This window comes from Streptomyces sp. RLA012, assembly GCF_056270325.1.
In genome coordinates this window covers 7,376,719-7,607,404 of the sequence record NZ_JBWDPA010000002.1, presented here as the reverse complement: position 1 = coordinate 7,607,404, position 230,686 = coordinate 7,376,719, and the positions used below count along the sequence as shown (strand labels likewise).

The window sequence follows — 230,686 nt, the reverse complement described above, 5'->3', positions numbered from 1 at the left end:
GCGTCGGCGGGGACGGCGCCGATCCATTCGAAGCGCGGGCGTTCGCCGGCGAGCCGCTGGGCGATCCGGGCCAGGGTGCCCTCGTAGTCGCCCGTCTCGGCGGGGTGGTGGTAGGTCTCCCGCTCCCGCAGCGCGCGCAGGGCTTTCAGGGCGAGCGCCTGCGCCGATCGTGCGGACCTGAGCCGTTCTTCGTGCTCCTGGATCCGCCGCCGGTAGGCCCGCGCGGAGAAGTCGCCCTGCCGGTCGAGGATGGCCTTGACCGATTGTTCCAACTCCTGCTGCGCGGCTCCGTCGTCGGTGCGGCTGACACACAGCTCGCGGACGCTGGCGGGGAGCTTGTCCTTCAGGACCCGCAGGGCGCGAGCCGTGTGGCTGGTGATCAGCACCCGGTTGCCGTGCGCGAGGAGGTCGGTGACCAGGTTCGCGATCGTGTGCGTCTTGCCGGTGCCGGGCGGCCCTTGCACGACCACGAGGTCACGGTCGCGCAGCCGCTCGGCGATGGTGCGCTGTTCGTCGTTGGAGGGCAGCGCGAAGTACAACTCCGGTGATTCCCCGAGTGCTTCGCCGCTGGCGGGTTCGCCCAGCGGTCGGTCGCCGCCCGCGCCGGCGATGGCCCGCAGCAAGGTGGTGGGCTCGGCTCCCCGCTCGATGCTCACGGCGACGCCACGCAGCGCTTCGAGCATGCTGCGCCGGGTGCGCTCCCTGAGCAGCAGCAGCGGTGCGAAGCTGACGACGGGGACGGCGGGGTCTCCCACCGTACGGTGCCGGGTCGCCGAGGGTTCGTAGCGGCCCGCCTGGTGGGCCGCGATGGTCCAGGTCGTCAGGGCCCGGTGGAGTCGGTCGGCGAGCGCCGGGTCCGTGGTGTCGCCGGCGGCCTCCAGTTCCTGACGTACGAGGGCGCGGGTGTCGGCGCGCGCCTTCTGTCCGGCGTCGAGCATGGACTCCTCCAGCACCGGGCTGCCGTGCTCCGGGTCGGGGCCGACGGTGATGGCGCCGCTGTCGGGGTCGATGGCGATGACGGCGCGGCAGGTGACGAGGTGGTGGCGGACCGGCTCGTCCTGCGCCGACCAGCTCAAGTAGCCGAAGCCGACGACCAGTTCGAAGCTCTCGCCGAGCTCGGAGGTGTCCACGCACAGCCGATAGAGCCGGTCATAGGCACGCACCACGGGTTTCATGGACCGGTCGCGGTTCGCCCAGGTCTCCCAGGCGCGAGCCCAGGCCCGGTGCTGCTCGTGCACCCTGTCGCGCTGGGGTGAGCCGGCGAGCTGGACGGTGACCCGGGTGGCCTGCGCGCTGCCGTCGGCCGACACCTCTTCGGCGGGGATGTCCGCCTGGGACCGGAGCGCGGGTGCGGTGTCCCGTTCGGAGTCGCGGATCTCCCGCTCGTTCAGCCAGTGGGCGAGCGGCAGGGGCGGCGCGGGCGGGTCGTGGCGCTCGGGCCGGTCGGCACGCAGCCACAAAGGGGCATCGCCAGGTACGACTTCGGTCAGGAAACATCCGAACTGCGCGGGCAGATCGGCGAACCAGACCTGGTGCCTGGCATCGTCGTACGTCCGTACGGGTCTTGTACGGCTCTCGCCCACTTCCGCGAGATAGCGGAAGACATGACGGACGACGTCGTCGGGCGTCGCGGCAGAAACGGGCAAGGCCACCTCGCTGAGCTGTCGGAGCCGAAATATGAGGAGAAATATGAAGAGAGTGTGCGCATCCTATGTGACGCATCTGACACTCACGGCTCTTCCGCCCAACTCCGCACCCCGTCCCCGACCCACCACACAAGTGGCCCCGGAAAGGCCGACTGCCTTCCGGGGCCACTGGGTGAATCGCCGCGCCCGACGCGTACCCGCGTGCGCTACGCCTCTCGCGCGCTACGCCTCCCGCGCGCCGGCGTACATCTCCTCGATGAGCTCCTTGTACTCCCGCTCCACAACCGGCCGCTTCAGCTTCAGACTCGGGGTGATCTCCCCGTGCTCCACGTCGAGGTCGCGCGGCAGCAGGCGGAACTTCTTGATCGTCTGCCACCGCTGGAGGCCCTCGTTGAGTTCCTTGACGTAGCCCTCGATCAGCTCGACGGTGGCGGGGGCGGCGACGACCTCGGCGTACGACCTGCCCTCCAGCCCGTTCTCCTTCGCCCACTCCAGGATCGACGGCTCGTCGAGGGCGATGAGGGCGGTGCAGAAGTTCCGGTCGGCGCCGTGCACGAGGATGTTGGAGACGTACGGGCAGACGGCCTTGAACTGGCCCTCGACCTCGGCGGGCGCGATGTACTTGCCGCCGGAGGTCTTGATGAGGTCCTTCTTGCGGTCGGTGATGCGGAGGTAGCCGTCGGGGGACAGCTCGCCGATGTCACCGGTGTGGAACCAGCCGTCCGGTTCCAGGACCTCGGCGGTCTTGTCGGGCAGCCCGTGGTAGCCCTCCATGATGCCGGGGCCGCGCAGCAGGATCTCGCCGTCGTCCGCGATGCGCACCTCCGTGCCGGGCAGCGGCTTGCCGACCGTGCCGGTGCGGTACGCCTCGCCCGGGTTCACGAAGGAGGCGGCGGAGGACTCCGTGAGGCCGTACCCCTCCAGGATGTGGATGCCGGCGCCCGCGAAGAAGTAGCCGATCTCGGGCGCGAGGGCCGCGCTGCCGGAGACACAGGCGCGCAGCTTGCCGCCGAAGGCCTCGCGGATCTTGGCGAAGACGAGCGCGTCGGCGACCTTGTGCTTGGCGGAGAGCGCGAAGGGCGCGGAGGCCGTACCGGTGCGGCGGAAGTTGTCCTGGCTGGCCTTCGCGTACTCGCGGGAGACCTCGGCGGCCCACTGGAAGATCTTGTACTTGGCGCCGCCGCCGGCCCGTGCCTTGGCCGCGACCCCGTTGTAGACCTTCTCGAAGATGCGCGGGACGGCCGCCATGTACGTCGGCTGCACGACCGGCAGATTCTCGATGATCTTGTCGACACGGCCGTCCACGGCGGTGACGTGCCCGATCTCGATATGGCCGGACGTGAGCACCTTGCCGAAGACGTGCGCGAGCGGCAGCCACAGGTACTGCACGTCGTCGGGGCCGAGCAGCCCGGTCGCCGCGATGGCCTTCGCCATGTACGCCCAGTTGTCGTGCGGGAGACGGACGCCCTTGGGGCGGCCCGTGGTGCCGGAGGTGTAGATGAGGGTCGCGAGCTGGTCGGCGGTGATCGCGGCGACGCGCTCCTTGACCAGCTCGGGGTGCTTCTCCAGGTGCGCGGCGCCACGCGTCTCCAGCTCGGCGAGGGTGAGCACATCGTCACCGGTCTCGACCCCGGCCGGGTCGATGACGACCACATGGGTCAGCTCGGGCAGTTCGGCGCGCTTCTCCTGTGCCTTGGCGAGCTGGGCCGCGTCCTCCGCGATCAGGATCTTGCTGCCCGAGTCGGAGAGGATGAACGCGGACTCCTCGGCGTTCGTCTGCGGGTAGATCGTCGTCGTGGCCGCGCCCGCGCACATGATGCCGAGGTCGGCGAGGATCCACTCGACCCGGGTGGAGGCGGCGAGTGCGACACGCTGCTCCGGCCGTACGCCCAGTTCGATCAGTCCGGCCGCGATGGCGAAGACCCGCTCGGCGGCCTGCGCCCAGCTCAGCGACTTCCAGTCGTCCGGGCCCTCGCCCGAGGCAGGGGGCACCGGGTAGCGGTAGGCCTCGGCGTCCGGCGTGGCCGCCACGCGCTCCAGGAAGAGGGCCGCCACGGACGGCGGACGGTTCTCGATCAGGGTCTGTGTGTCGCTCACGACATCCTCCGGGGCCCGCGACAGTGCGTGCGTCTGGCTCGACCGACTGCTGACTGTTGCTGTGCGGCTGGCTGTTTCGGCTGTTGTTTAACTCGCGAGTAACCATCGAGCAGGGATCAGAGTAAAGCGCGACCGGCCCCTACGTAAGAGGCCACGGTCTGCGATCTTGCGAATCCCCCGGATTCTCCACCTGCGGACCGGGTACTCTGCGCGTCGCGAGAGCCAAGCACGCGCTAATCCTTGACATTTGATGTCAACCGGGCTGGTTCCAACCCGGCTCGTGTTGATCGCGTGAGACTGGATCGTTCGCTGAGCGGCCGAGCAGCGTGAGCCAGGAATCCCCTGCTTCGGCTGGGGAGGGTTCAATTTCTACAGAGAGCGACCGCTCGCACACTGAGGGCCCGCCGCGCACTCGCGCGACGGGCCCCTGTTGCGCCCGGCTTTCCGGGGCAACCGCCGTTACTTCTTGCCCTTGGCCGAGCCACCGCTGTCGTCGCTGGACAGCACGGCGATGAAGGCCTCTTGCGGAACCTCCACAGAGCCCACCATCTTCATCCGCTTCTTGCCCTCCTTCTGCTTCTCCAGCAGCTTCCGCTTACGGGAGATGTCACCGCCGTAGCACTTGGCGAGGACGTCCTTGCGGATGGCGCGGATGGTCTCGCGGGCGATCACCCGGGAGCCGATGGCCGCCTGGATGGGCACCTCGAAGGCCTGCCGCGGGATCAGCTCGCGCAGCTTGGCGACGAGCCGCACACCGTACGCGTACGCCGCGTCCTTGTGCGTGATCGCCGAGAAGGCGTCCACCTTGTCGCCGTGCAGCAGGATGTCCACCTTGACCAGGCTGGACGCCAGCTCACCGGTGGGCTCGTAGTCGAGCGAGGCGTAACCCCGGGTCTTGGACTTCAACTGATCGAAGAAGTCGAAAACGATCTCGGCGAGCGGCAGCGTGTAGCGGATCTCGACCCGGTCCTCGGACAGGTAGTCCATGCCGAGCAGGGTGCCGCGCCGGGTCTGGCACAGCTCCATGATCGAGCCGATGAACTCGGAGGGGGCGAGGATCGTGGCGCGTACGACGGGCTCGTACACCTCAGTGATCTTCCCCTCCGGGAACTCGCTCGGGTTGGTGACCACGTGCTCCGTCCCGTCCTCCATGAGGACGCGGTAGACCACGTTGGGCGCGGTGGCGATGAGGTCGAGCCCGAACTCGCGCTCCAACCGCTCCCGGATCACGTCCAGGTGCAGCAGCCCGAGGAAACCGACCCGGAAGCCGAAGCCCAGTGCCGCGGAGGTCTCCGGCTCGTAGACGAGCGCGGCGTCGTTGAGCTGCAGCTTGTCGAGCGCGTCGCGCAGCTCGGGGTAGTCGGACCCGTCCAGCGGATACAGCCCGGAGAAGACCATGGGCTTGGGGTCCTTGTACCCGCCGAGCGCCTCGGTCGCCCCCTTGTTCAGGGTGGTGATGGTGTCACCGACCTTGGACTGCCGGACGTCCTTCACACCGGTGATGAGGTAGCCCACCTCACCGACACCCAGGCCGTCGGCCGGCGTCATCTCGGGGGACGAGACGCCGATCTCCAGCAGCTCATGGGTCGCCCCGGTGGACATCATCCGGATCCGCTCACGCTTGTTGAGCTGCCCGTCGATGACACGCACATACGTCACGACACCGCGGTAGGAGTCGTACACGGAGTCGAAGATCATGGCGCGGGCGGGCGCGTCCTGGACGCCCACCGGCGCCGGGATCTCGGCCACGACCTTGTCCAGCAACGACTCGACGCCGACACCGGTCTTGGCCGAGACCTTCAGTACGTCCTCGGGGTCGCAGCCGATGAGATTGGCGAGCTCCTCCGAGAACTTCTCCGGCTGCGCGGCCGGCAGGTCGATCTTGTTGAGTACGGGGATGATCTTGAGGTCGTTCTCCATCGCCAGGTAGAGGTTGGCGAGGGTCTGCGCCTCGATGCCCTGGGCGGCGTCGACGAGGAGAACGGTCCCCTCGCACGCGGCCAGCGACCGGGACACCTCGTACGTGAAGTCCACGTGCCCGGGGGTGTCGATCATGTTGAGGATGTGGGTGTTGCCCGGATCCTCGGTCGGGGCCCAGGGCAGCCGGACCGCCTGGGACTTGATCGTGATGCCACGCTCGCGCTCGATGTCCATACGGTCGAGGTACTGAGCGCGCATCTGCCGCTGCTCGACCACCCCGGTCAGCTGGAGCATGCGGTCGGCGAGCGTGGACTTGCCGTGGTCGATGTGCGCGATGATGCAGAAATTGCGGATCAGAGCCGGGGCGGTACGGCTCGGCTCGGGCACATTGTTAGGGGTCGCGGGCACGCAGGGTCCTGTCTCTTGAGGCGCCTGTCGCCTCGGGTCGGATCGATACGTAGGCTCCATGGTCCCACGGGTGGGGAGCTGCGACCGGTTTGGGCCGGTCGCGCGGTGACTGGTAGCCTGGGTGGCTGTGTCTCATGCCCTCTCAGCAAGAGGCACGCGGAAAGTTCAGGAAAGAGAAATCATCGGCGTGCGAGACGTGCTGTCTCGCGCGCCTGAACCTGTAGAGGCTCATTCGTGGCGAACATCAAGTCCCAGATCAAGCGGATCAAGACCAACGAGAAGGCTCGGCTGCGCAACAAGTCGGTCAAGTCCTCCCTGAAGACCGCGATCCGCAAGGCCCGCGAGGCCGCTGCCGCCGGTGACGTCGAGAAGGCCACCGAGTACACGCGCGAGGCTTCGCGCAAGCTCGACAAGGCCGTCTCCAAGGGCGTCATCCACAAGAACCAGGCCGCCAACAAGAAGTCGGCGCTTGCTTCCAAGGTCGCTTCCCTCAAGGGCTGAGTCGGCTGGGCCCCACTGGGCCCAACCCCTGACTTGACCGCCGGAAGGGACCAAGCGGGCCCTCTCATCCGCTCCTGACCGGCACCCCCGGATCCACGCGCGGCCTGCGTTCGCCACGCGGGCGTGGATCCACCATCGTGAACCGAAGGCCTCGTTCCCCTCCTTCCCCAGGAGGACGAACGGGGCCTTCGGCGTGGGCGAAGCCCCGCCCGAGGGGCGCGGGGAACTGCGCGACCAGCCCCCACCGGCCCGCGGCCGAAGAACGCACCCCGGGGGCCTGGGGGCGGGCGGAGCCCCCAGGTCGGGGATGGGACGGGTAGGGGCGGCGGGGGCGAGAGAACCCGGGCTCAGCCCACCCAGACTCAGCCCAGCCAGACCCAGCCCAGCCGGGCGCTAGCCCCGACGAGACCGAGCCGCCCGAGCGATCGCCACGACCGCCTTCTCCAGCGCGTACTCAGGATCATCTCCCCCACCCTTGACCCCCGCATCGGCTTCGGCGACCGCCCGCAGCGCGACCGCGACCCCGTCCGGCGTCCACCCCCGCATCTGCTGCCGCACCCGATCGATCTTCCACGGCGGCATCCCCAACTCACGGGCAAGATCGGCCGGCCGCCCCCCACGCGCGGAGGACAGCTTCCCGATCGCCCGCACCCCCTGGGCCAACGCACTGGTGATCAAGACCGGCGCGACCCCGGTCGACAGAGACCACCGCAGCGCCTCCAACGCCTCCGCGGCCCGCCCCTCCACGGCCCGGTCGGCCACGGTGAAGCTCGACGCCTCGGCCCGCCCGGTGTAGTACCGCCCGACCACGGCCTCGTCGATCGTCCCCTCGACATCCGCGGTCAGCTGGGACACCGCGGAAGCGAGCTCCCGCAGATCACTCCCGATGGAGTCGACGAGCGCCTGACAGGCCTCCGGCGTGGCAGACCTCCCCAGCGCACGGAACTCACCGCGCACGAACGCCAGCCGGTCCGCCGCCTTCGTCATCTTGGGGCACGCCACCTCCCGCGCCCCCGCCTTGCGCGCGGCATCGAGCAACGCCTTGCCCTTGGCCGCACCCGCGTGCAGCAGCACGAGGGTGATCTCCTCGGCCGGCGCCCCCAGATACGCCTTCACGTCCTTGATGGTGTCGGCCGACAGATCCTGCGCGTTGCGTACGACCACGACCTTGCGCTCGGCGAAGAGCGAGGGACTCGTCAGCTCGGCCAGCGTGCCGGGCTGCAACTGGTCCGGGGCGAGATCCCGTACATCCGTGTCGGCGTCGGCGGCCCTGGCGGCGGCCACCACCTCCTGCACGGCACGGTCGAGCAGGAGATCCTCCTGGCCCACGGCGAGTGTGACGGGGGCGAGAGGGTCGTCTTGTGCGGTCTTCTTGGCCATCACGGAAAGCATCCCACGCGCCACTGACAACGCGGGCCGCGCGGCCCGCCCCGGTCGGCGAACCGCCCTGCTGTCCCCGGTCCCCCAGCGGAACGCTACGGCTCCTCGCGCCAGCCGTCCCACTCCCCCGCGAACTCGTCCAGCTCCTTCGGGTCGAGCCGCTCCCCGGGGTCCGCCAGGACCACCAGCCACTGCGCGTCCTCGGCGTCGTCCTCACCGGCCAGCGCGTCGCGTACGAGCTGCGGCTCCTCGTCGAGTCCGAACCGGTCACCGATCACCTCGGCCGCCTCTTCCGCGGCATCGCGGTCGGGCAGCACCAGCACATGTCTCACTTCACTCACGAGGACATTTTCCGCTACGCCCGCCCGACCCGACGCCGGGGTCGACACCAGACCGAAACCCGAACCGAAGCCCGAACCGAAGCCCGGACCAGAAACCGAACCGAAGACCGAACCGAGACCGGCCCCGAAGCCCGAAGGCCGCATCCCGAAGGCCGCAGACCGCAGACCGCAGACCGCAGACCGCAGACCAGATCCTCGACCGAGTCAGCCCTTCTGCACGATCTGCACGTCCAGCTCGATCCTGATGCTCGGCCCCACCACCGCGATACCGCGCGCGAGCATCGTCTGCCAGCTCACCGTGAAGTCGTCCCGGTGCAGCTCGGTCGTGGCCCGGCAGGCCGCCCGCACCTCGCCCTCCATGCCATGGCCGAGCCCGAGGTACTGCGTGTCGAGCGTCACCGTACGCGTCACCCCGTGCAGCGACAGCGCCCCCGTCACCGACCAACGGTTGCCGCCCCGGTGCGCGAACCGCTCGCTGTAGAACTCCAGCGTCGGGAAACGCGCCACGTCCAGGAAGTCCGCCGACCGCAGATGGTCGTCGCGCATCCTGACGTTGGTGTCGATGGACGCCGCGTCGATCACCACGTGCAACGCCGACCGCTCCACGCTCTCGGCGATCCGTATCGCCCCCGCGAACGTGTTGAACCGTCCGTGGATCCTGGCCAGTCCGATGTGGCGCGCGGTGAAGCCGATCGACGAGTGCATCGGCTCGATCTCCCAGTCGCCCGGCTGCGGCAGGGCCGGCGGCTGGGCGACCTGCAGCGTCACATCGCCGAGCGAGGCCAGCGTGTTCTCCCCGACGACGGCGTTCGCACGGTAGGGCGTGTACCCCTCCGCCGACACCGCGAGCCGGTACTCGCCCGCCGGCACCGTCGCCACGAAGGACCCGAACGGATCGGTGCCCCCGCCCACCACCTTGCGCCCCATGGCATCGCTGACCGCGAGCTCCGCGTGCGGCACCGGCTCGTTGACCGGATCCAGCACCCGACAGCTCAGCACCCCGGCACTGGGCGGCACCTGCATCGCGGCGAGGGGACCCGTCCGCTGTACCCGGTCCGTTCGGTTTCCCCACCAGCGGCCGACCATCCGCGACACCCCCGCGCGACTTGAAAACACCTGTTGCCGAGGATGCATTCGACCACTAGTGCGGCTTTCGAGGCAACACGCGACCACATCGCGGGAATCCAGCACATGTGCTGGGACTACGCACGAGTAACCCCATTTGACCGCTCCGACCGAACCCGTTCCAGCCGAACCATTGCGACCAGGCGCCGAGATCAGCCCTTCCGCACCTCCGGCACCCGGTCCAACTCGATCCCGAAACGCTCCCGATAGAGGGCCAACACCTCCTCGTCCGTGTCCAGTTGCGACACCTCCTTCGTCCCGTCCGCCGCCGTCACCGTCAGGCTGCGACCGCTGAGCGTGATCCGTCCCCCGTCCTCCGTGACCAGCGAACAGACCGGCGACTGCACGAAGTGCGAGACCGGCGAGGTGCTGTGCCACCAGGCCCCGGTCACGAAGTCCCCGAGCACCCGAGGCCGCACCTCAAGGCGGTACTGCGGCCCACCGTCCCGGATGACGTCCAGGTCCTCGGCCTCCCGACGCCCGCCGACACCCCGCACCCCCGCCGCGTCCGGCCCCGCCTCGACAACCCGGAACATGCCGCCCGGGTCGGTCTGTTCGGCCCGCTCCCCGAAGGCCAGCGGATAGTGGCTGTGCGCCCCGAACCCGACATCCGCCAGCCAGTCGCCCCCATCCACCGTCCGCACCCGCAGCGCGAGATGGTCGAACGGGATCCCGAGCTGCCCCTCCTCCCCGTACGTCCGCGCCGCGAGAACCGTCACGTCGAAGCCCAGCGCCCCCAACAGCGCCCCGAACAAACCGTTCAGTTCGTAGCAGAAGCCACCCCTGTGCGCGCCCACCACCTTGTCCAGCAGCCGCTTCTCCTCCAGCACGATCTCCTCACCCAGATGGATCGACAGGTTCTCGAACGGCACCGACTTCAGATGGCGCAGGTGCAACTCGCGCAGCACACCGGAGGTGGGCCACGCGGGGTGCTGAGCGCCGATCCGGCGGAGGTAGGCATCGGCCTGTGCGGAATTCATGACCTCAGTCTCTCGCCACCCTCAGCCCTCCGCCCGCATCGACGACGGCCAGCGCCCCGTCTTTGTCCGTCCGCAGCACCACGGCACCCCCGGCGCGCAGCGCTGCTACCGTGCTGAGCGCGGGGTGCCCGTACGGGTTGTCCCGGCCGCAGGAGATGAGCGCCAGCCTCGGGGCCACCCTTCGTATGAGTTCCGGATCCTGGTAGGCCGAGCCATGGTGGGCGACCTTGAGCACATCCACCGCCGTCAGCTCCGAGGCCGCGGGCGATCTCAACAGCGCCTGCTGAGCCGGTGGTTCGAGATCCCCGAGCAACAGCAGTCGCAGCCCCGCCGACCGCACGAGCAGGGCGACACTGGCGTCGTTCGGCCCGTCCGGCGGCGGCGCGGGGCTCGGCGGCGGCCACAACACCTGCCAGTCGAGACGTCCCGTGCGCCGCCGCTCCCCCGCCACGGCCCTCGTCACCGGAATGTGCCGTGCTGCCGCCTCCCTCCGTACGAACTCGGCCTGCTCCGGCGGCTCCTCGAAATCCGTCGTCTCGATCGCCCCCACCGAACGCCCGCGCAGCACCCCGGGCAGCCCCGCCACATGGTCGGCGTGGAAGTGCGTGAGCACGACGAGCGGAATCCGGGTGATGCCGAGCGTGCTCAGACAGCGGTCGACCAGCATCGGGTCGGGCCCCGCGTCCACCACCACCGCGGTGCCGTCACCCGCCGCGAGCACCGTCGCGTCGCCCTGCCCCACGTCGCACATCGCGAACCGCCAGCCGGGCGGCGGCCATCCCGTGATCACCTTGGTGAGCGGCACCGGCCGCACCACGACCAGCAGGAACACCACGACGCAGGCACCGCTCAGCCAAGGGTGTCTCAGGAGCCGTCGACCGACGAGCACGACAACCGCCGTGACGAGGGCGAGCAGCAGCGCCCCTGTCCAGCTTCCCGGCCAGTCCACTCCTGCGCCGGGCAGAGCCGCGCCGCCGCGAGCGATGTCCGCGATCCACCCGGCGGGCCAACTCGCGCACCACGCCGGCACCTTGGCGACGGGCAGCGCCACCTGGGCTGCCGCCAGCGTCGCGAAACCCAGCACCGTGGCCGGCGCGACGGCGAGCTCCGCGAGCAGATTGCACGGCACCGCCACCAGGCTGACCCGGGCCGACAGCACGGCGACGACCGGTGCGCACAGCGCCTGTGCGGCGCCCGCGGCGGCCAGCGCCTCGGCCAGGCGCGGCGGCACCCGGCGCCTCCGCAGCGCCGCGCTCCATCGCGGGGCGAGCGTGAGCAGGGCACCGGTCGCCAGCACGGAGAGCAGGAAGCCGTAGCTCCGGGCCAGCCAGGGGTCGTACAGCACCAGCAGCAGTACGGCCGTGGCCAGCGCGGGGATCAGCGATCTGCGGCGTCCGGTCGCGAGGGCGAGCAGCGCGATCGATCCGCAGGCCGCGGCCCGCAGCACGCTCGGGTCCGGTCGGCACACGATCACAAAGCCGAGCGTGACCGCCCCGCCGAGCAGTGCCGTCGCCCGCAGCGGAATGCCGAGCCGCGGTGCGAGGCCACGCCGCTCGGCTCGCTGGGCGAGACCCGGCGGTCCGACGAACAGGGCCAGCAAGATCGTGAAGTTGCCTCCGCTGACAGCGAGCAAATGCGTGAGATCCGTGGCCTTGAAGGCGTCGTCGAGCTCCGGCGTGATCCGTGCGGTGTCCCCCACGACCAGCCCGGGCAGCAGCGCCCGCGCGTCCGCCTCCAGCCCGTCGGTCGCCTGCCGCAGGCCCTCTCTCAACCGGCCGGCGAACCGCTGTGGCCCGGACGGCTCCCCCACCACCTCCGGCGGCCCGCTCCCGCGCACGCGCAGCACGGCCGCGATCCGGTCCCCGTCCGACAGCGCGGGTGCCAGCCGCGCGGCCACCCGCAACCGTGTGGACGGCAGCAGCGACAGCCACGGCGAACGCCGGTCGGACGGCCCGGGCGAGCCCCTCGGCGACCGCGCGTCGACGATCATCAGCACCGGCGTGCGCGTTGCCACGGCTGTCCCGTCTCCGGCCGCCCGCGTCACGCGCCGGACTTCGGCGTCGATCAGCACGGCCGTCGAAACCGCGTGGTCTCCCTTGATCCGGGGCCGACTGAGCCGTGGATCGGAGGTGACCTCCACCTCGGCGGTCACGTGGGCGTACTGCCGCGCCAAGGCGGGGATCGGGCCACGGCGCACGTCCGCTCCGTGCAGCCCCGCGGAGGCGGCGGCCGCCGCGACACAGAGCAGCACGGCGGCGACGGAGATCCGCGGCCACGCTTGCGCCCGCCGTCCACCGTGTCCCGTCGCGGTGGGCGTCCTTCCGCGCCGCGCCGTCAACAACGCGACGGCCACGACCACGCAGCCCACCACCACACCCGTGACCCACCCGGGCGGAGCGCCGAGTGTCACCGCCGCCGTCACCCAGACCGCGAGAGCCGGCGGCACGAGCCGTAGATCGGTCGGCCCTTCCTCCCGGGGATGCGCGATGCCCAGCCGCCGCCCCGAGGCGGCATGCACGGCTCGACGGCCCCGGACGCTCCGGGTGCTCTGCGCGCCCTGCGCGCCCTGCGCGCCCTGCGCGCCCTGCGCGCCCTGCGCGCCCTGGGGGCCGTGGGAGCCGTGGATGTTCCGGGTGCCCCCCGAGCTCCCTGTGTTCCCCGAGCTCCCTGTGTTCCCCGTGCCCCCGGTGTTCCCCGTGCCCCCGGTGCTCCCGGTGCCCCTGGTGCCCCTGGTGCCCCCGGCCGCACCCGTCGGCGCGGTCGTTGCCGACGGCGCAGTGAAACCGCTCATGGCCGTACGAGATTCTTCAGATCGGCGAACCGTCGGTCGCCGATTCCATTGACCTCACGCAGCTCGTCGACCGAGCGAAAGCCCCCGTGCTGGGCCCGGTAGTCGACGATGTGCTGGGCGAGGACGGGTCCGACGCCCGGCAGGGTGTCGAGCTGGTCCACGGTGGCCGTACTGAGGGAGACCGGAGCCGCGGGTACCGCCCCTGAAGCGGATCCACCGGTGCCGGTGCCAGTGCCGGTGGTGCCCGAGCCGCCGCCGGTGACCGCTCCCGCCAACGGGGCGGGAGCGCCGACCACGACCTGTTCGCCGTCCACAAGGAGGCGGGCGCGGTTGAGCCCCTCCGTGCTCGCACCCGGTCGCACCCCGCCCGCGGCCCGCAGCGCGTCCTCGACCCGGGAGCCGGCCGGCAGTCGTTGGAGCCCAGGACTGCGCACCTTCCCGCTGACGTCCACCACGATCGCGGTCCCGACCGAGCCGACCGAGCCCGGCGGCGCTCCGGCCGAGGCTCCCGACTCAGCCGACTGCCGCTCCTCTACTCCGCCCTGTTCGCCCTGTTCGCCCCGTCTGTCCTGTCCCTCCTGTCCGTCCTGCCCGCCGTACGGCGCCACCGCCCGCACCACCTCGGGAGCCCGCACCGACTGCGTCCTGCCGACCCAGAAGTGCTGTACGGCGAAGACGGCGGCGACAACGAGCAGCACGGTAAGTGCGGCCACGCTCCTGCGCTCCAGGCCGCACCTCGCCTGCAGCCACAGGGGCATCCGCTCCCGCACGGCGAGCCCGACCCGCTCCCGCCACGCCCCGGCCGTACCACTCTCAGGAGCGCCGGTCTCGGCCGGGCCGCCCGCAACGGGGGGCGGGACCAGGGCCTCGCGCCCCAAGGCCTCGGTCGGGCCCCGGGCGTCACGGTCCGAAGCCCCGTCGAGCGCAGACCTGCCGCTCCCCGGCACATCGGCAGCGCCGACCCCCGCCGCGGTTCTCCCCCTTGGACCTCCCACATCCCGATCCACTCCCGGCGGCCCACTCACCGACTCCCCCCGCTCCCCGGCCCCTTCGGAGAAGAGCGCCTCCACACGCAAACGGAGCGCCTCGGCCGAAGCGTCATGCCGTCGGGATCGGGGGCCGGACCGAGGGCCGGAACGAGGGCCTGAGCCGGAACCGGCGCCAGGACCGTCGCCCGCACGGCCTTGCGGGTGATGGCGGCGATGGCGGTGATGGCGGATACGGCCGTCGGAGACAGGGCCGCGACCCGGACCGCTGGTCGGTGTGGCGGTGCGTGAGCGTGATCGAAGTGCCATGCGTCGAGGATCCGGCAGCTCACCACTCTCGCGATGATCTTGCTCAATTCCCGGGGAAAACCACCCGGTTGTGGATAACTCCGTCACCCACAGGAGCCACAGAAGCCACACGAGCTACAGAGGCCACAGCCTCCCGTCCCCACCTCACCCCACCCCAGCCCACCTCACCTCACCCACTCAGGTCACCCCCACCTCACCGAGGCGAGACAACCGCCCCCAACAGCCCAGGGCCCGTATGCGCTCCGATCACCGCGCCGACCTCGCTCACATGCAGATCGACCAGGCCCGGCACCCGTGCCCGCAGGCGGGCCCGGCACCCGTGCCCGCAGGCGGTCCGCGAGGGCCGACGCCCGCTCGGGGGCGGCGAGGTGGTGGACGGCGATGTCGACCTGGGCGCTGCCCGCGCGTTCGGCCACGATCTCCTCAAGCCGGGCGATGGCCTTGGACGCGGTGCGTACCTTCTCCAGGAGTTCGATGCGCCCGCCGTCGAGCTGCAGCAGCGGCTTCACCGCGAGCGCGGAGCCCAGCAGTGCCTGCGCGGCCCCGATCCGGCCCCCGCGGCGCAGATAGTCGAGGGTGTCGACGTAGAAGTACGTGGAGGTGCCGGCGGCCCGCTTCTCCGCGGCTGTGACCGCCTCGTCGATGGTGCCCCCCGCCTCCGCGGACTCGGCCGCGGCCAGCGCGCAGAACCCGAGGGCCATCGCCACCATCCCGGTGTCCACCACACGCACGGGCACGGGAGCCTCGCGGGCCGCGAGGACGGCGGCGTCGTACGTCCCGGAGAACTCGGCGGACAGATGCAGGGAGACGATGTCGGTGGCGCCCGACTCGGCGACCTTGCGATAGGTCGCGGCGAAGACCGCGGGGCTGGGCCGGGACGTGGTGACGGAGCGCCGCTTCTGGAGCGCCTGGGCGAGGGAGCGGGCCGAGATCTCGGTGCCCTCTTCGAACGCCTGGTCGCCGAGAACCACGGTGAGGGGCACCGCTGTGATGCCGTGGCGCTCCATCGTCCGGGGCGGCAGGTAGGCCGTTGAATCGGTGACGATCGCGACATGGCGGGACATGAGCTGGAGGTTACCTGTCGGTGGATGCGGACGGCAGCCCGGGCCCTCTCACCTGCGGTCTAGGTCAGGTCAAGTCGTGCTCTCGGGACGGGGTTTCTTCTGCCAGGGGTAGGTGGGCCGTCGCCCCGGCGGGGTGATGGCGGACGGCGTCGGCCCGTCGGGCGCGGCGGACCGCGGGGACTCCGGCCACGTCTGCCCGCTGGAGGCGGCCATGTCCGGAGGCGGCGTCTCGGGCCAGGAGGCCGAGGGCTTCGGCTCGGTCGTCCAGTGCCGCAGCGCGCCCGCCTCCACGTCGATCTGCGCGCTCAACGAGTCCAGGTCGTCGTCGGCGAACCGGTGGGCGCGGTCACGCGCGGCCCAGCGCAACGAGTCCGCGGACTGGGTGATCCGCCCGGTGCGCTCTCGCAGTTCGGGCAGCCGCGCGGCGAGCGTGCCCTTGTTCGGTTCTGTCTCCAGGCGCTTGAGCTCGTCGTCCAGCTCGTGCCCGTGTCCGCTGAGCCGCTGGAAGAGCGCCAGTGATTCCCTCAGGGACTCGTCCTCGGCCACGCCCGCGTGCAGCGCGTCCTGTGTGGCCCGCATCGATGTGCGCAGCGTCAGCCGCAGCTGGGCGATCTCGCCCGCCGGGCCCGGCTGGGCGAAGGTCCTGGCGCGCAGCGTGGTGTCCTCGACCGTGCGGCGGGCCTGCGAGATCGTGCGGTCCACACTGCGCTTGGCCGCGCCGATCACCTTCACCGTGGCGTACGCGCCCAGCACCACGAACAACAGGAAGAGCAGGGCGATTACTGTGATCACGGCTTCCACCACGCTCCTCCTCCGGACGGTCGCGGCGGCTGCCGCGTCGCTCTTCAAAGGTAAACGCAACGGGCAGGTCCCGAGTTCCGCAAGAACCCCGAACCTGCCCGTAGGGGACTACCCCGAGTCGGGCCGGCACACCGGCGCCGACCCGGGAGCAGCGGCTACGCCGTGACGATGTTCACCAGCTTGGGCGCCCGCACGATCACCTTGCGGATCCCGGCGCCGTCCAGCGCCGCGACGACCTTCTCGTCGGCCAGCGCGACCTTCTCCAGCTCCGCCTCGGAGATCGACGGGGAGACCTCCAGACGCGCCTTGACCTTGCCCTTGATCTGCACGACGCAGGTCACGGCCTCGTCCACGACGTACGCCGGGTCGGCCACCGGGAAGTCCTGGTGGACGACCGAGTCGGTGTGGCCCAGCTTGCGCCACAGCTCCTCGGCGATGTGCGGGGCCAGCGGCGCGACCAGCAGCACCAGGGCCTCGGCGACCGTGCGCGGCACGGGGCCGCCGACCTTGGTCAGGTGGTTGTTCAGCTCGGTGACCTTGGCGATGGCGGTGTTGAAGCGCAGACCCGCCAGGTCCTGGCGCACGCCGTCGATCGCCTTGTGCAGGGCCCGCAGGGTGTCCGCGTCGATGTCGGCGTCCCCGCTGTCGACGACCGTGACCTCGCCCGTGGTCTCGTCGACGACGTTGCGCCACAGCCTCTGCAGCAGCCGGTACTGGCCCACCACCGCACGGGTGTCCCAGGGCCGCGACACGTCCAGGGGGCCCATCGCCATCTCGTACAGGCGCAGCGTGTCCGCCCCGTACTCGGCGCAGATCTCGTCCGGAGTGACGGCGTTCTTCAGGGACTTGCCCATCTTGCCCAGCAGCCGGGAGACCTTCTCGCCCTGGTAGTAGTACGCGCCGTCGCGCTCCTCCACCTCGGCGGCGGGCACGGCGATGCCACGGCTGTCGCGGTACACGAAGGCCTGGATCATGCCTTGGTTGAACAGCTTGTGGAACGGCTCGGCCGAGGAGACGTGGCCCAGGTCGTACAGCACCTTCGACCAGAAGCGCGCGTACAGCAGGTGCAGCACGGCGTGCTCGGCGCCGCCGACGTACAGGTCGACGCCACCGTGCGGCTGGCCCTCGCGCGGGCCCATCCAGTACTGCTCGATGGCCGGGTCGACCAGCTTCTGGTCGTTGTGCGGGTCCAGGTAGCGCAGTTCGTACCAGCAGGAACCGGCCCAGTTGGGCATGGTGTTGGTCTCGCGGCGGTACTTCCGCGGACCGTGGCCGTCGCCCAGGTCCAGCGTGACGTTCACCCAGTCCTCGTCGCGGGACAGCGGGGTCTCCGGGGACGTGTTCGCGTCGTCCGGGTCGAAGGTGCGCGGCGAGTAGTCGTCGACCTCGGGCAGTTCCAGGGGCAGCATCGACTCGGGCAGCGCGTGTGCGACGCCGTCCTCGTCGTAGACGATCGGGAAGGGCTCGCCCCAGTAACGCTGGCGGCTGAACAGCCAGTCGCGCAGCCGGAAGTTGACGGTGCCCTCACCGATGCCCTTGCGTGCCAGCCACTCGGTGATGCGTTCCTTGGCCTCGGCCACGCCCAGGCCGTCCAGCGAGATGTCGTCGTTGGCGGAGTTGATGATCCTCGCGTCGTACGACCCGAAGGCGTTCTCCCAGGTCGACGTGTCGGTGCCGCGGCCGTCGGTCGGCTCGACGATGCAGTGGATCGGCAGCTCGAAGGCGCGCGCGAACTCGAAGTCGCGCTGGTCGCCCGCCGGGACGGCCATGATCGCGCCGGTGCCGTAGCCCATCAGGACGTAGTCGGCGATGAAGACCGGGACCTGCTCGCCGTTGGCCGGGTTGGTCGCGTAGGCGCCGGTGAAGACACCGGTCTTGTCCTTGGCCTCGGCCTGCCGTTCGACGTCGGACTTCGAGGCGGCCTGGGCGCGGTAGGCGGCGACGGCCTCGGCGGGCGTGGCGTGACCGCCGGTCCACACCTCGTGATGGCCTTCGGGCCAGGCTTCGGGGACGAACTTGTCGACCAGCGGGTGCTCGGGCGCCAGCACCATGTAGGTGGCGCCGAACAGGGTGTCCGGGCGCGTGGTGAAGATCGTGACGGCTTCGCCGTCGATCGGGAAGTCGACGCGGGCGCCCTCGGAGCGGCCGATCCAGTTGCGCTGCTGCAGCTTGATCGCCTCGGGCCAGTCCAGCGCCTCCAGGTCGTCCAGCAGCCGGTCGGCGTACGCCGTGATGCGCATGTTCCACTGGCGCAGCTTGGCCTTGAAGACGGGGAAGTTCCCGCGCTCGGAGCGGCCGTCGGCGGTGACCTCCTCGTTGGCCAGCACCGTGCCCAGCCCGGGGCACCAGTTGACGGGCGCGTCGGAGGCGTACGCCAGCCGGTACTCGCTCAGGACGTCGGCGCGCTCGGCGGCGGTCAGCTCGTTCCACGCGCGCGTGGAGCCGTCGGCGGCCGGTGCGGCGCGCTCGCCGCTCTCGAACTGGGCGATCAGCGCGGAGATCGGGCGGGCCTTGTCCGCCTCGTCGTCGTACCAGGAGTTGAAGATCTGCAGGAAGATCCACTGGGTCCACTTGTAGTAGCCCGGGTCGATCGTCGCGAAGGACCGGCGCTTGTCGTGGCCCAGGCCCAGCGCGCGCAGCTGGACCTTCATGTTCTCGATGTTCGCTTCGGTGGACACGCGCGGGTGGGTGCCCGTCTGCACGGCGTACTGCTCGGCGGGCAGGCCGAAGGCGTCGAAGCCCAGGGTGTGCAGGACGTTGTGGCCCGTCATGCGCTGGAACCGGGCGAATACATCGGTGGCGATGTAGCCCAGGGGGTGGCCGACGTGCAGTCCCGCACCGGAGGGGTACGGGAACATGTCCATGATGAACTTCTTGGGCCTGGCGACCAGGGCCGGGTCGCCCGCCAGGTCACCTCCCCCACTCTCGGCTTCGCTCGACCGGGGGGACCCCCATGGGTTCGGCGCCTCGTACGTGCCCTCGGCGTCCCAGAAGTCCTGCCAGCGTGCCTCGATCTCCGCGGCCATCGCGGCCGTGTAGCGGTGCGGCGCTGCCACCTCGGAGGCGGCAGCGGGGTTCGTCTCGCTCATGATCCTCAAAGCTCCATCGATCGTCTCTGCCAGCGGCTCAGAAATAAAAAATCCCCTCGCACAGGAGGGGACGCCGCGCCGATTCCGACCACGAGTCGTCAGCGGTCGGGACTGATCAGCGCGGCTCACTAAGCAGCAGGCGTACGGCACGCATGGCGTCAGGGTACCGCAGCCCCCGTACACACCGCGACGAGCTTTCCGGCGCGCCCCGACACGCCGTGCCGCTCGTCACAATCACGCCGAAAAAACTGAACAATATTCAAATATTACTTCGCGTAACGGACACTACAGGACAACACGAGGGCCTGACGGCCCTTTGGTAACAACGCAATAACTCAAACCTCGTACCCATCGGTATGACTCGACTTAGAGTTCGGCTTCGGGACCGCTTCCCCGAACCGTTGGGAGTAACCCCCCTATGGACCCTCGTAGCAATGGCAGCACGCTTCCCCGCCCGGGCCGCTCGGCCTACGGGCTGGCGACGGCCGCCATCCTGCTTCTCATACCCATCGTCGTGCTGGCAGGAGGCAATGGAGTCCGCGACTTCCTCAACTTCGGCGCCGGCGTGCTGTCGCTGGTCGCCCTCTCCTGCTCCGTGATCTGGGGGCTGGTGGCGACCGACCGACTGTTCCTGAACACGCGCCAGCGGCTGGTCGCGCAGGCCGTGCACCGCACGACCGCCGTCTCCTCGGTCGCCTTCCTGCTGTTGCACATCACGGTCAAGCTGGCCCTCGACCACACCGTCCTGATCGCCGCGCTGATCCCCTTCAGCCTCGGCGTCAAGGGAACGGCCGGGCTGATCGGCCTGGGCTCCCTGGCCGCCCTGCTCATGATCTTCACGGCCATCACCGGCGCCCTGCGCAGCGCCTTCGCGTCCCCCGCACCGGTCGCCGCCCGCTGGCGCGCCATGCACATGCTGGCCTACCCGGCCTGGTGCTCCGCGCTGGTCCACGGCCTCTACGCGGGTCGTCAGGCGAAGCCGATCTTCACGATCCTGTACAGCCTCTGCCTGGTCGCGGTCATGGGCGCGCTCGCCCTGCGCTCCGCCCCCGCGCCCTTCAAGCGCAAGGTCGCCGACCGGGTCCTGGCGATCCTCGGCGAGGGCAACGGCATGAGTGCCCGCCGGTCGCGCGAGGAGCAACTGACGGCATCCCGTGCCGCCCTGGCGGACAACCCGATGCCGGGCTTCGCCCCGCGCCCCGGCCAGCAGGCCGCGGGAGACCCGTTCGTCCCCCCGCAGCGCACGCCGTCCCCCGGGCAGTCGCTGTACCAGACCCCCGTCGATCCCGCCGCCGCGGGCTCGGCGAACGGTTTCGCGGCGGCCTACCGGGCCGTGTCGGGCACACCTGGCGGGAACCCCGCGGGCGCCGCCCCGACCGAGCGTATCCAGATGCCCATGGACATGCAGCCCACGCAGACGTTCCCCCCCGTCGACGGCAGCGGCAGCACGTCGGGCAGTTGGCCGATCCCGTCACCGCCGCCGGTCGGCGAGGCACCCCGCTCCGCGTACGACCCGCTCGCCGACACGGGATACAACATCCCCGTCTACGACAATTCGGCGACCGGCGGATACGGCACGAGTGACGTGTACAACAACGGTGAGACGAACCCCGCCTTCGGTACGTACAACACCAACGACACGTACGACAGCGGTCCCACGCCTGACGTACTGCCGGGCGCCTTCGACGCTCCTGGCTCCGGTGAACCATGGAACGCCCCTTCCGGAGGCTTTAAGTGAACGAGGCCCTGCCCGACGTCCCGGAGGTCCGCGTCGTCGGGCTTCCGCAGCTCACGTCGGGTTTTGACCTGGTTGAACGACTCGATCTGCCCATGCACCTCAAGGTGCACGGGCCGCTCGAACCCATGGGCGGTGAACAACTCGCGGGCCTCGCCGAGGCAATCGGCCTGAAGGGCCGCGGCGGCGCGGGCTTCCCCTTCGCCAAGAAACTGCGTTCGGTCGCCGAGTCGGCCATCAGCAAGGGCATCCGACCCGTCGTGGTCGTCAACGGAAGCGAGGACGAACCCGCCTGCCGCAAGGACACGGTGCTCATCAACCGTGCCCCGCACCTGATCCTGGACGGCGCCCTGCTGGCCGCCGAGGCCATGGGCGCGCGCACCCTGGTCATCGGGGTGACACGTGAGTCCACCCAAAGATCCATGGAGGCCGCGCTGGCCGAGCGCGGCCTGAGCGACCGACGCGGATCACCGCTGCGCGCGCGTGTGCAGCGCAATCCGGTACGCATGGTGACCGGAGCGGCCGCTTCGCTCATCCGATCCATCGACGGCGGCCCGGCCATCCCGCCGGGCCGCAAGATCAGCGCGTCGCAGACCGGCGTCGGCGGCGCGCCCACGCTGCTGTCGAACGCCGAGACGTACGCGCAGCTGGCCATCGCCGCCCGCATCGGCCCCGACCGCTACCGCAACACCGGTCTGTACGACGAGCCCGGCACCGTCATGCTCACCGTCTCCGGCGCGGTCGCCCGCCCCATGGTGATCGAGGTCCCCACCGGCGTGCCGCTGCGCTACGTGCTCCAGCTGGCCGGCGCCCCGCCGATGCCGCAGGGCGTGCTGACCGGCGGCTACCACGGCAAGTGGCTGGACGCGGCGACGGTCAACGAGGCGATCGTCTCGCGCAACTCGCTGGACGCGGTCGGGGGTGCGCTGGGCGCCGGCGCGATCCTCCCCATCACCCAGGAGACGTGCCCGCTGGGCGAGTCGCTCCGGGTGGCGCAGTGGCTGGCCGAGGAGAGCGCGGGACAGTGCGGTCCCTGCTACCTCGGCCTGCCCGCCGCGGCGCGCGGCCTGGAGGACATCCTCAACGGCGGCGGCCCGGCCGCCCTGGAGGCCGTGAAGCAGGTCGCCAAGGCCGTGAAGCGGCGTGGCGCGTGCTCGCACCCGGACGGCTCGGCGATGTTCATCGAGTCGACCATCAAGGCGTTCACGGACGACCTGGCCGCGCACGTCCTCGGAAACGGCTGCGGAAGGCCCGTGGAGGGCGTTCTGCCGCTCTTCGAGGGCGGCCAGCTGCCGACGGGCATCCCGGGCGGCCAGGCGCAGCCGGAGGAGGGCCCCAGCCGTCAGAAGATCTACGTCGACTGGACCCTGTGCCGCGGACACGGCCTGTGCGCGGACATCCTTCCCGAAGTCTTCGAACTGGGCGCCGACGGCTTCCCCACCGTCGCGCAGGCGCAGGTGCCCCGGTACGCGGAGGCGAAGGCGCTGCGGGCCGTACGCCGCTGCCCGGCACTCGCGCTGCGTATCGAGGAGCAGACCAAGCCCTCCGCCCCGGCCCGCAACCTGCCGGTCCTCTCCCAGCGCCGTGGCCGTCGGGCGCTCGGCAGCGGCCGCTGAACACGACGAAGGCGGGTCACCCCGATCGGGTGACCCGCCTTCAATATCTGTGGAGCTAAGGAGAATTGAACTCCTGACCTCCTGCATGCCATGCAGGCGCTCTACCAACTGAGCTATAGCCCCTCGCGGCCATGCGGCGAAGCCGCATATGGACCGTGTCGCCCGGTTTCCCCGGCGACTTCGCCAACATTAGCGGTCCTCCCCGCGCACCACCAAATCGATTCCGAGCTGTGCAGACAATACGGACATGAAGGATAGTGTCGGCCTTCGTGACCGTGATCGCGCTCCCCCGTGCCCGCCACCGTGCACCCGTCGCTCTGGGGGCGTGCCTACTGTCCTTCGTGGCCTTCTGGTGCGCGCAGCGGGCCGCGCATGTGTCGATGATCGACCTGATGGTGTACCGGGCGGAGGGCGAGACCGTACGGTCGGGCGGCGACCTGTACGCGCTGCGCACGACCGAGGCCCATCTGCCGACCACCTACCCTCCGTTCGCGGCGTTGCTGTTCACACCGCTGACGCTGCTGGACACGGCGACCATGCGGACGCTGGCGACGGCCGGAAACCTGGCCCTCCTCGTGGTGTTCGTGGCCCTCTCGCTGCGACTCGTCGAGCACGCGCGCGTGGGGAGCGTCTGGTCGGCGTCCGCGGTCGCCGTGTGGTGCGAGCCGGTGTGGACGACGCTGCGCTACGGCCAGGTCAATCTGCTGCTCGGGGTGCTGGTGCTGTGGGACCTGACACGGCGGCCCGGGCATCGCTGGGCCGGGGTGGGCATCGGGCTCGCGGCGGCGGTCAAGCTGACGCCGGCGCTCTTCGCGCTGTTCCTGCTGATCACGGGTGTCGCGGCACATGTGCGGTGGGGCAGGGGCGGGCCCTGGCTGCGACACGCGCGCGGGGCGGCCGTCGCGTTCGCCGGGGCAACGCTGCTGGCGGCCGCCGCCCTGCCGCGCGACTCATGGCACTTCTGGAGCCGCATGGTCTTCGAGACGGGCCGGGTCGGGCTGGTGGAGGACACCGCGAACCAGTCGCTGCGCGGGGTGCTGGCCCGACTGCTGCACACCACGCACCCTGGCCTCTGGTGGATCGCCACGGCGGCCGTGGCGGGGATCCTGGGCCTCACCGTCGCCGTGGTCTCGGAACTGCGCGGGCGGCGCGCCTGGGCGGTGTCCGCCTGCGCGGTGACGGCGCTGCTGGTGAGTCCCGTGTCGTGGTCGCACCACTGGGTGTGGTGTGTGCCGATGGTGCTCGTCCTCGGAACCCACGGCCGGGCGGCCGCCCTCGCCACGACGCCCGCCTTCTGCGCGTACACGCTGTGGTGGGTACCCCACGGACCGGGCAGGCTCGAACTGCAGCAGACCGGCACCGAGTTGACGTTGTCGGCCTGCTACGTAGGAGCCGGATTCGCCTTCCTGGCCCTTGCCGGGGTCAGGCTGTCGCGAACGAATAGAACCGTTTGAGTGTGCAGTGCTCGTCGAGGAGCCGGCCGTAGATCGGCTCCCCCTCCAGCTCGCGGTACGTCTCGATCGGGTCGCCTTTTATGATCAGCGCCCGTGCGCACTCCTCGCACCAGTACTGGTAGTCGTGGTTGACCGGCTCCATGTCGCGGACGATCGGCGTACCACTGCCGCACCAATCGCACTTCCGCCTGTGTGCACCCATCGATCAGCTCCAGCTGTGGCCGCAGGCCGTGCACACGTAGGAGATCCCGCCGTTGTCGCCGAGAACCTGGGCGACGTGGGCGGATCCGCAGGAAGGGCAGTCGAGGAGAGTGGCTCTTCTGCATGGCTGTGCCACTTCGAGAAGACCGTCGACCTCCTCGAGGATGCTCGCAGGCATCGCTTCTCCCTCCCGTCGGGCCGCGCCCCCTTCCGGCCGTTTGATTCTGCCACGGCCGGAGCAATACGGTCAGCGACGCCTTCGTACCAGTCCGGACACAGCACCCGACGTGGCCGTCGCGGCCAGCGCATACGTGCACACGAGGAGCGCGTCCGCAGATGTATACGCCCCCGGGGCCCAAGTGACTCAAGCCGGTTCAAGAAGAGTGCGCCGAAGGCCATGAGAGCGGTCGGCCGACCGAGCCGGGCGGCCGTCGCGAGCGGCACGAGACCCATCAACTCCCCCGTTCCCCGGGCGAATCGGCGGGATCAGCTGTGTCCACCGTCACATGCGATGACCGTAGATGACCATACGAGTCACCGATGTCCAGCGGGACATGAAAAATCCCGCCCCCTGAAGGGAACGGGATCCTCATCACTGATCTTTGCTGAGCTTCGACAACTCCAGAGAGTTGAACTGTGGAGCTAAGGAGAATTGAACTCCTGACCTCCTGCATGCCATGCAGGCGCTCTACCAACTGAGCTATAGCCCCTTGTGTTCTTCCCGCCGGGCGGGGCGAACAAGAAGAACTTTAGCCTGCGACCAGCCAGAAAGTGAAATCCGGTCCTGCCGGGTCCCCGGGACCGGACAGGGGCCGCCCAGTCGTCGTCTCAGTCGTCGTCTCGGTCGTCGTCTCAGTCGTCGTCGCCGAGCACCGGCTCCGGCAGTGTGCCGGCGTTGTGCTCCAGCAGCCGCCAGCCCCGGGCGCCCTCTCCGAGGACGGACCAGCAGCAGTTGGAGAGGCCGCCGAGGCTCTCCCAGTGCCGGGACTCCAGACCGAGCAGGCGCCCGATGGTGGTGCGGATCGTGCCGCCGTGGCTGACCACCACGAGGGTGCCGTCCTCGGGGAGCTTGTCGGCGTGCCGCAGCACCACGGGGGCGGCGCGGTCGGCGACCTCGGACTCCAGTTCGCCACCGCCGCGGCGCACCGGCTCACCACGCTTCCAGGCGGCGTACTCGTCGCCGTACCGGGCGATGATCTCCTCGTGCGTCAGTCCCTGCCAGACGCCCGCGTAGGTCTCGCGCAGGCCCTCGTCGTGGATGACGTCGATTTCGGTGAGCAGGGACAGCTCTGCGGCCGTGTTCGCGGCGCGCTGGAGGTCCGAGGCGACGATCGCGTCGGGCTTCAGCGAGGCGAGCAGCCGGGCGGCGCGGCGGGCCTGGCCGAAGCCCGTCTCGGTGAGCTCGACGTCCGTGGTGCCCTGGAAGCGGCGATCCACGTTCCAGGAGGTCTGGCCGTGCCGCCACAGGATGATGCGGCGGCCGCGGCCCGGCTTCTCCCCGGCCTCGACGCCCGCGACGGTCGGCTGTCGCCCCGCCTGGGCGTCACCCGTGGCGGATGCCCTGGCCGCCTCGGCGCCCGCCGCGGTCACCGCAGCTCCCCGAATTCGACGGAGTCCTCCTCGGCCTGCAGCTTGGCGTGCTCGGCGGCCTTGCCACGGGTGGCCTTGGCGTCGGCGGGCAGGTCCAGCTCCGGGCAGTCCTTCCACAGCCGCTCCAGGGCGTAGAAGACACGCTCCTCGCTGTGCTGCACGTGCACCACGATGTCGACGTAGTCGAGCAGCACCCAGCGGGCCTCGCGGTCGCCCTCGCGGCGCACCGGCTTGACGCCGAGCTCCTTGTTCAGCCGCTCCTCGATCTCGTCGACGATCGACTTGACCTGACGGTCGTTGGGGGCGGACGCCAGCAGGAAGGCGTCGGTGATCGAGAGAACGTCGCTGACGTCGTAGGCGATGATGTCGTGCGCGAGCTTGTCGGCGGCCGCCTGCGCGGCGGTGGTGATGAGCTCGATGGAGCGGTCCGTGGCGGTCACTACGCGGCTTTCGGTCGGCGGTCAGTAATGACTCAAGGGTCTCACGGACCGCCGACGGCACCCCACGCGTTTCTGCGGCCACGCCCCGGGAGTCGCGGAGCGTGGCGCCGATCACCCCGGTGATCACCCCGTGGAGGCGGTCACCTTGTAGTCCTGGCCGAGGACCACGGAGACGTCCGCGGTGGACGTGCCCGTGACCTTCTTCACGCTGCTGGTGGGCAGGCCCAGGGTCTTCGCGACCTCGACGGCGTCGTTCTTCCTGGCGGCGTCGGTGTACGTGACCTGGGACACGCTCTGCGCGGTGGCCGCCGTGCCGGAGTCCAGGAAGGTGTAGCCGCCGTTGACCAGGACGACGCGGACCTTCTCCGTGCTGTCCTTGTTTCCGGTGGCGTTCTTGACGCCGACACGGACGGCGGCGCCGGCGTCCGGGCTCTTGGCGGTGCCACCGAGGACGTCCTTGACCACGCTGTTGGCGGTGCTCTCGCTCAGGGTGCCGTTCTGCTGCACGGGCAGCAGCGCCGTCTTGTAGTCGCCGCCCTTGGCGAGGTCCGCCAGCTTGGCGAGGAAGGCGCCGAGGTCCTGGTCGGTCAGGGAGGGGTCGAGGATCTGCGCCAGGGTCTGCACGGTGGTGGTCGCGGCCTGCTTGTCCGAGGACAGCTTGCGCAGCACGCCCTGCATGACCTGTCCGAACCGCTCCAGTTGCGCGTTCTGGGCTTCGCCGGAGGCCCGGTAGGTGGCGTAGGCGACGGCCATCTTGCCGCTGAGGGTCTGGTCCTCGCCCTTCTTCACGAGGGGCGGATCGCTCTTCTTCTCGGAATCGGGGTCCGGCACATCGGCGTTGGTGGTGATGTCGATGTTGCCGACGAGTTCGACGAGGTTGTTGAGGTAGGGGGTGTCGAGACGCCAGGTGCCCTGGATGCTGGTCCCGAGCACCGTGTCGATCGCGTCCCGGGTGCCGGAGGAGCCGTCGCCGTCGACGGACTTGGCGAGCGTGGTCGTCGACCCGTCGTCGTCCGTCAGGGCAAGGGAGTTGGGCAGCAGGACGGTGGTGCCCTGCTTGGTGGTGGTGTTGTCGACGAGCAGCGCCGTGGAGGTGCCGCCGCCCTTCGTGTTGTGCAGGTGGATGACGATCACATCGCGGTTCTGGGCGCCCGTGGCCGTCGTCGCGGCGGACTTGCCGCCCGAGGAGGTGCCGGGCAGCTTGCCCGCGTACCAGAGGTAGCCGACACCGCCGACCGCGACCAGGGCGAGCACCACGACCAGGGCGACGATCCTGCTCCGGGCGCGGCGCTTGGCCTCCTCGCGGCGCTCGGTGCGGTTCTCGGTGAAGTTCAGCCAGTCGATGACGTCTTCGGACTCGGCTTCCTGCTCCTCGATAAAGGCGAACTGCTCGGTGTGGTAGTCCCGGTCGGCCGGGCCCTCGCTCTCCTCCGCGGGGCGCGCCTGCTGCGGGATGTAGGCGGTCTGCTCGGCGACCCGCGACTGCTGCCCGGTGCTCGCGCTCCCGGCTCCGGCCGCGCTCGGGGACTGGCCGGCCTGCCGCCGCCGTCCGGTCTGCCCATGCGTCGGCTGGGCCGGCGGTGCCGTCTGCGCCGCCGTCTGCCCGTAGGGGTCGTACGACGTCGCCGTCGCGGCGGCTCCGGGTGCGCCGGTGCCGTACGGGTCATAGGGGTCGTACGCGGGAACGGCCGTCTGCTGACCGGTGTCGTACGACGACACGGGCTGCTGCTGACCGGTGTCATAGGCAGGCGCACCGGGTCCGCCGGACGCGTAGGGGTCGTAGCCGTAGCCCTGAGGCTGCTGTGGCTGCGCGTACGGGTCGTAGGACTGCTGGGACTGCTGGGACTGCTGGGACTGCTGGGACTGCTGCGGCTGTTGGGGTGCCACCTGCCGGTACACGGGCTGCCCGAACTCGTCGTAGCCGACGAGCTCGTACTGGTCGCCGCCCGCATATCCGTCGTATCGGTCGTTCACCGGTGCCCCTCTCGGCTTACTCGCCTCACTCGCCGCGGTACAGCTCACGCTTATCGATGTAGCGCACTACACCGTCCGGCACCAGATACCAGACGGGATCGCCCTTGGCGACTCTCGCACGGCAGTCTGTGGAGGAGATGGCCAGCGCGGGAACCTCGACCAGCGAGACGCCGCCCTCCGGCAACCCCGGGTCGGTCAGTGTGTGGCCGGGCCGGGTGACGCCGACGAAGTGCGCGAGGGAGAACAGTTCCTCCGCGTACCGCCAGGTGAGGATCTGGCCGAGCGCGTCGGCGCCGGTGATGAAGAAGAGGTCGGCGTCGGGGTTGAGGGCGCGCAGATCGCGCAGGGTGTCCGTGGTGTAGGTCGGGCCGCCGCGGTCGATGTCGATGCGGCTCACCGAGAACTGCGGGTTCTCGGCGGTGGCGATGACCGTCATCAGATAGCGGTCCTCGGCCAGGGAGACCTTGCTGTCGCTCTTCTGCCACGGCTGCCCGGTCGGCACGAACACCACCTCGTCGAGGTGGAACCGCGCGGCGACCTCACTGGCCGCCACGAGATGCCCGTGGTGGATCGGGTCGAACGTGCCGCCCATGACGCCCAGGCGGCGCTTGCCCGGATTCGAGGGGCCGTTCCCGGAGCCGGTCATCAGCCGGCCGACCCCGCCTCTCACCGGGCCGCTGAGCGCGTCACCCGCGACGCCGCCGACGGCACCGCTCTCCGTGTCACTCGCCGGACCGGTAGGCATGTCCTGCTCTCCCATGCGTGCAGACCCTACCGGCCCGGTCGACGGGCTCCACCCGACAGGGTCCCGGGGGACGGCCGCGGGCGGCCGAAAGGGCTCAGCGGTCGCGGTTGAAGCGGGTGACGATCCACAGCATCAGAAGCAGGACGAAGAGAGCGCCGCCCCCGGTCAGGAACGGGCTGAGGCTCTCGTGGTTGCCCCCCTGCTCGCCCTCGGCAGCAACGGTGACCAACTGTGCGGCAGTGCTGTGCAAGCTCATCTCGGCAGGACCTATCCGGTGTGGGCGGGATAAAGACGTCGGCCCATCGTATGCGGGGGCCGTGTCCGCGATCACGCCGACTCCGCCGTTGGGGACGCCGGTTGCTCCGGCCTCCCCGGCCGCCGGGCGCCTCAGTCGTCGCGCTTGTAGCCCCGCAGCAGGAACCAGGCCGTGAGAACCACTCCGACGATCATCACGATCAGCACGACACGGAGCAGATCGCCCGGGCCCTGCTTGTCTGCCGCGCTGGCGGCCTCGGTGAGCCAGGCGGCTGCGGGGATGTGCTCCATGGCGTACGACTCCTTCTCTGTACTGCCCGTCAACGGTATCTCCGCCTAGGCTGGGCGGTGCCTTGGGGGCACATAGGGCACTCAGACGCACATGGGGGAAGACATGTCCGACGACAGCCACCAGCAGAACGGGCACGACAACAGCCCCGACAGCAGTCCCGAGAACGGGCACGAGAGCGTGCCGAGCAGGCAGCGCAGGCGCTTCGAGGGGATCTCCTCGCGCGCGTACGAACACCCGGCGGACCGCTCGGCCCTGGTGACCCTGCGCAAGCTCAGCGGCTTCGACACGGTCTTCAAGGCCCTGAGCGGTCTGCTGCCCGAGCGCAGCCTGCGGCTGCTGTTCCTGTCCGACTCGGTGCGCGTCTCGGACGCCCAGTTCGCGCACCTCAACGCCATGCTGCGGGACGCCTGTCACATCCTGGACCTGGAGAAGGTCCCGCCGATGTACGTCACCCAGGACCCGCAGCCGAACGCGATGTGCATCGGTCTGGACGAGCCGATCATCGTCGTGACGACCGGGCTCGTCGAGCTGCTGGACGAGGAGGAGATGCGGGCCGTCGTGGGGCACGAGGTCGGCCACGCGCTGTCCGGCCACGCCGTCTACCGCACCATCCTGCTCTTCCTGACCAACCTGGCGCTCCGGGTGGCCTGGATCCCGCTGGGCAACCTCGCGATCATGGCGATCGTGACCGCGCTGCGCGAGTGGTTCCGCAAGTCGGAGCTGTCCGCCGACCGGGCGGGGCTCCTTGTCGGGCAGGATCTGAGGGCCTCGATGCGCGGCCTGATGAAGCTCGCGGGAGGCAACCACCTGCACGAGATGAACGTGGACGCGTTCCTCGCACAGGCCGATGAGTACGAGGCCGGGGGCGACCTGCGCGACTCCGTGCTCAAGGTCCTCAACACCCTCCCCCGCACGCACCCCTTCACCACCGTGCGCGCCGCCGAGCTGAAGAAGTGGGCCGAGTCCCGCGACTACCAGCGGATCATGGACGGTCACTACCCGCGGCGCAGCGAGGACAAGGACACCTCGGTCTCGGACTCCTTCCGGCAGTCGGCGTCGAGCTACGCGACCGATGTGAAGAACTCCAAGGACCCGCTGATGAAGCTGGTCAGCGACCTCGCGGGCGGTGCGGGTGATCTCGGCGGCCGGGTGCGGCGAGGTTTCGGCGGCTTCGCCGGCGGTGCACCCAAGGACCAGACCTCGCCCAAGGACCAGCCGCCCCGCGACAGCGCCCCCGGCGACGAGGACTGACGGTCACACCTTCGGCTGTGGTCACACCTTCGGCTGTGCGCTCGTCGCCAGCGAGCCGCACAGCGCTGTCGCGCTGTCCGTCGCGTACGGGTCGGTGCCGGCCGGGCCGCCCGCCTTCGCGGTCTGTCCGACGAGCAGCGGGCGCAGATGGCTCACCGAGTCCTCGGCGCAGGCGAGCGGCCCGGCCTGGACGTAGGAGACGACCAGTTCGGTCTGGTGCATGCGCAGGTCGTCGCGGTCGAAGCGGAAGTGCAGCTCGCGCCGGACGGTGAACAGGGAGACCTTCGCCCCGGTGTCCGAGCCCGTCGGCCGCAGGGCGTACACGACGGTGTGGTCGGCGACGACTTCAAGGGTGCTGGAGTCGGCCTCGGTGGCCTGCAGGGTGCCCTGCACCCGGATCCTGGGGTCGGCGAGCCGGGCCCGGGAGGGGTCGAGGCGGACCAGCCAGCCGGTCGGCGCGTGCCGCCCGTCGGCGGCCGGGTGGTCGAAGCTCTGGTCGAACTGGTCGAGCTGCCCCGGGTCGAGCAGGATCCGTACCGGCCGGTTGGTCGCGCCGGTGAGCACCTCCGGGTCGAGCGCGGACTTCACGACGTAGTCCTTGGCGGTGGTCAGGGCGGCGACCACCTGGCTGTCGGAGAAGTGCGCGGTGCGCCGGTAGGTGGGCAGTGTGATGCCGTCGGCTCCGATGCGGAACTGGGCGGCGGGGCTGTGCGTGTACAGATCCTCGGCGTTCGTGGCCCCGGGCACCGCGGTCTGGGGCGCGAGCGGTATGACGGTCATCCGCAGCGGTTCGGGGGGCTGGGCGAGCGGGGTCTGGTACGGGTGGCGGACGCCCATGTAGATCGCGGTGCCGAAGGCGACGGCGATCAGCAGGACCAGGATCAGTGCCTGCCGGGACAGACCGCGCTGGAGGGTGGGACGGCGGCGTACGGCCGGGGCGTGGTCGGCCATGCGCTCCTGCGCGGAAGACTCCTGAAGACGCGCAGCCCGGACGAACGACTCGTCGAAGACGACGGATCGGTACTCGTCCTCTCCACCGGTGGGAGCGCCCTCGGGTGTCCCCTCTGGTGGGTCTCCAGGCCCGCCCATACCTTCAGAGTAGGTCTCCGGGGGCCCTGATAAACGCCCTGGTACACGACAAGTTCTGACAGGTTCTCACCAGGATCGCCAGGGGTCGTCACGGATCACCGGGGATCACCAAGGATCACCGGGGATCGTCAGGATGTTCGAAAGGTTGTCGGCGTCGCCGGGGTCACGGTGTCCGGGGGACCGCCGACACGGCCGGCTGGGAGTAGTCGGCCGAAGCGGAGGGTGCGGTGCCGGTGACCTTCTCCTGGCCTTGTTCGAGGCCCGTCGAGGCGGGTGGCGGGACCTGGTCCTGACGGCCCGGGGAGGACCCCCGGTAGACCGCCGTGAAGGCAAGGGCGACCATGCCGATGCCCATCACCAGAGCGAGCACCCAGGCGACCGGACGGTGCCAGCGGGCCTGTGTTCCGTAGGCCCTGCCGTATCGGCCGTATCTGCCATAGCGGCGGTACGAGCCCGGCGCTCCGTAGCGGCCCTCCAGGACCTCGGTGTCGTCGAGGTCGTCCAGATCCGCGTCATGGCCGAAATCGCCATGGCCGTCGGGCCCGAAACCGTCCTCGTAGCGCTCGTCGTCGCCGCGGGCACCCCGGGAATGCGTCCGGCGCGCCTCGGCCTCGGAGGCCTCGGCGCGGGCCTGCGCGGCTGCTAGGAGGCGTTCGACGGCGGTCGGCTCATGGATCACCGCTGCCCGTACGAAGTCCTCGTCGAAGACCACGGAGGCGAACTCTTCGTCCGCACCCCCGCGGTCGCGGTTGTCGTCGGGCTCCCAGCCGTCAGGGAACGGCGTGCCCCCCACGTCCTCCGGCACGGATCCAGAGTAGACCTGGGGGGTCATTTTGGGCAGACGGTATGGAAATTCATCCGCCAGACGAGACGCGGCTCACGCGGAGCACGGGCTCAGCGCCGGATGTGTCCGTCACCCGTGACGATGTACTTGGTGCTCGTCAGCTCCGGCAGCCCCATCGGACCCCGCGCGTGCAGCTTCTGCGTGGAGATGCCGATCTCGGCGCCGAAGCCGAACTGGCCGCCGTCGGTGAAGCGGGTCGAGGCGTTCACGGCGACCGTGGTGGAGTCCACCAGTTGGGTGAAGCGGCGGGCGGCCTGCTGCGAGGTGGTGACGATGGCCTCGGTGTGGCCGGAGGTCCACAGCCGGATGTGTTCGACGGCCCGGTCGAGCGAGTCGACGACGGCGGCGGCGATGTCGTACGAGAGGTACTCGGTCTCCCAGTCCTCCGGCGTGGCCTCGACGACGGTGGCCTTGGAGTCCTTGGCGTAGGCGAGGACGCGCTCGTCGGCGTGCACGGTGACCCCGGCGTCTGCGAGGGCGTCCAGGGCCCGCGGCAGGAACTCGGGGGCGATGTCCTGGTGCACGAGGAGCGTCTCGGCGGAGTTGCAGACGCTGGGGCGCTGGGCCTTGGAGTTGATCAGGATGTCGATCGCCATGTCGAGGTCGGCGTTGGCGTCGACGTACACATGGCAGTTGCCGGTGCCGGTCTCGATGACGGGGACGGTGGACTCCTGGACGACCGTACGGATCAGCGAGGCGCCGCCGCGCGGGATGAGGACGTCGACCAGGCCCCGGGCGCGCATCAGCTCGCGCACCGACTCGCGGCCCTCGCCGGGCACGAGCTGGACGGCGTCGGCGGGCAGTCCGGCGCCGCCCACGGCGTCGCGCAGGACGCGGACGAGGGCGGTGTTCGACTCGAAGGCCGAGGACGAGCCGCGCAGCAGCACCGCGTTGCCGGACTTCAGGCAGAGGGCGGCGGCGTCGACCGTGACGTTCGGGCGGGCCTCGTAGATGATCCCGACGACGCCGAGCGGGACGCGGACCTGGCGCAGGTCGATGCCGTTCGGAAGGGTGGAGCCGCGGACGACCTCGCCGACCGGGTCGGGCAGCGAGACCACGTCCCGCACGTCCGAGGCGATGGCGCGTACGCGTTCGGGGGTCAGCGTGAGCCGGTCGATGACGGTCTCGCTGGTCCCGGCCTCACGGGCACGCGCGATGTCCTTGGCGTTGGCCGCGACGATCTCGCTCGTACGGACCTCCAGCGCGTCCGCGATCGCGAGCAGCGCGTCGTCCTTCTCGGCCCGCGGCATGGGCGCGAGGTCGGCGGCGGCGGCCTTCGCACGGTAGGCGGCCTGGGTGACCGGGGACATGGCGTCGTACGGCGAGAGCGTGGTCATATCGGAAGGGTAGTGCGCCGGACGAGCCCGTCCAGCCCGTGTCCCACACCCCGAGACACCCTCAAAAGGGGTGGACTCCTACGGGAGTGGCCGGAAGCGGTCCATATCCCTCCGCGATCCGCTGGTGGTACGTCCCGCGGTCGATGACCTCCAGGCCGACGATCTCCCAGGGCGGGAGCTTGGCGGTCTGGCGGTGCTCGCCCCACAGCCGCAGGGCGACGGCCGCCGCGTCGTGCAGATCGCGGGCCTCTTCCCAGTAGCGGATCTCGGCGTGGTCGTTGGCATACCGGCTGGTCAGCAGGAAGGGGTGGTCGTGGGCCAGTTGTTCGAGGGCGCGCCGGACCTCCTTCAGGGGGGCCTCGCCGCCCGAGACGCTCAGCGTGACGTGCCACAGCCGGGGCTGGTCGGCGGGCTTCCCGCCCTCGTACGTCTCTCCGGCCGCGACGCTCGTCAACGCCCGTTCCTCGCCCGCCGGACGGGAGGTGGCACCCGCCGGACGGGAAGCCGCGCCTCCCGCGCGCGAAGCGGCCCCGCCCGCACGGGAGGCGGCACCGCCGCGGGACGCCGCCGCCCCAGGGCGCACTTGTCTCACGACGGCCTCCTTTACGCACATGGTCGTACTGAATCCCGGTGTCTCCCTGCAACAAAGTTGAGCAGGTGGGGAGCCTCCGTGTGGCGCTTTTACACAACGTCCCCCAGCGGGGGCCTCGGAATCGGCCGTTTACGGGTGTACTGGACAGCTGTTTCGGAGGTGGTGCGGAACAGCCGTCTTACGGATGCAGGAGCACCAGGTCATCCCTGTGTACGACCTCGCGTTCGTACGCCGGTCCCAGCTCGCGCGCCAGCTCTCGGGTGGAGCGCCCGATGAGCTGGGGAATCTCCTTGGCGTCGAAGTTCACCAGGCCTCGGGCGACCGCCCGGCCGGTGCTGTCGCGCAGTTCGACCGGGTCGCCCGCGGTGAAGTCGCCCTCGACGGCCGCGATGCCCGCCGGCAGCAGCGAGGTGCGCCGGTCGACGACCGCGCGCACGGCCCCGTCGTCCAGAACGAGCGCGCCCTGCGGGGTCGAGGCGTGCTGCAGCCACAGCAGCCGGTCGGCGGAGCGCTTGCCGGTGGGGTGGAAGTACGTGCCGGTGTCCCCGCCCGCGAGCGCGTCGGCGGCGTGCACGGCGGAGGTGAGCACGACGGGAATGCCCGCGGCGGCCGCGATCCGGGCCGCCTCGACCTTGGTGACCATGCCGCCGGTGCCGATGCCGGCCTTGCCCGCGCTGCCGATGTCGACGTGCGCGAGATCGTCCGGACCGTGCACTTCCGCTATCCGGGAGGTACCGGGCTTGCTGGGGTCGCCGTCGTACACACCGTCCACGTCGGAGAGCAGGACCAGCAGATCGGCCCGTACGAGGTGGGCGACGAGGGCGGCGAGCCGGTCGTTGTCGCCGAAGCGGATCTCGTCCGTGGCGACCGTGTCGTTCTCGTTGACGACCGGCAGGGCGCCCATCGCGAGGAGCTTGTCGAGGGTGCGGGCGGCGTTGCGGTGGTGGGCGCGCCGACGGGTGTCGTCGGAGGTGAGGAGCACCTGGCCGACCCGGATGCCGTGACGGGCGCAGGAGGCGGTGTAGCGGGCGACCAGAAGGCCCTGGCCGACGCTCGCGGCGGCCTGCTGGCGGGCCAGGTCCTTGGGGCGGCGGCGCAGGCCCAGCGGGGCGAGGCCGGCCGCGATGGCACCGGAGGAGACGAGGACGATCTCCTTCTCGCCGCCGCTGCGGCGCTTGGCGAGGACGTCGACGAGCGCGTCGACGCGGTCGGCGTCGAGGCCGCCCGCGGCCGTGGTCAGCGACGAGGAACCCACCTTGACGACGATCCTGTGGGCTCCCGCCACAGCCTGCCTTGCCTCTGCCGCCTGCCCTGCCACCTGCGGTGCGCCCCCTCGCGTCGGTCCGGCCGTCCCGCCCGGCAATCTACGCGAAGGGGAGCGGTTGATGCCCGTTCGTCCAGCAGTCGGGACACCGCCGCGCAGTGCTCGCTCACGTGATGCGCAGGCAAAAACGGTTGTGCGAGTTCGTCATGGAACTTAAAGATGAAGCAAATACAAGTTGAAGGACGTCATCGCCACCAACGCGGGCAACCTGATCTTCAGCGACGCGGCGCACAAGATCCTCGAAACGCCCCGCGCCGAGGTCGTGTCGAACGGCATCCGCACCGACGTCGCCGCCGCGGGCCGGATCAACGAGGAGTACGACGCCTTCGTCATTCCGCCGGCCAAGGCGTTCCGGCCCTCGTTCGGCTGAAGCCGATGGAGCCGGCCGTCCGGGAGTTCGTCGCCGCGGTGCTCGACCGCAGCGCGTCCATCGGGGTGCGCGGCGAGTTCACCCAGCGGTATCTGAAGGACATGGGCTTCCGCGAGGGGCGCCCGCTGCGGAAGGCCCTGCGGTCCGGGCGCCAGTAGGCCACTGGGCCGGCATCGGGCCCCGGCAGGCGTACGAGTGCCCGTTCCGCATGCCCCTCGGGCCACGGAACGGGCGTTGGCGTTCCCGTCAGCCCGCGCGGCGCGGACCCAGCACCTTGCGCGCCACCTTGCGGACGGTGCGCATGCCGGGGAAGTGGGCGGCGGGGGCGAACTTGAAGCTCTCGATGGTGACCGTCTCGCGCGAGGTCGGGATGAACCAGCTGTCCGGGAGCGGCGCGTCCTTGTCGCGGAAGTGCGGGTAGCCGAGATAGGCCTTGCGGCTGCGGGGGTCCACGTGGAGCGTGGGCGCCTTCTTCTTCTTGATGAAGTCCAGGACGTCGACCAGGAGGTCGCTCCGGCCCTGCCCGGCCAGGTTCACCCGGAGCCGCTCGTTGACCTTGAGGCGGTCCGCGACCCCCTCGGTCCAGTACGCGTCGATCAGCGGCTTGGCCAGCGCGAGCTTGTTCTGTCTGACCTCCTCGCCGTCTCTGAGGAAGACGGGCCCGAACTGCGGGAGCAGGGTGACCAGGAAGGGCCGGACCATCAGGCCGTCGCGGCGCTTGCCCGCGGGCAGGTGCTCGGCGATCAGCTCCATCAGGGCGCGGGCGGAGTCGAAGCGCAGGGTGTAGCTGCCGCTCTTGGTCACGTGCTTGCCGTCGTCGCGGCCGACCAGGTAGTAGCACTCGTAGTCGGCGACGACGGAGACGCCGTCGGCGCGGAGGTAGGCCTCCATGGTGAAGAGGGCGTCCTCGCCGGTCTTCAGCGACTCGTCGAAGTGCATGTCGTGCCGGGTGAGCAGCTCGCGCCGGAACAGCTTCTGCGCGCTGAGCGTGAACTTGATCTGCGAGGAGAAGACGTCCGTACGGGGCAGGGTCTTGCCCCACATCGACTTGGGGGCGTTGCGGTTGACGCCGATGACCTTGCCGAGTACGACGTCCGTGCCCTGCGCGTCGGCCATGGTGACCATGCGTTCCAGGGCCTCGGGGCCGAAGTAGTCGTCGGCGTCCAGGAAGAAGACATAGCGTCCGCGGGCCTTGCCGAGGCCGACGTTGCGCGGACCGCTGGGGCCGCCCGAGTTGGCCTGCCGGATCACCGTGACAGACATGGCCGCACGCTCCGCGAACTCTTCGAGGTACTCACCGGTGCCGTCCTTCGACCCGTCGTCGACGGCGATCACCTCGATACGCGCGGCGTCGAGCGTCTGTGCCTCCACCGACTCCAGGCACTTGACCAGGTAGGGCATGGCCTCGTACGCCCCGATGATCACGCTCACATCAGGCTGCGTCACGGTCACGTTCTCCATTGTCATCCGAACATTTCCCTCTGTATCACCCAAGGGCTACCTGAAAGACGATTGAATGTGCGAGTAGGTTGCCCGACCACACCTCAAGTGTGACGCGCTTCATAGGCATATCAGGAACGGGAACGGGCACAGGGCCTGGCCCCGAGATGCTCCTCGGGGCCAGGCCCTGTCACTACGGGGGCGGGCGGAGTGGCTCAGCCCTTCACGACTGAGCTCTTCACGACTCAGCCCTTCACGGCCGTACCGCCCGCCGTCTCGTCCGCCGTGGCCGTCCGCTGGCCGGGAAGCGCGTTCGCCGGCTCCACGGCGGCGGCCGAAGCGCCCGTCTCCTGGCCGTGGTTGCGTGCCCGGGACTTCTTCGCGAGGTCGCGCACCGCCGCGTTGAACTGGTCGATCGACGTCGGGTCGTCGGGGCCGAGCAGATACTCCTTGAGCTCCCGGCGGTCGGCGGCCATCGTGTCGGAGGACGGGTCGGCGACCGCCGCGAGCAGTTCGCCCAGCTCACTCGCCGAGTTGGACAGGATCACCGCGGCGCGCACCGCGGTGTTCTGCCGCAGGAACTCCTCCACGCCCAGCTCCGCGGAGTCGGTGACCGCGTACGGCTTGCCGCTCGCGATGAAGTCGGAGACCACGCTGGAGATGTCCGAGACCATCGCGTCGGAGACGTTGAAGCAGTCGTACAGGCGCGGCTCGGCGCCCGTGACCACGCGGTGCTCCCAGCTGCCGAAGGACTGCCAGTGGGCGTCGTTCCACTCGGCGCGCAGACGGGCGACCTCGGCGTGCGCGGCCGTGTCGACCAGACCGTCGCGGGTGGCCTCGGCCTCGTCGCCGCTCTCGGTGACGCCGGTCAGCTTCTCGATACGGGCCTCGATGCGGGCCAGCTCGGCCCTGGCCGCACTCTGGGCCGCCGCGTCGACCGTGAACCGCGGGTCGGCGGCGCGCTCGGCGGCCGCCTTCTCGACCAGCGCGACGATCTTCTCGTGCGCGGCCTTGGCCCGGGTGCTGCGGGTGCCGGTGAAGGGGTGCGGCTTATAGAGGACGCGGACGGGCGGGTCGGCCTCGACCAGGCGACGAACGATGTTCGCGCCCGCCAACAGGATCGAGGTGTTGCCCGGGTTGTCGTCCCAGCCCTCCCAGGTGGGCGCGTACAGAATCGTCGGGCAGCGTCCGTCGGCGGCTCCGTCGCGGGGACCGTCCGCTGCGCCCTGCCAGGTCTGGATCGGGGCGAGCTGCGGGCGGCCGACCTCGACGATGTCCTCGTCACGGACGCCGACGTCGGCGATGGCGTAGCGGTCGCGGCCCGCGCGGCCGGCGGTCCACACCTCGTCGTACGCCTTGCTGAAGGGGTTGACGCTGGCGAGCTTGTCGCTGTCGCCGTGGCCGATGAAGACGTGCTTCATGGTCGGGACGCGCAGCATGTGGATGTTCTTGCCGACGTTCGCCGCGTACAGCGTGACGCGCACCGTGGACAGGTCCATGTTCATCAGGTGCACCCCTCCGGGCACGCAGATGACCGGCACGGTGGTGGGCGCCATGCGCTCCAGGATGGCGCGCTCGCGCAGCAGGATCAGCGGCCGGGTGTCCAGCTGCTCCATCGTCTCCAGCCACATGTTGAGCTGGTACGCCGAGTCCTTGGAGCCCGAGAAGTACAGCGCCGTCCCCGGGCGGTACTCGCGCAGCCAGCCGTCGACCGCCGCGAGCACCTTGTCCGCGTTCGGCGGGGTCTTCCTGCCGCGGACGTAGGGGACGAGCGCGACGACGTAGACGAACGCCAGCGCCAGGGTCACCGCGATGCCCACGAAGCCGTACACGTCGGTGTCGGTGGCCGCGGTGACGAGGATGCCGACGACCGCGATCAGGTCGAGGTGGAGCATCTTCTCGGCGGCCCGGTCCAGCAGCGCGCGCGGCGGGGCGTCCGGGATGCGGATGCGCGAGGCCAGGTCGACGTTGCGGGTGGCGACCGGCATCTTGCGGCGCAGGCGGATCAGCGTGACCAGCGCGCTGTGCGGGGCCTGGAAGCCGTAGAAGGCGAGGAAGCACGCGATCGACGCGTAGAAGACCATGCTGTCGGACAGGTCGAGGCGCGCCAGGAGCAGGACCAGCAGCAGCTGTCGCACCAGGAATCTGATGGACAGACCGGCACGCACCTTGCTGAGGCGGTTGATCAGATAGCTGCCGCGGCGGTGCAGATAGTGGTCCGCCAGGTACGTCACGGCGGCCGCGGCGGCGAAGGCGCCGACGCTCGGCAGGAGCGCGGCCAGCATCAGGCAGGGGAAGCCCAGCATCATGAGGGCCGCCGCGGCCAGCTCGGCGGCACTGCCCACCCGGGCAACGCGTATAGCGGTGGATATCACGAAGAAACCTGCTCTTGAGGGGTGAGTGCCGGTTTTGGTACTAATGATTACCGAAAAGACCCTTAAGGACTCAGGCCTCTGTGAATGCGCGGCAAACTCGCGCCAACAGAGGCCTGAATTCCAGAAAACTAATTGAAGTTAATTATGCCACGCCGTCCTGACGGTCCAGCACGCCGGCCAGCGCCGCCTCGAAGCCGGAACCCCGGTCGGCACCGGCCGTCGGGTCCTGCTGGCGCACGTCGATGACATGACCGGTGAGTTCGGAGACGAGGACGTCGAGCGAGGTGTGCGCGACCGCCTCGGAGGAGAGCAGCGTGCCCGCGGGCTCCTGGCCGAAGGCCTTGGTGCGCATCGGGGTCGCGGTGCGCTCCGGGTTGATGCAGTTGACGCGGATGCCGTCGCCGGCCCACTCGTCGGACAGCGCCTGGGTGAGGTTCACCATGGCGGCCTTGGTGGAGGAGTAGAGGCTGTACTCGGCGCGGCCGCGGGTGTAGCTGCTGGAGGTGTAGAGCAGCAGCTGGCCCTTGGTCTCGGCGAGGTACTTGTACGCGGAGCGGGCGATCTGCACCGGGGCCAGGTAGTTGACCTTCAGCGCTTCCTCGATCGTCGCGTTGTCCGTCTCCGCGAGCTTGCCTATGCGCAGCACGCCCGCGGTGTTGATGACGTAGTCGATGCGCCCGGTCTCGGCGTACGCCGTGGACAGCGCGTCGTCGACCTCCTCCGGGTTCTCGACGTGCGTGCCGGTGGTCGAGCGGCCGAGCGCGTACGCCTTCGCGCCATAGCCCTCGGCGAGTTCGGCGATGTCCTTGCCGATGCCGTACGAACCGCCGAAGACCACCACGGTCCTGCCGGTGAGCAGCTCGCGGTAGGCGGCCTCGTCGGCCTGCTCGGGCGCGGCGGTGGAGGCGAGCTGGAAGAGCTTGTCGGCGATGAAGACGTCGACGGGCTGGGTGACCTTCATGTTGTACTCGTCGCCCGCGACGACGTGGATCGGCACGTCCGGCAGGTACTTCAGTACGACCGAACAGTCGTCGGTGGCCTGGAAGTTGGGGTCACCGGCCGCGACCTCGTAGGCCCGGCGGATCGTGGACAGCTTGAACGCCTGGGGCGTCTGGCCGCGGCGCAGCCGGGAGCGGTCCGGGATCTCGGTGATGAACTCGCCGTCCTCGCCGTGGGTGCGGGTCACGATGATCGTGTCCGCGGACGGGATGGCGACGTCGACGGCCTGGTAGCGGTCGAGCGCCGCCACGCAGTCGTCGATCACGCGCTCGGACAGCAGCGGGCGTACGGCGTCGTGGAAGAGGACGTTGGCGTCCTCGCCCTCGGCCAGGCCCTCGCCGAGCGCGGCGATCGCGCGCTCGGTGGTCTCGTTCCGCGTCGAGCCGCCCTCGATCACCTTGGTGACCTTCTTCAGCCCCGCCTTCGCGACGATCTTCTCGACGTCCGGCACATAGCCCGGAGCCATCAGCACGATGATGTCGTCGATCGAGTCGGCCGCTTCGAAGGTGGTCAGCGTGTGTTCGATGACCGCCTTGCCGGCGATCTTCAGCAGCTGCTTCGGAATCGACAGACCCACGCGCTGACCGGTGCCGCCGGCCAGGATCACTGCGGTGGTACGGGGCTTGGCATTGTGCTCAGACACAGGTGACCTACCTTGGGGCGACAGGGAACCTTGGAATGTTCCCACTTACCGTTACCGCCATGCAAGGTGAGCGACCTCTGCTGCATATGTGCGCGCAACCATTTATTCACCTTGCAGGCAGGCGACCCCTGGAATCAGGACCGTATTGTCCGGATTTGCTGTGAGTAACTCCACACGGTTTTTGTACGTTTTCTTCGCGCGGCCCGCGGCGGCTATGTCCGCTTCAGACGCCTGAGCACCCGATGGCCGAGGACCCGGACGAGTTCCTTGGACGAGGTCTGGTGAACCGAACGCACCGGGGCGGACGTTCCCACGGGAGTCGCGGCCACCACGGCGAGCGCCCCGTACAACGCGTGGGCCGCCACCTCCGGGTCGATCCGCAGCGGCTCCGTCCCCTCCGCACTCTCGCCCCCGCTCCCGCTCCCGCTCCCGCTCCCGGTGTCGGTGACGGGCACGGCGGACAGCAGCGCCGGGTCGCCGAGCACCCGTACGCCCATGGTGCCGATCCGCTCGGCCATCTCCGCGCCGATACCGGCGGCCGCCTCCAGCGCCCACCGGGGCGTGGTGATCCGCGCGTCGTCGGGGGCGGGGCGGCAGGTGTTCTTCATATGCATGACGGCGCCGTTGCGCACCAACTTGGAATAGACCTCGTCGGGCAGCCCATTACCGCGGAACTCCATATTGAGTTTGCGCAGCATTTCGGTCTCGGCGAGGGTGAGCGAGCGATTGGCCGTGTCCGGCACCGGCGCCAGAAAACCCTCGGGCAGACCGAGAAGGGATTCGAAGGTGCGCATCAGACCGCCGCGGTCGCGGTCGTCGACCACGACGACGGTGACGTTCTCGGCACCGACGACCCGCACCCAGCGCTCGACGAGCCGGTCGTGGCGGTGGCGGCGCCAGAAGCTCGGATTGGGCTTCTCGTACGGGGCCTTGCGCAGCATGTGATCGAGCCAGCTCTCGTAGCCCATGCGCAGACCGTTCTGCACGTACTGCTGCCACTGCGAGGGCATGATCTTCGCCAGCGGGCGCAGGGTGACCAGGACGTGCACCTGGTCCCGGCCGAGGTCGTCGACGAGCCGCGCGATCGTCTCGTCGTCGGGCGCGTCGGCGAAGAACTCGCTGCTGACCACCGAGGTGCGCTTCCCGGTGGCGTGCACCGCGTCGACGAGCCGCTTCCAGTGGCCCTCGGTGGGCTTGGTGTTGCCCATCATCCCGGGCCGGGCGCAGACCGCGAGGGCCGCTTCCATGGGGTGCCTGCTGTGGGCCGGGAAGTCGACACCGTGCCCGGCCATCGCGTCCTTCGCGGCGAACAGGGCGCCCTGGATCGCGGTGGTCCCGGTCTTGTGCGGGCCGATGTGCAGCAGCCGGGTGCCGACGGGCAGCGGCGCGGGGGCACTCGGCCGGGCGGCTGCCGCCTCAGAGGCTGCCGAGTCGTGAGTCGTACAGTCGGTCTCCATGGTCAAGGGAGGCTAAATCTCTCACCTGAGTCTTACCTGAGAATGCCCTGGGACTCCCGTGAGTCGCCCGGGACCCCTGTGAGTCCCCTGCGGCACCGGTGCATCCCAGGGCATCGCGGATCAGACCAGGTGCACTCCCGGCTTCCCCGCCTCGACGCGCAGCCGGGCCAGTGTGCTGGAGGCGGCGTCCGGCTGCAGGACGGTCCGCGGGGCGCGCACCGTGGCCTCGATACCGTCACTGCGGACGTCGAAGAGGTGGTAGCCGCGGTGGGCGTCGATGAACTTCCAGTGCGGGTTGTCCGGCATCCGCGGGTCCCACTCCTTGTGGAAGGCCACCTGGTCCTGGTCGCCGCCGCTGGAGATGGAGGTCCCGACGAACTCGGCGCCGACGACGTCGGACTCCGGGTCGGCGAAGTCCTTCTTGAGGTCGCTGATCATGGTGAGGTGACGGTCACCGGTCAGTACGACCGGGTTGTGCACGCGCGCGAACTCGCGCATGAGCGCGTTGCGTTCGGCCTGGTAGCCGTCCCAGGCGTCGTAGAACCAGAGCTTGCCGGGGCCGACCTGCAGATCCGTCTCGGCCATCATGATCTGCGAGGCGATCAGGTTCCAGCGCGTCGGCGAGCGGCGCAGGCTGCCGAGGAGCCAGGTCTTCTGCTCGGCGCCGAGCATGGTCATCGAGGGGTCCTCGGCGCCCGCCTGGGTCGTCGCCTGGTCACTGCGGAACTGCCGGGTGTCCAGCACGTTCAGCCGGACCAGCCGGCCGAAGTCGAACCGCCGGTACATCCGGATGTGCGGCCCATTGGGGACCGAAGTCGCCCGGACCGGCATGTGCTCGTAGTACGCCTGGTAGGCGGCGGTCAGCCGGGTCACGAAGGCGTCGTGCGACTGCTTGGTCGGGTCCTGCGGAACCTCGCCGGCGAAGTCGTTGTCGACCTCGTGGTCGTCGAAGGTGACCACCCAGGGCGCGGCGGCGTGCATCGCCTTGAGGTGCGGGTCGGAGCGGTACTGCGCGTAGCGGTTGCGGTACTGGACCAGGGTGTACGGCTCCCCGCTGCCCTCGTGCCGGCGGACGGCCGTCGCCGACGGCGTGGACTCGTAGATGTAGTCACCGACGAAGAGGACGACGTCGGGGTCCTGGTCGCGCATGTCGGCGTACGGGGTGAAGTAGCCGTTCTGCCAGTTCTGGCAGGAGGCGAGGGCGATACGCAGGGAGCGGGCGGGACCGTGCGGGTGCGGCGCGGTGCGGGTGCGGCCGGTCGGCGAGAGCTGGCCCTCGGCGCGGAAGCGGTACCAGTACGGGCGGTCGGGGCGCAGGCCGCGCGCGTCCACGTGGACGCTGTGCCCGTACGCGGGCAGCGCCCGTGCGACGCCGCGTCGCACCGGCTTCTTGAAACGACTGTCCTCGGCGATCTCCCACTCCACCGACACCGCGCGGTTGGGCATGCCGCCGCCGTTGAGCGGGTCGGGGGCGAGCCGTGTCCACAGCACCACGGCGTTGGGGAGCGGATCGCCGGAGGCCACGCCGAGCTTGAACACCCCGCCGGGCAGCGGGGTTTCGGCGGCGCGGGCGGTGCCCGGCAGCCACAGCTGGCTGGTCGCCGCGGTGCCCAGCACTGCGGCACCGGCGGTGAGAAAGTGGCGTCGATCGCGTGAGACTGCTCCGGTCATCGGCGAACTCCCTTGCGTCGGTGGCCCCTTGGACAACGAGAGGCTCACACAGCGCAGTGGCCCGCCTACTGAACGGATCCCATCAAGGGCATGACAAGTGAGCGAGCAAAGAACGACGCGGTGCCCTACGCGTCGCGACGCCCCCGACAAACCCCATTTCCCTCGCCCCCGCCGCCCCTACCCACCCCATCCCTGAGGGCTCCGCCCCCAGCCTCCCCCCGCTCGCCCTGAACGGCCTCGTCCTCAATCACCGGACAGGCCGAAGAGTTCCGGGCGGGGGGTCGGTGGAACGCGGGCCCCGACCTTGTCCTCAAACACCGGACAGGCTGAAGAGTTCCGGGCGGGGGTCGGCGGAACGCGGGCCCCGACCTTGTCCTCAAACACCGGACAGGCTGAAGGATTCGGGCCGGGGGGCGGTGGGGTGGGGGCCTCGGGCTCACTCTCGACTACCGGACGAGCCAAGGCTTCCAGGGGCGCGGGGAACTGCGCGACGAGCCCCCACCGACCCGCACCCAAACGAATCCGGTCGAACCGGGAATCCGGGGCGCAGCCCCGACCCAGGGGCGCGGGGAACTGCGCGCCCAGCCCCCACCCACCCGCAGCCAAACAACCCCGGACACCCAGGAAATCCGGGGCGCAGCCCCGACCCAGGGGCGCGGGGAACTGCGCGCCCAACCCCCACCCACCCGCAGCCGAAAGCCCGTTGACGGAGTCTGGGGCGGCAGGCCCCGGCCCCCGGCCCCTGGCCCCGGCCCAGGTTCAGGACGGGACGGGTAGGGCCGGTGTCAGCGCCAACGTCGCCGTCGACGTCGGCCTAGAACGGCTCGAAGTCGTCGTACTCCTTCTCCACATCGTCCCGCTCCGCCTGCTTGTCCCGCCTCCGCTGCGCAGCCGGCCGCGGCGCGTCGAACCGATGGTCCTCACCACGACGACCAAGCATCTCGGCCCCCGCCATGACCGTCGGCTCCCAGTCGAACACCACCGCGTTCTCCTCCGGACCGATGGCGACGCCATCCCCCGTACGGGCACCCGCCTTCATCAGCGAATCCTCGACGCCGAGGCGGTTGAGCCGGTCGGCGAGGTAGCCGACGGCCTCGTCGTTGTTGAAGTCGGTCTGGCGAACCCAGCGCTCCGGCTTCTCGCCCCGCACGCGGAAGAGCCCGTCCTCCTCCTGCACCACGGTGAAGCCGGCGTCGTCGACCGCCTTCGGGCGGATGACGATCCGGGTCGCCTCCTCCTTCGGCCTGGCGGCACGCGCCTGCCCGACCATCTCGGCGAGCGCGAAGGACAGTTCCCTGAGACCCGTGTGCGCCACCGCCGACGCCTCGAAGACGCGATACCCGCGCGCCTCCAGGTCGGGGCGGACCATCTCGGCGAGATCCTTGCCGTCCGGTACGTCGATCTTGTTGAGCACGACGATGCGCGGCCGGTTGCCGAGGCCGCCGTACTGCTTCAGCTCTTCCTCGATGATGTCGAGGTCGGTGACCGGGTCGCGCTCGGACTCCAGGGTCGCCGTGTCCAGGACGTGGACCAGCACGCTGCAGCGCTCGACATGGCGGAGGAATTCGAGGCCGAGCCCCTTGCCCTGGCTGGCGCCGGGGATGAGACCGGGCACGTCGGCGATCGTGTAGACCGTCTCGCCCGCCGTCACCACACCGAGGTTGGGGACGAGGGTCGTGAAGGGGTAGTCCGCGATCTTCGGCTTGGCGGCGGAGAGCACCGAGATCAGCGAGGACTTGCCGGCGCTCGGGTAGCCGACGAGGGCCACGTCCGCGACCGTCTTCAGCTCCAGGACGATGTCCTGCAGGCCCCCGGGCACGCCGAGCAGCGCGAAGCCGGGCGCCTTGCGGCGGGCCGAGGCCAGCGCCGCGTTGCCGAGGCCACCGCGACCGCCCTCCGCGGCGACATACGACGTGCCGTGGCCGACGAGGTCCGCGAGCACGTTGCCCGCCGCGTCGAGCACGACCGTGCCGTCCGGCACCGGCAGGACCAGGTCCTGGCCGTCCTTGCCGGAACGGTTGCCGCCCTCGCCGGGCTTGCCGTTGGTGGCGCTGCGGTGCGGCTTGTGGTGGTAGTCGAGCAGCGTGGTGACGGACTGGTCGACGACCAGCATCACGTCACCGCCACGGCCGCCATTGCCACCGTCCGGGCCGCCGAGCGGCTTGAACTTCTCCCGGTGTACGGAGGCACAGCCGTGACCTCCGCTACCCGCGGCGACATGCAGCTCGACGCGGTCCACGAAGGTGGTCATGGGATGTGCCTCCAGTTACGTACGGAAATCTCAGCGCGGTGCTGTTGCCTGTTCGGAACACATGTCTGTTCGGAACACGCCTCTATTCAAAACACGCGAAAGGCGGACCCGCTTCCCGTACGGGAAGTGAGGTCCGCCTCGCGAAAGAACCGGTCAGGCGACCGGAACGATGTTCACGACCTTGCGGCCACGGTGGGTACCGAACTCCACCGCACCGGCGTCAAGGGCGAACAGCGTGTCGTCCTTGCCACGGCCGACGCCGTTGCCCGGGTGGAAGTGGGTGCCGCGCTGGCGGACCAGGATCTCACCGGCGTTGACGACCTGACCGCCGAAGCGCTTCACGCCGAGCCGCTGAGCATTGGAGTCGCGACCGTTCCGAGTGGACGATGCGCCCTTCTTGTGTGCCATCTCTCCTCAGTCCCTTACTTCGCAGCCGCGGGGATCTCAGTGACCTTGATCGCCGTGTACTGCTGGCGGTGGCCCTGACGACGGCGGTAACCGGTCTTGTTCTTGTAGCGAAGGATGTCGATCTTGACGCCCTTGTGGTGGTCCACGATCTCGGCCTGGACCTTGATGCCGGCAAGGACCCACGGGTCGCTGGTCACGGCGTCGCCGTCGACAACGAGCAGGGTCGAGAGCTCGACCGTGTCGCCAACCTTGGCAGTGGAAATCTTGTCAACCTCAACGATGTCGCCGACAGCAACCTTGTGCTGGCGACCACCGCTGCGCACGATGGCGTACACGCGGATCTCTCTCTCGCTCGGAACGGAACCCCGCAGTCCAGCCACGCGCTGCGCACACGGCCTCTCCCGAAGCGCATGACCTGTCATGACCTGTGAGGCATGCACGTCACCGGGAGGAAAAGGTTTACGGGATGCGGCGTTTCAAAGGACACGCCGACGGTCAAGGTTACGGGGCCACGACCTAAAGGGTCAAACCAGGTCGGGCCCCGCGGATGTGCCACCCGTCACGCCGATGCCCCGGGCCCCGCGCACGCGCGGCACCCAAGGCATCGGACATCGGGCCAGGGGCCCGGGGACTCAGCCCTCGTCGGTCGAAGCCGTCACGGAGGAGAGCGTCTGCTCAGCCGCCGCGGTCTTCTTCGCCGTCGTCTTGGCGGCCGTCTTCTTCGCGGTCACCTTCTTGGCCGTGGCCTTCTTGGCGACCGTCTTCTTGGCCGCGGTCTTCTTGGTGGCGGCGGCCTTCTTCGCCGTCGCCTTCTTGGCCGTCTTGCGGGCGGCGGCCGTCTTCTTGGCCGGAGCCGCGGCCTCAGCATCGGCCTCGGTCTCGGCGACCTCGGTCTCGGCCGCCGACTCCGTCGCTTCGGTCACCCCGGTCACCTCGACCGGTTCGGCGACCGGCTCCGCGGCGACCGCGGGGACGACCGTCACGGCCGCCTCCTCGGACGCGGTGGGCGCGGTGGCCTTGCGGACGGCGCGGCGCCGCGGGCGGGCCGGGGCGGCGCTCTCGGCCGGCGCCTCGGCGACCACCTCGGACTCGACGGTCTCCGCGGCCTTCGAAACGGCCTCCGAAACGGTCTCCGGCTCGGCGACGGGCGCCGCGACCGGCTCCGTGACCGTCACCGCGGCCTCTTCCGCGGTCTTCGGGGAACCCGCCGGGGCCGACACCTTGCGGGTCGCACGACGGCGCGTACGGCCCTTGGGAGCGGCCTCGTCCTCCTGTACGGGAGCCAGGGCGGCCCGCGGCGCCTCGGCCACCGGGGCTTCGGTCACCAGGGTCTCGGTCACCGGGGCCTCCGTCACGGGCGCCTCGACGACCGGGTCCTCGGCCGCGACCAGCTCGGACTCGGCGGCCTCGCGCGACTTGAGAGCCCGCTCGGCCCGCTCCTCGCGCCTGCTCCGGGGAGCCCGCTCCTCGGAGCTCGGCGCACCCGCAGGAGCCGACACGCGCCGGGTCGCCCGGCGCCGCGAACGGCCGCCACGGGAAGCCGCGGCCTCCGCCTCGGCGGCGCTGCTGTACAGCTCCTCGTCCGGCTGGAACTCCTGCTCGACCAGAGCGACGGGCGCGGCGACCTCGGCGGCCACCTCGGCCTCGCTCTCGAACGTCTCCGGCTCCTCCTCGAGCTCGTGCGTCTGCTCCAGCTCGTGGTCGTGCTCGTGGACCTGCTCGGCACCACCCCGGCCGCGCTTCTTGCGCTTGCCGCCGCCTCCGACGGAGGTCGGCTGCTCCATGTGCACGATCACGCCGCGGCCGTTGCAGTGGACGCAGGTCTCGGAGAAGGACTCCAGCAGACCCTGTCCGACACGCTTGCGCGTCATCTGCACCAGACCCAGCGAGGTCACCTCGGCGACCTGGTGCTTCGTACGGTCGCGTCCCAGGCACTCCAGGAGGCGCCGCAGCACCAGGTCCCGGTTGGACTCCAGGACCATGTCGATGAAGTCGATGACGACGATGCCGCCCAGGTCGCGCAGCCGCAGCTGGCGCACGATCTCCTCGGCCGCCTCCAGGTTGTTCCTGGTCACGGTCTCTTCGAGGTTGCCGCCCTGACCGGTGAACTTGCCGGTGTTGACGTCGACCACGACCATGGCCTCGGTCTTGTCGATCACCAGCGAACCGCCGCTGGGCAGCCAGACCTTGCGGTCCAGCGCCTTCATCAGCTGCTCGTCGATGCGGTACGTCGCGAAGACGTCGACCTCGGAGGTCCACTTCGACAGCCGGTCGGCCAGGTCGGGTGCGACATGGGCCACGTACCCGTGGATGGTCTCCCACGCCTCGTCGCCGCTGACGATGACCTTGGTGAAGTCCTCGTTGAAGATGTCGCGGACGACACGGACGGTCATGTCCGGCTCGCCGTACAGCAGGGACGGCGCGTTCGAGCTGCCGCCGCTCTTCGCCTTCTTCTGGATGTCCTCCCACTGCGCCTGCAGTCGCTCGACGTCGCGGCTCAGCTCGTCCTCGCTCGCGCCCTCGGCGGCGGTGCGCACGATGACGCCCGCGTCCTCGGGGACGATCTTCTTGAGGATGGTCTTCAGACGGGCGCGCTCGGTGTCGGGCAGCTTGCGGCTGATGCCGGTCATCGAGCCCTCGGGCACATAGACCAGATAGCGGCCGGGCAGGGACACCTGGCTGGTCAGGCGGGCGCCCTTGTGGCCGATCGGGTCCTTGGTGACCTGCACGAGCACGGACTGGCCGGACTTCAGGGCGCTCTCGATGCGGCGCGGCCCGTTGGCCATGCCCAGCGCCTCGAAGTTCACCTCACCGGCGTACAGCACCGCGTTGCGGCCCTTGCCGATGTCGATGAAGGCGGCCTCCATCGACGGCAGCACGTTCTGGACCTTGCCCAGGTAGACGTTGCCGACGTACGAGGTCGACTGCTCCTTGTTGACGTAGTGCTCGACGAGCACGTTGTCCTCAAGCACGCCGATCTGGGTGCGCTCGCCGCTCTGGCGGACGACCATCACGCGCTCGACGGCCTCACGACGGGCCAGGAACTCGGCCTCGGTGATGATCGGAACGCGCCGGCGCCCCTGCTCGCGCCCCTCGCGGCGGCGCTGCTTCTTGGCCTCCAGGCGGGTCGAGCCCTTGATGGACTGGACCTCGTCGCTGGGGTGCTCGTCCTTCTTGCCGCGGGGCTCGCGGACCTTGACGACGGTGCGCTCGGGGTCGTTGTCGCCGGGCTCGGCGTCGGGGCCGGAGTCCCCGGCGCGACGGCGACGGCGACGGCGGCGACGGCTGCTGCTGGAGCCGGAACCACCCGGCTCGTCGCGCTCGTCCGCCTCCTCGGCGTCCTCGGCGTCCTCCCCGAGCTGCTCGGCGGTGTCCTCGGCGTCCTCCGCGGCCTGTTCGGCGGCGTACTCCTCGTCACCCGCCTCGCCGTCCGACTCGGCGGACTCGCCACGGCGACGGCGACGGCCACCACGGCGGCGACGGCGACGCGAGCCGGCGGACTCCTCCTCGGACTCGTCACCCTCGACGGCGTCCTCGATCTCCTCGGCGGACTCCGGCTCCTCCACCTCGTCGGCGGCCTCCGCGGGCACGGCCACGGGCTCCGGCTCGTCCTCGACGGCCCGCCGGCGACGGCGACGGCGCCCGCCGGTCGCCTCCTCGGGCGCCTCGACAGCCACAGGGGCCTCGACGACCTCGGGAGTCGCCGCGGTCTCCTCCGCCTCCTCCGCCGCTTCGGCGGCAGCCGCGGCGGCGGCCCGCTCCGGCGTCTGGAACATCGGCTCGGTGAACACGGGCGCCTGGAACACGGCGACGGCAGGACGCGCGGGCCGGTGCGCGGACTCGGCCTCCTTCGGCGCGGGGGCGGAGAAGCCGACGGCGGCCTTCCGGGTGGCGCGGCGGCGGGTACGGCGCGGGGCCTCTTCCTCGGCCTGCGCGACCTCGGTGGTCTCGGCCTCGGCAGCGGCGGCGGTCTCGCCGCCCCTGGTCTCGTCGGGCCTGGTGTCGCTGGTCACGGGCGCCTCCACACGCTCGTCGGCGGCGTCGCCCTCGGGCGCACCGGCGGGTGCGGAGACGCGCCGGGTGGCGCGACGACGGGTGGTACGGCGGGGCGCGGCGTCCTCGACGACGGGCACCGGCTCCTCGGCGGCCTCGATGACCTCAGCGGCCTCAGTGGGCTCGACGATCTCGGTGGGTTCGACGATCTCGGCCGTCTTGGGCGCACCGGTCGGCGCGGAGGCGCGACGGGTCGCACGGCGGCGCGGGCGAGCCGCGGGCGCGGCCTCCTCGACAGCGGGGATCGCTTCGGCGACAGGAGTCGCTTCGGCGGCTGGGGTCTGTTCGGCCAGGGGCTCGGCCGCGGCCGCGGGGACCACGGTCTCCGCCACCTCGGCCGCCTCGGCCGTCACCGGCGTACCGGCGGGCGCGGACGCCCGGCGGGTGGCGCGACGACGGGTGGTACGACGCGGCGCGGCGTCCTCGGCGACAGGGGTGTCGGCCGGGGCCTCCTCGGCGACGGTGGTCTGAGCCGCCGTCGCCTCCGCCACGTCATCCACAGCCTGTGCGGCCAGTGCGGCCTGCGTGACCTCTGCTGTGACCTCTGCGGCCTGTTCGGTCTCTTCGGCTTGTTCGGCCTGTTCGGTCTCGACGACCTCTGCGGCGGCCACGGCCTCGGCGGATGCCACTGGTGGTATGGCCGGAGCCGTGGTCTCTGCCACGGTCTCGGACTCGGCCGCGCCGGTGGGCGGGCCGGCCGGGCGCGACGCCGCACGGCGGCGGCGCCGCGGCGGCAGGGTGTCGCTCGGAGTGTTGTTGTTGTCGGAACCCTCAGTGGGTTCGGTCGGCTCGAGCATGCGGGTGGATCTCCCGTCAGGCTCCCGGGCGCCGCGCCTGGTCCGGCGGTGCCGGTGACGTCCGCGGCTCGCGCGATGCGCGGTGCCGCCGTCCGGGGCGCGGGCGCCGCACGGGAGCTCTCTGTGTCCTGTCTCGCCGGTTCCGTACGCCATGTGTGCGTACGGCCTGGCGAAAGTCTTCTGGTCGGTGCGCTGCCCGACCCAGGTGGCTCCCGGATCCGAGGGCGGCGCTACGACGTCCGTCCTTACGCGGGACCTTCCTTACGCCGACGCCTTCGCGGCGGCAGTTTCGGCGGCCCCTGCGCGATCGGCTGGGGCGGCCATGACTGCCTCGCGGTCGGGCGCGAGCGGGTCGGTCACCGTGCCGGTCTCTTCATCGAACAGCCCCTGCGCCAGCCTGGTCACCGCTGCGGCGACCGGCGGCGCCAGGTCGGCCACGGCGCGAAGACCGGACAGGACGTCGTCGGGTCGTACGGCAGGCGTCACGTGCCGAACAACCAGCCGCAGTATCGCACAAGGCTGGTCGGTCGGCCTATCGGCCTGCGGACTGTGCGCCTCCAGGCTCGCCACTGCGCTGCGGGCGTCGAAGGTGCGCATCCCGTTCTTGGTCCTGCGCTGGACCTCCACCGTGTCGGCCGACTTGAAGGCGTCGACCGCGCGCTCCGCGTCCTCGGGGACCACGCCGTCGAGGCGCATCTCCCACACGGACGCGGTGAGGCGGTCGGCGAGCCCGGACGTCCGGGCCTCGACCGCCTCGGTGATGTCGAGCCCCTCGGGCAGCGACTCGTCGAGGAGCTCACGCAGCTGCTGCGGATCACGCGTCTCGGTGAGCGCGATCTCCAGGTACTCCGCCTCACTGCCTGTGCCGGTGGGTGCGGCATTGGCGTACGACACCTTCGGATGCGGCGTGAACCCCGCCGAGTAGGCCATCGGCACCTGGGCACGGCGCAGCGCACGCTCGAAGGCGCGCTGGAAGTCACGGTGGCTGGTGAACCGGAGGCGGCCGCGCTTGGTGTAGCGCAGTCGAATGCGCTGTACCGCGGGTGCGGGCGGCGGGCCTTCGGGCTGTCGCTTGCCCAGTGTCACTTCTCCTTGTGTGCGGCGGTCGGTGGCGTAACCCCCGCGTGTGCGGGGACAACTCCGACTGACGCCTTCCCGGCGTCGTCCAGTCCGGATCACCCCCGCGTCGGCGGGGAAACTTCGCAGCCGGACCTCTGCTCCAGAGTACGCGTCTCGCGGCCCTCCGGTTCCCGGCGAGGCTTCGCCGAAAGCACCCGCTCGTGCTCCCGGGGCGTGCCGAAGAGCAGGCGGCGGAAGTCGGCGCGGGCCTGCCGCGCGGACTCTCGGGCGGTGGCCAGAGTCTGCCGTGTCACGCGGCCCACGGTGCGCGCGGCCTCGGCGGCGGGCCGCAGCACCGTGTCCCGGACGACATGCCCGACCGGCGTCAGCACGCTCCGGTACACCCAGCGCACGGGCTCCACGAAGAGCCACCGGAAGAGCCGTCCGAGGAACCGTCCGACGGCGAGCGAGAGGTGCCCGGCCACCCGCCAGGCGTGCCCGATCGCCTCCCCGACCTCCCGCCCGACGACGGCGAGGACACGGCCGACCGGCACCAGCACCCAGCGCCACAGGGCGAGCGCGGGCAGCACGAGCAGGACGCGCAGCGTCCAGTAGAGCCCGACACCGAGCCCGCTGAAGATCATCCGTATGAGCCACCCGAGTCCGCGCGCCGCCCAGGCGATCGCCCGTCCGACAGGGGCGAGGATCCACTCGTACAGCCACGACGCCGGTACGACGATCAGATACCGCACCAGCCAGGCCACGACCCCGTACACCCCGATCCCGACCGCGGCGAGCCCGATCCCGAGGCCCCGGAGCAGCCGGGCGAGGACGTGCCCCAGGGGAGTCAGGATCCGCGTGTACACCCAGACCAGCCCGGCGCCGAGGCCCCGCGCCAGCCAGGCGATCGCGTGCCCGAGGGGTGTGAGCACCGTCTCGTACACCCATACCGCGGGCACGACGAGCAGCACGTACCCGAGCCGGCCCATCGCCTTCCCGACCGGCACCACGACGTAGCGCCACAGCGTCACCAACGGCCAGACGAACACCGCCCACGCCACCCACAGCAGCGCCCGCCCCAACGGGCGCAGCACGGTGTCCCGCAGAGACCTTCCGGCGACCACCAGCGCGTCCCACACCATGCGCACCGGCACGACGAGCACGAGGACGACGATCCGCACGGGCAGGCGGATCGCGACCGTGAGGCAGCCCTCGGCCTGTCCCGCGGGTCGTTCAGCAGGCGGCTTTTCCAGATCCATACCGACGTAGACGCGCCAGCGTCCCGTCTGGATGCGCATGCGGATCCGCATGTGGATGTGCTTCTGGTCCTCGAACTCGGCCTCGGTGAGGACTCCTCAGGTCCTCGGCCGACGCGACGGGCGGGAGCGGGGCAGGGGCCTCCTGAGGCTCCTGCCGGGCCCAGCACCCCTGCTGACGGCACGGCGGTTTCCTTTCTCGCACTCACATCTCGCCCTTGCCTCTCGCACTCACATCTCGCACTTGCAAGAAACAGAGGATGTGAAATAGCGGCCCGCTAAATGAACACCCCCGGATCGGCGAACACCCCCGGATCGGCGTGCAATTGTCGGCTCGCCCGAACCTTCCCTTGCAACACCGCACGGATTCCCCCGCACATCGGCCTCGGCGTCGCCCGAGTAAATACCCACGTTCTGTCGGGTTCTGCCAGGTTCTGCCGGTCGGCGATTCTCGTGGCAAGCTGAAATGTGCGCCACCGGCCGGTCACAGGTCAGTGGTGAGGCCTACGTGGGAGGAGCTCGAAATGACCACGACCGGAATGCACCACCGGCACGGAACCGGAAGCGGCGGAAGCGTGTGGGCGTCCAGCTGGACCGCCTTCGCCGGGGTCATGATGATCTTCGGTGGGGCCATGGCGATATTCGAGGGAATCGCCGCCATCGCCAGGGACGACGTCTTCGTCACCACCCGCAACTACACCTACAACTTCAATCTGACGAGTTGGGGCTGGATCCACCTCGCCCTCGGCGTCCTGGTCATACTCGCGGGCATCGCCCTGTTCAGCGGCGCGATGTGGGCCCGCGTGGTCGGCATCACCCTGGCGGGCCTGTCGATGATCGCCAACTTCATGTGGCTGCCGTACTACCCCGTCTGGGCCACCGTGCTGATCGCCGTGGACGCCTTCGTCATCTGGGCCCTGTGCATCGGCACCGGTCGGGAGTCCCAGTCCCGCGCCGAATAGACCGGGCCGAATAGAGCGGGCCGAATAGACCGGGCCGAATAGACCGGGCCGAACGGACCGGCACGAGCGTCCGGACGGGTCCTGGGCGAGCGCGCCGTCCCGGGCGACCCGGCGCGTCGGCATTGGGCCGTTCGACCCGGGCCGACACCCCGACCGGCTGACAGAAGACGTGCCACCGAGACGTCCCGGCCGACCAGTGTTTTCGTTGTGGGGCGGATTTCCTCCGAAATCGGATTCCTCCGAAGGTCCGCGTCGCCACCCACAGGGAGAAGCAAGTGGAAACCAGCGGCAGTGACGGTCGTCAGCCCCTTGCCCGCCCACTTCTCAAGGGGCAGAAGGTACTGGTGACGGGCGCGAATTCCGGCATCGGAAAGGCCACGGCGATCGGTCTGGGGCGGGTGGGCGCCGATGTGGTGGTGAATTACGTCGCCGGGCGGGACGCCGCGGAAGAAGTGGTGCGCGAGATCGAGGCTTTCGGCGTCCGCGCCTACGCGCACGAGGCGGATGTCTCGCAGGAGGACCAGGTCGTCGACATGGTCTCCCACATGGTCAAGGAGTTCGGGACCATCGATGTCATGGTGGCGAACGCCGGACTCCAACGCGATGCCCCCATCACCGACATGACCATGGAACAGTGGCACAAGGTGCTGGACGTCAATCTGACCGGACAATTCCTGTGCGCCCGGGAGGCGTCCAAGGAATTCATGCGGCGGGGCGTCGTCCCGGAGGTCTCCCGTTCCGCCGGGAAGATCATCTGCATGAGTTCGGTCCACCAGATCATCCCGTGGGCGGGCCATGTGAACTACGCGGCGTCCAAGGGCGGGGTGCAGATGCTCATGGCGACCCTCGCGCAGGAGCTCGCGCCCTACCGGATCCGGGTCAACGCCGTTGCTCCGGGGGCGATTCGTACCCCCATCAACCGCAGCGCCTGGGACACCCCCGAGGCCGAGTCCGAACTTCTCCGGCTCATCCCCTACCGCCGCGTGGGCGACCCGGACGACATCGCGAACGTGGTGGCCGCGCTGGCGTCCGACCTCTTCGACTACGTAGTGGGGACCACGATCTACGTGGACGGCGGCATGACGCTGTTCCCCGGTTTCGCCACGGGCGGCTGAAGCCCGCTCGCCCAGCCGTCCGGTACGAGCCACCGAGGCCCATGTGAACAGCGCGATCGACCATTTCCTGGCGGACGGCCCACCGCAGCTGCTGCCGGCCCGGGAGCTGATGGCCTTCACCCTGGCCTCCCACATCCTGCTCGTGCCCTTCGGCGTGGCCCTGCCCGCCATCACCCTCCTGATGCACTACCGCGGACTGCGCAAGGGCGATGCCGTCGCCCTGCTGCTCGCGCGGCGCTGGTCGGCGGTCATGGCCGTCCAGTTCGCCATCGGGATCGTGACGGGCACCGTGCTCTCCTTCGAATTCGGTCTGCTGTGGCCGGGGATGATGGGCCGGTGGGGCGATGTCTTCGGCCTCGGCTTCAGCATCGAGGCATGGGCGTTCTTCCTCGAAGCGATCCTCATCGCCATCTACCTGTACGGCTGGCGCCGGCTCAAGCCGTGGACGCACTTCTGGCTCGGCCTGCCGCTGCCACTGGCCGCCCTGATGGGGGCGTTCGGCATCGTGGCCGCGAACGCCTGGATGAACACCCCGCGCGGCTTCGCCCTCGACGCGTCCGGCAGGCCCGTGAACGTCTAGGTGCGGCGGGCCGTCTTCACCCCGATGTTCGGCCCCGAGTACTGGCACTTCGTGGTCGGCGTGGTCCTGACCGCCGGATACGTCGTCGCCGGGGTGTACGCGGTCGGCCTGTTGCGGGGCCGCCGGGACCGCTACCACCGGCTCGGTTTCACCGTGCCGTTCTCCGTCGCCGCGATCCTCACCCCCGTGCAGTTCGTGCTCGGGGACTCCATCGCCCGCTCCGTCTTCCACGAGCAGCCCGTGAAGTTCGCGGCCACCGAGCTCGTGTGGAAGACCGACACCCACGTACCGGAGTACGTGTTCGGGCGGCTGCACGCCGACGGGTCGGTCTCCGCCGGGATCAAGATCCCCCAACTGGACTCGTTCCTCGCCGGATTCAGTCCGGCCACCAAGGTGACCGGACTGACATCGGTCCCCGCGAGCGACCGCCCGACGGTGATGCAGGCCACGATCGCCCACTGGGCGTTCGACATCATGGTGACCGTCGGAAGCCTGCTCATCCTGCTCGCGCTCTGGTACGGCTGGTGCCGGCTGCGCCGCCACGACCTGCCCGGTTCGCGCTGGTTCTACCGGTGCGCCGCCGTCGCCGGAGCCGCCTGTCTGCTGACCGTGGAGTGCGGCTGGATCACGACCGAAGTGGGCCGGCAGCCGTGGATCGTCTACCAGAACATGCGGGTCTCGGAGGCGGTGACGGACACCCGTGCCGCGTCCCTGTGGACGATGTTCGGCATCGTCGTGGTGGTCTACGTCCTCGTCCTCGGTGCCTTCCTGACCGTCGTCCTGAAGATGAGCCGCCGGTGGCGGCTCGCCGACGAGGACGCGCTCGCCGGAGGCGTCGCCGAGGACCTGGAGGGCGACACCCCCTACGGGCCCCGCCCGTTGTCCACGACCGCGGGCAGTGACCGGGGTGGGGACCGGGGCAGTGACCGGCATGGGAACCGGGGTGGGGACGGATGATCGCGGACGTCGTCGCCTGGGTGCTGCTGGCCGCGGTGGCCGCCTACGCGTGCGCGGGCGGCACGGACTACGGCGCCGGATTCTGGGACCTCGTCGCGGGCGGCGCCGCACGCGGCAAACGCCCCCGGTGGCTCATCGACCACGCCATGGAACCGGTGTGGGAGACCAACAACGTCTGGCTCGTCTTCGTCCTGGTCATCATGTGGACGGGCTTCCCGGTCCTGTTCCAGACGGTCTTCTCCGCCATGTGGCTCCCCCTGGCACTCGCGGCCGTGGGACTCGTCCTGCGCGGCGCCGGCTTCGCGCTGCGCAAACCGGCACGGCGGCTCGCCCGGCGCAGGGTCTACGGCGCCGTCTTCGCCGTCTCCTCGCTCCTGACCCCCTTCTTCCTCGGAGCGGCGGTCGGGGGGCTCGCCACGGGCCGGGTCGCTCCCGGCACGAAGGCGTCCGCCGACGCGTGGTCCAACGGGACGTCCGTACTCGCCGGACTGCTCACCGTCGCCGCGACCGCGTTCCTCGGGGCGGTGTTCCTGACCGCCGACGCCCGCCGCTTCGACGCCCCCGACCTCGTCGGCTACTTCCGGCTGCGGGCCTGGTGCAGCCTCGGCGCCCTCGCCGTGCTCGCGGCCGTCGGGCTCGCCGTCACCCACGACGACGCGCCCTACGTCCACGACGGGCTGACCAGCGGAATCGGTCTCGTCCTCGTACTCGTCGCCGTCGTCAGCGCGCTGGCCACCGCCGGACTGCTGTACCGCGGCGCGACGGGATGGGCGAGGGTCACCGTGGTCGGCAGCGTGGCCCTCGTCGTGGTGGCATGGGGACTGGCCCAGCGGCCCTATCTCATCCCCACCTCACTGACCGTGTCCCAGGCGGCCGGGGCCTCGACCACACTGCGCTGGCTGATGCTGGTCACGGTCGTCGCGGTGGTGCTCATCGGGCCGCCTCTCGTCCTGCTCTACCGGCTGGACACCCGCGGGGCCCTGCAGCCCCTCACCGAGGCGGACTTGGCCTTGCGGCCGACGGCTGCCGGACGGGATCCCGAGAACCCTTGACCGGGGCCGGGGCCGGTGCCGGAACCGGGGCCAGGGCGGGAACCGGGGCCGGTGCCGGGAAGCGGCCGCCGATCGTGTTGGTCCTGGGGGTGTCGGGCTCCGGGAAGACCACCGTCGGCAAGGCGGTCGCCGAGCGGCTCGGTCTGCCGTTCGTCGAGGGCGACGACTTCCACCCCGCCGCGAACGTCGCCGAGATGACCGCGGGCCACGCCCTGGACGACGCCGACCGCGCGCCCTGGCTGCGTGCCCTCGCCGACCTCGTACGGCACTCCGCCGAGGCCGGCGAGGGGCTGGTCGTCGCCTGTTCGGCCCTCAAGCGCGCCTACCGCGACCAGCTCCGCGCGGCCGCGGGCCCCGGGCTCTGGTGCCTGTACCTCGCTCTCGACCGGGACACCGCCCGGGACCGGGTGGCCCGGCGCACCGGTCACTTCATGCCCGCCCGGCTGGTCGACTCCCAGTTCGAAACGCTGGAACCGCTGGAACCGGACGAGCCGGGCATGACCGTGGACGCCACGATCGACCTTCCGGTCCGTCTCGCCCGGATCCAGGACGCCGTCACGCACTTCGGCGAGCGCCCGGCCCACTGACGGATCAGATCCTCAGGAGTACGGCGATGCCGCCGGCCCGTGGCGTCGGGCGGCATTCACCCGCCGGACCGGTACAGGTCGCGGGATCGGATCCCCGCGGATCTCCTGTACCCATGACGAGCAGCGCTCCCCCACCGGAACAACCGGAACCGGGCAGAAGCCCCGAAGGGCCGTCCGGCGACCAGGGGCTCTCGGCACGGGAACGCGGCGAGCTGGACGACCTGCGGCACCGGGTGAGCGCCCTGGAGACCGGCGGCCCTTCGCGGACCGCACGGCACCACTGGCTCCGGTCGACGGGTTCGGTCCTGCTGATCCTCCTCGCCTCACTGCTGTCGCTGCCGGCCGTCGTCGCGGTCTGGGCGAACAGCATCGTGCGGGACACGGACCGCTACGTCGCCACCGTGGGGCCGCTGGCGGACAATCCCGCTGTGCAGAAGGCGGTCACCAACCGGGTCACCACCGCGGTCCTGACACAGATCGACGTGGACGGCCTGGTCAAGGACCTGGAGAACGCGGCCGCGGAGAAGGGTGCCCCGCCGAGGGCGGCCAAACTGCTCGGCGACCTGAGCGGCCCGATCACCGGCGGTCTGAAGAGCCTGGTCGGCGACACCGTGCAGCGGGTGGTCTCCAGCAAGGCCTTCGACACCCTCTGGGTGAACGCCAACCGCGGGGCCCACACCGCGCTGGCCAAGGCCCTCACGGGAAACGCCACCGGTGCGGTGTCCGCCAAGAACGGTCAGGTCACCATCGACGTGGCACCGGTCGTGGCCAAGGTCAAGGACCGACTGGTCGCCGACGGCTTCAAGCCGGCCGCGCGGATCCCCACCGTCCACACCGACTTCGTGGTGTTCGCGTCCAAGGACATCGGCAAGATCAAGACCTATCTGCGGGTGCTGGACATCATCGGCGGCTGGCTCCCCGTCGTCGCCGTGCTGATCGCCGCCGCGGGCGTGTATCTCGCCGCCCATCGCCGCCGGGCCCTGATCTGGGCCGCGCTCGGGGTGTTCGCCGCCATGCTGCTGCTCGGCATCACCCTCGCCGTCGCACGCGCGGTCTACCTCGACCATCTGCCCGTCGGGACCTCCACGGACGCCGCCGCCGTGGTGTTCGACTCACTCGTCAGATTCCTGCGCGCCGGCGTACGGGCGGTCGGTGCGCTCGCTCTCGTGACGGCCGCCGGCGCGTTCCTCATCGGCCCGTCACGGGTCGCCGTCGGCATCCGTACGGGCTGTCGCAGGGGCATCGGCGCCCTGCGCGACGTCGCCGTGTCGGCGGGGCTGCCGCTGGGGGCGGTCGGACGGTTCGTGCACCGTTTCAAGCGGTGGATCGGCGCCGCGATCCTGGCGGTCGCCGCGATCGTCCTGTTCAGCTGGAGCTACCCGACCACGGTCGTCGTGGTGTGGACCGTGGTGATCGTGCTGGTCGCCTTCGCCCTCCGCGAGTTCCTGGACACCGGCGCCCCTGCGACACCGTCCGCTCCCGCGCCGTCGACCTGACGGCCGTACGCCGCCGACCTGACCGTCGTACGCCGCCAACTGACCGTCGTACGCCCCCCGGCCGGCACCGCCACCACCGCCGAGAAGAAGCTGGGGGTGTTGATCGGATTCGAGACGGGCGGCCTGAGGCCCAGCTCGAAGGCCGCCGGCCGCAGTCCGAAGCCCCGGACGAGGAGAGCGAGGAGCTGCACTCGATGGCGTCGCCGTCGGGGTTGCGTACGCTGCCCGTCTGCGGGACCAGGTTCAGGACGCACGGCTCGGCGGTCAGCAGGGCCGTGGTGCGTTCGGTGAGGTCCGGTGGGCACACCGCGCGGACATGAATCATGTCCATCCGGACCTCCGCGCAGGGGGGTGCGGTGCGCCGGCCTCTGGCGTGAACAAGGCACTCGTCGACCGAGTCGCCGTCCGCCGACGCGCGCATCCATTAACACGGCAGTCCCCGGCCCCGGCAACTCGGCGTGCCGGAAGCCGATGCCTGACGGAGGCTGGAGGTATGCGGATGCCCGACGAACTGAGCGAGGCCGAGTTCCGGTCGCTCTACCGACAGTTGCGCGGCAGGGCCCCCGGCGGCGCCACCCACCGGGGCGCCCTGGACACGATCACCGAGGAACAGGTGCTGGCGGCCGTCCGCGAGGTGCGGTCGGGACGTACGGTGTCACTCGCCTCCCCCGTGGAAACCCGTGTCGGCCCCGACGACGCCGATCCGGCCGTGCACCGGCTCACCGCTCCCGCCGGCGGCGAACCGAGTCCGGACCTGGATTTCACCCGGGACCGTTTCGCCATGAACATCCACAGCGATGTGGACAGTCATATCGACGCCCTGTGCCATGTCATCTACGAGGGCACGATGCACGGCGACACCCCGGCGGCGGACGTACTGTCGCCGGACGGAGCGCGCGCCCTGTCCATCGAGTTGGCCCGTGACGGCATCGTCGGACGCGGTGTCCTCCTCGACATACCCCGGGTGCACGGCGTCTCCTGGCTCGAACCCGGATCGAACGTGACCGCCGAGGACCTGACCGCGGCCGAGGCCCGGCAGGGGATACGGGTCGGCCGGGGCGACATCCTTCTCGTACGGGTCGGACATCGCAGGCGCCGCGAGGAGTTGGGCCCCTGGAACACGGCCGACTCCCGTGCCGGACTCCATCCGACCGCCATGGAGTTCCTCGCCGAGCGGGGGGTGGCGGTACTCGGCAGCGACGGCAACAGCGACACGGCGCCCAGCGCGGCGCGCGGGGTCGCGTTCCCGGTGCATGTGCTCGCCGTCCACGCGATGGGAATGCATCTGCTCGACTATCTGCGGTTCGAGGATCTCGCGCCGATCTGCGCGCGGGAAGGCCGCTGGTCCTTCCTCTGCGTGATCGCCCCGCTCCGGCTGCCCGAGGCCACCGGCTCCCCCGTCAACCCCCTCGCGATCCTGTGACGGCCGGACCGGAGCCGGGCCTGCCCGACCCCGGCCACATCAGCGGTGCCGTACGGAACACCGGAGCACCGGAACACCGCGGACGGCCCCTCCCCCGTGCGGCGCAACGGCGCTCGCGCCGCGGGCCCGGCCGCCGCCCCGGACGGCACCCTGGTGGCGCGGTCACGTCTCGCGGGCGTGGAACCCAGGCCCGACCCCGGGAGCGGCATGCGCGCAGGCAGAGAACCCGGCTCGCCCACGGGCGGCGGGGCGAGCCGCCGGAACGCGCGGGCGGGCCGTCGAAGCGTACGGACGAGCCGTCGGAAGCTGCGGGCGAGCCGTCGGCGCGCGCGGGCGGCCGAGCTGCGGGACCGGCTGCTGCGGCTGCGCGCCACCGCCGAGCGGCGGTTCCCGGTGATCATCCGCCTCACCTCGCACCTGGTCGCGGTGAACCTGCTGGACTCCGCGACACGGCTGGCGGCCCAGGTCTTCCTGACCGCCGTCCCCCTGCTCTTCGTGGTCTCCGCCTTCGCGCCGCAGACGGTGCGGAACGAGATCGTCACCTCCCTGCACGACGTCTTCGGCCTCAACGGCGCCGCCGACGAGCAGCTGAAGAAGGTCTTCCAGGCCGATTCCGGGAGCCTGCGGCAGAGCACCGGGGTGGTCGGCGCCCTGATGGTGCTGCTCTCCGCGACGGCGTGCAGCCGTGCGATGCAGCGGCTCTGCCAGCGTGCCTGGCGGCTGCCGAGCACGAGCGCGCGGATCGCCGCCTGGAGATGGCTCGTGTGGATCGCGGTCCTGCTGATCGTGGTCGCCCTGCAGGGACCGTTGCGGAACGGATTCGGCGTGGGGCTGTGGCTCGGCCTGCCGCTGCTCCTGGTCACCCAGGTGAGCGTCTGGTGGTGGACCCAGCACCTGCTGCTGGCCGCGCGCGTGCCCTGGCTGCCGCTGCTGCCCGGCGCGCTCCTCACCGGGGTGTCCATGAGCACGCTGACGGTGATCGCCAAGCTGTACGTACCCGCCGCGCTCAACCGCAGCCTGGACCGGTACGGGTCGTTGGGCGCGGTCTTCACCGTGCTGTCGTGGCTGATCGGACTCTGCGTCGTCATCGCCGCCGGTATCACCGCCGGTGCCGTCATCGCGCGGGAACCCGCCGTGGCCCGGCGCCTCGGCTCACCCGAATAGCCCAACTCGCCGGAAGTATCACCCAGGGATACCTTGGTGGTCGGGGCAGCAGTCCGCGGTGATCGGGCCAGATGTCCGCAGTATGTGAGGGCCTGTCCCATTCACCATTCGGGGCATGCCCCATTCACTTCACCCGGCGGAACCGGATCACGCTCCGAGGACGGTGGCCGGCATGACCGAGGCGCAGCACTACGACGTCATCATCATCGGCACCGGTGCGGGCGGTGGCACGATCGCCCACCGGCTGGCGCCCACGGGGAAGCGGATCCTCCTCCTCGAACGTGGCGGTTATCTGCCCCGCGAACGCGACAACTGGAATTCCACCTCGGTTTTCGTCAAAGGGAAATACCGCGCGCCGGAGTTCTGGTTCGACAAACACGGAAACCAGTTCCCGCCCGAGGTCAATTACTACGTGGGCGGCAATACCAAGTTCTACGGCGCGGCGCTCTTCCGTATGCGCCCCGAGGACTTCGGCGAACTCCGCCACCACGACGGCGTCTCGCCCGCCTGGCCGCTGAGCTACGGGGAACTGGAGCCGTACTACACCCGGGCCGAGCACCTCTACCTCGTCCACGGCCGGCACGGCGAGGACCCGACCGAGGGTCCCACCAGCGCCCAGTACGCCCACCCGCCGGTGCAGCACGAGCCGCGTATCCAACAGCTCAGCCACGACCTGGAGAAGCAGGGGCTGCACCCCTTCCACCTGCCGATCGGGGTGAACCTCACCCAGGACGACCGGGGCCGGGCCACCCACGCCAGCGCCTGCATCCGCTGCGACCGCGTCGACGGCTTCCCCTGCCTGGTCGGCGCGAAGTCCGACGCGCAGGTCATCTGTGTCGACCCCGCCCTCGAACACCCCAACGTCGAGATGGTCCTGCACGCCGCCGTGCGACGCCTCGAAACGGACCCCACCGGCCGGAGCGTCACCTCGGTCGTCGCGACGGTCGGGGACGAAAACAGGGACGAAAACAGGGACGAAAGCGGGAACGAAAGCGGGAACGGTGACGGGGGCGCGGGCGGAATCGGGGGCGGTTCGACCGTGGAGTTCAGCGCCGACATCGTGGTCGTCGCCTGCGGCGCCGTCAACTCCGCCGTCCTGCTGCTGCGTTCGGCGAACGACCGGCATCCGCGGGGCCTGGCCAACAGCTCGGACGTGGTGGGCCGGCACTACATGCGGCACAACAACCTGGCCCTGATGGCCGTGTCCAAGGAGCCGAACGACACCAAGTTCCAGAAGACCCTGGCGCTGCACGACTGGTACCTGGGGTCCGACGACTGGGACTACCCCCTCGGCGGCATCCAGATGCTCGGCAAGTCCGACTCCGAGCAGATCCACGGCGAAGCACCCCGCTGGGCCGGGGCCGTCGCCCCCGACATGCCCTTCGAGGTGCTCGCCCACCACGCGGTCGACTTCTGGCTGTGCGGAGAGGACCTGCCGGGCGCCGACAACCGCGTCACCCTGGACCGGGACGGCGCCATCCACCTCGCGCTCGACGAGCAGAACAACATCGCCGGGCTGCACCGACTGCGGCACGAACTGCAGGACATGCTGAGCCACTTGGGCATGCACGAACACCATCTGCTGTCGCACAGCATCTATCTGCACAAGGGCATGCCCATCGGCGCCACCGCGCATCAGGCGGGCACGGTCCGCTTCGGCCGCGACCCCGCCTCCTCCGCCCTCGACGTCGACTGCAAGGCCCACGACCTCGACAACCTGTACGTCGTCGACACGAGCTTCTTCCCGAGCATCGGAGCGGTCAACCCCTCGCTGACCGCCATCGCCAACGCCCTGCGCGTCGGCGACCGTATCGCGGAGCGACTGCGATGACCTCAGGTCGTCCGACCGGCGGCGGCCCGGTGGACGCCGTCGAGACGCAGTCGGGCCGGACCGCCGGCACGGCATCGACGGGCATCCGCGGGCATCGACGGGCATCGACGGGCGCCGACGGGACTTCCACGTACGGCAGTCGCGGGACGAAAAGGACGTCGCCGAGCGCTGTGCCGACCAGAACGAGAAGGACCACCAGGCACCGGTCGACACCGTCCGTTCGGGGCGCGTGACGGCTGCGGCAGCCTGACAAGGAGACCAGCATGGACCGCTATCCGCCCATCGCCGACCATGGGCTCGTCGGAGACCTGCAGACCGCGGCCCTGGTCTCCTCGCAGGGGGTGATCGACTGGTTCGCCGCACCGCGCTTCGACTCGCCGAGTATCTTCGCCGCCCTGCTCGACCACGACGGCGGCGGCCATTTCCTGCTCGCGCCCGAGCACCCCGAAGGCACCTGGAGGCAGCTCTACTACCCGGACACCGCCGTCGTGGTGACCCGCTTCATGTCACCCGACGGAGTCGGCGAGATCGTCGACCACATGCCGGTCCAGCCGGGCCCGACGGCGACCGACCGGCACAGCCTGGTGCGCGTCGTCCGCGCGGTGCGCGGCACCGTACGCTTCACCCTCGAATGCCGGCCGCGGTTCGACTACGCACGGGCCGCCCACGAACTCGACCTGACGCACGGCACGCCCACGCAGGAGACGGCGACGTTCCGGGCCCCCGGGACGACCGCCTACCTCCAGGGGACCATCCCGCTCGAACGGGACGGTCACGACGTCCGGGGCGCCATCACCCTCAACGCCGGGGAGACCGCGGCCGCGGTGTTCACCGTGTGCGCGCCGGACGGGAAGGCACCATCGCCCCCCACCGCCGAGGGGATCGCCGAAGAGCTCTGGGAGAACGTCGACTTCTGGCAGAAGTGGGTACGCACCTCGCGCTACCGCGGCCGCTGGACGGAGATGGTGCACCGCTCCGCGATCACCCTCAAACTGCTCACGTACGCCCCCACGGGCGCCCCGGTCGCCGCCGCCACCATGGGACTGCCCGAGCAGGTCGGCGGTGAGCGCAACTGGGACTACCGGTACACCTGGGTGCGGGACGGCTCCCTGTCGGTACGGGCCCTGCTCGACCTCGGCTTCGTGGAGGAGGCGACCCGCTTCACGCGCTGGCTCGGCGACCGCCTCGGCGACCGCGAGGGGCCGGGCGACGAACCCCTCCAGATCATGTACCGGGTCGACGGCGACCCCCATCTCACGGAGGAGATCCTGGACCACTTCGAGGGCTACCGCGGCTCGCATCCCGTCCGGGCCGGCAACGCCGCCTCCGACCAGCTGCAGCTCGACATCTACGGCGAGGCCCTCTACGCCCTGGCCGAGGGCCGCGAGGTCGGCGAACAGACGGGCTACCACGGCTGGAAGGGTCTCGCCGCCACCCTCGACTGGCTCGCCGACTCCTGGGACCGGCCCGACGAGGGCATCTGGGAGACCCGCGGCGGACGCAAGGACTTCACCTACAGCCGGGTGATGTGCTGGGCCGCCTTCGACCGCGGTCTGAAACTGGCGGCCGAGTTCAGCAGGCCGGCCGACACCGCGCGCTGGACCCGGGCCCGGGACACCATCCTCGAACAGGTCATGGAGCGCGGCTGGAACGACAAGGAGCAGGCCCTCGTCCAGTACTACGACGGTGACGTCCTGGACGCCTCCCTGCTGCTCGTCCCCCGGGTCGGGTTCCTGGCCCCCCGCAGCCCCGGCTGGCTCAACACCCTCGACGCCATGGACCGCGTCCTCGTCTCCGACAGCCTCGTCTACCGCTACGACCCCCACGCCTCCCCCGACGGACTGCGCGGCTCCGAAGGAACCTTCAGCCTCTGCACCTTCCTGTACGTCGACGCCCTCGCCCGCGCCGGGCGTCTCCCCCAGGCCCGCTACACCTTCGAGAAGATGCAGACGTACGCCAACCACGTCGGCCTGTTCGCCGAGGAGATCGGCCCCAGCGGGGAACAACTCGGCAACTTCCCGCAGGCCTTCACCCATCTCTCCCTCATCATGGCCGCGACGACACTGGACGAGGCACTCGACGCCCTCCGCCGCTGAACGGCGGGATCCCCGGCCCCTGCGGCAGCAACTCGGTGGTCCCGAAGGACACCACAGCGGCGAGGAAGATCACCGGCACCGCTCCCGTGTGGCCCACCATGAGCACGACCAGCACCACACATCTGACGGGCAGCCGCAGCGCGGCGGGGACGCGGCCGCCATGCCCGCCGCCATCCCCGGCACGATGCCGAGCCCCGGCAGCGGCGCGAGCAGGACACCCAGTGCTACCGGCCGGCCGTCGGCGGCAGGTCCTGCTCGGTCCAGATCGTCTTGCCGGTGGGTGTGTAGCGCGTGCCCCAGTGGTGGGTCATCTGGGCGATGATGAACAGACCCCGGCCTCCCTCGTCGTCGTTCGCGGCGTGCCGCAGATTGGGCGTGGTGTGGCCGGTGTCGGAGACTTCGCAGATCAGGGTCCGGTCGCGGATCAGGCGCACCTGGATCGGGCCGCCGACGTAGCGGATGGCGTTGGTGACCAGTTCGCTGACGATGAGCTCGCTGGCGAACGCCAGGTCGTCCAGCCCCCAGTCGCCGAGCTGCTTGCTGACGGCGGTGCGGATGGTGGCCACCCCCGCCGGGTCCGGGGGCAGTTCCCACTGGGTGAACTGGTTCCGGTCGAGCAGGCGCGTACGGGCCAGCAGCAGCGTCGCGTCCTCGTCCACCGGCCCGGGCAGCAGGGTGGTCACCGCCCGGTCGCACAGCTCCTTCAGGGACCTGGAGCCGTCGGCGAGGACCTGGCACAGCTGCGCGAGCCCGGCCTCACGGCCGTCGGCCGTCTGGAGGAGACCGCCCGTGAAGAGGGCGACGAGACTGCCCGGCGGGAGCTGCAGATCCATGCTCTGGTAGGGCACGCCACCGATCCCCAGCGGCGGTCCTGGAGGCAGCTCCGGACAGTCGACGACACCCGTGTGCGGTTCGACGGCCACCAGCACCGACTCCCCGGCCCGCGCCAGACTGCACTTCCCCGAGACGGGGTCGTACACCGCGTACAGACAGGTCACGCCCAGGGCCGCGTCGGGCTGCGGTCTCAGCTGGCCCGGACCGCTCTCGTACACGGTCTGCTCGACCAGGTCGTCCAGGCGGGACAGGAGCTCGTCCGGGCTCAGGTCCAGCCGGGCCAGGACGCGCACCCCCGTGCGCAGGCGTCCCATGGTGGCCGCGGCGCGCAGGCCGTGACCGAGCACGTCCCCGACGACCAGGCCGACCCGGGTGCCCGACAGGGGGATGACGTCGTACCAGTCGCCGCCCACCCCGGACCCGCTGTCGGCGGGCAGATAGCGGCTGGCCGAGTCGACGGCGGCATGCGGCGGCAGGGAACGCGGAAGCAGGCTCCGCTGGAGTTTGAGGGCCACCGCGTGGCCACGGGTGACCATCGGCATCAGCAGGAGACCGAGCAGCAGCGCGCCCAGGCCCAGGACGGTGACCCCGCCCATCCTGCCGATCAGCGGCAGGTCGACGCTGGTCGTGCCGTAGCTGGGGTCCGCGTAGACGACGAAGGTGGCGTAGAGGAACAGCAAGAGCATGATCAGCCCGCCGAGCCCCGGCAACAGTCCCTTGAAGACCAGATCCTTGGCGCTGCGGGTGAGGATCTTGCGGTGGTACCAGACACAGGCGAAGCCCGTCAGTCCGTACTGGAACGCGATCGCGAGACCGACCGAGTCGATCGAGTCGGCCAGGACGTTCCGGCTGAACGCCGTCAGCAGGACCAGCAGGACGATCGACACCGCACCCGTGCCGACGGTTCCCCAGGTCGGGGTGAGAAACCTGCGGTGGACCCGGGCGAACCGGGAGGGGACGGCCTTGTGGACCGCCATGGAGAAGACGGTCCTGGCCAGGGGCAGGATGGTGGTCTCGGCGGAGGCCAACGCCGAGGTCAGCACCATCAGGATCAGCAGTCGCGACAGGAACAGCCCGGTGTCGTCGCTCCCGAACACGGCCGCGCCCAGTCCGGAGAACACATCGTTCGAGTTGTGCGTGTTGCCGAGCCCGATGCCCGAGGCGCCGACTCCCGCGAACGCCTGCGCCGAAGTGGACACCAGCCCGTACATGATCACGAGCAGCAGGGTGGACATGACCGCGGCGCGCCCGGGGACGCACCTGCTGTCGACGGTTTCCTCGTTGACGGAGAACGCGGTGTCCCAGCCCCAGTAGATGAAGACCCCCGCGAGAATGCCCGAGGTCAGGGCGCTTACCGAGGGCACCTCGAAGGGGTTGAACCAGGAGGCGGAAACGTGGATCGCCGTCGGCGGAGGGTCGGTGTAGACCCTGACCAGTGCGGCGACGGCGAACAGGATCAGCATCAGCACTTCCAGGCACAGCAGCCAGCGCTGGACGGCCGCCGAGAACTCGATGCCGACGTAGCAGACCGCGGTCAGCACGACGATCCAGGCGATGCCCGCCGCGGTGGTCCACAGCCGGTTCTCCGCCAGTCCGTCCAGGCCCACCAACTGGAAGCCGTAGGTGGCGGCGATCTCGGCCAGGCTCGCCATGACGATGATGTTGGCGACGATGAGGCCCCAGCCGCCCATCCAGCCGGTGCCCGGTCCGAAGGCCCGGGTGGCCCAGGTGAAGGTGGTCCCGCAGTCGGCGTTGCTCGCGTTGAGCTCCCGGAAGGCGTACGCGACCAGCAGCATCGGGATGAACGCCAGCATGGTGACGATCGGGGCCTGCAGTCCGACCCCGGTCACGATGATGCCCAGCGTGGCGGCCAGGCTGTACGCCGGGCCGGTCGAGGCCAGGCCCATGGCCACCGAGGAGAACATGCCCAGGGCGTCGTTCTTGAGCCCTTTCCGGCCGGGCCCCGTACCGGGAGCGGGACGGCCGGCGGACTCGGCGCCGCCAAAGTGCCTCACACTTGATTCCAACGCCGTGCCGCGCCACTCCGCAACAGCGCAGAGGCAACAGCAAGGCCACCGGTGACACAACCGGGCAGCCCGGCCCGCACGCCGACCGCCCCTGTGGCCGCCACGATGCACGCCGACGACCCGGCCGTTCCCGGCCCCGGGATGGATACAGCCAAGACCAATGGCGAGCGATCAACACCAGACGTCATGAGCTTCCGCCTCTGAGCAAGGCCCGTGGCTGCCTCGGCTGTCGACGACCCGATGCCCCGACCGCTGCCAACGCAGTGACCGGCCCCTCCTCGCTCACGTCAGTGCGCGTGCCCGCTGGGGCTGGGTGCAGCGTTCTTGACCACCAGAGGCAGAAGCTTCTTACCGGTTGGTCCGATTTGAATACTCGTGTCCATCTGCGGGCACACGCCACAATCGAAGCACGGAGTCCAGCGGCAGTCCTCGACCTCTGTTTCGTCGAGGGCGTCCTGCCAGTCCTCCCAGAGCCAGTCCTTGTCGAGGCCGGAGTCGAGGTGGTCCCAGGGGAGGACCTCCTCGTAGGTGCGCTCGCGTGTCGTGTACCAGTCGACGTCGACGCCGAACTCCGGCAGCGTCTTCTCGGCGCAGGCCATCCAGCGGTCGTACGAGAAGTGCTCGCGCCAGCCGTCGAAGCGGCCGCCGTCCTCGTAGACCGCGCGGATGACGGCGCCGATGCGGCGGTCGCCGCGGGAGAGCAGGCCCTCGACGATGCCGGGCTTGCCGTCGTGGTAGCGGAAGCCGATCGAGCGGCCGTACTTCTTGTCGCCGCGGATCTTGTCGCGAAGCTTCGTGAGGCGGGCGTCCGTCTCCTCGGCGGAGAGCTGGGGCGCCCACTGGAACGGGGTGTGGGGCTTGGGGACGAAGCCGCCGATGGACACCGTGCAGCGGATGTCGTTCTGGCCGGAGACCTTGCGGCCCTCGGCGATCACCTTCATCGCCATGTCGGCGATCTGCAGGACGTCCTCGTCCGTCTCCGTCGGCAGGCCGCACATGAAGTACAGCTTCACCTGGCGCCAGCCGTTGCCGTACGCGGTGGAGACCGTGCGGATCAGGTCCTCCTCCGAGACCATCTTGTTGATGACCTTGCGCAGGCGCTCGGAGCCGCCCTCGGGAGCGAAGGTCAGGCCCGAGCGGCGGCCGTTGCGCGTCAGTTCGTTCGCCAGGTCGACGTTGAAGGCGTCGACGCGGGTGGAGGGGAGGGAGAGGCCGACCTTGTCCTCCTCGTACCGGTCCGCGAGGCCCTTGGCGATGTCACCGATTTCGCTGTGGTCCGCGGAGGAGAGGGACAGGAGGCCCACCTCCTCGAAGCCCGTCGCCTTCAGGCCCTTCTCGACCATCTCGCCGATGCCCGTGATCGAGCGCTCGCGCACCGGACGCGTGATCATGCCCGCCTGGCAGAAGCGACAGCCGCGCGTACAGCCGCGGAAGATCTCCACCGACATGCGCTCGTGGACCGTCTCCGCGAGCGGGACCAGGGGCTGCTTCGGGTACGGCCACTCGTCGAGGTCCATGACCGTGTGCTTGGACACGCGCCACGGGACGCCCGACCTGTTCGGGACCACACGGGCGATACGGCCGTCGGCGAGGTACTCGACGTCGTAGAACGCCGGGATGTAGACGTTGCCCGTCTTCGCCAGGCGGAAGAGAACCTCTTCGCGGCCTCCCGGGCGGCCCTCCGCCTTCCAGGCGCGGATGATCTCCGTCATGTCGAGTACGGCCTGCTCGCCGTCGCCGATGATCGCCGCGTCGATGAAGGCGGCGATCGGCTCGGGGTTGAAGGCCGCGTGGCCGCCGGCCAGGACGATCGGGTCGTCGAGCGTACGGTCCTTGGACTCCAGCGGGATCCCGGCCAGGTCCAGGGCCGTCAGCATGTTCGTGTAGCCCAGCTCCGTGGAGAAGGACAGACCGAAGACGTCGAAGGCCTTCACCGGGCGATGGCTGTCCACCGTGAACTGGGGAACCCGGTGCTCACGCATCAGCTCCTCCAGGTCCGGCCAGACGCTGTACGTACGCTCGGCGAGGACACCCTCACGCTCGTTCAGTACCTCGTAGAGGATCATGACGCCCTGGTTGGGCAGTCCGACCTCGTACGCGTCGGGGTACATCAGCGCCCAGCGGACATCGCAGGCGTCCCAGGGCTTGACCGTGGAGTTGAGCTCTCCGCCGACGTACTGGATCGGCTTCTGCACATGCGGGAGCAGAGCTTCAAGCTGCGGGAACACCGATACAGCGGCTTCGGCAGGCATCTCGCGAACCTTCGTGAGCTGGGATGTACTGACAGGGGTGATGCAGAGGTGATGCAGGGGTGATGCAGGGGTGACCATCCAGCCTAACGCGGTCGGGACCGGCCCCCGTACGCTCAGACCCCGCCCATGCTCTCGATCGGCTCCCATTCCCCGGGAAGCGCCGCCTCGGCCGCCGCCGCCCGCTGCTCCTCCCGCCCGTACAGCACGCCGTAGGTGAACGAGCTCTCCCCGGCCCCGTGCGCCTGGCCCGCGAGTTCCCGCAGGGCCTCGCGGGTCATCACGCTGTCCTGGTGGTCGCCGAGCAGGCTCTGCAGGGACTTCATCGACTTGACCAGCGCGGCGGCGGGGTCGCCGAGGGCGGGGATGGCGGTCTCGGCCGCGTAGCGCGTGCGCTTGGCCTTCTTGCGGGCGTCGTGCATCGCGAGGTCGCGGTCGTGGCCGGACGGCTCGCCGAGGGCCTGGCCGATCAGGTCGGAAACCTTTGCGAAGTCCTTCCGTACGGCCTTGGCGATCGCCTTCTCGGGGGCCCGCGTGGCCGCCTCCAGCAGGGGTGGGTCGGCCAGCAGCCGGTCCAGTGACGCCAGCAGGTCGAGGTAGCGCTTGCCGTCCAGTACGGCGATCAGACGGCGCCGGGAGCCGGAGCCGCGGGCGTGCGCCCAGGTGCGCAGGCGGGTCCGGACGGGGCCCGTGAGCAGGGTGCGCGGGAGGTCGTCGAGCGCCGCCGTCAGCCGTTCGGTGAGGACTTCCTGGTCGCGGTCGACGCCCAGCTCGGCGGCCAGCCACTTCAGCTCGTCACCGATCGGATCGGTGACGGTGCGGTCCAGGACCTTGTTGTACGAGCGGAACGTGCTGCGCATGCGGCGGGTGGCGACCCGCAGGGAATGCACGGAGTCGTACAGGTCGCGGCGGACGGCCGGGTCGAGTTCGATGATCGCGTCGCGCTGGGTACGGACGTAGGCGAGGACGTGGTCGCCCGCGGTGAGCAGGATCGGCTCCGCCGCCTTCTCGCGCTTCGAGCCGGCCCCTGCCCCTGCCCCGCCCTGAGGGCCGGTCTCGTCCAGTGCCCTCGCCAGCTTCGACGCCGAGGACGACCGGTTCAGGCCCGCCTTGCGGAGCTTCTTCTCCACCTTGTCGAGGAAGGCCGGGTCGCCGTCGTCGGCGAGTTCCACCTCGATCTCGGTCCACTCGGCGGTGCCCGTGCCGCCGCCGAGGCGCTCCGCGCGGACGTGGTCGACGCTGACCTCGGCGAGCAGGGTGCCGGAGGGGTCGACGAGGTGGCGGACCTCGCGGGCCGACCTGAGCCGTACGACGGGGACGAGTTCGGCTTCGCGGATGCGGGAGCGGAGGAGGGCGGTCAGGGACCGGGGGACGGTGTCGGAGAGGGGGGCGCGGATCTCGTCGCGGACGCCTTCGGAGACGGGGAGTTTGAGGTGCCAGCCCGCGTCGTCGCCGCCGGTGCGGCGGCGGAGGGTGAGGGAGGCGGCGGAGAGCCGCTGGTCGACCGTGTCGTAATAGGTGGCGTCGAGGTCGGCGACGCCCTTGTCGATGACCGTCGAGACTCCGGAGACGCCGGTCAGGTCCGGGAGTGGCGCGTCGCCGCCGGCCGGGGGACCCTCGTACTTCCGCTCGATTTCGCGCTTGGTGTCCGCCATGACCTGAATCTAGTGGCAGTGGGGCCGGGATGGCAGTGCCCGAGCCCTCGGGACTGTCGGGACCGGCCAGTTTTCGCCCCCGCCGCCCCTACCCGTCCCATCCCGAACCTGGGAGCTACCGCCCCCAGACCCCCGAGGCGGGTGAGTGAGCCGATTGGGGGCGGCTGGGCTGAACGGAGGTGAATACGACCACGAGGCTGGATGCGGTGCACCGCAGTGGGTGAGGTGCACGGGAATGAGCGAGGCACACGCGAGCGAATGGGCAGCGCCCCTCACCCAAGACCACCGGACACACCCACTCCCCCAGAGGCACGAGGAACCGCGCACCCAGCCCCCACCAACCCGCAGCCGAACAACCCGGAACACCACCCCACCCCCAGGGGCGCGAGGAACCGCGCGCTCAACCCCCACCAACCCACAGCCGAACAACCCGGAACACCACCCCACCCCCACGGGCACGAGGAACCGCGCGCTCAACCCCCCACCGACCCGCAGCCGAACAACCCGGGGCCGGCGCCCAACCCCCACTCACCCACCGGCAGCCAAGAACCCCCCGGCCGCCCCCACCCCCTCGCCGCGCAACCGCCGGAGGCCTACGCCGACATGGGGCGCTGCACTCTGATCGACTGCAACAACCCCACCGCCACCCACACCGCGAACATCGACGAGCCGCCGTAGGAGACGAAGGGCAGGGGAAGGCCCGCGACCGGCATGATGCCCAGGGTCATGCCGATGTTCTCGAAGGCCTGGAAGGCGAACCAGGCGATGATGCCGGCGGCGACGATGGTGCCGTAGAGCTCGGTGGTCTCGCGGGCGATACGGCAGGCCCGCCAGAGGACCACGCCCAGGAGGAGCAGTATCAGGCCGGCGCCCACGAAGCCCAGTTCCTCACCCGCGACCGTGAAGACGAAGTCCGTCTGCTGTTCGGGGACGAATTGGCCCGTGGTCTGCGAGCCGTGGCCGAGGCCCGTGCCGAAGAGGCCGCCGGAACCGATGGCGATGCGGGCCTGGTTGGTGTTGTAGCCGACGCCGGCCGGGTCGAGGTTGGGGTTGGCGAAGGCCGCGAAGCGGTTGATCTGGTACTCGTCGAGGATCTTGAGCTGCCAGATGGCGACCGCCCCCAGCGCCCCCGCGCCCAGCAGGCCGAACACCCAGCGGTTCGACGCGCCGGAGGCGAGCAGCACGCCGAGCACGATGATGACCGCGACCATGATCGTGCCCAGGTCGGGCATGAGCAGCACGATCATCATCGGGACGGCCGCGAGGCCCAGCGCCTGCAGCACCGTGCGGTGGTCGGGGTACTGCTTGTCGCCCGCGTCCACCCTGGTGGCCAGCAGCATCGCCATGCCCAGGATGATCGTGATCTTGGTGAACTCGGCGGGCTGGAGCGACAGTCCGCCCGCGACGAGCCAGTTGCGCTGGCCGTTGATCGTCGCGCCGAGCGGGGTCAGCACCAGCAGGATCATGAAGACCGAGAGGCCGTACAGGATCGGGACGGCCGTACGCAGGGTGCGGTGGCCGAGCCAGACCGTGCCGATCATCAGACCGATGCCGATGCCGGTGTTCATGAGGTGGCGGATGAGGAAGTAGTACGGATCGCCCTGGTTGATCTCGGTGCGGTTGCGGGTCGCCGAGTAGACGAGGGCCGAGCCGATCAGGGAGAGGGCGATGGCCGAGAGCAGTATCGGCCAGTCGAGGCGGCGGGCCAGCGAGTCACGGGCGAAGAGCCGCGACAGGCCGCCGCGCTCGGGGCCGTACCCGGAGACGGAGAAGTTGTTCGCTCCGGTCATGTCAGGATCCTCGTCCCCCGCCGCTTCTTCGGGCGGTCCGTACGCCTTCGGGTGTTGCGGTTACTGGCCGTCGAGGACGGCGTGGTGCCCGCGGGCAGCTCCTGGTCGGTGGCCCCGGGCGAGGGCGACTCGCTGGCCTGCAGGTCCTTGACCGGGTCCTTGGAGATCTCCGGGGTGTCGATCGAACCGTCCGTCTGGATCTTCGGCAGGCCCTTCTCGGGAGTGGGGAGGAGAGCCTTCGAGTTGTCGATGGAGCCGTCGGCCTGGACGCCGTAGAGCGCGTTGTAGATGTTGCGCACGGCCTCACCGGAGGCACCGGAACCCGTACCGGCCTGGGCGATCGTCATGACGACCGTGTAGTCCTTGGTGTACGTGGCGAACCACGAGGTGGTCTGCTTGCCGTAGACCTCGGCGGTACCGGTCTTGGCGTGCAGCGCGATCTTGTCCTGCGGCCAGCCGCCGAACTTCCAGGCGGCGGTACCGCGGGTGACGACGCCCTCCAGGGCCGAGTCCATGCCCTTGATCGTGGCCCTGCTGATCGGCAGCTTGCCGTTGACCTTGGGCCTGATCTCCTGGACGGTCTTGCCGTCGGCGCTGATGATCGCCTTGCCGATGGTCGGCGCGTGGATGGTGCCGCCGTTGGCGATCGCCCCGTAGATCATGGCCTCCTGGATCGGGGTGACGAGGGTGTCGCCCTGACCGATGGAGTAGTTGATCTCGTCACCCTCGCGCATCTTGTTGCCCTCTAGGCAGTTCTCGTACGCGATCTTCTGGACGTAGTCGCCGTCCTTCTTGCCGGTCTTGCACCAGACGGCCTTGTTGGCCTTCCAGTAGCTTTCCTTCCACTGGCGGTCCGGGACGCGGCCGGTGACCTCGTTGGGCAGGTCGATGCCCGTCTCCTTGCCGAGGCCGAACTGGTGGGCGGTCTTGAAGAAGTAGTCCTTGGGCTGGCCCTTCTTCGGGTTGATGCCGCCGTCCTTCTTCCACTCCCGGTCCGCGAGGCCGTAGAAGACGGTGTCGCAGGAGACCTCCAGTGCGCGGCCGAGCGAGATGGGGCCGAAGCTCTCCCCCTCGAAGTTCTTGAAGACCTGGCCGCCGACCGAGTAGGAGCTGGTGCACGGGTAGCCACCGTCCCACTCGTAACCGGCCTGGACCGCGGCGGCCGTGGAGACCACCTTGAAGGTCGAACCGGGCGCGGACTGACCCTGTATGGCCCTGTTGAGCAGCGGGTAGTCGGAGTTCTTGCCGGTGAGCGCGGCGTAGTCCTTGGCGGAGATGCCGCCGACCCAGGCGTTCGGGTCGTACGTCGGGGCGGACGCCATGGAGACGATCCGGCCGGTCTTGGCCTCCATCACGACGACGGCGCCCGAGTCGGCCTTGTAGTTCTCGCCGGTGATCTTGTCGAACTGCTTACGGGCGGTCTTCATCGCCACGTCCAGCTCGTACTCGGCGACCCGCTGGACACGGGAGTCGATGCTGGTGACGAGGTTGGAGCCGGACTGGGCCGCGTCGCTCTCGGCCTTGCCGATGACACGGCCGAGGTTGTCGACCTCGTAGCGGGTGACACCGGCCTTGCCGCGCAACTCCTTGTCGTACTGGCGCTCCAGGCCGGAGCGGCCGACCTGGTCGGAGCGCAGATACGGCGAGCTGCTGTCCTTGGCCTGGGTGATCTCGGAGTCCGTGACGGGCGAGAGATAGCCGAGGACCTGCGCGGTGTTGGCCTTGCCGGGGCCGGCGTAGCGGCGTACGGCCTCGGGCTCGGCGGTGATGCCGGGGAAGTCCTCGGAGCGCTCGCGGATCTGCAGGGCCTGCTTGGCGGTGGCCTCGTCGGTGATGGGGATGGGCTGGTACGGGGAGCCGTTCCAGCACGGCTGCGGCGTCTTCGCGTCGCACAGCCGGACCTTCTGGATGACGTCCCCGGGCTTCATGTCCAGCACACCGGCCAGCTTGGTCAGGACCGCCTTGCCGTCGTCCTTCATCTTCAGCAGGTCGGTGCGCGAGGCGGAGACCACGAGCCGGGTCTCGTTGTCGGCGATCGGCACACCGCGCGCGTCCAGGATCGAGCCGCGCACGGCGGGCTGGACGACCTGCTGGACGTGGTTGCCGGAGGCTTCCTTGGCGTACTCCTGGCCGTTGCGGATCTGGAGGTACCAGAGGCGGCCGCCGAGGGTGCCGAGGAGGGAGAGGACAAGGATCTGGATGACGACGAGTCGGATCTGGACCCGTGGGGTCCTGCCGGTCTCGGGAATGTTGGTCACTGGTGCTGCCTCCCCCTCTCAGTGTGTGTACAAGGCATACGAGTACACGGTGAACCTGAGGGCCCTGACCCCAGGGTCGGTCAACTGTTGTGGGCTCACAGGCGCTTGACTCCCTTGATGCGCCCCGCGCGGGCGACGCGCGCCCGGGCGGCCTTGACCCTGAGGCCGCGCTGGCTGCCGATGCGCAGGCCGGTGCCGGAGGACAGCCAGCCCGAGGCGACATCGGCCGACTTCCCGGACGGTCCGTTCTCGCCGAGCGGGTTGCCCTCGGAGCGCCGGGCCAGCGCCATCAGCGCCGGGACCACGAACGGTGCGAGCAGCAGGTCGTACAGGGCGGCCGTGAACAGCAGGCTGCCGAGGCCGACATGGCGGGCGGCGGTGTCACCGACGAGGGCGCCGACACCGGCGTACAGCAGGGTGGAGCCGATGGCGGCGGCGACGACCACGGTCATCGGGCCGGTGGCGGACTTGAGCTGGCCGTTCTCGGGCTTCACCAGCCCCGCGAGGTAGCCGATGACGCACAGCACGAGGGCGTAGCGCCCGGCGGCGTGGTCGGCGGGCGGGGCGAGGTCGGCGAGCAGCCCCGCGCCGAAGCCGATGAGGGCGCCGCCCACGTGGCCGTAGACCATGGCGAGGGCCAGCACGGTGAGGAGCACCAAGTCCGGTACGGCGCCCGGGAGGTGGAGCCGGGCGAGGACGCTCACTTGGATCACCAGGGCGACGACCACCAGGGTGACGGAGAGCAGCATCCGGTTGAAACGCATGGGATTCAGCTCCTACGGCTACTGGCCGGTGGCGGGCGCGGACGCCGAGGGGGTGACCGTCACGGTCACGGTCGGCGTGGGCGTCGGTTTGGGTTTGGCCGGCAGCACCGTGTCGCGTGGGTCCTTGCGGGGGGCCTCGACCACGACGCCGACGATGTCGAGCTTCGAGAACGAGACATACGGAGTGACGTAGATGGTGCGGGTCAGGTCGCCGCCGGACGGGTCGACGCGGGAGACCACGCCGACCGGGACGCCGGGCACGAAGGGCTTGTCGGCCTGCGAGCCGAAGGTGACCAGCCGGTCCCCCTTCTTGATCTTCGCCTTGCCGTTGAGCATCTCCACCCGCAGCGGGCGGTCGCCCTGACCGGAGGCGAAGCCGAGTTCGTCGGTCGACTCCATGCGCGTACCGACGGTGAAGTCGGGGTCGTTGGCGAGCAGTACGGTCGCGGTGTTCGGGCCGACGGTGGTGACCCGGCCGACGAGCCCGTCGCCGTTCAGGACGGTCATGTCGCGCTGGATACCGTCGTTGGCGCCGACGTCGATCGTCACCGTCCAGGAGAAGCCCTGGGCCGCTCCTATGGCGATGACCTCGGCGCCCTTGATGCCGTACTGCCCGTCCCCGGCCACCTTCAGCATCTTGTCGAGCTGGGTGAGCCGGCTGCGGTTGCGGTCTTTACTGCCGAGCTTGGCCTTCAGCGCCGTGTTGTCGTGCTCGAGTTGGGCGATGCGATCGTGCCGGTCGCCGGAGTCGCGGACCGCGGCGATCGCGTTGCCGACGGGGTCGACCGCGGAGGAGACCCCGTTCTCGATCGGGCCGAAGACCGTCGCGGCGGCCTGGCGGGCACCCTGGACCGGTGAGTCCTGTCCTCCGCGGATGTCCACCGTGATCAAGGCGAACGCGATGGCGATCAGCAGCACCAGGAGCAGCCGGCTCTCTCGTGTGTCCCTCACGTGCGGCGGCCGTGCCTTCCTCGTCGGAATGGTTCGGAATGGTTCGGATCGGGTCCGAACAGGTCAACAGGAACGCACCCCGAGCGAGTGATGACGCCCAAGGGTGTTATGGGGGAGCTTATGCCTCGATATCAACGATCCGCCGTACGAGAAGGGTTCATCTCGTACGGCGGAATCGAAGAGTTACCTCATCTGCGCGGCTGGGCGTCCAGAACCTGCTGGAGCGCCTCGAATTCCTCGACGCACTTACCGGAGCCGAGCGCCACGCTGTCCAGCGGGTCCTCGGCGATATGGATCGGCATGCCGGTCTCGCGGCGCAGTCGCTCGTCGAGTCCGCGCAGCAGCGCCCCGCCACCGGTCAGCACGATTCCGCGGTCCATCACATCGCCCGAAAGCTCCGGCGGGCACTTGTCGAGCGTCGTCTTCACGGCGTCGACAATCGCGTTGACGGGTTCCTCGATCGCCTTGCGGACTTCGGCCGCGGAGATGACGACGGTCTTGGGCAGCCCGGAGACGAGGTCCCGGCCGCGGATTTCGGTGTGTTCGTCGTTGTCGAGGTCGTACGCCGAACCGATCGTGATCTTGATCTGCTCGGCGGTCCGCTCACCGAGGAGGAGGCTGTACTCCTTCTTGATGTGCTGGATGATCGCGTTGTCCAGCTCGTCGCCCGCGACCCGGATGGACTGGGCGGTGACGATCCCGCCGAGCGAGATGACCGCGACCTCCGTGGTGCCACCGCCGATGTCCACCACCATGTTGCCCGTGGCCTCGTGGACCGGCAGGCCCGAGCCGATGGCCGCGGCCATGGGCTCCTCGATGATGTGCACCTGGCGGGCGCCGGCCTGGGACGACGCCTCGATGACGGCACGGCGCTCGACGCCCGTGATGCCCGAGGGCACACAGACGACGACACGGGGGCGGGCGAGGTAGCGCCGCTTGTGGATTTTGAGAATGAAGTAGCGGAGCATGCGCTCGGTGATCTCGAAGTCGGCGATGACACCGTCCTTCAGCGGACGCACGGCAACGATGTTGCCCGGGGTCCGCCCGATCATCTTCTTCGCCTCCGAGCCGACCGCGAGGATGCCACCGGTGTTGGTGTTGATCGCGACGACGGAAGGTTCGTTGAGTACGATCCCGCGACCCCTGACGTACACCAGCGTGTTGGCGGTCCCGAGGTCGACAGCCATGTCACGGCCGATGAACGACATTGAGTTCCCCATCAGGATTCGTCTGGCCTTCCCAAGTGGAGCTTTGACGGCTTTTTAGGAACGGCGAGGTGGGTGCAGTGACGTGATCGCTTCCATCGTAGACGCGCCCGCGCGGACACTGCGCGAGGGTCTTCGCCATTGTCAGCATGCGTGGCGGCGCCCCGCTTCTGGAGACGGGCCAACGGGGGCACGCGTTCCCCCGATCGGCACCCGTATGCCGCGGGACGACCGGAAATTTCCACGGCCGTCCCCGATCAGACATCAAAGTGCGGCGCCAGTCGATTACAAGCCTTTGTGAGACGTTACAAGCCGTTACAAGAACATCTTGGAATCGTGATGTCGGTACGGCTCGGACGCTACCCGGGAGACGGCTGGGAACGCGACTCGGGAGGTGCGTCGGGGTGCGCGTCGGGGTGCGCGTCGGGGTGCGCGTCGGGATCCGCCCCGGGATGCGTCAGACGCGGCCGGGGAAGAAGATCTTCAGCTCGCGCTCGGCGGACTCCTCGGAGTCGGAGGCGTGGATCAGGTTCTCCCGGACGATCACGCCGTAGTCGCCGCGGATGGAACCGGGGGCGGCGGCGATGGGGTCGGTGGGGCCGGCGAGCGCGCGCACGCCCTCGATGACGCGGTCCCCCTCGACGACGAGCGCGACGACCGGGCCGGAGGCCATGAACTCCACCAGCGGCTCGTAGAACGGCTTGCCCTTGTGCTCGCCGTAGTGCTGCTCCAGGGTGTCCTGGTCCAGTGTGCGCAGCTCCAGCGCGGTGATCTGCCAGCCGGCCTTGCGCTCGATACGGCTGATGATCTCGCCGGTCAGGCCGCGCCGGACGGCGTCGGGCTTGAGGAGGACGAGGGTGCGCTGGCTCACGGTGGTGGCTCCTTCGGGTCACAAGTGTGCGGGTGATCGAGGCTACAGGGCGTGTCCGGGTGGGTGTTACGCAGAGTCAGGCGTGCGGGGACGTTCAGGGTTCTTCGGGGTTCTTCGGGGTTCTTCGGGGTTCTTCGGGGTTCTTCGACCACGGGTGAGCGGGAGCTCGCCGCGCAGTTCCCCGCGCCCCCAAGACCGGGGCCGCGCCCCGGATTCCCCCGGTGGGGGCGAAAAACCCCTACGCCGGGTTCCCGCCCGCCTCCGCCTGCGCAGCAAACCTCGCCTTGGCCTCGTCGATCTTCCGCCCATAGTGCACCGAGGCCCACCACAGCGCCGCGAAGATCGCCCCCAGGAAGAACATCGACCCCACGACGAACCCACTGGCGATCAGCGCGATCTGCAGCGCCCAGCCCAGCTGGACACCCCCGGGCCGGGTGATCATCCCGCAGAGCAGCACCGTCACCGCCATGAAGATCCCGCTGACCGTCCACACCGTGGCCGTGGACAGATCGGGGTTCTTCATCGCGACGAGCCCGGCGAAGCCGATGACGAAGAACTCGCCGATCAGAGTCGAAGCACAGAGCGTACGCACAGCGGTCAGCCCCTCCCCAGAAGCAGCCGGGCCTCGCCGACGGTGATGACGGAGCCGGTCACGAGCACGGCGCCGCCCGCGTACTCGCCCTCCTCCTCGGCCAGCGTGACCGCGGCCTCGATCGCGTCGTCGAGCCGCGGCTCGACCTGTACCCGGTCCTCGCCGAAGATCTCGACGGCGATCCCGGCGAGCTCGTCGGCGTCCATCGCGCGATGGCTGGAGTTCTGGGTGATCACGACCTCGGCGAAGATCGGCTCGAAGGCCTCCAGCAGCTCCCGTACGTTCTTGTCTCCGCTCGCGCCGACGACCCCGATCAGCCGGCTGAAGTCGAAGGCCTCGCCGACGGCCTCGGCGGTGGCGCGGGCGCCCGCCGGGTTGTGCGCGGCGTCCAGGACGACGGTCGGCGAGCGGCGTACGACCTCCATGCGGCCCGGCGAGGTCACCGAGGCGAAGGCCTTGCGGACGGTGTCGTTGTCGAGCCGCTGGGTGTGCCCGGCGCCGACGCCGAAGAACGCCTCGACGGCGGCGAGCGCCACGGCGGCGTTGTGCGCCTGGTAGGCGCCGTGCAGCGGCAGGAAGACCTCTTCGTACTCCCCGCCGAGCCCGCGCAGCGTGAGCAACTGCCCGCCGACGGCGACCTGCCGGGCGACGACGCCGAACTCCAGCCCCTCCCGGGCCACGGTCGCGTCGACCTCGACGGCCTTCTTCAGTAGTACCTGGGCCGCGTCCACCGGCTGCTGGGCCAGGATGACGGTCGCGTCCGGCTTGATGATGCCGGCCTTCTCGGTGGCGATCTCGCCGGGCGTCCCGCCGAGCCGGTCGGTGTGGTCGAGATCGATGGGGGTGACGACGGCGACGTCCCCGTCGATCACGTTGGTGGCGTCCCAGCTGCCACCCATGCCGACCTCCACGACGGCCACGTCGACGGGGGCGTCCGCGAAGGCCGCGTACGCCATGCCGGTGAGCACCTCGAAGAACGACAGCCGGTACTCCTGCTGTCCGTCGACCATCTCCACATACGGCTTGATGTCGTGGTACGTCTCGATGAACCGCTCGGCGGAGACCGGGGCGCCGTCGAGGCTGATCCGCTCGGTGACCGACTGGACGTGGGGGCTGGTGTAGCGCCCCGTGCGCAGGTCGAAGGCGCCGAGGAGGGCCTCGACCATGCGGGCGGTGGAGGTCTTGCCGTTCGTGCCCGTGATGTGGATCGAGGGGTACGCGCGCTGGGGCTCGCCCAGGACGTCCATCAGCGCGGCGATACGGCTGACGGAGGGCTCCAGCTTGGTCTCGCCCCAGCGGGTGGCGAGCTCGGCCTCCACCTCGCGCAGCGCGTTGTCGACCTCGGGGTCGGCCGGGCGCGTGGGGATGTCGGGCTGCTGACCGGCGACGCCCTGGGTGCGCAGGGTACGACTGCTGGCCTCGATCACCGCGAGGTCGGGGTCGCGGTCGGTCTCGGCCTCGACGATCTCGTCGAAACGGCCGAGCGGGTCGCGGGGTTCCGGCTCGTCTGTCGCACCGCTGTCATGCGGGGGGAGGTCACTCACCGTGCCAGTCTACGGAGCCGCGGGGACAGCGGGGTTTCCGCCCCCGGACCCCCAAAGGATCGCGTGGTTCCCCGCGCCCCTTCTCAGAGGTGCGGGGAACTGCGCGAGACCCGGGTGGGCGTTGCCCGCAGCCGAAGTACGACCGATGGCTACGCCTCCGGCAGGCGGTCCAGTTGGGTCCGGATGCGGGCGATGTCCTCGTCGGCCTTGGCGAGCCGCGTACGGATCTTCTCGACGACCTGGTCCGGCGCCTTCGCGAGGAACGCCTCGTTGCCGAGCTTGCCGTTCGCCTGGGCCTTCTCCTTCTCGGCCGCGGCGAGGTCCTTGGCGAGCCGCTTGCGCTCCGCCGCGACATCGATCGTGCCGGAGAGGTCCAGCGCCACCGTGGCACCCGCGACCGGCAGCGTCGCCGTGGCCGCGAAGGCCTCGCCCTCCGGCTGCAGCCGCAGCAGCTGCCGGATGGCCGCCTCGTGCGGAGCGAGCGCCGTGCCGTCGAGCGTCAGCCGGGCGGGAACGCGCTGGCCGGGCTGCAGTCCCTGGTCGGCGCGGAAGCGGCGGACCTCCGTGATGACCTGCTGAAGCGTCTCGATCTCACGCTCGGCGGCGGCGTCGCGGAAGCCGCTGTCGGTCGGCCAGTCGGCGATCACGACCGACTCGCCACCGGTCAGCGTCGTCCAGAGCGTCTCCGTCACGAACGGGACGACCGGGTGGAGCAGACGGAGCGTCACGTCCAGGACCTCGCCCAGGACCCGGCCCGAGACCTTCGCCGACTCGCCGCCCGCCATGAACGTCGTCTTGGACAGCTCGACGTACCAGTCGAAGACCTCGTCCCACGCGAAGTGGTAGAGGGCGTCGGACAGCTTGGCGAACTGGAAGTCGTCGTAGAACGCGTCGACTTCGGCCACGGTCTCGTTGAGACGCGAGAGGATCCAGCGGTCCGTCGCCGTCATGTCGGACGGGTCCGGGAGCGGGCCCTGGACCGTCGCGCCGTTCATCAGCGCGAAGCGGGTGGCGTTCCAGATCTTGTTGGCGAAGTTCCGGGAGGCCTGGACCCAGTCCTCGCCGATCGGCACGTCCGTACCGGGGTTGGCGCCGCGGGCGAGGGTGAAGCGGACGGCGTCGGAGCCGTACTTGTCCATCCAGTCGAGCGGGTCGACGACGTTGCCGAAGGACTTCGACATCTTCTTGCCGCGCTCGTCGCGGACCAGACCGGTGAGGGCGATGGTCTTGAAGGGGACCTCGCCGTCCATCGCGTACAGGCCGAACATCATCATCCGGGCGACCCAGAAGAAGATGATGTCGTGGCCGGTGAGGAGGACGTCGGTGGAGTAGAACTTCTCCAGGTCCGGGGTCCGCTCGGGCCAGCCCAGCGTCGAGAACGGCCACAGGCCGGACGAGAACCAGGTGTCCAGGACGTCGGCGTCCTGCTTCCAGCCCTCGGCCTCGGTGCCCGGCGGCTCCTCGTCGGGGCCGACACAGACGACCTCGCCCTCGGGGCCGTACCAGACGGGGATGCGGTGGCCCCACCACAACTGCCGCGAGATGCACCAGTCGTGCATGTTGTCGACCCAGTCGAAGTAGCGCTTCGACATCTCCGCGGGGTGGATCGCGACCCGGCCGTCACGGACGGCGTCACCGGCCGCCTTGGCGAGCGGGGCGACCTTGACCCACCACTGCATGGACAGCCGCGGTTCGACGGTCGTCCTGCAGCGCGAGCAGTGGCCCACGGAGTGGACGTACGGGCGCTTCTCGGCGACGATCCGGCCCTGCGAGCGCAGCGCGCCGACGATGGCGGAGCGGGCCTCGAAGCGGTCCAGGCCCTGGAAGGGACCGTGGACCGTGATGACCGCCCGCTCGTCCATGACCGTGATCGACTCCAGGCCGTGGCGCTGGCCGATCGCGAAGTCGTTCGGGTCGTGGGCGGGGGTGACCTTGACGGCGCCGGTGCCGAACTCGGGGTCGACATGGGTGTCCGCGACGACGGGGATGGTGCGGTCGGTCAGCGGCAGCTTGATGCGCCTGCCGACCAGGTGCTTGTAGCGCTCGTCGTCGGGGTGGACCGCGACGGCCGTGTCGCCGAGCATCGTCTCCGCACGGGTGGTGGCGACCACCAGGGTCTCGTCGCCCTCGCCGTACTTGATCGAGACCAGCTCGCCGTCGTCCTCCTGGTACTCGACCTCGATGTCGGAGATCGCCGTCAGACAGCGGGGGCACCAGTTGATGATGCGCTCGGCGCGGTAGATCAGCTCGTCGTCGTACAGCTTCTTGAAGATGGTCTGGACGGCCTCGGACAGCCCCTCGTCCATGGTGAACCGCTCGCGCGACCAGTCCACGCCGTCGCCGAGCCGGCGCATCTGGCCGAGGATCTTGCCGCCGTACTCCTCCTTCCACTGCCAGACGCGCTCGACGAACTCCTCGCGCCCCAGGTCCTGGCGGGACTTGCCCTCCTCGGCGAGCTGCTGCTCGACCTTGTTCTGGGTGGCGATACCGGCGTGGTCCATGCCCGGCAGCCACAGCGACTCGTAGCCCTGCATGCGCTTGCGGCGCGTCAGGGCGTCCATGAGCGTGTGCTGGAAGGCGTGGCCCAGGTGCAGCGACCCGGTGACGTTCGGCGGCGGGATGACGATGGTGTACGCGGGCTTGTCGCTCTTCGCGTCGGCCGCGAAGTAACCCCGTTCTACCCAGCGCTCGTACAGCTTCCCCTCTACCCCGGCCGGCGCGTACTGGGTCGGCAGTTCGGAAGTGGGCGCTGTTTGCGGCTGCTGAGAGTTCTCGGTCACGGGGTCAGTTTAGGGGCGTCACGGCTTTGTCCCTAAACAGGATTCTTTCGTAACGGTCCGTCCCCCGATGCCTTGGCGCCCCAGGGGTTACGCCAGGATGTCAGGAACACATAAGCATCTGGAGGGGAACCCAGAGATGAGCTACAACCAGCCGGGCCCGTACGGCGGGCCGCCCCAGCAGCCCGGACCGTACGGTCAACCGGGGCAGCCCGGACCGTACGGTCAGCCGCCGCAGGCCCCCCAGCCCGGTTACGGCTACCCGCAGCAGGCTCCGCAGTCCCCTCCGCAGCCCGGCTACGGCTACCCCCAGCAGCCTCCCCAGGGTGCCCCGCCCCAGCAGCCGCCTTACGGTCAGCAGCCCGCCTACGGCCAGCAGCCGCCGTACGGCCAGCAGCCTCCCTACGGCCAGCCGCCCTACGGCGTTCCGCAGCCGCCCGCGCCCGGCGGCGGCAAGAAGAAGACGGCGCTCGTCATCGGCGCGGTGGCGGTCGTCGCCGCGATCGCCGTGGGGGCGTACTTCGTCATCGGCGGCGGCAGCGGTGGCAGCGGTTCGGTCGCCGACGACGGCCCGCACAAGCTGATCGCTCCGACGACGGTGCTCGACGGGACGTACAAGAAGTCCGACAGCGCGAGTGCCGACTCCATGACGGACGACGACATCAAGGACTTCGAGAAGTGGGGCGTCAAGAACCCCAAGGACGTCAGCAGCGGTTATGAGCAGGGCACCGGTCTCACCGCCAAGGACCTCACCTTCAGCGGCGTGTACGGCACGATCGACGACCCCGAGGCCGTCGTGGACGCCATGTTCGCCAAGCTGAAGTCGGAGGCCGCGAAGGACGACGGCTCCGGGGACAGCACGGGCAAGCTGGTCGGCAGCCCCGAGACGGTCACGCCCGCGGGGCTCGACGGCGCCATCATGAAGTGCCAGGTCGCCGAGATCACCAACAAGGAGAGCACGGCCGGCACGGCCAAGACCGTCAACATGCCGTTCTGCATCTGGGGCGACCACAGCACCGTGGTCGACGTCCTCTCGTTCGACCTCGGGTCCTTCGCCACCGGCAAGGGCGGTACGGCCGCCGACACCGCCGAACTCGCCGCCAAGCTCCGCAAGGACATCCGCGTCAAGGTGTGAGCGCGCGCGTCGACGGCGAGCACAGCAACGGCGAAGGGGCCCCAGTCGGTTGACCGGGGCCCCTTCGCCGTACAGGACTCGCCCTATCAGGACTCGCCCCGCAGGACTGCTTTACGCCGTCTTCTGCTCCCCCGGGCCGCGCCCGCGGGCGTCCCGCGGGATCAGGGTCGGGTTCACGTTCCTCAGGACCACGTCGGCCGTGATGACCACGCGGGCCACGTCCTTGCGGGACGGGACCTCGTACATCACCGCCTGGAGGACCTCCTCCATGATGGCGCGCAGGCCGCGCGCGCCGGTCTGGCGGAGGATCGCCTGGTCCGCGATGGCTTCGAGGGCCTCGCGCTCGAAGTCCAGCTCCACGCCGTCGAGTTCGAAGAGGCGCTGGTACTGCTTCACGAGCGCGTTGCGCGGCTCCACGAGGATCTGGAGGAGCGCCGGCCGGTCGAGGTTGTGGACCGAGGTGATGACGGGCAGCCGGCCGATGAACTCGGGGATCATGCCGAACTTCACCAGGTCCTCGGGCATGACGGCCTCGAACTGGTCCTTGGATTCGAGTTCGCGCTTCGAGCGGATCGTGGCACCGAAGCCGATGCCCTTGGCGCCGGCCCTCGACTCGATGAGCTTCTCCAGGCCCGCGAAGGCGCCGCCCACGATGAACAGGACGTTCGTCGTGTCGATCTGGATGAACTCCTGGTGCGGGTGCTTGCGACCGCCCTGCGGCGGGACGGAGGCCGTCGTGCCTTCGAGGATCTTCAGCAGGGCCTGCTGGACGCCCTCACCGGACACGTCCCGCGTGATCGACGGGTTTTCGCTCTTACGAGCCACCTTGTCGATCTCGTCGATGTAGATGATGCCCGTCTCGGCCTTCTTGACGTCGTAGTCCGCTGCCTGGATGAGCTTCAGCAGGATGTTCTCGACGTCCTCGCCCACATAGCCCGCCTCCGTCAGCGCCGTCGCGTCGGCGATGGCGAACGGGACGTTGAGCATGCGGGCGAGTGTCTGGGCGAGCAGAGTCTTGCCGGAGCCCGTGGGGCCCAGCAGGAGGATGTTGGACTTCGCCAACTCGATGGCGTCGTCCCGGTTCTGACCGCCGCCGTTCTCACCCGCCTGGACCCGCTTGTAGTGGTTGTACACCGCGACCGAGAGGGCCTTCTTGGCCGACTCCTGGCCGACCACGTACCCCTCCAGGAACTCGTAGATCTCGCGGGGTTTCGGGAGTTCCTCCCAGCGGACCTCGCTCGTTTCCGCGAGTTCTTCTTCGATGATCTCGTTGCAGAGATCGATGCACTCGTCGCAGATGTACACACCGGGGCCTGCGATGAGCTTCTTGACCTGCTTCTGGCTCTTGCCACAGAACGAGCACTTGAGCAGATCGCCGCCGTCACCGATGCGTGCCACGGTGTGCTTCCCCTTCGCCTGGGAGACGCCTAGGTCCAGCGGCTCCTGGTGCTGCCTTATGTCCGACGGTACCTTGCCGAGCCCCCCGTTCGGGCCCCCCTTGGCGTGGTTCACTTTGTCGTGCACCACGCCAATGGGCGACAGACGAGCGGCAGACGATACAGCGATACGTCAGACGATCGCGGAACTGTTCATCTTGCGGGTGGAGATGATCTGGTCGATCAGGCCGTACGCGAGCGCGTCCTCAGCGGTGAGGATCTTGTCGCGCTCGATGTCCTCGCGGATCTTCTCGATCGGCGTGGTCGAGTGCTTGGCCAGCATGTCTTCCAGCTGCGCGCGCATCCGGAGGATCTCGTTCGCCGCGATTTCGAGGTCCGAGACCTGGCCGCGGCCGGTCTCGCTGTACGGCTGGTGGATCAGCACGCGGGCGTTCGGAAGCGCCATGCGCTTGCCCGGCGTGCCGGCGGCCAGCAGGATCGCGGCGGCCGAGGCGGCCTGACCCATGCAGACCGTCTGAATGTCCGGCTTCACGAACTGCATCGTGTCGTAGATGGCCGTGAGAGCCGTGAACGAACCACCGGGGCTGTTGATGTAGACCGAGATGTCACGGTCGGGATCCATCGACTCCAGGCACAGCAGCTGCGCCATGACGTCGTTGGCGGAGGCGTCGTCGATCTGCACGCCGAGGAAGATCACGCGCTCCTCGAACAGTTTCGCGTACGGGTCGTACTCACGCACGCCCTGCGAGGTGCGCTCGACGAAGCGCGGGATGACGTAGCGGGACTCCGCACGAGGACCGGTGTACTCGGCCTGCGTGCGGGCGTAGATGCCGCTGCCGGGGAAGTCGTTCACTGTGTCTCCTGAAGAGCCTGAAAGAGCCTGAGGCGGTCGGCTGGGGGCGCTGGCGGGCGCCTGAGCCGCCAGGGGGGCGCGGGGTGCGCCCGGGGGCGCTGGAGAGGCCCTGCGCCGCCCTGGGGGCACTGAGGGGCTTACGCCGCCCCGGTGCCGCCGCCGCCCGGCATACCGGCAGCGGTGGGCATGATGTCGTCGATGAGGCCGTACTCCTTGGCCTCGACCGGGTCGAACCAGCGGTCGCGGTCCGAGTCACGAGTGATCTGCTCGACGGTCTGACCGGTGTGGAAGGAGGTCAGCTCCGCCATCCGCTTCTTGGTGTGCAGCAGCCGCTCGGCGTGGATCTTGATGTCCGACGCGGAGCCGGCGAGACCGGCCGAGGGCTGGTGGATCAGGATCTCGGCGTTCGGCAGGGCGAAGCGCTTGCCGGGGGTACCCGCGCTGAGCAGGAACTGGCCCATGGAAGCCGCCATGCCCATGGCGATCGTCACCACGTCGTTCTTGATGTACTGCATGGTGTCGTAGATCGCCATGCCGGCCGTGATCGATCCGCCGGGGCTGTTGATGTAGAGGTAGATGTCCTTGTCCGGATCGGAGGCAAGGAGCAGCAGCTGCGCCGTGATCTTGTTGGCGATGTCGTCGTCGACCGCCTGGCCGAGGAAGATGATCCGCTCGCCGAGCAGCCGGTTGTAGACCTGGTCGCCGAGGCCACCACCGATAGGGTCGCCGGCAGCTGTGGGCATCAGATTCGTCACGTATCCACCTGCTCGTCTTACGACGGCGCCGGGCCGTCTCACGTCTTCTGCTGGGGGCGTGGGACCCCGGTGCGACAACCGCCCGGGGCGGCTTCGGGGACTCCCCTGCCCTCGTATTCATGGACCCTAACGCGCGGGTCCCTCCGGGGAATCCCGCAGAAGGAACTGTTCGCTGTGAGCGCATGCGCTCCGCTGGGTCGGACAGGGGGTTTGGCGGGGCTGCGCCCCTTCAGGGGCGCGGGGAACTGCGCGAGCGACCCACCACGAGCCGCACCCGCCGATGGACCGTCCGTGGCAGACGCGGCTGCGGCCCTGTGGGGGCTGAGCGCCCAGTTCCCCGCACCCCTGAAGGCCGACGGCCCCCGGGGACACTTGTGTCCCCGGGGGCCGTCGTACAGCTGCTGAAACGCCGCCGGCTTACGCCTCGGGCTTCTCCTCGGAAGCCTCGGCGGAGCCCTCGTCACCGTCGGTGACCTCGGCGACGACCTCGGTGGCCGACTCGGTCTCGTCCTCCTCGTCGTCCAGGTCGATGACCTCGCCGTTCGTGTCCTTGACCGTGGCGGCCTCGACGACGACCGCGAGGGCCTTGCCGCGGGCGACCTCGCCGACCAGCATCGGGACCTGGCCGCCCTCGACGACCGCCTGGGCGAACTGGTCGGGGGACATGCCGGAGGAGGCCGCGCGCCGCATGAGGTGCTCGGTGAGCTCCTCCTGGTTGACGTTCAGCTTCTCCTTGTTGACGAGCTCGTCAAGGACGAACTGGGTCTTGATGCCCTTGACCGCCGCGTCCTTGGTCTCGGTGTCGAACTCCTCCTCGGTCTTGCCCTGGATCTCCAGGTACTTCGCGAGGTCGAGGCCCATCTGGCCGAGCTGGTGGTGCTCCAGGTTGTGCTTACGGGTGTTGATCTCGTCCTCGAGCAGCTTCTCGGGGACGGGCACCTCGACCAGTTCGAGCAGCTTCTCCAGGACACGCTCCTGGGCCTGCGTGGCCTGGTCGTACTGCTTCATGTTCTCGAGGCGCTTGCGGCTGTCCGCCTTGAGCTCGTCGAGGGTGTCGAACTCGGAGGCGAGCTGAGCGAAGTCGTCGTCCAGCTCGGGCAGTTCGCGCGCGGCGACCTGGGTGACCTTGACGGCGACCTCGGCCTCCTTGCCGGACGCGGAGCCGCCCTTGAGCTCGGAGGCGAAGGTGGCCTCGCCACCGGCCTCCAGGCCCTTCACGGCCTCGTCGATGCCGTCCAGCAGCTCACCGGAGCCGATGGTGTAGGAGACGTCGGAGGCGATGCCGTCCTCCAGCACCTCTCCGTCGACCTTGGCCTCCAGGTCGATCGTCACGACGTCGCCGTCCTGGGCGGCGCGCTCGACCGGCGAGGTGGACGCGAAGCGCTCACGGAGCTCCTCGACGGCCTTCTCGACGTCCTCGTCGCTGACCTCGACGGCGTCGACCTCGACCTCGATGCCGGAGTAGTCCGGGATCTCGATGGTCGGGCGGACGTCGACCTCAGCGGTGAAGTTCAGCGTCTCGCCGTCCTTCAGCTCGGTGATGTCGACCTCGGGCTGGCCGAGGACGTTCAGCTCAGCCTCGTTGACCGCTTCGGTGTAGAACTTCGGGAGCGCGTCGTTGACGGCCTCTTCGAGCACGGCACCGCGACCGAACCGCTGGTCGATGACGCGCGCCGGGATCTTGCCCTTCCGGAAGCCCTTCACCGTGACCTGCTGGTTGATCTTCTTGTACGCCGCGTCGAGGCTGTCCTTGAGCTCCTCGAAGGGCACCTCAACAGTGAGCCGAACCCGAGTCGGGTTCAGGTTCTCCACGGCGCTCTTCACGGTTCGGTCTCCTTGTGGCTGACTTCTTGGGGGTACTGCTGCGGGGTTCTGCTGTTTGCCGCTGCCGAGTCGGGCAGAGCCTCAGCGGATTCGCGGCCCTTGAGAGACGTAACAGTGCAGACACACGGGCGCGCAACCTGCATAGTAACCGCAGGCGGTACACGCCCCAAAAGGCGATCTTGCGATCCCGGCCATCGGACGGCCGTCCATCAGTCCAGGGCCGGTCGCCGACTGATCGGCAACCGGTCGCCGATCAGTCGGCGACCGCTCTTCGATCGTTCTTCAACGCCCTTCAACCGCCCTTCGAGCGCTTGCGGACCAGTCGTCGATCGGCTGTCGACCGGTCCGTCGGCCGTCAGGCGCCGGACTGTGCTGGTGGTCGGGGTGGCGGGATTTGAACCCACGGCCTTCCGCTCCCAAAGCGGACGCGCTACCAAGCTGCGCCACACCCCGTCGGTGCGACACGTAGGGTACATGCCCGCAGGCAGTGCGGCCGCCGCATTTCACGAGCGTCCGCGGGGCGGCGCAACGGGGCGTGCGGGGAGGGCCCGCAACCCGCTACGATGCCTTCTGTGCCGGGGTCACTGACCTGCGGCACCATCTGTGCGGGCGTAGCTCAATGGTAGAGCCCTAGTCTTCCAAACTAGCTACGCGGGTTCGATTCCCGTCGCCCGCTCCATACGGTTCAGGGCCGGGCCGGGGATCATTCCTCCGGCCCGGCCCTGACTGTTTTGACCGTGTTTCCGGGGCTCCCTCTTCGCGGGGCCCGGCGTGGAGAGCGTGCTCGACCACGGGCGCGGCCGTCGGGGGCCGCGTCCACGGCGGGGGCGGCGGTGAAGACGCCGGCCCGTCCGCTGGGGATCAGAAGCTGATCTGGTTGATGGTCTCCGCTATCGAGTCGAGGAACCGCTGGATGGAAGGCGCCATCCCGGTCGACGCGAGGAAGAACCCGAAGAGCACCGCGACGACGGCGGGCCCTGCCTTGATCGATCCTCCTCGGATCAGCACCACGAGGATGATCGCCAACATCAGTACCACTGACAGCGAGATGGCCACAACTGATCACACCCTACGGTCGGTCCGCTCTCCCGGCCCGGGGGCGCAACCCCACACACCCCCGCCAGAACCATCGTGCCACCAACCCGGCCCCTGTATGCCGCGGGTGACGCATCGTCGGCCGCGGGCCCCGAGAACCGACACGCCCGCACTCTCCGGAGGCAGGCCAACTCCGTGGCCCCGCACTGCAATTCGACTGAACACCCGTACGGGAAATTCAGAGAGACCGTTGCCGTGTCCACACAACCTGTTCGCAGGTAATTCGAATTGTTGCCACAGGTGCATCAAAGGTATTACCGAAGACGCGGCCCGAGGTAGCCCCAGGACACCACCAAAGACCCTGAAGACTGGACTTTTCTCCAGAGTCGCCCGCGAGTGCTATGCACCGTTTAGTCATGAAGAAAGCAGACAGATCGGCTCTGCAACTGCCGCATGCCCTAAGGGGAAATCCTCAAATCCGGTGTACCCGTGAGGAGTACGCGCAACGAGCGCTCGAAGGCGATAAGCAGGAATGACGTTCGGAGTTTTACGAAGACGCACAGACAACGCTAGGGTGCCTCAGATGTTCCACGCCGCCTCGTCCCCAGCAAGCGCAGCAAGGTCCCGAATCGCCTCCCCCAGCTCCTCCAGTTCTCCCGGTTCCCCCGGCTCCTCCCCTACGGACCAGTCGGTGGAGGGAGTTCCGACATCGCGTTCAGCGGCCGCCGACGCCGCCGTTCCGGGTGCCGGGTCCGCCAGACCTCGCGACGCCTTCTTCGACAACGCCAAGTACCTGGCGATCGTGCTCGTGGCCATCGGTCATGCCTGGGAGCCCCTGAAGGGCCAGAGCCGCGTCCTCCAGGCGGCGTACATGGTCGTCTACGCCTTCCACATGCCGGCCTTCATCATCATCTCCGGCTATTTCTCGCGCAGTTTCGACATGCGCGCGGACCGGCTGAAGCGGCTGGTGACCGGGGTCGCCGTGCCGTACGTCGTCTTCGAGGTGGCGTACGTCCTCTTCAAGCGCTGGGCCGGCGACGATCCGTCGCTGCCGGTCAGCCTGCTCGACCCCTGGTTCCTCACCTGGTTCCTGTGCGCGCTGTTCATCTGGCGGCTGACGACGCCGCTGTGGAAGCTGGTGCGATGGCCGCTCGGGCTCGCGCTTCTCGTGGCCATGCTCGCGACCACCTCACCGTCCATCGGTGACGACCTGGATCTGCAGCGGGTACTCCAGTTCCTGCCGTTCTTCGTGCTGGGCCTGCGCCTGAAGCCCGAACACTTCCAGCTGGTGCGCCGCCGCGAGGTGCGCATCCTGTCGGTGCCGGTGTTCGCCGCCGCGCCGATCGTGAGCTGGTGGGCGGTGCCGCGGATGAACCCCGCCTGGTTCTACCACCGCGACAGCGCCCAGGAACTGGGCGTTCCGTGGTGGGTCGGCCCCGTGATGGTGCTCGCCCTCTTCTGCTGCTCGCTGCTGCTCACCGCGTGCTTCTTCGCCTGGGTGCCGCGCCGCAAGATGTGGTTCACGGCGCTCGGCGCGGGCACGCTGTACGGCTATCTGCTGCACGGTTTCCTGGTCAAGGGCGGCACCTACTGGGGCTGGTTCGACCACAAGTGGCTGCACGAACCGCTCGGTGAGATCTTCGTGACTCTCGCCGCGGGCCTGGCCGTCACCGTGCTGTGCACGCCACCGGTCCGGCGGATCTTCCGGTTCGCGATGGAGCCCGACATGAAGTGGGCCTTCAAGCGGGACGCAGCGGAGTTGGCCCGCGGACGGGCCAAGGCCACGGCGTAGACCGCTCAGCCCGGGGGCAGTCCGAGCAGTGCGCGCATGGTGGTGTACTTCTTCGTCAGCCGAGCGCGGGTGTGCTCGTCCAGGACCGCGAGCCGGGCCGGATCGGCGTTGTGCGCCAGGTCGGACGCCTTGACCACGAGAGCCCCCGGAGTCGTACGAATGCGTTTCGCGTACGACTCCGGGAGCTCTCCCTCGCGTTTGGTGAGCGCCAGCACGATGTCCTTGGTGCGTCGGGTCAGCGCGGCCTCGCGCAGCCAGTCCTCGGAGAGCACGTCGTCCTCGACGGCGTCGTGCAGCCAGGCCGCCGCGATCTGCTCGTCGTCGCCCCCGCGCTCGCGGACCCCCTCCGCGACGGCCTGCAGGTGCTCGGCGTAGGGCCGCCCCGCCTTGTCGGTCTGGGCGGCGTGCGCCGCACGGGCGAGGGCCTCTATTTCGGCCAAGGTCAGAAGAGTCTGCGTCACTCCCCCAGTGTCTCCCGCCGCGGCCCCGCGCGGGCCGGGACCGCGGCCGCCGTCGGGCCGAGAACGACGACCGCGCCTGCGCGCAGCGGAATTCCCACTCCGCGCAGCGGAACTCCGTCTCCACTCGGCGGGAGCCTGAACCCGGCGGCGCGGGCAGGTGCGACCGAGGGGCCGAGGCGTCAGGCCGCCCTGTGCCCGTAGACGGGGGCCGTCAGCTCCGTCATCCGGGCCGCGATCCGCCCGGCCGAGGCCCGTTCCAGGTGGTCGGCGATGGAGCCGTCGGCGAGGAACAGGACACGGTCCGCCCAGGCGGCGGCCGCCGGGTCGTGGGTGACCATGACGACCGTGGAGCCGAGGCCGTCGACGGCCTGCCTGAGCAGGCCGAGGATCTCGGCGGCCGTGGTGGTGTCCAGGGCGCCGGTCGGCTCGTCCGCGAACACCACGTCCGGGCGGGCGACCAGGGCGCGGGCGATCGCGACGCGCTGCTGCTGGCCGCCGGAGAGTTCGCTCGGGCGGCGGCGGGCCTTGTCGGCCAGGCCCACCTGGGCGAGGACCTCGGCGGCGCGGCGGCGGTCGGGGCGGTGGCCGGCCAGCCGCGTCGGGAGGACGACGTTCTGTTCGACCGTGAGGGAGGGGAGAAGGTTGAAGGCCTGGAAGACGAAGCCGAGGCGGGTGCGGCGCAGGACGGTGAGCTTGTTCTCGCTCAGCCCGGTGATCTCCGTGCCGCCGAGCCGGACCGTGCCGGCGGTCGGCCGGTCCAGGCCGGCCGCGCACTGCAGGAACGTGGACTTTCCCGAGCCCGAGGGGCCCATCACCGCCGTGAAGCTGCCGCGGTAGAGGGTGAGGTCGATACCGCGCAGGGCGTGGACGGTGTTGCCGCCGCGGCCGTACTCCCTTCGGACGCCGTGGAGTTCGACGGCCGGTACCGCGATGGGGCCCGCGCCGCGCGCGTCCGCGTCTTCGTGGCGCCTCTTCCGCAGGCCCATGGTGGGTCCGTCCCTTCGTCGCTCCGGTGAGGCCTCGACCGTACGGATGCGGAGGGGGGCGGGGCCATGAGGGAAGCCACCGGCTTGGGGTGGGGACAACCCCACCGCCGGCGGTCGACCCGGGTGGTGGGTGGGGGCGGAACACCAGGCGGGAGCCGGGGTGCGGACCCTGGGAAAACGAGGGTCGGACGGGGGTCAGCGGGTTGTCGTGGGGCCCTCGCGGCAGATCAGGAGGAGGGCCCGGTCGTCGTTCACGTCCTTGGCCACCGCCTCGATGAGGTGCCACGCCGCGCCGTGGAAACCACCGGCGACATAGCGGTCCGCCTCCCCGGTGAGGCGGTCGATGCCCTCGACGATGTCGCGTTCGGACGTCTCCACCAGGCCGTCCGTGAAGAGCATCAGGACGTCACCGGGCCGCAGGGAACCCTTGACCGGGTCGAACTGGGCACCGTCGTAGACCCCGAGGAGCGGTCCCTCCGCGGCCTTCTCCTCCCAGCGCCCGCTGCCCGCGCTGAGCTGCAGCCCCGGCGGATGCCCGGCGGAGAAGAGCTCGTAGTCGCCGGAGTCCAGTTCGAGGACCAGGTGGATGGAGGTGGCGAAGCCCTCGTCCCAGTCCTGGCGGAGGAGGTAACCGTTCGCGGCGGGGAGGAAGGCGTGCGGTGGGAGCGATCCCAGCAGGCCGCCGAAGGCCCCGGACAGGAGCAGGGCGCGCGACCCCGCGTCCATGCCCTTGCCGGAGACGTCCGTCAGGACGACTTCGAGGGTCCGGCCGCTGTTCGTCCGCGCGGCCACGACGAAGTCGCCCGAGAACGACTGGCCGCCCGCCGGCCGCAGCGCCATCTCCCGGTGCCAGCCCAGCGGCAGCTTCGGCAGCTTGCTCTGCACCCGGATGCGTTCGCGCAGGTCGAAGAGCATGGTGCCGCCGCGCCGCCAGGGCACGCCGACGCGGCTGCGGAACTGTGCGATCAGCAGGCCGAAGAAGCCGCAGGCGGCGACCACCAGCACCACGCCCGGTGTCACCCGGGACGGGCCCTCCGTGTAGGGGCCCAGCTTCACGGACTCCACTATCAGCGCGGTGGCGGCGGCCGCGTACAGGCCCAGCAGGCTGGCGGGGCGCAGCAGAAGGCCCCCCGCCACGATCGGGAGGACCAGCGCCGCCGGTGAGCACCACACCGAGTTCATCAGCGTGGTGGCCGCGATCAGGGGGATGGTCAGCAGCAGACCGGCCAGCGCGACCCAGTCCGAACCGTCCCCGCGGAAGTAGTCGACGGCGGATCTGCGCAGGCCGGTGCGGGCCCGGTGCCACTGCTTCTTCAACCGGGCCGTGAACGTATCGGCTTCCGCGCGCCGCTGTCGTCCTGCTGCCATTAGTTCGGGACCCTATCCATCGGACCAGGTGCTTGGCACGGGAGGTCCCACTTGTCCCCCGTCCGAGCGCTCAACATCACAGTGTCCGGCGCCTCGGGAGGCAACGGAAATCCCCTCGCTCGTACCGCATTGCCCTGGTAGGCATGGACGTATGACGACTGACTTGCGGGTGCTGCGGCAGCCTGAGTGGAACACGTGGTACGACAACCTGGTCCGCGCGTTCGGGGGCGTGCCGGAGTCGTCCGAGGAGCGCGAGGTGATGAACGCGCTCACAGAGTACGACCGTTTCCTGGGCATCTGGGACGGCGACCAGTGCGTGGGCACCGCGGGCGCCTTCTCCTTCCGGGTCACCGTCCCCGGCGGCGCCTCCGTGCCGGCCGCGGGCATCACGATGGTGAGTGTCGCGGCCACGCACCGGCGCCGCGGGCTGCTGCGGTCGATGATGCGGCGGCAGCTGGACGACATCCGCTCGTGGGGCGAGCCGCTGGCCGTACTGACCGCGTCGGAGCCGGTGATCTACGGCCGGTTCGGCTACGGCATCGCGACGCACCAGTACAACGCCTCGATCGACACGACCCGGGTACGACTGTCCGTGCCGCCCGGCACCGATGACGTACGCCTGCGGTACGCCGTGCCGAGCGAGGTCGTCGACGCCTGCGAGGCGGTGTACGCACGACTGGTTCCGCGTCGGCCGGGCATGCTGGCGCGGCAGCCCGGCTGGGCGCGGGCGATGCTGCTCGACCCGGAGAGCGAGCGGGACGGCGCGTCGCCCCTGCAGTGCGTGGTCGCCGAGCGGGACGACGAGGTCGTCGGCTACGCCCGGTACCGGGTCAAGCCGGACCACGACCATCGCGGGGCCAGGGCCACCGTCGTCCTCAGCCAGCTGGAGGCACTCGATCCGGCGGCGGGCGCGGCGCTGTGGCGGTTCCTCTTCGAGATCGACCTGACGACCACGCTGCAGGCGCGCGGTCGCCCCGTGGACGAGGCGTGGCAGCACATGGTGTCCGACATCCGTCGCTGCGCGGTGCGGATGCGGGACGCGTTGCACGTACGGCTCGTGGACGTCGGCGCCGCGTTGGAGGCGCGCACGTATCAGGCGCCCGTGGACGTGGTGTTCGAGGTCGAGGACGCGTTCTGCCCCTGGAACGAGGGGCGTTGGCGGCTCACCGGGGACACCAAGGGCGCGACCTGCGCGCGTACCCGGGACGCGGCCGATCTCGCGCTGTCCGTACGGGAGTTGGGGGCGGCGTATCTGGGTGGGGTGTCCCTGGCGTCGCTCGCGTCGGCGGGGCGCGTGCGGGAGTTGCGGCAGGGGGCGCTGGCGGAGGCCTCGGTGGGCTTCTCGTCGGCGGTCGCGCCGTGGCTGCCGCACGGTTTCTAGCCCCGGGCGGTCCGGAGTTTCCGGCCCCCGGTTCACCTCTTCTGGCAGGTCGGACACCAGAAGAGGTTGCGGGCGGCGAGATCGGCGGTGCGGATCTCGCCGCCACAGATGTGGCAGGGCAGGTTGGCCCTGCGGTACACGTAGACCTCGCCGCCGTGGTCGTCCACGCGCGGTGGGCGGCCCATGGCCTCGGGGGTGTGTTCCGGGCGGACGGTGTCGATGCGGTTGTTGCGGACGCCCTCGCGCATCAGCTCCACCAGGTCGGCCCAGATCGCGTCCCATGCGGCGGGGGTGAGGTCCTTGCCCGCGCGGTACGGGTCGATGCCGTGCCGGAAGAGGACCTCCGCGCGGTAGACGTTGCCCACGCCCGCGATGATCTTCTGGTCCATGAGGAGGGCGGCGATCGTCGTACGGCTGCGGGAGATACGGCGGTACGCGGCCGACGGGTCGGCGTCCGGGCGCAGCGGGTCCGGGCCGAGGCGGTCGTGTATCGCCTGCTTCTCGCCGTCCGTGATCAGAGCGCAGGTGGTGGGGCCGCGGAGGTCCACGTACGACGTGGTGTTCGCGAGGCGGAGGCGGACCGTGTCCGTGGGGGGTGGGGCGGGGGCGTCGCCGAAGTTCACCTTGCCGAAGAGGCCGAGGTGGATGTGGATCCAGTCGACGGTGCGGAAGGCGAGGAAGAGGTGCTTGCCGTGGGCGTCGGCGTGTTCGAAGGTGGTGCGGTCGAGGAGGGCGGCGGCGTCGGCGAACTTGCCCTGTGGGCTGGTCACGCGGGTGGTCCCGCCCCCGAACCTGGCCTCGTAGTCCTCGGCCAGCCGATGAATCGTGTGCCCCTCCGGCACGGGTCCTCCTCTTACCACGGTTCCACACGACGACTCTCCCGCCCCCGCCGCCCCCGGACCCCCGAGATCGGCCTGAACGGCCTGAACGGCCTCGTCCTCAAACGCCGGACGGGCTGAAGATGCCGGCCTGCGCCGGAAAGCCAAGCAACCGGGGCGAGCGGGGGGTTCGGGGCGCAGCCCCGACCACAGGGGCGCAGCCCCGACCACAGGGGCGCAGCCCCGGTCTCAGGGGCTCGGGAACTTCGCACTCCGCGCTCCCGGAGAAGCGCGCCGCGGGCTACGGCTGCGGGTGATGCGCCGGGACCGGCGGCAGGTCACCCGTCCGCTCGTACGCCGACAGCATGTCGATGCGTCGGACATGACGCTCGTCACCGGAGAAGGGCGTGCCGAGGAAGACCTCCACGAACTTCGTCGCCTCCTCCTGGGAGTGCATCCGCGCGCCCACCGCCACCACATTGGCGTTGTTGTGCTGCCGCCCCAGCGACGCCGTCTCCTCGCTCCACGCGAGAGCCGCCCGCACCCCGTCCACCTTGTTCGCGGCGATCTGCTCCCCGTTGCCGGAGCCGCCGATCACAATGCCGAGCGACTCGGGGTCGGCCGCCGTACGCTCCGCCGCGCGGAGGCAGAACGGCGGGTAGTCGTCCTGGGCGTCATAGATGAGCGGCCCGCAGTCGACGGGCTCGTGCCCGGCGGCCTTGAGCCACTCGACGAGGTGGTTCTTGAGTTCGAAACCGGCATGGTCGGAGCCGAGATACACGCGCATGTTCCGAGTGTGACATGGCCGTTGCGGATCGGCCTCGCCGGGTGTCCCAGCGGAAAAGTGCGAGGGGAACTACTAAACTCAAGGAAACCTCAAGAAACGATCTGGATTCAAAGGTTCACGAATTCCTTTGCCTCCGATTCACTGGACCGACTCGTACACCGCCCGTACGAGTCCCGTACCACCGCTCGTACGGGAAGTACCTGACCTGGGCGACGGCCTCGCTAATCGTCTTCGTCCTCGGCTACCGGGATTCATTCACGGCGCACCGGACTTCAGCCCGGTGGTGAAGCGAATCTGATGGTCGCGTCGCGGATTCCTGTCCGGCGGACGGTTCCGGCGAAGCAGGACCTGGACCAGAGCTTGCTGGCGCGCCAGTAGTGGCGTACGAGGTCGGGGAACTCCTGGCGCAGGCGGCGGGAGGAGACGCCCTTGAGGGAGTTGACGAGCTTGGTGACGGTGACCTTGGGCGGGAAGTTCACCAGGAGGTGGACGTGGTTGTCCTCGCCGTTGAACTCCACCATCTTGCATGCGAAGTCCGCGCACACCGACCGCATGATCTCCTCCGTGCGCGTCATCAGATGGGTATCGGTGAACACTCTGTGCCGGAATTTGGTCACGAAGACCAAGTGGACATGCATCACAAAAGCACAGTGCCGGCCAGTTCTGATCTTCTGCATCTCACCCATAACCCAAGTACGTAGTGTGGCCGTCATGCAGCTCCCCACGGCGGGTGTGCTGTCCCAGAAACTGATCACCCAGGCCAAGCAGACACCCGAGCGGTCCTGGCTGGGCGAGGTCTCCGCGGTCGTCCTCCAGCAGTCCCTGCGCGACGCGGAGGCCGCCTACAAGAACTTCTTCGCCTGCCTCAAGGGCGAGCGCAAGGACAGCCGTCAGTCGATCCGCTTCACGGCCAATGCCCGCTGGTCGGTCACCGTGATCAAGGACGCGGCCGGATGCCCGGCACCGGCCAGACGGTCGGCATCGACCTCGGCCTCGGCCTCATCCACTTCGCCGTCCTCTCCGACGGGACGAAGATCAACTCCCCGCGGTTTCTGCGCCGGGCGGAGAAGAAACTGAAGAAGGCCCAGCGGGAGCTGTCCCGCAAGCAGAAGGGATCCAGGAACCGGGAGAAGGCCCGCCTCAAGGTCGCCCGCGCCCACGCGAAGGTGGCCGACGCCCGTCGGGAGTTCCACCACCAGCTCTCCACTCGGCTGATCCGCGACAACCAAGCGATCGGCGTGGAGGACCTGGCGGTCCAAGGACTCGCACGCACCAGACTGGCCAGGAGTGTCCACGACGCCGGATGGTCGGCGTTCGTGCACATGCTGGAGTACAAGGCCGCCCGGTACGGGCGGACTCTGGTCAGGATCGGCCGGTTCGAGCCGACCTCCCAGACCTGCTCGGCCTGCGGTGTCAAAGACGGCCCCAAGCCCCTGAACGTCCGGGAATGGACCTGCACCGCCTGCGGCACCCTCCACGACCGGGACCACAACGCCGCGATCAACGTCAAAACGGCCGCCGGACTGGCGGTGACAGCCTGCGGAGCGCCGGTAAGACCAGGACTTGTCCCGGCACAGCGCGAAGAAACAGGAAGCCACGGATTCCCTGATCGGCGCGCCGGTGGGCGCCGGTGAGCCGGTCGACGTGGCGTCGGAGGTCTGAGGGCGCGGGCACGGGATCCGTGACCCGGGATCTGTGAGCAGAGAGGGGCCCGGTGGCGATGCGATGCTGTTGGCCAACCCGGTCGGCCACGTCGGCTCCGCGGCATGTGTGCCGGAAGCCGTGAGCACTAGATCGATCTAGTGCTCACGGCTTCCGGAGAGAGTGTTCCCCGCGGCGGATTTGCCAACAGCATCGCGATGCCGCCGGGCCCCTCTCTGTTCGCAAGGGGGTTCACAAGGGAGTGAAGCTCTTCTTGACCGCGTCGTAGACGCGGAGCGCGGTCGTCTCGATGTCGGGGTGGTACCAGGTGCTGATCTCGTACGACGTGCCGCCGGAACGGAAGCCGAGCAGCCGGACGTGCCAGAGCTGTCCCTTGGCCGTGACGGTGTACTCCCAGGCGACCGCGGGCGCGCCGCGGAACGTGGTGCGCTCCAGGCGGATCCGCCGGTAGTTCAGGCCCTTGCTGGTGTCCACCTCCGCCTGCTGCCACTGCGCCAGCAGATCGCCCTTGGCCGGGGGCGCGTTGGCCACGATCTCCTGCGCGCGGTCGGGCGAGGTGTAGTGCACCTCGGAGCCGCTCTGCGCCACCCGCTGCCAGCCCTGCGGCGGAGCCCAGGCGTACAGCCCGGCCTCCTCGCGGTCGCCCGCGGGCGGGCTCGGCGGGCGAGACGTGCCGTCGACGGTGGGGGATGGGGAGGAGGGGGCGGTGGACGAGGGCGAGGACGAAGACGAGGCGTGCGCGCCGGTGGTGTCTTGGGAGGAGCCGCCGGTCTGCGTGATGACGAGCCCAACGACGGCTCCCGCGACCAGCACGCCCCCGGCGGCGGCCAGGCCCATCCGGCGCCGGTTCCGCCGCGGGGTGGCCGGTACGGCGGGGCCGGGGAGTTCGCCCGGCGGCATGACCACCGGTCCGGAGAGTGTGGTGTCCGCGGCGAGGGACGAGGGGGGCTCGACGGGTTCGGGAAGCGGAACTTCGATGGGTTCGGGGGACGGGGCTTCGGGTTCGGGTGTGGGTGTGGGTGTGGGTGTGGCTTCGGGCTCCGGTACGGCGTCCTGTATGGGGTCCGGGTCGGAGTCGGGGGCCGGGGTGTGAGCACGCTCTGACGGGGGGTGCTGCGCGGCACGTATGAGCCGTACGTCCAGGAGCGCGCGCGTGGGTGACTCCTGGTGGAACGGGGGGATGGGGGGCGCGGTTTCTGGTGCCTTCGGTGCTTCAGGTGCCTCTGGTGTCTTCGGTGCTTCAGGTGTCTTCGGCGATTCCGTTGTCTTTGGCGTCTCCGGCGCTTCCGCCGCCTCTGACGTGTTCGGTACTACTGCCGTCTCTGCCGTCTCCTGTGTCGCCGGTTCGGGCACGGGCCCCCGGTCCGGCGGTTCGGGCTCCTCCGGCTGGGGGAACGCGATCGGGCGCAACGCCGTCTCCAGTTCCTCCAGACCCGGCCGGGTCGACGGGTCCTTCTCCAGCAGGGCGGCCAGAATGTCCCCCAAGTCACCGACCACGGGCGGGAGTTCGGGCTCCTCGTACAGGACGGCGTGCAGGGTCGCCAGGGTGGTCGAACGGGAGAACGGGGAGCGGCCGCCGAGGGCCGCGCAGAGCGTCGCGCCGAGGGACCACACGTCGGACGGCGGGCCCTGCGGGCGGCCTGAGACGCGCTCGGGTGCCATGTAGTCGGGGGAACCGACCAGCATCCCGACCATGGTGAGCGCCTCCGCGTTCTGCAGCGCGGCGATGCCGAAGTCCGTCAGAACGACCCGTTGACCGCGTCGCTCGACCAGGACGTTGCCCGGCTTGATGTCCCGGTGCAGCACTCCCCCGGCATGCACCTGGCGCAGCGCGGCCACCAGTTCGAGCCCGATGCGGGCCGCGGCGGCCGGGGTGAGCGGGCCGTCCTCGATCACGAGCTGTTCCAGGGAGCGGCCTGCGACGAGTTCCATGACGATCCACAGCCGCTCGCCCTGGTCCACGACGTCGTAGATGCGTACGACGTTGGGATGGTCGATCCGGGCGGTGGCCCGGGCTTCGCGCAGGGTGCGTTCACGGCGGGTCCGGGTGTCCTCCGGGTCGAGTCCATCTATCCGCATCTCCTTGACGGCGACCTGCCGGTCGAGCATTTCGTCGGTGGCTCGCCACACCCGTCCCATTCCCCCCTGGCCAATGCTCTCGGCCAGCCGATATCGACCCGTCACCAATAATCCCGGAACACCGCCGCTCGTATTCCCCGTCAATCCCCTGCACCCCCTCAGCACCCGCCACAATCGCCCGCCACAGCAGAAACACAATGGTCACACTTCATGCCGTACCAGCATAGTGCGGAGAAATCTTGTGGTACCTCTTCAAGTACTGCGAATTCAGGCGCAGCCAAGGGGGACGAACATGAGTTCTCGTCACACGACGACCATCGCGGGGTCGCTGCTCACGGCTTCTTTCTCGGCCGTGATGATCCTTTCCTTCACAGCCGTCGCGGACGACCAGGGACCGGGGAGCAGCCAGGGGGGAAAGGCCGTGGACCCGGCGCCGGCGGGCGTGAAACTGACCACGTTGCTGCCCGAGAAGATCTCGGTCGACAACAGCTCACAGGAAACGGCGCTGACCGCCACGGTAAAGAATGAGGGGACCAAGGACAGCGGCAAGATCCGACTCTTGGTGGTCGGTTTCGACGGTTTGCAGGTCAAAAGCGTCAAGGGTTGTTCCGCCCTGGCCGAAAAGGATCTGCCCAAGGGTTCGAACAGTGGTTTCGTTTGCGATGTCGGCAATCTCGCGGCCGGAAAGTCGCAGTCGTACGACGTCGCCGCGACCTTCGATCTGAGCAAGACCGGAAAGATCTGTCTGCCGGTCCAGGACAGCGACGGGAAGAAGACGTTCTGGCAGCAGGGCCCGGTGCCGTTCGGCGCGACGAACCCTTCGCCGAACGCTCCGGCCACCCCGTTGCTGCTCGGCACCGACAACAAGCCGGTGGCGCCCGGCGGCGACCGGTTGCCGAAGACCGGCGTCGGGAGTGACCTCCTGCCGCTCGGTGCGGCGGGGGCGGCGCTCGTCTCCGTGGGGGCGGCGGGGCTGTGGTGGTCCCAGCGGCGGCCCGACCGGCAGCGGCAGCGACAGGCGTGACGGGGGCGGGTCGGGAGGCCGTGCGTACGGCGTCCCGACCCGCCGTTCCGGTCTCGCCGCGGGCGCCGGAACAGTGGAGGCGCCGGACTTCGTACCGCATCGCGAGGGACGGTTCCTCGTGCGGCCGGCTGTCGGCGATGAGCGACCGGATGAGCCTCTGCCGCGGGAGCTGCGGTGTCAGCGGTTGATGAACTTCCAGGCCGTCGGCAGCAGGCCCATCGCCAGGGCCGCCTTCAGGGCGTCGCCGATCAGGAACGGGGTGAATCCCGCCGCGAGGGTCTCGCTGAGCGACATGCCGGTGGCGGCGGACAGGTACGGGAGGCCGACCGCGTAGACGATCGCCTCGCCCAGAAGCATCGTGCCCGCCATCCGCAGGACCGAGCGGTCGGCGCCGCGGCGAGCGAGGGCGCCCACAGCGGCGGAGGCGAACATCATGCCGAGGATGTAGCCGAGGGAGGGGGCGGCGGTGCCGGAGCCGCCGTCGGCGAACCACGGCAGGCCGGCCATGCCGACGAGGGCGTACAGCGCGAGGGAGAGGAAGCCGCGGCCCGCGCCGAGGGCCGTGCCGACGAGGAGGGCGGCGAAGGTCTGGCCGGTCACCGGCACCGGGGAGCCCGGTACGGGCAGGGAGATCTGGGCGGCGAGGCCGGTGAGCGCGGCGCCGCCGAGGACCAGCGCGATGTCCCTGACGCGGGAGGCCGGGAGCAGGTCGGCGAGGACCTCGCCGGGGCGGATGCCTGGGCGGGTGGTGGCGGCAGCGGTGCTCATGGGGACTCCGGCGGGTGACGGGGGCGGGACACCGTGACGCTATCCCAGGGGGCCTGAGGGGATCACCATGCGTGGTCGACAAAGCGAGGAACCGAGGCTTGGTGGAGCTCCGACAAAGGAGAGCGTGTACACCTGTGGGGGCGTGATGCTGGTCACTGAGGTGGAATCGTTTCAGCCGGGGGGGCTGGTTGGGGGCGCGCTGTAGGGTCCCGCCAATTCGCCCCCGCCGCCCCTACCCGTCCCATCCTGGGGCTCCGCCCCAGACCCCGAGGGCCGTCTGTTCGGGTGCGGGTCGGTGGGGGCCGTTCGCGCAGTTCCCCGCGCCCCCAGAGACGGGGCTGCGCCCCGAATCCGGCGTCCCGGAATGTATGGAGTATGCGTGGCGCGGGTGCTTGGTTGCTCGTGCGGCTATGGGACGGCTCTGGTCGGATTCGGTGGGTACGGCCTACCCTTCGGGACATGGTTGCCCAGGCTGAGGACTTCGCGTCGCGTCGCTATGTCGACCTGCGGCGCCAGGGCACCGCCACCTGTCGTCCCGGGTAGGGCGGGCGGAGTGGATCCGGCTCGCCGAGACGGCACAGTGTCGGACCTCCTCCCTAGGACGCCCCATGCCCCGCTCTCCCCTGGCACTCTCCCCACCCGCCACGGCATCGCACCGCGCCGCCGACAGCGATCGCCGCCGTACCAGCGCCAGCGTCATCCTGCGGTCCGTGCTGGAGCACGGGCCCGTCGCCCGGAGCACCATCGCCCGGCTGACCGGCCTCTCCCCGGCTTCGGTGACCGACTACTGCGCCCGATTCACCGCACTCGGCCTGATCCGGGAGGCTCCGGCGCCCCGCCGGTCGAACGGGGTCGGGCGCCCGCACATACCCGTCGACCTGGACGGCTCCCGGTTCATCGTCGGCGGGGTCCACGTGGCCGTGCCGTACACCACGGTCGCACTGCTCGACCTGCGCGGACGGGTCGTCGCGGAGCGGCGGCTCGCCCACCACGGCGGCACGGACCCCGACCGCGTGCTGGCGAACGCCGCCGACGCCCTGTGCGACCTGCTCACCGGCCACCCCTGCCGTACCCCCCTCGCCATCGGCGTCGCGACCGGCGGCTGGGTGGACCGGGATTCCGGGACCATCGTCGAACATGCCCTGCTCGGCTGGCGGGACGTCCCCGTACGGGACGCACTCGGCACCCGCACCGGGCTGCCGGTCCATGTCGACGGGCACGCGCGGGCGCTGGTCAACGGGGAGCGGCTCTTCGGGCGGGCCCGCGGCAGCCGGAGCGTCCTGCACCTGTTCGTCGGCCAGGTGGTGGACGCCGCCTTCGCGACCCACGACGAGGTGCACCACGGTCCCCGCTCGCAGGCCGGGGCGATCGCCCATCTGCCGCTGCCGGGCGGCTCGGAGCGGTGCGACTGCGGCCGCACCGGCTGCCTGCAGGCCGAGTTGAGCGAGCGGACGCTGTGCCGGCGGGCGCGGCAGGAGGGCGTCATCAGCACCGTCGACCCGATGCACGTGGTCGACGCCGCGGCCGACGGGGACCCCGTCGCCGTACGTCTGCTGCTGGAGCGGGCCCGGATGGTCGGGCGGGCGGTCCGGCTGCTGCTGGACGTGCTCAACCCGGACACGGTCGTCGTCGCGGAAGTCGGGGTCGTCCACCGGGAGGACTGCCTCGCCGCCCTGCGCACGGAGGTGGGGGCGGAGCGGGGTGCCGCCGTCCTGCCGACCAGTTTTCCGGCATCCGTACTCGCCGTGGCAGGCGGATCGGTGGCGCTAGACGTGGTGTACCGGGATCCGTTGAGCGTGTCACCGGGGACGATTTAATTCAGAAACTCCGAATATTGACAGCGATCGCACGAGGCCAGGAGCATCCTCCTCATGAGCAGCTCGCGGGTGCAGGTTCCGCTCACCAAGTGCCGCGTCGTCGACCTGATGCGGGTCGCACGCACGCGTTGTTGCTGACGCGTCGTTGCTGACGCAGTGACGTACTGACGCGATGACGTACTGAGGCAGTGGCGTACTGACGCGATGACGTCCTGAGGCAGTGGCGTACTGACGCGATGACGTCCTGAGGCAGTGGCGTACTGACGCGATGACGTCCTGACGCGCTGACGCACTGACACTCATGCGGAATTCCTTGCCTCGCCTTCGGCGTGTGCGTTCTCCTGCGCGCCCTTTTCCCTTCTCGGCTTCGCCCTGCCCGGCTTCGCCCTGCCCGGAACTCCGCGCGTATTCCTGCCTGCCTTGCCGCCATCCGAACTCACGGAGTCCTCCCATGCCACCCCTTTCTCCCTCGCCGTCTCCGTCCGCGCCCGGTGTCGACCGGCGGCTGTTCCTGTCCTCCCTGCTCGGCGTGGCCGCCGCGGCCGGGCTGAGCGGTTGTGCGGGGGCCAGCGCCGCCGACACCGACTCCAAGGGCTCCCTGTCCGCCCCGCTGTCCGCCAAGGTCCCCTCCGGTACGAGCCTCAAGATCGCCTCGTACCAGGACGTCCAGCAGCTGCAGTTCAAGCTCGCGGGCCTGACCGAGCTGCCGTTCACCATCTCCAGCTGGGTGAACATCGGTGCCGGTCCCGATGTCATCAACGCCTTCCGCGCGAAGTCCCTCGACGTCGCCAACAACGCGGGCATCCCGCCGATCCAGGCGCACTTCCAGGGCTACGACGCGAAGATCGTCGCAATCAACGTCACCCGCAGGCCCAACTACCTCTTCGCCACCAAACCCGGCAGCGACATCACCGACATCCAGGGCTTCAAGGGCAAGAAGCTGGCCTTCTCGCAGGGGCAGGCCCAGGGCGTCGTACTGCTCCGCGCCCTGAAGCAGGCCGGGATCGCCTACGACGAGGTCGATCTGGTGCCGCTGACCAGCAACCAGTTCCTCACCGCGCTCCAGGCGGGCCAGGTGGACATCGCCCCGCTCGCCAACCAGCAGTCGCCGGCCTACCTCAAGCAGTACGGCTCCAAGGGCGCCCGCGCCATCACCACCGATGTCGTGGACCTCCTCAACCTGCTGTGGGCGCCCGCCTCCGTGCTGGCCGACTCCGCGAAAGCGGCGGCCGTCGCCGCGTACATCCCGCGCTGGGCGCAGGGCCAGGTGTGGGCCTACGAGCACCCCGACGTCTGGAACGAGGAGTTCTACGTCAAGACCCAGAACCTCACCCTCGCGCAGGCCCGGTCGATCACGAAGCTCGCCAACAAGCCGCTGTTCCCGCCGAGTTGGAGCGAGGCGGTCAAGTGGGAGCAGGAGACCGCCGATCTGCTCGCCGAGGGCGGCTTCGTGAAGGCGTTCAAGGTCGACTCGCTCTTCGACCGGCGCTTCGAGGGCATCGCGGCGAAGGCCGTCCCGGCCGAGTACCGGAGGCGACCGCGATGACCGGACCCACCAGCACCACCGGTACCGGCACCCGCACCAGCACCAGCACCAGCACCAGCACCAGCACCAGCACCAGCACCGCAATCATCACTGCCCCGAATGAACTGAGTGCACCGAATCAGCTGAATACCCGGACCCCCGGCACTACCGATACCCCCTCCACACCCTCCGCCCCGACGCCCAACCGCCCGCACCGCTCCAAGCGGCGGCACCGCGGTCTCGCCCCGGGCAAGCGGCTGCCCGCCTCCCGTCTCGTCGGCCCCGCTCTCTTCCTCGGGCTCTGGGCGCTCGCCTCCGCCGCCGGACAGCTCGACCCGGGTGCGATCCCGGCCCCGTGGACCGTCCTGCGCACCGCCGGTCACCTGTGGACCGACGGCACACTCCCCACCGACATCGGCACCTCCCTGGAGCGGGCCGGCTACGGCTTCGCGCTGGGGCTGACCGCCGGTGTGGTGCTGGCCCTCGCGGCCGGGCTCAGCCGGATCGGCGACGCGCTGATCGACGGGACGGTCCAGCTCAACCGGGCGATCCCGACCCTCGGTCTGATCCCGCTGTTCATCCTCTGGCTCGGCATCGGTGAGACCTTCAAGATCGCGATCATCGCCATCGTCGTCTACATCCCGATCTATCTGAACCTGCACGCCGCGCTGTCCGGCATCGACCACCGTTATGTCGAACTCGCCGAGGTCCAGGGCCTGTCGAGGCTGCGGTTCGTCCGGGAGATCGTCATCCCGGGCGCACTGCCGGGTTTCTTCGTCGGGCTGCGGCTCGGGGTGACCGGCTCCTGGCTCTCGCTGGTCGTGCTGGAGCAGATCAACGCCACCAGCGGCCTCGGTTACATGATGTTCCAGGCCCAGAACTACGGCCGTACGGACATCATCCTCGTCGGCCTGCTGATCTACGGCGTCTTCGGGCTCGTCTCCGACAGCGCGGTCCGCCTTGTCGAACGGAGGGTGCTGTCATGGCGACGCACGCTGAGCAGCAACTGACCACCCCGCAAACAGAACCGATAGAACCGAAAGAACCGACAGAGCCGAAAGAATCGTCAGAACCGGCAGAACCAGCCGTCCGGCTTCGCGGTCTGACCCGCTCCTTCGACGGCCGTACGGTTCTCGACGGCATCGACCTCGACCTCCCGGCGGGCCAGTTCACGGCCCTGCTCGGGCACAGCGGCTCCGGCAAGAGCACGCTGCTGCGGGCCGTCGCGGGACTCGACCACGACGTCACCGGAAGTGGCGAACTCGCCGCCCCGGAGAGGGTGTCGGTCGTCTTCCAGGACTCCCGGCTGCTGCCCTGGCGCCGTGTCCTCGACAACGTCCTGCTCGGCGCGGACGGCAAGGAGGCGGAGCGCGACGGCCGTGCCGCCCTCGCCGAGGTGGGCCTCGCGGGCCGCGAACGCGCCTGGCCGAACGAGCTGTCCGGTGGCGAGGCCCAGCGTGCCGCGCTGGCCCGTTCGCTCGTACGGGAGCCCGAACTGCTCCTGGCCGACGAGCCGTTCGGCGCGCTGGACGCCCTCACCCGGATCCGGATGCACGCCCTGCTGCGCGAGCTGTGGAAGCGCCACCGGCCCTCCGTCCTGCTCGTCACGCACGACGTGGACGAGGCGATCGTGCTCGCCGACCGCGTCCTCGTGCTCGACCAAGGCCGGATCGGGCTCGACCTGACCATCGAACCCCCGCACCCCCGCTCGTATCGCGACCCCCTGCTCGGCGTGTACCGCGAGCGGCTGCTCGCCGCCCTGGGCGTCACGGAGGACCACCAGTGACCAGCAGACAGCTCCACCTCAACGCCTTCCTGATGAACACCGGCCACCACGAGGCCTCCTGGCGGCTGCCGGAGAGCGATCCGCACGCCCACGTGGAACTGGCCCACTACGTCCGCCTCGCGCACCTCGCCGAACGCGGCACCTTCGACTCGCTCTTCCTCGCCGACGGCCCGGTCCTGTTCAACAGCGTCGGCCAGCGCCCGTCCGGGACCCTCGAACCCATCACCCTGCTCACGGCGATCGCCACCGCGACCCAGCACATCGGTCTGATCGCCACCGCCTCCACCTCGTACAACTCGCCCTACAACCTGGCCCGCCGACTCGCCTCGCTCGACCACCTCAGCGGCGGCCGCGCGGGCTGGAACATCGTCACCACCGCCGGCGCGGAGGCCGCCCGCAACTTCGGGCTCGACGACGAGCCCGCCCACGCCACCCTCCCCCAAGTTCTCGACTTCGCTCGAACAGGGGGGACCCCCATCGAACGCGCCGCCGAGTTCCTCGACGTGGCGCTCAAGCTCTGGGACAGCTGGGAGGACGACCTGGTCGTCGCCGACAAGGCGGCGGGGGTCTGGGGCGACGAGCGGAAGATCCATCCGGCGCGCCACCAGGGCAGGTACTTCAGCGTCGGGGGCGCCCTCAACGTGCCCCGCTCGCCGCAGGGTTATCCGCTTCTGGTGCAGGCGGGCTCCTCGGAGGACGGCAAGCGGTTCGCAGCGCGCTACGCCGAGGCCGTCTTCACCGCACAGCAGACGCTCAAGGACGCGCAGGACTTCTACACCGACCTCAAGTCCCGTACGGGCGCGGCCGGTCGGGACCCGGACCACCTCAAGATCCTGCCCGGCATCGTCCCGGTCATCGGTTCCACCGAGGCCGAGGCGCGCCGGCAGGAAAGGGTCCTTGAGGACCACATCGTGTACGAGCACGGACTCCACCGCCTCGAACACCTGCTCCGTCTGGAGCCGGGCACCCTCGGGCTCGACGCGCGGCTGCCGGCCGACCTTCCGCCGGAGAGCGCGATCGAGGGCGCCAAGAGCCGCTACACGCTGGTCGTGGAGCTCGCCCGGCGCGAACGCCTCACCGTCCGCGAGCTGATCGGCCGACTCGGCGGCGGACGCGGCCACCTGACCTTCGCGGGTACGCCCGAGCAGGTCGCCGACGCCATCGAGGAATGGTTCCGGCTCGGCGCAGCCGACGGCTTCAACATCATGCCGGCCGTGCTGCCGTCCGGCCTCGGACTCTTCGTCGACCACGTCGTGCCGATCCTGCGCGCCCGTGGCCTGCTGCGCACCGAGTACGGCCCCCGGCGGACCCTCCGGGAGCGCTACGGGCTCCCGCGTCCCGCAAACCAGTACGCCGTCCCGTCCCTCGCCACCCGCTGAAAGGACTCCCCCATGCCCGAGATCGAGATCCGCAAGGTCACCGGCAGGATCGGTGCCGAGGTGTCCGGCGTCGACCTCACCCGGCCCCTCGACGACGAGACCGTCGTCGCCCTGCGCACCGCTCTCAACGAGCACAAGGCCCTGGTCTTCGACGCCGCCGGACTGGACGACCGGGGCCAGCAGGACGTCGCCCGCCGGTTCGGCGACCTCACCACCGCCCACCCCACCGTGCCCTCCGTCGACGGCCTGCCGAACGTGCTGCCCGTCGACAGCGAGCGCGGCCGGGCCGCCAACCACTGGCACACCGACGTCACGTTCGTCCTCAACCCGCCGCAGGCCAGCACCCTGCGCAGCATCACGATCCCGCCGTACGGCGGCGAGACCCTGATCGCCGACTCGGCGGCCGCCTACCGGGATCTGCCCGCCCCGCTGCGCGCGCTCGCCGACACCCTGTGGGCCGAGCACACCAACGACTACGACTACGCGGTGCCGGACGAGGAGGTCGACGAGGAACAGGCCGCCCAGCGCGCCCGGTTCACCTCCATCACGTACCGCACCGCCCACCCCGTCGTCCGGGTCCATCCGCTGACCGGCGAGCGCGGACTGTTCATCGGCGGGTTCGCGCAGCGGATCGTCGGGCTGTCGGTGGGCGAGTCCCGCAAGCTGCTCGATCTGTTCCAGTCGTACGTCACCCGCCCCGAGAACATCCTGCGCCACCGCTGGTCCCCGAACCAGCTCGTCCTGTTCGACAACCGGATCACCCAGCACTACGCCATCGACAACTACGACGGTCTGCCGCGCCGCCTGCACCGGGTGACCGTCGCCGGTGACGTGCCGGTCGGTGTCGAGGGCAAGGAGAGCTACTCGATCGAGGGGGACGCCTCGCACTACACCTCGGTGGCGTGACCCGGTCCGCACGCTCCGTACGGCCGGTGTCCGGATAGTGGGCAGCCTTTCCCCCTGGTGGAGCGCGGCCAGGGTCCGAAGGCCCTCGGCAAGGTCTCGGCCGGGGTTCCGCGCGTCGCCGTGCTCGCGTCGTCGGTCTTCGGCTTCGCGTGCGTCCTCCTCAGCCACTGGCGTCCGGACGACGTCTTCCCGTGGCTGCTGAACATGATCGGCGCGGTGATCCTGGTCGTCTGGTTCTTCATCGCGGTCTCGCAGCTGCCGCCCGCTGACCTTCCCCGACCTCCCGCGACCTTCCCCGACCTCCCGCGACCTCCCGCGACCTTCCTGGATCTGCCTGGAACGCCGAAAGGCCCTCGTGTGGCACACACGGGGGCCTTTTTGTTGCTAGCGTGCAATTGCAAGTTAGTTGCAATAAGAGGTCTTACGAGGCCGGAGGGGACCCGCATGCCCGTCTACACGCTCCCTGAGCTGCCGTACGACTACGCCGCACTCGCGCCCGTGATCAGCCCCGAGATCATCGAGCTGCACCACGACAAGCACCACGCGGCGTATGTGAAGGGGGCCAACGACACCCTGGAGCAGCTCGCGGAAGCGCGGGACAAGGAGCAGTGGGGTGGGATCAACGGTCTGGAGAAGAACCTCGCGTTCCATCTCTCCGGCCACATCCTGCACAGCGTCTACTGGACGAACATGACCGGCGACGGCGGCGGTGAGCCGCTGGCCGCCGACGGAGTGGGCGACCTCGCGGACGCGATCACCGAGTCCTTCGGCTCCTTCGCCGCCTTCAAGGCCCAGTTGACCAAGGCCGCCGCGACGACGCAGGGCTCCGGCTGGGGCGTCCTCGCCTACGAGCCGCTCGGCGACCGCCTCATCGTCGAGCAGGTCTACGACCACCAGGGCAATGTCGGCCAGGGCTCGGTGCCGATCCTCGTCTTCGACGGCTGGGAGCACGCCTTCTACCTCCAGTACCGCAACCAGAAGGTCGACTTCGTCGAGGCGATGTGGCAGGTCGTCAACTGGCAGGACGTGGCCCGGCGTCACGAAGCCGCCAAGTCCCGCGCGAACGTGTTGCTGCCGACCCCCTGAGGCAGGTGGGAGACGTCCTGCTCGTGATCGTCTTCTCACCCTTCACGTGGCAGGCGGAGAAACGGGGAGCCCCCGCGAGGACATGACTCGCGGGGGCTCCCCTCTTTGCGTGCGGGCAGGCAGGCGCCTCACCGGCACGGCACATTGAGCGACAGCAGCGCGGCCGTCCCCTCCGTCATCCGGACTTCGGTGACCGCCGCGTTGCGCAGCCGCGGAAAGACCCTGCGGTACTCGCCCAGCGGAATGGCCAGCAGCGAGCACAGCACCAGCCTCAGCAGGGTGTTGTGGGCGACGACCAGGACGCGTTCGCCGTGGTGCGCGGCCGCGATACGGCGCAGGGTGCCCGCGCCGCGCGCAGCGGCGGTGCGCGGGTCCTCCGCCTCCGGGAAGGGGTACGACACCGGGTCGGCCCGGAAGGCCATCGCCCGTGCCGGGTTCTCGGCCTCGAACTCGGCGAGGGTACGGCCCTCCACCACGCCGAAGTCGCATTCGCGCAGGGCGGGTTCGCGATACGCGGTGAGACCGAGGGCGCGGCAGACGGGGTCGGCCGTGGCGACGGTGCGGGAGAGGGTCGACGTCCAGACGGCGTCCACGCGGTGCGCGGCGGCCCAGCGGCCGAGGGCCGCCGCCTGGGCGCGGCCCTCGTCCGTGAGGGGAACGTCACTCATCCCGGCGTAGCGGTTCTCGGCGTGCCAGACGGTCTGGCCGTGCCGGGCCAGCAACAGGGTCGTGCTCACCGGAGGCACGGGGCTCAGGGCGTCGGCGGTGTTCGGCGTACTCATGACCCGTCAGTATCCCGGGCGGGGCGCGCTCGCGTGGGGGAAAACGCTTGCCTGGTGAGGAGAGAGCGGTGGGCGGGGCGATCGACGAAGGCCCCGTGCGGAGGAACCTCACGGGGCCTTACGGTATCCGGGCTTCCGGGGCATCGTTGCGGGATGCCGAGGGAAAAGACGTATCCCTGTTACACCTGTAGATCCGACCAGCCGCACCGCCCGCCCCGGGACGACCGGGAGCGTGGGGTCATCCGCAAGCTGGCGAACCTCCAAAGACCCCGCGCGTATGTCGACGACTACTGGATCTGCGGCCGCACCGACTACGACTGCCGCAACATCCGTCATGCGTGGCAGGTCAAGCCGTTCGACCCGCCACAGAAGATGCCGGAGCCGGAGTGACTCCTCGTCCCCCTACAGGTTGCTGAAGTCCGGACCCGCCGTGCGGGTGCGCTTGATCTCGTAGAAGCCGGGGGTCGAGGCGACCAGCAGCGTGCCGTCCCAGAGCCTGGCCGCGGCCTCGCCCTTGGGGGCCGGGGTGACGACCGGGCCGAAGAAGGCGACCTGCTCGCCGTCGGCGCCCGGCACCGCGATCACGGGGGTGCCGACCTCCTGGCCGACCTTGTCGATGCCCTCCTTGTGGGAGGCGCGCAGCTCGGCGTCGAACTCGAAGTCCTCCTGATCGGCGTAGTCGATCAGGTCCGCGGGCAGGCCGACGTCGGCGAGCGCGCCGACGATCGCCTCGACGGTCGGGCCCTCGCCCTGGTTGTGGATACGGGTGCCGAGCGCGGTGTAGAGCGGGCCGAGGACGTCCTCGCCATGCTTCTGCCAGGCGGCGGTGACCACCCGGATCGGCTTCCAGGCCTGGGTGGCGAGCATCTCCCGGTACTCCTCGGGCAGCTGGTCGAGCCTGTCCTCGTTCAGCACCGCGAGGCTCATGATGTGCCAGTGGACCTCGATGTCGCGGACCTTCTCCACCTCCAGGACCCAGCGCGAGGTCATCCAGGCCCAGGGGCACAGCGGGTCGAACCAGAAGTCGACGGGGGTCTTTGTGGAGGTGGTGTCGGGCATGGCTCTCCTCGGAAGGTCTTCTTTCCCGAAAGGAACACCACCGGTGCCCCGCCTCATTCCCGGGTGCCCCGCGTCAGGGGCACATGGCAGGATCGGTCCTGTTCGGCCGTGTCCGTCACACCAAGCCGTCACACCAAGTCCGTCACACCAAGTCCGTCACACCAAGAGGGAGTGCCGCCCGTGCCCGGTGAGAACCTGTCCCGCGACGAGGCCCAGGAGCGGGCGGCCCTGCTGTCCGTGGACGGGTACGAGGTGTCCCTCGACCTGCGCTCCGCCGTGGGCCCCATCGAGGCGGAGCCACGCACCTTCCGCTCGGTGACCACGATCCGGTTCCGCTGCGCCGAGCCCGGCGCCGCGAGCTTCGCCGATCTGATCGCGCCGAGCGTCACCGCCGTGTCGCTCAACGGGAGGGACCTCGACCCGGGCGAGGTCTTCGACGGCACGCGCATCCGGCTCGAAGACCTCCTGGCCGACAACGAGCTGGTCGTCGACGCCCAGTGCGCCTACTCCCGCACCGGCGAGGGCATGCACCGTTTCGTCGATCCCGAGGACGGCGAGATCTACCTCTACACGCAGTACGAGCCCGCCGACTCCCGGCGCGTCTTCGCGAACTTCGAGCAGCCGGACCTCAAGGCCCCCTTCCGCTTCGAGGTCCGGGCCCCGGAGGGCTGGACGGTCTGGAGCAACGGCGTCGGTGAGCCGGCCGACGGGGTGTGGAGGTTCGCCGAGACCAAGCCGATCTCGACGTACATCACCGCGTTCGCGGCGGGCCCGTACCACTACGTCACCGACAGCTACTCCCGCACCTTCGACGACGGTACGACGCTGGAGATCCCGCTCGGCGCGATGTGCCGCAAGGGCCTGGCCCCCTACTTCGACTCCGACGACATCTTCCTCGTCACCAAGCAGGGCCTGGACTTCTTCCACGACCACTTCGACTTCCCGTATCCCTTCGGGAAGTACGACCAGGCGTTCGTGCCCGAGTACAACCTCGGTGCGATGGAGAACCCGGGGCTCGTCACCTTCCGCGAGGAGTACATCTTCCGAGGGAAGGTGACGCAGGCGTCGTACGAGGGCCGGGCGAACGTCATCCTGCACGAGATGGCGCACATGTGGTTCGGCGACCTGGTCACCATGGAGTGGTGGGACGACCTGTGGCTCAAGGAGTCCTTCGCCGACTTCATGGGTGCGTTCGCGCTGGTCGGGGCGACCCGCTTCAAGGACGGCTGGATCACCTTCGCCAACCGCCGCAAGGCCTGGGCGTACCGCGCCGACCAGCTGCCGTCCACCCACCCGGTCACCGCCGACATCCGCGACCTGCAGGACGCCAAGCTCAACTTCGACGGCATCACGTACGCGAAGGGGGCGAGCGTGCTCAAGCAGCTCGTCGCGTACGTCGGCCAGGACGCCTTCCTGGAGGGCGCGCGCCGGTACTTCAAGCGGAACGCGTACGGCAACACGCGCCTCGGCGATCTGCTGTCGGCGCTGGAGGAGACCAGCGGACGCGATCTGGCGACCTGGTCGCGGGCATGGCTGCAGACGGCCGGGGTGAACTCCCTGACCCCGCAGGTGATCCTGAACGCGGAGGGACGCGTCGCCGAGCTGTCCGTGCTCCAGGAAGCCGCCGAGTCGCACCCCGAACTGCGCCCGCACCGCGTCGCGGTGGGTCTCTACCGGCGTGAGGGCCTGCGGCAAGGAGGGGACGGTTCGCTGGTGCGGTACGCGCGGGCCGAGGTGGATGTCGACGGCCCCCGTACGGTGGTCACGGAGCTGGCCGACGCGGACGCACCCGAGCTGGTCCTCGTCAACGACGACGACCTCACCTACTGCAAGATCCGCTTCGACGAGAACTCGCTGGCCACGCTCCGCGACCGGCTCGGCGACATCGCCGACCCGCTCGCCCGTGCCCTGTGCTGGTCGGCGCTGTGGAACCTCACCCGGGACGCGCTGATGCCGGCGCGGGACTTCGTGGGCCTGGTGCTGCGGTTCGCGGGCCGCGAGTCCGACATCGGTGTGCTGCAGATGCTGCACGCCTGGGCGAACTCGGCGCTCGTCCACTACACGGCCCCCGGCTGGCGGGCCGAGGGCGGCCGGCTGCTCGCGCAGGGCGCCCTGAAGGAACTGCGGCTCGCCGAGCCCGGCAGCCAGCACCAGCTGACCTGGGCCCGGTTCTTCGCCGCGGTCGCGAACGAGCAGGCCGATCTGCAGCTGCTCCAGGGCCTGTTGGAGGGCACGGCGAAGATCGACGGTCTGGAGGTCGACCAGGAGCTGCGCTGGGCGTTCCTGGAACCGCTGGCCTCGCACGGCGTCGCCGACGAGTCCGCCCTCGCGGCCGAACTGGCCCGCGACGACACGGCCTCCGGCAAGCGCCACCAGGTGCGCTGTCTCGCCGCCCGCCCCTCGGCGGCGGTCAAGGACCAGGCCTGGGCCCAGGTCGTCGAGTCGGACGCCCTGTCCAACGCGCTCGTCGAGGCGACGATCGCGGGCTTCGCGCAGCCGTTCCGGCGGGAGTTGCTCGCGCCGTACGCCGCCAAGTACTTCGACGCCATCGAGCGCGTCTGGGCCGAGCGCTCCATCCAGATCGCCATGGACGTGGTGAGGGGCCTGTTCCCGTCCCTCCAGGACTCCCAGGAGACCCTGGACGCGACGGACACCTGGCTCGCCGCCCACGAGAACGCGGCACCGGCCCTGCGCCGACTGGTCCTGGAGGCGCGCGACGACCTGGCCCGGGCGCTGCGGGCCCAGGCCTGCGACACGGCGGCCGCGGGCTAGCACCCGGACCTCGTGGACATGGGGGGGAAGGGGTGGTTACGAAATACAGGTACGCGGAGCCGTAACCCCTCCCTTCCCCCTTCCGGACCAGCGCCTTTCGGCAGTCGAACGCCCGTACTTTAGTGCTGGCTTGTCCTGATTTGTCGACGGGCGTGTAACAGCGGTTAGGGGACGGATCGGGTGCGGAAAACCCCCGATCATGAACCACAACACCCCGCTCTCCCCCCGCCCCCTCCGCCACCTCTCGGACGCACGGCGGCGCGTCCTGACCACCTCCCAGCTGCGCTCCCACGGCGTCACGGCCGCCGCGGCGAACGAGCGGTGCCGGCCCGGCGGCCCCTGGCAGGAGATCCTCCCCGGCGTCTTCCTGCTCCACCCGGGCCCGCCCACCTCCGAGGAACGCCTGCACGCGGTCCTGCTGTTCGCCGGCCGCACCCCCGCCCAGGAGCAGCCGGCCGGCATCCCCGCCCAGCCGGGCGCCGAGGCGCCGCACGCCCCGCGGCCGTACACGGACGCGCAGATCACGGGCCTGGCGGCGCTGGCCCTGCACGGGTTCGCCTCGGCGCCCCCGCTGGCCTCCCTCGACACGATCGACGTCCTGGTCCCCCGGCTGCGCCGACTGCGTTCGCACGGCTGCGCCCACATCGTCCGCACGCCGTCGCTCCCCACCGCCTCGTATCTCACCGGTGTCCCGGTCGCCCCGGTGCCGCGTGCCCTCGCCGACGCGGTGGCGGAGCTGTCGGACGCGGGCGCGGTGCGCCGGCTGCTGACCGAGGCGGTACGCGCCGGGCACTGCGAACCGGCCTCGGTGGTACGGGAACTGACGCACGCGCGGTTGCTGAGCCGTCCGCACGTGGTGGACGCGGTGGACTCACTGCTGGCGGAGGGGCGGGCGATCGCGGAGGACCGCCTGTACCGGATGGTGCGGGAGTGCGGCCTTCCCGACCCGGTCTGGAACGTGGACCTGCGGCTGCCGGGCGGCCCCCACCTGGGCGGCCTCGACGCGTACTGGCCCGAGCAGGCGGTGGCCGTCGAGCTGGACACCCGCGCGTCCCGGCCGGGACATGGGCAAGGCCACGGGCAAGGCCACGGCCAGGGACTTCGGCAAGGCCACCGGCAGGGCGACGACGTCCTCTGGTCGGAGTACGCCCGCAAGCGCGAACACCTGGAGCGGCTGGGCATCACGGTCGTCCACATCACGCCCAAGAAGCTGCGCGACGCGATGGAGCAGCAGGCGACGGTCCTGCGCACCGCGCTGATGGCGTCGAACGACCGGGATCCGGCGGCGCATGTCGTGGTGCTGCCCCGGTAGTGACGGACCGGGGTGGTATCAGGAGGGGAGAGGAGGGGTCGCCGGCGCACCGGCGGCCCCTCCTCGGCGTCGAGGCGACTTCCGCTCACTCCTCGGGCCCGCCGGACAGCGGGACGGCCGAGTGGATCATGGTCGGTTTCGCATGGAGAGCCGGTGGAGTATCGATTCTTCGGAGAGGTGTCCGAAGAAGGGAAGACGGTGGTCGAAGTGTGCTTGAATTGCGAACCAGCCAGCCAGGTGGCTTGATCCAACCGCTGGAACCACCCTGTCCCCACCAGGATCCAGGCCGCCTCTTCCGCGACACATCACGGTGCCCCAGGAGCCTCCCGACCGGAGGGCTGCTCACCGTTTCCGCGCCCGGGCCGACACAGCTCCGATGAACCGGGTGTGAACACTCACCACACACCGCCGCGTCGGCGCACCACGCCCGCGACGCTGTCTGCCTGTCCACCTGTATGCCACGTCTGCCTGTCTGCCTGCCTGTCTGCCTGTTGCCTGCCGTCACGCATGAGAAGGGGCACCCCCCATGACCGCCACCGTTTCCGATTTCCACTACGGGGCCATAACACCGATCGCGGCCTACCTGATGGCCTGCCTGGGAGCGGCCCTCGGGCTGCGGTGCACGACACGGGCGCTGCGGCGCACGCACATCAGACGCAGAGCCGGCTGGCTGACGCTGGGCGCGGTGTCCATCGGCTGCGGCATCTGGACCATGCACTTCATCGGCATGATCGGTTTCAGCGTCGAGGGCGCGCCGGTGAGCTACGACCGGGTGATGACCCTGCTCAGCCTCGGCGTCGCGATCGCGGTCGTCGCCGTGGGAGTCTTCCTCGTCGGCTACCGGGGTGCCGCGCCGCTGAACCTGGGCGTGGCGGGTGTCGTCACCGGCCTGGGCGTGGCGGCCATGCACTACATGGGCATGGCCGCCATCCGTACACACGGGACCCTGCACTACGACGTGCTGACGGTGGCGCTGTCCGTGCTGATCGCCGTCGCCGCCGCCACCGCGGCCCTGTGGGCGGCCGTCTCCATTCACACCCTGTGGTCGAGCCTGGGTGCGAGCCTCGTCATGGGTGTGGCCGTGACCGGCATGCACTACACCGGTATGGCCGCCGTCTCGGTGCACGTCACCGACCAGGTTTCGGCCGCTCAGTCGTCCGCCGATCTGGTGTCGTTCCTGCTCCAGATGCTCGCCGGACCCCTTGCCGTCCTGCTGATCGCCGCCGTGATCGTCATGTTCGACCCCGACCTCGTACTGGGCGACGGCGAGTGGAGCCCGCGGTGATGTGAGCTACTTGCCGCAGAACTCCCCCTCGATCACCGCGCCGCTGTCCCCCGACCAGTCCCCGTCGAAGTTGAAGGAGAGGGAGTGGCGGCCGTCCGCCGTGGTCACGGCGGAGGACGTCGAGCCGTGGATGCCGCCGTCGTGGCCCCAGACGTGGACGCCGCAGCTGAGCTTGCGGTCGATCAGACCGAGGCCGTAGCGGGCGCCCGGGATCCCGTCGGCCCGCACGGTGGTCTTCATCTCCTTCAGCTGCCGGGGCGGAAGCAACCGGCCGCCCAGCAGGGCCGTGTAGAAGCGGTTGAGGTCGGCGGAGTCGGAGATCATCTCGCCGGCCGAGGACGCCAGGGACGGGTTCAGTTCCGTCACGTCGTACGTGGGGCCCGTCGTCGTCTCCGCCAGTTTGGAGTACGCGCGGCTACTGGGCCGCGGGAGCGTCACGCCGGTGCCGGGCACGGACGTGGCGCGCAGGCCCAGCGGGGCGATGACGCGATGGCGGATCTCCGACGCGTACGAGTGGCCGGTGACCTTCCCGATCACCATGCCGGCCAGGACGTAGTTGGTGTTGGAGTAGCGCCAGGACGTGCCCGGGGCGAAGAGCGGCTGGTGGGCCATGGCGATGGCCACGAGCTGCTCGGGCGTCTTCGTGTCGTAGCGGTGTACGAGGAAGCCGTCCTTCAGGAAGTACGTGCGGACGAAGTCCCCGTCCGCCGTGTAGTCGAAGATGCCGCTGGTGTGGTTGAGGAGCCGGCGGACGGTGATCCGGCGGCCGTCGTGACCGTGGCCCCGGACCACTCCCGGGAGCCACTTCTCCACCTTGTCGTCCAGCGACAGCCGTCCCTCCGCCTCCAGTTGCAGCAGGACGGTGGAGATGAAGGTCTTCGTGATGCTGCCGACGCGGTAGTGGTCGGCCGCGCGGCGCATGCGTCTGTACGTTGCCCACGCCCGATGTCGCCGACCACGTGCCGCCGGTGTCGCCCGCCGTCGCCGTCACCACCAGTCCCGTACGTACTGACAAGCCCTTCTTCGGGCTTCCTCATCCCTTCTTCAGTACAAGCTCCGTGTTGCGGTCCTTCGGCGCCCCGCTCAGCACGTCGGTCCGGCCCGGGGAGTTGAAGGCGAGCTCGCGGTACAGGGCCGCCAGGCCCGTCTGGCTGAGGTCGGAGAAGTCCGTGCGGTGCGGGGCCGCGGACTCGATGAGGGTGGTGAAGAGGGAGAGCGTGCCGTCCTTGTTGTCGACGACCTCGATGATGCGGGCGAGGTGCGGGAAGTCGACGTGCGAGGCGGTGTTGATCTCCCAGAAGGAGCCGTTGCCCGGCGCGGAGTGCGCGATGATCTCGTTCTTGTGGGTGTGGCCGTTCACCCAGGCCAGCACGTTGCGGTGGTTGGCGAGGGTGGAGACCACCTCTTCGCCGCCGTGGCGCTGCTCGCTCGGGTGCGCGGGGTCGGCGCGGCGGTTGGTCATCGACTTGCTGGTGTGGTGGCTGAAGACGATGGCGTACGAGTCCTTGTTGTCGCTCAGCGTCTTGTCCAGCCAGCGCAGCTGGGTCGTCCCGATGGAGCCCATGTAGTGGCCGCCCGGGTCGGTGGTGTCGATGCTGATGCCGATGATGTCGTCGGAGATCCGGAACGCGTAGTACTGGGTGTTCGCGGCGAGGTTGGCCGCCGAGTAGCCGTGGCCGACCGGGCCGGGGCCGGTGTGCGCGGGGTCGAGGTGCGCCTTGAGGTACTCGGCGGGCGTGAAGGGGGCGCGCGACTCGTCCGGGGTGACCGAGCGCAGTTGCCGCGCATGCGCCTTGAGCAGATCCCTGAGCTGGAGGCCCTTGGGGTCCTTGTCGTTCTTGATGGCGGCGCGCAGGGCGACGCTCGCCGAGGCGGGCAGCGTCATCAGCTTCTTGCCGCCGACGGCGAACTCGGTGAGGAAGGAGTCGCCGTGCCGGTAGCAGCCCAGCGGCAGCGCGTCGTGGTTGCCGACCGTGGAGTACCAGGGCAGACCGAGGCCGGGGCTGCGCAGTTCACGGATGGCGGCCGCGAGGAAGCCGTGCAGCTGCGGGAAGCCGAGCTGCTTGTCGGCGTCGCGCAGGGCGGCGTCCGGCTGCCAGTACAGCTTGAGGCCGCTGTTCTGGACGCCCTCGTAGTGGCGCGGGTCGCCGCTGTTGGGGCTGATCCGGCCGCCGCTCATGACCTTCAGGAACCAGTCCAGCTCCGTCTTGGAGTTGTTGTCCGTGTTGTCGCCGGTGGTCATGACGAAGTGCAGCGGGGAACCGGTGACGGGGGCTCCGCGCAGCGCGTTGACCCGCTCGACGAGGGAGACGGCGCCCGCGACGGTCAGCGTCTCGTGCGGACGCCAGGCGTTCACGGCGCCGCTGCGCAGGTATTCGAGCCGCAGCGGGTGCTGGGCGTCGATCAGGTGCAGGTCGGTGAACTGCACGAACGAGGCGAGCGCGGTGCGCCGGTCGGCCCGCCCGGACTTGGCCGCGGCCAGCTCCCCGCGTACGACCCGCTTCCAGGCGGGGCCGTCGCCGAGCCGCCGGTAGCCGCCCGAGCCGGAGCGCGGCGCGGCCACGCTCTCCAGGGTGGTGCCACGCACGTACGGAGAGAGGGCGGCGGCGGGTGCCATGGGGGTCCCCCCGCTCGAGCGAAGCCGAGAGTGGGGGAGGGACACCGCGATGGGTGCCTCGCCCTCGCCCGTGGTGGCGGCGTGCGCCTCGGAGTCGGGCCGCAGGGCGTAGCCGATGCCCGCGGAGAGGCCCACCGCCCCGGTGGCGGCGAGCAGGGTACGGCGGTTCATGGCAGCGGAAGTGGCGACAGAGCGTATGCGCGACATGGCGCGGTCTCCCCGAGTGCGAACGCGTCGGCAGTGGTCACGGGGGGCTCGTTGCGGTAACTCCCCGCTCATACTGGATCGTTGGCACTGGGGGTGACCTGGACGTTAACGAGGCGGCAACTGCCGACGCCGATCACCGTACGTGGATCTTGGACCACCCTGCGCGTCCTTGAGGCCTCTCCGAACGGCCCGGATGCGGTCACTCCCCGTTCATTTTCCGGGGTATGGAACCTAGTTCCCGGCCCCGTCCCTTCGCGGGCGTCCGAGAGGCGGTCGCTCCCGCCACAGCTCCAGAGCCATGTCCACCATCCCCACCCGGTCGAGCGCGGGCACCTCGTCGAGGGGGTACCAGGCCGCCATGTCGGTGGAGCCGTCCGTCTCGTGGCGCAGCTCGCCGCCGGTGATGTGGGCCTCGTAGACGATCCGCAGGGCGTGGAAGTCGGTGGGCGGGCCGAGCCGGCGCGGGTGCGAGCGCAGTTCGGATTCGACGCCCAGCAGCGCGACCGGCTCCACGGTGTACCCCGTCTCCTCCTCGACCTCACGGACGACGGTGTCGTAGGGGTCCTCGCCATGGTCCATGCCGCCGCCGGGCAGGGTCCATCGCTTGCGTCCGTCGCCCGCGACCCAGCGGGCCAGCAGCATCCGGCCGTCCCGCACACATACGGCGTAGGCCGCCACCCTCAACTCCTTGGGCATGCCCAGACGTTACGACACGGTGTTCATGGCAGGGCACCCGCCGCCGGTGCTCGATGGCGGCCCGCCGTAACCGGGCGAAGGCGTCCCGCCACTACACGCGCACGCGGGAGGCCTGAGCGGGCCAGGGGCGGGCGGGCTGTGGTTGACCATGTCCCGCCATCGCCTGCTATGACCGGCGTGACGTATGGCGGAAGTACGCCATGGCTTCATCTCGCCCCGGTCAACTCTCCCCAAACAACTGTCCCTTGGGTAAAGCTGAGCGGTCATCCGGGTCCACATACCGGACTGACGTGATCGCGTCCCGTAGGAACGTCGGGACCGGTCACTCCACGCTCGTTCCTTTACCTACAAGGGATGCTGATGACCGACCCTCAGCGCGCTCCGATATCGGGCGCGAGACGCGTGGCCCGCATCGCCGTGGCCGCAGGCCTGGTGGCCGCGCTCTCCGCGGCCGGGCCGATACCCATGGCCTTCTCCGCGGACCAGGCACCCACCGCACCCGACCCGGGCACCAAGTCCGCGAGCGCCAAGCTCGGTTCGGACGACGCGGACCTCCTCACCGAGGCCAAGGCCGACGGCACGAAGAACGTCACGATGATGATCGCCACCGCACCGGGGCAGACCGAGCAGGTCGCTCGGGAGATGGACGCGGTGAAGGGCGGTATCGTCGGCCGGACCTTCGACAAGGTCGGCTACGTCCGCGCCACCGTCCCGACAGCGCAGGCCGACGCGGCCATCGCCGCCGCCGCGAAGCTCTCCTCCGTGCACGGCATCGACCTGCGCCAGGAGATCGCGCTGGACGACCCGACGCCGAGCGCGGACACCGCCAAGAGCGCAGGCAGCGGGAAGACCACGAGCACTTACTCGGCTCCGGACAAGAACACCCCCGCCGAGAACCCGTACAACCCGTCCTTCGAGACGGGCGCCGTCGACTTCGTGAAGAAGAACCCGAAGGCGGACGGCCGGGGCGTCACCATCGGCATCCTCGACTCCGGCGTGGACCTGGGTCACCCGGCGCTGCAGAAGACCACCACCGGCGAGCGCAAGATCGTCGACTGGGTTACCTCCACCGACCCGGTCTCCGACGGCGACGGCAGCTGGCGGCGGATGACCAAGTCGGTCTCGGGTCCGGCATTCTCCATCACCACAGCCAGCGAGGGCACCGAGACGTTCAAGGCTCCCGAGGGCAGCTACAAGTTCAACTACATGTACGAGGCCGACACTACCGGCGGCGACGAGAAGGGCGACCTGAACCGGGACGGTGACACCACCGACGTCTGGGGCGTGTTGTACGACCCGGCCTCCGGCACCGTGCGCGTCGACGCCAACGACAACCTCGACTTCACCGACGACGAGGCCATGAAGCCGTACAAGGACGGCTTCCAGATCGGCTACTTCGGCAAGGACGACCCGTCGACGGACGTCGTCGAGCGCATCCCGTTCGTCGTCGAGATCCGCAAGGACGTCGTCTACAACGCAGATGGCGCCAAGGCCGACTACGTCAACATCGGCATCATCTCCAGCGAGCACGGCACGCACGTCGCCGGCATCACCTCCGCGAACAGCCTGTTCGGCGGCAAGATGAACGGCGCGGCCCCGGGCGCAAAGATCGTCTCGTCACGCGCCTGCGTCTTCGGCCCCAGCTGCACCAACGTCGCGCTCACCGAGGGCATGATCGACCTCGTCGTCAACCGCGGCGTCGACATCGTCAACATGTCGATCGGCGGTCTGCCGGCCCTCAACGACGGCAACAACGCGCGCGCCGAGCTCTACACGCGTCTCATCGACACCTACGGCGTCCAGCTGGTGATCTCCGCGGGCAACTCCGGCCCCGGCGCCAACACCATCGGCGACCCCGGTCTGGCCGACAAGGTCATCTCGGTCGGCGCGTCCATCTCCAAGGAGACCTGGGCCGCCAACTACGGCTCGGGCGTGGAGAAGAAGTACGCGATGATGCCGTTCTCCTCGCGCGGTCCGCGTGAGGACGGCGGCTTCACGCCGACGCTGACCGCGCCCGGCGCCGCGATCAACAGCACCCAGACCTGGCTGCCGGGCGCCCCGGTCGCCCAGGCGGGCTACGCCCTCCCGGCCGGCTACTCGATGCTCCAGGGCACCTCGATGGCCTCTCCGCAGGCCGCGGGCGCGAGCGCGCTGCTGCTGTCCGCCGCCGAGCAGAAGGGCATCGACCTGACGCCCGCCACCCTGCGCACGGCCCTCACCTCGACCGCCGACCACATCAAGGGCGTCCAGGCGTACGAGGAGGGTGCGGGCCTCATCAACATCGTGGACGCGTGGAAGTCCATCAAGGACGACGCAACCGCCCACGACTACACGGTGAAGGCACCGGTCGACACCGCGATCGACTTTGCGCTCAAGACCCCGGGCTTCGGCACCGGCCTCTACGACCGCGAGGGCGGCCTCAAGGTCGGCGTGAAGAAGTCGTACGAGATCACGGTCACCCGTACGTCCGGTCCGGCCAGGGCGATCCGCCACGAGCTGCACTTCGAGAACAACGCCGGTGACACCTTCAAGATCGTCGGCTCCGACGAGGTCAAGCTCGAACTGAACAAGCCGGTCACCGTCAAGGTCGCCGCGAAGGCCTCCTCGGCCGGTATCAAGAGCGCGATCCTCGAACTCGACGACCCGAGGACCGAGGGCATCGACAAGCAGATCCTGACGACGGTCGTGGTCTCCACGCCGGTCAAGTACACGTTCTCCAAGTCGAGTTCGGTGCAGCGCAACAGCACGCAGTCGTACTTCCTGACCGTGCCCGAGGGCGCCACGTCGCTGGAGGTCGCGATCGGCGGGCTGAAGGACCTGAGCCAGACCCGGTTCATCTCCATCCACCCGTACGGTGTTCCGGTCGAGGACACCGGCACGCCGTACTGCTACAGCAACTACCCCAACACCAACGGCTGCCGGCCCGACGTACGGTCGTACGCGGACCCGCAGGCCGGTGTCTGGGAGGTCGAGGTCGAGGCGCGCCGTACGTCGCCGCTGCTCGACAACCCGTACAAGCTGGACGCCACCGTGCTCGGCGCGGCCTTCGACCCGGCCGTCGTGACGGTCCCCGAGGCCAAGGTCGGCACCCCGGTCTCCGCCTCCTGGAAGGTGACGAACAACTTCGCCGCGATCGACGGCAAGCTGCAGGGCGGCCCGCTCGGTTCCTCCAAGAACGCGCGGCCGACCATCGCCGACGCCGCCACGCAGACCACGACCGTGGACGTGCCCGCGGGCGCCAAGTCCCTCGACGTCGCCATCGGCAACGTCTCCGACACGGCCGCCGACCTGGATCTGACGGTGTACAACGCCGCCGGTCAGGTCGTCGGACAGTCCGCGGACGGCGACTCGGAGGAGGCGGTCTCCATCGCCACCCCCGCCGCCGGTACGTACACCATCGAGGTCGCGGGCTACTCGGTCCCGTCGGGCTCGACGGCGTACGACTACCAGGACGTGTTCTTCTCCTCCGCGCTCGGCACGGTCACGGTCGACGACACCACGCCGGTCAAGCTCGGCACCGGTGCCTCGGCCACGGTGTCCGGCTCGGTCACCGCGGCGGCCCCGGCCCCCGAGGGACGCGAGTTCTTCGGACAGGTCCAGCTGGTGAACGCCCGCGGCACGGTCGCGGGCCTCGGCAGCGTGAAGATCGAGAAGGTCACGCCGTAGCGACCTGATCGATTCACGAACCGGTCAGGTTCACGAACCGGTCAGGTTCACGAAACTGACCGGTTCCCGGCGGGGCGGGTGTCCATACGGGCACCCGCCTTTGCTGTGAGCCGCCCTCCCTCCCTCCCTCCGAGAACAGCCACGTAAAGCTACGAGTGAGCACAGGACGCGATGCCGGAGGTCGCACGCATCGCCGGTCAGCCGGACTCCTCGCAGCGCAGGCCGCGCGATGCGGGCAACGCCTCGGTGATCCAGGCCCGTTCGCGGGCGATGTCCTTCTCGCCGACGGCCTGGACAACGGCGGACTCGCCATGGAGCGGGATTCCGATCAGGACGTGGTCGCCCCGGTGCAGCCGCGGGTCCGCGTCCGCGTCCGTCACGAACGCGATCTCGGCCTTGCCCTTGTCCGGCTTGTAGTAGCGGTCCACGTCGAGGGTGATCCGGTCCTGTCCGGTGCCGGGGACCTGCTCGACCTCGGCGACCGTGCCCTCGGCGACGAGCCGGGTGCAGGCGAGATAGCCCGGGGCGCTGAGCGAGGCGCTGTCACCCGTGCTGTCGCCCGCGCCCGTACTCGCGCCCGTGCTCGCGTTCGCGCTCCCGTCCGGGCTTCCACTGCTCACCGCCTTGGCCCCGCTGCTGTCCGACGCGCCCATCGCGCCGTCCCCGCCCTGCGCGAGCAGCCAGCCCATGCCGACGACCAGCGTGGCGACGGCGGTCGCGGCAAGGGTGCCGAGGGTGACGGCGAGGGCGCCGGGATGCCGGGTGCGCCGCTTGGCGGCCCCCGGTGGGCGACGGGTGCCACGGGCCCGGGGCGAGGGCAGAGACGAGGACGGGGAGGCGGACGCGGACGGGGACACAGCTGAGGGGCGCGTCTGGGTCCCTTCGCCCGTACCCGCCGTCACCGAGGTCTCGTCCTCCGCCAACGCCGCCCCGATCAGGCCCAGTTGTTCCCGCAGCAGTGCCACGTCCGCCGTCGCCGACCGGTGCTCCGCCAGGAACTCCGGGTCGTCGTGGGCCCCTTCGGGCAGCGGTTCGTCGGTGATCGCGGCCCACAGCGCGTCCGCTGCCGCACTGCCTTCGTACTCGGCCATGTCACACCACCTCGTCCTCGTGCAGGCGGGCGCGCAGGGCGCGGACCGCCGAGTGCAGCCTGCTCTTGACCGTGCCCTCCGGGATGTCGAGCTCCTCGGCTATCCCGCGCACGGACAGATCGGCGTAGAAACGCAGGACGAGGACCTGGCGATGGGCGTCGGGCAGCTCGTCCAGCCCCTGCGCCACGGCGAGCGAGAGCACGCTGGAGTCCTCGTCACCGTCGTGCGCCGGCTGCCGCAGCGCGGCGAGGCGCTCACCGAGCCGTTCCTGGCGGCGCTTGGCCCGGTGCCAGTCCATCGCCAGGTTCGAGGCGACCACCGCCACCCAGGCGGACACGTCACGCGGCGCCTCGTCCCCCTTCGCCGCGCGCTCCAGCAACCGCAGGCGGACCTGCTGCACCCCGTCCGGCAGGTCCGCCTGCGGTACGCCGCCGAGCGCGAGGACCGCCCGCACCCGGCGTTCCTGGGCCGCGTCCAGCGGGTCGTCCACCCCCTGGGCACGGCGTGCCTTTCTGCGCAGCACGGCCACCCCTCCCCTCCCGCGTTTCCTCTACGACGCCGGTGCGGGCCAAAACGTTCGGCCGAATTCCACGGAGTCGTACGTCACACCGGGCCGGGGCCCCGAGGACGCGCGCGCCGTACGGCTTGCGGTGCCGGGCGGTGGGCGGACGGTTTTCTTTCGGCCGCCGAACGGTCCCCGTGTCCCACTCCTCGGGCGCCGCCGGCAAAGGATTGGACACGTGGGCACGGGTCAGACGCATGATGGAAGCGCTGGACCACGTAAAACGTACGCAAAGGGAGTCGCCGTGAGGGTCGGAATCGTCGGAGCCACCGGTCAGGTCGGCACGGTCATGCGCAGGATCCTCGTCGAGCGGAACTTTCCCGTTGAGGAACTGCGGCTGTTCGCCTCGGCGCGTTCGGCCGGGACGGTGCTGGACGGCGTGACGGTGGAGGACTCGGCCACGGCCGACTACTCCGGCCTGGACATCGTGCTCTTCTCCGCGGGCGGCGCCACCTCCAGGGCGCTGGCCGAGAAGGTCGCCGCGCAGGGCGCCGTGGTGATCGACAACTCCTCCGCCTGGCGCAAGGACCCGGACGTCCCCCTGGTGGTCTCCGAGGTGAACCCGCACGCGATCGCCGACCGCCCCAAGGGCATCATCGCCAACCCGAACTGCACGACGATGGCCGCGATGCCGGCGTTGAAGCCGCTGCACGAGGAGGCGGGTCTGGAGGCGCTGGTCGTCGCGACGTACCAGGCGGTGTCCGGCTCCGGGCTGGCGGGCGTGGCCGAGCTGCACGGCCAGGCGCTCAAGGTCGTCGCCGACGCCGACAGGCTGACCCACGACGGTGCGGCGGTCGACTTCCCCGAGCCGCACGTCTACAAGCGCCCCATCGCCTTCAACGTGATCCCGCTCGCCGGGTCGGTCGTCGACGACGGTCTCCACGAGACGGACGAGGAGCAGAAGCTCCGCAACGAGTCCCGCAAGATCCTGGAGATCCCCGCGCTCAAGGTCTCCGGCACGTGCGTACGCGTTCCGGTCTTCTCCGGGCACTCCCTCCAGGTGAACGCCCGCTTCGCGCGTCCGATCTCCGTCGAACGCGCCACCGAGCTGCTCGCCGGCGCGCCGGGCGTCGCCCTCTCCGACATCCCGACTCCCCTCCAGGCCGCCGGTCAGGACGCGTCGTACGTCGGCCGTATCCGTGCCGACGAGACCGTCGAGCACGGTCTCGCGCTCTTCGTCTCCAACGACAACCTTCGCAAGGGTGCGGCGCTGAACGCGATCCAGATCGCGGAACTGGTGGCGACCGAACTCAAGGGCTGACACCCGCGCGACCGCACCGGTCCACCACGCCCCCAAAACCGGGGCTACGCCCCGCCGCGGCCCCCACCCACCCCATATCGCTCGACTACCGGCCGGTGGGGGCTCGTCGCGCCGTTCCCCGCGCCCCTCAAGCCGGGGCTACGCCCCGAACCCCCACCCACCCCATATCGCTCGACTGCGGGCCGGTGGGGGCCGATCGCGCAGTTCCCCGCGCCCCTGAAACCGGGGCTACGCCCCGCCGCCCCCACCCACCCGAAGCCGCTCGACTGCGGGCCGGTGGGGGCTCGTCACGCCGTTCCCCGCGCCCCTGAGGGCGGGGCTGCGCCCCGGATTCTCTGCGTGTCCGGATTCTCTGCGTGTCCGGAGTCTCTGCGTGTCCGGAGTCGTTCGGGTGGCTGTCGGTGTGGTGGGGGCTCGGTGCGGGGTTTGCCGCGCTGGGGCTCTGTTGTCAGTGCGGGGCGGCACCACTCAGCCCGTCCGGCGATTGAGGACGAGGCCGTTCAGGCCGAACGGGGGTCTGGGGGCGGAGCCCCCAGGTACGGGAGGGGACGGGTAGGGGCGGCGGAGGCGAGGAATCGGTCGTGGGGAACGGACATCGCATCCGTGCAGGTCCCATGGAAGGATGGCGCAACCGTCACATAACGAGGAGATGACCGCGTGCCTGGCACAAACCTGACCCGCGAAGAGGCTCAGCAGCGGGCAAAGCTGCTCACCGTTGACTCGTACGAGATCGATCTCGACCTCTCGGGCGCGCAGGAGGGCGGCACCTACAGGTCCGTGACCACAGTGCGCTTCGACGTCGCGGAGAGTGTCTCGGAGAGCGGCACGGAGACCTTCATCGACCTGGTGGCTCCGACCGTTCACGAGGTGACTCTGAACGGGGACGCCCTCGACCCCGCCGAGGTCTTCAAGGACTCGCGGATCGCCCTCCCGGGGCTGCTCCAGGGCCACAACGTCCTGCGGGTCGTCGCGGACTGCGCGTACACCAACACCGGCGAGGGTCTGCACCGTTTCGTCGACCCGGTCGACCAGCAGGCCTACCTGTACACCCAGTTCGAGGTCCCGGACGCCCGCCGCGTCTTCGCGTCCTTCGAACAGCCCGACCTCAAGGCCACCTTCCAGTTCACCGTGAAGGCGCCCACCGGCTGGACCGTCATCTCCAACTCGCCGACGCCCGAGCCCAAGGACGACACCTGGGTCTTCGAGCCGACACCGCGGATCTCCACGTACATCACCGCGCTGATCGTCGGGCCGTACCACTCCGTCCACAGCGTGTACGAGAAGGACGGGCAGAGCGTTCCGCTCGGCATCTACTGTCGGCCCTCGCTCGCCGAGTTCCTCGACTCGGACGCGATCTTCGAGGTCACCCGGCAGGGCTTCGACTGGTTCCAGGAGAAGTTCGACTACGCGTACCCGTTCAAGAAGTACGACCAGCTCTTCGTGCCGGAGTTCAACGCCGGCGCGATGGAGAACGCGGGTGCCGTCACGATCCGCGACCAGTACGTGTTCCGGTCCAAGGTCACCGACGCCGCGTACGAGGTGCGCGCCGAGACCATCCTGCACGAGCTCGCCCACATGTGGTTCGGCGACCTCGTGACCATGGAGTGGTGGAACGACCTCTGGCTGAACGAGTCGTTCGCGACGTACACCTCCATCGCCTGCCAGGCGTACGCCCCCGGCTCCCGCTGGCCGCACTCCTGGACCACCTTCGCCAACTCCATGAAGACGTGGGCGTACCGGCAGGACCAGCTGCCCTCCACCCACCCGATCATGGCCGAGATCAACGACCTGGACGACGTCCTCGTCAACTTCGACGGCATCACTTACGCGAAGGGGGCGAGCGTGTTGAAGCAGCTCGTCGCCTACGTCGGCATGGACGAGTTCTTCAAGGGCGTGCAGGCGTACTTCAAGCGGCACGCGTACGGCAACACGCGCCTCAGCGATCTGCTGGGCGCCCTGGAGGAGACCTCCGGGCGCGACCTGAAGAACTGGTCGGAGAAGTGGCTCCAGACCGCCGGCATCAACATCCTGCGCCCGGAGGTCGAGACCGACGCGAACGGTGTCATCACCTCCTTCGCGATCCGCCAGGAGGCTCCGGCGCTCCCGGCGGGTGCGAAGGGCGAGCCGACCCTCCGGCCGCACCGCATCGCGATCGGCCTCTACGACCTCGACGACGACAGCGGCAAGCTGCTGCGCGAGGAGCGCATCGAGCTGGACGTCGACGGTGAGCTGACCGCCGTGCCGGAGCTGATCGGCAAGCGCCGCCCGGCCGTCTTCCTGCTCAACGACGACGACCTGTCGTACGCCAAGGTCCGCCTCGACGAGGACTCGCTCGCCTTCGTCACCGAGCACCTCGGCGACTTCGAGTCCTCCCTGCCGCGCGCCCTGTGCTGGGCCTCGGCCTGGGACATGACCCGCGACGGGGAGCTCGCCACCCGCGACTACCTCTCCCTCGTCCTGTCGGGCATCGGCAAGGAGTCCGACATCGGCGTGGTGCAGTCGCTGCAGCGCCAGGTGAAGCTGGCGATCGAGCTGTACGCCGACCCGACGGCCCGCGAGGCGCTGCTGACCCGCTGGACCGACGCGACGCTCGCACACCTGCGCGCGGCCGAGTCCGCCGGCGACCACCAGCTCGCCTGGGCGCGCGCCTTCGCCGCGACCGCCCGTACGCCGGAGCAGCTGGACCTCCTGGAGGGCCTGCTGGAGGACCGGGAGAGCATCGAGGGCCTCGCCGTCGACACCGAGCTGCGCTGGACGTTCGTGGAGCGGCTCGCGGCGGTCGGGCGCTACGACGAGGCGGAGATCTCCGCCGAGGCCGAGCGCGACAAGACGGCGGCGGGTGAGCGGCACGCGGACACGGCCCGTGCGGCGCGTCCCACCGAGGAGGCGAAGACGGAGGCGTGGGCCTCGGTCATCGAGTCCGACAAGCTCCCCAACGCCGTACAGGAAGCGGTGATCAGCGGCTTCGTGCAGACCGACCAGCGTGAGCTGCTCGCCCCGTACACGGACAAGTACTTCTCCGTGGTCAAGGACATCTGGGACTCCCGTTCGCACGAGATCGCCCAGCAGATCGTGATCGGTCTCTACCCGTCGATCCAGGTCTCCCCGGAGACCCTCGCCCGGACGGACGCGTGGCTGGCCTCCGCCGAGCCCACCCCGGCCCTGCGGCGGCTGATCTCGGAGTCCCGCTCCGGGGTCGAACGCGCGCTGAAGGCCCAGGCGGCGGACGCGGCGGCGTCCTAGCAGCAGTCGGCGGTACGTGAGTGGGGGCGCCCGGCATTGTGCCGGGCGCCCCTTCTTCACATCAACGCGCGGGCCCGGTGGCCCTAGCCCGGGAACATCCCGCCGGTGACGTTGACGAAGGTGCCGGTGATGCCGCCCGCATGGTCGGAGGCGAGGAAGGCGGCGGTGGCCGCGATCTCGGGGAGGGCCGGGTCACGACGGGTCATGCGCATGCCCGCCAGGTTGGCCAGCAGCGAGTCGCTGGTCGGCACGGGCGCCCGGTCCCTCAGACCGCCATGGCGACCCGGCTCGCCCTGACGCGTATCACGGCGAGCCGGCCCAGGACCTGTGCCAGCGCCATCAGCAGCAGCGCGGCGGTCCAGGCATCGGAACCGGTGATCAGGTTGTCGCGGCTGAACCGCGCCACACTGCCGGAGCCGCCGTGATCGACCCAGTACTCGAATCCGAAGCGCGAGGCCATGCCGACGATCCACAGGAGCGCGGCGAGTGCCCCGGCGCGGGCGAACGCGACCCCGTCCGAGGCGCGGCTCAGCCGGGTGGCCGCGCCGCAGGCGACGCCCAGGGCCGCGCCTACGACGCCACAGACGACATCGAGCCGGAGGTCGTGCCCCTGGGTCGGGAAGGACTTCAGGTAGTAGGCGGCCGCGCCGGCGACGGCCGCGATCGGCAGCAGCGTGCTGTGCAGTGTCTGCCGGATGCCTCGGATCTGCGGGACAACGAGGAGGACAAGGGTCGCGGAGATGAGGTAATCGGTCGTCGTCATGCCCCTGAGCTTGCCTTTCACGACGCGGCACCGCCTCGGCTCCAGGGTGGAGCAGAGGGTGGATTCCGCCCTCAACCCACGGGTTGAGATCAGTCGCCCACCGCGGCCGTCACCGCCGCCTCGACCGCCGCCGCGTCGGGCGCTTCGGCGGCCCAGGCCACGTATCCGTCGGGCCGCACGAGCAGCGCCGTACGCCGGTCGCTCGCCCAACTCTCCACGGTGAGACGGCCGTTGCGGTCCCGCACGTCGTACGAGCCCGCGGCCGCCCCCGGTACGACGAGGACGAACCTGCCGCCGCGCAGAGCCTCGTAGAGGCGGCCGCTCTTCAGGGCGACGTCGGGGACGCGGGTGCCGACGAGGGCGTGGGAGCCGCGCGGGGCCGGGTAGGCGAACCCGATGCCCGTGATCTGGCCCGTGACCTTCCGGCCGACGGGGCCGACGCCGTTGAAGACCGTGGTGAGCGCGGTGCGCAGCGCCAGTGTCCAGGGGCGCTTGGCCATCGCCAGCCGGACGATCCCACCACTGCTGCGCAGCACCGCCTTGCCGACGGGGTGACGCTCGGCCTGATAGGTGTCCAACAGGTCCGTGTCCGCATAGCCGTTGACGACCAGGGCGAGCTTCCAGCCGAGGTTCGCCGCGTCCTGGAGACCGGTGTTCATACCCTGGCCACCGGCCGGGGTGTGGACGTGGGCGGCGTCACCGGCGAGGAAGACCCGGCCGACGCGGTACGCGGGTGCCTGGCGCTCGTCGCTGTGGAAGCGGGACATCCAGCGGGCGTCGTGCATGCCGTAGTCGCGGCCGAGGGAGAGCCGGGTGATCTCCTTGACCTCGTCGAGGTCGAGCGGCTCGCTGTCGGGGACGTCACGGCCGCGGTGCCAGCCGATCACGCGGTAGTAGCCGTCGCCGAAGGGCGCGATGAAGGCGAAGGCGTCACCGACGGCGTTGGCGGTCAGGATCGACTCCGGCTCCTCGGCGAGCAGGACATCGGCGAGGACGACGGACCGGATGACCGACTTCCCGGGGAACGGCAGAGCGACCGCCTCCCGCACCGTGCTGCGCATCCCGTCCGCCCCGACGACGTACGCGGCCGCCAACTCCCCCTCTTCCCCGTCCGCACCCCGGACTTCGAGCGTGACGCTCTCCGCGTCCTGGCGCAGTCCGGTCACCTCGGTCTCGTACACGAACCGCACCCCGGCCTCGACCGCCCGCCGCTCCAAGGCCTCCTCCACCTCGTACTGCGGGATCACGAGCAGGTGGTTGAAGCGGGAGGGGAGCGTGTCGAGCGTGAGGGAGAGCCTGCCGAAGAGGCGGATACGGTCGAGAGTCCGGCCGCGGGTCTCCAGGTCGTCGGCGAGACCGCGGGCGTCGAGCTGCTCCAGGGTGCGGGCGTGCAGCACGAAGGCGCGGGAGAGGTTGCCGGCCTTGTGCGGGCGCTTCTCGACGAGAGTGACGGGGACACCGGCGGTGGCGAGGTCGCCGGCCAGCAGGAGGCCGGTGGGACCGGCGCCGACGACGATCACGTTCCGGAGCATGGCGGCACCGGTGGTGCCAGTTGTACCGGTAGTGCCTGTGGTGCCGCCGGTGCCACCTGTGCCACCTGTGCCACCTGTGCCACCTGTGTCTGTGGCGCCGTTCGCCTTGCCGTTCTTCTTGCCGTTCATGGCGGCCTCCCGATGCCAACACTCGTGGGCCAACGCCCGTCGGTCAACATTTGCCGGTCGGTTTCCACCGATCCGTATCCGTCGGTCAACGCTTGTTGGTCAACACTTGTTGGTCAACGCTTGTTTGTCAACGCTTGTTGGTCAACATGGAGCACCCTCTCTGGACTGTCAACAGATGTTGACCTACGGTTGTTGGCATGCCCGACAAGGAACTCCTCGCACCCGCCCCGCCCCCGACGGCCCCCGCAGCCCCCGCGGCCCGCCGTTCGGACACCACCCGCACCGCCATCCTCACCGCCGCGCGCGAACGCTTCGCCGCCGATGGCTATGAGCGCGCCACGATCCGCGCGATCGCCAAGGACGCGCGGATCGATCCGTCGATGGTGATGAGGTACTACGGCTCGAAGGAGGGACTGTTCGCCGCGGTCCTCGATGTCGACCTGCGGCTGCCGGACCCGGCCGGGCTGAACCCGCACGAGGTGGGTCGTGTCCTGGTGAACCACTTCCTCGACCTCTGGGAGGAGAACGAGGTGCTCACCGTGATGCTCCGGGTCGGTGTGACCAATCCGGCCGGGGCCGAGCGTATGCGGGGCATCTTCCGGGACCAGCTCATGCCGGTCGCGCTGCGGGTCTGCCCCGACCCGGAGCAGGCGCCGGTGCGGGCCGCGCTGACCGCCTCACAGGTGCTGGGCCTGGCGCTGGCCCGCTATGTCCTGTCCATCCCGCCCGCCGTCGCACTGCCCCGCGAGGAGGTCGTGGCATGGCTGGCACCGACGGTGCAGCGCTATCTCACGGCGCCGCACCCATAGAAACGCGTCGGTAGAAACACGTCGATAGAAACACGTCGGTCGGAGTCCGTGAAACGCGTCGAGGGAGCCCGCGCACCGAGTGGGTGCGCGGACTCCCTCGACCGAGAGATTCCAGTCCTCGGTGGGAGACCGAGGCTTCGGGAAACGAGCCGGAAGCGAGCCGGGGTCAGCTCTGCTTCTGCTGCTTGTGGGACTTGTCCAGGGCCATCACGAGGCCCGCGATGACCAGGAACAGCACGATCGGCGCGGCGACGTAGAGGCCGAGCGTGTCGATCACGCTCAGGCCCTTGCCGGGGTCGTCACCGTCGTCGCGGGTCAGCGCGAGCGCGGGGGACGACATGAGCAGCATCATCAGCGTCGTACCGGAAGCCAGGGCGCCGGCGCGCAGGGCGTTCTTCTTGTCCACGGTGCAAACGTAGCGAACACCTGAATGAGGCGCGCGCCCGGGGTGCCATACGAAGGCCTCAGCCCCCGTACTCGCCCCCGTACACGCCCCCGTACGCACCTCCGTCCGCACCCGCGCCCGCCCCCTTGACACCCCCCTCGGCACCCTCCTCGACGTCACCCTCGCCCTCACTCCCACCGCGGTCGCCGGAGCGCGCCCGCAGCACATCGACCAGTGCGTAGAGCCGGGGTGAGGCGGCCAGTTCCTCCAGTGTCACCGGGCGGCCGTCCACGTCGGCGATGGGCAGTCGCCAGTTCGGATACTGGTCCCAGGTGCCGGGCAGGTTCTGCGGGCGCCGGTCGCCGACCGCGTCCGGGAGCCAGACGCCGATCATGCGGGCCGGGGTGCGCAGCAGGAACCGGTGCACGGCCTGGATCTCGGCCTCCTCCGACACCGCGGCTCCCGCGCCGCTCGCGCCGTGCAGCAGCCCGAGCCGGGTGAGCAGCGCCAGCCACTCCCCCACCTCCGCCGCGGCCGCGGCCCGCTCCTCCGCCAGGTTGCCGGTCAACAGGCCGAGCCGGTCGCGGAGTTCGACGTGGTCGCCGGTGAGCCGGGAGGCGGTGGGGGGCAGGTCGTGGGTGGTGGCGGTGGCGAGGCAGTCGGTGCGCCAGCGCTCGGGAGGCAGCGGTCGGCCGTCGCCGTCCCAGTCGCGCTCGAACCACAGCACCGAGGTGCCGAGCACCCCGCGCTCGTGCAGCGCCTCGCGCACCCCGGGCTCGACGGTGCCGAGGTCCTCGCCGATCACCAGCGCCCCGGCCCGCGAGGCCTCCAGGGTCAGGATCGCGAGCATGGCCTCCCCGTCGTAACGGACGTACGTGCCCTCCGTGGGCGGCCGGCCCTGCGGCACCCACCAGAGCCGGAACAGGCCCATGACATGGTCGATGCGCAGGGCGCCTGCGTACCGGAAGAGGGCGCGCAGGAGGCGGCGGTAGGGGGCGTAGCCGGAGGCGGCCAGCCGGTCGGGGCGCCAGGGCGGCAGGCCCCAGTCCTGGCCGCGTGCGTTGAAGGCGTCCGGGGGCGCGCCGACGGACATGCCCGCCGCGAAGTACTCCTGCTGCGCCCACGCGTCGGCCCCGCCGGGATGCACCCCGACCGCGAGGTCGTGCACGAGGCCCACCGCCATGCTCGCGTCGCGCGCCGAGCGCTGCGCGGTGGCGAGCTGGGCGTCGGTGAGCCAGGCGAGGCGGCTGTGGAAGTCGACGCGGTCCATCAGTTCGCCGCGGGCACGGGCGGTTTCGGGCGAGCGGGGGTCGCGCAGACCCGTCGGCCACTTCTGCCACTCGGGGCCGTACGCCTCGGCGAGCGCGTACCAGGTGGCGTGGTCCTCCAGCGCCTCGCCCTGTTCGGCGAGGAAGTCGACGTACGCGGCCCGCCGTCCGGGCCCGAGCGGCACTTCGCGGACCAGTTCCAGTGCCTCGCGTTTGAGCTCCCACACGGCGTCGCGGTCGATCAGCGCGCCCTTGTGCAGGACGGATGCGCGCAGTCGCTCGGCGCGCTCCAGCAGCGCCCGCACCCGGTCCGGGTCGTCGACGTAGGCGAACTCGGGGACGTCCTCGACCCGCAGGTGCACCGGGTCGGGGAAGCGCCGGGAGGAGGGCCGGTACGGGGAGGGGTCGGTGGGGGCGCCGGGTACGGCCGCGTGCAGGGGGTTGAGCTGCACGAATCCGGCGCCGAGCGCCCGGCCCGCCCAGGCGGTCAGTTCGGTGAGGTCGCCGAGGTCGCCCATGCCCCAGGAGCGCTCGGAGAGGAGGGAGTAGAGCTGGACGAGGAGTCCGTAGGTGCGTCCGGGCGGCGCGGGCAGCCGGGCGGGGGCGACGACGAGGTGGACGTCGGCGCCGCGGCCGTCGGGTGCGGTGGCGCGCAACGCGTGGACGCCGGGCGGCAGTCGCTCGGCCGTGGCGCGGGTCTCGCCCTGTTCGGTGGTGATGCGCAGCCGGGTGCCGGCGGGCAGTCCGGCGAGCACGGCGGGCGGGTCGCCGCCCCAGCACACCACTGTCGGCGGCAGCAGCCGCTCCCGTGCCTCGGCCTCGCCGGCGGCGAGGGCCGCGCGGACGGTGTCCGGGGTGCTCGCGTCGACGCCGAGCGCCGCCAGGGCCGCGACGACCGCGGTGTCGGTGGCCGCGACCGTACGGTCCGGGGAAGGGCTGTAGGAGGTGGCGACACCGTGCAGCGCGGCCAGCCGCGCCAGCGGTGCGCGCGGGTCCGGAGGGTCGGCGGACGAGGAGTCGTCGGACGAGGGGGCCGCGGGCGGGGAAGGCGCCATCTATACCCCCGAGACGTCCGCTGCGGCGCCGGTGGAGAGGGGCTCGCTGGTCAGGTGCGCGGCATCGGCCAGCGGCGGCTCACTGGTCAGCGGCTCGGCGTCGGGGAGGGGAGGTTCGCTGGTCAGCGGCAGTTCGGCGCAGGCGCCCTCGGCGCTGAAGACACACACATGGGGTGCGGCGGAGGGTTCAGCCGGGCGTTTGGAGAGGGCCGAGAGCAGAAGGTGCGCCGATGCGGCCACGGGGGGACTCCTTGTCGTCGTACGGCTGGAAGCGGGTTACCGCAGCTCTACCCAGCGGGCGCCACGGCAGACGTACCCGGACGAACAACGTGGTTATGGCCACATTCCGCTCCGGCACGCCGACCGCGGTCCGGGGCGCCTCCTGCCGAGATTGCGGAGATCGCAGAGATCGCAGAGATCGCAGAGATCGCAGAGATCGCAGAGATCGCAGAGATTCTCGACCGCCACTATTCACTCAGTACATATATTGAGTACATACTGATCTCCATGAGCACCCGCCACATCCTGCTGGGGCTGCTCGCCGGAGGGCCCAGCCACGGCTATGACCTCAAGCGACGGCACGACGAACGCTTCCCGCAGGCCCGCCCACTGGCCTACGGGCAGGTCTACACGACCTTGCAACGCCTGGTCCGCGACGGTCTCGCCGAGGTCGACGGAACCGACTCGGACGGCGGCCCGGAGCGGACGACGTACCGGTCCACCGACGACGGCACCCGTGAACTGGCCCGCTGGGCCGGGGAGATCGCCCCGCCGGCGCCCTTCGTCGCCAACGAGATCTTCGCCAAGGTCGTCGTCGGGATCCTCGCCTCGACGGACGCCGCCGGCTATCTGCGGGCACAACGCGCCGCACACATGGCACGGATGCGCGAGCTGACCGCGGTGAAGACGGCCCCCGGTGCCGATCTCGCGACCGTGCTGTCCGCCGACTACGCCCTCACCCACCTCGACGCCGATCTCCGCTGGATGGACACCACCGCGGCCCGGCTCACCACTCTGACCGCGGAGGTCGACGCCGCATGAGCGACAACAGCAAGAGCAGCGCGCGCAGCGATAGGGGCGATACGGGCAACGTAAGCGGTCCGCTGCTGGCGGCCCGGCGCCTCGTCAAGACGCACGGCTCCACCCCGGCGCTGCGCGGCGCCTCGCTGGAACTGCGCACCGGCGAGATCCTGGCCGTCACCGGGGCCAGCGGCAGCGGGAAGTCCACGCTGCTGCACTGTCTGGCGGGAATCGTCCGGTCCGACGAGGGCACGGTGGAGTACGCCGGTGAGCGCCTCGACCGGCTCCCCGAGAGACGGCTCAGCGAACTGCGCCGCACCGACTTCGGCGTGGTGTTCCAGTTCGGGCAGCTGATCCCCGAACTGACCGTCCTCGACAACGTGGCGCTGCCACTGCTGCTCGCGGGCACCGAGCGTACGGCGGCGCGGGAGCGGGCCGGTGCGTGGCTGGAACGGTTCGGCGTACGTGGGCAGGAGTCGCTGCGGCCCGGCGAGCTGAGCGGTGGCCAGGCCCAGAGGGTCGCGCTGGCGCGGGCCCTGGTGACCGGCCCGGCGATCGTCTTCGCGGACGAGCCGACCGGCGCGCTCGACTCGCTCGCCGGTGAGCAGGTCATGACCGCGCTGGCGCACACCGCCCGCGAGTCCGGCACCGCCGTACTGCTGATCACCCATGACGCCCGGGTCGCGGCGTACGCGGACCGCGAGGTGTCACTGCGGGACGGACTCGTGGTCACGGACACCGACATGGGAACAGGCACGGCGGCAGGCACCCGCACGGCCGGGACCTCCGCGGAGGTGACCCGATGACGACCGAACTCCGGCTCGCCCTGCTGCTGACCCGCGGTTCCGACCGGCGGGAGTGGTGGCGGGTCACGCTCACGGCCGTGGGCGCGGGCCTCGCCACGGGCTTCGCTCTGGCCGCCGTCGCGGTCGCCTCGCTCGACGGTCGGTACAGCATTTCTCTCGGCAACGGCCTGCTGGACCGGCCCGGCGAGCGCTCGGGCATCGTCCTCGCGCTGCTGCTCCTGCTGGTCCCGGTGCTGGGCTTCCTCGGACAGTGCGCACGCATCGGTGCCGTGCACCGTGACCGACGGCTGGCCGGGCTGCGGCTGGCGGGGGCCTCCGCAGCCCAGGTACGGCGGATCGCCGCGCTGGAGGCGGGGCTCGCCTGTCTCACGGGCGCGGCGGTCACCACGGTCTTCTCCGCGCTGCTCCTGCTGACCCGGTGGCAGCGGCCGCCGGGCGTCGTGTGGGCCGGGTTCGCGCTGATCACGGTCGCCGTTCCGGTGCTGGGCGCGCTGGTGAGCACGCTGGCCCTGCGCCGTGTGGTCGCCTCGCCGCTGGGCCGGGTGCGACGGGTGCGACGGGTGCGCCCGAGCGGTGGCCGGAGGCCGGGGCGCGTGTTCCTGGTGGCGTCGCTGTCGCTGTCGGCCGTGGGGATCGCGCTGGCCCCGAGGGCCTTCGGCGGGTTCGGCACGGCTCCGCTGTCGGCTCTCGTCCTGGTGATCGTCACCGGTATGGGGGCCGTCTGGCTGGCCGGCGCCACGGCCCGGCGCATCGGGCGTCGGCTCCCGGCCCGCACCGGGAACCCGGCGGTACTGATCGCCGCCGAACGTCTGCGCGACGACCCGTGGGCCGCCGCCCGCACCCATGCCGCCGTCCTGATGGTGACCGTCGTGGGCACCGGCTTCGTCGGCGTCCGGGAGGTGCTGCTGCAGAAACTCGACGAACGCGGGCCCCATTCCCTCGCCGCGAGCATGTCCTTCTACACCACCGGTGTCGACCTGACCGGCGCGGCCGTCCTGATCGCCCTCGCGATCACCCTCTCCGGGCTCGCCGTGGGCACCGCCGAGTCCCTGGCCACCCGCCGCCGGGGCCTGGCCGCGCAGGCCGCCGCCGGAGTGCCGCAGGCCGTACTGGGCAGGGCGTTGCTCCTGGAGACCGCCCTGCCGCTGGCTCCCGCGGTCGCGCTGGCCGGCGCCGGGGGCATGGCGATCAGCGTCTGGTACGCGAGTCTCGCCGGCAGCGGATCGGTGCCGCTGCTGCCGCTGCTGGTACCGGTAGTCGTCCACGCGGCCTGTCTGCTGGCCGCCGCCACGTCACTGCCGCTGCTCCGCCGCTCCGTGCACCCGGCCGAGCTGCGCTACACCTGACCTGCGGACACGGCCGGCTCCCCGGGAGGCACGGGGGTCCTCCTGGGGAGCCGGAACGGGCGGTGGGAACGCCGTACGGAGGAACACAAAAGCCCGGATCGTCAGGCGGAAATGCCGTCGATCCGGGCCATCGCATCCTCCGCGCCGTACGGCTGCAGGTAAGGCAGCCAGCGCGGGTCCCTATGTCCCGTTCCGATGATGCGCCAGGCGAGCCCCGTCGGCGGGGCGGGTTTATGGCGCAGGCGCCAGCCGATCTCGACCAGGTGACGGTCGGCCTTGGTGTGATTGCAGCGGCGGCACGACGCCACCACGTTGTCCCAGGCGTGCTGACCCCCGCGGGAGCGCGGGATGACGTGGTCGACGCTGGTTGCGACGCCACCGCAGTACATGCACCGGCCGCCGTCGCGGGCGAACAGCGCTCGCCTGGTCAGCGGAACGGGCCCCCGATAAGGGACCCGTACGAACCTCTTCAGCCGGACCACGCTGGGTGCGGGGACAGTAACGGTTGCGCTATGCATAAAGGCGCCGGATTCCTCTAGGCAGACAGCCTTGTTCTCCAGGACGAGGATGAGCGCGCGGCGGAGCGGTACGACGCCGAGTGGCTCGTACGACGCGTTGAGGACCAGGACATGCGGCACGGATGCCTCCTATTACGCCGGCGGCGCGTGGCTCGCGCCGGGACGATCTGCAGTCAGTCTCCCCTCTTGCCTGGTGGAAGCGCCACCATGTGCCGGTAACGGGCTGGGAGTGTTTTCGACCACACCCTCATTCCTCCCCAGGTGAGGACGGTCTCTCCCCCGAGCATGGCAACGAGCCTCGCACATTGCCCCGTTAGTGTGGTGGTTCTGCCCGCCGGTGCCCACACATGTCCCCAAGCCGCGGGCGGACCGCTACGCCTGGAGGTACCTGCCGTGTTCTCGACCGTCCTGCCGGCCGCAGGGTCCACCCCGTCGCCCTCCCCCTCGGCGACGACGGACCCTACGGTCCCCACGCTTCAGGACGCCCAGGAAGGCGCGAACAACGCCGCGAGCTGGGTCGAGCAGAACTGGTCCACGTGGCTGGCCATCGGTCTGCGCGTGCTGCTGATCCTGGTGATCGCGGTGGTACTGAGAGTGGTGGTCCGGCGGGCGATCACCAAGCTGATAGACCGGATGACGCGCACGGTCCAGGCGGTCGACGGCACGGCGCTCGGTGGCCTCCTGGTGAACGTGGAGCGCCGCCGCCAGCGCTCCCAGGCCATCGGTTCCGTCCTCCGCTCGGTCGCCTCCTTCCTGATCATGGGCACGGCCGCGCTGATGGTCCTGGGCACGTTCCAGATCAACCTGGCCCCGCTGCTGGCCTCCGCCGGTGTTGCGGGCGTGGCGATCGGTTTCGGTGCCCGCAACCTGGTCACGGACTTCCTCTCCGGCGTTTTCATGATCCTGGAGGACCAGTACGGCGTCGGCGACACGATCGACGCGGGCGTCGCCTCCGGCGAGGTCGTCGAGGTGGGCCTGCGCGTCACCAAGCTGCGCGGCGACAACGGCGAGATCTGGTACGTCCGCAACGGCGAGGTCAAGCGCATCGGCAACCTCTCCCAGGGCTGGGCCACGGCCGGCGTCGACGTGACCGTCCGCGCCTCGGAGGACCTGGACCGCGTCCATTCCGTCCTGAACGAGGTCGCCGAGGCGATGAGCAAGGAAGAGCCCTGGAACGAGCGCCTGTGGGGTCCGATCGAGGTGCTGGGTCTGGACAGCGTCCTGCTCGACTCGATGGTCGTCCGCGTCTCGGCGAAGACCATGCCCGGCAAGGCCCTCTCGGTCGAGCGCGAACTCCGCTGGCGCGTCAAGCGCGCCTTCGACGCCGCGGACATCCGCATCGTCGGCGGCCCCACGGCACCCCTGGAGGAGGAGCCCGTCGACCCGACCGCCGCGGTGGCCGCGCCGTCGGTCCTCGGCAACCCGGCGTCCCCGCAGTCGGAGGCGGCGACACCGATCGTCCCGGCGCCCGCGGCGGCTCCGGCTTCGTCGAGCGCTCCGAAGTAGAGGCTGCAGCTGCACGTACGAGGGGGCGGCGCCCGGGTGTTCCGGGTGCCGCCCCCTCGTACGTGCGCCCCCTGACCGCCGTAACGGTTCAGCACGCTCGTTCGAGTGAACGCGCACGGAATTGCCAGGCAGCAGGGCGTGCGATTGGCCCATCGTTCTGCCGGGGCACCCGGCACGGGCGTAGCCTGGCATCAGCGTGACGAGGGAGAGCCATCGATGAGCGCCGAACCCATCATGGAGCCGGTCATGAACCCGCTGCAGGACCCCATCGATCTGTTGATCGCGTTCGAAGAGGCGTCTGAGGCGCCCATTCGACCCGAGTACGTCGAGGGGACGGTCATCGTGCCGCCGCAGCCGAACCACAAGCACAACAACGGGGCTTTCAAGCTCGCCGTTCAGTTCGACTCAGCCGGGCACCTGGTTGGCATGGGAAACGGCTACCGGGCCGCCCACAAGGACGGCACGACCATGTCCCTGCTCATCCCGGATTTCTATGTACTACGCCGCGAGCCCACCGAGCTCGACGACTCGTACCTCAAGGCGCACAAGGGCTGGTACCCCGTCGACATGATCACCCTGGTCGGCGAAGTGACCTCCACCAACCACGAAACGGACACCGGCCCCAAGCTGCGCACCTACGCCGCCGCGGGCGTCCCCGTCTACGTCCTGATCAACCGCAACGCGAAGACGGCCCACTGCTACACCGACCCGATCCTCCCCGGCGACGACCCCACGGAGGCGTACTACGACTCCGACATCAAGGTCGACCTGGGCGAGCCGCTCCCGCTGCCCGCTCCGTACCCGACGCTTGAGACGGCTGCCTTCCTGGAGACGGCTGAGTGACACTCGGTCACATTCCGCGAGGTCTCGCCGTGCGGCCGGAAGCCGTCACCCACACCAGCTCACCTGCACCACGCCTCTTCGCTCCCCGCGCGCATCCGTCAGACAGTCGGGCATGAGACGCCCCCGGCTCTCGGCGCGCGCCACATCCGGGAGCCCGTCCAACAGGTTGTCCTGAAACGGCTCCCAGTGCCAGTCAGCCACCGGTGACCTCACGGTGCGCGGCCCGCACGATCTCACCGGCCTCGCGGATGGCGCGGTCCCGTACGGCCGGGTCCGGGCCGCTGATCGCCTGCTCGGCGGCGTGCAGGCGACGTGCCGTCTCGGGGTGCCGCTCGATCTCGACGACGACGCCCCACTGCCGGTAGAACATCCGGATCGGTACGACACTGTCCTCGTCACCGGCCCGCACAAAGGCCTTCTGCAGGTCCTCGAAGAACTCGGGGAGACGGGACGGCGCGACCGTCGCCACCGCCTGACGCAGGGCCGGAAGCGTGAGCTCGGGCCGGGGGATGAGCGGACCGTCCCCGTCCGCGTACGGCATGGTCATCGGCCGCCCCTTCCGCTCGTCCAGCGCCTTTTCGGCACGTGCCCACGCCAGCGCCATTCCCGTCACTCCTCCGCTCCCGCGAACAGATCGGCTCGCCCCGTCAGGCCCCACTCCGCGTACACCGTCTTGCCGATGCTCCGGGGCTCGCTTCCCCAGCGATGAGCCAGCGCTCCGACGAGTAACAGCCCCCGTCCGAACTGTTCGGTGCCCTCCGCCGCACGCGGACCCGGCAGCCGCTCGCCGCGCGGGTCGCTCACCTCGACCCGGAGTACGGAGTCGGTGGCCGTGATGCGTACGCGAATGAGCCGGTCCCGGAGGCTGCCGTGCAGCAGCGCGTTGGTCATCAGCTCGGAGACGACAAGGGCGACGTCCCCGGCGAGGGCGGGGTGCCCCCACTCCGTGACGAGCCGTGCGGCTCTGCGGCGGGCGGGGGTGACGCTGCGGGCGAGGGGGGTGTAGTCGAGACGGTCCTCGTGGCGAACTCCTGCGTTTGCGTGATGCGGCAGGCAAGACCCAGCAGCAGGCCGCCGAGTCCATCAACGCGACCGGCACCAAGATCGTGAAGATGGAGCGCGGCTGGGTGCCGATGCGAGACCCGGACATCCGGGTGCTGTGCGAGTTCTACGGCACCGAGGACCGCAAAGTCGTCGGCCGACTAATGGAGCTGGCAAGGTTGGACCGCGAGCGTCGCAAGGCCAAGGGATGGTGGCAGCACTCACCGAACGCGGGAGCGCTGGCCGAGTACATCGCGATGGAGGACATCGCCAGTAGGGTCCGCACCTGGCAGCTCTCCCTGATCCCAGGCTTGTTCCAGACCGCTGAGTACGCACGCTCACTGGCCGTCAGCGATGGAGTGTGGGAGGACCCGGACGAGATCGAGCGCATCGTGGAGGTTCGCATGCGCCGCCAGGGACGCCTGCACGACGAACATCCGCTCAAGGTGTACGCGGTCATCTGGGAAGCGGCGCTACGGCAGTTGGTCGGCGGTCCGAACGTGATGCGCGCCCAGTTGGAGCATCTGCTGGACGTCGCGAAACTCCCGAACGTCCGCCTTCAGGTGCTCCCGTTCCATACGGGCGGGCACCCCTGCATCACAGGCCCGTTCAGTATCGTCTCGTTCGCGGAGACGGAAGCTGTCGACGTGGTGCACGTGGACACCATCGTCTCTACCGTATGGGTGGAGAACGAGCCCGAGAGCGCCACGTACAGCAGCTTCTTCGACCGGACGGCCCGCCTCAGCCTCGCCCAACACGATGCCACTCTGCTCATCGACCGCATCCGCCAGGAGATCTGACCCGTGCCTGAGTTCAGCTTCATAAAGTCCAGCTACAGCAGTTCCGGCGGCGAATGCCTCGAAGTCGCCCGCAACATCCCCGGCACCATAGCCATCCGCGACTCCAAGTCCCCCGACGGCCCGATACTCCGCCTCACCCCAACCGTCTGGGCGCAGTTCACCACATCAGGACCCACGCTCAGCCGTCAGCCGGTCCGCTCACGCCCCGTCGCGAAGAACTTCCCCACATAGGCGCCGGAAGGCAGGTCACTCTCCCGCATGAGCGAGAAGACCTCGGCCCCCTCCCCCGGCACCCCGTCCATCCGGAACGCCTCGGCGAAGCCGGTGTACTCGGTGGACTCCAGCGCCGCGCAGTACTCGCCCGCCTCGGCCTCCGCGCGGCCGATGGCCTCGTCCAGGGAGCCGGCGGTCCACAGCGTCACCCGCTCCTCGTAGACGCCCAGTTCACGATGGCGGAAGACACACCGGACGCCGTACCACGGCTGCTCATCCACGGGCGGTCCCGGACTCCAGCCCGGTGGCCCCGGCTATCTGGCACACCGCGGCGAACGAGGACCCCTTGCCCAGTCCGGCCACCCCCAGGAGTCCCTCACCGTCCCGGACGTCGAGGACGACGTCTCCCGAGGGCGCGTCGAAGGACATCGATCCCCAGACGGACTGCTTCCCCCGCCCGGGACGCCACCGGAAGTGGATCTCCTCGTGGCCCTTCTCGGCGACGAGGAACGCCCGCTCCGATGCCGCCAGCTTTTCGCGGACCCGCTCCTGCCACCCGTCCGAGACGGGCACCGGGCGCAGTACGTGCGTCTGTCGGTCGTCCAGCGCCTCGACGGAGAGCGGGATGCCGGCCGCACCGGCCCGTCGCCGCAGCGACCGGACCCCGACAGCCGCCGTCGCGAACGTGAGGATCCCCCATATCAGAGGGATGAAGACCAGTTCCCCGCTCACGAAATCCCACGTGAAACCGTCGTTCACAAGGTCGATGAACATCATGGTGAGCGCCAACGGCACGCACTTGGCCGCGGCCGCACGCCAGCAGGCCATCAGCAGCTTCACGACCTTCATGAGCGAGGCCCCCGCCCCGCCCCACCCCGCACCAAACGGTTCACCCTCATGTGGCCGGATCCTATGAACAAGAACCTGTGAAGGTGACCGGATATCGACCCGCCACCATCCCCCTTTGACGTCGCATCACCGTCCCCAACGTCGCAGATCACCTCAAAGCTCCGCACCCACTCCCACCTGTGCATCTGCCGATTGTGACGAAGCCGTGATGCGTCCGGAGCGCGCCCTCGAAATTGATCCCCTTCACATACCCCCCATATTTCGGCCACATCCGGAGGCCGTCTACTGTCGCCTCAACAGCGGCCCTTGTTCTGGAGCTCAACGCCCAGGGGCCCGCTTCGAATGTGGGGAATTCATGCGCAAGTACGCCATAGGCGCCGTCGTTTCCGGTGCCCTGGCCCTGTCCGCCCTGGCCGTGCCGTCCGCGTCGGCCGCCACGCCGGACCTCACCTTCTCCAAGGTGGTGGTCAACAAGGGCAAGGCGATCGTCGTCGGCACCACGAGCACGGTGAAGATCCCGATCACGTACACCCTGACCCGCCCGGCCGACCTCGTCATCGACCAGAAGACGAACTTCGCGGGCGTCACGCTCTACCGCGGTGCGTCACTCTCGAAGATAGAGAACGAGATGGAGCCCGACGCGGTTCCGAGCTGCACCGCGACCACCACGACCGCCACCACGGTCACGGAGTCCTGCACGGAGGTCATCGCCCTCGACCCGCAGGACTACCTGTACGACGCGTCGGACGCCGGCACCTGGAAGTCCGCCGGCTTCTACGGCCGCATGTCCCAGGACACCGACGGCTCCGACGGCCACGTCGGCGTGAATTACAGCTACGACCTCTGGGGCCCGCTCGGCTCCGCACAGGTCAAGCGCGCCGCCAAGCTCACCACCGACGCCACCCCCGAGCCGGTGAAGAAGGGCCAGACCCTCACCGTCAAGGGCTCGCTGACCCGCGCCGACTGGGCGACCAGCAAGTACTCCGGCTACCGGGGCCAGCGGGTCACCCTGCAGTTCAAGGCCAAGAACGCCACCGCGTACAAGACGGTCAAGACGGTGACCTCCGGCACGGCGGGCGCCCTCACCACCACGGTCAAGGCCTCGGTGGACGGTTCGTACCGCTACACGTTCGCGGGTTCGGCCACCACGGGCGCCGCGACGGCCGCGGGCGACTACGTCGACGTGAAGTAGACGAGGACGGGTCCTTCTCCGACCCGCCCCAAGGAGCCCCCGCCACGGACGAATTCGTCCGTGGCGGGGGCTCCTTCACGACCCGCTCAGGCAACTGGGCGTTCCGTCAGCCCCGGAGCCGGTCGAAGCGGAACGGTGCCGGCGCCTCCGGCCGGTCACCCGTGCGGATGGACTCCACGAGCCTGTGCCCGGTGACCGGGCCCAGGGTGACGCCGAGCATGCCGTGGCCGGTGGCCGCGAAGGCGTTGTCGTGGCCCGGGACACGGTCGATCACCGGGAGTCCGTCGGGCAGGAACGGGCGCCCGCCGATCCAGGGGTCGCGGATCAGGCTCACCAGGTCGTCCGGGTCGTCGAACCAGCGGCCCAGGTAGTGCCGGCTCGCGAGGGCGACGGCGACGATCCGACGCCAGTCGAGGCGGTTGTCGTTGCCGCTCAGCTCCATCGTGCCGCCGATCCGCGTGGTGCCGCCGATCGGTGAGGCGACGGCCCTGCGTTCGCCGAAGTAGAGGGTGTGCCGGGGCGCCGGGTCCAGATCGACCGAGAAGCTGTAGCCCTTGCCCGCCTGGAGGGGCAGTGGACTGCCCAGGGAGCGCAGCAGGTCCGGGGAGCGCATGCCGGCCGCGATCACGGCGGCCGAGCAGGGGATCTCGCCCTGGGCGGTGCGCAGTGCGGTGACCCGTCCGCCGGCCGTCCGGAATCCGGTGGCCTCCCCGGCCGCCGACTGCCGACGGGTCACCGACGTCATCGCCGCCCAGGACGGTCTCAGCGCCCGCGCCGGCATCGGCGAACCGGCCGCCACCGTCGGCGGTCTGCACGACTCCTACCAGGACGCCTGTGAGGCACTCCGCCTGGGCGGCCGGCCGGCGGGCACGTCGTCCGTCCACCCGATCGCCGATCTGCGGGTCCACCAGGTCCTGGCCGCGGTCAGCCAGCCCGCCCGCCACCGCCTGCTGGAGCTCACCGCGGCGGCGGACCTGCGCGCCCAGCCGGACTGGCCGGTGCTCCGGGACACCATCACCGCCTGGTGCGAGAACGGGTTCAACCTGGTGGCCGCGTCCGCGGCCCTGCACATCCACCGCAACACCGTCGTCTACCGAATGCACAAGATCGAGCAGATCACCGGCCGTCCGCTGCGTGAGCACCGGACCACCATGGCCCTGTATCTCGCCTGCCTGACCGACCAGTTGGGCCCCGGCGCCACCCCGCCGAAGGGTGACCCGGCAGTCCTCCCGAGGTAACGACTTCGTTGCCGGCGGCGGCCGGTATTGACGCCTCCCTCACCTGAGGCCTACGTTCCCCCCACCGAACAGGAAACTTTCCTAACAGTGACCACCCCGGTGGACTTCCCAGCAGCCACGCTGAGAAGCTGGACAGTCGAAAGGCAGGTGTCGAGACCATGGCAGGATCCGCCGGTACGCCGGGCACCCCGCGCGTCCTGCGCGCCATGAACGACCGCGCCGCCCTCGATCTGCTGCTGGCGCACGGACCCCTCTCGCGCACCCGGATCGGAAAGCTCACCGGGCTGTCCAAGCCCACCGCCTCACAGCTCCTCGCCCGGCTGGAAGCCGCCGGGCTCGTGCTCGCCACCGGTACGAGCGAGGGGCGCCCGGGCCCCAACGCCCAGCTGTACGCCGTCAATCCGGGCGCGGCGTACGCGGCGGGCCTGGACGTCACCCCCGAGCGCGTCCTCGCCGCCGTCGCCGATGTCACCGGGCGGACGGTGGGCGAGTACGAACTGCTCACCCCCGGGCGCCGCCCCGCACGGCCCGTCGTACGCCAGGTCACCGACGCCCTCGACGGCGCCGTGAAGGCGGCGGGGCTGTCCAGGGACGACGTCCACCGGCTGGTCATCGGCACACCCGGTGCCTTCGACCCCAACACCGGGCGGCTGCGGTACGCCTCCCACCTGCCCGGCTGGCACAGCCCCAGCCTCCTCGACGAACTCGCGGCAGCGCTGCCCATGCCGGTCGAGTACGAGAACGACGTCAACCTGGTCGCCATCGCCGAACAGCGGCTGGGCGCGGCACAGGGGCACGAGGACTTCGTACTGCTGTGGAACGAAGGGGGACTCGGTGCCGCCCTCGTCCTCGGCGGCCGGCTGCACCGCGGCTGGACCGGCGGCGCGGGCGAGGTCGGCTTCCTGCCGGTGCCCGGCGCGCCCCTCGTACGCCAGGTGACCAAGGCCAACAGCGGTGGCTACCAGGAGCTCGCCGGCTCCCAGGCCATCCCCGGACTCGCCCGCGAACTGGGCGTCCAGCCGGTGCCGACCGGACCGTACACCGAGGTGGCCGCCGCCCTCGTCGAGCAGGCCGCCCGCATCAACGAGGGGCCGCACCTGCGGCTCCTGGAGACGTACGCGACCGGGCTCGCCACCGGTCTCGCCTCACTCGTCTCCGTGCTCGACCCCGAACTCGTCGTGCTCAGCGGTGCCTCGCTCACCGCCGGCGGCGAACCGCTGCGCGCCCTGGTGCAGGCCGAGCTGGAGGAGCTGGCCGCCTCGCGACCGCGCCTCGTGGTCGGCGACGTACACGAACACCCCGTGCTGCGCGGCGCGTTGGAGAGCGCGCTGGCGGCCACCCGCGACGAGGTCTTCGACACCTCCCGCTGAGTCCCACCCCTCGACAGCCTCCCCCGTCCCGCGCACACCACCGCCCCTGCCCTGCCTTAGGGAGACCCCGCCATGCCCGGAACATCCAGGAAAGTCGCCACTGCTCTCGCCGCCTCCGCCTCCCTCGCCCTGCTCACCACCGCCTGCACCGGCCAGTCGTCCTCGGGCGCGAGCGACGACGCCTCCAAGAACACGACGATCAACTTCTGGCACGCCTGGAGCGCGCCCGGCGAGGTCGCGGCCGTGAAGTCCCTGATCGCCGGCTTCGAGAAGACGCACCCCAACATCCACGTCGACATCGTCGCCAACATGACCGACGACAAGATCAACCAGGCGCTGCGCTCCGGCGGCGACAAGGCCCCCGACGTGATCTCCTCGTTCACCACCAACAACGTGGGCAAGTTCTGCTCCTCCGACGCGCTCGTCGATCTCAACCCGTTCTTCAAGAAGGCGGACATCGACCCGGCGACGACCTTCCCGAAGGCGATGAACGAGTACACCCAGTTCGACGGGGACCGCTGTACGGTGCCGCTGCTCGGTGACGCGTACGGGCTCTACTACAACAAGAACGAATTCAAGAAGGCCGGGATCTCCGGTCCCCCGAAGACCTGGTCCGAATTCGAGGCGGACGCCAAGAAGCTCACCGTCTCCAAGGGCGACTCGTACTCCCAGTTGGGCTTCATGCCGAACTACCACGGCTGGGAGTCGACGACCGAGCACTACTTCGGGCAGTTCTCGCCGACGTACTTCGACAGCAGCGGCAAGTCGAACATCGCCAAGGACCCCGCTTTCGCCGCCGGATTCACCCTCCAGAAGAAGCTCGTCGACGAACTCGGCGGCTTCCAGAAGCTGGAGAAGTACCGCTCCAAGCTGGGCGACGAATGGGGCCCCAAGCACCCCTTCCACACCGGCCAGGTCGCCATGCAGCTGGACGGCGAGTGGCGGCTCGGCATGGCCGAGGACGCCAAGCCGGACTTCGAGATCGGCGTCGCCCCGCTGCCGGTCCCCGACGACCAGGCCGACCAGTACGGCAAGGGCTACATCACCGGCACCATCGCGGGCATCGCGGCCACCAGCAAGAAGCAGAACGCGGCCTGGGAACTGGTCAAATACATGACCACGGACACGGACGCGGTGGTCGGCTTCGCCAATGCCATCCACAACGTCCCGTCCACGCTCGCGGCACTCAAGTCCCCGAATCTGAAGTACGACCCGCGCTTCAAGACGTTCCTGGACATCGCCTCGAACCCGAACTCGACGACGTCTCCCGCGTCCATCAACGGCGGTACGTACCTGGTGACGCTCCAGCAGTTGGGATACGACTACGAGAGCGGCAAGGCGAAGGATCTGAAGGCGGGTCTGGAAAGCACCGCCGAGCAGATCGACACGGACATCGCGCAGGCGAAGTAGCAGACGGACACGGACATGAGCACCGTCACCCTGGCTTCGAAGCGCCGCCGCTCGGCACTGCGCACCCTCGCCTTCATGTCACCCTGGCTGATCGGCTTCACGGTCTTCTTCGCCTATCCGCTGATCTCGACCGTCTATTTCTCCTTCATGCACTACGACGGCTTCAAACCGCCGACGTGGACCGGGACGAAGAACTGGACGTACGTCTTCGAGCACTACCCGCTGTTCTGGCCCGCGCTGCGCAACACCCTGTGGCTGGTGCTGGTCATGGTCAGCCTGCGGGTCGTCTTCGGACTCGGCATCGGCCTGCTGATCACGAAGATCAAGACGGCCACGGGCGTCTTCCGCACCCTCTTCTACCTCCCCTACCTCGCGCCGCCCGTCGCCGCCACGATGGCCTTCGCCTTCCTCCTCAACCCCGGTACGGGGCCGGTCAACTCGATCCTGGAGAAGGTCGGCATCCCGGCCCCCGGCTGGTTCAACGACCCCAGCTGGTCCAAGCCCGCCCTCACCCTGCTCGCCCTGTGGGGCATCGGCGACCTGATGGTCATCTTCATGGCCGCGCTGCTCGACGTACCGACGGAGCAGTACGAGGCGGCGGAGCTGGACGGCGCCTCGGCGTGGCAGCGGTTCCGGTTCGTCACGCTGCCGAACATCTCGCCGATCGTGATGTTCGCCGTGGTCACCGGAGTGATCCAGACCATGCAGTACTACACCCAGCCACTCATCGCCGGGAAGGTCGCGTCGGGTGTCATCCAGGGCGCCGGTACGCAGTTCGAGCCCGGCTACCCCGACAAGTCGACGCTCACCCTGCCGCAGCTGGTCTACAACCTCGGCTTCCAGCGCTTCGACTACGGCTCCGCCTGTGTGGTCGCGCTCGTGCTGTTCGCCCTGTCCATGGTGTTCACCGCGTTCCTGATGCGGCGCCGGGGCGGTCTCATCCAGGCAGGTGAATGACCATGACACAGACACCCACCACCCAGGTGCTGGACCGGCCGGCGCAGTCACGGCCCCAGGCCGTCACCCCCGCCGAGCGCACCGCCCGCCGCAGGACGCTCCTGGAGTGGGTCGCGATCCACTCCCTCGGCGTCGCGGCCGCCCTCTTCTTCGTCCTGCCCTTCGTCTTCGTCTTCCTCACCTCCCTCATGAGCGACTCGCAGGCGCTCAGCCGCGACCTGATCCCGCACACCTGGGAGTGGGGCAACTACCGCAGGGTCTTCGACACCCCCGGCTTCCTGACCTGGTGGAAGAACACCCTGCTGTACGCGGGCGCGGGCACCGCCCTGACGGTCGTCTCCTCCATCCCCGTCGCGTACGCGCTCGCCAAGTTCCGCTTCCGGGGCCGGAACCTCTCGCTGATGCTGGTCATCTCGATGATGATGCTGCCGCCGCAGGTCGTCATCATCCCGATGTACCTCTTCTGGGCGAAACAGCTGGACCTGTCCGGAACCCTCTGGCCGCTGATCATCCCGATGGCCTTCGGCGACGCGTTCTCCATCTTCCTGCTCCGCCAGTTCCTGATGACCATCCCGAACGAGTATCTCGACGCGGCGAAGGTCGACGGCTGCGGGGACCTGAAGACACTGCTGAAGGTCGTCCTGCCGATGGCGCGTCCCGGGATCGCCGCCGTGGCCCTGTTCCAGTTCTTCTACGCCTGGAACGACTACTTCGGCCCGCAGATCTACGCGTCCGAGAATCCCGGCGCCTGGACCCTCTCCTACGGTCTGGAGTCGTTCAAGGGCGCCCACCACACCGACTGGAACCTCACCATGGCCGCGACCGTGCTGGTCATGGCGCCCGTGATCCTCGTGTTCTTCTTCGCACAGAAGGCGTTCGTCGAGGGCGTCACGCTCACCGGAGTGAAGGGTTGACACACATGAAACTCACCGTGGTCGGCGGAGGGTCGACCTACACCCCCGAACTCATCGACGGCTTCGCCCGGTTGAGGGACACCCTGCCCGTCGAGGAGCTGGTCCTCGTCGACCCGGCCGCCGACCGCCTGGAGCTGGTGGGCGGCCTGGCCCGACGCATCTTCGCCAAGCAGGGGCACCCCGGCCGGATCGTGACGACCTCCGACCTGGACGCGGGCGTCGAGGGCGCCGACGCCGTACTCCTCCAGCTGCGCGTCGGCGGCCAGGCGGCCCGCCGGCAGGACGAGACCTGGCCGCTGGAGTGCGGCTGCGTCGGCCAGGAGACCACGGGCGCGGGCGGCCTGGCGAAGGCGCTGCGCACGGTGCCGGTGGTGCTGGACATCGCCGAGCGGGTCCGCCGCACCAACCCCGAGGCCTGGATCATCGACTTCACCAACCCGGTCGGGATCGTCACCCGCGCGCTGCTGCAGGCCGGGCACAGGACGGTCGGGCTCTGCAACGTGGCGATCGGATTCCAGCGCAAGTTCGCCGGAATGCTGGGAGTCACACCCGCGGACGTCCATCTGGACCACGTGGGCCTCAACCACCTCAGCTGGGAAACCGGTGTACGCCTCGGCGGCCCCGAGGGCGACAACGCCCTCCCGAAACTGCTCGCCGAACACGGCGACGCGATCGCCGACGACCTGCACCTGCCCCGCACCCTCGTGGACCGCCTGGGCGTGGTCCCCTCCTACTACCTGCGCTACTACTACGCGCACGACGAGGTCGTACGAGAGCTGCGCACCAAGCCCTCGCGGGCCGAGGAGGTCGCCGCGATGGAGCGGGAGCTGCTGGAGATGTACGGCGATCCGGCACTCGACGAGAAGCCGGAGCTGCTCGCCAAGCGGGGCGGCGCGTACTACTCCGAGGCAGCCGTCGATCTCGCGGCCGCGCTGCTCGGCGGGGGCGGCAGCCCCTACCAGGTGGTGAACACGTACAACAAGGGCACGCTGCCCTTCCTCCCGGACGACGCCGTGATCGAGGTGCAGGCGGCGGTCGGTTCGCAGGGCCCGGCACCGCTGCCGGTGCCACCGGTCGATCCCCTGTACGCGGGGCTGATGGCGGCCGTGACGTCGTACGAGGACCTGGCCCTGGAGGCCGCGCTGCGCGGGGGTCGCGACCGGGTCTTCCGGGCCCTGCTGGCCCACCCCCTCATCGGCCAGTACGCGTACGCCGACACCCTCACCGACCAGCTGATCGCGCACAACCGGGAGCACCTCGCGTGGGCATGACCTCATCGGGATCCGGCGTCGGGACGGCCGCCGGATCCGGCCCCGCGGGTCTGGTGCTCGCCATCGACGCGGGGAACAGCAAGACCGACGCCGCGGTGGTGTCCGTGGACGGGCGGGTGATCGGCACGGGGCGCGGCGGGGGTTTCCGGCCGCCGACGGTCGGGGTGGAGCGGGCCGTGGACGCCCTGGCCGAGGCGGTCAGCGGGGCCTTCGCCGAAGCGGGCGTCGGCTCCGTGGCCCATGTCTCCGCCTGTCTCGCCAACGCCGATCTCCCCGTGGAGGAGGAACAGCTGGCGGCCGCGCTGCACGCGCGCGCGTGGGGCACGAGTGTGGAGGTGCGCAACGACACGTTCGCGATCCTGCGTGCCGGGATAGCGGAGCCGCGCGGGGTCGCCGTCGTGTGCGGCGCCGGCATCAACTGCGTCGGGATGCGGCCCGACGGACGCACCGCCCGCTTCCCGGCGCTCGGCCGTGTCTCCGGGGACTGGGGCGGCGGCTGGGGCCTGGCGGAGGAGGCCCTGTGGCACGCGGCCCGCGCCGAGGACGGCCGGGGCGGGCCCACCGCCCTGTCCCGCACCCTGCCCGCGCACTTCGGGCTGTCCTCCATGTACGCCCTGATCGAGGCGCTGCACCTGGAGTATGTCGAGCCCGGCCGCCGGTACGAGCTCACGCCCGTGCTGTTCGCCACGGCGGCGGACGGGGACGAGGTCGCTCGCGCTCTGGTGGACCGGCTCGCGGCGGAGGTCGTCGCCATGGCCACGGTCGCGCTGACCCGGCTGGACCTGCTGTCCGAGGAGACCCCGGTCCTCCTGGGCGGCGGCGTCCTGACCGCCCGCCATCCCCAACTCGACGACCGCATCCGCGAACTCCTGGCGGCGCAGGCCCCCAAGGCGGTCCCCTCGGTGGTCGCCGCACGTCCGGTCCTGGGAGCCGCACTCCTGGGCCTGGACCACGTACAGGCCCCGCCCGAATTCCACACCCACGTACGCGCGTTCTACGAGGCCCCCTGAACAACTCCCCTCGCCCCCACCCGAAAGGGAACCGAACACATACCGAACGCGTATTGATGGTCAGGGGGCGGCGCGAAGCGTCGAGCGTGGTGCTGCCGTCCGAACGGGCCACCGCGGCACAAAGGGTGGACGGCAATCCGAACAAGATCCAGTCAAGGCCTGTGCGGATGTCAGTCCCGGCGGCGATACTTGCGGCCGTGCACCTCTCTTCGTGCTCCCGCACACGCGGGGAGGTGACCGACGGATGACCATGGGGGAGGTCAAGTGACACACCCGCCGAAAGGCAGCCCGGCGCCACCGGCCACGCCCACGATGCCGGCCGTCCCGCCACAATCCGGAGCGACGGCCCCGCCGTCCACGGGGACGGGGGCGATGACGGGGCCGCAGTCCGGACCTCCCGTGCCGCCCGACAGACCCACCCCGCTCCCCCGCCGCACCGCCTGGTCGGAAGGCGTGGACCGGCTGCGCATCGCGGCGACGACGGAACCCGGCCGGCTGCGCATCGTCGGCGCCGTCCTCGCCCTCCTGGTCGTCGCCTTCGGCGCGGTCACCGCCTGGCAGATGACGGAACGTTCGACCGCCGCGGACGACGTGCTGCACAGCAGCCAGCCGCTGAGCGCGGGCGCGGCGGACATCTACCGTTCGCTCGCGGACGCCAACACCGCGGCCTCCAGCGGCTTCCTCGCCGGCGGCCAGGAGACCGCGGACTCCCGCGACCGGTACGAGAAGGACATCAGGACGGCGGCGCAGGGCCTCATCACGGCCGCCGCCAACTCCGACCCGGGTTCCCCGTCGGCCGACACCATCACCAAGCTCAACCAGCTGCTGCCGGAGTACAAGGGCCTGATCGAGCGGGCCCGCGCCAACAACCGGCTGGGCTACCCGCTCGGCGGCGCCTATCTGCGGTACGCGAACGAGAAGATGCAGAAGCAGATGCTCCCCGCGGCCGAGGACCTCTACAAGCGGGAGAACGCGCGGCTGAGCGCCGACTACGCCGACGCGAAGCCCTACCCCTGGGCCGCGATCAGCCTCGGTGTGCTGGCGCTCGGCGGTCTCGTCTGGGCCCAGCGGCGCCATTACCTTCGTACCAACCGGGTGTTGAACCAGGGACTGGTCGCCGCCACCACCGCCTCCGCGGTGGTGCTGCTCTGGCTCGTCGTCGGCCACAGCGTCGCCCGCGCGGGGCTGAACTCCTCGTACGACCACGGGGTGCGCTCACTGAACGTGCTGCACGACGCCCGGATCGCCTCCCTGAAGGCGCGCGGCAACGAGAACCTGACGCTGGTCAGCCGTGGCGCGGAGACCAAGGCGCTGGCCGACGGCACCTCCGTGGACCTCTACGACTACGACTTCCAGCAGGACATGAAGACCCTGACCAAGGGCCTGGCCGTGGCCGAGGGCCTCGCCGACGACACGGCGGGCACCAAGCCCGTCGAGGCCGCGACCGCCAACATGAAGGAGTGGAAGTCCCGCCACCAGGAGGCCCGCGCGGCCGACGACGCGGGTGACTACCAGGGCGCCCTGGACAAGGTGATCGGCGCCAAGGCCGACAAGCCGACCGGTGAGTGCTTCGACAGCGTCGACGCCAACCTGGAGACGGCGCTGGGGCACGAGGAGAGCGAGTTCAAGCAGGCGGCCGGCAACGGCCGGGACGCGATGAGCGGGCTCCCGGCGGGCGCGGCCGTCCTCGCGGTGCTGGCCGCCGCGGGCGCGCTGCTGGGCATCGGGCGCAGGCTTTCGGAGTACCGATGAAGGGGGGAGCGGTGAAAGGGGGCACAGCGATGATCGCACGACGTCTGAGGGCAAGCCTGAGGGGCTGGGGCGGCGTGGGCGCGATGGCCCTCGCCCTGGTCGTCACCGCGGTCTTCGCCTTCCTGCTGCCACTCAGCAGCGCCCGCGGGGACGGCAGCACGGGCACCGGCGGGCAGGGCGTGGGCCGGGGCATCCAGGCGAAGGCCGACACGTGCACCGACCCGCAGGACCAGAGCCCCGCCCCGTCCGGTGACGAGAGCGGCAAGACGATCTCGGCCATCAAAGAGCGCGGCTATCTGTCGGTCGGTGTGGACCAGAGCAGCTACCGCTGGGGCTACCGCGATCCGAACAACACGGCGAAGAGCAGCGACCTGGAGGGCTTCGACATCGATCTCGCGCACGAGATCGCGAAGGAGATCCTCGGCGACCCGACCGCCGTCCGCTTCCACGCCATCCCCACCAACCAGCGCATCCCCGCGATCAAGTCCGGCCAGGTCGACATGGTGGTGCGGACCATGACGATCACCTGCAAGCGCCTTGAGGAAGTCGCCTTCTCCGCCCCCTACTTCATGACCGGCCAGCAGGTGCTGGCGCCCAAGACCTCGGGCATCAAGGGCTACGACAAGACGCTGGCGGGCAAGCGGATCTGCTCGGCGACGGGCTCCACCGCCCACGACAAGCTGACGGCCGACAAGAAGGCGGGCGCGCTCGTCTCCTCGGCCGACATCTCCCTCACGGTCCCCAACCAACTCGACTGTCTGGTACGGCTGCAGCTCGGCCAGGCCGACGCCGTGGTGACCGACGGCGCGCTCGCCGCGAGCCAGGCGGCGCAGGATCCGACGGTCGAGCTGAAGGGCAGGACCTTCACCGAGGACTACTACGGCGTGGCGATGAAGTTGGGCACCGACGATCTGGTACGCCGGGTCAACCAGGTGCTCGTGGACTACCGCAAGGGCGGCTGGCAGGCCTCGTACACCAAGTGGCTGTCCGCGACCCTGAAGGCGGACTCCCCGTCGGCGACCCCGCCCACGGCGCACTACAAGTGACGGAAACCCGATGAACCCCGTACCCCCGTAACCCCATAACCCCGTAACCCCGTAACACGGACAACGCAACCACTGAGCATGACCGAGAGCGAGAGGTGATCGATGGGCGTCACGGGACCCCCCGGGCCGGTGATGGACCGGGACGAGGTGGACCGTGCGCTGGCGCGGCTCGGCGCGGAGCACGAGGCCATCGAGACCTCGCTCCTCGCCCTGCAGGACCACGCGGGCCGCAGACTCCTCGAAGGCGCCGAGCTCACGGGCACGACCAAGGAACGCTGGTCGCGCGCGGAGGCGTCGATCACGCTGCTGTGGGCGTACTTCGACGCGTACACGGACGCGATGCGCTCCGCCCGCGACATCCGTTCGCGGCGGCGCTGGTCGAGCCGTGAGGACCTGGTCGAGCTGACCGAGCTGCTGCGCGGCACGGGCATCACGGTCGCCGGGTCGACCACCGCCGCGGCGAACGCGCCGACGCTCTCCGGGACCGGCAGGCTCAGCGAGCAGTTCTCGCTGGCCGCGCTGGTGGACCGGATGAACGAGCTGTACGCGTCCTCGCTCGACATGGTCGTCGCCTCGGACGCCGTGTGGTCCGCGCTGCCCGCACGGATCGATTTACTGGCCGCGGAGCTCCAGCGCACCCGCCAGCTCGCGCACTCCGTGGGCGTACGCCCCGGCGAGCACCCCTCGGGCGACGACCTGGAGCGGATCACCCGGACGCTGACCACCCTGCGCGAGCGCGTCATCTCCGACCCGCTGGCCTTCTGGGTGCCCGCGCAGGGAAGTTCGGCGCCCGGCGGCGGACGTCCGGACACGACGACGTACGACCGCGAGGCGCGCGCCCTGGAGGACGTGCGCCGGGAGATCGACGCGGTGCTCACCGTCCGGCAGGACGCGGAGGCACGGCTCGTACGGCTGCGGGACGTGCTCAGCCGCGCCGACCGCACGCTCGCCGAGGCGCGCAGCGCCCGCGGTGAGGTGCTGGCGAAGATCGCCGCGTCCGAGGTGCCGGCCGTCAGCGGCCCGCCGACGGTGTTGCAGGAGCAGCTGGCGGCCGCCGCGGAGTACCGCAGACACGCCCAGTGGCACCGTCTCTCCCCGCTCCTGGAGGCGCTGGAGGAGAAGGCCGAGGACGAGCTGCTGCGCGCCCGCGAGTCGTTGACGGCGGTGACCGCGCCGCTGGCGGTCCGCGCGGAGCTGCGCGGCCGCCTCGACGCGTACAAGGCGAAGGTGGCCCGGCACGGCCTCGCGGAGGACCCTTTCCTCATCGAGCGCTATGACGCGGCCCGCCGCATGCTGTGGAGCGCGCCCTGCGATCTGCGGGTGGCGGAGGAGGCGGTGCTGCGCTATCAGCGGGCCGCCGCCGATCTGCTCAGCCCGCGGGTACCCGAGCAGGGCGGGCCCAGTGACCGTAGGGGGCCCCACGCGTGAGCGTTGAAGGTGGTGCAGTGTGAGTCAGGAGCAGAAGTGCCAGCGGCCCGGTTGCTCGGGGTCGTACGAGGACATGGGCGGCGGCGAGCTGTACTGCGACACGTGCGGGCTCGCGCCGGTCGTCTCGGCTGGGGGTCCCCCCTCTGGGGGAGGGATGGTGGGCTCGCCGCCGACCGGCCTCACCACGGGCGGCAAGGGCTCGCGCGGCTCCAGCAGCAGCTCGCGGGCGAGTTCCCGCGGCTCCAGCTCCCGTCCGTCCTCGCGCTCCGCCCAGTCGCGGCGCTCGGTCTCCGGGCGGCTGTCCCGCTCGGTGTCCGGCACGTCGACGGGCCGCTCGGTGTCGGTGCGCAGCTCGGGTTCGACCGCCTCCTCCAGCGGGCGCGGGCGGCTCGGCGCCGGTCTGGTGCAGGTGCCGGACGTGCCACGGCCCGACCCGCGCGAGATGGTCCTGGAGAACCCGGAGGTGCCCGAGCGCAAGCGGTTCTGCTCGCGCTCCGACTGCGGGGCCCCGGTGGGGCGTTCGCGCGGCGAGCGGGCCGGGCGCACCGAGGGGTTCTGCACCAAGTGCGGCCACCCGTACTCGTTCGTGCCCAAGCTGCAGACGGGCGACATCGTGCACGGCCAGTACGAGGTGGTGGGCTGTCTCGCGCACGGCGGGCTCGGCTGGGTCTACCTCGCCGTCGACCGCGCGGTCTCCGACCGCTGGGTGGTCCTCAAGGGCCTGCTCGACACGGGTGACCAGGACGCGATGGCCGCCGCGATCTCCGAGCGGCGCTTCCTCGCCGAGATCGAGCACGCCAACATCGTGCGGATCTACAACTTCGTGGAGCACCTGGACCAGCGGACGGGCTCGCTGGACGGGTACATCGTCATGGAGTACGTCGGCGGAAAGTCCCTCAAGGAGATCGCCAACGGACGACGGACGACGGACGGGAAGCGCGATCCGCTGCCGGTGGAGCAGGCCTGCGCGTACGGCATCGAGGCCCTGGAGGCGCTCGGGCACCTGCACAGCCGCAATCTGCTCTACTGCGACTTCAAGGTCGACAACGCGATCCAGACCGAGGACCAGCTCAAGCTGATCGACATGGGCGCGGTGCGCAGGATGGACGACGAGGAGTCGGCCATCTACGGCACGGTGGGCTACCAGGCTCCGGAGGTGGCGGAGGTCGGTCCGTCGGTGGCGAGCGACCTCTACACGGTCGCCCGCACACTGGCCGTGCTGACCTTCGACTTCCAGGGGTACACGAACGTCTTCGTGGACTCCCTGCCCGACCCCGACAACATCGACGTCTTCCGGACGTACGAGTCGTTCTACCGGCTGCTCGTCCGCGCCACCGACCCCGACCCGGCACGCCGGTTCGCCTCCGCGCAGGAGATGGCCGAGCAGCTGACGGGGGTGCTCAGAGAGGTCGTGTCCCTCCAGACGGGGCGGGCGCGCCCGGCGCTGTCCACCCTGTTCGGACCCGAGATCAAGGTCACGGACACGGAGCTGTTCGGGCGGCTGGACGGGGACGTGTCACGCCTGGGGGCGCGGGTGGTACCCGTACGGGGGAAGAAGGCCGCCTCCGCGCCGCCGGCCGGCGCGAACGGCGCGCGGCCGCTCCTCACCGCCCCGGCCACCCTGGTCAAGTCGCTGAACGCCGCCGCCACCGCGCTCGCGCTGCCCGTCCCCCGGGTGGATCCGGGCGACCCCAACGCCGGTTTCCTGGCGGGGCTCATGGCGTCCGCGCCCGCGGAGCTGATCACGGCGCTGCAGGCGGCGCCCACCGGCTCCCTGGAGCTGCGGCTGCGCGAGTTGCGGGCCCGGCTGGAGATGGGCGAACTGAGTGGTGCGAGCGGGGCCCTCGACGCGCTGGAGACGGATCACCCCGACGACTGGCGGGTGGTCTGGTACCGGGGCGTCGCGGCGCTGGCGACCGGGGAGCGGGAGGTCGCGGCGCTGTCCTTCGACGCGATCTACGACGCCTTCCCGGGCGAGCCCGCGCCGAAGCTGGCCCTCGGCCTGTGCGCGGAGGAGCTCGGGCAGCTGGACAACGCCGCCGAGTACTACCGGCTGGTGTGGACGACCGACCCCAGCTATGTGAGCTCGGCGTTCGGCCTGGCCCGCGTCCAGCTCGCGGCGGGCGACCGCCGTGGCGCCGTACGCACCCTGGAATCCGTACCGGAGTCGTCGATCCACTACACGGCGGCGCGGGTCGCGGCCGTGCGGGCGCGGCTGCGGCAGCGGCTGGCCGAGGAGGCCGCGGCCGCGGCGTTCCTGGACGATCTGACCGCCGCCGCGGGGCAGGTCGAGGCGCTCGACGGATACGGTCTGGACGCGGTGCGACGCGAGCAGTTGTCGACGGAAGTCCTTGGCTGCGCCCTGGACTGGGTACTCTCCGGTAGCCAGGGATCCGCTCCGCACTCGGGGGGCGGTCGTGTGCTGCTCGGCAGTGAACTGGACGAGCGCGGTCTCCGCTTCGGTCTGGAGCGCTCGTACCGCACGCTGGCCCGGCTCGCGCGGGGCGGCGAGGAGAGGATCGACCTGGTGGAACGTGCCAATCGTTACCGCCCCCGGACGTGGGTGTGATTGATGTCCCAGATGCCCCAGCCGACGGCCCTTTCGCGGTGCCCCAGTTGCGAGGAGCCCTTGGAGGCGGGTGACCGTTTCTGCGGCGCGTGCGGTTATGACCTGTCGGCGGTGCCCGCACCGCCGGCGGACCAGCCCACGATCACCATGAACGGCACGTCCGCGCGGCCTCCCGCGGCCGCCGCGGCCACGGACTGGCCCCTCGCACCGGAGCCGGCGACCGCCGACACACCCGCGCCGGTGCACCGGGCCGCGGACATCCAGGGCCTGGATTCCGGCGGCTCGGAACTCCCGCACCCGGAAACGGAATCCGTGGAGGCCCACCGACCGGGCATGCGCCCTTCGGGCGTCCAGCCCTCGGGTGGACAGCCCGCAGGCGTACAGCCGTCCGGCGTCCAGCCTTCAGGTGGACACCCTGCCGGTGGACAGCCCTCGGGCGTTCAGCCTTCCGGTGGACAACCTGCGGGCGTTCAGCCTGCCGGTGGACAGCCCGCGGGCGTGCAGCCGTCCGGTGTGCGGTTCGACCGGCCCTCGGAGCCCGACGAGTATCCGCTGGCTCCGCCGGCCGGAGCGCCCGCCGGGCATCTCGCCGATCCGCGCACCGCCGAGCTCACCCCGCCCGCCACGCCACCCGCCGGCACCAAGCTGTGCGTCGCCTGCCGCTCCGGCAGCGTGGACAGCGACGGCTACTGCGAGAACTGCGGGCACGCCCAGCCGCGCGAACGCGATCACATGGAGCAGGAGTTGGGCGCGGTGGCCGCGGTCAGCGACCGGGGCCTGCGCCACCACCGCAACGAGGACGCGTTCACCATCTCCTCGACCGCGCTGCCGGACGGCTCCCCCGCGGTCGTGGCGATCGTCTGCGACGGTGTCTCCTCGGCGACCCGCCCCGACGAGGCCTCGCTCGCCGCGTCGCGCGCGGCGGGCGAAGCCCTGCTGGCGGCCCTGCCGCTCGGCACCCATCCGCAACAGGCCATGCACGACGCGATCATCGTCGCCGCCGAGGCCGTCAACTCGCTGGCCGAGGCGCCCCCCGCGCAGGAGGAGCACGCCCCGCACCAGAACGCGCCCGCCTGCACCCTCGTCGGCGCCGTCATCACCCCCACCCTGCTGATCGTCGGCTGGGTGGGCGACAGCCGCGCCTACTGGGTGCCGGTGGACCGCAGCGCACCGCCCGCCCGGCTCACCGAGGACGACTCCTGGGCCGCGCAGATGGTCGCCGCGGGCCTGATGAACGAGGCACAGGCGTACGCCGACGAGCGCGCCCACGCCATCACCGGCTGGCTCGGCGCGGACGCCTACGAACTGGAGCCGCACACCGCTTCCTTCAAGCCGGACCGCCCGGGTGTAGTGGTGGTGTGCACCGACGGCCTGTGGAACTACGCGGAGGCGGCCGAGGAGATGGCCGAGGTCGTGCCCCTCGACGCCGCCGAGCGCCCGCTGCACAGCGCCCAGGTGCTGGTCGGCCACGCCCTGGACGGCGGGGGCCACGACAACGTAACAGTGGCCGTCATGCCGTTCCCGGCACCCTCACAGGGGGCAGGATCGGCCTGAGGCCGCGAAGAACGCGAAACCCCGACAATGCAGTCGGCCTCGGACCGGAGGGGACCGGTCCGGACAAAGTCATCACCCCCGCAGTACCGGGGGGCCTTGAGGGGGACGAAGAAGGCATGGCCAATTTCTCGAAGTCGAACGTGCCGCAGTTCTCGGTCGACGTGTACCAGAACGAGTACCTGCCCGAGGGCGGCCGCGAGGTCAGCGCGATCGTCACGGTGAGCGCCACCGGCGGCGGCACCATCGGAAGCGCGGTCGGCGCGCCCCGCCTGTACGCGGCGGGGCAGGGCCCGGACGCCGCCGTGGCGATCATGGTCGACTGTTCCGGTTCGATGGACTATCCGCCGACCAAGATGCGCAACGCCCGCGAGGCCACCTCCGCCGCGATCGACACCCTGCGCGACGGCGTGCACTTCGCGGTGATCGGCGGCACACACGTCGCCAAGGAGGTCTACCCCGGCGGCGGGCGGCTCGCCGTCGCGGACGGGGGGACCCGCGCCCAGGCCAAGGAGGCGCTGCGCAGGCTGAGCGCGGGCGGCGGTACGGCGATCGGCACCTGGCTGCGCCTCGCCGACCGGCTGCTCTCCTCGGCCGAGGTGTCGATCCGGCACGGCATCCTGCTCACCGACGGCCGCAACGAACACGAGTCGCCGGAGGACCTGAAGGCCGCCCTCGACTCCTGCGCCGGACGTTTCACCTGTGACGCGCGTGGAGTGGGCACCGACTGGGAGGTCAAGGAGGTCACCGGGATCGCCTCCGCGCTGCTCGGCACCGCCGACATCGTCGCCGACCCGGCCACCCTGTCCGCCGACTTCACCCAGATGATGGAGACGGCCATGGGCAAGGGGGTCGCGGACGTGGCGCTGCGGCTGTGGACGCCGGTCGGCACCCGGATCAAGTTCGTCAAGCAAGTGGCCCCCACGGTCGAGGAACTGACCGACCGCCGCACCGAGGCGGGCCCGCGCGCCGGCGACTACCCCACCGGTTCCTGGGGCGACGAGTCCCGCGACTACCACGTGTGCGTCGAGGTGCCCTCGGCCGGTGTCGGCCAGGAGATGCTGGCCGCCCGGGTCTCGCTCGTCGTCCCGCAGGCCGACGGGAGCGTGCACAACCTCGGCGCGCAGGGGCTCGTCAAAGCGGTGTGGACCGACGACATGGTGGTCTCGACCCGCATCAACGCCCAGGTCGCGCACTACACAGGCCAGGCGGAACTGGCACAAGTCATCCAGCAGGGGCTGGACCTGCGCAAATCGGGGGATGTCGACGGGGCAACGGCCAAGCTGGGCCGGGCCGTTCAGCTCGCGAGCGCGTCGGGCAACGCCGATACTGCGAAACTGCTTGCGAAGGTGGTGGACGTGGTCGACGCCGCGGCAGGTACTGTGCGATTGAAGGCAAGGGTCGAAGAGGCCGATGAGATGACCCTTGAGACACGGTCCACAAAGACTGTTCGTGTAAAGAAGTAGCGAGCCCGGTTCCCGCGGGGAACTGGAGAAACCCGGCCATATCGGCCGGAAAAGGAGAGGGGGAAGCGCCGACATGCCGACCTGCCCGAACGGACACCAGTCGGGTTCCGACGACTGGTGCGAGGTCTGCGGTCACCGCATGGCCGGTGCCGTGCCTCCGCCCCCTCCCCCACCGCCGCCCGCGGCCGGTTACGGCTACCCGCCGCCCGGCTCGCCCCCGCCGTCCGGCCCCGGTGGACCCGGTGCCCCCGGTGGGCGCCCGCACCTCTCCGCCATGCCCAACCCCGAGCCGGAGCTCTGCCCGCAGTGCCGTACGCCCCGTGAGGGCGGTGCGCCGTTCTGCGAGGAGTGCCGGTGGAACTTCCTGACGAACACGGCGACCTCGTACACCCCGGCGGCGCCGCGTCCGCAGTCGCCCGCGCCCGGGCTGCCCAATCCGGCGCTGCGCTTCCAGCAGCCCCCGCCGGGGCAGCCGGGCGGTCCCGGTACCGGTGCCGGTCATGACCCGTTCGAGTACCAGAGCTCGCGGCCCTCGCAGATGAACCGTCCCGCCGAACCGATTCCGCCATACGGGCAGGATCCCTCCGGCTACCGCGGTGAACCGTCCGGCTACCGCGGTGAACCGTCCGGCTACCGTGGCGATCCGTCCGGCTTCGGCGACCCGTCCCGTCCGGGTGGCCCTCCCGGCCCCTCGGGTCCTTCCGGCCCGGGTGGCCCAGGTGGTCCCCCCGGCCCCTCGGGCTTCGGTGGCGACCCGTCGCGTCCGGTTCCGCCGCCGCCCGGGCCCACGCCCGGCGGCCCCGGCGCCCCGCAGGCCTTCACCCAGCAGCCGGCCGCGCCCGCGTTCCCGCAGCAGGGCCCGCCCGGACCCGGCGGCCCGCAGCACGGGGGCCCGTCCTTCGGCGGCGGTGACGACGACTGGGTGATCTCCCCGCCCTCGGGCGGTACACCCGGCGGCCGCCACGGCGGCATGGGCGGCCCCGGCACGAATCAGGGCGGCGGCTACGGCTATCCGCAGCCCGGCTCCACCCAGGCCCCGCCCGGCCCCGGCTACCAGCAACAGCCGCTGTCCTGGAGCGCGACGATCGGCCCCGACCGCGAGTACTTCATGGCGATGATGCAGCGCTCCGGCCCCGAGGCCGCGGGCCTGAACCTGCCCGCGTACTCCCCGGAGCAGCAGCGCCCGCTCACCGGCAACCAGATGACGATCGGCCGCCGCCGGCACTCCACCGGCGACACCCCCGACATCGACCTCTCGGTACCCCCGGAGGACCCGGGCGTCTCGCACCAGCACGCGGTCCTGGTCCAGCAGCCGGACGGCAGCTGGGCGGTCGTCGACCAGAACTCGACGAACGGCACCACGGTCAACGGCGGCGAGGAGCCCATCCAGCCCTTCGTGCCGATCCCGCTCCAGGACGGCGACCGGGTGCACGTCGGCGCCTGGACGACGATCACCATCCGACGCGGCTGACGACTGCCGGCTGCCCCGGGGGGACTACGCAGCGGCCAGGCCCGTACGGCCGCCCCTCGGGGACTACGGCAGCGGCCAGGCGTACGGCCCCTCGGCGTCGTCCAGCCATGCCCAGACGTCCGCGCCGCTGACCGTGACCCCGTACCGCTCGCGCACCGGCCGGTTCTCGCGCTCCCACAGCACATACGCCTCGTACGGATCGAGGCGGCCGGCCGTGAGGGTCAGCAGGAACCGCAGCAACTCGTCGCCGCGGGCCCGGCGCGGCAGCCCGCCCAGGTGCTGCGGCTCCGGATCCTCGGGCCGGGTCGCGCCGCGCAGGGGCACGAAATAGGCGGGCGTGTGCAGGAAGCGCCCTTCGGCGTGCCCGGCGTCCCGTACCCGCAGTGCGATCAGGCCGGTGGCCAGCGGCGCCAGGATGCGGGCGCCCGGGCGGCACTGGGGCAGCCAGGGGCTCGGGATCGAGGTCAGCGTGCAGGTCGCGATGATCCGGTCGAAGGGGGCTCGCTCGGGAACCCCACGGGTGCCGTCGCCGGTGACGACGGCCGGGTGGTACCCGGCCGTGGCCAGGTGCTGCCGTGCGGACTCGGTGATCTCCGGGTCGAGGTCGATGGTGGTCACCAGTCCCTCGCCGAGACGGTGGGCCAGCAGCGCCGCGTTGTAGCCGGTCCCGGCGCCGATCTCCAGGACGGCGTCCCCGTCGCGCACCTCCAGCTCGGTGAGCATCTTCGCCATCAGCGACGGCTGGCTGCTGGAGGAGACCAGCTCGCCGTCGCGCACCCGGGTGGCCAGCGGGGCGTCCGCGTACGCGCCGCGCAGCCAGCGCTCCCGGCTGCTCGGGTCGGGGTCCTCGCACCACACGCGCTCGAAGCCGCCCACGGAGCCGACGTAGTAGTACGGCACGAAGAGATGGCGTGGGACCTCCTCGAACGCCGCCCGCCAGACCGGGTCGGCGTGCCAGGCTCCGCTCCTGTCGATCTCGCGCACGAGAGCCGCCCGCGCCACTGAGGCGAGGTCGTCGAGATCGTGGTCGAGAGCGTGTGCGCTCATACCTCCACTGTGCGGCGGGACGGGCCGCGAGGCGAGCCCCGACCCGGCCGATCGGGTGCGGATCCTGCTTGGTCCTAAGCCTTGAGTCCTCGGCCACCCGGTCTGAGACCATGGGTGACGTGAACGAGATTCGGCGCGGCACGCTTCAGGAGCAGACCTTCTACGAGCAGGTCGGCGGCGAGGAGACCTTCCGGCGCCTCGTCCATCGTTTCTATGAGGGAGTGGCCGAGGACCCGCAGCTGCGAGCCATGTATCCGGAGGAAGACCTGGGCCCGGCCGAGGAGCGCTTCACGCTGTTCCTGATGCAGTACTGGGGCGGCCCGACGACGTACAGCGAGAACCGCGGTCACCCCCGGCTGCGGATGCGGCACGCCCCGTTCGCCGTCGACCAGGCGGCGCACGACGCCTGGCTCAGGCACATGCGGGTCGCCGTCGACGAGCTCGGCCTCTCCGCGGAGCACGAGCACACGCTGTGGAACTACCTGACGTACGCGGCGGCCTCGATGATCAACACGGCCGGTTGACGAGCACGGAGGGGTGATCGGGAGGCATCGGCGGGGGTGATGGGGAGGGGTTATCGGGGGCGGTCAGCGGACGCTGACGTCGAGCGCCCCGAGTCCCGCCCTGCGGACGGCGATCGACCCGTAGGGCGTACGCAGCCGCAGCCACGCCCCGGACGAGTACAGGCCCAGCGAGCCCAACGAGCCCGCGTCGGAGGGGCCTTGGGGTACCCGCGACCGCAGGAACCCCAACGACTGCGCCGCGTGCGCCGCCCGTACCGGAAGACCGGTGTCACCGACCGGCCGGGACCAGATCTCCCGCCCGATCCGGTCGAGTTCGGCGCGCGTACGGGCTTCGGGCGCCAACTCCCCCGTACGGGAACGGAATTCGGCGACCGCGGCGGCGACCATGGCCCGCACGGCGTCCGGCGCGGGCAGCCCCGGCTCCTGCCGCCAGCCTCCGCGGGGCGGCAGCACGCCCGCCCACGGTGGCCCGGTGACGGCCGTGGGAACACCGGCCGTGGCCGCCGGCTCGTCGATCGACTCCAGGAACTCACCCGCGGAGACGGTCACGTCGAGCATGACGTCGAGCCCGTCCTCGTACGGCTTGGCGAGCCGCGCCGTACGGATCGCCAGCACCTCGAAGGACGGCGGCCGACCGAAGACCGCGAGGGCGGTGCCGGACGCCTGGAGGCGTACGGCGGCCGCGCGGTCGTAGTGGATCAGCCGGGCGAGGAAGGCGGCGAGGTCCGCCGCCTCCCCGCCGTCGGCGAGGTGCAGGACGGTCATGCCGCGACGGCCTCGTCCACGTCGTCCCGGTACGACTCCAGGAACTCGCGCTCGTCGGCCGTGATCCGGCGCGGGCGCTGCTCGGCGAAGTCGAACGGCACGATCACCGTCGAGGCCGTGACGTAGACCTGGTCCGGGTCCTTGACCTCGTAGGCGATCGTGAACGACGCCGCTCGTATCTGCGTCACCCACAGTTCGATGTCCACCGGCGTGTGCCGGTGGACCAGCTGCCGCTTGTAGTCGATCTCATGGCGTGCCACCACGGACCCCTGCTTGAAGTCCTTCTCCGGGCGGAACAGGAAGTCGATACGGGCTTCCTCCAGATACCGGAGGAAGACCACGTTGTTGACGTGGCCGTACGCGTCCATGTCCGCCCAGCGCAGCGGGCAGCGGTAGAGGTGCCGCAAGATCGATCAGCCCCGGGTCAGCTTCTTGTAGGTGGCACGGTGCGGACGCGCGGCGTCCGCGCCGAGGCGCTCGATCTTGTTCTTCTCGTACGAGTCGAAGTTGCCCTCGAACCAGAACCACTTGGAGTTGCCCTCGTACGCGAGGATGTGCGTCGCGACCCGGTCCAGGAACCAGCGGTCGTGGGAGACGACCACCGCGGCACCCGGGAACTCCAGGAGCGCGTTCTCCAGGGAGGACAGCGTCTCCACGTCCAGGTCGTTGGTCGGCTCGTCGAGGAGCAGCAGGTTGCCGCCCTGCTTGAGGGTGAGCGCGAGGTTCAGACGGTTGCGCTCACCACCGGAGAGGACACCGGCCGGCTTCTGCTGGTCGGGACCCTTGAAGCCGAAGGCGGAGACGTAGGCGCGGGAAGGCATCTCGACCTGGCCCACGTTGATGTAGTCCAGCTCGTCACTGACGACGGCCCACAGCGACTTCTTCGGGTCGATGTTCTCGCGGCTCTGGTCGACGTAACTGATCTTGACGGTCTCGCCGACCTTGATGGTGCCGGAGTCCGGCGTCTCAAGTCCCTGGATCATCTTGAAGAGGGTGGTCTTGCCGGCGCCGTTCGGGCCGATGACCCCGACGATTCCGTTGCGCGGCAGCGTGAAGCTGAGATCGTCGATCAGAACCTTGTCGCCGAAGGCCTTCGAGAGGTTGTTGACCTCGACGACGATGGAGCCCAGACGCGGGCCCGGCGGGATCTGGATCTCCTCGAAGTCCAGCTTCCGCATCTTGTCGGCCTCGGCCGCCATCTCCTCGTAGCGGGACAGACGCGCCTTGGACTTGGCCTGCCGCCCCTTGGCGTTGGACCGCACCCACTCGAGCTCTTCCTTGAGCCGCTTGGCGCGCTTGGCATCCTTCTGACCCTCGACCTTGAGGCGGGAGGCCTTCTTGTCGAGGTACGTGGAGTAGTTGCCCTCGTAGGGGTGCGCGCGGCCGCGGTCGAGTTCGAGGATCCACTCGGCGACGTTGTCGAGGAAGTACCGGTCGTGGGTGACGGCGACGACGGTGCCCGCGTACTTCGCGAGGTGCTGCTCCAGCCACTGCACGGACTCGGCGTCCAGGTGGTTGGTGGGCTCGTCGAGCAGCAGCAGGTCGGGCGCCTCGATCAGCAGCTTGCACAGCGCGACGCGGCGGCGCTCACCACCGGAGAGGTTCGTGACCGGCCAGTCGCCGGGCGGGCAGCCCAGGGCGTCCATGGCCTGCTCCAGCTGAGCGTCCAGGTCCCACGCGTTGGCGTGGTCCAGGTCCTCCTGGAGCTTGCCCATCTCGTCCAGCAGCGCGTCCGAGTAGTCGGTCGCCATCAGCTCGGCGACCTCGTTGAAGCGCTTGAGCTTGCCCATGATCTCGGCGGCGCCGTCCTGGACGTTCTCCAGGACCGTCTTGGACTCGTCGAGCGGCGGCTCCTGGAGGAGCATGCCGACGGAGTAGCCGGGAGACAGGAACGCGTCACCGTTGGACGGCTGCTCAAGACCCGCCATGATCTTGAGAACGGTGGACTTACCGGCGCCGTTCGGCCCGACCACACCGATCTTCGCTCCGGGCAGGAAGCTCAGGGTGACGTCATCAAGAATCACCTTGTCGCCGTGCGCCTTGCGCGTCTTGCGCATGGTGTAAATGAACTCAGCCAAGAGAAACCGTCCGGACGCTTGAAATCGGCAGTGGGCAGATACACCCCATCTTGCCTGACCGCCACCCCTGGGGGGAAACCCGTTCAGCCAGGGGCCCCTGACCTGGCCGTTCACCGACCGCACCGGTAGCCGACCTGTCACTGGTCGTCGCCACCGGTCACTGCCGAGCGCCCTCGCACGGCCACGGGGCAACCCAGAGACGGCCCAGAGACGGCCCAGGGACGGCCCAGCGCGCGATCACTCAGGCCGGTCCCACTCGTCCGGCTTCAACCGGTCCCACAGCGTTGGGCACACCATCGATCCGGACGAAGACACCGAACCGCCGGCACCGGCCGGGCCGCGTCCTACCTGTTGTCTTCGTCCCGACCGTCCTCGAAGACGAAGAGCGGTTTGGCGCCATGTGCGGGTGCTTCGGCGAACGAGATGGCTTCAGTGAAGCGTTCGAGCGGGAACGGCTCGCCCTGGGGGATGCTCAGCACTTCGTCAGCGACGAGACCGCGCACCTCGGACAGCGCGCGCAGCGCATCCGCAGGTGAGGCAGTGCCGAACCAGCGGTTCAGCCAGAAGCCACGGACTGCTTTGGTCTCGTAGATGACCGAGCGTGCCGACAGCGGGATCGTCAGCGCTGCCGGGTCTGTCTGCCGATGGGTGGAGAGCGCGCCGTAGACCACGACCTCTCCTCCCGGAGCCAGTGCCTGGGACACCTGGGCACCCACGTGGCCCGCGACACAGTCGATGGCCTTGCGCACGCCGGCCGATCCCGCAATCTCGGCCACACGCTGCGACAGGTCCTCGTCCTCGGTGCAGATGACCTCGTCACCACCATGCGCCTTGATCTCCTCGACGGCATCGCGCCGCCGCACGACATTGATCGTGCGCATACCCAGATGCCTGGCCAGCTGAATGACGAGCCGGCCGACGGTGGAGCCCGCGGCCGTCTGCAACAACCATTCACCCGGCTGTACGTCGAGTTCGCGCGTCACCAGGAGCAGCGCGGTCAACGGATTGACGGCGAGCTGACAGGCGCTGGAGTCGCTCAGCCCGGATCCACCGGCTTGATGCCTGTGGATAGTTTCTCCGGAAACGAAGAAGTGCCTTGTGACCTGCGATGATGGGGTTTCTCTAGGACCACATCAGGCACGATCGGCAAGGCACTTCCGAGATGCAATCCTCCCATGCCGCGGCGGCGGTCTCTTCCACGTTCGATGATCCGAACCTGGTCGCGTACGGCGGGCTGGAGCCGGTGGTGCGGCTGGCCGAGCGGTGCGGTCTGCCGGCGTTGGCCGGGGAGCACATCAGGCTGCCGGTCTCGAAGGACGGCACCGGCGCCTTCCCCGCCGCGAAGCTGATGTCGCTGGTGGGCGGCATGGCCGCGGGCGCCGACAGCATCGAGGACATGGACCGGCTGCGGCATGGCGCGATGGGCCGCCTGTTCTCCGGGGTGCGGGCCCCGTCCACGCTGGGGTCGTTCCTGCGCTCCTTCACGCACGGGCATGTGAAGCAACTGCATGCCGTGGCCCGCCGGTTCCTGCCCGAACTGGCCCGTCACACCCCGTTGCTGACCGGCGCGGACCAGGTCGCCTACGTGGACATCGACGACACCATCCGCCGCACCTACGGCTACGCCAAACAGGGTGCAGGCTACGGATACAGCAAGGTCAAGGGCCTGAACGCGTTGCTCGGCATCGTCTCCACACCCCTGTCCGCCCCCGTGATCGCCGCCACCAGGCTGCGTAAAGGGCCCTCGAACTCAGCGCGCGGGGCGGCAGCGTTCGTGGCCGAGACCATCCGCACCGCCCGTGCCTGCGGCGCGAGCGGCCTGCTGGTACTGCGGGCGGACTCCGCGTTCTACGGCGCCGACGTCATCAACGCCTGCCGCGCTCTGGGTGCCCGCTTCTCCGTCACCGTGCGGATGAACGCCTCCGTCAAGGCCGCCATCGCCCACATCGACGAGACCGCCTGGACGCCGATCAAGTACCCCAAGGCTGTCTGGGACGAGGAGGGCCAGTGCTGGATCTCCGACGCAGAGATAGCCGAGGTCCCCTACACCGCGTTCACTTCCAAGCCGAAGAAGCAGCAGGTCACCGCCCGTCTGATCGTGCGCCGCGTCAAGCGCCTGAACCCTGACGCCGTCCCCGTCGGGCAGGGCACCCTGTTCAACACCTGGCGCTACCACGCCGCGTTCACCGACTCCCCGCTCGCCTTGAGGGATGCCGAGCGTGATCACCGTCGGCACGCTGTCGTCGAGCAGGTGATCGCCGATGTCAAGAACAGCGCCTTCGCCCACGCGCCGTCCGGGCATTTCCAGGCCAATGCCGCGTGGCTCGCCCTGGCGGCCCTGGCACACAATCTGACCCGCGCCGCCGGCGCCCTGGCCGGAACATTCCATGCCAGGGCGACCACCGCCACCATCCGTGACCACCTGATCAACGTGCCCGCCCGTCTGGCCCGATCCGCCCGCCGCCTCACCCTGCACCTGCCCGAACGCTGGCCCTGGGGCGAGGACTTCGCCCAGCTGTTCAGCACGGTGCATGCACCACCCGTCCTCTGACTCCCTGACCGACCTGCCCGAAAGGGCCCGAGACCTGTGGAAAAAGTGGAAGAGCTGGGTAGACCAGCGGCCACCCCATGCCCGAATCCGCAACTCAGCCCCGACACGGCCTGCGCGACCCCGAAACGATCAACCGGGAATCAAGCCGGTGGATCCGGGCTCAGATGATCGGGGACCGGCAGGAGCCTTTGCGTATCGGCAACAAGGTATTCCTGCCAAGTACCGGCCACATGCGGCCCGGGTACCGCCGGAACAGCAACGGCCACCACGCGCTCGCCGATCTTCAGTCCCTCGGTATCCGGGCCCAGGGCCTCAATACGGCCCACGCATTCCATGTGACCCCCGACCGTGGGAAACTCGGGGGAGAAACCGTAGCGGCCACGCAGCACGTGCAGATCACTGGCGTGAATCGGAGTCGCCTTCACACGGATCAACGCCTGACCGGCTTCCGGCGTCGGAACAGGCCGGGATTCCAGCCGCAGGACATCGGCCGGCTCGCCAACCTTTCCGGCTACGAGCGCGCGCATGGATTGCGGCATGAGTGGCCTCTCGTCTCTCAGCGCCCGACGAACTCGGCGGGCGTTCTGGACAGGAACAATGCCGGTGGCGACATCCTCGTCGGCGACCAGGCTCCGGACCTTTCCTTCTCGATGGAGCAGGCCCGTGCGCAAAGTGTCATCGGCGTCGGGTCCCCTCCAGGCCTTTACCGAACCGACTCGCCCAGCATGATCATGTGAGCGAGCCGGGTTGGTGGAGGATCGGCGAACGGATCGGATGCCTGAAGGTGTCGGCGAGATTCTTGACGAGCGTCTGTGTGCTGTCAGCCATCATTGATCACCTCGATGGGCTGAACCCCGGGCACATGCCCTGCCGAGTCCGCCGCACGCACCACACCCGAGAGCCTCTGGAGTCCCTGGAGTCCCCGACATCACGCTAGGCGCCACTGACAGGCTCTGCAATCCAGCCTCCGACGGCTCCACCCGGTCGCCAGTCCGTATTGCCGCAGGCGGAGGAACGAGGTCGGCGTAACGACTACAGAGGGCGTCCCCCACTTCATGCCCGCAGCTCGCCAGCGCGCCGCCGGGCGCGGCCGGCCGGGGCGGAGACAGGAGGAGGCGAAGTGAAGGAGACAGGAGGAGGCGGAGTGAAGTGTGATCGAGCAGCGGTATTACGCGGACATGGAGCTGGCGGTGGGGGGTTCCGGTCGCTCAAGACGCAATGCCGCTAAGTTAGGTGGCTCGGATGAGTTGCGGTGTGGGTGGTCCGGTGTGTTTGAGGGCTACGTCGGTGGGGCGTTTCACGCGGTAGGAGTTGTGGCGGGCGCGTTTGATGACGCGGGGGTAGGTGCGGTGGCGACGCCGGGGGTTGGGCCGCTCGGTGATCTCGGCGAGGGTGTGGGCGGTTGCCGTGGGCAGGTGTTCAGGGGGGAAAGGCCGCCTGGTCGGTGACCTGGCGGCGGACGACGCGGACGGAGCGGGCGAATGACAGCCGGTCGGGGTCGTGGCCTGCTTCGTCCGCGGCCTGGCACATCAGGTCCCTGACCGCGTAGTGCGCCAGGAGCAGTCCGTAGATCTCCTGCTCGACCATGTCGGGAGACTTGCTGCGCAGGATCTGGCCGCCACCACGCAGATGCGTCTTGATCTCGTCCAGCGCCGACTCGTGCTCCCACCGCTGGGCATACGCGGTGGCCAGCTCGGTGGCGCTGATCCGGGCGGGGTCCAGGACGGTGGTGATCAGGCAGACCAGTTCCCCGTCGGGATTTCGGTCGGGCACGGTGAACTCCACGGCCCGCACCAGCTGCGCCTGTTCCCCGGGCACCTCCTGCCCGGCCCGGGCGGCGGTCAGGAGTGCCTGGCGGCGCGCGGTCTTGACCGACGGGTCGAAGAGCAGGCCCAGGTAGGAGCCGTCGGGCAGGGCACGAACGACGGGCAGACTCACACCGGCGCCGATCCTCCACACCAGGGCAGCGCCGGTGGCGGCGGCGTCGTGCCACAGCTGCCAGCTGTAGAAACCGGCGTCGGCCAGCAGCAGCATGTCCGGCTCCAAAGCGTCCAGCACACCGGCCGCCAGCGTACGCTCCCCGGTCCGGCAGCCGCCGATTTCCGCCGCGACCACAGCGTGGGTACCGCACTCGGACAGGGTGACCAGGTGCACCTTGGGAAAGGCCGACGCCTTGGGCCCGGAGTTCATCCGTCCGAACGCGGCCACGTTGGCCTCGGTGTCGGCCGCGTCCAGGCCGGTTCCGTCGATCGACATCAGCCGCAGGCCGGCCAGCCACGCGCCCTTGGTGCCGTGTCCGGCCGCCGGGACCGCCGCGCGTCGGAACAACTCCCGCAGCGGTTCGGCCCCCAGCCGGGCCCTGGCCTGCGCGATCGCCGAAGTGCTGGGCACCTGCCAGTCGTCACTCCACGAGCCCAGATGCCGCAGGGAACCGACCAGTTGGCGCATGACCTCCTCCGACCCGCTCCCGAAGAACAAGCCCTGCGCGATCACGTAACGGATCATCACATGAGCGGGAAGCCGCCGCACCCGCCTCTCCCGCCGACCCGTGACGTCCAGGACCTCCTCCAGCAGATCCCGGGGAAACGTACGGGCGAGCACACCCAACTCGATGTGGTCCGTCAGCCGCCCGCCCGACGGCTCGTCCCCACTGACCTGCCCAACTCGCGCCACGAACCGCACCCTAGCGAGACGGCTGCCCCCCTGCCCCATCGTCAGGCGGACGACACGAGCCGCCTAACTTAGCGGCATTGGCTCAAGACGCGCCGCAGCCTCCGATGTCAGCGGCCCCGTGCCTGCTACTCAGGGGTCACACATAATTCGTGCACGCAGGGTGCTTACCGCCCTTGACCTCAACACAGGCCATGACCGGGAAGTCCGCGGAGAGCATCGGCGTGTGAAAGGCGTTGATCAGGTTCGATGAGCCCCCGGACATGTCCTTCCCAACCGTTTTGCCACTGATCGTGCCGTCAACAGTCCCCCACTTGCGGTGCTGGTTGTCGTTCTGTCCCTTGCGAGCCATGTAGAAGGACACAGAGGCATCCCCTTTCATGAGGACAACCCACTTCGTTTGGCATGCCTTCGACTGGAATACCTGTACGGTCCCGGCGCCAGGTTTGGTGGCGGACTCGCCGACGAGTTCGCTGTCCGATCCGCACCCTTGCGCGTAGGGGTCTGCACTGACTGCCTTGACGCCGTTCGACTGGAATACCTGTACGGTCCCGGCGCCAGGTTTGGTGGCGGACTCGCCGACGAGTTCGCTGTCCGATCCGCACCCTTGCGCGTAGGGGTCTGCACTGACTGCCTTGACGCCGGCGGAACCATCCTTTGGAACGGGCTTGGAGTCGTCTTTCCCGTCACCGCTGTTTCCGGCCACGGTGATGGCCGCCACGGCAATGCTCGCGGCGGCAGTGACCAGGGCGACCACGACGGTTGGATCAAATCGCCTCCGCTGGCGTACTCGAGGCTCCGGGTTGGGAGGTTCCTCGACGTCAGGGGTGTCAGTACTGGTGGACGGCGGCGCCGGTTCTGTCATAGAGCCCTCGCATCGGGAGGCTTTCGCTGCTCCGAGACTCTGACATGCCGGATATGACGGCCCTTGGCGAGTGCAGGTAGGTTCGCCGTTTCGTGTTATCGCCAGTACCGCACCTTGACGTGCCCTTGCATCTGTTCAGTTGGAAGTGTGGGATTTGAAATCGCGCGCGTAGGCCGGGAGTTCGACCCCTTGGTGGTGTGCGTTCGTGAAGAGTTCCGCGGTGACCGTGCAGCCGCCGCGGCTGTCGTGGACGACGGCCGGGTGTGCGATCACGCTGACCATGCGCAAGCCCCGGCCGCGCTCGGCCACTGCTGAGGGGCTGTTTCATGCCCTCGTTCGGCAAGTGACACCCCACCTTGCCGTCCGGCCGCCCCCCGGACGAAAACGGCCCTGATCCGGTGCCGGAAACGGGCCTTGCCCCGGGCGTCTCGTAGCCGTGCCGTCACTCCTTGTCCCCGTCGCCGCCAGGCCGTGCGGAGCGGGGCGAAGGAGCACACTCTGGTACTAGGGGCCGAGGCCCCGCACCAGGGGCCGGGGCCCGCCCCGGAGGTGATCGCAATGACACAGACGACACACGCGCAGCAGGCTCAGCCGGAGGCACGGACCGCCGTCGGCTGGCACGTCGAGATCGAATTCGAGGAGGACAACCACCGCACCCGCGCCGCCGCCCTCCTTCGGCTCCCCGACGGGAACGAGGTCCGCGCCCACGGGTACGCCAGTCGGCACCCCTCCGACTCGAATCAGCCGAGAGTCGGCGAGGAGGTCGCGGGCGCGAGGGCGCTCAACGAACTGGCGATGAAGCTGCTGACCAAGGCGCACGACGAGATCGACGAGGCGTCGGGAAGGACCTCGCACCCGCTGAGGTGAGCCGGATCCGTGTCGGGCCGCCTCCACCGCGGGACAACCGAAGAGGAGATCCAGGAGGCCGGGCGCCTGGCGGGAGCCCGGCCTCCCGGACAAGTACGTACATGCACATCCGCCATGCACATCTGCCATGCACATCTGCTGGAGCATGTACATGCACATCCGCGGCATGCGGCAGGAGCCGTCCGCCCGGGCAGCGGATGACGGATGACGGATACCGAGTCCGATGACGGCGGGGCTGCCGCATCATGGCCCCAGCGATCCGGTCCACAAGCCGCCCTACGTCAAAGGGACGCCCATGCCCAAGAAGATCCTCATCGACTGCGACCCCGGCCTCGACGACGCCATCGCGATCCTGCTCGCCGCGGGGAACCCCGATGTCGAGATCGTCGCCGTCACCACCGTCGCGGGCAACCAGACGATCGAGAAGGTCACCCTCAACGCCCGGCAGGTCTGCACCCTGGCGGGTCTGCACGACGTACCCGTCGCGGCGGGCGCCGGCGGCCCCCTCGTCCGCGATCAGACCCTCGCCGCCGAGATCCACGGGGACACCGGCATGGACGGCCCCGCCTTCATCACTCCCGCCATGGAAACCGACCCCCGACACGCCGTCGACGTGATCATCGAGACGGTGCTGGCCCACCCCGGTGAGATCACCCTCGTCCCCACCGCACCCCTGACCAACATCGCGCTCGCGCTGCGCCGGGAGCCCCGTATCGCCGAGTTGGTCGCGGAGGTCGTCCTCATGGGCGGGTCGTACACCCGTGGCAACATCACCCCGGCGGCCGAGTTCAACATCCACGCCGATCCCGAGGCGGCCTCCATCGTCTTCTCGGCGGACTGGCCCGTGACCATGGTCGGCCTCGACCTGACCGCGCAGGCCGCCGCCACCCCTGAACTGCTGGCCCGTATCGAGGCGTTGGGCACCCCCGTGTCCCGGTTCGTCGTCGACCTCCTCAACCACTACAACGTCAACGTCGGCAAGGTCCACGGCGCGATGGCCACCATCCACGACGCCTGCGCGGTCGGCCGGGCCATCGACCCGAGCCTGATGGAGGTCACCCCGGCCCATGTCGAGGTCGAGCTGCGGGGTACGGCGACCTACGGGATGACGGTCACCGACTTCCGCGGGCGCTCCGGACCGGCGAACACCTCCGTCGCCACGAAGTTGCACACCGAACGTCTGTGGGACCTGCTCATCGGCTCACTCGAAACCATCGCCGCCACGACCGACGCCGCCACCGGCACCGCCGGAACCACTGCCACCGCGCGGACGTCCGGCTAGCGCCGCAGGGCGACCGCGGCGGACGCCACGGACGAGACCACGGCGAGCACCGCGCAGGCGCCCACGGCCGCGCCGACGGCCGTCCACGGAATCTCGATCGCCGTCCGCACCGACAGCAGGCCCAGGGCGCTCCACATCCCCAGCAGATTGAGGACGGTGACCAGGAGCCCCAGTATTCCGCCGACCGTGACCACCAGCAGCGCCTCCGCGCCGACCAGCCGGAGTGCCTGCCGGCGGGTGGCTCCGGCCAGACGCAGCACGGCCAGATCGCGCACCCGGTCGGAGGTCGCCATGACCATCGTGTTGACCAGGGAGATGCCGGTGTAGAGCAGGGCGATGCCCAGGACCAGCAGGAGGCCGAGCCGGGTCGTCCGGTTCGTCTCGGGGTAACCGGCCCGTACCCACTGGTCCTTGGTGAAGACCCGCCCGCCCGAGGTGTGCACGGCCGCACGCAGTGCCGCGGCCACGACCCCCGCCCCTGCCCCCGCCCCCGCCCCCGCCCCCGCCCCCACATCGGCACCGCCCACGAGGGCGACGTCGACCCGGTCGACCATCGCGCCCGGGGCGTTGCGCGGGGTGACGTACACGCCGTTGTTGCCGGTGCCGGTGGTCATCACCGCGGCGATGCGCAGCGATTTCTCGGTGCCGTCGCCGAGCCACACCCGTACCCGCTGCCCCACGGTGTGGTGCTGCCACTCCTCGTTGACGATGATCGAGTCGTCGTCGAGGTCGCTCACCTTGCCGGCGACGACCGGCAGCCGGGTGGTGGCGGCGAGCGGGCCGGGCTCCGCGGCGCGCGCCTCGGACTCGACCAGCGCCACGCCGTCCTCCAGGACGTAGACGGCACTGGAGGAGGTCGCGGACACATCGGCGCCGGGCACTTCGTTCAGCTTGCGCAGCGTCGCCGCGTCGAAGCCCGCGCCGCTCGCCGGGGTGACGACGAAGTCGGCGGCCGTACGCTCGCGCGTCTCGGTGGCCTTCGCCTGGTTCAGCGTCGCGGTGGCGCCCAGCAGTGACCCGGCCAGCGCGACCGTGACCAGGACGGGTGCCGCGATCGCGGCGGTGCGCCGGACCGCGGCGGCGGCGTTCTCCCGCACCAGCACTCCGCCGGCGCCGGGCAACTGGGCCGGGAGCCAGCCGATCAGCCGGGTCAGCGGGCGCACCACGACCGGCGCGAGCAGGGCGACCGCGGTGATCAGCAGCATCGGCCGGCTCACATAGGTCTTCCGGTGCAGCAGGTCGCCCGGGTCGGTGGCCAGGGCCGCTCCCAGCGTCACAGCGGCGACCACCAGCAGCGCCAGCCCGAACAGCAGGCGGCCCCGGGTCATCGTCCGGGAGTCCACCGATGCCTCGCGCAGCGCCTGCAGGGGTCCCGTGCGGCCCGCCCGCCAGGAGGCGGCCACGACGCCGCACAGCGCGACGAGCAGTCCCGTCCAGAACGCCAGATGGTACGGCCAGGTGTGGTCGCCGATGGTGAACCAACTCGGCGCGAGACCTCCGTCGACCACCAGCTCGGCCAGCCGTGGCGCACCGTACGCACCGAGCACGCAGCCGGTGGCGGAGGCGAGCACACCCACGACGAGGGCCTCGGCGACGACCATCCGGCGGAGTTGCCCCGGGGTCGCCCCGGCCGTGCGCAGCAGTCCGAACTCCCGGCGCCGCTGGGCGACCGCGAACGCGAAGGTGGACGCCACTACGAAGACCGAGACGAAGGCGGTGACACCGCCCGCCGTGCCGAACATCGCGTTCAGCGCGGTGAGGGCCTCGCTGTCCCGGTCCGGATCGGCGTCGGCTCGGCGGCGCGCGTCACCGGTGAGGACCTGGACACCCGCGCTGCCGCGCACCGCCTCGCGCACGGCTGCCGCGTCGGCGTCCACGACGAGTTGGACACTGCTCGGCGACAGTTCGGCGGCGCGCTCGTCGGCGTAGAAGACCGCGTTCTCGAAGCCGCGCCCGGCGACGGTTCCCGTGCTCCCTACGGTTCCTGTGCCTCGTACGGTTCCCGTGCCCGGTACGCTGCCGGCGACCCACACGGAGCCAACGACCCGTACGGAGCCAACGACCCGCACGGTGCCGCGATCGGTCCGTACGCGCTCGCCCGGCTTGGCCCAGTCGCCGCTGACGACGACCTCGTCGGGCGCGCGGGGCGCGCGTCCCGCGTCGATCTCGTACGGGGCGAAGGCAGCGATGGACCAGGGGTGGCCCACCAGGTCACCGGGCCCACCCCACGCCCGTACGGCGAACGACCGGTCCTCCACGACGGTGCCGAGCTCCTTCAGCCTCGCCACCGCCCCGGCGGGCACGGCACGCGGATGGGCGAGCTTCCGCACCCGGTCGCCGACCGAGGTGGGAACCCGCAGGGTGTCCGCTCCCCTGACCACGACCGGCGCGGCAGCGAACCGCTCCGGTCTCGCGTGGGGCGCGTCCAGCGACGAGGCGAGGGCCAGGCCCATCACCGCGATCAGTGCGACGCCCAGGGAGAGCGCGACGAAGCTGCCGACGAAGGTGACCCAGCGGGTGCGCAAGGTGCGCAGGGCGACGTTCAGCACGGCACGGCTTTCAGCCCGGCCGTGCGGGCGACGTCGCCGTCACCGGAGATCACACCTATTACGCCGATTGATCTGATTGATCTGATTGATCCGAATACCAACATCGCCAACATCGCTTCCATTGCCCACATTGCCCACATTGCCCACTTTTCTCCGCCGTCTCGTCCGTCTCCTCGTGGTCTCCTCACCGGCTCCACGAAACCCGGTCGAGGCACCACGGCGCAGTGCGGCAGAAGCGAGACTCGGGGTAGGGCCAGGCCTACCCCGCATCCGCCCCCTGGACGGATGGCACCGGCCGGGGCGGCCCTTCTACGGTGACGCCCATGGACCCTCGGCCCCGGTACTCCCGGCCCCCGCACCCCCGGAATGTCTGGCAGGCCATGCCCAGGTCCGGCTTCCTGCTGTCGTCGTGGCCGTGGCGTTCGGTCGGATATCTGCTCACCGGCGCGCTGACCGGCGTTGTCGCCCTCGTCGTGATCGTGACCACGGCGGTCGTCGGCGGCATCCTCACGCTCGTCCTGGTGGGGCTTCCGCTGCTCGCCGTCGTGGCCCTGACCGGAATCCCGGTGGCCAGGGTGGAGCGGCGCAGGCTGCGCCTGATCGACCGGGACCCGGCCCCCGACCGGTACCGGGCGCCCGCGGCAAAGGGCCTGTGGCCCTGGCTGACGACGCGGCTGAGGGAACGGGCGACGTGGCGGGAGCTCGGGTACGCCCTGCTCTTCGCGGGGCTGCTGTGGCCCGTCGACGCCCTTGCGATCACGGTCGCCCTGCTCTGTCCGCTGTCCCTGGTCGCGACCCCGCTGCTGATGGCCACGGTCGGCGACGGGCGGGAGGCCAAGGTGCTCAAGCAGTGGACGGTCACCGCCTGGCCGACGGCCCTCGGTATCGCCGCGCTCGGGCTCCTCCTCCTTGCCCTGGGCGCCTATGTCCTAGGGGTCGCGGCCGGCGCCCGAGCGGAACTGACGCGTGTTCTGATCGCACCGCGCGAGGGTGATCTGGGCGCGAAGGTCGTGGAACTGACGCGTTCGCGGGTCCGTCTGGTGGACGCCTTCGAGGCGGAGCGGCGGCGTATCGAGCGCGATCTGCACGACGGGGCGCAGCAGCGGCTGGTGGCGCTGACGATGACGCTCGGCCTGGCCCGTCTGGACGCGCCGCCCGGGCCACTCTCCGATCAACTGGCCAAGGCCCATGCGGAGGCGGGCAAAGTACTCGCGGAGCTGCGCGAACTCATTCACGGCATCCACCCCAAGGTCCTCGCGGACTACGGCCTCCAGGCGGCGGTCGCCGACGCCGCGGACCGCTCCGCGGTTCCCGTGGACGTCGACCTGGAGCTGCCCGGTCGGCTGCCGCAGGCGATCGAGGCCGCCGCGTACTTCGTGGTCTGCGAAGCCCTCGCCAACGTCGCCAGGCACAGCGGGGCGAGCCGCGCGGAGGTGAGCGGGGAACACCGGGACGGGCGCCTGTTCCTGCGGGTGCGCGACGACGGCCGGGGCGGGGCGGACGCCGGGACCGGCAGCGGGCTGACCGGACTCGCGGACCGGGTGTCGGTGCTCGATGGCAGACTCTCCCTGTCCAGCCCGCCGGGCGGACCAACCCTGTTGCGTGTGGAGTTTCCTTGCGAACGGACCGATCCCTCCGTGTAGTTCTGGCCGAGGACAGCGTGCTGCTGCGGGAAGGGCTGATCGGTCTGCTCGGCCGCTGCGGGCACGAGGTGGTCGCGGCCGTCGGTGACGCCACGGCCCTGGTCGCCGCGGTCGAGGAACACGGACCCGACATCGTCGTGACGGACGTACGCATGCCTCCGGCGTTCCAGGACGAGGGGTTGCACGCGGCGGTGCGGCTGCGCGAGCGGCGGCCCACGCTGCCCGTCCTGGTGCTCAGCCAGTACGTGCAGCGGACGTACGCCGCGGAACTGCTGGACTCCGGTGACGGATCGGGCGTCGGCTATCTGCTGAAGGACCGGGTGGGGCAGGTCGAGGAGTTCGTGGACGCCCTGTGCGAGGTCGCGGACGGCGGTACGGTCGTCGATCCCGAAGTCGTACGCCAACTGCTGCGCCGGCGCCGCGATCCGCTGGAGCGGCTCACCCCGCGTGAGCGGGAGGTCCTGGCCCTGATCGCGGAGGGCAAGTCGAACGGCGCGATCGCCCGCGAACTGGTGGTGTCCGAGGCGGCCGTGGGCAAACACATCGGCGGCATCCTCACCAAGCTGGACCTGCCTCCGGCGGCCGCGACCCATCGCAGGGTACTGGCGGTCCTGGCCTACCTGCGCGCGTGACGCCGGGGGTTCTCCCCCCGCCCCTGGCCCCTGACTCCTGTTCCCTCTCCCCGCCCGGCCATTGCCCCGTGAGGCCCCTGGCCACTCGGCCCACCCACAGAACTTCAGCCCCTCCAACGGAGTTGGGCCCCTCCCGGATGTAGATGCGGCATGCGTCCGGCATAGCCCCGTGGCGAACGCTGAGCGCTGCCCGGTGAATCCCACCGCGGCAGTCCGCGCCCACGGAGGAAGAGCCCATGCGCCGTCGCATCGCCGCCCCGCTGACCACCGCCGCCCTCGCCGTGACCGTCGCCCTGCTGCCCGCCGTGTCGGCGCAGGCCGCGCCCGCCGACAAAGCCACGGTCCTCAGCAGCTGGACCCAGACCAGCGCGACCAGCTACAGCGCCTTCTTCGCGGCCCGGGCCAACCAGAGCACATGGAGCGCGTACGGCTTCGACTGGTCCACCGACTACTGCTCGAGCTCCCCCGACAACCCGTTCGGGTTCCCCTTCGCCAATTCCTGCGCACGCCACGACTTCGGCTACCGCAACTACAAGGCGGCCGGCGCCTTCGACGCCAACAAGTCGCACATCGACAGCGCGTTCTACGCGGATCTCCAGCGTGTCTGCGCGGCCTACAGCAGCGTGAAGAAGGCGTCGTGCAACGCGACGGCCTGGACCTACTACCAGGCGGTCGACAAGCTCGGGTGACGACGGGGAAACCGAGCGTGACGATTGCCGGTCCCGACGCACCCGCTCCGGCTCGGACTCGCCCCGGCTCGGACTCGCTCCGACCCGCGGCGCCGAGAAACGCCAAGCGCCGACAAAGGCCCTACGGCCCTACGGCCCTACCCACCTGCGACAACACAGTCAGCGGCGGAGCGCCCCCGGCAGGACTCGAACCTGCGGCCAAGCGCTTAGAAGGCGCCTGCTCTATCCACTGAGCTACGGGGGCCGGGTGTGGTGGCCGGTTTCGTGGTGCCCGGGTGTGGGCTGATCCGTGACCTTGCCGGGGACAAGGATAGGGCTCCCGGGTCCTTGTCCCTGATGCTGCGCCTCCGTGGCTCGATGTGGAGGTTCAGTGAAGCGGTCCTGATAATCGCAGGCAGGTACGAATCGCGCATCGCTTTTGGCGTCTGGCGCATCGGGTGTTGTGCACTCGTTATGCCTGCGCCCCAGTCATCCCTTCCGCCCCGTGTGTCCTGTCGGCGCGCAGACATAGTCATATGCTTCAGAAAGACTCCAAAATTGGGCATTCTTCGCATGTGGTGACCTTGGACGTACGGCCTCAGCTGCTCGACGCACTTTCCGCCCTGCGCGACCGTGTCGCCGCCGCACGCTTCCCGCTGCCCCTGGCGGGGGCTCCACGCGCGCGTGCCAATCGCGACGAACTGCTCGCACAACTCGACGACTATTTGGTGCCCCGGTTGAGAGAACCCGAAGCACCCCTTCTCACCGTGATCGGCGGCTCGACCGGGGCGGGGAAATCCACTCTCGTCAACTCCCTTGTGGGACGCCGGGTCAGCGAGGCCGGCGTGTTGCGGCCGACGACCCGTACGCCGGTGCTGGTGTGCCATCCGGAGGACCACCACTGGTTCAGCGGGATGCGGGTGCTGCCCGACCTCACGCGCGTGTGGATGCCCCATCAGGAGCACGGCGACGACCTGCAGGCGCTCGTCGGGCGCGGGGAGAGGGTCCTGCGCATCGAAACCGCCGACACCCTCCCCCGCGGCCTCGCCCTCCTCGACGCGCCCGACATCGACTCCCTGGTCGCCGACAACCGAGTACTGGCCGCCGAACTGATCTGCGCGGCCGACATCTGGGTCATGGTGACCACGGCCGCCCGTTATGCCGACGCCGTGCCCTGGCATCTGCTGCGTACCGCCAAGGAGCACAGGGCGACCCTGGTCACCGTCCTCGACCGAGTGCCCCACCAGGTCGTGTCCGAGGTCTCGCGCCAGTACGGTGCCCTGCTCACCAAGGCCGGGCTCGGCGAGGTCCCCCGCTTCACCGTGCCCGAACTGCCCGAGTCCGCGTGGGGCGGCGGCCTGCTGCCCGCCACCGCCGTCGCGCCCCTGCGCAACTGGCTCCTCCACCAGGCACAGGACCCGGGAGCCCGGCACCAGGCGATGGCCCGTACGGCCCAGGGAGTCCTCGACTCGCTGAAGTCCCGGATGCCGGAGCTGGCCGGCGCGGCCGCCGCGCAGCACGCCGCCGCGCTGCGGCTCACCGCGGCCGTCGACGCGGCCTACGACAGCGAGCACACGCGCGTGAAGGGCCGTTTGCAGGCCGGCGCCGTGCTCGCCGGGGACGCGCTCAAGCGGTGGCGCGCCTACCCGCTGGACTGCACCTCCGGCGAACTGCTCGACGCACTCGTCGAGAGCCTGGCCGCACTCCTGCTGTGCGCCGTCACGGCCGCCGACGAGCGGGTGGACGAGGCCTGGCGGCGCGAACCGGGTGCGGAGGCTCCGGGGCTGACGGACCGTGATCCGACGCTGGAGAACGCCGAGCACCGGATCGGCATGAGCGTACGGCGTTGGCGGCGGGTCCTGGAGGAGTACGCCGAGGACGAGGTCGGCCGCCTCGACAAGAGCGTGGCCCCGGACGCCGAGGCCGTCGCCGCGCTGGTCGCCACCGCGCTCCTGGGCAGCCACCGGGCACGGGCCGCGGGCGAGGGGCTGGCCGAGCGGCTCGGCGCGCAGGGGGCCCTGCGGCTGCGTGACCGGGGCGGGCGCCTCCTCACCGAATACCTCGACCGGGCCCTGCACACCGAGCGCGAGCGCCGCCTCGCCCCGCTCGACGCCCTCGACGTGCATCCCGAGCCCCAGGCCGAACTCATCGCCGCGCTGTCGGTACTGCAGAAGGAGAGGTGACCGCGGTGACTGCCGTCACAGACCACACGGATCACGCCGACCACACCGGAAACGAGCCCCCTGAAGACGGCACCTCCGACCAGGGCAGTTCCGAAAATGGTCCCGAAATCGGTCCCGGAAACGGTCCCGGAAACGGTCCCGGAAACGGTTTCTCCGAAGGCACGCGTTTCGAGGCCGCGGAGTCCCCGGAGCCGGAGAAGGACTCCGACCGGGCCACGGACGGCGGACCTGCCGCCGGGAAGGCCTCCCCCGAAGCTCACGACGCCGCGGCGAAGGCCACGGAAACCGGGCAGGCCGAGGAGGTCAAGGGGGGCGAGGGGCCGCAGGGAGCGGCCTCCGTCGGTGCCCGTCCCGGCGGCGTGCACGCGCGCGTGGAGCGTGACACCGGGCACACGCGCGTGCAGGACGACGGCGTCCCGGCCCGTACCGACTCCGAGACCCCCCACACCGATTCCCGAGCCGCCCGTACCGACTCCGAAACCGCCCGCCCCGGCTCCCAGACCATCCGCCCCGGCTCCGAAACCACCCACGCCGACGCCCAGACCACCCCCACCGACTCCCAGACCACCCCCACCGACTCCCAGACCACCCCTTCCGACCCGGAAACCGCCCGTACCGACTCCGAAACCGCCCGTACCGACTCCGAAACCGCCTGGGACGACGGCCTGATCGCCCGCCGGGCGTCCGAGACGGCCACCGGCCAGGACACCCCGGTCCTGGAGACCAAGACCGTCGTACAGGCCCCGCCGCCCCCGCTCGCCTACGACGGCCCCCTGAGGTCGCGGCTCGACGCGCTCCGCGAGCTGGTGGGGCTGTCCCGCACCCGGCTCGACAGCAGGACGCTCGCCGAGGCGGGCCGGGTCCTCGACGAGGCAGGGGCGCGCCGCAAGCTCTCCGGAGAGCACACCGTCGTCGCCATCGCCGGGGCCACCGGCAGCGGCAAGTCGCAGCTCTTCAACGCGCTCGCCGGGGTGGCCATCTCGGAGACGGGCGTCCGCAGGCCGACCACCGCGGCACCCATCACCTGCAGCTGGAGCGACGGCGCGGCGACGCTCATCGACCGGCTCGGCATCCCGGGACGGCTGCGCAGGCGTCCACTGCAGAGCCCGGAGGCGGAGGCGCAGCTACGCGGCCTCGTCCTGGTCGATCTGCCCGACCACGACTCCGCGGCCGTCCAGCACCGCGAACAGGTGGACCGCATCCTGGCCCTCGTCGACGCGGTCATCTGGGTCGTGGACCCCGAGAAGTACGCCGACGCCATGATCCACGAGCGCTATCTGCGGCCCATGGCGGGGCACGCGGAGGTCACCTTCGTCGTCCTCAACCAGGTGGACCGGCTGCCCGGCGAGGCCGCCGACCAGGTCCTGGACGATCTTCGGCGGCTGCTGGACGAGGACGGGATCGCGCTGGGCGAGTACGGCGAGCCCGGCGCCACCGTGCTCGCGCTGTCCGCGCTCACCGGGGACGGCATCGCGGAGCTGCGCGAGTCACTGGGCCAGTTCGTGACCGAGCGAGGAGCCGCCGCACGGCGAATTTCAGCCGATCTCGACGCGGCCGCCGCACGACTGCGGCCCGTCTACGCGACCGGGCGACGTACCGGGCTCAGCGAGGAGGCGCGCGACGAGTTCGCGGACCGGCTCGCGGACGCGGTGGGTGCCACGGCGGCCGGCCAGGCGGCCGAGCGCGCGTGGCGCCGCAACGCCAACCGCGCATGCGGCACACCCTGGCTGCGGCTGTGGCGGTGGTGCCGCGACGGGGGCGAATCACTGACCGGACGGCTGGCGGTCCGGGAGCCCGCCGACGAGGAGGCCACGGCCCGGCAGCGCGTCGAGCAGGCCGTACGTACGGTGGCGGACCGGGCGGCCCGCGGGCTGCCCGCGCCCTGGGCGCAGGCGGTGCGCGAGGCGGCCGTACGCGGTGCGCAGGGGCTGCCGGAGGCGCTGGACGACATGGCGACGCGCGCCACGACACCGGTGGGACGACCCCCGCGACCGGGCTGGTGGCCGATCGCGGTGCTCGCGCAGGCCTCGATGACGATCCTCCAGATCGTCGGCGGGCTCTGGCTGTTGGGGCAGGTCATCGGCTTCATGGCGCCGAATCTCGGGGTGCCGGTGCTGCTGATGGTGGCCGGCATCATCGGCGGCCCGGCCGTCGAGTGGGGCAGCAGGATGGCGGCGCGGGGACCGGCTCGGCGGTACGGGTTGGAGGCGGAACGGCGGTTGCGCGAGGCCGCCGCCGGGTGCGGGAGGGCGCGGGTACTGGATCCGGTGGCGGCGGAGCTGCTGCGGTATCGGGAGGTACGGGAGCAGTTCGGGCGGGTCACGGGGGCGTCGGCGCCTGTCGGCTGACACGGCAACACCTCCCGGCCGATGTGTCCCCACCCCATCGAGTGATGCGGTTGTCCACAACCCGCTGGTGGTGCACAGCGCTCAGCGGGCTCGCCCCGGCGGAGGCAGTCTGAACTCGCGGCGAACGCGGAACGTGCGATCGCCGCGACAGACACAGCCGTACGGGAGAGGGGTCCGGGCATGAACGAGACGATGGTGTGCGTGGTGGGGAACGTCGCGACGCAGCCGGTGTACAGGGAGTTGGCGACGGGAGCGTCGGCGAGGTTCCGGCTGGCGGTGACGTCGCGCTACTGGGATCGCGAGAAGAGCGAGTGGACCGACGGACACACCAACTTCTTCACGGTGTGGGCCAGGCGCGCGCTGGCGACGAACGTGGGGGCGTCCGTGTCGGTGGGCGACCCGGTCGTCGTGCAGGGGCGGCTGAAGGTGCGCACCGAGCAGCGCGACGGCCAGAGTTGGACCTCGGCGGATGTCGAGGCGGCGGCGATCGGACACGACCTCTCACGCGGCACGTCCGCGTTCCGCCGGGCGTCCAAGGGTGACATGGGAGCGAATCCGACGCCTCAGCCGGAGCCCAGTTGGGAGACAGAACCACCGGCTCGGTCCGCAGCGGCCGCCTCCCAACCGCACCCCGAGCCGGCCGGAGTGACCTGACGTCAGAGTCTGATGTCACGTACGGATTCGACGACCTGAACGAACGAACGACCGTTCAGGCGATCCGGCCGAACTGTGGCTTATCGACAAACGTGCTCCGGGCACTCCCCGTGGATTTGTCGATAAGCGCAGCTCACAGACGTGCCGACCGATAACGATTCCGATTCGGATCGGTTATCCGACGGCATGACCGGGAAGCATGGCGCGCCGCTTCCTTAGGATGCCGGGCATAGCTCACGGGGCTTCTGATTCTGCTGGCGGGACCGTCCCCCCATGTCAACGGGTCCTGCTCGGAGGGGAATTCTGTGTTTTCTTCGTTCGCTGCGTGGTCCGCGCGCAGGCGAGGGGCGGCTCGCCTCGCCGCCGCGTCGTTGGTGTCGGGGCTGGTCGCCGTGGGGGCGATGGCCACCGCCGGTGTGGCCTCCGCCGACGAGGCCCCGCAGAGCCAGGGCGGGGCGACCGCGGCCATCGGTGGGCTGAAGACGTACGGGCCCGCGGTGATCCACGACACCGGCGGGGACCAGCAGGTGTCCGCCGGTCTGTTCGAGATGTCCGTCGACGGCGGCGGCATGCTGCAGACCTACTGCATCGACATCCACAACCCGACGCAGCGGGACGCCCAGTACCAGGAGACATCCTGGAGCGGCACCTCGTTGAACGGCAACAAGGACGCGGGCAAGATCCGCTGGATCCTGCAGCACTCCTACCCGCAGGTGAACAACCTGGCGGCGCTGGCCGAGCAGGCGGGGGCGCACGGCCTCACCGAGCAGGACGCGGCGGCCGGCACCCAGGTGGCCATCTGGCGGTACTCGGACGGCGCGGACGTGGACGCGGTGGACCCGCAGGCCGAGAAGCTGGCGGACTATCTGCAGAAGAACGCGCGGACCATGGCGGAGCCCAAGGCCTCGCTGACCCTCGACCCGCCCGCGGTCTCCGGTCACGCCGGCGAGAAGCTCGGCCCGATCACCGTGCACACCAACGCGGACAGTGTGACGGTGACGCCGCCGATGGACGCCGTCGCCGGCGGGGTGAAGGTCGTCGACGAGAACGGCAAGGCGATCACCTCGGCGGCGAACGGCAGTCGCCTCTACTTCGACGTGCCGCAGGACAGCACGGACGGCTCGGCGACGCTGACGGTGCAGGCGTCGACGACCGTGCCGGTCGGCCGGGCCTTCGCCTCGGAGACGCGCAGCCAGACACAGATCCTCGCGGGTTCCAGCGAGTCGACGGTCTCCGCGACGGCGACCGCGAACTGGGCCAAGGAGGGTGCGATACCCGCGCTGTCCGCCGAGAAGAACTGCGCCAAGGGCGGCGTGGACGTCACGGCGGCCAACCGGGGCGATGCGCCGTTCGCCTTCACGCTGATCGGGGCCGAGCACACCGTGGCGGCGGGCGAGTCCCTGACGGTGACGGTTCCACTGCAGGAGGACTCGGCGTACGACTTCACGCTCACGGGCGCGAACGGTTTCGAGAAGCAGTTCACCGGCATGCTCGACTGCAAGACACAGGGCAGCGCCAGCGACATCACGACCCAGACGGTCGGTGAGCCGAGCCCGGCGTTGACGAGCGGGACCTCCACCGGGGGCACCAACCTCGCCGAGACCGGCGGTTCCGGCGCGACCCCGATCATCGCGGGCACAGCTGTCGTCCTGCTCGTCGTCGGCGGCGCGGCGGTGTTCCTCGTCCGCAAGAAGCAGACACCGACGCAGAACTGAAGAAGGGCTGCTCAGCGCTGAACACCGCTGAGCAGCACCGCTCCTTGGCAACTCAACAGCGAGTGACCGCAAGAACGAGTGAGCTCGGCGCGGTGACTCCGTGAGCCGCGGCCCCGGCCCGCCCCCAGGCGTCCGGGGCCGCGCCCCTTTTCCGGCCGTCCCCCTTTCCGGCCGTCCCCGTCAGGCCATCGCGTCGGCCAGCCCGCGCTGCTCGGCCGCCGCGGTGTGCCGCTCGGCCGGCCCACAGCGCTCGGCATCGGACAGCGAGGCGATCAGTGCGGTACGGGCACGGGCCACGCGTGAGCGAACCGTGCCCACGGGGCAGTCGCTGACCACGGCGGCCTCCGCGTACGGCAGTCCCAGGAGCTGGGTCAGTACGAAGGCCTCGCGGCGCTCCTCGGGCAGTGCGGCCAGCAGTTCGTCGAGAGCGATGCCGTCGTCGAAGCCCGGCAGGCCGCGCGGCTGGGCACGTTCGGCGGCGAGCTGCCAGTCGTCGGAGTCGGCCAGGCGGGGCCGGGTGGCCGCGTTGCGGAAACTGTCGATCACGGCCCGGCGCGCGATGGCCAGCAGCCAACTGCGGGCCGAGGAGCGGCCCTCGAAGCGGTGCAGGCTGCCCAGGGCGCGCAGGAAGGTGTCCTGGGCCAGGTCGTCGGCGGCCTGCGGGTCCGCGCCGAGATAGGTGACATAGCGGCGTACATCACGGTGGAGGGCGCGGACGAAACGGTCGACGGCATCGGGATCGCCGCCACGGGCGGCCAGCGCCCAGGCCGTCAGCGATGCGTCACGTGAGGTGGGCAGGGCAGGAGTGGTCACCTGGTGTCCTTCTCGGGTGGTCCGGGATCCGGACCCGGCGCGCGAGAGCGGCCAGAGGGTCCGGTGAGGGAAACGGCCGCACGAGGACGTACGGCCGGGGCCCGGGACGCACAGGGGCCGCCCCGGGGAACCGGCTGTCTTCAGACGACAGCGGTCCCGGCGGGCGGACCCCGAGAAGTGATCGCGTGGACGAGAAGGAGCCCGCGAGGTACGCGGGCGGAACGGTCGCGGCGAAGCCGGAGGCGTGGGCGGCCCACCGGTACGGGCAGCGCGAGCGGCAGCCGCAGCGGCGCGGCCAGCCAGCCGGCGACGGCGCGCAGGACACGGAAGACGGCGCGCTCTCCGTGTGCGAGCCAGAGGCCGCAGAGCAGGGCGGCCAGCAGGTGGGCGGCAAGCATGCCGAGCGAGGACGAGGTGCCGCCCGCCGCGTGCCCCAGGTGATCCATCGCGCCCATGTCCATGGCATCCATGTGCGCCGAACCCAGGGACATGGACCCCATGGACGTGGAGCCCACGGACGTGGAGCCCACGGACGTGGAGTTCATGGGCATGGAGCCCACGGACGTGGAGTTCATGGGCATGGAGTGCATGTCATGGCCGGTGAAGACCGAGACCGCCGCGCCCCACACCCCCAAGGACCCCGACGACTGCGCGAGCGAGAACACCGAGTGGAGCACCGCCTGCGCGGCGACAACGGCGGACACGATCAGGGGAAGTCCGCGCTCCCGGCCGGCCAGACACCAGCCCGCGGCGCCGATCGCCGCACCCGAGGCACCCAGGGCCCACCAGGGCACCGCGCCGCCGGACATCATCACGTGTCCCAGGGCGGCGAGCAGCACACAGACGACCGCGAACACCGCGGCCCGTACCGTGCGAGAACACCACCCAGCTGTCATGGCGGGCTCATCCTCGCATCCAGGTGCCGACGGTCACGGGTGGGTACGGAAAATTCTCACGCGCCACTCATCGTGGGGCTCGACTCCGGTCAAGGTCGAGCAGCGGCAGGTGATGCCCCCTCGCCCCAGGACGAGGGGGCATCGGCGCTACGACGAGGGGGTGTTGCGGCCGCGCACGAGGGCGAAGGCGGCCGCGGCCAGGCCGAGGACGCCCACGACCAGCCCGGCGATGCCCAGGCCACGGGCCGTGGAGTCACTGCTCGACGCCGAGCTCTTGGCCGCGGCGGCCGGGGTCGAGTCCGAGGACGCGGTGGTGTCGGAGCCGGACGACGAGCCCGTGGCCTCGTCGGAACCGGTCTCCGCGGACTGGGCGGTGAGGGTGAGGACCGGCGCCGGGTTCTCCGGCTCCTCCGCGCCCTTCTGTGCCGCCTCGATCCAGCGGGCGACATTGCCGTCCGAGTAGGTCTGCAAGGTCTTGAAGCTCAACTGGTCGGTGTCGTCGGGCAGCTGGCCGAAGGCGACATCGAAGTCCTGGTACTGGCCGTGCCGGATCCGGCCGCCGGTCCAGGTGATCTCCGAGACGGCCTCGGTGATGGTGCCGTCGTCGGTCTTGACGGGGGTCTTGAGCTTCGTGGTCGTCACCTGCGCCGTCCAGCCCTCCTGGGGGGTGACGAGCACGCCGAGGACCGGGTGGTCCGTCGGCAGGAAGACCTGCACCTTGGTGGTGCTGGCGGTGTCCTCCTCGTTGGGGACGCGGAAGGTCAGGAGGCCGTCCGTGGCTCCCTTGGCGTAGCTCTCGGGGTGGACCGTCACATGCGCGAAGGCGGCACCCGCGGCGGCCAGGACCCCGGCCGTGGTGAGGGCGGCGACGACGCCGACGCGGCGCAGGGTGGTGCGAATCGGGGACATCAGGGGAACTCCGTACTGGTGTGAATGCGGTCAGGGCGTGTACGAGAGCCCGGCCGGTGGTCCACGACGGGAGACGGCGTGCCGCAGCAGCAGCTGCCGAAGCGGCGGGGGCGCGGCGGCGTTCCGGCAGACGAGGTCCGGCCGGGCCGGCGCGGCGAACGCCCCGGCGGACACCCGCCACCAGGCGGCGAGCCCCGGTACGAGCGCCGCGGCCCGTCGCAGCAGGGACCAGAAGGCGGCCTCGCCGCGCCGCAGCCACCAGGTCGCGAGGACGGCGGCGGTCACGTGGGCGGCCGTGGCGTGCGGAGTCATGGCGTGCGTGTGCGGGTTCGCCATCTGGGCGCCGTGCATGTTCATCGCCATCCGCGGACCGGCCGCCTCGAACGCGAGGTGCAGTCCGGCCTGGGCGGTCAGCATTCCGCCGCCGATCCCGACGAGTGAGCGTTCGCAGCCGCCCAGCAGACAGCCGACCGCGAAGACGACAAGGAATCCGGCGCCGTCCGCCCACAGCGGCGGCGCCTGCCCCGTCGCGAGCGCGTGTCCCCCGGCGGCCAGCAGCACGCACAGCACGGCGAACACCGCCGCGCGCAGGCTCCGTACCTCTGGGGACGCACTCATGGGAGCCCAGATACTGCCACGCGGGGCGAATGGCCGTCGCGGCTTCCGGAACAGCCGCCTCCCCCCAGGGCGCCGGAGACCCGAAAAACGCCGCTCGGGTAGGGTCCGATCGAACCTGGGCGGGACGGGAGGAACCTGACGTGCCACTTCGCTGTGCGGTGCTCGACGACTACCAGGGCGTCGCGACCGCGACCGCCGACTGGTCGCCGGTCGCGGACGACGTGGAGGTCGTGAGTTTCCGGGAGCACTTCGGCGAGGAGGACGCGCTCGCCGCCGTACTCGCGGACTTCGACATCGTCGTCACCCTGCGCGAGCGGGTGTCCTTCCCCGCCTCCCTGCTGGCCCGGCTGCCCCGTCTGAAGCTGCTGATCGCCTCCGGAATGCGCAACACGGTGATCGACTACGCGGCCGCCGAGGCGCACGGCGTGACCGTGTGCGGCACCCCGAGTTCCTCGACGCCACCGGTCGAGCTGACGTGGGCGCTGCTGCTGGGCCTCGCGCGGGGCCTCGTCACGGAGAACGACGCCCTGCGGTCGGGCGGCCCCTGGCAGAGCACCGTCGGAGCCGATCTGTACGGCCGCCGGCTCGGCCTGCTGGGGCTGGGGAAGATCGGCGGCCGGGTGGCGCGGGTGGGCCTCGCGTTCGGGATGCGGGTCGGCGCGTGGAGCCAAAATCTCACCGAGGAGCGTGCCGAGGAGGTCGGGGTGGAACGGGTCGCCTCCAAGGAGGAGTTGCTCGCGAGCAGCGACTTCGTCTCCGTGCACCTCGCGCTGGGCGAGCGCACCCGTGGCCTGGTCGGCGCCGACGAGCTGGCCCTCCTGAAGCCGACCGCCTGTCTCGTCAACACCTCACGCGCGGCGATCGTCGACCAGGACGCGCTGCTCGCCGCCCTGCGCGAGGGCCGGATCGCCGGAGCGGGCGTCGACGTGTTCGACATCGAGCCGCTGCCCGCCGACCACCCGATGCGCTCGGCCCCGCGCCTGCTCGCCACCCCGCATCTCGGCTATGTGTCGCGGGCCAACTACGAGGCGTACTACGGCGGGGCTGTCGAGGACATCCGGGCCTTCCTCGCGGGCAGCCCCGTACGCCGCCTCGGCTGACCCACACGGTCAGGGGAGCGCAGGCCCCCGGTAGACCGCCGTGGTGGCAAGGGCGACCCTGCCGATGCCCATCACCCGAGCGAGTACCCGGGCGACGGGGCGGTGCCGGCGGGCCTGCTCCGCAGCCAGCCCGGACCGCGACCGCCGGTGACTCGGACCGCGACCGCCGGTGGCTCAAGCCTCGACCGCCGGTGGATCAGGCCTCGGCGGGGCGCCAGTAGACGCCGTACTGCCGGTGCAGATGATGCAGGTCCACCAGATGCCGCCGCAGCGTCACATGGTCGACCGGCGCGTCCTCGCACCAGGCGCGCAGCTTCTCGTTGACGGTCCGCTCGGGGTACTCGACGCCCGGCTCGAAGGCCCGCTCGGCGATGTGCCGGAGGACGAGCAGCTTGCGCTGCCACTGGGCGGGCAGCCGGACCAGGCGCCCGTCGCGCACGAAGGTCCGCAGGACGGTCTCGGTCTGCTCGTCGCCGGAGCCGGAGCCGTGGTGCTCCGCGCGGGGTGCCCGCGCGGAGCGCGCGAGCTGCCGGAAGTGGCCGTAGTCGACGGCCAGTCCACCGTCGCCGTCCGTGATCACGTCCTGGTCCAGGAGGCGGCGCAGCGCCGTGGTGGTGTCCTTCAGGGACAGTCCCGCCCGCTCCATGACCTTCGCGGGGGTGTCCGCGCCGAGGGCCACCGCGGCGAAGGCGCGGACCCGGGTCTCCTCGGCGAACAGGCCGATCGGTTGGTCGGTTGCCATGTCCGGCAGGCTAGTTGAGGGGGCACCGCGAGCCGTAGTGATTTTCCGCCCGCGGCCTCGGGCGGACGCCCTTCGCCTTCGCGAGGCGCGGGGACCGCACCCGTGCCGAAAGGCCTGTTCGGAAAGGGTGATCCCCCGGTGAACGCCGTGACCAGCGGTGGACGGGCGCGTTGAAGGTGAGTGCGGCGGCGACCCAGCAGCCGCACTCACCGAGTCAAAGGAGAACGTGATGTCTCGCATCGCGAAGGCAGCCTGTGTCGCTCTCGGCACGGGCGCCGTGGTGCTCAGTGGAGCCGGCCTGGCCATGGCGGACGCGGACGCCCAGGGCGCGGCGGTCGGCTCACCCGGCGTCCTTTCGGGCAACCTCATCCAGGCCCCGATCAACGTGCCGGTGCACCTGTGCGGGAACACGGTCGACATCGTCGGCCTGCTGAACCCGACCTTCGGCACCACCTGCATCTACAACGGCGACCACGACAAGGGCCACCACGGCCCGGACGGCTACGGCAAGTGACACACCCTCAGCGGACGTAGGACGTCAGCAGGGCGAAAGGCCCCCGGCAGTGACCACTGCCGGGGGCCTCGCCGTGCCCTGCGCGTGCCGTGCGTGCCGAGCCCGTGCCCTGCGCGTGCCGTACACATGCCGGCCCGTGCCGTACGAATGCCGCGCTACGCGTACCGGTACGTCTTGCTGTGATCCTCCAGCTCGTCCGGTGTCACGCCCCAGGGCGGCATCCTCTCGTGCCGTGCGACGATCCGCCCGCGCTCCGAGTCGCCGGGGCCAGGCGGCCGAGCCGGCAGATAGCGGGCGCCGCGGTGCCGCTGCTGCCAGCGGGACCACTGGAGGTCCACGAAGGCGTGGTGCAGCCAGAAGACGGGGTCGTTGACGGAGGCGCCGCCGAGCATGACGCCGCCGACCCAGCGGTGGACACGGTTGTGGTTGCGCCAGGCCACGCTGCCGGACCCGCTCCCCCACCCTTCGAGCCTGTTGCGGAACCCCGAGGCGGACGTGGAGTTCCAGGGGGCCGTGTCGTAGACGGGGTCCGCGAGCGCCGAGTCCAGCTCATGCCGCGTGGGCAGCTCGATCGGGTCCTGCGGGCGGCCGAACTCGCGGGTGAGGTAGTCGCCGTCGGTCACCCCCTCCTTGATCGTCCACTTCCCGTGCGCGTAGGCGAAGGGCCCGGTCATGACCTGGCGGTCGAAGCGCCGCCCGTTGCCGCCGAGCAGGTCCTCGCTCCAGGGCGCCGAGGACGGTGTCCGGTCCCGCGTCCAGTCCCAGTACGGCACGCTCACCCTGGAGTCCACGCGGCGCAGCGCGCCTTCCAGTTCCAGCAGGAACTTCCGGTGCCAGGGCAGGAAGGAAGGCGCCATGTGGGCCGCGCGCAGGCCGTTGTCGCCGTCCGCGACGTAGTAGTCGATGTGCGTCCGTACGAACTCGTCGTACTCTCCCCTGCGTTTGACCTCCAGCAGCGCGGCGACGAAGCGGCGCCGCTCCGCGCGCGTCAGCGTGCTGACGTCCTTACGCGTGTACACCGCCATGGTGGCCGCTCCCCTCCGCGTCCATGCCGCGCAGCTGCTCCGAGGGGCCCAGTTCGTCGACGGCCGCGCGCGCGGCGGCCAGCGGGGTCGGATACGACCGGTAGTGGTCCACCATGCTCAGATAGGTGCCGTCCGCACGGCGCATCAGGTGCAGCGGCCGACCGTCCACGGTGACCTGCCACTCCCCGCCGTCGGAAGCGGCGCGGCCGCCCTCGCCGGTGTTGCCGGTCCTCGCACCGAGAATGCGGCGACCGCGGTACGTCTCGTCGAACGAGAAGTCCCCGGAGTGGGGCGGCCGCGGGGGCCACGAGGCCGCGAGGACGGGGGCCAGCGCCACGGCGGCGACCGACGCGAGCAGGCCGTGCATCGCACCCCGCCGAGTCACCGAAACGCTGCCCGACACACTGCTCGACACTCTGCTGACGGACATGTTCTCTCCTCGGCGGATTCGGTGGTCCGGTAGTTCGGTGGTTCGGTGGTTCGGTGGTTCGGTGGTTCGGTGGTTCGGTGGTGCGGGCGGCGGGCCCGGGACCAGGACCGGACGCCCCGGCCCGCCGACGGACGCCCGGGGTCCTGGGCCCTAAGCCTCCGCTCCCGTGCCCACGTTCGCCCCGGGAACCGTCTTCAGCAGCGGTCCGAGAACGGCGGCCTGAGGGAGCTTCAGGCCCGGCAGGCCGAAACGGTCGGGGTTCGGCGCGGTGAGCGGGGTGTCCAGGGACAGCCCGGGGGTGAGCGCGGACAGATCGGCGGCGGGCGCCTCGGCCCCGAGGTGGTCGAAGCCGTGCCCGAGGAGGTGCGGAAGGGACGTGCGCAGGTCCGCCCCGGGCAGTCCGGCGCCGACCGGCAGTTGTGGCACGGCCCGGTCCGGGAGCAGTCGGCCCTCGACGTACCGCGGTCCCTCGGGTCCACCCGGCATGGGTACCGGCAGCTCCCCCGAGAGCTTGGGCGTCCGCAGGTTGAGGGCCCGCTCCACACCGTCCAGAGGCACGGGGACGGGGACCGTTGCGGCCGCGACGGCCGGGGTCGCCGCCGCGGCACCCATCGCTGCCGCGACGCCGGTGACGACGGCGGCAAGAGTTCGTCGAGTGGTCGGCTTCATCTCAGGTACGGTCCCTTTCAGGATGCGGGGGGCTCTGCGTGCGTACCGGGTAACGATCCTGAGAACGCCCTCAGTTCAAGATTCCCCCGACGGGCTCATTAGTCAGCTCGTCCAGAAATCCCACCAGCGGGTCAGGATCAGCATGCCGATGATCCCGATGTGCAGCAGTGGCAGCACCCAGGTGAATTCCCCGAAGAACCCCTTCAGCCAGCCGGGTGCGGGCAGGAACTTGTTTCGTACGTTGAATGACGTCACGTACCAGAACATGATGATCGTCGCGACCCAGGCCAGCGAGCACCACAGGCACAGCGCGTTGATGCGGTACAGCGACTGGAACTGCAGCCAGGTGCAGAATCCGACACCGAAGAGGGTGCCGGCGTTGAAGATCAGCCAGTACCAGCCCGGGAAGACGGCTCCCGCGAGCAGACTCACGCCGACGCAGATCACGATGCCGTACGCGACGAGGCCCAGCATCGGGTTGGGGAACCCGAAGGCCGAGGCCTGCTCGCTCTTCATGATGTTGCCGCAGGAGACGACCGGGTTCAGGCTGCACCCGGGCACGAAGTCGGGGTTCTCCAGCAGCTTGAACTTGTCGATCGTGATGACCCACGCCGCGAGCAGACCGGCCGCCCCGGTGATCACCAGCAGCAGTGCGAGCGCGCGGCTGCCCCCCGCGGTCCGTGGCATCAGCCGCGCAGCCTGCGCGCGGGCAGGAGCACGTGCGCCGCGCTGAGCAGGGTCTCCTCGTCCCCCGCGAAGGCGGCCAGGTTCTCCGGCGCGACGGGCTTGCCGGGCTCGGCCCCGGGCCAGGCGCGGGTGGCGAACAGGAAGTAGGCGTAGCCACGTTCACCGACCGCCGCGAGCCACTCCGGCGGCACGACGCACTGGGCGTTGAGGTACGGCATGGTGACGACCGCCTGGCCCGCCTCGACGAGGAGCGTGAGCGGCAGGCTCGGCTGCCGGGCACCGTCGAGAAGCGAGTCGCCGACGGGCAGACCGTTGTTCCGCAGCAGGTCCTCGACGGCGACCCTGGAGGCCTCCGGGCCACCCGCACCGTCACCCAGGGAGTAGGCGAGGAGATACGGCATGTCGCCGTCGGGCGCTTCACCGCTGAAGGCCATGACGGCGAGCGTGCCGAGATCGGCGGCCCGGAAAGGGCGCGTTTGGCTTGAGGTTGAGGTCACCGCGGAACCTTATCGACGCACCCGAATGGGCCCGGCCGATTCCTCACCCGAACGGGCGACAACCGGGCGGGCGACCACACGAATGAGGGACCCTCTCGAACAACGCGAAGGGCCGATTCCGCGGGGTACGGAATCGGCCCTTTCAGTCCACGTACGACGTCATTGGGGACCTGCGACGTCAATCGAAGACGTACGACATCACTTGTTGAGGCAGACGTTCCCGAACGCCGGGTTCAGCGCGCCGGCGACGTTGATGCCGAGGCCGCAGGCGTTCACCGGAATGTTCACGGGAACCTGAATGGCGTTGCCGGAGGCGACACCGGGGGACTTGACCGCCGCGCCCTCGGCATCGGCGTCGGCGACGGCGCTGCCCGTGGCGGCACCCGCGGCCATTCCGGCGGCGGCGAAAATCAGAGCGACTTTCTTGACAGTGTTCATCGTCCGTCCTTTCCTTGGTTATTTGTTTCAGCCTAGGGACGAGTCAGCGGGCCTTTCAGAAAGACACGCGACAAAACGAACGGATTACTTCTGAAGGGGAAGTCCGCCGAGGAGCTGCGCGGGGCCGCCCGCCGAGTTGAGCGCCTTCGTCGCGCCGCTCACGGTGTTGAGCACCGAGCTCTTGTTCTCGGTGTCGAGCGCGTTCGACTGGTGCCGCAGGGGCTGCACGTCCTCCAGGCTGAGCGAGCGCTGGCTGGTGATGGTCTCCAGGGCGCCGTTGAGGCTGGTGGGCGTGAGGTCGGAGGCCTCGGCGGCAAAGGCGGGCGCGGCGGCACCAGCGATGACCATGGACCCGGCAACGACAGCGGCGGCCTTCAGGGACTTCATCGTGTTCCTTTCTTCGGCGACCCATGCCGCCGGAGGGAATTTTCGCTTTGCCCTGACTAACGAGCCCCGGACGCGACGGAAACCCTGTGCACGGAAAATTCCCACACCCCGACCGAGCACCCCGACCAAGCCCCCCGCCTCAGGACTCCGCCAAAGCACTCCACCTGAATGAACGGCGTGTCGCATTCTCATATAAGACAGCCGTCGTGCCGGCCGAAAAGGGCCGGCACGACGGCGGGGTGGCGACTGCTTCGCCTCAGGCACCGCTCCCCGCGCTCAGGAGGGCAGCAGACCGGTCGTCGGAAGTCAGGTCGCCGGAAGTCAGGTCGCCGGAAGTCAGGTCGTCGGCAGCGCAGGCAGCGCGGTGGTGGGCAGGCTCGGCAGGGCCGGCAGACCCGGCAGGTTCGGTACGGGCAGTCCGCCGCCGAGCACCGTGGCGACGACGAAGTTGACGAGGCCCGTCAGCACGGCGGTGGCCGCGGGCACCACCTTGGTGACATCGCCGGAGGTGACCGCCGCGACCAGCGTGTCGACCGCCTTCTGCAGGGCGACGAGCGCGTCGCCCGCGAGGTCCTTGGCCGCGGCGGAGCGCGGGCTCTTGGCACGCGACGCCTTGTTGTCCCGCTCCTCGGTACCTTCGCCGCTGTCGCCGCTCTCCCGCTCGCCGTCCTTCGTCAGCGAGGGAAGCGTGGGAAGCGTGGGCACGGCGGGCAGCGTGGGCACGGCAGGCACCGCCGGAAGAGTCGGCGTCGCGGGGAGCTCCGGTGTGGCCGGCGGAGTCACCGGCAGCGACGCGGTGACCTCGGCGATCGCGTCCTTCACAGCCTGGCTGAGCTTCGCCGCCTCGTCGGCGGAGAGCTGGCCGTTGCCCGCCTTGAGCGCGGCGTTGAGCAGGTCGACGACCGGCCCGAGGCCGCCACCGATCTTGGCGAGCGACGCCACCTGCGCCAGGAGCGCGTCCGCGCCGGGGACGGGTGCCGCCGCATGGGTGCGGCCACGCGCCGAGTCGCTGTCGGCCGCCATCGCGACCGGCACGGATATCCCGAGCAGGAGCGAGGCACAGAGTACGGAGGACGCGAGGCGCCGTGCGGGCAGAGCACGCATGGATGTCCCCTTCGATGGTGCGTCGGATCTTGTGCCCACCATGGAAGTGGCCGTCGCCGCCTGCAACCGATCGAATGCCCCGCGTAGCGACCCGGCACCCCCGCCATCGCCGTCGTCGCTGGTGAGGGCCCCTGCCGGGGCACCGGCCCCGCTTCCCTCCATTCGGGGCAACGCGGACCGGCCGCCCTCCCGTCGGGGAGGGCGGCCGGCCGAAGCGTCCGTGCCGACGTCAGTCGTTGACGCAGGTGTTGCCGAACCCGGGGTTCAGCAGACCGATGATGTCCACGGTGTTCCCGCAGACGTTGACCGGAATGTGGATCGGAGCATGCAGGACGTTGCCCGACAGGACGCCCGGGGAGTGGGCGGCCACGCCGTGCGCGTCGCTGTCGGCGGCGGCGATGCCGGCGGTGCCCGCCACGGCGGCGGCAGCAACGGAGGTCAGGGCCAGGCCCTTCGCGATACGCGACATGGAAGAAGTGCTCCTTGAAATCGTCACAACATCCGAGCGGGATGCCCGGTGCTGGAATCAACGCGCGGCACACTCGCGGGTTGTGCCTCCAAAGGAGTGATCTCCCAAGTCCCGGACTTCACCATTCCGACACACTTGTCAGGTTTCACTGATAAATACGGATAGCGGCTAGAGTCGGGCATCTCCCGAGGCTCCTTGCACACACGTCGGAAACCGCCACCGGAATCGGACGGGGAGTCACGCACGTCCATGTGATCCGCAGATTTCCGTCCGTCCGCTGGTCCAGAACCTTTTCCCCCGAAAGGGCAACTCCGGTCATGCGCAATTCCCCGGGTCTTCTGCTGCGCCGTGCCATGGTGGGCTGCTCTGCCCTCGTCACGCTCTGGGCTCCGGGCGGCCCCGCGACGGCCGCACCACCCGCACCACCCGCACCGCCCGCACCGGAGGCGGAGAGCCTCGCGTTCGCCCAGCGGTACCGGGCCCTGCAGCACGGTGGAATCGTCCGGGCGGCGAACGCGTCGATCAGCTGCCGGGAGCCCCTGCCCACCGGCGCCCGCAACGCGACCGCCACCGCCGCGCCCTCGCGCGCGGCGGCTCCCTCGTGTCCTGCCGCACGCGAGGGCGGGACGGCCGCGAACAACGACTTCGACATGTTCTACATCGACGTCGACAACGACCCCAACACCTACAACTCCAGCCGTGCGGAGGTCCGTCTGCCGCGTGACGCGCGCGTCACGTACGCGCGCCTGTACTGGGGCGGCAACCTCCGTGTCGGCGAGCAGAAGCCGCCGAAGGACAACGGGCGGGTGCTGATCGCCGAGCCCGGCGGTGCCTACAAGGCCGTGCTCGCGGACACCGTCGTGGGGCACCGGGTGGCGCCCGGGGCCGACGCCTTCCAGGCCTCGGCCGACGTCACGAAGCTGGTGCGGTCCAGCGGTTCGGGGCTGTACACGGTGGCGCAGGTCAATGTGGCGATGGGCCGCTCCGCCGCCGGAGCCTGGGGCGGCTGGACGCTGGTGGTGGCGTACGAGAAGGCGGCGGAGCCGCTGCGGCACCTGGTCCTGTGGGACGGCTTCGACGCACTCGGCGCCTCCGCGGACCGGCCGGTGCAGCTGGACCGCCTGAAGTTCCCGCGGGAGGCGGGCGGGCGCGTGGGCCTGGTCGCGTACAACGGCGACCGCGGCAGCGGGGGCGACTCGCTGACCGTGTCAACCGACGGCGGCGAACCGATCGCGCTGGGCGACAAGGCCAACCCCCGGAACGATGTGCTGAATTCGACGATCAGCGAGCCGGAAGGCACCGCGATCGAACGCGTGCCCGCGTACTCGAACACGCTTGGCTACGACTCCGATGTTCTCGACCTCCGCAGGGAAATCGGGCGCGGGGGTGACCAGTTGGCCTTCCGGCTCGTTTCGCAGCGGGACGCGGCCTGGGTCGGAGCGCTGTTCGCCGCCGTCGACGCGCAGCAGTGACGCGTGCCCGTGAGCGCCGCCCGTTAGCGAGGAACCCGCGCATGCACCTGCCATCGACCGCCCCTCCGCCACGGGTCCTGCACCTCACCCAGCCGGTCGACGGCGGTGTCGCCCGTGTGCTCACCGACCTGGTGAAAGCGCAGCTCGGCGCCGGTACGCACGTCACCGTGGCCTGCCCTCGGGGCAGCGCCCTCGCGCATACGCTGCGGGCGCTCGGCACCGACGTACGGCACTGGACGGCGACGCGTGCGCCGGGGCCGCGGCTGGCTCAGGAGGTACGGCGGCTGGCCCGGGTCGTCGCCGAGGCTCGGCCCGACGTGGTGCACGCGCACAGCGCCAAGGCGGGGCTCGCCGGGCGGCTCGCCGTACGCGGCCGGGTGCCCACCGTCTTCCAGCCGCACGCCTGGTCCTTCGAGGCTGTGGACGGGCTCACCGCGGGTCTCGCGCTGAAGTGGGAGCGGTGGGGGGCGCGTTGGGCTTCCCGGGTGGTGTGTGTGAGTGAAGCCGAGCGCACCACCGGCGTGCGCGCCGGTATCAGGGCCCGCTGGACCGTGATCCCCAACGGAGTCGACACCGAGCACTTCCACCCCGCGGCCGTGGAGACCGTACGGGCCGGGCTGCCCCTGCTCGCCGGGGCCGGTGTCGATCCGGCCGCCCCGCTGGTCGTCTGCGTCGGGCGGCTGTGCCGGCAGAAGGGCCAGGACGTGCTGCTGGAGGCGTGGACCACGGTGGTCCGGCGGGTGCCCGGCGCGCGGCTCGTGCTCGTCGGAGACGGGCCGGACGCCACGCGCCTGCGGGCGGCGGCACCCGACGGCGTGCTCTTCGCGGGGCCCGCCGACGACGCCCTGCCCTGGTACCAGGCCGCCGATCTGGTGGTGCTGCCGTCCCGCTGGGAGGGCATGGCGCTGGCTCCGCTGGAGGCCATGGCCTGCGGGCGTCCGGTCGTGCTGACGGACGTCGACGGAGCCCGCGAGAGCCTGCCGCCGGGCCTCGACACCCGCTGTCTGGTGCCCGCGCGGGCACCGGACCCGATGGCCCGGGCCATCGGCGACCTGCTGTCCGACCCGCCGCTGCGCGAGTCGCTCGGCCACCAGGGGCGCCGCCACGTACTGACCACGCACGACGTGCGGCGCGCGACCGACGCGGTCGCGGAGGTGTACCGCGAGCTGCTCGCTCCGGAGCCCCGCGGGCACGCCGCGTGCGGGGAACCCACTGAGTGCAGGGAGTCCAGCCACACGTGACTGCGGAAAGCACCGTTCCCTCCCCCGGCGGACAGCCCCGGGAGTACGGATTCTCGCCCGTCTCGGTCATTCCTCCGCGCGAGGCCACCGGGGGCTTCAGATTCCCGGCCGGACAACGGCCGCCCGCCCTGCGACGCTCCGCACGGCGCTTCGTTCCGCGTGTCGTGCCGCTGTCGCTGCTCGCCGCGGACGGCGGTGCCGCGCTGTTCGCCGGTCCGGCGCTCGACGAGGTCCGGTGGCATCCGCCGCTGGTCGCCGCGCTGCTGCTCGGCGTCCTCGCGCTGAACGCGCACGCGGCGCTGTACCGCCCCGCGCCGGTGCCCGCCGTCCTGGACGAACTGCCCGCCGTCTGCGCGCGGGTCGCGGTGACATGGTGTGCGCTGGCGGCCCTGGTGGCGGCCCTCGCCCCGGCCGCCGCGCTGTCGGCGCGGACGCTGGCGGTGGGCTGCGCGCTGCAGTCGACGGTGAGCTGCGCGGGCCGCGCCGCCGTGTACTGGCGGCTGCGCAGGGCCCTGGTCCTGCGTCCGAGCACCGCCCTGGTGATCGGTCCCGCGGCGAGTGCCCAGCGGGTGGCCGCGGCCTTCCTGCGCCATCCCGGGTGCGGGCTGCGGCCGGTGGGCGTCGTCGCCGACCAGCCGGCGGGGACCGACGGGCTGCCGGTGCTCACCACCGACGAGGAAGTGCAGCGGGCCCTCATCCAGAACAGCGTGCGGGCCGTGCTCGTCGTGGAGCCGCACGGCAAGCACGGCCCGCTGCTGCGGACGCTGGCCGAGGCGGGCTGTGTGCTGTGGCAGGTCGAGGCGGACTCGGCGTGGCACCCGGCCGACGCGCCGTCGCACGCGACCGGGAGCAGTCGGCTCGCCGGTTTCTCCTGCCGCCGGATCGGTGTCCCCGAGCGCCACGGGAACCTCGGCAAACGACTCCTCGACCTCGCCGTCTCGGGCACCCTGCTCCTGCTGGTCAGCCCCTTGCTCGCGGTGTGCGCGGTGGCGCTGCGGCTGAGCGACGGGCCCGGCGTGGTGTTCCGGCAGGAGCGCATCGGCAAGGACGGACAGCCCTTCACCCTGCTGAAGTTCCGCACCCACCGCCCGGTCGACGCGCACGAGGCCGCGACCCGCTGGAGCGTCGCGGGCGAGCAGGAGATGAGCCGCTTCTGCCACTTCCTGCGGCGCACCTCGCTCGACGAGCTGCTCCAGCTCTGGAACGTCTTCTGGGGCGACATGAGCCTGGTCGGCCCGCGCCCCGAACGGCCTTACTTCGTCGGCAAGTTCAGCCAGACGTATCCCGGCTACGCGGCCCGCCACCGGATGCGGACCGGCATCACGGGCCTGGCCCAGATCCACGGGCTGCGCGGCGACACCTCCATCGAGGACCGCTGCCGGTTCGACAACGCGTACATCGACGACTGGTCGCTGTGGCAGGACGTGTGCATCCTGCTGCGTACGGCCGCCGCGCTCGTCCGTCCGACGGGGAGCTGAGCCGATGAGCCGGACACCGACCGTTTCACCCCTCGCCCCGCCGGCCTCCGCGCTGCGGCGCGCGCTGCCCGTGCTGCCCGTCATGGCGGTGATCGCCCTGCTCGGGCTGCCGGTCGCGCCGGACGCCGAGGGCGGCGCGAACATCGCCGACGCCATGTCCGGCCTGGTCGTGGTCTGCTGCGCGCTGCTTCTCCTACGAGGCCGCCGGCGCCCCCTGTCCCGTACCGCCGCGGTGGTGCTCGCACTGCCCGTGGTCGGCATCGCGGTCGCGGCGGCCGGGGCGGCGAACCCCGGGGCCGGGTTCACCGGGCTCGGCCGGTATCTGCAGATCTTCGTGCTGGTCCCGGCGGCCGTGCTGCTGTCGGTGCGCGACCGGCACGACTTCCGGCTGCTCGCCTGGTCGTTCGTCGGTCTGGCGCTGTGGCAGGGGGCGGTCGGCGTGCACCAGTACGTCACCGCGACCGGGGCCACGTACATGGGCGAGAACGTCCGGGCCGTGGGCACCTACGGGCCGACGGACGTGATGGGGATGGCGACCGTGGTCGCGTTCGGTCTGGTGTGCGCGCTGGCGCTGGCGCTCGGACCGGCGACGCGTGGGCAGCGGACCGCCGCCGTGGTGTGCGCCCTCGTTCTGCTGCTGCCGCTCGCGCTGTCGTTCAGCCGGGGCGCGTGGATCGCCACCGTGGTGGCGTGCGGGGCGCAGTTGGCGCTGGCGGGGCTGCGGCGCGCGGTCAAGGTGGGCGCGGCGATGGCCGCCACGGGCGTGATCCTGGTGGGCGGGTTCGGCGGCGGTACGGCCATGCTCCAGGAGCGCATCGACAGCATCACGCAGGTCACCGACGCCCCGGACCAGTCGGTCGTCGACCGGTACACGATGTGGGCGGCGGCCGTCGACATGTGGCGCGACCATCCGGTGGCCGGCGTCGGCCTGAAGGGCTTCCCCGACCACCGCGACGGCCACGCCTCGCTCGCGCTCTCCTCCGGCAGCGACATCGGCGGCGCGGGCGCCGCCTTCCGCAAACAGCCGCTGCTCTCCCCGCACAACATGTACCTGCTCGTCCTCGCCGAACAGGGCCTGATCGGACTCCTCGCCCTCGCGGGCAGCTGGCTGGCCCTGCTGGTGTGCGCGCTGCGCGGGCTGGCCCGGGTACGGCGGACCCCGTCGGGCCTCGACTGCGCGCTCGTCGCCTGCGGGCTGCTCGTCTGGCAGCTGTTCGACTTCATGTACGCGGACATCGGCGGGCCTTCCACGGTACTGACGGCGGTGGTCTTCGGGTTGGTGGCGTGGTGGGCACTGATGGACCCCGCCTCACCCGCCGCTCCGACCTCGCCCGCCTCCCCGGTCTCCGCCGCGGCCCCCTCGACGAAGGAGGCCGCGGCGCGATGACGGTGCAGCCTCCCAGAGCGACGGCCGGCAGTGGCGCCGAGGCCGACGGCGCACTCTCGCTGCCCGGCGCCCGCAGCGCTCCCGGTGCGTCCGATGCGTCCGATGCGCTCGCCGTACCCGCCGCGCTTCCGGAACACCCGCAACACCCGGAGCGTCCAGATCCCCTGGACCCCCTGGACCCCCTGGATCCCCCGGAACGCGCCTCCAACCGCTTCCTCGCCAAGGCCGCCCTCGTCACGATCGTCCTGTCCATCGCCGGAGCCCTGCTGGGCCTGGGCCGCGACCAGGCCCTCGCGCACCTGTTCGGGGCGGACTCGGACACGGACGCGTTCCTGGTCGCCTGGACCGTGCCGGAGTTCGCGGCGACGCTGCTGATCGAGGACGGGCTGGCCTTCGTCCTCGTACCGGCGTTCAGCATGGCGGTGGCCCGGCGCGCCCAGCGCTCCCGGGGAACCGCCGGTGACCCCGTCCGCGCCCTCGTCGCCGCCACCCTGCCCCGTCTGACGCTCGCCTTCATGGCCGCCGCCACCCTGCTGATCGGCGGGGCCCCCTACCTGGTCGAGGCCCTCGCGCCCGGACTGCCGGACCCCCGGCTCGCCATCGACTGCACCCGGTTGACGGCCACCTGCGTGCTGAGCTTCGGGCTCGCGGGGTACTGCAGCGCGGCGTTGCGGGCGCACCGCCGGTTCGTCGCGCCCGCGGCGATCTACGTCGCGTACAACACCGGCATCATCACGGCGATGCTCGTCCTCGGCGGGCACTGGGGGGTGCGCTCGGCGGCCCTGGGGGTCGCGGTGGGCGGCGCGCTGATGGTGGTGGCGCAAGCTCCCTCCCTCTGGCGGCAGCTCACGCGCCGTGCGGCCAAGGGACGGGCAGCACGCGCCGAAGCCGACGGCGCGATGGACGCCGAAGCGGGCGGCCCGGTGGGCAGTGCGATGGGCGGTGCAGTGGGCGGCGAGAAGATCGAGGCGACCCGCCCGATGGACCTCACCCTCATCACCACCGTCCTGCTCTTCGCCCTGTGCCGGCAGTCCCAGGTCCTGATCGAACGCTTCCTGGCCTCCTCACTGCCCGCCGGCGCCATCTCGCACCTGAACTACGCGCAGAAGGTCGCCCAGATGCCGATGGTGCTCTCGCTGATGCTGTGCACCGTCACCTTCCCGGTGGTGGCGCAGGCGATGGCCGAGGGCGACACCGAGCGTGCTCGCCGCCGCGTGGAGCACGATCTGGCGGTCGTCTCCTGCACGGTGCTCCTCGGCGCGGCGGCGGTCGTCGCGTGCGCGCCGCAGATGATCCAGCTGCTGTTCCAGCGGGGCGCGTTCACCGCCCAGGACACCGCGGCCACCGCCGCCGTCATGCGCGTGTACGCCCTCGGGCTGCTCGGCCACACGCTGGTGGGCGCACTCGTGCGCTCGTACTTCTCCTCGGCGCGGCCCACCTGGTACCCGCTGTTCGCGATGACCGCGGGGATCATCGCGACCTCCTGGATCGGCGCGCTGACCGTCGGTGCCTGGGGCGTGTGCGGGATCGCCGCGGCCAACGCGGGCGGCATCACCCTCAGCGCCCTGCTCCTGCTGTACGGCATGGGCCCGCGCAGTGTGCCGATCCGCATCCGGCACGTGGTCACCGAAATCGGCAAACCGGTGCGCGCCGCGCTGGTCGCCGCCGCGGCGGGGGCGACCTGCGCAAGCCGCGTGGACTCCCCGCTGCTCGGTCTGCTCGTCGGCGGCACCGTCGTGACCGTCGTCTTCGCCCTGCTGGCCTGGGCCCTGAGGGTCCAGGCCCTCGCACCCGCCCTCCGTTCCATCACACGAAGGCTCCCGCATGTCCGTTTCCGCTGACAGCCCCCGCAGCATCAGACACACCGACAGCCTCAGACGTACCGGCACGCGCTCCGCAGACGCGGTCCCCTGGGTGGCGATGTACCACTCCGTGGGCGACTGCTTCGACGACCCCTACCGCATCACGGTCTCGCCGGAGCGCCTCAACCACCAGCTGGGCTGGCTGCGCCGCCGCGGCCTGCGCGGGGTGAGCATGTCCGAGCTGCTCGCCGCCCGCGCGCGCGGCGAGGGCCAGGACCTGGTCGGCCTCACCTTCGACGACGGGTACGCCGACTTCGTCGAGACCGCGCTCCCCCTGCTGCACCGGCACGGCTGCGGTGCCACCCTCTTCGTCCTGCCGGGGCGGCTGGGCGGCGAGAACGCCTGGGACCCGCTCGGCCCCCGCAAGCGGCTGCTCGGCGCGGGGGAGATCCGGCTGGCCGCCGCCTCCGAGGGCATCGAGATCGGCTCGCACGGGCTCACCCACGTCGACCTGACAAAGGCCGACGACGCCCTGCTGCACGCCGAGACCGCCGAAAGCAGAGCAGTGCTCTCGGAGTTGATCGGTGCTCACGTCGAGGGTTTCTGCTACCCGTACGGAACCATCGACCAACGGGTCGTGGACGCCGTGCGCGCCGCCGGATACACGTACGCCTGCGCGATCGACCCCGGCCCGCTGACCGGCCCGCACGCCCTCCCCCGCCTCCACATCGGCCAGCAGGACACCGCCGTACGCCTGCTGCTCAAGCTCAAGCTCCACCGACTGCGGCGCCGCCCCGTCAAGGGGGTCTGATGAAGGCCCTGCAGATCATCACCGGTCTCGGCGTCGGCGGCGCGGAGCAGCAACTGCGTCTGCTGCTGCGCCACCTGCCCGTCGACTGCGACGTCCTCACGCTCACCAACCCGGGCGCGGTCGCCGACGGCCTCACCGACGACGGCGTCCGCGTCATCCACCTCGGCATGAGCGGAAACCGCGACCTCGCCGCCCTCCCCCGCCTGGTGCGACTGATCCGCGCGGGCGGCTACGACCTCGTGCACACCCACCTCTACCGGGCCTGCGTGTACGGCAGGCTCGCCGCCCGGCTCGCCGGGGTGAAGGCCGTCGTGGCGACCGAACACTCCCTCGGCGACTCACAGATGGAGGGGCGCAGGCTGAACTCGGGGGTGCGCGCGCTGTATCTGGCCAGCGAGCGCCTCGGCCGGGCCACCGTCGCCGTCTCCCCCACCGTCGCCGACCGGCTGCGGCGCTGGGGCGTGCCCGGCCCCCGCATCGAGGTGGTGCCCAACGGCATCGACGTGGCCCGCTTCCGCTTCGACCCGGCGCTGCGCGAACGCACCCGCCGCCGTCTCGGACTGCCGGAGGACGCGTTCGTGGTCGGCGGCGTCGGCCGGCTCACCGCGGGCAAGCGGTTCGACGTCCTGATCCGCGCACTGGCCGAACTGCCCGCCGACTGCTGGCTGCTGCTGGTCGGCGGCGGCGCCGAGGAGAGCGTGCTGCGCCGGGCGGCGCACGACGCCGGGGTCACGGACCGGGTGCTGTTCACCGGCGAGCGCCCCGCGGGCGGCCTCCCCGGCGCCGACCTGCCGTCGCTGACGGCGGCCATGGACGTCCTCGCCTCGCCCTGTGCCGAGGAGGCCTTCGGGCTAGCGGTCGTGGAGGCGATGGCGGCCGGACTGCCCGTGCTGTACGTCTCCTGTCCGGCCGTCGAGGACCTGCCGTCGGACGCCACCCGCGGCGTCCGACGGGTCCAGGGCGGCGTCGACTCCTTCGTACGCGCCCTCCGGACGGTCCGCGCGAAGGGGCCCGGGCCGCGCTCGGTACCGGACGCCGCCCGTCACTACTGCATCACCCGCAGCGCCGCACAGCTCATGGACGTGTACGCGGCCGCCGTCTCCTGCACCTCTCTGGGAGTGAGTTCCTCATGACCGAAAACCCCACCAGGCAGCACCGCTCGTCCGGGCCGTCCGGACCGTCCGGCCCTCCCGTACCGGCAGGCGTGGCCTTCGCCCGCCCGTCACGGGGGCTGCCGTCGTGGTCGCTGCTCGCCGCCGGCGCCCTGCTCGGCGGCGCGCTCGGGGGCGCGTACGGCGTCCTCAAGCCGCCGACGTACACCGCGACGAGTTACGTCATCGCCGTCCCCACCGAGAAGTCGGACCAGGCGACGGCGCTCGGCTTCGCACAGGCCTACGGCCGGGTCGCCACGCAGCTCGCGGTGCTCGGGGACGCGCAGATGTGGGCCGGGGTGCCGGTGAGGACGCTGCAGCGGAGCGTGCAGACCGCGACCTCGCCGGACGCTCCGATGGTCGCCGTCTCCGCCACCTCCTCGCGCCGGGACCTGGCGACCGACATGGCCAACGCCGTCTCGCGCGCGCTGACCAAGCACGCGGCCGACACCCAGGACACCACCCACGTCGAACTCCAGCAGTTCTCCCGCGCGCTGAGGCCGACCGCCGCCTCCTCGGCCTCGGCGAAGGTGACCGGTCTGGTCGGCGCGAGCGCCGGCGGCCTGCTGGGTGGCCTGGTCCTGCTGGTCCGTCCCCGGCGCGCCCTGGACTCCGCACGCACGGCCTCCGTGCCGAGCCCGGCCACCGCCGCCGATGTGCACGGACAGCTGTGAGCGGGACGCTGCAGGCCGGGGTACGCGGCACCCGGGGTGCGCTGCGGACCGAACTCGTCACCGACGAGGACGAGTTCGCCGCGCTGGCCCCGGCCTGGGGGCGCCTGTACAGCCGGTGCGCGGCCGCCACCCCGTTCCAGAGCCACGCCTGGCTGCACTCCTGGTGGCTGTCGTACGGCACCCCCGGCCGCCTGCGGCTTCTGCTGGTCCGCGAGGACGGCGAGCTCCGCGCGGCCGCGCCCCTGATGCGCGTACGCCGTCCGCTGCCCGCGCTCGTCCCGCTCGGCGGGGCGATCTCGGACTACGCCGACGTCCTCATCGACGACGGGCTCGACGACGAGCACACCGACCGTGCGGCGGCGACGCTCACCGACGGGCTGTCCGCGGCCGCGCGCACCGCGCTGATCGACTTCCGCGAAGTACGGCCCGGGGGCGCGGTGGAGCGGATCTACGAGCGCTGGCGCGGACCGCGCCGCCGGGTCCGTGACTCGCTCTGCCTGGAACTGCCCGCCACCTCGATGGACGACCTCGTCGGCCGACTGCCCTCGTCCAAGGGCCAGCGCGTCCGGGCCAAACTGCGCAAGCTCGCCTCGCTGGGCATCGAGCAGCGGGTCGTCCCGCACGACGAGGTGGACGCGGCGCTGCACCGGCTGCTGGAACTCCACCGACTCCAGTGGCAGGGGCGGAAGGTGACGTCCGAGCACCTCCAGGAGCGGTTCTCCGAGCACCTGGTCCGCTCGGTGGGGCCGATGGTGCGCTCCGGGGACGCCGTGGTCACCGAGTTCCGGATCGACAACACCGTGATGGCCGTGGACCTCACCCTGCTCTCGCGGCGGCTGGCGGGCGGCTATCTGTACGGCGCCCATCCGGGGCTGCGGGAGCGCAAGGCGGACGTGGCGGTGATGCTGCTCAACGCCTGCGCCCAGCACACCGAGGGAGGCGGGCGCGGCACCCTGAGCCTGCTGCGCGGCGACGAACCCTACAAGCACCACTGGCGCCCGGAGCCCGTCGTCAACCAGCGGCTGCTGCTCGCCCGGCGGCGTACGGCGCCGCTGATGGGAGCGGTCGTCTGCGATGTCGCCGCGCGCGGCCGGGGCAAGGAACTGATGCACCGGTGGACGGCGCGGGGTGGAGGCGAGGGCGAGGGCCGCGGTGGCGGTGGAGGAGGTGGCGACAGTGGTGGCGGTAGAGGCGGTGGCGGCAGGCCGTGAACGACCCGCCGCCGTCCCGGTCTCACCGGTTGCGCGACCCCCCGTCGAAGCGGAGGCAGAGCTTCCCGCCGAGCCAGTACTCCACCCAGTCGCCCAGTTCCAGCGGCGAGCAGGCGGGCGAGGACACGGGGTTCGACACCGACATCAGTTCGAGTGTCGGCACCGGCACGGATACGGGTGTCGTCGACACCGGCGTGGGGTCGGTACGGCCGAAGAGCACCGCGCGGTACACCTCGGACGCCTTCGGGTTGGCCGCGCACTGCCACACACCGTGCGGGCAGTAGTCGGTCAGCGTGTTGTACAGCGGTTTGTGGACGTCCATCCAGGCGAGCATGCGTTTCATGTACGCCGCATTGTCACCGTTGCGGAAGAGCCCCCATTCAGGATAGGAAATGGGTTTGCCATGGGCTTTGGCGAAGTCCACATGTTCCTGAAGGCCATACGGCTCTTTCACCTCCTCGTCGAATGACAGCCCCCGCGGCTGGTCGTACGAATCCATGCCGATGATGTCGACCGTGGCGTCCCCGGGATAGCACTGCGTCCAGGGAATGGCGTCCCGCCCACGGTTCGGAGCGAAGTCGAACCGGAATTTCTGGCCCGGCACCGAACGCATGGTGGTGACGATTCTGTTCCAGTACCTCTTCCAGGCCTCCGGGTCCGGTCCGCAGCGATGGGTGTACGTAATGCCGTTCATCTCCCAGCCGAGCACGATGACGGTGTCCGGCGCCTCCAGTTCGACCAAGCGCCGGGCGAGGGCGCGGAAGTGCCGGTCGAACGCTCCGGCGGCGCCCTGGCCCAGCAGCAGCCGCACATCGGCGTCGGAGACGTTCCGCTCGTTGCGCTCCAGCATCGGCACGTTGAGAACGAGCATCCGGTCGTTCCGCTCGCGCCGCCAGTCCGCCCAGACGTCGAGGAAGCCGGGCGCGCCCTCGATGTTGCTCCAGCGGTCGCCCGGCAGATACGTGTGCCCGACGCGCAGCGAGGTGCCGCCCAGCCACTCGCCGAGCTGGGCGATCCGGGCCACGCCCCGGGGACCGTAGTCGAGGTAGGCGCCGAAGGCGGAGCCCCGTTCGGCGGGTTTGGTCTCCGCGGGTCTCGCGGGTGTCGCGGGTTTCACAGGTTCCGCGGGTGTCACGGGTTTCGTGGGCGTCGTGGGCGTCGTGGGCGTCGTGGGTTTCACAGGTTTCACAGGTTTCACAGGTTTCGCGGGTTTCGCGGGTTTCGCGGGTGCCACGGACGTCGAGGGCGTCACCGGCGCGGGCGTCACGGATGTGGGCGTCACCGGCGGCGACGGCGTCGCTGACGTCGATGTCGGCGCCGGAGGATCGGCGACGCGCATCGCACCGGTGCCGACGGCGTATCCCGGACCCGACGCCAGGGCGACCGACGTGACGATGCCGACCGCGACGAACGCCAGCCTTCCGCTCCGGGGCCGCTGCTGCTGTGGGGCCATGCCTGCTCCCCTCTCCACTCTCATAGCTCCGACTCTCCTTGGTCCGACTCTCATAGCTCCGACGTACTTTCCGAGTGCTGTTTTCCTTTCCCGGTTTTTGCTTTCCCTCCACCGAGGGTTTCTACTGACACTCAGTCATATGAACATCCATTCCGCCAACCGAGGCCACATCCTTGACGTGCACCGATCACCCGCACGGGTGACCGACCAGAAGGAAACTCCGTGCCGTTTCTCGACACCCGCGTCCCCGCCGTTCTGCTGCGGATCGACCGGAATCCCTTTCACCACGGAACGCTGGGCGCCGTGCGCTCACTTGGCAGAGCAGGCGTGGAAGTGCATCTCGTCGCGGATTCCACCGGAAGTCCCGTCCGCAGATCACGCTTCGTCTGCGAAATGCACCCGCCGCCACCGCCCGGCGCGAGCGGCGCGGACATCGTCTCCGCATTGCGCCGAGTGGCCGCGCGGGTGACCCGTCCCGCCGTACTGATCCCGATGGATGACGCGAGTGCCGTCGCGGTGAGCCGGTGGCGCGGCCATCTCTCCCCCTCCTATCTGCTGCCGCAGCAGCCCGAGGCCCTCGCCGAGCGGGTGGCGGACAAGGCGGAACTGGCCGCCGTGTGCGAGAGCGCGGACATCCCGTACCCGGTCACACTGATCCCGCACAGCGCGGCGCAGGCGGCCGCCGCGATCTGGCAGCTGGGGCTGCCGGTGGTGGCGAAGTGGAGCCGCCCGTGGCTGCTGCCCACCGGAACGGGGCTGCGCAGCACGGTACTGGTGCGCTCGGCACGGGAGGCGCAGACGCTGTACGGGCGCGCCGAGGAAGCGGGCAGCCGCCTCCTGCTGCAGGCGTTCCTGCCACCGGGGCCGAACCGCGACTGGTTCTTCCACGGGTACGCGAGCCGGTCCGGGGCGGTGTGCGGCGGCGGCCCCGGCCGCAAGCAGCTCGCCTGGCCGCGCGGCGCGGGGCTGACCGCGGTGGGCCGCTGGACACCCAACCCGCAGCTCCAGGCGCTCACGGAGCGGCTCGTGGACGCGCTGGGCTACCGCGGCATCCTCGACCTCGACTTCCGCCGGGACAGCGGGAACGGCCGCTACCACCTGCTCGACTTCAACCCGCGCCCCGGCGCCCAGTTCCGGCTCTTCGCCGACGGCGCCGGACTGGACGTCGTACGGGCCCTGCACCTGGACCTGACCCACCGTCCGCTGCCCGATCCGGTGCCCCTGCCGGGCCGGGCGTTCGTGGTGGAGAACTACGCCCCGCTCAGTGCGCTGCGCGCGTGCCCCGGGCCGCGCGAACTGGCCTGGCACGCGGCGGACGACCGCGGACCGGGCGTCGCGATGTGGGGGTTGTGGTGCCGCCATGCGGGGCTGCGTCTGCTGGAGCGGGTTCGGCGGGTGTGCGCGCCGACGGGCGGGGCGGCCACGGCTCGCGCGGCGACGCGCGCCCAGGGTGCGTGTGGGCGCGAAGTCCCCGGGTCCGAAGCGCCCGGGCCGGAAATTCCCGGGCCCGAAGTTCCCGGGCCCGAAGCGGCGACGGTCCTGACCGACTCCCCGAGCGACGACGAGAAAGCGAGCAGCTGCTGATGTACGACCTCCTGGTGGTGGGGGCCGGTCCGTACGGCCTGTCCATCGCGTCCCACGCGGCGGCGGCGGGGCTGAGCCTGCGCGTCCTCGGCCGGCCCATGGCCTCCTGGCGGGACCACATGCCCAGCGGCATGTTCCTCAAGTCGGAGCCGTGGGCGTCCAACCTCTCCGACCCCGAGGGCCGCTGGCGGCTCGACACGTACTGCGCGGGCCGGGGTGTACGGGCCCGGCACGGCGAGCCCATCCCCGTCGAGATGTACGCCTCGTACGGCCTGTGGTTCGCCCGCAACGCCGTGCCCGACGTCGACGAGCGCACCGTGACCCGGCTGTGGGCCTGCCCCGGCGGCTTCGAGGCGGTCCTGAACGACGGCGAGGTGCTGCGCGCCCGCACGGTCGCCCTCGCCGTCGGCCTCATGCCCTTCGTCGAAATCCCTTACGCACTGCGGGAGTTGGATCCCTCCTACGTCTCGCACAGCAGCCACCACGGCGATCTCGCCCGCTTCCGCGGCCGCGACGTCACGGTGGTCGGCGGCGGGCAGGCGGCGCTGGAGACGGCGGCCCTGCTCGCCGAACAGGGCACCCGTGTCCGGGTGCTGGCCCGCGCCGGGCAGCTGGCCTGGAACGATGTGCCGCCGACCTGGGAGCGCCCGTGGTGGCAGTCCGTCCGTACCCCGCACAGCGGCCTGGGCTGCGGCTGGCGCAACTGGTTCTACGCCGAGCGCCCCGGCCTCTTCCGCCTCCTTCCCGAGCCCACCCGTGCCCGGATCGCGGCCACCGCGCTGGGACCGGCGGGTGCCTGGTGGGTGCGCGACCGTGTGGAGCCGGCCGTCGAACTGATGCTGGGTCATGAGATCGCGGCGGCCCGCGCGTCGGGGGACGGGGTCCGGCTGGAGGCGGTGGGCCGCGGCGGCGGGCTGACCACTCTGAAGACCGAACACGTCATCGCGGCCACGGGGTTCAGGGCGAGCTGCGAGCGGCTCGGGCTGCTGACCGACGAGCTGCGCGGCAGCCTGGCGGCGGTGGGCGACGGTTCGCCGGATGTCGGCCGGGACTTCGAGTCCTCGGTGCCGGGCCTCTTCATGGCGGGCCTGCTGACGGCGTCCGGCTTCGGCCCCGCCATGCGTTTCGTGCACGGCGCCTCGTTCACTGCGGGCACGCTCGTCCGAGGGGTACGGCGGCGGCTGCGCACGGGGCCGACCGACAGGCGGATCCCGGCGCCCGGGGACCGGCACGGACGGGAGTCCCTGGACACCGCCGGGCGACCGACGGGCTGAGCGGCTGACGGTCGACCGCCCGCGGAAGGTGCGGCACGGCTCGGATGCCGGGCGCGGTGAGGCGTCCGGCACCCGTGGCGTCGTCCTACCGACGGGACGCGGCTCGGCCTCGTCGGTACAGGACGGCCCCGCCGAACAGCAGCGCGGCACTGGCGGCCGAGGCCGCGAGCACGTTCTCGCTGCCGGTGTGGGGCAGGGTGGGCGGAAGCCCGGGGGGAGTGACCGGCGGAGTCGCCGGTGGGGTGACGGGGGGCGTGGTCGGGGGTGTGGTCGGCGGCGTCCAGGGGGGCGTCGTCGGCGGAGTGGTGGGAGGTGTGGTCGGGGGTGTGGTCGGCGGCGTCCTCGGGGGCGTCGGCGGCGGAGTGGTCGGTGGGGTGACGGGGGGTGTGGTCGGCGGTGTCGTCGGAGGCTTGGCCGGCGGGGTGTCGCCGTAGCCGCCGGGACCGTTCTCGCACTCGTTGCCGAACGCGGGGTTGCCGATGCCGACCACGTCCACCGTGTTGCCGCACGCGTTCACCGGGACGTCCACCGGGACTTGGGCGTTGTTGCCCGACCCGACGCCGGGCGAACCGTACGCCTCTCCGTGCGCCGAGGAGCCGGAAGGACCGTAGGCTCCGGAGGAACCACCGTACGGTCCCGGCTCCTGGCCGTAACCGGACGAGCCCTCGTCGTGGGAGGGGTGGTGTCGCGGCCCCTGCGTCCCGTGCGAACCCTGCTGTCCGTGTGATCCCTGCGTCCCGTGCGAACCCGAGCCGTTGGTGCAGGAGTTCCCGAAGGCCGGGTTCAGCGCGGCGATCACGCTGACGGTGTTGCCACAGGCGTTCACCGGCACATGCACCGGAAGCTGAATGTTGTTGCCCGAGGCGACACCGGGTGAGTCCGTTGCGCCGCCCTGCGCGTCCGAGTCCGCGAACACGGGGGTGCCGTACAGGGACAGGATGCCCGTCGCGGCCGCGGCCACGACCATTCCCCTACTCAGGGTCTGTCGCAATCTCGTTGTCTTCCTGCTTGAAGAAGTAAGGAAAGCCGGCCTTGGAAGCCACAAGGGCGTCCAAGGCCGGCCGTGGCACAGCCAGGGGCTGGTGCTGTCGCGTCAGTCGTTGGGGCAGGTGCTGCCGAACGCCGGGTTCAGCAGGGCGAGGGCGTTGATCGTGTTGCCGCACAGGTTGATGGGAACGTGCACGGGAACCTGGATCGCATTGCCCGAGAGGACACCCGGAGAGCCGACGGCGGCACCCTCGGATTCGGCGTCCGCGAAGGCCGGGGCGGCCATCCCCAGGGCCATGATCGCGCCGGCGACGACAGCAGCGCTCTTCTTGTGTTTCACGTACTTTCCCTTCTCTGCGGTCATGCCCCTATGACGGCCGAAACCGAGCGAGCACAACTTGAACGGCTCGCACCATGACCTGCAGGCTGTAAACGAGGGATGGACGTCGGAAGAAACCACAGAACGTGTGCCGCTTGGGAATTCACTCGAATCGCCCTGTATTCGAATGGACACCGGAGCTTCACAAGAAGACAGCCGGAAAGAGCCCCGGGCCGCCCGCACACCACGCGCAAACGGCCCGAGCCTCTTCAACCGATGACCGGTGACCGGTGACCGGTGGCGGTCAGTGGTTGCCGACGCCGTTGCCGGACAGGATCGGGATGTCGTCCGCGATGTGCGAGAGCGGCTCGTCGCCCTTGGCCTGGGTCGAGTTCTCGGCGCACTGCTGGTTCTGCGGAGCCGACAGGATCGGGATGTCCTGGACGGCGATCGGGGCGGCGCCCGCGACCGAACCGAGGTTGAGCTTCGCAGGCAGGCCGATGCAGAGCTTGTTCAGCGAGCCCTGCGCGAGGCTGAGCTGGGGGCTCTGGTCGCCCTTGGTCACGGAGTTGCCGAACGCCTGCTTGGCACCGTTCCCGCTGATGGACGTCGTGCCGCCGTCGTCACCGATGGCAAGCGCCTGCGGCGCGGCCGCCGCCGAGACACCGACGACGGAAGCGGCGACCGCCGCCGCGGCCATTGCCTTCTTGAACATTTCTCGGTCCTTTCCTGGCAGAGACACATGTTCCTGCTCTCGCACTCAACCCGGCGGTCCTGGATTGGTTGCGGCGGTTCACCCGATCAGCCCTTCGGTGTCGGGGAATTCGCGGGAATACATGGCGCGCGGGGGCTCCGGGTTCACCCTTCGCTGTGGGCCATCGGGGTGAATCGGAGCATCCAAGGCCGTCCGTGGCAGTTGAAGCAGAGCGCTCCGGTGGACGGGGTTTCTTCAGAAGGGAACCAGCTAGTGATCAAGAAGGTTATGGCCGCGGCAGCGGTCGCCGTTTCCGTCGTCGGCGCTTCCGCTGCCGCCGCGCCCCAGGCGCTGGCGATCGGAAACGACGGGGGCACGACGTCCACCAGCGGCAACGGTGCCAAGCAGACGTTCGGCAACTCGGCGACGTTCGGAAAGATGAGCCCGCAGATGGCGCTCATCCAGGGCTCGCTGAACAAGCCCTGTATCGGCCTGCCGGTCAAGGGCAACGTGGGTTCGGCCGTCGGTGCCGTCCCGATCGCCCTCCAGGACATCCCGATCCTGTCGGCCCCGCAGAACCAGCAGTGCGTCGAGAACTCGACCCAGGCCAAGGGCGACGAGCCGCTCTCGCACATCCTGGACAACATCCCGATCCTCTCGGGCAACGGCGTCGGCAACCACTGACACCTGACCGCCGTACCCCTCCTGGGGCTCCCGGCGGCCCGTCCGCATGCCTCCGGCGTACTCATGACGGAGTGCACCCCCGCACGCTGGGCCGAACAGGGCACAACCCGCAACCCCCACGGGGTCTACCCAGTTGATGATCATGCAGCTCCTCAACAGGAGTCCGCTTTCCGAAGGGAACGAACATGAAGAAGCTGTGGGCAACCGCGGCTATCGCCGCTTCCGTCGCCGGTATCTCGGTCACGGCCGCCCCCCAGGCCCTGGCGATCGGCGACGACGGTGGTACCACGTCCGTCAGCGGCAACGGCGCCGAGCAGTCGTTCGGTAACTCCGCGACGTTCGGTGACATGAGCCCGCAGCTCTCGCTGGTCCAGGGTTCGCTGAACAAGCCCTGCATCGGCCTGCCTGCGAAGCTCAACCTCGGTTCGGTCGCGGGCGCCGTCCCGATCGCCCTCCAGGACATCCCGATCCTGTCGGCCCCGCAGAACCAGCAGTGCGTCGAGAACTCGACCCAGGCCAAGGGCGACGAGCCGCTGTCGCACATCCTGGACGACATCCCGATCCTCTCGGGCAACGGCGCCCACAACGGCTGATCCCCACACCGTGGGAGCGGGCCGCCGAGCACCTCGGCGGCCCGCTCCCACGTGTGTGCGGCGGCCCGTTTTCCTGTGGGTGCGGCGGCCCGCTCCTCGCCTGCTCAGCGTCCGTAGAGCGCCTCGATCTCGGCCGCGTACGTCGCCGCCACCGCGTGCCGCTTGACCTTCAGAGAAGGGGTGAGCAGACCGTTGTCCTCGGTGAACCCAGCCTCCACCAGCACGAACTCACGGATGGACTCGGCGCGGGAGACCGCCTCGTTCGCGTGGTCCACGGCCTTCTGGACGTCGGCCCGCAGTACGGGATCCTCCACGAGCTCGGACAGCGGGGTGTCGGCGGGCCGTCCGCGGACGGTGAGCCAGTGGGCGACGGCCTCGGGGTCCAGGCCGACCAGCGCGGCGACGAACGGGCTGTTGTCGCCGACGACGACGCGCTGGCCGACCGGCGGGCGGCTGCGCAGCCGGTCCTCCAGGACGGCCGGCGAGACGTTCTTGCCGCCGGAGGTGACGAGGATGTCCTTCTTGCGGCCGGTGATGGTGAGGTAGCCGTCCTCGTCGAGCGCGCCGAGATCGCCGGTCGCGAACCAGTCGTCCCGCAGGGCGGCCTCGGTCGCCGCCGGGTTGTTCCAGTAGGCGCCGAAGACGACAGCGCCCTTGACGAGGACCTCGCCGTCGTCGGCGATACGGACCGCCGTGCCGGGGACCGGGAGGCCGACGGTGCCGGGGCGGGGCCGCAGGGGCGGCACGATCGTCGCCGCGGCGCTGGTCTCCGTCAGGCCCTACCCCTCGTAGACGATGATCCCGGCGGCCTGGAAGAACAGGTTGAGGTCGCGGTCGAGCGGGGAGCCGCCGCAGACGGCGAGCGCATCCGGCCGCCGGGTTCCGCGCGGATACGGCGGTGGACGAGCAGGTCGTACAGCGCCCAGGCGGCGTACAGGCCGGGGCCGGGGCCCTTGCCCGTCCCGAGGAACTTGTTCAGATACGCCTGCCCGAAGCGGACACCGACGCGGTCGGCGCGGTCGAAGGAGGCGCCGCGGCCGATCTTCTCGACGATCGCGAACCGTGCGTTCGAGTCCCGGACGATCCACTCCACCTGCTCGGCGGACGAGGTCGCGGAGACCGGGACGCTTTGGCCGCCGGCCGCCCAGATCGCGAAGTCGAGGACCGTCCAGTCGTAGCGCGTACGGGACATCACCGCGACCCGGCCGTCCGGTTCGAGTCCCGCCGCGATCAACCCCCGGGCGGTGGCGGTCACTTCGCGGGGGCCGCCGCGGTGACCGGTCGCCAGGTGTCGCCCTCCTCGCGGCGCAGGACCACGGCGTCGGGCGCCTCGGCCGCGTTGGTGAAGGGCAGGTCGGCGATGCTGCCGATGGTGGGGCGCGGTACCAGGGGGGCGGTGCGCACCTCGCGCACCGCGCCGGTCGTGTCCCTGATCAGCTCGGTATCGCCGCGGGCCGCGAGGTCGGTGCGCCGCTTCGCCCGTTTCAGATCCTTGCGTACGCCCATGGGGGGGGCTCCCCCGGTTCGCGGGACTCTTGTCCGGTCGTCAACCTCCCCGCTTGTAACCGCCGGCGGTTGTCGCTGTCAGCCGGTCAGTTCACTCGCCCGGTCCACCGCGTCCGCGAGGTCGCGTACCGCCGTGTCCTCCGCGGCGGACGCCACCTGGTGGGCGCGGTCGGCGAGTTCGCCCAGCGGAAGGGTGCCCGGCAGCGGGTTCCAGCGGTCGTCGCCGTGCTGGAGCGCGTTGGCGAAGTACGCGGCCACGGCGTCGACCCGCAGACGGGTGGCGGAGGTCCACAGGTCGTCGTCGAGGGAACCGGACTCCAGTTGGCCGGACTCCTCGTGCGGGGCGCGGGTGGCGGGGTCGAGCCAGCGGACGCTCGCGGTGGCGAGGTGACCGGAGGCGCCGGACCTGGTGCGGACGGCGTAGAGGGCCGTCACCGTGTGGCCGGGGCCGACCTCACCGCCGTCCACACGGTCGTCGCGGAAGTCCTCGTCGGCGACCTGCCGGTCGTCGTACCCGATGAGCCGGAACTCCTTGACCGTCTGCGGGTCGAAGGCGACCTGCGCCTTGGCGTCGCGCGCCGTCAGGTCGATGTTCTGCGGGAGCTGCTCGCAGAAGACGGTGCGGGCGTCGTCGGCGTTCGAGACGTACGTCGTGTGGCCGTCGCCCTTGTCGGCGAGGCGTTCCATGAGGGCGTCGCCGTACTCGCTGCCCACCCCGACGCCGAAGAGGGTGATGCCGTGCTCGCGGCGGGAGGTGGAGATGCGTTCGAGGATGGCGTCCGCGTCGGTCTCGCCGGTGTTGGCGAGGGCGTCGGAGATCAGTACGACACGGTTGGTGGCGCCCTCGCGCAGGCCCTTGACGGCCGTGGCGTACCCGGTGCGCACGCCCGCGCCGAGGTTGGTGGACTCCGTCGGCCGCAGCCCGTCGATCACGTCGTGGACGCGGCCGCGGTGGTGGCCGAGGCGGGTCATCGGCAGCACGGTCTCGGCCTCGTCGCTGAAGGTGACCAGGGCGACCGAGTCGTCGTCGCGCAGCCGGTCCGTCATCACGCCGAGGGATTCCTGGGCCAGGTCGAGGCGGCCGGGTTCGCCCATGGAGCCGGAGATGTCGATGACGAAGGTGAGGGCGGCGGGCGGGCGTTCGCCGTTGTTCGCGGCCGCGCGGGTGGCGAGGCCGACGCGGACCAGCGACCAGTCCTTCTCCTGGGTGCGGGCGCCGTCGACGGTGACCGAGAAGCCGTTGCCGTCGGGCCGCTCGTAGTCCTGCCGGAAGCTGTTGACGAACTCCTCGGGGCGGACGGTCGACGCGTCCGGCAGCCGGCCGTCGGCGAGGGCCCGGCGGGCATAGCCGTAGGAGGCGGTGTCGACGTCGAGGGCGAAGGTGGAGAGGTAGTCCGGGGACGGCACGAGCTCACGGCTCGCGTCCCCGGTCGGTGTGTCCCGCTGTTCTCCCTCGCCGGTGCCGGAGGTCCGGTTCGGCGCGGGCAGCGGGAACGAGCGTCCGCCGGACTTGTCCGAACCGTCCGCCGAGGAGCCGTTGTTGTCGGACGCGCCGCAACCGGTGAGGAGCAGGCCGCCCGCGAGG

Annotated in this window: 189 protein-coding genes, 5 tRNA genes and 8 pseudogenes (2 of these 202 running past the window's edge); 86 read left to right on the top strand and 116 right to left on the bottom strand. The window is 70.5% G+C overall.

Going from position 1 to position 230,686, the window contains the following annotated elements; all coding sequences use genetic code 11:
- The 3 genes from RV986_RS34860 to lepA form a co-directional block, all read right to left on the bottom strand.
- On the bottom strand, window positions 1-1,646 hold the 5' end (the start) of the coding sequence (locus RV986_RS34860) for an AAA domain-containing protein (RefSeq protein ID WP_475921172.1). 3,985 nt of this gene lie to the left of the window's left edge; only the first 1,646 of its 5,631 coding nucleotides appear in the window; its start codon is at window positions 1,644-1,646; its stop codon lies off the left edge, out of view.
- Window positions 1,647-1,868: 222 nt separating this feature from the next.
- Complete coding sequence (locus tag RV986_RS34855) at window positions 1,869-3,743, bottom strand: AMP-dependent synthetase/ligase (RefSeq protein ID WP_475921171.1); 1,875 nt, start codon at window positions 3,741-3,743, stop codon at window positions 1,869-1,871.
- 459 nt (window positions 3,744-4,202) lie between these two features.
- A complete protein-coding gene (gene lepA / locus RV986_RS34850) occupies window positions 4,203-6,071 on the bottom strand; it encodes a translation elongation factor 4 (protein ID WP_475921170.1) in 1,869 nt (622 codons plus the stop codon).
- A 234-nt stretch (window positions 6,072-6,305) separates the two neighbouring features.
- Between lepA and rpsT the strand changes: the two genes are divergently transcribed.
- Window positions 6,306-6,572, top strand: coding sequence for a 30S ribosomal protein S20 (gene rpsT, locus RV986_RS34845; RefSeq protein WP_362508321.1), 267 nt, complete (start codon window positions 6,306-6,308; stop codon window positions 6,570-6,572).
- Between the two features lie 393 nt (window positions 6,573-6,965).
- Here rpsT and holA read toward each other — a convergent pair whose 3' ends face one another.
- The 9 genes and pseudogenes from holA to leuS form a co-directional block, all read right to left on the bottom strand.
- Window positions 6,966-7,952: a DNA polymerase III subunit delta gene (gene holA / locus RV986_RS34840; protein WP_475921169.1), complete on the bottom strand. Its 987-nt coding sequence runs from the start codon at window positions 7,950-7,952 to the stop codon at window positions 6,966-6,968.
- A 95-nt stretch (window positions 7,953-8,047) separates the two neighbouring features.
- The gene (locus RV986_RS34835) at window positions 8,048-8,293 is read right to left on the bottom strand and encodes a hypothetical protein (RefSeq protein WP_475921168.1); all 246 of its coding nucleotides are present in this window, start codon (window positions 8,291-8,293) and stop codon (window positions 8,048-8,050) included.
- 204 nt (window positions 8,294-8,497) lie between these two features.
- Window positions 8,498-9,379 (bottom strand): YceI family protein, encoded by an 882-nt coding sequence (locus RV986_RS34830; protein WP_475921167.1) that lies wholly within the window; start codon window positions 9,377-9,379, stop codon window positions 8,498-8,500.
- Between the two features lie 191 nt (window positions 9,380-9,570).
- Window positions 9,571-10,398: an arylamine N-acetyltransferase family protein gene (locus RV986_RS34825; RefSeq protein WP_475921166.1), complete on the bottom strand. Its 828-nt coding sequence runs from the start codon at window positions 10,396-10,398 to the stop codon at window positions 9,571-9,573.
- 4 nt (window positions 10,399-10,402) lie between these two features.
- Window positions 10,403-12,916: a ComEC/Rec2 family competence protein gene (locus tag RV986_RS34820; protein WP_475924543.1), complete on the bottom strand. Its 2,514-nt coding sequence runs from the start codon at window positions 12,914-12,916 to the stop codon at window positions 10,403-10,405.
- Window positions 12,917-13,185: 269 nt separating this feature from the next.
- Complete coding sequence (locus RV986_RS34815) at window positions 13,186-14,052, bottom strand: ComEA family DNA-binding protein (protein ID WP_475924542.1); 867 nt, start codon at window positions 14,050-14,052, stop codon at window positions 13,186-13,188.
- A 625-nt stretch (window positions 14,053-14,677) separates the two neighbouring features.
- Window positions 14,678-15,548 (bottom strand): annotated as a pseudogene (locus tag RV986_RS34810) (DegV family protein).
- 69 nt (window positions 15,549-15,617) lie between these two features.
- The gene (locus RV986_RS34805; protein ID WP_475924541.1) at window positions 15,618-16,349 is read right to left on the bottom strand and encodes a hypothetical protein; all 732 of its coding nucleotides are present in this window, start codon (window positions 16,347-16,349) and stop codon (window positions 15,618-15,620) included.
- 155 nt (window positions 16,350-16,504) lie between these two features.
- Window positions 16,505-19,438: a leucine--tRNA ligase gene (gene leuS, locus RV986_RS34800; protein ID WP_475921165.1), complete on the bottom strand. Its 2,934-nt coding sequence runs from the start codon at window positions 19,436-19,438 to the stop codon at window positions 16,505-16,507.
- A 418-nt stretch (window positions 19,439-19,856) separates the two neighbouring features.
- Between leuS and RV986_RS34795 the strand changes: the two genes are divergently transcribed.
- Both RV986_RS34795 and RV986_RS34790 read left to right on the top strand, forming a co-directional pair.
- Window positions 19,857-21,176 carry a ferric reductase-like transmembrane domain-containing protein gene (locus RV986_RS34795; protein ID WP_475921164.1) on the top strand — a complete coding sequence of 440 codons (1,320 nt, stop codon included), beginning with the start codon at window positions 19,857-19,859 and terminating at the stop codon, window positions 21,174-21,176.
- Entirely contained in the window at window positions 21,173-22,789 is a 1,617-nt protein-coding gene (locus RV986_RS34790) for an NADH-ubiquinone oxidoreductase-F iron-sulfur binding region domain-containing protein (protein ID WP_475921163.1), read from the top strand. The genes RV986_RS34795 and RV986_RS34790 overlap by 4 nt, the downstream gene beginning before the upstream one ends.
- Window positions 22,790-22,839: 50 nt before the next feature.
- Here the strand turns inward: RV986_RS34790 and RV986_RS34785 are convergent.
- Window positions 22,840-22,912: transfer RNA gene (locus RV986_RS34785), tRNA-Ala, on the bottom strand.
- 146 nt (window positions 22,913-23,058) lie between these two features.
- Here RV986_RS34785 and RV986_RS34780 point away from each other — a divergent pair.
- Window positions 23,059-24,243, top strand: coding sequence for a glycosyltransferase 87 family protein (locus RV986_RS34780; RefSeq protein WP_475921162.1), 1,185 nt, complete (start codon window positions 23,059-23,061; stop codon window positions 24,241-24,243).
- Here RV986_RS34780 and RV986_RS34775 read toward each other — a convergent pair.
- The 9 genes from RV986_RS34775 to RV986_RS34735 all read right to left on the bottom strand — a co-directional run bounded on the left by RV986_RS34775 (window position 24,212) and on the right by RV986_RS34735 (window position 29,772).
- Window positions 24,212-24,445: a hypothetical protein gene (locus RV986_RS34775; protein WP_010986886.1), complete on the bottom strand. Its 234-nt coding sequence runs from the start codon at window positions 24,443-24,445 to the stop codon at window positions 24,212-24,214. The genes RV986_RS34780 and RV986_RS34775 overlap by 32 nt on opposite strands.
- 3 nt (window positions 24,446-24,448) lie before the next feature.
- Window positions 24,449-24,622 carry a hypothetical protein gene (locus RV986_RS34770; protein WP_475921161.1) on the bottom strand — a complete coding sequence of 58 codons (174 nt, stop codon included), beginning with the start codon at window positions 24,620-24,622 and terminating at the stop codon, window positions 24,449-24,451.
- 459 nt (window positions 24,623-25,081) lie between these two features.
- Window positions 25,082-25,154, bottom strand: a tRNA-Ala gene (locus RV986_RS34765).
- A gap of 142 nt (window positions 25,155-25,296) precedes the next feature.
- Complete coding sequence (locus RV986_RS34760) at window positions 25,297-25,917, bottom strand: histidine phosphatase family protein (protein ID WP_475924540.1); 621 nt, start codon at window positions 25,915-25,917, stop codon at window positions 25,297-25,299.
- A 113-nt stretch (window positions 25,918-26,030) separates the two neighbouring features.
- The gene (gene rsfS / locus RV986_RS34755; RefSeq protein ID WP_054231941.1) at window positions 26,031-26,474 is read right to left on the bottom strand and encodes a ribosome silencing factor; all 444 of its coding nucleotides are present in this window, start codon (window positions 26,472-26,474) and stop codon (window positions 26,031-26,033) included.
- A 123-nt stretch (window positions 26,475-26,597) separates the two neighbouring features.
- Window positions 26,598-28,448 (bottom strand): LCP family protein, encoded by a 1,851-nt coding sequence (locus RV986_RS34750; protein WP_475921160.1) that lies wholly within the window; start codon window positions 28,446-28,448, stop codon window positions 26,598-26,600.
- Between the two features lie 25 nt (window positions 28,449-28,473).
- The gene (nadD, locus tag RV986_RS34745; protein ID WP_475921159.1) at window positions 28,474-29,208 is read right to left on the bottom strand and encodes a nicotinate-nucleotide adenylyltransferase; all 735 of its coding nucleotides are present in this window, start codon (window positions 29,206-29,208) and stop codon (window positions 28,474-28,476) included.
- Between the two features lie 79 nt (window positions 29,209-29,287).
- Entirely contained in the window at window positions 29,288-29,449 is a 162-nt protein-coding gene (locus RV986_RS34740; RefSeq protein WP_475921158.1) for a hypothetical protein, read from the bottom strand.
- A 131-nt stretch (window positions 29,450-29,580) separates the two neighbouring features.
- The gene (locus RV986_RS34735; protein WP_475924744.1) at window positions 29,581-29,772 is read right to left on the bottom strand and encodes a hypothetical protein; all 192 of its coding nucleotides are present in this window, start codon (window positions 29,770-29,772) and stop codon (window positions 29,581-29,583) included.
- A gap of 70 nt (window positions 29,773-29,842) precedes the next feature.
- Between RV986_RS34735 and RV986_RS34730 the strand changes: the two genes are divergently transcribed.
- Window positions 29,843-30,991, top strand: coding sequence for a M48 family metallopeptidase (locus RV986_RS34730; protein WP_475921157.1), 1,149 nt, complete (start codon window positions 29,843-29,845; stop codon window positions 30,989-30,991).
- Window positions 30,992-31,012: 21 nt separating this feature from the next.
- Here RV986_RS34730 and RV986_RS34725 read toward each other — a convergent pair whose 3' ends face one another.
- The 5 genes from RV986_RS34725 to proB form a co-directional block, all read right to left on the bottom strand.
- Complete coding sequence (locus RV986_RS34725) at window positions 31,013-32,080, bottom strand: SCO2583 family membrane protein (RefSeq protein ID WP_475921156.1); 1,068 nt, start codon at window positions 32,078-32,080, stop codon at window positions 31,013-31,015.
- A 163-nt stretch (window positions 32,081-32,243) separates the two neighbouring features.
- A complete protein-coding gene (locus tag RV986_RS34720; protein WP_475921155.1) occupies window positions 32,244-32,885 on the bottom strand; it encodes an SCO2584 family spore wall biosynthesis protein in 642 nt (213 codons plus the stop codon).
- Between the two features lie 89 nt (window positions 32,886-32,974).
- Window positions 32,975-34,261: a glutamate-5-semialdehyde dehydrogenase gene (locus RV986_RS34715; RefSeq protein WP_475921154.1), complete on the bottom strand. Its 1,287-nt coding sequence runs from the start codon at window positions 34,259-34,261 to the stop codon at window positions 32,975-32,977.
- 61 nt (window positions 34,262-34,322) lie between these two features.
- Window positions 34,323-34,853 (bottom strand): hypothetical protein, encoded by a 531-nt coding sequence (locus tag RV986_RS34710; RefSeq protein ID WP_475921153.1) that lies wholly within the window; start codon window positions 34,851-34,853, stop codon window positions 34,323-34,325.
- Between the two features lie 178 nt (window positions 34,854-35,031).
- Window positions 35,032-36,138 carry a glutamate 5-kinase gene (gene proB, locus RV986_RS34705; protein ID WP_475921152.1) on the bottom strand — a complete coding sequence of 369 codons (1,107 nt, stop codon included), beginning with the start codon at window positions 36,136-36,138 and terminating at the stop codon, window positions 35,032-35,034.
- Window positions 36,139-36,352: 214 nt separating this feature from the next.
- Here proB and RV986_RS34700 point away from each other — a divergent pair.
- Window positions 36,353-36,663: pseudogene (locus RV986_RS34700) on the top strand (polysaccharide pyruvyl transferase family protein); the annotation flags it as partial.
- Between the two features lie 130 nt (window positions 36,664-36,793).
- On the opposite strand, the gene RV986_RS34695 reads toward RV986_RS34700, so the two are convergent.
- From RV986_RS34695 to RV986_RS34645, 11 genes are all read right to left on the bottom strand, one after another.
- A complete protein-coding gene (locus tag RV986_RS34695) occupies window positions 36,794-37,999 on the bottom strand; it encodes a glycosyltransferase family 2 protein (protein ID WP_475921151.1) in 1,206 nt (401 codons plus the stop codon).
- A 233-nt stretch (window positions 38,000-38,232) separates the two neighbouring features.
- Complete coding sequence (locus tag RV986_RS34690) at window positions 38,233-40,362, bottom strand: hypothetical protein (protein WP_475921150.1); 2,130 nt, start codon at window positions 40,360-40,362, stop codon at window positions 38,233-38,235.
- A 142-nt stretch (window positions 40,363-40,504) separates the two neighbouring features.
- Window positions 40,505-42,004, bottom strand: a complete 1,500-nt coding sequence (locus RV986_RS34685) for a D-ribitol-5-phosphate cytidylyltransferase (protein WP_475921149.1) — start codon at window positions 42,002-42,004, stop codon at window positions 40,505-40,507.
- A 212-nt stretch (window positions 42,005-42,216) separates the two neighbouring features.
- Window positions 42,217-43,461: a hypothetical protein gene (locus RV986_RS34680; protein WP_475921148.1), complete on the bottom strand. Its 1,245-nt coding sequence runs from the start codon at window positions 43,459-43,461 to the stop codon at window positions 42,217-42,219.
- Between the two features lie 120 nt (window positions 43,462-43,581).
- On the bottom strand, window positions 43,582-45,132 hold the full coding sequence (locus tag RV986_RS34675) for an alkaline phosphatase D family protein (protein ID WP_475921147.1): 1,551 nt from the start codon (window positions 45,130-45,132) through the stop codon (window positions 43,582-43,584).
- An 814-nt stretch (window positions 45,133-45,946) separates the two neighbouring features.
- Complete coding sequence (obgE, locus tag RV986_RS34670) at window positions 45,947-47,383, bottom strand: GTPase ObgE (protein ID WP_475921146.1); 1,437 nt, start codon at window positions 47,381-47,383, stop codon at window positions 45,947-45,949.
- A 153-nt stretch (window positions 47,384-47,536) separates the two neighbouring features.
- On the bottom strand, window positions 47,537-47,791 hold the full coding sequence (gene rpmA / locus RV986_RS34665; protein ID WP_028802588.1) for a 50S ribosomal protein L27: 255 nt from the start codon (window positions 47,789-47,791) through the stop codon (window positions 47,537-47,539).
- Window positions 47,792-47,805: 14 nt separating this feature from the next.
- The gene (gene rplU, locus RV986_RS34660; protein ID WP_006374708.1) at window positions 47,806-48,126 is read right to left on the bottom strand and encodes a 50S ribosomal protein L21; all 321 of its coding nucleotides are present in this window, start codon (window positions 48,124-48,126) and stop codon (window positions 47,806-47,808) included.
- A gap of 297 nt (window positions 48,127-48,423) precedes the next feature.
- Window positions 48,424-52,641: an Rne/Rng family ribonuclease gene (locus RV986_RS34655; RefSeq protein ID WP_475921145.1), complete on the bottom strand. Its 4,218-nt coding sequence runs from the start codon at window positions 52,639-52,641 to the stop codon at window positions 48,424-48,426.
- A 261-nt stretch (window positions 52,642-52,902) separates the two neighbouring features.
- Complete coding sequence (locus tag RV986_RS34650) at window positions 52,903-53,727, bottom strand: TIGR03936 family radical SAM-associated protein (RefSeq protein WP_475921144.1); 825 nt, start codon at window positions 53,725-53,727, stop codon at window positions 52,903-52,905.
- Between the two features lie 89 nt (window positions 53,728-53,816).
- The gene (locus RV986_RS34645; RefSeq protein WP_475924539.1) at window positions 53,817-54,959 is read right to left on the bottom strand and encodes a hypothetical protein; all 1,143 of its coding nucleotides are present in this window, start codon (window positions 54,957-54,959) and stop codon (window positions 53,817-53,819) included.
- A gap of 521 nt (window positions 54,960-55,480) precedes the next feature.
- On the opposite strand from RV986_RS34645, the gene RV986_RS34640 reads away from it, so the two are divergent.
- The 10 genes and pseudogenes from RV986_RS34640 to RV986_RS34595 all read left to right on the top strand — a co-directional run bounded on the left by RV986_RS34640 (window position 55,481) and on the right by RV986_RS34595 (window position 68,219).
- Entirely contained in the window at window positions 55,481-55,918 is a 438-nt protein-coding gene (locus RV986_RS34640; protein ID WP_475921143.1) for a DUF7144 family membrane protein, read from the top strand.
- Window positions 55,919-56,193: 275 nt separating this feature from the next.
- Window positions 56,194-57,033 carry an SDR family oxidoreductase gene (locus tag RV986_RS34635; protein WP_475921142.1) on the top strand — a complete coding sequence of 280 codons (840 nt, stop codon included), beginning with the start codon at window positions 56,194-56,196 and terminating at the stop codon, window positions 57,031-57,033.
- 109 nt (window positions 57,034-57,142) lie between these two features.
- Window positions 57,143-58,570 (top strand): annotated as a pseudogene (locus RV986_RS34630) (cytochrome ubiquinol oxidase subunit I).
- Window positions 58,567-59,622, top strand: coding sequence for a cytochrome d ubiquinol oxidase subunit II (locus RV986_RS34625; RefSeq protein WP_475921141.1), 1,056 nt, complete (start codon window positions 58,567-58,569; stop codon window positions 59,620-59,622). Before RV986_RS34630 ends, RV986_RS34625 begins: the two are co-directional and overlap by 4 nt.
- 74 nt (window positions 59,623-59,696) lie before the next feature.
- The gene (locus tag RV986_RS34620; protein ID WP_475921140.1) at window positions 59,697-60,209 is read left to right on the top strand and encodes a gluconokinase; all 513 of its coding nucleotides are present in this window, start codon (window positions 59,697-59,699) and stop codon (window positions 60,207-60,209) included.
- Window positions 60,210-60,322: 113 nt separating this feature from the next.
- Complete coding sequence (locus RV986_RS34615) at window positions 60,323-61,705, top strand: phosphatase PAP2 family protein (protein WP_475921139.1); 1,383 nt, start codon at window positions 60,323-60,325, stop codon at window positions 61,703-61,705.
- A 493-nt stretch (window positions 61,706-62,198) separates the two neighbouring features.
- The gene (locus tag RV986_RS34610; RefSeq protein ID WP_475921138.1) at window positions 62,199-63,128 is read left to right on the top strand and encodes a cyclase family protein; all 930 of its coding nucleotides are present in this window, start codon (window positions 62,199-62,201) and stop codon (window positions 63,126-63,128) included.
- 207 nt (window positions 63,129-63,335) lie between these two features.
- The gene (locus tag RV986_RS34605; protein WP_475921137.1) at window positions 63,336-64,292 is read left to right on the top strand and encodes a YhjD/YihY/BrkB family envelope integrity protein; all 957 of its coding nucleotides are present in this window, start codon (window positions 63,336-63,338) and stop codon (window positions 64,290-64,292) included.
- A gap of 172 nt (window positions 64,293-64,464) precedes the next feature.
- Window positions 64,465-66,123 (top strand): GMC oxidoreductase, encoded by a 1,659-nt coding sequence (locus RV986_RS34600; RefSeq protein ID WP_475921136.1) that lies wholly within the window; start codon window positions 64,465-64,467, stop codon window positions 66,121-66,123.
- 263 nt (window positions 66,124-66,386) lie between these two features.
- Entirely contained in the window at window positions 66,387-68,219 is a 1,833-nt protein-coding gene (locus RV986_RS34595; protein WP_475921135.1) for a glycoside hydrolase family 15 protein, read from the top strand.
- 224 nt (window positions 68,220-68,443) lie between these two features.
- On the opposite strand, the gene RV986_RS34590 is transcribed toward RV986_RS34595, so the two are convergent.
- The 12 genes from RV986_RS34590 to RV986_RS34535 form a co-directional block, all read right to left on the bottom strand.
- The gene (locus RV986_RS34590) at window positions 68,444-71,068 is read right to left on the bottom strand and encodes an amino acid permease (protein WP_475921134.1); all 2,625 of its coding nucleotides are present in this window, start codon (window positions 71,066-71,068) and stop codon (window positions 68,444-68,446) included.
- A 299-nt stretch (window positions 71,069-71,367) separates the two neighbouring features.
- Window positions 71,368-73,332 (bottom strand): TIGR03960 family B12-binding radical SAM protein, encoded by a 1,965-nt coding sequence (locus RV986_RS34585; protein WP_475921133.1) that lies wholly within the window; start codon window positions 73,330-73,332, stop codon window positions 71,368-71,370.
- 113 nt (window positions 73,333-73,445) lie between these two features.
- Window positions 73,446-74,984 carry a CYTH and CHAD domain-containing protein gene (locus RV986_RS34580; protein WP_475921132.1) on the bottom strand — a complete coding sequence of 513 codons (1,539 nt, stop codon included), beginning with the start codon at window positions 74,982-74,984 and terminating at the stop codon, window positions 73,446-73,448.
- A 593-nt stretch (window positions 74,985-75,577) separates the two neighbouring features.
- Window positions 75,578-76,774: a rod shape-determining protein RodA gene (gene rodA, locus RV986_RS34575; protein ID WP_475921131.1), complete on the bottom strand. Its 1,197-nt coding sequence runs from the start codon at window positions 76,772-76,774 to the stop codon at window positions 75,578-75,580.
- A complete protein-coding gene (mrdA, locus tag RV986_RS34570) occupies window positions 76,771-79,032 on the bottom strand; it encodes a penicillin-binding protein 2 (protein WP_475921130.1) in 2,262 nt (753 codons plus the stop codon). The genes rodA and mrdA overlap by 4 nt, the downstream gene beginning before the upstream one ends.
- A gap of 95 nt (window positions 79,033-79,127) precedes the next feature.
- Window positions 79,128-79,796 (bottom strand): rod shape-determining protein MreD, encoded by a 669-nt coding sequence (mreD, locus tag RV986_RS34565; RefSeq protein ID WP_475921129.1) that lies wholly within the window; start codon window positions 79,794-79,796, stop codon window positions 79,128-79,130.
- 18 nt (window positions 79,797-79,814) lie between these two features.
- A complete protein-coding gene (mreC, locus tag RV986_RS34560) occupies window positions 79,815-80,747 on the bottom strand; it encodes a rod shape-determining protein MreC (RefSeq protein ID WP_475921128.1) in 933 nt (310 codons plus the stop codon).
- A gap of 188 nt (window positions 80,748-80,935) precedes the next feature.
- The gene (locus RV986_RS34555) at window positions 80,936-81,955 is read right to left on the bottom strand and encodes a rod shape-determining protein (RefSeq protein WP_355492528.1); all 1,020 of its coding nucleotides are present in this window, start codon (window positions 81,953-81,955) and stop codon (window positions 80,936-80,938) included.
- A gap of 454 nt (window positions 81,956-82,409) precedes the next feature.
- Window positions 82,410-82,823: a nucleoside-diphosphate kinase gene (gene ndk, locus RV986_RS34550; protein WP_475921127.1), complete on the bottom strand. Its 414-nt coding sequence runs from the start codon at window positions 82,821-82,823 to the stop codon at window positions 82,410-82,412.
- A 238-nt stretch (window positions 82,824-83,061) separates the two neighbouring features.
- Window positions 83,062-83,415: a DUF4233 domain-containing protein gene (locus tag RV986_RS34545; RefSeq protein WP_475921126.1), complete on the bottom strand. Its 354-nt coding sequence runs from the start codon at window positions 83,413-83,415 to the stop codon at window positions 83,062-83,064.
- 5 nt (window positions 83,416-83,420) lie between these two features.
- Window positions 83,421-84,959, bottom strand: coding sequence for a bifunctional tetrahydrofolate synthase/dihydrofolate synthase (gene folC, locus RV986_RS34540; protein ID WP_475921125.1), 1,539 nt, complete (start codon window positions 84,957-84,959; stop codon window positions 83,421-83,423).
- Between the two features lie 149 nt (window positions 84,960-85,108).
- Window positions 85,109-87,739 carry a valine--tRNA ligase gene (locus RV986_RS34535; RefSeq protein WP_475921124.1) on the bottom strand — a complete coding sequence of 877 codons (2,631 nt, stop codon included), beginning with the start codon at window positions 87,737-87,739 and terminating at the stop codon, window positions 85,109-85,111.
- Window positions 87,740-87,875: 136 nt separating this feature from the next.
- On the opposite strand from RV986_RS34535, the gene RV986_RS34530 reads away from it, so the two are divergent.
- Entirely contained in the window at window positions 87,876-88,871 is a 996-nt protein-coding gene (locus tag RV986_RS34530) for a hypothetical protein (RefSeq protein WP_475921123.1), read from the top strand.
- Between the two features lie 111 nt (window positions 88,872-88,982).
- On the opposite strand, the gene clpX is transcribed toward RV986_RS34530, so the two are convergent.
- The 5 genes from clpX to RV986_RS34505 all read right to left on the bottom strand — a co-directional run bounded on the left by clpX (window position 88,983) and on the right by RV986_RS34505 (window position 94,153).
- Window positions 88,983-90,269 carry an ATP-dependent Clp protease ATP-binding subunit ClpX gene (gene clpX / locus RV986_RS34525; RefSeq protein WP_475921122.1) on the bottom strand — a complete coding sequence of 429 codons (1,287 nt, stop codon included), beginning with the start codon at window positions 90,267-90,269 and terminating at the stop codon, window positions 88,983-88,985.
- 171 nt (window positions 90,270-90,440) lie between these two features.
- Window positions 90,441-91,121, bottom strand: a complete 681-nt coding sequence (locus tag RV986_RS34520; protein WP_060897739.1) for an ATP-dependent Clp protease proteolytic subunit — start codon at window positions 91,119-91,121, stop codon at window positions 90,441-90,443.
- A 137-nt stretch (window positions 91,122-91,258) separates the two neighbouring features.
- Window positions 91,259-91,864, bottom strand: a complete 606-nt coding sequence (locus RV986_RS34515; protein ID WP_362980489.1) for an ATP-dependent Clp protease proteolytic subunit — start codon at window positions 91,862-91,864, stop codon at window positions 91,259-91,261.
- Between the two features lie 429 nt (window positions 91,865-92,293).
- Window positions 92,294-93,700, bottom strand: coding sequence for a trigger factor (gene tig / locus RV986_RS34510; RefSeq protein ID WP_475921121.1), 1,407 nt, complete (start codon window positions 93,698-93,700; stop codon window positions 92,294-92,296).
- A 376-nt stretch (window positions 93,701-94,076) separates the two neighbouring features.
- Window positions 94,077-94,153 (bottom strand) — tRNA-Pro (locus tag RV986_RS34505).
- Window positions 94,154-94,305: 152 nt separating this feature from the next.
- Here RV986_RS34505 and RV986_RS34500 point away from each other — a divergent pair.
- Window positions 94,306-94,379 (top strand) — tRNA-Gly (locus tag RV986_RS34500).
- Window positions 94,380-94,561: 182 nt separating this feature from the next.
- Here the strand turns inward: RV986_RS34500 and RV986_RS34495 are convergent.
- The gene (locus tag RV986_RS34495; RefSeq protein ID WP_475921120.1) at window positions 94,562-94,756 is read right to left on the bottom strand and encodes a hypothetical protein; all 195 of its coding nucleotides are present in this window, start codon (window positions 94,754-94,756) and stop codon (window positions 94,562-94,564) included.
- A 562-nt stretch (window positions 94,757-95,318) separates the two neighbouring features.
- On the opposite strand from RV986_RS34495, the gene RV986_RS34490 reads away from it, so the two are divergent.
- The gene (locus RV986_RS34490; RefSeq protein ID WP_475921119.1) at window positions 95,319-96,527 is read left to right on the top strand and encodes an acyltransferase family protein; all 1,209 of its coding nucleotides are present in this window, start codon (window positions 95,319-95,321) and stop codon (window positions 96,525-96,527) included.
- A 5-nt stretch (window positions 96,528-96,532) separates the two neighbouring features.
- Here RV986_RS34490 and RV986_RS34485 read toward each other — a convergent pair whose 3' ends face one another.
- From RV986_RS34485 to RV986_RS34475, 3 genes are all read right to left on the bottom strand, one after another.
- Window positions 96,533-96,988, bottom strand: a complete 456-nt coding sequence (locus tag RV986_RS34485; RefSeq protein WP_475921118.1) for an HD domain-containing protein — start codon at window positions 96,986-96,988, stop codon at window positions 96,533-96,535.
- A gap of 179 nt (window positions 96,989-97,167) precedes the next feature.
- Window positions 97,168-97,974 carry an ABC transporter ATP-binding protein gene (locus RV986_RS34480; protein WP_475921117.1) on the bottom strand — a complete coding sequence of 269 codons (807 nt, stop codon included), beginning with the start codon at window positions 97,972-97,974 and terminating at the stop codon, window positions 97,168-97,170.
- A 195-nt stretch (window positions 97,975-98,169) separates the two neighbouring features.
- Window positions 98,170-99,342 (bottom strand): PP2C family protein-serine/threonine phosphatase, encoded by a 1,173-nt coding sequence (locus RV986_RS34475; RefSeq protein ID WP_475921116.1) that lies wholly within the window; start codon window positions 99,340-99,342, stop codon window positions 98,170-98,172.
- A gap of 151 nt (window positions 99,343-99,493) precedes the next feature.
- Between RV986_RS34475 and RV986_RS34470 the strand changes: the two genes are divergently transcribed.
- On the top strand, window positions 99,494-100,723 hold the full coding sequence (locus RV986_RS34470; protein WP_475921115.1) for a GNAT family N-acetyltransferase: 1,230 nt from the start codon (window positions 99,494-99,496) through the stop codon (window positions 100,721-100,723).
- A gap of 32 nt (window positions 100,724-100,755) precedes the next feature.
- Here the strand turns inward: RV986_RS34470 and RV986_RS34465 are convergent, their stop codons facing one another.
- From RV986_RS34465 to tnpA, 3 genes are all read right to left on the bottom strand, one after another.
- On the bottom strand, window positions 100,756-101,565 hold the full coding sequence (locus tag RV986_RS34465; RefSeq protein ID WP_475921114.1) for an Fpg/Nei family DNA glycosylase: 810 nt from the start codon (window positions 101,563-101,565) through the stop codon (window positions 100,756-100,758).
- Window positions 101,566-101,842: 277 nt separating this feature from the next.
- Entirely contained in the window at window positions 101,843-102,328 is a 486-nt protein-coding gene (locus RV986_RS34460) for a ribose-5-phosphate isomerase (RefSeq protein WP_475921113.1), read from the bottom strand.
- A gap of 272 nt (window positions 102,329-102,600) precedes the next feature.
- Window positions 102,601-103,014, bottom strand: coding sequence for an IS200/IS605 family transposase (gene tnpA / locus RV986_RS34455; protein WP_475921112.1), 414 nt, complete (start codon window positions 103,012-103,014; stop codon window positions 102,601-102,603).
- A 37-nt stretch (window positions 103,015-103,051) separates the two neighbouring features.
- Between tnpA and RV986_RS34450 the strand changes: the two are divergent.
- A pseudogene (locus RV986_RS34450) lies at window positions 103,052-103,962 on the top strand (RNA-guided endonuclease InsQ/TnpB family protein); the annotation flags it as partial.
- A gap of 259 nt (window positions 103,963-104,221) precedes the next feature.
- Here RV986_RS34450 and RV986_RS34445 read toward each other — a convergent pair.
- A complete protein-coding gene (locus RV986_RS34445; RefSeq protein WP_475921111.1) occupies window positions 104,222-106,129 on the bottom strand; it encodes a serine/threonine-protein kinase in 1,908 nt (635 codons plus the stop codon).
- A 232-nt stretch (window positions 106,130-106,361) separates the two neighbouring features.
- On the opposite strand from RV986_RS34445, the gene RV986_RS34440 reads away from it, so the two are divergent.
- Window positions 106,362-107,093, top strand: a complete 732-nt coding sequence (locus tag RV986_RS34440) for an LPXTG cell wall anchor domain-containing protein (RefSeq protein ID WP_475924538.1) — start codon at window positions 106,362-106,364, stop codon at window positions 107,091-107,093.
- A gap of 177 nt (window positions 107,094-107,270) precedes the next feature.
- Here the strand turns inward: RV986_RS34440 and RV986_RS34435 are convergent, their stop codons facing one another.
- Window positions 107,271-107,861 carry a biotin transporter BioY gene (locus RV986_RS34435; RefSeq protein ID WP_475921110.1) on the bottom strand — a complete coding sequence of 197 codons (591 nt, stop codon included), beginning with the start codon at window positions 107,859-107,861 and terminating at the stop codon, window positions 107,271-107,273.
- A gap of 608 nt (window positions 107,862-108,469) precedes the next feature.
- On the opposite strand from RV986_RS34435, the gene RV986_RS34430 reads away from it, so the two are divergent.
- The 8 genes and pseudogenes from RV986_RS34430 to RV986_RS34395 all read left to right on the top strand — a co-directional run bounded on the left by RV986_RS34430 (window position 108,470) and on the right by RV986_RS34395 (window position 116,360).
- Window positions 108,470-109,678, top strand: coding sequence for an ROK family protein (locus tag RV986_RS34430; RefSeq protein ID WP_475921109.1), 1,209 nt, complete (start codon window positions 108,470-108,472; stop codon window positions 109,676-109,678).
- 451 nt (window positions 109,679-110,129) lie between these two features.
- Window positions 110,130-111,224, top strand: a complete 1,095-nt coding sequence (locus RV986_RS34425) for an ABC transporter substrate-binding protein (RefSeq protein ID WP_475921108.1) — start codon at window positions 110,130-110,132, stop codon at window positions 111,222-111,224.
- A complete protein-coding gene (locus RV986_RS34420) occupies window positions 111,221-112,213 on the top strand; it encodes an ABC transporter permease (RefSeq protein WP_475921107.1) in 993 nt (330 codons plus the stop codon). The genes RV986_RS34425 and RV986_RS34420 overlap by 4 nt, the downstream gene beginning before the upstream one ends.
- On the top strand, window positions 112,186-112,989 hold the full coding sequence (locus RV986_RS34415) for an ABC transporter ATP-binding protein (protein WP_475921106.1): 804 nt from the start codon (window positions 112,186-112,188) through the stop codon (window positions 112,987-112,989). The genes RV986_RS34420 and RV986_RS34415 overlap by 28 nt, the downstream gene beginning before the upstream one ends.
- A complete protein-coding gene (locus RV986_RS34410; RefSeq protein WP_475921105.1) occupies window positions 112,986-114,368 on the top strand; it encodes an LLM class flavin-dependent oxidoreductase in 1,383 nt (460 codons plus the stop codon). The genes RV986_RS34415 and RV986_RS34410 overlap by 4 nt, the downstream gene beginning before the upstream one ends.
- 12 nt (window positions 114,369-114,380) lie before the next feature.
- Window positions 114,381-115,274: a TauD/TfdA dioxygenase family protein gene (locus RV986_RS34405; RefSeq protein WP_475921104.1), complete on the top strand. Its 894-nt coding sequence runs from the start codon at window positions 114,381-114,383 to the stop codon at window positions 115,272-115,274.
- Window positions 115,275-115,322: 48 nt separating this feature from the next.
- Window positions 115,323-115,532 (top strand): annotated as a pseudogene (locus tag RV986_RS34400) (amino acid transporter); the annotation flags it as partial.
- 186 nt (window positions 115,533-115,718) lie between these two features.
- Window positions 115,719-116,360, top strand: a complete 642-nt coding sequence (locus tag RV986_RS34395; RefSeq protein WP_475921103.1) for a superoxide dismutase — start codon at window positions 115,719-115,721, stop codon at window positions 116,358-116,360.
- A 128-nt stretch (window positions 116,361-116,488) separates the two neighbouring features.
- On the opposite strand, the gene RV986_RS34390 is transcribed toward RV986_RS34395, so the two are convergent.
- Window positions 116,489-117,142, bottom strand: a complete 654-nt coding sequence (locus RV986_RS34390; protein WP_475921102.1) for a histidine phosphatase family protein — start codon at window positions 117,140-117,142, stop codon at window positions 116,489-116,491.
- A gap of 153 nt (window positions 117,143-117,295) precedes the next feature.
- Between RV986_RS34390 and RV986_RS34385 the strand changes: the two genes are divergently transcribed.
- On the top strand, window positions 117,296-117,532 hold the full coding sequence (locus tag RV986_RS34385) for a hypothetical protein (RefSeq protein WP_475921101.1): 237 nt from the start codon (window positions 117,296-117,298) through the stop codon (window positions 117,530-117,532).
- A gap of 12 nt (window positions 117,533-117,544) precedes the next feature.
- Here RV986_RS34385 and RV986_RS34380 read toward each other — a convergent pair whose 3' ends face one another.
- Window positions 117,545-118,201: a mycothiol-dependent nitroreductase Rv2466c family protein gene (locus RV986_RS34380; protein WP_475921100.1), complete on the bottom strand. Its 657-nt coding sequence runs from the start codon at window positions 118,199-118,201 to the stop codon at window positions 117,545-117,547.
- Window positions 118,202-118,381: 180 nt separating this feature from the next.
- On the opposite strand from RV986_RS34380, the gene pepN (RV986_RS34375) reads away from it, so the two are divergent.
- The 3 genes from pepN (RV986_RS34375) to RV986_RS34365 all read left to right on the top strand — a co-directional run bounded on the left by pepN (RV986_RS34375) (window position 118,382) and on the right by RV986_RS34365 (window position 123,570).
- On the top strand, window positions 118,382-120,973 hold the full coding sequence (gene pepN, locus RV986_RS34375) for an aminopeptidase N (protein ID WP_475921099.1): 2,592 nt from the start codon (window positions 118,382-118,384) through the stop codon (window positions 120,971-120,973).
- Window positions 120,974-121,172: 199 nt separating this feature from the next.
- Window positions 121,173-122,285, top strand: a complete 1,113-nt coding sequence (locus RV986_RS34370; protein ID WP_475921098.1) for a hypothetical protein — start codon at window positions 121,173-121,175, stop codon at window positions 122,283-122,285.
- A 526-nt stretch (window positions 122,286-122,811) separates the two neighbouring features.
- Entirely contained in the window at window positions 122,812-123,570 is a 759-nt protein-coding gene (locus tag RV986_RS34365) for an MHYT domain-containing protein (RefSeq protein WP_475921097.1), read from the top strand.
- A 6-nt stretch (window positions 123,571-123,576) separates the two neighbouring features.
- Here the strand turns inward: RV986_RS34365 and RV986_RS34360 are convergent.
- The 3 genes and pseudogenes from RV986_RS34360 to RV986_RS34350 all read right to left on the bottom strand — a co-directional run.
- Window positions 123,577-124,561 (bottom strand): annotated as a pseudogene (locus RV986_RS34360) (serine hydrolase domain-containing protein); the annotation flags it as partial.
- Window positions 124,562-124,603: 42 nt separating this feature from the next.
- The gene (locus tag RV986_RS34355) at window positions 124,604-126,394 is read right to left on the bottom strand and encodes a TIGR03767 family metallophosphoesterase (protein ID WP_475921096.1); all 1,791 of its coding nucleotides are present in this window, start codon (window positions 126,392-126,394) and stop codon (window positions 124,604-124,606) included.
- 231 nt (window positions 126,395-126,625) lie between these two features.
- Window positions 126,626-127,090, bottom strand: coding sequence for an NUDIX hydrolase (locus RV986_RS34350; protein WP_475921095.1), 465 nt, complete (start codon window positions 127,088-127,090; stop codon window positions 126,626-126,628).
- Between the two features lie 360 nt (window positions 127,091-127,450).
- Here RV986_RS34350 and RV986_RS34345 point away from each other — a divergent pair, with 360 nt between their 5' ends.
- A complete protein-coding gene (locus RV986_RS34345; RefSeq protein ID WP_475921094.1) occupies window positions 127,451-130,756 on the top strand; it encodes a S8 family serine peptidase in 3,306 nt (1,101 codons plus the stop codon).
- 197 nt (window positions 130,757-130,953) lie between these two features.
- On the opposite strand, the gene RV986_RS34340 is transcribed toward RV986_RS34345, so the two are convergent.
- Both RV986_RS34340 and RV986_RS34335 read right to left on the bottom strand, forming a co-directional pair.
- Entirely contained in the window at window positions 130,954-131,847 is an 894-nt protein-coding gene (locus RV986_RS34340; RefSeq protein ID WP_475921093.1) for a hypothetical protein, read from the bottom strand.
- Between the two features lies 1 nt (window position 131,848).
- A complete protein-coding gene (locus RV986_RS34335; protein WP_475921092.1) occupies window positions 131,849-132,376 on the bottom strand; it encodes an RNA polymerase sigma factor in 528 nt (175 codons plus the stop codon).
- Between the two features lie 277 nt (window positions 132,377-132,653).
- On the opposite strand from RV986_RS34335, the gene RV986_RS34330 reads away from it, so the two are divergent.
- Both RV986_RS34330 and pepN (RV986_RS34325) read left to right on the top strand, forming a co-directional pair.
- On the top strand, window positions 132,654-133,670 hold the full coding sequence (locus tag RV986_RS34330) for an aspartate-semialdehyde dehydrogenase (RefSeq protein ID WP_475921091.1): 1,017 nt from the start codon (window positions 132,654-132,656) through the stop codon (window positions 133,668-133,670).
- A gap of 657 nt (window positions 133,671-134,327) precedes the next feature.
- Complete coding sequence (gene pepN / locus RV986_RS34325; protein WP_475921090.1) at window positions 134,328-136,913, top strand: aminopeptidase N; 2,586 nt, start codon at window positions 134,328-134,330, stop codon at window positions 136,911-136,913.
- Between the two features lie 83 nt (window positions 136,914-136,996).
- On the opposite strand, the gene RV986_RS34320 is transcribed toward pepN (RV986_RS34325), so the two are convergent.
- The 3 genes from RV986_RS34320 to RV986_RS34310 form a co-directional block, all read right to left on the bottom strand.
- Window positions 136,997-137,164: an SDR family oxidoreductase gene (locus tag RV986_RS34320; RefSeq protein WP_475921089.1), complete on the bottom strand. Its 168-nt coding sequence runs from the start codon at window positions 137,162-137,164 to the stop codon at window positions 136,997-136,999.
- 14 nt (window positions 137,165-137,178) lie between these two features.
- Window positions 137,179-137,676 carry a hypothetical protein gene (locus RV986_RS34315; protein ID WP_475921088.1) on the bottom strand — a complete coding sequence of 166 codons (498 nt, stop codon included), beginning with the start codon at window positions 137,674-137,676 and terminating at the stop codon, window positions 137,179-137,181.
- Window positions 137,677-137,765: 89 nt separating this feature from the next.
- Window positions 137,766-139,208: an FAD-dependent monooxygenase gene (locus tag RV986_RS34310; RefSeq protein ID WP_475921087.1), complete on the bottom strand. Its 1,443-nt coding sequence runs from the start codon at window positions 139,206-139,208 to the stop codon at window positions 137,766-137,768.
- Window positions 139,209-139,534: 326 nt separating this feature from the next.
- On the opposite strand from RV986_RS34310, the gene RV986_RS34305 reads away from it, so the two are divergent.
- Window positions 139,535-140,146 (top strand): TetR/AcrR family transcriptional regulator, encoded by a 612-nt coding sequence (locus tag RV986_RS34305; RefSeq protein ID WP_475921086.1) that lies wholly within the window; start codon window positions 139,535-139,537, stop codon window positions 140,144-140,146.
- Between the two features lie 166 nt (window positions 140,147-140,312).
- Here RV986_RS34305 and RV986_RS34300 read toward each other — a convergent pair whose 3' ends face one another.
- The 3 genes from RV986_RS34300 to RV986_RS34290 are packed head-to-tail and all read right to left on the bottom strand — an operon-like array spanning window position 140,313 to window position 143,094.
- Window positions 140,313-140,552: a hypothetical protein gene (locus RV986_RS34300; RefSeq protein ID WP_475921085.1), complete on the bottom strand. Its 240-nt coding sequence runs from the start codon at window positions 140,550-140,552 to the stop codon at window positions 140,313-140,315.
- 58 nt (window positions 140,553-140,610) lie between these two features.
- Complete coding sequence (gene malQ, locus RV986_RS34295; protein ID WP_475921084.1) at window positions 140,611-142,854, bottom strand: 4-alpha-glucanotransferase; 2,244 nt, start codon at window positions 142,852-142,854, stop codon at window positions 140,611-140,613.
- A complete protein-coding gene (locus RV986_RS34290) occupies window positions 142,855-143,094 on the bottom strand; it encodes a hypothetical protein (RefSeq protein ID WP_475921083.1) in 240 nt (79 codons plus the stop codon).
- Between the two features lie 267 nt (window positions 143,095-143,361).
- Between RV986_RS34290 and RV986_RS34285 the strand changes: the two genes are divergently transcribed.
- Genes RV986_RS34285 through RV986_RS34275 form a run of 3 tightly spaced genes read left to right on the top strand, consistent with a single transcriptional unit; the run spans window position 143,362 to window position 146,026 of the window.
- Complete coding sequence (locus tag RV986_RS34285) at window positions 143,362-143,895, top strand: PadR family transcriptional regulator (protein WP_475921082.1); 534 nt, start codon at window positions 143,362-143,364, stop codon at window positions 143,893-143,895.
- Window positions 143,892-144,680 carry an ABC transporter ATP-binding protein gene (locus tag RV986_RS34280; protein WP_475921081.1) on the top strand — a complete coding sequence of 263 codons (789 nt, stop codon included), beginning with the start codon at window positions 143,892-143,894 and terminating at the stop codon, window positions 144,678-144,680. Before RV986_RS34285 ends, RV986_RS34280 begins: the two co-directional genes overlap by 4 nt.
- On the top strand, window positions 144,677-146,026 hold the full coding sequence (locus tag RV986_RS34275) for an ABC transporter permease (RefSeq protein ID WP_475921080.1): 1,350 nt from the start codon (window positions 144,677-144,679) through the stop codon (window positions 146,024-146,026). Before RV986_RS34280 ends, RV986_RS34275 begins: the two co-directional genes overlap by 4 nt.
- Before the next feature lie 101 nt (window positions 146,027-146,127).
- On the opposite strand, the gene RV986_RS34270 is transcribed toward RV986_RS34275, so the two are convergent.
- Complete coding sequence (locus tag RV986_RS34270; RefSeq protein ID WP_475921079.1) at window positions 146,128-146,664, bottom strand: HNH endonuclease; 537 nt, start codon at window positions 146,662-146,664, stop codon at window positions 146,128-146,130.
- Window positions 146,665-146,937: 273 nt separating this feature from the next.
- Here RV986_RS34270 and RV986_RS34265 point away from each other — a divergent pair, with 273 nt between their 5' ends.
- Together RV986_RS34265 and RV986_RS34260 are read left to right on the top strand one after the other, a co-directional pair.
- On the top strand, window positions 146,938-148,050 hold the full coding sequence (locus RV986_RS34265; RefSeq protein WP_475921078.1) for a mechanosensitive ion channel family protein: 1,113 nt from the start codon (window positions 146,938-146,940) through the stop codon (window positions 148,048-148,050).
- A 216-nt stretch (window positions 148,051-148,266) separates the two neighbouring features.
- Entirely contained in the window at window positions 148,267-148,893 is a 627-nt protein-coding gene (locus RV986_RS34260) for a Uma2 family endonuclease (protein WP_475921077.1), read from the top strand.
- 193 nt (window positions 148,894-149,086) lie between these two features.
- On the opposite strand, the gene RV986_RS34255 is transcribed toward RV986_RS34260, so the two are convergent.
- Window positions 149,087-149,497: a hypothetical protein gene (locus RV986_RS34255; RefSeq protein WP_475921076.1), complete on the bottom strand. Its 411-nt coding sequence runs from the start codon at window positions 149,495-149,497 to the stop codon at window positions 149,087-149,089.
- A 5-nt stretch (window positions 149,498-149,502) separates the two neighbouring features.
- Window positions 149,503-149,946, bottom strand: a complete 444-nt coding sequence (locus RV986_RS34250) for an ATP-binding protein (RefSeq protein ID WP_475924537.1) — start codon at window positions 149,944-149,946, stop codon at window positions 149,503-149,505.
- On the opposite strand from RV986_RS34250, the gene RV986_RS34245 reads away from it, so the two are divergent.
- Window positions 149,931-150,734 (top strand): helix-turn-helix domain-containing protein, encoded by an 804-nt coding sequence (locus RV986_RS34245; RefSeq protein WP_475921075.1) that lies wholly within the window; start codon window positions 149,931-149,933, stop codon window positions 150,732-150,734. The genes RV986_RS34250 and RV986_RS34245 overlap by 16 nt on opposite strands.
- Window positions 150,735-150,737: 3 nt before the next feature.
- Complete coding sequence (locus RV986_RS34240) at window positions 150,738-150,965, top strand: DUF397 domain-containing protein (RefSeq protein WP_475921074.1); 228 nt, start codon at window positions 150,738-150,740, stop codon at window positions 150,963-150,965.
- Here the strand turns inward: RV986_RS34240 and RV986_RS34235 are convergent.
- Together RV986_RS34235 and RV986_RS34230 are read right to left on the bottom strand one after the other, a co-directional pair.
- Window positions 150,920-151,228 (bottom strand): hypothetical protein, encoded by a 309-nt coding sequence (locus RV986_RS34235; RefSeq protein ID WP_475921073.1) that lies wholly within the window; start codon window positions 151,226-151,228, stop codon window positions 150,920-150,922. The two genes, RV986_RS34240 and RV986_RS34235, sit on opposite strands and share 46 nt — an antisense overlap.
- Window positions 151,221-151,796 (bottom strand): hypothetical protein, encoded by a 576-nt coding sequence (locus RV986_RS34230; protein ID WP_475921072.1) that lies wholly within the window; start codon window positions 151,794-151,796, stop codon window positions 151,221-151,223. Before RV986_RS34230 ends, RV986_RS34235 begins: the two co-directional genes overlap by 8 nt.
- A 355-nt stretch (window positions 151,797-152,151) precedes the next feature.
- Here RV986_RS34230 and RV986_RS34225 point away from each other — a divergent pair, with 355 nt between their 5' ends.
- Complete coding sequence (locus RV986_RS34225) at window positions 152,152-152,988, top strand: hypothetical protein (RefSeq protein WP_475921071.1); 837 nt, start codon at window positions 152,152-152,154, stop codon at window positions 152,986-152,988.
- A gap of 106 nt (window positions 152,989-153,094) precedes the next feature.
- Here the strand turns inward: RV986_RS34225 and RV986_RS34220 are convergent, their stop codons facing one another.
- Entirely contained in the window at window positions 153,095-153,655 is a 561-nt protein-coding gene (locus RV986_RS34220; protein ID WP_475924536.1) for an NAD(P)/FAD-dependent oxidoreductase, read from the bottom strand.
- On the opposite strand from RV986_RS34220, the gene RV986_RS34215 reads away from it, so the two are divergent.
- The 10 genes from RV986_RS34215 (at window position 153,600) to RV986_RS34170 (ending at window position 165,384) form a co-directional block, all read left to right on the top strand.
- Window positions 153,600-154,226: a PucR family transcriptional regulator gene (locus tag RV986_RS34215; RefSeq protein ID WP_475921070.1), complete on the top strand. Its 627-nt coding sequence runs from the start codon at window positions 153,600-153,602 to the stop codon at window positions 154,224-154,226. The two genes, RV986_RS34220 and RV986_RS34215, sit on opposite strands and share 56 nt — an antisense overlap.
- 158 nt (window positions 154,227-154,384) lie before the next feature.
- Window positions 154,385-155,596, top strand: coding sequence for an ROK family transcriptional regulator (locus RV986_RS34210; RefSeq protein WP_475921069.1), 1,212 nt, complete (start codon window positions 154,385-154,387; stop codon window positions 155,594-155,596).
- Window positions 155,597-155,668: 72 nt separating this feature from the next.
- On the top strand, window positions 155,669-157,006 hold the full coding sequence (locus RV986_RS34205) for an ABC transporter substrate-binding protein (RefSeq protein WP_475921068.1): 1,338 nt from the start codon (window positions 155,669-155,671) through the stop codon (window positions 157,004-157,006).
- Between the two features lie 15 nt (window positions 157,007-157,021).
- Window positions 157,022-157,963 carry a carbohydrate ABC transporter permease gene (locus tag RV986_RS34200; protein WP_475921067.1) on the top strand — a complete coding sequence of 314 codons (942 nt, stop codon included), beginning with the start codon at window positions 157,022-157,024 and terminating at the stop codon, window positions 157,961-157,963.
- Window positions 157,964-157,965: 2 nt separating this feature from the next.
- Window positions 157,966-158,877, top strand: a complete 912-nt coding sequence (locus RV986_RS34195) for a carbohydrate ABC transporter permease (protein WP_475921066.1) — start codon at window positions 157,966-157,968, stop codon at window positions 158,875-158,877.
- Window positions 158,878-158,882: 5 nt separating this feature from the next.
- The gene (locus RV986_RS34190) at window positions 158,883-160,148 is read left to right on the top strand and encodes a 6-phospho-beta-glucosidase (protein ID WP_475921065.1); all 1,266 of its coding nucleotides are present in this window, start codon (window positions 158,883-158,885) and stop codon (window positions 160,146-160,148) included.
- The gene (locus tag RV986_RS34185; protein WP_475921064.1) at window positions 160,145-161,158 is read left to right on the top strand and encodes an N-acetylglucosamine kinase; all 1,014 of its coding nucleotides are present in this window, start codon (window positions 160,145-160,147) and stop codon (window positions 161,156-161,158) included. Before RV986_RS34190 ends, RV986_RS34185 begins: the two co-directional genes overlap by 4 nt.
- A 312-nt stretch (window positions 161,159-161,470) precedes the next feature.
- The gene (locus RV986_RS34180; RefSeq protein ID WP_475924535.1) at window positions 161,471-162,910 is read left to right on the top strand and encodes a hypothetical protein; all 1,440 of its coding nucleotides are present in this window, start codon (window positions 161,471-161,473) and stop codon (window positions 162,908-162,910) included.
- A 29-nt stretch (window positions 162,911-162,939) separates the two neighbouring features.
- Window positions 162,940-163,956, top strand: coding sequence for a glutamate ABC transporter substrate-binding protein (locus RV986_RS34175; protein ID WP_475921063.1), 1,017 nt, complete (start codon window positions 162,940-162,942; stop codon window positions 163,954-163,956).
- Window positions 163,957-164,058: 102 nt separating this feature from the next.
- Entirely contained in the window at window positions 164,059-165,384 is a 1,326-nt protein-coding gene (locus RV986_RS34170) for a hypothetical protein (protein WP_475921062.1), read from the top strand.
- A gap of 24 nt (window positions 165,385-165,408) precedes the next feature.
- Here the strand turns inward: RV986_RS34170 and RV986_RS34165 are convergent, their stop codons facing one another.
- Window positions 165,409-165,705, bottom strand: coding sequence for a hypothetical protein (locus RV986_RS34165; protein ID WP_475921061.1), 297 nt, complete (start codon window positions 165,703-165,705; stop codon window positions 165,409-165,411).
- Between the two features lie 16 nt (window positions 165,706-165,721).
- On the opposite strand from RV986_RS34165, the gene RV986_RS34160 reads away from it, so the two are divergent.
- The 4 genes from RV986_RS34160 to RV986_RS34145 all read left to right on the top strand — a co-directional run bounded on the left by RV986_RS34160 (window position 165,722) and on the right by RV986_RS34145 (window position 172,441).
- On the top strand, window positions 165,722-167,953 hold the full coding sequence (locus RV986_RS34160) for a serine/threonine-protein kinase (RefSeq protein ID WP_475921060.1): 2,232 nt from the start codon (window positions 165,722-165,724) through the stop codon (window positions 167,951-167,953).
- 147 nt (window positions 167,954-168,100) lie between these two features.
- Entirely contained in the window at window positions 168,101-169,507 is a 1,407-nt protein-coding gene (locus RV986_RS34155; protein WP_475924534.1) for a PP2C family protein-serine/threonine phosphatase, read from the top strand.
- 116 nt (window positions 169,508-169,623) lie between these two features.
- Window positions 169,624-170,970: a vWA domain-containing protein gene (locus tag RV986_RS34150; protein ID WP_475921059.1), complete on the top strand. Its 1,347-nt coding sequence runs from the start codon at window positions 169,624-169,626 to the stop codon at window positions 170,968-170,970.
- 73 nt (window positions 170,971-171,043) lie between these two features.
- On the top strand, window positions 171,044-172,441 hold the full coding sequence (locus RV986_RS34145; RefSeq protein ID WP_475921058.1) for an FHA domain-containing protein: 1,398 nt from the start codon (window positions 171,044-171,046) through the stop codon (window positions 172,439-172,441).
- A 63-nt stretch (window positions 172,442-172,504) separates the two neighbouring features.
- Here the strand turns inward: RV986_RS34145 and RV986_RS34140 are convergent, their stop codons facing one another.
- Window positions 172,505-173,488, bottom strand: a complete 984-nt coding sequence (locus RV986_RS34140) for a methyltransferase domain-containing protein (RefSeq protein WP_475921057.1) — start codon at window positions 173,486-173,488, stop codon at window positions 172,505-172,507.
- 110 nt (window positions 173,489-173,598) lie between these two features.
- Between RV986_RS34140 and RV986_RS34135 the strand changes: the two genes are divergently transcribed.
- Window positions 173,599-174,012 carry a globin gene (locus RV986_RS34135; RefSeq protein ID WP_475921056.1) on the top strand — a complete coding sequence of 138 codons (414 nt, stop codon included), beginning with the start codon at window positions 173,599-173,601 and terminating at the stop codon, window positions 174,010-174,012.
- A gap of 63 nt (window positions 174,013-174,075) precedes the next feature.
- On the opposite strand, the gene RV986_RS34130 is transcribed toward RV986_RS34135, so the two are convergent.
- The 4 genes from RV986_RS34130 to RV986_RS34115 all read right to left on the bottom strand — a co-directional run bounded on the left by RV986_RS34130 (window position 174,076) and on the right by RV986_RS34115 (window position 177,856).
- Window positions 174,076-174,777: a DUF8185 domain-containing protein gene (locus tag RV986_RS34130; protein ID WP_475921055.1), complete on the bottom strand. Its 702-nt coding sequence runs from the start codon at window positions 174,775-174,777 to the stop codon at window positions 174,076-174,078.
- The gene (locus RV986_RS34125; RefSeq protein ID WP_475921054.1) at window positions 174,774-175,184 is read right to left on the bottom strand and encodes an acyl-CoA thioesterase; all 411 of its coding nucleotides are present in this window, start codon (window positions 175,182-175,184) and stop codon (window positions 174,774-174,776) included. Before RV986_RS34125 ends, RV986_RS34130 begins: the two co-directional genes overlap by 4 nt.
- Window positions 175,185-175,190: 6 nt before the next feature.
- Complete coding sequence (ettA, locus tag RV986_RS34120) at window positions 175,191-176,855, bottom strand: energy-dependent translational throttle protein EttA (protein ID WP_475921053.1); 1,665 nt, start codon at window positions 176,853-176,855, stop codon at window positions 175,191-175,193.
- A 344-nt stretch (window positions 176,856-177,199) separates the two neighbouring features.
- Window positions 177,200-177,856 carry a zinc-binding dehydrogenase gene (locus RV986_RS34115; protein WP_475921052.1) on the bottom strand — a complete coding sequence of 219 codons (657 nt, stop codon included), beginning with the start codon at window positions 177,854-177,856 and terminating at the stop codon, window positions 177,200-177,202.
- A gap of 161 nt (window positions 177,857-178,017) precedes the next feature.
- Here RV986_RS34115 and RV986_RS34110 point away from each other — a divergent pair, with 161 nt between their 5' ends.
- Window positions 178,018-179,406 carry an IS1380 family transposase gene (locus RV986_RS34110; protein ID WP_475916098.1) on the top strand — a complete coding sequence of 463 codons (1,389 nt, stop codon included), beginning with the start codon at window positions 178,018-178,020 and terminating at the stop codon, window positions 179,404-179,406.
- A 140-nt stretch (window positions 179,407-179,546) separates the two neighbouring features.
- On the opposite strand, the gene RV986_RS34105 is transcribed toward RV986_RS34110, so the two are convergent.
- The 4 genes from RV986_RS34105 to RV986_RS34090 form a co-directional block, all read right to left on the bottom strand.
- Window positions 179,547-179,933 (bottom strand): alcohol dehydrogenase catalytic domain-containing protein, encoded by a 387-nt coding sequence (locus RV986_RS34105; RefSeq protein WP_475921051.1) that lies wholly within the window; start codon window positions 179,931-179,933, stop codon window positions 179,547-179,549.
- Between the two features lie 892 nt (window positions 179,934-180,825).
- The gene (locus RV986_RS34100) at window positions 180,826-182,079 is read right to left on the bottom strand and encodes an IS4 family transposase (RefSeq protein ID WP_475918579.1); all 1,254 of its coding nucleotides are present in this window, start codon (window positions 182,077-182,079) and stop codon (window positions 180,826-180,828) included.
- Window positions 182,080-182,215: 136 nt separating this feature from the next.
- Complete coding sequence (locus RV986_RS34095; protein ID WP_475921050.1) at window positions 182,216-182,833, bottom strand: hypothetical protein; 618 nt, start codon at window positions 182,831-182,833, stop codon at window positions 182,216-182,218.
- A gap of 243 nt (window positions 182,834-183,076) precedes the next feature.
- Window positions 183,077-183,250: a hypothetical protein gene (locus RV986_RS34090; RefSeq protein WP_475924743.1), complete on the bottom strand. Its 174-nt coding sequence runs from the start codon at window positions 183,248-183,250 to the stop codon at window positions 183,077-183,079.
- 249 nt (window positions 183,251-183,499) lie between these two features.
- Between RV986_RS34090 and RV986_RS34085 the strand changes: the two genes are divergently transcribed.
- Window positions 183,500-183,808, top strand: a complete 309-nt coding sequence (locus RV986_RS34085; RefSeq protein WP_475921049.1) for a DUF1876 domain-containing protein — start codon at window positions 183,500-183,502, stop codon at window positions 183,806-183,808.
- A 295-nt stretch (window positions 183,809-184,103) separates the two neighbouring features.
- Complete coding sequence (locus RV986_RS34080; RefSeq protein WP_475921048.1) at window positions 184,104-185,090, top strand: nucleoside hydrolase; 987 nt, start codon at window positions 184,104-184,106, stop codon at window positions 185,088-185,090.
- Here the strand turns inward: RV986_RS34080 and RV986_RS34075 are convergent.
- Complete coding sequence (locus RV986_RS34075) at window positions 185,087-187,639, bottom strand: ABC transporter permease (protein ID WP_475921047.1); 2,553 nt, start codon at window positions 187,637-187,639, stop codon at window positions 185,087-185,089. The two genes, RV986_RS34080 and RV986_RS34075, sit on opposite strands and share 4 nt — an antisense overlap.
- 380 nt (window positions 187,640-188,019) lie before the next feature.
- Here RV986_RS34075 and RV986_RS34070 point away from each other — a divergent pair, with 380 nt between their 5' ends.
- The 3 genes from RV986_RS34070 (at window position 188,020) to RV986_RS34060 (ending at window position 190,603) form a co-directional block, all read left to right on the top strand.
- Window positions 188,020-189,282, top strand: a complete 1,263-nt coding sequence (locus RV986_RS34070) for a sensor histidine kinase (RefSeq protein ID WP_475924533.1) — start codon at window positions 188,020-188,022, stop codon at window positions 189,280-189,282.
- Complete coding sequence (locus tag RV986_RS34065; RefSeq protein WP_475921046.1) at window positions 189,255-189,914, top strand: response regulator transcription factor; 660 nt, start codon at window positions 189,255-189,257, stop codon at window positions 189,912-189,914. Before RV986_RS34070 ends, RV986_RS34065 begins: the two co-directional genes overlap by 28 nt.
- Window positions 189,915-190,150: 236 nt before the next feature.
- A complete protein-coding gene (locus RV986_RS34060; RefSeq protein ID WP_475921045.1) occupies window positions 190,151-190,603 on the top strand; it encodes a phospholipase in 453 nt (150 codons plus the stop codon).
- Between the two features lie 171 nt (window positions 190,604-190,774).
- On the opposite strand, the gene RV986_RS34055 is transcribed toward RV986_RS34060, so the two are convergent.
- A tRNA-Arg gene (locus tag RV986_RS34055) sits at window positions 190,775-190,847 on the bottom strand.
- Window positions 190,848-191,118: 271 nt separating this feature from the next.
- Here RV986_RS34055 and RV986_RS34050 point away from each other — a divergent pair.
- The 4 genes from RV986_RS34050 (at window position 191,119) to RV986_RS34035 (ending at window position 197,482) form a co-directional block, all read left to right on the top strand.
- Window positions 191,119-192,765 (top strand): dynamin family protein, encoded by a 1,647-nt coding sequence (locus RV986_RS34050; RefSeq protein ID WP_475921044.1) that lies wholly within the window; start codon window positions 191,119-191,121, stop codon window positions 192,763-192,765.
- A 5-nt stretch (window positions 192,766-192,770) separates the two neighbouring features.
- Window positions 192,771-195,113 (top strand): YfjP family GTPase, encoded by a 2,343-nt coding sequence (locus RV986_RS34045; RefSeq protein WP_475921043.1) that lies wholly within the window; start codon window positions 192,771-192,773, stop codon window positions 195,111-195,113.
- Window positions 195,114-195,293: 180 nt separating this feature from the next.
- Window positions 195,294-195,767, top strand: coding sequence for a single-stranded DNA-binding protein (locus tag RV986_RS34040; protein WP_475921042.1), 474 nt, complete (start codon window positions 195,294-195,296; stop codon window positions 195,765-195,767).
- Window positions 195,768-196,072: 305 nt separating this feature from the next.
- Entirely contained in the window at window positions 196,073-197,482 is a 1,410-nt protein-coding gene (locus tag RV986_RS34035; protein WP_475921041.1) for a Cys-Gln thioester bond-forming surface protein, read from the top strand.
- 180 nt (window positions 197,483-197,662) lie between these two features.
- On the opposite strand, the gene RV986_RS34030 is transcribed toward RV986_RS34035, so the two are convergent.
- From RV986_RS34030 to RV986_RS34015, 4 genes are all read right to left on the bottom strand, one after another.
- Complete coding sequence (locus tag RV986_RS34030; protein WP_475921040.1) at window positions 197,663-198,295, bottom strand: sigma-70 family RNA polymerase sigma factor; 633 nt, start codon at window positions 198,293-198,295, stop codon at window positions 197,663-197,665.
- Window positions 198,296-198,435: 140 nt separating this feature from the next.
- Entirely contained in the window at window positions 198,436-199,191 is a 756-nt protein-coding gene (locus tag RV986_RS34025; RefSeq protein ID WP_475921039.1) for a hypothetical protein, read from the bottom strand.
- A gap of 147 nt (window positions 199,192-199,338) precedes the next feature.
- Window positions 199,339-200,100, bottom strand: a complete 762-nt coding sequence (locus RV986_RS34020; protein ID WP_475921038.1) for a YcnI family protein — start codon at window positions 200,098-200,100, stop codon at window positions 199,339-199,341.
- 30 nt (window positions 200,101-200,130) lie between these two features.
- Window positions 200,131-200,718: a hypothetical protein gene (locus RV986_RS34015; protein ID WP_475921037.1), complete on the bottom strand. Its 588-nt coding sequence runs from the start codon at window positions 200,716-200,718 to the stop codon at window positions 200,131-200,133.
- Between the two features lie 140 nt (window positions 200,719-200,858).
- Between RV986_RS34015 and RV986_RS34010 the strand changes: the two genes are divergently transcribed.
- Complete coding sequence (locus tag RV986_RS34010; RefSeq protein ID WP_475921036.1) at window positions 200,859-201,818, top strand: D-2-hydroxyacid dehydrogenase family protein; 960 nt, start codon at window positions 200,859-200,861, stop codon at window positions 201,816-201,818.
- A gap of 24 nt (window positions 201,819-201,842) precedes the next feature.
- Here RV986_RS34010 and RV986_RS34005 read toward each other — a convergent pair.
- Both RV986_RS34005 and RV986_RS34000 read right to left on the bottom strand, forming a co-directional pair.
- Window positions 201,843-201,935: pseudogene (locus RV986_RS34005) on the bottom strand (SCO2584 family spore wall biosynthesis protein); the annotation flags it as partial.
- Window positions 201,936-202,014: 79 nt separating this feature from the next.
- Window positions 202,015-202,560 (bottom strand): DUF2087 domain-containing protein, encoded by a 546-nt coding sequence (locus RV986_RS34000; RefSeq protein WP_475921035.1) that lies wholly within the window; start codon window positions 202,558-202,560, stop codon window positions 202,015-202,017.
- 229 nt (window positions 202,561-202,789) lie between these two features.
- Here RV986_RS34000 and RV986_RS33995 point away from each other — a divergent pair, with 229 nt between their 5' ends.
- Window positions 202,790-203,074 (top strand): chaplin, encoded by a 285-nt coding sequence (locus RV986_RS33995; RefSeq protein WP_475921034.1) that lies wholly within the window; start codon window positions 202,790-202,792, stop codon window positions 203,072-203,074.
- Between the two features lie 155 nt (window positions 203,075-203,229).
- On the opposite strand, the gene RV986_RS33990 is transcribed toward RV986_RS33995, so the two are convergent.
- The 9 genes from RV986_RS33990 to RV986_RS33950 form a co-directional block, all read right to left on the bottom strand.
- Window positions 203,230-204,099, bottom strand: coding sequence for a tyrosinase family protein (locus RV986_RS33990; RefSeq protein ID WP_475921033.1), 870 nt, complete (start codon window positions 204,097-204,099; stop codon window positions 203,230-203,232).
- A complete protein-coding gene (locus RV986_RS33985; RefSeq protein ID WP_475921032.1) occupies window positions 204,080-204,529 on the bottom strand; it encodes a tyrosinase cofactor in 450 nt (149 codons plus the stop codon). Before RV986_RS33985 ends, RV986_RS33990 begins: the two co-directional genes overlap by 20 nt.
- A gap of 150 nt (window positions 204,530-204,679) precedes the next feature.
- A complete protein-coding gene (locus RV986_RS33980) occupies window positions 204,680-205,198 on the bottom strand; it encodes a hypothetical protein (protein ID WP_475921031.1) in 519 nt (172 codons plus the stop codon).
- Between the two features lie 102 nt (window positions 205,199-205,300).
- Complete coding sequence (locus RV986_RS33975) at window positions 205,301-205,885, bottom strand: vitamin K epoxide reductase family protein (RefSeq protein WP_475921030.1); 585 nt, start codon at window positions 205,883-205,885, stop codon at window positions 205,301-205,303.
- A complete protein-coding gene (locus RV986_RS33970; protein WP_475921029.1) occupies window positions 205,885-206,382 on the bottom strand; it encodes a DUF5949 family protein in 498 nt (165 codons plus the stop codon). The genes RV986_RS33975 and RV986_RS33970 overlap by 1 nt, the downstream gene beginning before the upstream one ends.
- Before the next feature lie 198 nt (window positions 206,383-206,580).
- Window positions 206,581-206,820, bottom strand: coding sequence for a chaplin (locus RV986_RS33965; protein WP_475921028.1), 240 nt, complete (start codon window positions 206,818-206,820; stop codon window positions 206,581-206,583).
- A gap of 84 nt (window positions 206,821-206,904) precedes the next feature.
- The gene (locus RV986_RS33960; protein ID WP_475921027.1) at window positions 206,905-207,207 is read right to left on the bottom strand and encodes a hypothetical protein; all 303 of its coding nucleotides are present in this window, start codon (window positions 207,205-207,207) and stop codon (window positions 206,905-206,907) included.
- A 336-nt stretch (window positions 207,208-207,543) separates the two neighbouring features.
- A complete protein-coding gene (locus RV986_RS33955; protein ID WP_475921026.1) occupies window positions 207,544-208,311 on the bottom strand; it encodes a hypothetical protein in 768 nt (255 codons plus the stop codon).
- A 229-nt stretch (window positions 208,312-208,540) separates the two neighbouring features.
- Entirely contained in the window at window positions 208,541-208,780 is a 240-nt protein-coding gene (locus RV986_RS33950) for a chaplin (protein WP_475921025.1), read from the bottom strand.
- A 317-nt stretch (window positions 208,781-209,097) separates the two neighbouring features.
- Between RV986_RS33950 and RV986_RS33945 the strand changes: the two genes are divergently transcribed.
- The 9 genes from RV986_RS33945 to RV986_RS33905 are packed head-to-tail and all read left to right on the top strand — an operon-like array spanning window position 209,098 to window position 220,007.
- A complete protein-coding gene (locus RV986_RS33945) occupies window positions 209,098-210,252 on the top strand; it encodes a DUF3344 domain-containing protein (RefSeq protein WP_475921024.1) in 1,155 nt (384 codons plus the stop codon).
- Window positions 210,253-210,293: 41 nt separating this feature from the next.
- The gene (locus RV986_RS33940) at window positions 210,294-211,493 is read left to right on the top strand and encodes a glycosyltransferase (RefSeq protein ID WP_475921023.1); all 1,200 of its coding nucleotides are present in this window, start codon (window positions 210,294-210,296) and stop codon (window positions 211,491-211,493) included.
- Window positions 211,490-212,971 (top strand): exopolysaccharide biosynthesis polyprenyl glycosylphosphotransferase, encoded by a 1,482-nt coding sequence (locus tag RV986_RS33935; RefSeq protein ID WP_475921022.1) that lies wholly within the window; start codon window positions 211,490-211,492, stop codon window positions 212,969-212,971. The genes RV986_RS33940 and RV986_RS33935 overlap by 4 nt, the downstream gene beginning before the upstream one ends.
- Before the next feature lie 4 nt (window positions 212,972-212,975).
- Window positions 212,976-214,358: an O-antigen ligase family protein gene (locus RV986_RS33930; RefSeq protein WP_475921021.1), complete on the top strand. Its 1,383-nt coding sequence runs from the start codon at window positions 212,976-212,978 to the stop codon at window positions 214,356-214,358.
- Window positions 214,355-216,199 carry a murein biosynthesis integral membrane protein MurJ gene (gene murJ, locus RV986_RS33925; protein WP_475921020.1) on the top strand — a complete coding sequence of 615 codons (1,845 nt, stop codon included), beginning with the start codon at window positions 214,355-214,357 and terminating at the stop codon, window positions 216,197-216,199. The genes RV986_RS33930 and murJ overlap by 4 nt, the downstream gene beginning before the upstream one ends.
- Window positions 216,183-216,971 (top strand): polysaccharide deacetylase family protein, encoded by a 789-nt coding sequence (locus tag RV986_RS33920; RefSeq protein ID WP_475921019.1) that lies wholly within the window; start codon window positions 216,183-216,185, stop codon window positions 216,969-216,971. The genes murJ and RV986_RS33920 overlap by 17 nt, the downstream gene beginning before the upstream one ends.
- On the top strand, window positions 216,971-218,104 hold the full coding sequence (locus RV986_RS33915) for a glycosyltransferase (RefSeq protein ID WP_475921018.1): 1,134 nt from the start codon (window positions 216,971-216,973) through the stop codon (window positions 218,102-218,104). Before RV986_RS33920 ends, RV986_RS33915 begins: the two co-directional genes overlap by 1 nt.
- Entirely contained in the window at window positions 218,101-218,796 is a 696-nt protein-coding gene (locus RV986_RS33910; protein WP_475921017.1) for a YveK family protein, read from the top strand. The genes RV986_RS33915 and RV986_RS33910 overlap by 4 nt, the downstream gene beginning before the upstream one ends.
- Entirely contained in the window at window positions 218,793-220,007 is a 1,215-nt protein-coding gene (locus RV986_RS33905) for a GNAT family N-acetyltransferase (protein WP_475921016.1), read from the top strand. The genes RV986_RS33910 and RV986_RS33905 overlap by 4 nt, the downstream gene beginning before the upstream one ends.
- Before the next feature lie 22 nt (window positions 220,008-220,029).
- On the opposite strand, the gene RV986_RS33900 is transcribed toward RV986_RS33905, so the two are convergent.
- Window positions 220,030-221,460 carry a glycoside hydrolase family 26 protein gene (locus tag RV986_RS33900; RefSeq protein WP_475921015.1) on the bottom strand — a complete coding sequence of 477 codons (1,431 nt, stop codon included), beginning with the start codon at window positions 221,458-221,460 and terminating at the stop codon, window positions 220,030-220,032.
- Window positions 221,461-221,682: 222 nt separating this feature from the next.
- On the opposite strand from RV986_RS33900, the gene RV986_RS33895 reads away from it, so the two are divergent.
- On the top strand, window positions 221,683-223,044 hold the full coding sequence (locus tag RV986_RS33895) for a carboxylate--amine ligase (RefSeq protein ID WP_475921014.1): 1,362 nt from the start codon (window positions 221,683-221,685) through the stop codon (window positions 223,042-223,044).
- Complete coding sequence (locus tag RV986_RS33890; RefSeq protein ID WP_475921013.1) at window positions 223,044-224,318, top strand: NAD(P)-binding domain-containing protein; 1,275 nt, start codon at window positions 223,044-223,046, stop codon at window positions 224,316-224,318. Before RV986_RS33895 ends, RV986_RS33890 begins: the two co-directional genes overlap by 1 nt.
- Before the next feature lie 85 nt (window positions 224,319-224,403).
- On the opposite strand, the gene RV986_RS33885 is transcribed toward RV986_RS33890, so the two are convergent.
- From RV986_RS33885 to RV986_RS33875, 3 genes are all read right to left on the bottom strand, one after another.
- A complete protein-coding gene (locus RV986_RS33885) occupies window positions 224,404-225,309 on the bottom strand; it encodes a chaplin (protein ID WP_475921012.1) in 906 nt (301 codons plus the stop codon).
- A gap of 102 nt (window positions 225,310-225,411) precedes the next feature.
- A complete protein-coding gene (locus RV986_RS33880) occupies window positions 225,412-225,669 on the bottom strand; it encodes a chaplin (RefSeq protein ID WP_475921011.1) in 258 nt (85 codons plus the stop codon).
- Between the two features lie 259 nt (window positions 225,670-225,928).
- On the bottom strand, window positions 225,929-226,339 hold the full coding sequence (locus tag RV986_RS33875; RefSeq protein ID WP_475921010.1) for a rodlin: 411 nt from the start codon (window positions 226,337-226,339) through the stop codon (window positions 225,929-225,931).
- 252 nt (window positions 226,340-226,591) lie between these two features.
- On the opposite strand from RV986_RS33875, the gene RV986_RS33870 reads away from it, so the two are divergent.
- Entirely contained in the window at window positions 226,592-227,002 is a 411-nt protein-coding gene (locus RV986_RS33870) for a rodlin (protein WP_475921009.1), read from the top strand.
- 185 nt (window positions 227,003-227,187) lie between these two features.
- Window positions 227,188-227,595: a rodlin gene (locus tag RV986_RS33865; RefSeq protein WP_475921008.1), complete on the top strand. Its 408-nt coding sequence runs from the start codon at window positions 227,188-227,190 to the stop codon at window positions 227,593-227,595.
- A 104-nt stretch (window positions 227,596-227,699) separates the two neighbouring features.
- Here the strand turns inward: RV986_RS33865 and RV986_RS33860 are convergent.
- Both RV986_RS33860 and RV986_RS33855 read right to left on the bottom strand, forming a co-directional pair.
- Window positions 227,700-229,101 (bottom strand): annotated as a pseudogene (locus tag RV986_RS33860) (AMP-dependent synthetase/ligase).
- Window positions 229,102-229,179: 78 nt separating this feature from the next.
- Window positions 229,180-230,686, bottom strand: partial view of a vWA domain-containing protein gene (locus RV986_RS33855; protein WP_475921007.1) — the 3' portion only. The gene runs 98 nt beyond the window's last position; only the last 1,507 of its 1,605 coding nucleotides appear in the window; its start codon lies off the right edge, out of view — the gene reads right to left on this strand; it ends in the stop codon at window positions 229,180-229,182.

Excerpts from the sequence above, each read along its gene's own strand:
- RV986_RS33880 (WP_475921011.1), bottom strand. The coding sequence starts at position 225,669 with ATGACCGCAGAGAAGGGAAAGTACGTGAAACACAAGAAGAGCGCTGCT.
- RV986_RS33915 (WP_475921018.1), top strand. The coding sequence starts at position 216,971 with ATGAAGGCCCTGCAGATCATCACCGGTCTCGGCGTCGGCGGCGCGGAG.
- RV986_RS34155 (WP_475924534.1), top strand. The coding sequence starts at position 168,101 with ATGAACGGCACGTCCGCGCGGCCTCCCGCGGCCGCCGCGGCCACGGAC.
- RV986_RS34595 (WP_475921135.1), top strand. The coding sequence starts at position 66,387 with ATGGACCGCTATCCGCCCATCGCCGACCATGGGCTCGTCGGAGACCTG.
- RV986_RS34280 (WP_475921081.1), top strand. The coding sequence starts at position 143,892 with ATGAGCGACAACAGCAAGAGCAGCGCGCGCAGCGATAGGGGCGATACG.
- RV986_RS34145 (WP_475921058.1), top strand. The coding sequence starts at position 171,044 with ATGCCGACCTGCCCGAACGGACACCAGTCGGGTTCCGACGACTGGTGC.
- RV986_RS34015 (WP_475921037.1), bottom strand. The coding sequence starts at position 200,718 with ATGAGTGCGTCCCCAGAGGTACGGAGCCTGCGCGCGGCGGTGTTCGCC.
- RV986_RS34775 (WP_010986886.1), bottom strand. The coding sequence starts at position 24,445 with ATGGGTGCACACAGGCGGAAGTGCGATTGGTGCGGCAGTGGTACGCCG.
- RV986_RS34740 (WP_475921158.1), bottom strand. The coding sequence starts at position 29,449 with ATGAGCTTGCACAGCACTGCCGCACAGTTGGTCACCGTTGCTGCCGAG.
- RV986_RS34655 (WP_475921145.1), bottom strand. The coding sequence starts at position 52,641 with ATGCTCGAGCCGACCGAACCCACTGAGGGTTCCGACAACAACAACACT.
- RV986_RS34000 (WP_475921035.1), bottom strand. The coding sequence starts at position 202,560 with ATGGCAACCGACCAACCGATCGGCCTGTTCGCCGAGGAGACCCGGGTC.
- RV986_RS34405 (WP_475921104.1), top strand. The coding sequence starts at position 114,381 with ATGCCCGAGATCGAGATCCGCAAGGTCACCGGCAGGATCGGTGCCGAG.
- RV986_RS34625 (WP_475921141.1), top strand. The coding sequence starts at position 58,567 with ATGATCGCGGACGTCGTCGCCTGGGTGCTGCTGGCCGCGGTGGCCGCC.
- RV986_RS34380 (WP_475921100.1), bottom strand. The coding sequence starts at position 118,201 with ATGCCCGACACCACCTCCACAAAGACCCCCGTCGACTTCTGGTTCGAC.
- rodA (WP_475921131.1), bottom strand. The coding sequence starts at position 76,774 with ATGACCGGAGCGAACAACTTCTCCGTCTCCGGGTACGGCCCCGAGCGC.
- RV986_RS34255 (WP_475921076.1), bottom strand. The coding sequence starts at position 149,497 with ATGGCGCTGGCGTGGGCACGTGCCGAAAAGGCGCTGGACGAGCGGAAG.
- RV986_RS34185 (WP_475921064.1), top strand. The coding sequence starts at position 160,145 with ATGACCTCATCGGGATCCGGCGTCGGGACGGCCGCCGGATCCGGCCCC.
- RV986_RS33980 (WP_475921031.1), bottom strand. The coding sequence starts at position 205,198 with ATGAAGCCGACCACTCGACGAACTCTTGCCGCCGTCGTCACCGGCGTC.
- RV986_RS34020 (WP_475921038.1), bottom strand. The coding sequence starts at position 200,100 with ATGTCCCCGATTCGCACCACCCTGCGCCGCGTCGGCGTCGTCGCCGCC.
- RV986_RS34640 (WP_475921143.1), top strand. The coding sequence starts at position 55,481 with ATGACCACGACCGGAATGCACCACCGGCACGGAACCGGAAGCGGCGGA.
- RV986_RS34715 (WP_475921154.1), bottom strand. The coding sequence starts at position 34,261 with ATGACCACGCTCTCGCCGTACGACGCCATGTCCCCGGTCACCCAGGCC.
- RV986_RS34215 (WP_475921070.1), top strand. The coding sequence starts at position 153,600 with ATGCCGGCCGCGATCACGGCGGCCGAGCAGGGGATCTCGCCCTGGGCG.
- RV986_RS34140 (WP_475921057.1), bottom strand. The coding sequence starts at position 173,488 with ATGAGCGCACACGCTCTCGACCACGATCTCGACGACCTCGCCTCAGTG.
- RV986_RS34490 (WP_475921119.1), top strand. The coding sequence starts at position 95,319 with ATGTTCCACGCCGCCTCGTCCCCAGCAAGCGCAGCAAGGTCCCGAATC.
- RV986_RS34050 (WP_475921044.1), top strand. The coding sequence starts at position 191,119 with ATGCTTCAGAAAGACTCCAAAATTGGGCATTCTTCGCATGTGGTGACC.
- RV986_RS34580 (WP_475921132.1), bottom strand. The coding sequence starts at position 74,984 with ATGGCGGACACCAAGCGCGAAATCGAGCGGAAGTACGAGGGTCCCCCG.
- RV986_RS34180 (WP_475924535.1), top strand. The coding sequence starts at position 161,471 with ATGCCGGCCGTCCCGCCACAATCCGGAGCGACGGCCCCGCCGTCCACG.
- RV986_RS34610 (WP_475921138.1), top strand. The coding sequence starts at position 62,199 with ATGCGGATGCCCGACGAACTGAGCGAGGCCGAGTTCCGGTCGCTCTAC.
- RV986_RS34435 (WP_475921110.1), bottom strand. The coding sequence starts at position 107,861 with ATGAGCACCGCTGCCGCCACCACCCGCCCAGGCATCCGCCCCGGCGAG.
- RV986_RS34315 (WP_475921088.1), bottom strand. The coding sequence starts at position 137,676 with ATGACGACGACCGATTACCTCATCTCCGCGACCCTTGTCCTCCTCGTT.
- RV986_RS33900 (WP_475921015.1), bottom strand. The coding sequence starts at position 221,460 with ATGGCCCCACAGCAGCAGCGGCCCCGGAGCGGAAGGCTGGCGTTCGTC.
- RV986_RS34555 (WP_355492528.1), bottom strand. The coding sequence starts at position 81,955 with ATGTCGTTCATCGGCCGTGACATGGCTGTCGACCTCGGGACCGCCAAC.
- RV986_RS34430 (WP_475921109.1), top strand. The coding sequence starts at position 108,470 with ATGCCCCGCTCTCCCCTGGCACTCTCCCCACCCGCCACGGCATCGCAC.
- RV986_RS33920 (WP_475921019.1), top strand. The coding sequence starts at position 216,183 with ATGTCCGTTTCCGCTGACAGCCCCCGCAGCATCAGACACACCGACAGC.
- mreD (WP_475921129.1), bottom strand. The coding sequence starts at position 79,796 with ATGCGTTTCAACCGGATGCTGCTCTCCGTCACCCTGGTGGTCGTCGCC.
- RV986_RS33950 (WP_475921025.1), bottom strand. The coding sequence starts at position 208,780 with ATGTCGCGTATCGCGAAGGGCCTGGCCCTGACCTCCGTTGCTGCCGCC.
- RV986_RS33945 (WP_475921024.1), top strand. The coding sequence starts at position 209,098 with ATGCGCAATTCCCCGGGTCTTCTGCTGCGCCGTGCCATGGTGGGCTGC.
- RV986_RS33865 (WP_475921008.1), top strand. The coding sequence starts at position 227,188 with ATGAAGAAGCTGTGGGCAACCGCGGCTATCGCCGCTTCCGTCGCCGGT.
- holA (WP_475921169.1), bottom strand. The coding sequence starts at position 7,952 with ATGGCCAAGAAGACCGCACAAGACGACCCTCTCGCCCCCGTCACACTC.
- murJ (WP_475921020.1), top strand. The coding sequence starts at position 214,355 with ATGACGGTGCAGCCTCCCAGAGCGACGGCCGGCAGTGGCGCCGAGGCC.
- RV986_RS34195 (WP_475921066.1), top strand. The coding sequence starts at position 157,966 with ATGACACAGACACCCACCACCCAGGTGCTGGACCGGCCGGCGCAGTCA.
- RV986_RS33965 (WP_475921028.1), bottom strand. The coding sequence starts at position 206,820 with ATGAACACTGTCAAGAAAGTCGCTCTGATTTTCGCCGCCGCCGGAATG.
- RV986_RS33940 (WP_475921023.1), top strand. The coding sequence starts at position 210,294 with ATGCACCTGCCATCGACCGCCCCTCCGCCACGGGTCCTGCACCTCACC.
- RV986_RS34600 (WP_475921136.1), top strand. The coding sequence starts at position 64,465 with ATGACCGAGGCGCAGCACTACGACGTCATCATCATCGGCACCGGTGCG.
- RV986_RS34645 (WP_475924539.1), bottom strand. The coding sequence starts at position 54,959 with ATGGATCTGGAAAAGCCGCCTGCTGAACGACCCGCGGGACAGGCCGAG.
- RV986_RS34730 (WP_475921157.1), top strand. The coding sequence starts at position 29,843 with ATGTCCGACGACAGCCACCAGCAGAACGGGCACGACAACAGCCCCGAC.
- RV986_RS34105 (WP_475921051.1), bottom strand. The coding sequence starts at position 179,933 with ATGCGCGCGCTCGTAGCCGGAAAGGTTGGCGAGCCGGCCGATGTCCTG.
- RV986_RS33960 (WP_475921027.1), bottom strand. The coding sequence starts at position 207,207 with ATGAAGTCCCTGAAGGCCGCCGCTGTCGTTGCCGGGTCCATGGTCATC.
- RV986_RS33930 (WP_475921021.1), top strand. The coding sequence starts at position 212,976 with ATGAGCCGGACACCGACCGTTTCACCCCTCGCCCCGCCGGCCTCCGCG.
- nadD (WP_475921159.1), bottom strand. The coding sequence starts at position 29,208 with ATGGGAGAGCAGGACATGCCTACCGGTCCGGCGAGTGACACGGAGAGC.
- RV986_RS34285 (WP_475921082.1), top strand. The coding sequence starts at position 143,362 with ATGAGCACCCGCCACATCCTGCTGGGGCTGCTCGCCGGAGGGCCCAGC.
- RV986_RS34480 (WP_475921117.1), bottom strand. The coding sequence starts at position 97,974 with ATGGGCCTGCGGAAGAGGCGCCACGAAGACGCGGACGCGCGCGGCGCG.
- RV986_RS34060 (WP_475921045.1), top strand. The coding sequence starts at position 190,151 with ATGCGCCGTCGCATCGCCGCCCCGCTGACCACCGCCGCCCTCGCCGTG.
- RV986_RS34110 (WP_475916098.1), top strand. The coding sequence starts at position 178,018 with ATGCAATCCTCCCATGCCGCGGCGGCGGTCTCTTCCACGTTCGATGAT.
- RV986_RS34830 (WP_475921167.1), bottom strand. The coding sequence starts at position 9,379 with ATGGTCGGCCGCTGGTGGGGAAACCGAACGGACCGGGTACAGCGGACG.
- rpmA (WP_028802588.1), bottom strand. The coding sequence starts at position 47,791 with ATGGCACACAAGAAGGGCGCATCGTCCACTCGGAACGGTCGCGACTCC.
- RV986_RS34040 (WP_475921042.1), top strand. The coding sequence starts at position 195,294 with ATGAACGAGACGATGGTGTGCGTGGTGGGGAACGTCGCGACGCAGCCG.
- RV986_RS34260 (WP_475921077.1), top strand. The coding sequence starts at position 148,267 with ATGAGCGCCGAACCCATCATGGAGCCGGTCATGAACCCGCTGCAGGAC.
- RV986_RS34210 (WP_475921069.1), top strand. The coding sequence starts at position 154,385 with ATGGCAGGATCCGCCGGTACGCCGGGCACCCCGCGCGTCCTGCGCGCC.
- RV986_RS34440 (WP_475924538.1), top strand. The coding sequence starts at position 106,362 with ATGAGTTCTCGTCACACGACGACCATCGCGGGGTCGCTGCTCACGGCT.
- leuS (WP_475921165.1), bottom strand. The coding sequence starts at position 19,438 with ATGAGCGAGACGAACCCCGCTGCCGCCTCCGAGGTGGCAGCGCCGCAC.
- RV986_RS34025 (WP_475921039.1), bottom strand. The coding sequence starts at position 199,191 with ATGACAGCTGGGTGGTGTTCTCGCACGGTACGGGCCGCGGTGTTCGCG.
- RV986_RS34070 (WP_475924533.1), top strand. The coding sequence starts at position 188,020 with ATGCCCAGGTCCGGCTTCCTGCTGTCGTCGTGGCCGTGGCGTTCGGTC.
- RV986_RS34445 (WP_475921111.1), bottom strand. The coding sequence starts at position 106,129 with ATGGGACGGGTGTGGCGAGCCACCGACGAAATGCTCGACCGGCAGGTC.
- RV986_RS34150 (WP_475921059.1), top strand. The coding sequence starts at position 169,624 with ATGGCCAATTTCTCGAAGTCGAACGTGCCGCAGTTCTCGGTCGACGTG.
- RV986_RS34205 (WP_475921068.1), top strand. The coding sequence starts at position 155,669 with ATGCCCGGAACATCCAGGAAAGTCGCCACTGCTCTCGCCGCCTCCGCC.
- RV986_RS34275 (WP_475921080.1), top strand. The coding sequence starts at position 144,677 with ATGACGACCGAACTCCGGCTCGCCCTGCTGCTGACCCGCGGTTCCGAC.
- obgE (WP_475921146.1), bottom strand. The coding sequence starts at position 47,383 with ATGACCACCTTCGTGGACCGCGTCGAGCTGCATGTCGCCGCGGGTAGC.
- RV986_RS33985 (WP_475921032.1), bottom strand. The coding sequence starts at position 204,529 with ATGTCCGTCAGCAGAGTGTCGAGCAGTGTGTCGGGCAGCGTTTCGGTG.
- RV986_RS33910 (WP_475921017.1), top strand. The coding sequence starts at position 218,101 with ATGACCGAAAACCCCACCAGGCAGCACCGCTCGTCCGGGCCGTCCGGA.
- RV986_RS34230 (WP_475921072.1), bottom strand. The coding sequence starts at position 151,796 with ATGAAGGTCGTGAAGCTGCTGATGGCCTGCTGGCGTGCGGCCGCGGCC.
- RV986_RS34170 (WP_475921062.1), top strand. The coding sequence starts at position 164,059 with ATGGGCGTCACGGGACCCCCCGGGCCGGTGATGGACCGGGACGAGGTG.
- RV986_RS34390 (WP_475921102.1), bottom strand. The coding sequence starts at position 117,142 with ATGAGTACGCCGAACACCGCCGACGCCCTGAGCCCCGTGCCTCCGGTG.
- RV986_RS34190 (WP_475921065.1), top strand. The coding sequence starts at position 158,883 with ATGAAACTCACCGTGGTCGGCGGAGGGTCGACCTACACCCCCGAACTC.
- RV986_RS34680 (WP_475921148.1), bottom strand. The coding sequence starts at position 43,461 with ATGGAGACCGACTGTACGACTCACGACTCGGCAGCCTCTGAGGCGGCA.
- RV986_RS34085 (WP_475921049.1), top strand. The coding sequence starts at position 183,500 with ATGACACAGACGACACACGCGCAGCAGGCTCAGCCGGAGGCACGGACC.
- RV986_RS34310 (WP_475921087.1), bottom strand. The coding sequence starts at position 139,208 with ATGCTCCGGAACGTGATCGTCGTCGGCGCCGGTCCCACCGGCCTCCTG.
- RV986_RS34675 (WP_475921147.1), bottom strand. The coding sequence starts at position 45,132 with ATGACCGGAGCAGTCTCACGCGATCGACGCCACTTTCTCACCGCCGGT.
- RV986_RS34425 (WP_475921108.1), top strand. The coding sequence starts at position 110,130 with ATGCCACCCCTTTCTCCCTCGCCGTCTCCGTCCGCGCCCGGTGTCGAC.
- RV986_RS34370 (WP_475921098.1), top strand. The coding sequence starts at position 121,173 with ATGAACCACAACACCCCGCTCTCCCCCCGCCCCCTCCGCCACCTCTCG.
- RV986_RS34420 (WP_475921107.1), top strand. The coding sequence starts at position 111,221 with ATGACCGGACCCACCAGCACCACCGGTACCGGCACCCGCACCAGCACC.
- RV986_RS34130 (WP_475921055.1), bottom strand. The coding sequence starts at position 174,777 with ATGACCGTCCTGCACCTCGCCGACGGCGGGGAGGCGGCGGACCTCGCC.
- RV986_RS34225 (WP_475921071.1), top strand. The coding sequence starts at position 152,152 with ATGCGCAAGTACGCCATAGGCGCCGTCGTTTCCGGTGCCCTGGCCCTG.
- RV986_RS34340 (WP_475921093.1), bottom strand. The coding sequence starts at position 131,847 with ATGGCCGAGTACGAAGGCAGTGCGGCAGCGGACGCGCTGTGGGCCGCG.
- RV986_RS34795 (WP_475921164.1), top strand. The coding sequence starts at position 19,857 with ATGGACCCTCGTAGCAATGGCAGCACGCTTCCCCGCCCGGGCCGCTCG.
- RV986_RS34615 (WP_475921139.1), top strand. The coding sequence starts at position 60,323 with ATGACGAGCAGCGCTCCCCCACCGGAACAACCGGAACCGGGCAGAAGC.
- RV986_RS34475 (WP_475921116.1), bottom strand. The coding sequence starts at position 99,342 with ATGGCAGCAGGACGACAGCGGCGCGCGGAAGCCGATACGTTCACGGCC.
- RV986_RS34135 (WP_475921056.1), top strand. The coding sequence starts at position 173,599 with ATGGGTGACGTGAACGAGATTCGGCGCGGCACGCTTCAGGAGCAGACC.
- RV986_RS34175 (WP_475921063.1), top strand. The coding sequence starts at position 162,940 with ATGATCGCACGACGTCTGAGGGCAAGCCTGAGGGGCTGGGGCGGCGTG.
- RV986_RS34305 (WP_475921086.1), top strand. The coding sequence starts at position 139,535 with ATGCCCGACAAGGAACTCCTCGCACCCGCCCCGCCCCCGACGGCCCCC.
- RV986_RS33890 (WP_475921013.1), top strand. The coding sequence starts at position 223,044 with ATGTACGACCTCCTGGTGGTGGGGGCCGGTCCGTACGGCCTGTCCATC.
- RV986_RS33975 (WP_475921030.1), bottom strand. The coding sequence starts at position 205,885 with ATGCCACGGACCGCGGGGGGCAGCCGCGCGCTCGCACTGCTGCTGGTG.
- RV986_RS34725 (WP_475921156.1), bottom strand. The coding sequence starts at position 32,080 with ATGGGCGGGCCTGGAGACCCACCAGAGGGGACACCCGAGGGCGCTCCC.
- RV986_RS34395 (WP_475921103.1), top strand. The coding sequence starts at position 115,719 with ATGCCCGTCTACACGCTCCCTGAGCTGCCGTACGACTACGCCGCACTC.
- RV986_RS34350 (WP_475921095.1), bottom strand. The coding sequence starts at position 127,090 with ATGCCCAAGGAGTTGAGGGTGGCGGCCTACGCCGTATGTGTGCGGGAC.
- RV986_RS34365 (WP_475921097.1), top strand. The coding sequence starts at position 122,812 with ATGACCGCCACCGTTTCCGATTTCCACTACGGGGCCATAACACCGATC.
- RV986_RS33995 (WP_475921034.1), top strand. The coding sequence starts at position 202,790 with ATGTCTCGCATCGCGAAGGCAGCCTGTGTCGCTCTCGGCACGGGCGCC.
- RV986_RS34080 (WP_475921048.1), top strand. The coding sequence starts at position 184,104 with ATGCCCAAGAAGATCCTCATCGACTGCGACCCCGGCCTCGACGACGCC.
- RV986_RS34515 (WP_362980489.1), bottom strand. The coding sequence starts at position 91,864 with ATGCCCACAGCTGCCGGCGACCCTATCGGTGGTGGCCTCGGCGACCAG.
- RV986_RS34345 (WP_475921094.1), top strand. The coding sequence starts at position 127,451 with ATGACCGACCCTCAGCGCGCTCCGATATCGGGCGCGAGACGCGTGGCC.
- RV986_RS34605 (WP_475921137.1), top strand. The coding sequence starts at position 63,336 with ATGCGCGCAGGCAGAGAACCCGGCTCGCCCACGGGCGGCGGGGCGAGC.
- tnpA (WP_475921112.1), bottom strand. The coding sequence starts at position 103,014 with ATGGGTGAGATGCAGAAGATCAGAACTGGCCGGCACTGTGCTTTTGTG.
- RV986_RS34470 (WP_475921115.1), top strand. The coding sequence starts at position 99,494 with ATGACGACTGACTTGCGGGTGCTGCGGCAGCCTGAGTGGAACACGTGG.
- RV986_RS34825 (WP_475921166.1), bottom strand. The coding sequence starts at position 10,398 with ATGAATTCCGCACAGGCCGATGCCTACCTCCGCCGGATCGGCGCTCAG.
- RV986_RS34385 (WP_475921101.1), top strand. The coding sequence starts at position 117,296 with ATGCCGAGGGAAAAGACGTATCCCTGTTACACCTGTAGATCCGACCAG.
- malQ (WP_475921084.1), bottom strand. The coding sequence starts at position 142,854 with ATGGCGCCTTCCCCGCCCGCGGCCCCCTCGTCCGACGACTCCTCGTCC.
- RV986_RS34355 (WP_475921096.1), bottom strand. The coding sequence starts at position 126,394 with ATGTCGCGCATACGCTCTGTCGCCACTTCCGCTGCCATGAACCGCCGT.
- RV986_RS34460 (WP_475921113.1), bottom strand. The coding sequence starts at position 102,328 with ATGCGCGTGTATCTCGGCTCCGACCATGCCGGTTTCGAACTCAAGAAC.
- RV986_RS33955 (WP_475921026.1), bottom strand. The coding sequence starts at position 208,311 with ATGCGTGCTCTGCCCGCACGGCGCCTCGCGTCCTCCGTACTCTGTGCC.
- RV986_RS34530 (WP_475921123.1), top strand. The coding sequence starts at position 87,876 with ATGAGCTACAACCAGCCGGGCCCGTACGGCGGGCCGCCCCAGCAGCCC.
- RV986_RS34585 (WP_475921133.1), bottom strand. The coding sequence starts at position 73,332 with ATGCCTGCCGAAGCCGCTGTATCGGTGTTCCCGCAGCTTGAAGCTCTG.
- RV986_RS33875 (WP_475921010.1), bottom strand. The coding sequence starts at position 226,339 with ATGTTCAAGAAGGCAATGGCCGCGGCGGCGGTCGCCGCTTCCGTCGTC.
- RV986_RS34770 (WP_475921161.1), bottom strand. The coding sequence starts at position 24,622 with ATGCCTGCGAGCATCCTCGAGGAGGTCGACGGTCTTCTCGAAGTGGCA.
- RV986_RS33990 (WP_475921033.1), bottom strand. The coding sequence starts at position 204,099 with ATGGCGGTGTACACGCGTAAGGACGTCAGCACGCTGACGCGCGCGGAG.
- RV986_RS34415 (WP_475921106.1), top strand. The coding sequence starts at position 112,186 with ATGGCGACGCACGCTGAGCAGCAACTGACCACCCCGCAAACAGAACCG.
- RV986_RS34200 (WP_475921067.1), top strand. The coding sequence starts at position 157,022 with ATGAGCACCGTCACCCTGGCTTCGAAGCGCCGCCGCTCGGCACTGCGC.